The organism is Micromonospora tulbaghiae (assembly GCF_900091605.1).
GTDB lineage: Bacteria > Actinomycetota > Actinomycetes > Mycobacteriales > Micromonosporaceae > Micromonospora > Micromonospora tulbaghiae.
In genome coordinates this window covers 519045-744341 of sequence record NZ_FMCQ01000002.1, presented here as the reverse complement: position 1 = coordinate 744341, position 225297 = coordinate 519045, and the positions used below count along the sequence as shown (strand labels likewise).

At 74.3% G+C, this 225297-nt stretch carries 210 protein-coding genes, 1 tRNA gene, 1 pseudogene and 1 riboswitch (2 of these 213 running past the window's edge); of the genes and pseudogenes, 89 read left to right on the top strand and 123 right to left on the bottom strand.

What is annotated here, in order from left to right; genetic code table 11:
- The 4 genes from GA0070562_RS08430 to GA0070562_RS08415 form a co-directional block, all read right to left on the bottom strand.
- On the bottom strand, positions 1-923 hold the 5' portion of the coding sequence (locus tag GA0070562_RS08430; protein ID WP_091418084.1) for a hypothetical protein. The gene continues 79 nt to the left of window position 1, outside the view; the window shows 923 of its 1002 coding nt (coding positions 1-923); it begins with the start codon at positions 921-923; its stop codon lies off the left edge, out of view.
- A 55-nt stretch (positions 924-978) separates the two neighbouring features.
- On the bottom strand, positions 979-1755 hold the full coding sequence (locus GA0070562_RS08425) for a class I SAM-dependent methyltransferase (protein ID WP_091418079.1): 777 nt from the start codon (positions 1753-1755) through the stop codon (positions 979-981).
- Positions 1756-1896: 141 nt separating this feature from the next.
- Positions 1897-2829, bottom strand: coding sequence for a TolB family protein (locus GA0070562_RS08420; RefSeq protein ID WP_091418075.1), 933 nt, complete (start codon positions 2827-2829; stop codon positions 1897-1899).
- Positions 2826-3800 (bottom strand): TolB family protein, encoded by a 975-nt coding sequence (locus GA0070562_RS08415; protein WP_254663757.1) that lies wholly within the window; start codon positions 3798-3800, stop codon positions 2826-2828. Before GA0070562_RS08415 ends, GA0070562_RS08420 begins: the two co-directional genes overlap by 4 nt.
- Positions 3801-3948: 148 nt before the next feature.
- Between GA0070562_RS08415 and GA0070562_RS08410 the strand changes: the two genes are divergently transcribed.
- From GA0070562_RS08410 to GA0070562_RS30215, 5 genes are all read left to right on the top strand, one after another.
- Positions 3949-4542, top strand: a complete 594-nt coding sequence (locus tag GA0070562_RS08410) for an HD domain-containing protein (RefSeq protein ID WP_091418489.1) — start codon at positions 3949-3951, stop codon at positions 4540-4542.
- 82 nt (positions 4543-4624) lie between these two features.
- Positions 4625-5266: a dihydrofolate reductase family protein gene (locus GA0070562_RS08405; RefSeq protein WP_091418068.1), complete on the top strand. Its 642-nt coding sequence runs from the start codon at positions 4625-4627 to the stop codon at positions 5264-5266.
- 31 nt (positions 5267-5297) lie between these two features.
- Positions 5298-5777 carry a DUF2975 domain-containing protein gene (locus GA0070562_RS08400; RefSeq protein WP_013476640.1) on the top strand — a complete coding sequence of 160 codons (480 nt, stop codon included), beginning with the start codon at positions 5298-5300 and terminating at the stop codon, positions 5775-5777.
- On the top strand, positions 5777-5995 hold the full coding sequence (locus tag GA0070562_RS08395) for a helix-turn-helix domain-containing protein (protein ID WP_013476639.1): 219 nt from the start codon (positions 5777-5779) through the stop codon (positions 5993-5995). The genes GA0070562_RS08400 and GA0070562_RS08395 overlap by 1 nt, the downstream gene beginning before the upstream one ends.
- Entirely contained in the window at positions 5992-6156 is a 165-nt protein-coding gene (locus tag GA0070562_RS30215; RefSeq protein WP_174536834.1) for a hypothetical protein, read from the top strand. Before GA0070562_RS08395 ends, GA0070562_RS30215 begins: the two co-directional genes overlap by 4 nt.
- 32 nt (positions 6157-6188) lie before the next feature.
- On the opposite strand, the gene GA0070562_RS08390 is transcribed toward GA0070562_RS30215, so the two are convergent.
- The 3 genes from GA0070562_RS08390 to GA0070562_RS08380 all read right to left on the bottom strand — a co-directional run bounded on the left by GA0070562_RS08390 (position 6189) and on the right by GA0070562_RS08380 (position 8267).
- Positions 6189-7388, bottom strand: a complete 1200-nt coding sequence (locus GA0070562_RS08390) for an RtcB family protein (protein WP_091418486.1) — start codon at positions 7386-7388, stop codon at positions 6189-6191.
- Positions 7389-7418: 30 nt separating this feature from the next.
- Positions 7419-7491, bottom strand: a tRNA-Glu gene (locus tag GA0070562_RS08385).
- 383 nt (positions 7492-7874) lie between these two features.
- Positions 7875-8267 carry a hypothetical protein gene (locus GA0070562_RS08380; protein ID WP_013286540.1) on the bottom strand — a complete coding sequence of 131 codons (393 nt, stop codon included), beginning with the start codon at positions 8265-8267 and terminating at the stop codon, positions 7875-7877.
- 147 nt (positions 8268-8414) lie between these two features.
- On the opposite strand from GA0070562_RS08380, the gene GA0070562_RS08375 reads away from it, so the two are divergent.
- A complete protein-coding gene (locus GA0070562_RS08375) occupies positions 8415-9188 on the top strand; it encodes an alpha/beta hydrolase (protein WP_091418064.1) in 774 nt (257 codons plus the stop codon).
- A gap of 21 nt (positions 9189-9209) precedes the next feature.
- Here GA0070562_RS08375 and GA0070562_RS08370 read toward each other — a convergent pair whose 3' ends face one another.
- The 3 genes from GA0070562_RS08370 to GA0070562_RS08360 are packed head-to-tail and all read right to left on the bottom strand — an operon-like array spanning position 9210 to position 11599.
- Positions 9210-9716 carry a DinB family protein gene (locus GA0070562_RS08370; protein WP_091418060.1) on the bottom strand — a complete coding sequence of 169 codons (507 nt, stop codon included), beginning with the start codon at positions 9714-9716 and terminating at the stop codon, positions 9210-9212.
- 44 nt (positions 9717-9760) lie between these two features.
- Positions 9761-10585 carry a M15 family metallopeptidase gene (locus GA0070562_RS08365; protein WP_091418057.1) on the bottom strand — a complete coding sequence of 275 codons (825 nt, stop codon included), beginning with the start codon at positions 10583-10585 and terminating at the stop codon, positions 9761-9763.
- Between the two features lie 48 nt (positions 10586-10633).
- On the bottom strand, positions 10634-11599 hold the full coding sequence (locus GA0070562_RS08360) for an acetylxylan esterase (protein ID WP_091418054.1): 966 nt from the start codon (positions 11597-11599) through the stop codon (positions 10634-10636).
- A gap of 200 nt (positions 11600-11799) precedes the next feature.
- Between GA0070562_RS08360 and GA0070562_RS08355 the strand changes: the two genes are divergently transcribed.
- Entirely contained in the window at positions 11800-12825 is a 1026-nt protein-coding gene (locus GA0070562_RS08355) for a LacI family DNA-binding transcriptional regulator (RefSeq protein WP_091418050.1), read from the top strand.
- A gap of 15 nt (positions 12826-12840) precedes the next feature.
- On the opposite strand, the gene GA0070562_RS08350 is transcribed toward GA0070562_RS08355, so the two are convergent.
- From GA0070562_RS08350 to GA0070562_RS08325, 6 genes are all read right to left on the bottom strand, one after another.
- On the bottom strand, positions 12841-14121 hold the full coding sequence (locus tag GA0070562_RS08350) for a D-alanyl-D-alanine carboxypeptidase family protein (protein ID WP_091418047.1): 1281 nt from the start codon (positions 14119-14121) through the stop codon (positions 12841-12843).
- A 91-nt stretch (positions 14122-14212) separates the two neighbouring features.
- Positions 14213-15490 carry a D-alanyl-D-alanine carboxypeptidase family protein gene (locus GA0070562_RS08345; protein WP_091418043.1) on the bottom strand — a complete coding sequence of 426 codons (1278 nt, stop codon included), beginning with the start codon at positions 15488-15490 and terminating at the stop codon, positions 14213-14215.
- 101 nt (positions 15491-15591) lie between these two features.
- On the bottom strand, positions 15592-16008 hold the full coding sequence (locus GA0070562_RS08340; protein ID WP_091418039.1) for a protein-tyrosine phosphatase family protein: 417 nt from the start codon (positions 16006-16008) through the stop codon (positions 15592-15594).
- A gap of 98 nt (positions 16009-16106) precedes the next feature.
- Positions 16107-16727 carry a hypothetical protein gene (locus tag GA0070562_RS08335; protein ID WP_091418035.1) on the bottom strand — a complete coding sequence of 207 codons (621 nt, stop codon included), beginning with the start codon at positions 16725-16727 and terminating at the stop codon, positions 16107-16109.
- A gap of 13 nt (positions 16728-16740) precedes the next feature.
- The gene (locus tag GA0070562_RS08330; RefSeq protein ID WP_091418031.1) at positions 16741-18525 is read right to left on the bottom strand and encodes a DUF4012 domain-containing protein; all 1785 of its coding nucleotides are present in this window, start codon (positions 18523-18525) and stop codon (positions 16741-16743) included.
- A 102-nt stretch (positions 18526-18627) separates the two neighbouring features.
- Complete coding sequence (locus GA0070562_RS08325) at positions 18628-19869, bottom strand: glycosyltransferase family 4 protein (protein WP_091418028.1); 1242 nt, start codon at positions 19867-19869, stop codon at positions 18628-18630.
- A 123-nt stretch (positions 19870-19992) separates the two neighbouring features.
- On the opposite strand from GA0070562_RS08325, the gene GA0070562_RS08320 reads away from it, so the two are divergent.
- Positions 19993-20574, top strand: a complete 582-nt coding sequence (locus tag GA0070562_RS08320; protein ID WP_225853205.1) for an arsenate reductase/protein-tyrosine-phosphatase family protein — start codon at positions 19993-19995, stop codon at positions 20572-20574.
- On the opposite strand, the gene GA0070562_RS08315 is transcribed toward GA0070562_RS08320, so the two are convergent.
- Positions 20555-22003 (bottom strand): tyrosine-protein kinase domain-containing protein, encoded by a 1449-nt coding sequence (locus tag GA0070562_RS08315; protein ID WP_091418023.1) that lies wholly within the window; start codon positions 22001-22003, stop codon positions 20555-20557. The genes GA0070562_RS08320 and GA0070562_RS08315 overlap by 20 nt on opposite strands.
- A 185-nt stretch (positions 22004-22188) precedes the next feature.
- Here GA0070562_RS08315 and GA0070562_RS08310 point away from each other — a divergent pair, with 185 nt between their 5' ends.
- Together GA0070562_RS08310 and nhaA are read left to right on the top strand one after the other, a co-directional pair.
- Positions 22189-24036: a nucleoside-diphosphate sugar epimerase/dehydratase gene (locus tag GA0070562_RS08310; protein WP_091418020.1), complete on the top strand. Its 1848-nt coding sequence runs from the start codon at positions 22189-22191 to the stop codon at positions 24034-24036.
- Between the two features lie 161 nt (positions 24037-24197).
- Positions 24198-25499 (top strand): Na+/H+ antiporter NhaA, encoded by a 1302-nt coding sequence (gene nhaA, locus GA0070562_RS08305; RefSeq protein ID WP_091418016.1) that lies wholly within the window; start codon positions 24198-24200, stop codon positions 25497-25499.
- Between the two features lie 60 nt (positions 25500-25559).
- Here nhaA and GA0070562_RS08300 read toward each other — a convergent pair whose 3' ends face one another.
- The 8 genes from GA0070562_RS08300 to GA0070562_RS08265 form a co-directional block, all read right to left on the bottom strand.
- A complete protein-coding gene (locus GA0070562_RS08300) occupies positions 25560-25763 on the bottom strand; it encodes a hypothetical protein (RefSeq protein ID WP_091418011.1) in 204 nt (67 codons plus the stop codon).
- 132 nt (positions 25764-25895) lie between these two features.
- Complete coding sequence (locus GA0070562_RS08295) at positions 25896-26483, bottom strand: TMEM165/GDT1 family protein (RefSeq protein WP_091418007.1); 588 nt, start codon at positions 26481-26483, stop codon at positions 25896-25898.
- A 228-nt stretch (positions 26484-26711) separates the two neighbouring features.
- On the bottom strand, positions 26712-27677 hold the full coding sequence (gene egtD, locus GA0070562_RS08290; protein WP_091418002.1) for an L-histidine N(alpha)-methyltransferase: 966 nt from the start codon (positions 27675-27677) through the stop codon (positions 26712-26714).
- Entirely contained in the window at positions 27674-28456 is a 783-nt protein-coding gene (egtC, locus tag GA0070562_RS08285; RefSeq protein ID WP_091417996.1) for an ergothioneine biosynthesis protein EgtC, read from the bottom strand. The genes egtD and egtC overlap by 4 nt, the downstream gene beginning before the upstream one ends.
- A gap of 9 nt (positions 28457-28465) precedes the next feature.
- A complete protein-coding gene (gene egtB / locus GA0070562_RS08280) occupies positions 28466-29773 on the bottom strand; it encodes an ergothioneine biosynthesis protein EgtB (protein ID WP_091417992.1) in 1308 nt (435 codons plus the stop codon).
- Positions 29770-31005 (bottom strand): ergothioneine biosynthesis glutamate--cysteine ligase EgtA, encoded by a 1236-nt coding sequence (egtA, locus tag GA0070562_RS08275; protein ID WP_091417989.1) that lies wholly within the window; start codon positions 31003-31005, stop codon positions 29770-29772. The genes egtB and egtA overlap by 4 nt, the downstream gene beginning before the upstream one ends.
- Positions 31006-31161: 156 nt before the next feature.
- Positions 31162-31923: a hypothetical protein gene (locus GA0070562_RS08270; RefSeq protein ID WP_244254136.1), complete on the bottom strand. Its 762-nt coding sequence runs from the start codon at positions 31921-31923 to the stop codon at positions 31162-31164.
- A gap of 19 nt (positions 31924-31942) precedes the next feature.
- Entirely contained in the window at positions 31943-32569 is a 627-nt protein-coding gene (locus GA0070562_RS08265) for an RNA polymerase sigma factor (protein ID WP_091417982.1), read from the bottom strand.
- A gap of 497 nt (positions 32570-33066) precedes the next feature.
- On the opposite strand from GA0070562_RS08265, the gene GA0070562_RS08260 reads away from it, so the two are divergent.
- Positions 33067-34452: a serine/threonine-protein kinase gene (locus GA0070562_RS08260; RefSeq protein ID WP_225853204.1), complete on the top strand. Its 1386-nt coding sequence runs from the start codon at positions 33067-33069 to the stop codon at positions 34450-34452.
- 53 nt (positions 34453-34505) lie between these two features.
- On the opposite strand, the pseudogene GA0070562_RS08255 reads toward GA0070562_RS08260, so the two are convergent.
- The 5 genes and pseudogenes from GA0070562_RS08255 to GA0070562_RS08235 all read right to left on the bottom strand — a co-directional run.
- A pseudogene (locus tag GA0070562_RS08255) lies at positions 34506-36932 on the bottom strand (ABC transporter permease); the annotation flags it as partial.
- A 5-nt stretch (positions 36933-36937) separates the two neighbouring features.
- The gene (locus GA0070562_RS08250) at positions 36938-37702 is read right to left on the bottom strand and encodes an ABC transporter ATP-binding protein (protein WP_091417974.1); all 765 of its coding nucleotides are present in this window, start codon (positions 37700-37702) and stop codon (positions 36938-36940) included.
- 148 nt (positions 37703-37850) lie between these two features.
- On the bottom strand, positions 37851-38516 hold the full coding sequence (locus tag GA0070562_RS08245; protein WP_091417971.1) for a response regulator: 666 nt from the start codon (positions 38514-38516) through the stop codon (positions 37851-37853).
- On the bottom strand, positions 38513-39730 hold the full coding sequence (locus GA0070562_RS08240) for a sensor histidine kinase (RefSeq protein WP_091417967.1): 1218 nt from the start codon (positions 39728-39730) through the stop codon (positions 38513-38515). The genes GA0070562_RS08245 and GA0070562_RS08240 overlap by 4 nt, the downstream gene beginning before the upstream one ends.
- 194 nt (positions 39731-39924) lie before the next feature.
- The gene (locus tag GA0070562_RS08235; protein ID WP_091417963.1) at positions 39925-40620 is read right to left on the bottom strand and encodes a DUF305 domain-containing protein; all 696 of its coding nucleotides are present in this window, start codon (positions 40618-40620) and stop codon (positions 39925-39927) included.
- 138 nt (positions 40621-40758) lie between these two features.
- Here GA0070562_RS08235 and GA0070562_RS08230 point away from each other — a divergent pair, with 138 nt between their 5' ends.
- Together GA0070562_RS08230 and GA0070562_RS08225 are read left to right on the top strand one after the other, a co-directional pair.
- Positions 40759-42210 carry an LVIVD repeat-containing protein gene (locus GA0070562_RS08230; RefSeq protein WP_091417960.1) on the top strand — a complete coding sequence of 484 codons (1452 nt, stop codon included), beginning with the start codon at positions 40759-40761 and terminating at the stop codon, positions 42208-42210.
- Between the two features lie 83 nt (positions 42211-42293).
- Positions 42294-42908: an HD domain-containing protein gene (locus tag GA0070562_RS08225; RefSeq protein WP_091417957.1), complete on the top strand. Its 615-nt coding sequence runs from the start codon at positions 42294-42296 to the stop codon at positions 42906-42908.
- A gap of 27 nt (positions 42909-42935) precedes the next feature.
- On the opposite strand, the gene GA0070562_RS08220 is transcribed toward GA0070562_RS08225, so the two are convergent.
- The gene (locus tag GA0070562_RS08220) at positions 42936-43931 is read right to left on the bottom strand and encodes a linear amide C-N hydrolase (RefSeq protein ID WP_091417954.1); all 996 of its coding nucleotides are present in this window, start codon (positions 43929-43931) and stop codon (positions 42936-42938) included.
- A 48-nt stretch (positions 43932-43979) separates the two neighbouring features.
- Positions 43980-44453 (bottom strand): DUF1203 domain-containing protein, encoded by a 474-nt coding sequence (locus GA0070562_RS08215; RefSeq protein ID WP_091417949.1) that lies wholly within the window; start codon positions 44451-44453, stop codon positions 43980-43982.
- A gap of 122 nt (positions 44454-44575) precedes the next feature.
- On the opposite strand from GA0070562_RS08215, the gene GA0070562_RS08210 reads away from it, so the two are divergent.
- Positions 44576-45451, top strand: a complete 876-nt coding sequence (locus tag GA0070562_RS08210) for a transglutaminase domain-containing protein (RefSeq protein ID WP_091417946.1) — start codon at positions 44576-44578, stop codon at positions 45449-45451.
- A 6-nt stretch (positions 45452-45457) separates the two neighbouring features.
- Here the strand turns inward: GA0070562_RS08210 and GA0070562_RS08205 are convergent, their stop codons facing one another.
- The 5 genes from GA0070562_RS08205 to GA0070562_RS08185 all read right to left on the bottom strand — a co-directional run bounded on the left by GA0070562_RS08205 (position 45458) and on the right by GA0070562_RS08185 (position 50771).
- Entirely contained in the window at positions 45458-47068 is a 1611-nt protein-coding gene (locus GA0070562_RS08205) for an asparagine synthetase B family protein (RefSeq protein ID WP_091417942.1), read from the bottom strand.
- A 4-nt stretch (positions 47069-47072) separates the two neighbouring features.
- On the bottom strand, positions 47073-48032 hold the full coding sequence (locus GA0070562_RS08200) for a hypothetical protein (protein ID WP_091417938.1): 960 nt from the start codon (positions 48030-48032) through the stop codon (positions 47073-47075).
- Between the two features lie 102 nt (positions 48033-48134).
- Positions 48135-48929 carry an isocitrate lyase/PEP mutase family protein gene (locus tag GA0070562_RS08195; RefSeq protein ID WP_091417934.1) on the bottom strand — a complete coding sequence of 265 codons (795 nt, stop codon included), beginning with the start codon at positions 48927-48929 and terminating at the stop codon, positions 48135-48137.
- On the bottom strand, positions 48929-49930 hold the full coding sequence (locus GA0070562_RS08190; RefSeq protein WP_254663756.1) for a cytochrome P450: 1002 nt from the start codon (positions 49928-49930) through the stop codon (positions 48929-48931). The genes GA0070562_RS08195 and GA0070562_RS08190 overlap by 1 nt, the downstream gene beginning before the upstream one ends.
- Positions 49931-50027: 97 nt before the next feature.
- Entirely contained in the window at positions 50028-50771 is a 744-nt protein-coding gene (locus GA0070562_RS08185) for an ArsR/SmtB family transcription factor (RefSeq protein ID WP_091417927.1), read from the bottom strand.
- Between the two features lie 127 nt (positions 50772-50898).
- Here GA0070562_RS08185 and GA0070562_RS08180 point away from each other — a divergent pair, with 127 nt between their 5' ends.
- Positions 50899-53094, top strand: coding sequence for a glycoside hydrolase family 43 protein (locus GA0070562_RS08180; RefSeq protein ID WP_091418481.1), 2196 nt, complete (start codon positions 50899-50901; stop codon positions 53092-53094).
- 155 nt (positions 53095-53249) lie between these two features.
- On the opposite strand, the gene GA0070562_RS08175 is transcribed toward GA0070562_RS08180, so the two are convergent.
- From GA0070562_RS08175 to GA0070562_RS08160, 4 genes are read right to left on the bottom strand one after another with little or no spacing between them, the layout of a single operon-like run.
- Positions 53250-53699 (bottom strand): hypothetical protein, encoded by a 450-nt coding sequence (locus tag GA0070562_RS08175; protein WP_217493416.1) that lies wholly within the window; start codon positions 53697-53699, stop codon positions 53250-53252.
- Positions 53700-53722: 23 nt separating this feature from the next.
- Positions 53723-54256, bottom strand: coding sequence for a 2'-5' RNA ligase family protein (locus tag GA0070562_RS08170; protein WP_091417918.1), 534 nt, complete (start codon positions 54254-54256; stop codon positions 53723-53725).
- Positions 54257-54300: 44 nt separating this feature from the next.
- Positions 54301-54906, bottom strand: coding sequence for a response regulator transcription factor (locus GA0070562_RS08165; RefSeq protein ID WP_091417915.1), 606 nt, complete (start codon positions 54904-54906; stop codon positions 54301-54303).
- Positions 54903-56048 carry a sensor histidine kinase gene (locus tag GA0070562_RS08160; RefSeq protein WP_091417911.1) on the bottom strand — a complete coding sequence of 382 codons (1146 nt, stop codon included), beginning with the start codon at positions 56046-56048 and terminating at the stop codon, positions 54903-54905. The genes GA0070562_RS08165 and GA0070562_RS08160 overlap by 4 nt, the downstream gene beginning before the upstream one ends.
- A 132-nt stretch (positions 56049-56180) precedes the next feature.
- Here GA0070562_RS08160 and GA0070562_RS08155 point away from each other — a divergent pair, with 132 nt between their 5' ends.
- Both GA0070562_RS08155 and GA0070562_RS08150 read left to right on the top strand, forming a co-directional pair.
- Positions 56181-57008 carry a hypothetical protein gene (locus GA0070562_RS08155; protein ID WP_091417908.1) on the top strand — a complete coding sequence of 276 codons (828 nt, stop codon included), beginning with the start codon at positions 56181-56183 and terminating at the stop codon, positions 57006-57008.
- 117 nt (positions 57009-57125) lie between these two features.
- A complete protein-coding gene (locus GA0070562_RS08150; protein ID WP_091417905.1) occupies positions 57126-58883 on the top strand; it encodes a DEAD/DEAH box helicase in 1758 nt (585 codons plus the stop codon).
- Between the two features lie 72 nt (positions 58884-58955).
- On the opposite strand, the gene lon is transcribed toward GA0070562_RS08150, so the two are convergent.
- Positions 58956-61292: an endopeptidase La gene (gene lon, locus GA0070562_RS08145; RefSeq protein ID WP_091417901.1), complete on the bottom strand. Its 2337-nt coding sequence runs from the start codon at positions 61290-61292 to the stop codon at positions 58956-58958.
- 233 nt (positions 61293-61525) lie between these two features.
- On the opposite strand from lon, the gene GA0070562_RS08140 reads away from it, so the two are divergent.
- Positions 61526-61873 (top strand): histone-like nucleoid-structuring protein Lsr2, encoded by a 348-nt coding sequence (locus GA0070562_RS08140; RefSeq protein WP_091418478.1) that lies wholly within the window; start codon positions 61526-61528, stop codon positions 61871-61873.
- A 202-nt stretch (positions 61874-62075) separates the two neighbouring features.
- Here the strand turns inward: GA0070562_RS08140 and GA0070562_RS08135 are convergent, their stop codons facing one another.
- Positions 62076-63362: a hypothetical protein gene (locus GA0070562_RS08135; RefSeq protein ID WP_175438671.1), complete on the bottom strand. Its 1287-nt coding sequence runs from the start codon at positions 63360-63362 to the stop codon at positions 62076-62078.
- A gap of 255 nt (positions 63363-63617) precedes the next feature.
- The gene (locus GA0070562_RS08130) at positions 63618-64466 is read right to left on the bottom strand and encodes a PDDEXK family nuclease (protein WP_254663755.1); all 849 of its coding nucleotides are present in this window, start codon (positions 64464-64466) and stop codon (positions 63618-63620) included.
- A gap of 124 nt (positions 64467-64590) precedes the next feature.
- On the opposite strand from GA0070562_RS08130, the gene GA0070562_RS08125 reads away from it, so the two are divergent.
- Both GA0070562_RS08125 and GA0070562_RS08120 read left to right on the top strand, forming a co-directional pair.
- Entirely contained in the window at positions 64591-65682 is a 1092-nt protein-coding gene (locus GA0070562_RS08125) for a DICT sensory domain-containing protein (protein WP_091417890.1), read from the top strand.
- Between the two features lie 32 nt (positions 65683-65714).
- Positions 65715-66437 (top strand): helical backbone metal receptor, encoded by a 723-nt coding sequence (locus GA0070562_RS08120; protein WP_091417886.1) that lies wholly within the window; start codon positions 65715-65717, stop codon positions 66435-66437.
- A gap of 23 nt (positions 66438-66460) precedes the next feature.
- Here the strand turns inward: GA0070562_RS08120 and GA0070562_RS08115 are convergent, their stop codons facing one another.
- Complete coding sequence (locus GA0070562_RS08115; RefSeq protein ID WP_091418477.1) at positions 66461-67159, bottom strand: CBS domain-containing protein; 699 nt, start codon at positions 67157-67159, stop codon at positions 66461-66463.
- A gap of 218 nt (positions 67160-67377) precedes the next feature.
- Here GA0070562_RS08115 and GA0070562_RS08110 point away from each other — a divergent pair, with 218 nt between their 5' ends.
- Entirely contained in the window at positions 67378-67959 is a 582-nt protein-coding gene (locus GA0070562_RS08110; protein ID WP_393352885.1) for a hypothetical protein, read from the top strand.
- 153 nt (positions 67960-68112) lie between these two features.
- Entirely contained in the window at positions 68113-68481 is a 369-nt protein-coding gene (locus tag GA0070562_RS08105; RefSeq protein ID WP_091417882.1) for an FKBP-type peptidyl-prolyl cis-trans isomerase, read from the top strand.
- A gap of 54 nt (positions 68482-68535) precedes the next feature.
- On the opposite strand, the gene GA0070562_RS08100 is transcribed toward GA0070562_RS08105, so the two are convergent.
- Positions 68536-68913 (bottom strand): STAS domain-containing protein, encoded by a 378-nt coding sequence (locus tag GA0070562_RS08100; protein WP_225853418.1) that lies wholly within the window; start codon positions 68911-68913, stop codon positions 68536-68538.
- 185 nt (positions 68914-69098) lie between these two features.
- Here GA0070562_RS08100 and GA0070562_RS08095 point away from each other — a divergent pair, with 185 nt between their 5' ends.
- A complete protein-coding gene (locus GA0070562_RS08095; RefSeq protein WP_091417876.1) occupies positions 69099-70118 on the top strand; it encodes an SMP-30/gluconolactonase/LRE family protein in 1020 nt (339 codons plus the stop codon).
- Between the two features lie 61 nt (positions 70119-70179).
- On the opposite strand, the gene GA0070562_RS08090 is transcribed toward GA0070562_RS08095, so the two are convergent.
- The 4 genes from GA0070562_RS08090 to pdhA all read right to left on the bottom strand — a co-directional run bounded on the left by GA0070562_RS08090 (position 70180) and on the right by pdhA (position 75974).
- Positions 70180-71451, bottom strand: coding sequence for a L,D-transpeptidase (locus GA0070562_RS08090; protein ID WP_175438670.1), 1272 nt, complete (start codon positions 71449-71451; stop codon positions 70180-70182).
- Between the two features lie 529 nt (positions 71452-71980).
- The gene (locus GA0070562_RS08085) at positions 71981-73546 is read right to left on the bottom strand and encodes a dihydrolipoamide acetyltransferase family protein (protein WP_175438684.1); all 1566 of its coding nucleotides are present in this window, start codon (positions 73544-73546) and stop codon (positions 71981-71983) included.
- Positions 73547-73770: 224 nt separating this feature from the next.
- Positions 73771-74775 (bottom strand): alpha-ketoacid dehydrogenase subunit beta, encoded by a 1005-nt coding sequence (locus GA0070562_RS08080; RefSeq protein WP_091417870.1) that lies wholly within the window; start codon positions 74773-74775, stop codon positions 73771-73773.
- Positions 74775-75974 carry a pyruvate dehydrogenase (acetyl-transferring) E1 component subunit alpha gene (pdhA, locus tag GA0070562_RS08075; RefSeq protein WP_175438683.1) on the bottom strand — a complete coding sequence of 400 codons (1200 nt, stop codon included), beginning with the start codon at positions 75972-75974 and terminating at the stop codon, positions 74775-74777. The genes GA0070562_RS08080 and pdhA overlap by 1 nt, the downstream gene beginning before the upstream one ends.
- 72 nt (positions 75975-76046) lie before the next feature.
- Here pdhA and GA0070562_RS08070 point away from each other — a divergent pair, with 72 nt between their 5' ends.
- Positions 76047-76553: an Lrp/AsnC family transcriptional regulator gene (locus GA0070562_RS08070; protein WP_013286599.1), complete on the top strand. Its 507-nt coding sequence runs from the start codon at positions 76047-76049 to the stop codon at positions 76551-76553.
- Between the two features lie 5 nt (positions 76554-76558).
- On the opposite strand, the gene GA0070562_RS08065 is transcribed toward GA0070562_RS08070, so the two are convergent.
- The 8 genes from GA0070562_RS08065 to GA0070562_RS08030 all read right to left on the bottom strand — a co-directional run bounded on the left by GA0070562_RS08065 (position 76559) and on the right by GA0070562_RS08030 (position 91059).
- On the bottom strand, positions 76559-77539 hold the full coding sequence (locus GA0070562_RS08065) for a DNA polymerase domain-containing protein (RefSeq protein ID WP_091417863.1): 981 nt from the start codon (positions 77537-77539) through the stop codon (positions 76559-76561).
- 34 nt (positions 77540-77573) lie between these two features.
- The gene (locus tag GA0070562_RS08060) at positions 77574-79760 is read right to left on the bottom strand and encodes an SWIM zinc finger family protein (RefSeq protein ID WP_091417860.1); all 2187 of its coding nucleotides are present in this window, start codon (positions 79758-79760) and stop codon (positions 77574-77576) included.
- 9 nt (positions 79761-79769) lie between these two features.
- The gene (locus GA0070562_RS08055; RefSeq protein WP_244255216.1) at positions 79770-80870 is read right to left on the bottom strand and encodes a VWA domain-containing protein; all 1101 of its coding nucleotides are present in this window, start codon (positions 80868-80870) and stop codon (positions 79770-79772) included.
- An 8-nt stretch (positions 80871-80878) separates the two neighbouring features.
- Positions 80879-83203, bottom strand: a complete 2325-nt coding sequence (locus tag GA0070562_RS08050) for a DUF5682 family protein (protein WP_091417853.1) — start codon at positions 83201-83203, stop codon at positions 80879-80881.
- Complete coding sequence (locus GA0070562_RS08045) at positions 83200-84330, bottom strand: ATP-binding protein (RefSeq protein WP_091417849.1); 1131 nt, start codon at positions 84328-84330, stop codon at positions 83200-83202. The genes GA0070562_RS08050 and GA0070562_RS08045 overlap by 4 nt, the downstream gene beginning before the upstream one ends.
- The gene (locus GA0070562_RS08040) at positions 84327-88016 is read right to left on the bottom strand and encodes a DUF4132 domain-containing protein (RefSeq protein WP_091417846.1); all 3690 of its coding nucleotides are present in this window, start codon (positions 88014-88016) and stop codon (positions 84327-84329) included. The genes GA0070562_RS08045 and GA0070562_RS08040 overlap by 4 nt, the downstream gene beginning before the upstream one ends.
- 74 nt (positions 88017-88090) lie before the next feature.
- Complete coding sequence (locus GA0070562_RS08035; RefSeq protein ID WP_091417843.1) at positions 88091-90388, bottom strand: ABC transporter permease; 2298 nt, start codon at positions 90386-90388, stop codon at positions 88091-88093.
- The gene (locus tag GA0070562_RS08030) at positions 90385-91059 is read right to left on the bottom strand and encodes an ABC transporter ATP-binding protein (protein ID WP_091417839.1); all 675 of its coding nucleotides are present in this window, start codon (positions 91057-91059) and stop codon (positions 90385-90387) included. The genes GA0070562_RS08035 and GA0070562_RS08030 overlap by 4 nt, the downstream gene beginning before the upstream one ends.
- A 186-nt stretch (positions 91060-91245) precedes the next feature.
- Between GA0070562_RS08030 and GA0070562_RS08025 the strand changes: the two genes are divergently transcribed.
- From GA0070562_RS08025 to GA0070562_RS08000, 6 genes are all read left to right on the top strand, one after another.
- Positions 91246-92508: a sensor histidine kinase gene (locus tag GA0070562_RS08025; protein ID WP_091417837.1), complete on the top strand. Its 1263-nt coding sequence runs from the start codon at positions 91246-91248 to the stop codon at positions 92506-92508.
- A complete protein-coding gene (locus GA0070562_RS08020; protein ID WP_091417834.1) occupies positions 92505-93173 on the top strand; it encodes a response regulator in 669 nt (222 codons plus the stop codon). The genes GA0070562_RS08025 and GA0070562_RS08020 overlap by 4 nt, the downstream gene beginning before the upstream one ends.
- 149 nt (positions 93174-93322) lie before the next feature.
- The gene (locus GA0070562_RS08015; RefSeq protein WP_091417831.1) at positions 93323-94054 is read left to right on the top strand and encodes a histidine phosphatase family protein; all 732 of its coding nucleotides are present in this window, start codon (positions 93323-93325) and stop codon (positions 94052-94054) included.
- Complete coding sequence (locus tag GA0070562_RS08010; protein WP_091417828.1) at positions 94038-94901, top strand: NAD(P)H-hydrate dehydratase; 864 nt, start codon at positions 94038-94040, stop codon at positions 94899-94901. The genes GA0070562_RS08015 and GA0070562_RS08010 overlap by 17 nt, the downstream gene beginning before the upstream one ends.
- Before the next feature lie 147 nt (positions 94902-95048).
- The gene (locus tag GA0070562_RS08005; protein WP_091417825.1) at positions 95049-96533 is read left to right on the top strand and encodes a S8 family peptidase; all 1485 of its coding nucleotides are present in this window, start codon (positions 95049-95051) and stop codon (positions 96531-96533) included.
- Between the two features lie 106 nt (positions 96534-96639).
- On the top strand, positions 96640-97140 hold the full coding sequence (locus GA0070562_RS08000) for a hemerythrin domain-containing protein (RefSeq protein ID WP_030499909.1): 501 nt from the start codon (positions 96640-96642) through the stop codon (positions 97138-97140).
- A 64-nt stretch (positions 97141-97204) separates the two neighbouring features.
- Here GA0070562_RS08000 and GA0070562_RS07995 read toward each other — a convergent pair whose 3' ends face one another.
- On the bottom strand, positions 97205-98011 hold the full coding sequence (locus GA0070562_RS07995; protein WP_091417822.1) for an SDR family NAD(P)-dependent oxidoreductase: 807 nt from the start codon (positions 98009-98011) through the stop codon (positions 97205-97207).
- Between the two features lie 105 nt (positions 98012-98116).
- A riboswitch (ZMP/ZTP riboswitch) is annotated at positions 98117-98206 on the top strand.
- Between the two features lie 18 nt (positions 98207-98224).
- Here GA0070562_RS07995 and GA0070562_RS07990 point away from each other — a divergent pair.
- Positions 98225-99661, top strand: coding sequence for a glycine hydroxymethyltransferase (locus tag GA0070562_RS07990; protein ID WP_013286616.1), 1437 nt, complete (start codon positions 98225-98227; stop codon positions 99659-99661).
- 58 nt (positions 99662-99719) lie between these two features.
- On the opposite strand, the gene GA0070562_RS07985 is transcribed toward GA0070562_RS07990, so the two are convergent.
- From GA0070562_RS07985 to GA0070562_RS07960, 6 genes are all read right to left on the bottom strand, one after another.
- A complete protein-coding gene (locus GA0070562_RS07985; protein WP_013286617.1) occupies positions 99720-99971 on the bottom strand; it encodes a hypothetical protein in 252 nt (83 codons plus the stop codon).
- 27 nt (positions 99972-99998) lie between these two features.
- Positions 99999-101342 (bottom strand): aminotransferase-like domain-containing protein, encoded by a 1344-nt coding sequence (locus GA0070562_RS07980; RefSeq protein WP_091417819.1) that lies wholly within the window; start codon positions 101340-101342, stop codon positions 99999-100001.
- A gap of 1 nt (position 101343) precedes the next feature.
- Complete coding sequence (locus GA0070562_RS07975) at positions 101344-102447, bottom strand: alpha-hydroxy acid oxidase (protein WP_091418469.1); 1104 nt, start codon at positions 102445-102447, stop codon at positions 101344-101346.
- Positions 102440-103414, bottom strand: a complete 975-nt coding sequence (locus tag GA0070562_RS07970; protein ID WP_091417815.1) for an alpha/beta hydrolase — start codon at positions 103412-103414, stop codon at positions 102440-102442. Before GA0070562_RS07970 ends, GA0070562_RS07975 begins: the two co-directional genes overlap by 8 nt.
- Entirely contained in the window at positions 103411-104634 is a 1224-nt protein-coding gene (locus GA0070562_RS07965) for a cytochrome P450 (protein ID WP_091417811.1), read from the bottom strand. The genes GA0070562_RS07970 and GA0070562_RS07965 overlap by 4 nt, the downstream gene beginning before the upstream one ends.
- Before the next feature lie 66 nt (positions 104635-104700).
- Entirely contained in the window at positions 104701-106011 is a 1311-nt protein-coding gene (locus GA0070562_RS07960; protein ID WP_091417807.1) for an SGNH/GDSL hydrolase family protein, read from the bottom strand.
- Positions 106012-106296: 285 nt separating this feature from the next.
- Here GA0070562_RS07960 and GA0070562_RS07955 point away from each other — a divergent pair, with 285 nt between their 5' ends.
- Genes GA0070562_RS07955 through GA0070562_RS07935 form a run of 5 tightly spaced genes read left to right on the top strand, consistent with a single transcriptional unit; the run spans position 106297 to position 110856 of the window.
- Positions 106297-107859: a class I adenylate-forming enzyme family protein gene (locus GA0070562_RS07955; protein ID WP_091417803.1), complete on the top strand. Its 1563-nt coding sequence runs from the start codon at positions 106297-106299 to the stop codon at positions 107857-107859.
- Positions 107856-109076, top strand: a complete 1221-nt coding sequence (locus GA0070562_RS07950; RefSeq protein WP_091417799.1) for an MFS transporter — start codon at positions 107856-107858, stop codon at positions 109074-109076. The genes GA0070562_RS07955 and GA0070562_RS07950 overlap by 4 nt, the downstream gene beginning before the upstream one ends.
- A gap of 36 nt (positions 109077-109112) precedes the next feature.
- On the top strand, positions 109113-109505 hold the full coding sequence (locus tag GA0070562_RS07945; protein WP_091417795.1) for an MmcQ/YjbR family DNA-binding protein: 393 nt from the start codon (positions 109113-109115) through the stop codon (positions 109503-109505).
- On the top strand, positions 109502-110134 hold the full coding sequence (locus GA0070562_RS07940; RefSeq protein ID WP_091417790.1) for an HAD family hydrolase: 633 nt from the start codon (positions 109502-109504) through the stop codon (positions 110132-110134). Before GA0070562_RS07945 ends, GA0070562_RS07940 begins: the two co-directional genes overlap by 4 nt.
- A 41-nt stretch (positions 110135-110175) precedes the next feature.
- Positions 110176-110856: an SGNH/GDSL hydrolase family protein gene (locus tag GA0070562_RS07935; protein WP_091417787.1), complete on the top strand. Its 681-nt coding sequence runs from the start codon at positions 110176-110178 to the stop codon at positions 110854-110856.
- A gap of 242 nt (positions 110857-111098) precedes the next feature.
- Here the strand turns inward: GA0070562_RS07935 and GA0070562_RS07930 are convergent, their stop codons facing one another.
- From GA0070562_RS07930 to GA0070562_RS07870, 13 genes are all read right to left on the bottom strand, one after another.
- Positions 111099-112448 (bottom strand): ATP-grasp domain-containing protein, encoded by a 1350-nt coding sequence (locus GA0070562_RS07930; RefSeq protein WP_091417783.1) that lies wholly within the window; start codon positions 112446-112448, stop codon positions 111099-111101.
- Positions 112449-112451: 3 nt separating this feature from the next.
- On the bottom strand, positions 112452-113417 hold the full coding sequence (locus tag GA0070562_RS07925; protein WP_091417780.1) for an alpha-ketoacid dehydrogenase subunit beta: 966 nt from the start codon (positions 113415-113417) through the stop codon (positions 112452-112454).
- On the bottom strand, positions 113417-114388 hold the full coding sequence (locus tag GA0070562_RS07920; RefSeq protein WP_091417776.1) for a thiamine pyrophosphate-dependent dehydrogenase E1 component subunit alpha: 972 nt from the start codon (positions 114386-114388) through the stop codon (positions 113417-113419). Before GA0070562_RS07920 ends, GA0070562_RS07925 begins: the two co-directional genes overlap by 1 nt.
- Complete coding sequence (locus GA0070562_RS07915; protein ID WP_091417773.1) at positions 114385-115182, bottom strand: DUF3050 domain-containing protein; 798 nt, start codon at positions 115180-115182, stop codon at positions 114385-114387. The genes GA0070562_RS07920 and GA0070562_RS07915 overlap by 4 nt, the downstream gene beginning before the upstream one ends.
- A 2-nt stretch (positions 115183-115184) precedes the next feature.
- Positions 115185-116108: a phytanoyl-CoA dioxygenase family protein gene (locus GA0070562_RS07910; protein WP_091418466.1), complete on the bottom strand. Its 924-nt coding sequence runs from the start codon at positions 116106-116108 to the stop codon at positions 115185-115187.
- 53 nt (positions 116109-116161) lie between these two features.
- Positions 116162-117262 carry a 4-hydroxyphenylpyruvate dioxygenase gene (hppD, locus tag GA0070562_RS07905; RefSeq protein ID WP_091417770.1) on the bottom strand — a complete coding sequence of 367 codons (1101 nt, stop codon included), beginning with the start codon at positions 117260-117262 and terminating at the stop codon, positions 116162-116164.
- Between the two features lie 60 nt (positions 117263-117322).
- Entirely contained in the window at positions 117323-118585 is a 1263-nt protein-coding gene (locus GA0070562_RS07900) for a beta-ketoacyl-[acyl-carrier-protein] synthase family protein (protein WP_091417767.1), read from the bottom strand.
- Positions 118582-120201 (bottom strand): class I adenylate-forming enzyme family protein, encoded by a 1620-nt coding sequence (locus GA0070562_RS07895; protein WP_091417763.1) that lies wholly within the window; start codon positions 120199-120201, stop codon positions 118582-118584. Before GA0070562_RS07895 ends, GA0070562_RS07900 begins: the two co-directional genes overlap by 4 nt.
- The gene (locus tag GA0070562_RS07890) at positions 120198-120698 is read right to left on the bottom strand and encodes a beta-ketoacyl synthase chain length factor (protein ID WP_091418464.1); all 501 of its coding nucleotides are present in this window, start codon (positions 120696-120698) and stop codon (positions 120198-120200) included. Before GA0070562_RS07890 ends, GA0070562_RS07895 begins: the two co-directional genes overlap by 4 nt.
- A 110-nt stretch (positions 120699-120808) precedes the next feature.
- Complete coding sequence (locus GA0070562_RS07885) at positions 120809-121939, bottom strand: beta-ketoacyl-[acyl-carrier-protein] synthase family protein (protein WP_091417759.1); 1131 nt, start codon at positions 121937-121939, stop codon at positions 120809-120811.
- The gene (locus tag GA0070562_RS07880) at positions 121932-122177 is read right to left on the bottom strand and encodes a hypothetical protein (protein WP_091417755.1); all 246 of its coding nucleotides are present in this window, start codon (positions 122175-122177) and stop codon (positions 121932-121934) included. The genes GA0070562_RS07885 and GA0070562_RS07880 overlap by 8 nt, the downstream gene beginning before the upstream one ends.
- Positions 122177-122440 (bottom strand): acyl carrier protein, encoded by a 264-nt coding sequence (locus tag GA0070562_RS07875; RefSeq protein ID WP_091417749.1) that lies wholly within the window; start codon positions 122438-122440, stop codon positions 122177-122179. Before GA0070562_RS07875 ends, GA0070562_RS07880 begins: the two co-directional genes overlap by 1 nt.
- Before the next feature lie 172 nt (positions 122441-122612).
- Positions 122613-124010, bottom strand: a complete 1398-nt coding sequence (locus GA0070562_RS07870) for a class I adenylate-forming enzyme family protein (RefSeq protein ID WP_091418461.1) — start codon at positions 124008-124010, stop codon at positions 122613-122615.
- A 259-nt stretch (positions 124011-124269) separates the two neighbouring features.
- Here GA0070562_RS07870 and GA0070562_RS07865 point away from each other — a divergent pair, with 259 nt between their 5' ends.
- Entirely contained in the window at positions 124270-124707 is a 438-nt protein-coding gene (locus GA0070562_RS07865) for a GNAT family N-acetyltransferase (protein ID WP_091417743.1), read from the top strand.
- 18 nt (positions 124708-124725) lie between these two features.
- On the opposite strand, the gene GA0070562_RS07860 is transcribed toward GA0070562_RS07865, so the two are convergent.
- Genes GA0070562_RS07860 through GA0070562_RS07825 form a run of 8 tightly spaced genes read right to left on the bottom strand, consistent with a single transcriptional unit; the run spans position 124726 to position 132523 of the window.
- Complete coding sequence (locus tag GA0070562_RS07860) at positions 124726-125973, bottom strand: beta-ketoacyl synthase N-terminal-like domain-containing protein (protein WP_091417737.1); 1248 nt, start codon at positions 125971-125973, stop codon at positions 124726-124728.
- A 55-nt stretch (positions 125974-126028) separates the two neighbouring features.
- Positions 126029-127300: a beta-ketoacyl-[acyl-carrier-protein] synthase family protein gene (locus tag GA0070562_RS07855; protein WP_091417730.1), complete on the bottom strand. Its 1272-nt coding sequence runs from the start codon at positions 127298-127300 to the stop codon at positions 126029-126031.
- Positions 127297-127707 carry a cupin domain-containing protein gene (locus GA0070562_RS07850; RefSeq protein WP_018784080.1) on the bottom strand — a complete coding sequence of 137 codons (411 nt, stop codon included), beginning with the start codon at positions 127705-127707 and terminating at the stop codon, positions 127297-127299. The genes GA0070562_RS07855 and GA0070562_RS07850 overlap by 4 nt, the downstream gene beginning before the upstream one ends.
- Positions 127704-128411, bottom strand: coding sequence for an SRPBCC family protein (locus tag GA0070562_RS07845; RefSeq protein WP_091417725.1), 708 nt, complete (start codon positions 128409-128411; stop codon positions 127704-127706). The genes GA0070562_RS07850 and GA0070562_RS07845 overlap by 4 nt, the downstream gene beginning before the upstream one ends.
- The gene (locus GA0070562_RS07840; protein WP_091417722.1) at positions 128408-129970 is read right to left on the bottom strand and encodes an acetyl-CoA carboxylase biotin carboxylase subunit; all 1563 of its coding nucleotides are present in this window, start codon (positions 129968-129970) and stop codon (positions 128408-128410) included. Before GA0070562_RS07840 ends, GA0070562_RS07845 begins: the two co-directional genes overlap by 4 nt.
- Complete coding sequence (gene accB, locus GA0070562_RS07835) at positions 129970-130455, bottom strand: acetyl-CoA carboxylase biotin carboxyl carrier protein (RefSeq protein ID WP_091417718.1); 486 nt, start codon at positions 130453-130455, stop codon at positions 129970-129972. Before accB ends, GA0070562_RS07840 begins: the two co-directional genes overlap by 1 nt.
- A complete protein-coding gene (locus tag GA0070562_RS07830) occupies positions 130455-132179 on the bottom strand; it encodes an acetyl-CoA carboxylase carboxyltransferase subunit alpha (RefSeq protein WP_091417715.1) in 1725 nt (574 codons plus the stop codon). Before GA0070562_RS07830 ends, accB begins: the two co-directional genes overlap by 1 nt.
- Positions 132176-132523: a TcmI family type II polyketide cyclase gene (locus GA0070562_RS07825; protein ID WP_091418459.1), complete on the bottom strand. Its 348-nt coding sequence runs from the start codon at positions 132521-132523 to the stop codon at positions 132176-132178. Before GA0070562_RS07825 ends, GA0070562_RS07830 begins: the two co-directional genes overlap by 4 nt.
- Positions 132524-132934: 411 nt before the next feature.
- Between GA0070562_RS07825 and GA0070562_RS07820 the strand changes: the two genes are divergently transcribed.
- From GA0070562_RS07820 to GA0070562_RS07795, 6 genes are all read left to right on the top strand, one after another.
- Entirely contained in the window at positions 132935-133774 is an 840-nt protein-coding gene (locus tag GA0070562_RS07820) for an AfsR/SARP family transcriptional regulator (RefSeq protein WP_225853333.1), read from the top strand.
- Between the two features lie 62 nt (positions 133775-133836).
- The gene (locus GA0070562_RS07815; RefSeq protein WP_091417709.1) at positions 133837-134184 is read left to right on the top strand and encodes a TcmI family type II polyketide cyclase; all 348 of its coding nucleotides are present in this window, start codon (positions 133837-133839) and stop codon (positions 134182-134184) included.
- A gap of 251 nt (positions 134185-134435) precedes the next feature.
- Positions 134436-135473 (top strand): helix-hairpin-helix domain-containing protein, encoded by a 1038-nt coding sequence (locus GA0070562_RS07810; RefSeq protein WP_091417706.1) that lies wholly within the window; start codon positions 134436-134438, stop codon positions 135471-135473.
- Between the two features lie 265 nt (positions 135474-135738).
- Complete coding sequence (locus tag GA0070562_RS07805) at positions 135739-136941, top strand: low temperature requirement protein A (RefSeq protein WP_091417702.1); 1203 nt, start codon at positions 135739-135741, stop codon at positions 136939-136941.
- A gap of 108 nt (positions 136942-137049) precedes the next feature.
- The gene (locus tag GA0070562_RS07800; protein ID WP_013286658.1) at positions 137050-137256 is read left to right on the top strand and encodes a hypothetical protein; all 207 of its coding nucleotides are present in this window, start codon (positions 137050-137052) and stop codon (positions 137254-137256) included.
- A 180-nt stretch (positions 137257-137436) separates the two neighbouring features.
- Entirely contained in the window at positions 137437-138396 is a 960-nt protein-coding gene (locus tag GA0070562_RS07795; RefSeq protein WP_091417699.1) for a TIGR03557 family F420-dependent LLM class oxidoreductase, read from the top strand.
- Positions 138397-138457: 61 nt separating this feature from the next.
- On the opposite strand, the gene GA0070562_RS07790 is transcribed toward GA0070562_RS07795, so the two are convergent.
- The 4 genes from GA0070562_RS07790 to GA0070562_RS07775 all read right to left on the bottom strand — a co-directional run bounded on the left by GA0070562_RS07790 (position 138458) and on the right by GA0070562_RS07775 (position 144974).
- Positions 138458-140551 carry an APC family permease gene (locus GA0070562_RS07790; RefSeq protein WP_091417695.1) on the bottom strand — a complete coding sequence of 698 codons (2094 nt, stop codon included), beginning with the start codon at positions 140549-140551 and terminating at the stop codon, positions 138458-138460.
- Between the two features lie 63 nt (positions 140552-140614).
- The gene (locus GA0070562_RS07785; RefSeq protein ID WP_091417691.1) at positions 140615-141052 is read right to left on the bottom strand and encodes a hypothetical protein; all 438 of its coding nucleotides are present in this window, start codon (positions 141050-141052) and stop codon (positions 140615-140617) included.
- A 96-nt stretch (positions 141053-141148) separates the two neighbouring features.
- Positions 141149-141919, bottom strand: a complete 771-nt coding sequence (locus tag GA0070562_RS07780; RefSeq protein WP_091417688.1) for a DUF5995 family protein — start codon at positions 141917-141919, stop codon at positions 141149-141151.
- A 115-nt stretch (positions 141920-142034) separates the two neighbouring features.
- The gene (locus tag GA0070562_RS07775) at positions 142035-144974 is read right to left on the bottom strand and encodes a helix-turn-helix transcriptional regulator (protein ID WP_091417683.1); all 2940 of its coding nucleotides are present in this window, start codon (positions 144972-144974) and stop codon (positions 142035-142037) included.
- A gap of 189 nt (positions 144975-145163) precedes the next feature.
- On the opposite strand from GA0070562_RS07775, the gene GA0070562_RS07770 reads away from it, so the two are divergent.
- A complete protein-coding gene (locus tag GA0070562_RS07770; protein WP_091417680.1) occupies positions 145164-147188 on the top strand; it encodes an AAA family ATPase in 2025 nt (674 codons plus the stop codon).
- Positions 147189-147273: 85 nt separating this feature from the next.
- Here the strand turns inward: GA0070562_RS07770 and paaI are convergent, their stop codons facing one another.
- Both paaI and paaK read right to left on the bottom strand, forming a co-directional pair.
- Positions 147274-147681 (bottom strand): hydroxyphenylacetyl-CoA thioesterase PaaI, encoded by a 408-nt coding sequence (paaI, locus tag GA0070562_RS07765; RefSeq protein ID WP_091417677.1) that lies wholly within the window; start codon positions 147679-147681, stop codon positions 147274-147276.
- Between the two features lies 1 nt (position 147682).
- Complete coding sequence (gene paaK, locus GA0070562_RS07760) at positions 147683-148990, bottom strand: phenylacetate--CoA ligase PaaK (protein ID WP_091417674.1); 1308 nt, start codon at positions 148988-148990, stop codon at positions 147683-147685.
- Between the two features lie 336 nt (positions 148991-149326).
- Between paaK and GA0070562_RS07755 the strand changes: the two genes are divergently transcribed.
- Both GA0070562_RS07755 and GA0070562_RS07750 read left to right on the top strand, forming a co-directional pair.
- Entirely contained in the window at positions 149327-149797 is a 471-nt protein-coding gene (locus GA0070562_RS07755) for a FluC/FEX family fluoride channel (RefSeq protein WP_091417671.1), read from the top strand.
- 37 nt (positions 149798-149834) lie between these two features.
- A complete protein-coding gene (locus tag GA0070562_RS07750) occupies positions 149835-150197 on the top strand; it encodes a fluoride efflux transporter FluC (RefSeq protein WP_091417668.1) in 363 nt (120 codons plus the stop codon).
- Positions 150198-150214: 17 nt separating this feature from the next.
- Here GA0070562_RS07750 and GA0070562_RS07745 read toward each other — a convergent pair whose 3' ends face one another.
- Both GA0070562_RS07745 and GA0070562_RS07740 read right to left on the bottom strand, forming a co-directional pair.
- Entirely contained in the window at positions 150215-150547 is a 333-nt protein-coding gene (locus GA0070562_RS07745; RefSeq protein WP_091417665.1) for a hypothetical protein, read from the bottom strand.
- Between the two features lie 87 nt (positions 150548-150634).
- A complete protein-coding gene (locus tag GA0070562_RS07740; protein ID WP_091417664.1) occupies positions 150635-151894 on the bottom strand; it encodes an MFS transporter in 1260 nt (419 codons plus the stop codon).
- A 117-nt stretch (positions 151895-152011) separates the two neighbouring features.
- On the opposite strand from GA0070562_RS07740, the gene GA0070562_RS07735 reads away from it, so the two are divergent.
- The 17 genes from GA0070562_RS07735 to GA0070562_RS07650 all read left to right on the top strand — a co-directional run bounded on the left by GA0070562_RS07735 (position 152012) and on the right by GA0070562_RS07650 (position 168266).
- Positions 152012-153001 (top strand): LacI family DNA-binding transcriptional regulator, encoded by a 990-nt coding sequence (locus tag GA0070562_RS07735; protein WP_091417662.1) that lies wholly within the window; start codon positions 152012-152014, stop codon positions 152999-153001.
- 91 nt (positions 153002-153092) lie between these two features.
- Positions 153093-153566, top strand: a complete 474-nt coding sequence (locus GA0070562_RS07730; protein WP_091417660.1) for a nitroreductase/quinone reductase family protein — start codon at positions 153093-153095, stop codon at positions 153564-153566.
- A gap of 145 nt (positions 153567-153711) precedes the next feature.
- On the top strand, positions 153712-154539 hold the full coding sequence (locus GA0070562_RS07725) for an LppM family (lipo)protein (RefSeq protein WP_244254893.1): 828 nt from the start codon (positions 153712-153714) through the stop codon (positions 154537-154539).
- Between the two features lie 143 nt (positions 154540-154682).
- Positions 154683-155027: a hypothetical protein gene (locus tag GA0070562_RS07720; RefSeq protein WP_091417656.1), complete on the top strand. Its 345-nt coding sequence runs from the start codon at positions 154683-154685 to the stop codon at positions 155025-155027.
- Positions 155028-155040: 13 nt separating this feature from the next.
- On the top strand, positions 155041-155649 hold the full coding sequence (locus GA0070562_RS07715; protein ID WP_091417653.1) for a glycine zipper family protein: 609 nt from the start codon (positions 155041-155043) through the stop codon (positions 155647-155649).
- Positions 155646-156326: a carboxypeptidase-like regulatory domain-containing protein gene (locus tag GA0070562_RS07710; protein WP_091417651.1), complete on the top strand. Its 681-nt coding sequence runs from the start codon at positions 155646-155648 to the stop codon at positions 156324-156326. The genes GA0070562_RS07715 and GA0070562_RS07710 overlap by 4 nt, the downstream gene beginning before the upstream one ends.
- Before the next feature lie 17 nt (positions 156327-156343).
- Entirely contained in the window at positions 156344-157618 is a 1275-nt protein-coding gene (locus tag GA0070562_RS07705; RefSeq protein WP_091417648.1) for a phage tail sheath family protein, read from the top strand.
- Position 157619: 1 nt separating this feature from the next.
- Positions 157620-158102 (top strand): phage tail protein, encoded by a 483-nt coding sequence (locus GA0070562_RS07700; protein WP_013286679.1) that lies wholly within the window; start codon positions 157620-157622, stop codon positions 158100-158102.
- A gap of 1494 nt (positions 158103-159596) precedes the next feature.
- Positions 159597-160355: a CIS tube protein gene (locus tag GA0070562_RS07690; protein ID WP_091417641.1), complete on the top strand. Its 759-nt coding sequence runs from the start codon at positions 159597-159599 to the stop codon at positions 160353-160355.
- A gap of 49 nt (positions 160356-160404) precedes the next feature.
- Entirely contained in the window at positions 160405-161976 is a 1572-nt protein-coding gene (locus GA0070562_RS07685) for a phage baseplate assembly protein V (RefSeq protein ID WP_091417639.1), read from the top strand.
- A complete protein-coding gene (locus GA0070562_RS07680) occupies positions 161976-162314 on the top strand; it encodes a hypothetical protein (protein WP_091417636.1) in 339 nt (112 codons plus the stop codon). The genes GA0070562_RS07685 and GA0070562_RS07680 overlap by 1 nt, the downstream gene beginning before the upstream one ends.
- A complete protein-coding gene (locus tag GA0070562_RS07675) occupies positions 162311-162775 on the top strand; it encodes a GPW/gp25 family protein (RefSeq protein WP_091417634.1) in 465 nt (154 codons plus the stop codon). The genes GA0070562_RS07680 and GA0070562_RS07675 overlap by 4 nt, the downstream gene beginning before the upstream one ends.
- Positions 162772-165393: a putative baseplate assembly protein gene (locus GA0070562_RS07670; protein WP_091417631.1), complete on the top strand. Its 2622-nt coding sequence runs from the start codon at positions 162772-162774 to the stop codon at positions 165391-165393. Before GA0070562_RS07675 ends, GA0070562_RS07670 begins: the two co-directional genes overlap by 4 nt.
- On the top strand, positions 165374-166093 hold the full coding sequence (locus GA0070562_RS07665) for a phage tail protein (RefSeq protein WP_091417628.1): 720 nt from the start codon (positions 165374-165376) through the stop codon (positions 166091-166093). Before GA0070562_RS07670 ends, GA0070562_RS07665 begins: the two co-directional genes overlap by 20 nt.
- Positions 166090-167010: a carbohydrate-binding protein gene (locus tag GA0070562_RS07660; protein WP_091417626.1), complete on the top strand. Its 921-nt coding sequence runs from the start codon at positions 166090-166092 to the stop codon at positions 167008-167010. Before GA0070562_RS07665 ends, GA0070562_RS07660 begins: the two co-directional genes overlap by 4 nt.
- The gene (locus tag GA0070562_RS07655; protein ID WP_091417623.1) at positions 167007-167483 is read left to right on the top strand and encodes a hypothetical protein; all 477 of its coding nucleotides are present in this window, start codon (positions 167007-167009) and stop codon (positions 167481-167483) included. Before GA0070562_RS07660 ends, GA0070562_RS07655 begins: the two co-directional genes overlap by 4 nt.
- 18 nt (positions 167484-167501) lie before the next feature.
- Positions 167502-168266, top strand: coding sequence for a hypothetical protein (locus GA0070562_RS07650; protein ID WP_091417620.1), 765 nt, complete (start codon positions 167502-167504; stop codon positions 168264-168266).
- Positions 168267-168278: 12 nt separating this feature from the next.
- Here the strand turns inward: GA0070562_RS07650 and GA0070562_RS07645 are convergent, their stop codons facing one another.
- The 9 genes from GA0070562_RS07645 to GA0070562_RS07605 all read right to left on the bottom strand — a co-directional run bounded on the left by GA0070562_RS07645 (position 168279) and on the right by GA0070562_RS07605 (position 177278).
- On the bottom strand, positions 168279-169565 hold the full coding sequence (locus GA0070562_RS07645) for an ABC transporter substrate-binding protein (protein ID WP_393353005.1): 1287 nt from the start codon (positions 169563-169565) through the stop codon (positions 168279-168281).
- Between the two features lie 127 nt (positions 169566-169692).
- Positions 169693-170307, bottom strand: coding sequence for a bifunctional 4-hydroxy-2-oxoglutarate aldolase/2-dehydro-3-deoxy-phosphogluconate aldolase (locus GA0070562_RS07640; RefSeq protein ID WP_091417616.1), 615 nt, complete (start codon positions 170305-170307; stop codon positions 169693-169695).
- On the bottom strand, positions 170304-171275 hold the full coding sequence (locus GA0070562_RS07635; protein WP_091417613.1) for a sugar kinase: 972 nt from the start codon (positions 171273-171275) through the stop codon (positions 170304-170306). Before GA0070562_RS07635 ends, GA0070562_RS07640 begins: the two co-directional genes overlap by 4 nt.
- Positions 171276-171317: 42 nt before the next feature.
- Positions 171318-172298 (bottom strand): DUF6807 domain-containing protein, encoded by a 981-nt coding sequence (locus tag GA0070562_RS07630; protein WP_091417608.1) that lies wholly within the window; start codon positions 172296-172298, stop codon positions 171318-171320.
- Positions 172295-172927, bottom strand: a complete 633-nt coding sequence (locus GA0070562_RS07625; protein ID WP_091417606.1) for a hypothetical protein — start codon at positions 172925-172927, stop codon at positions 172295-172297. The genes GA0070562_RS07630 and GA0070562_RS07625 overlap by 4 nt, the downstream gene beginning before the upstream one ends.
- Positions 172924-173793 carry a carbohydrate ABC transporter permease gene (locus GA0070562_RS07620; protein ID WP_091417604.1) on the bottom strand — a complete coding sequence of 290 codons (870 nt, stop codon included), beginning with the start codon at positions 173791-173793 and terminating at the stop codon, positions 172924-172926. Before GA0070562_RS07620 ends, GA0070562_RS07625 begins: the two co-directional genes overlap by 4 nt.
- Positions 173790-174770, bottom strand: coding sequence for a carbohydrate ABC transporter permease (locus GA0070562_RS07615; RefSeq protein ID WP_091417601.1), 981 nt, complete (start codon positions 174768-174770; stop codon positions 173790-173792). The genes GA0070562_RS07620 and GA0070562_RS07615 overlap by 4 nt, the downstream gene beginning before the upstream one ends.
- 20 nt (positions 174771-174790) lie before the next feature.
- Entirely contained in the window at positions 174791-176134 is a 1344-nt protein-coding gene (locus GA0070562_RS07610) for an ABC transporter substrate-binding protein (protein WP_091417598.1), read from the bottom strand.
- 97 nt (positions 176135-176231) lie between these two features.
- Complete coding sequence (locus GA0070562_RS07605) at positions 176232-177278, bottom strand: LacI family DNA-binding transcriptional regulator (RefSeq protein ID WP_091417595.1); 1047 nt, start codon at positions 177276-177278, stop codon at positions 176232-176234.
- Between the two features lie 240 nt (positions 177279-177518).
- Between GA0070562_RS07605 and GA0070562_RS07600 the strand changes: the two genes are divergently transcribed.
- The 8 genes from GA0070562_RS07600 (at position 177519) to GA0070562_RS07565 (ending at position 187082) form a co-directional block, all read left to right on the top strand.
- The gene (locus tag GA0070562_RS07600; protein ID WP_091417591.1) at positions 177519-178847 is read left to right on the top strand and encodes a Gfo/Idh/MocA family protein; all 1329 of its coding nucleotides are present in this window, start codon (positions 177519-177521) and stop codon (positions 178845-178847) included.
- Between the two features lie 26 nt (positions 178848-178873).
- Entirely contained in the window at positions 178874-180298 is a 1425-nt protein-coding gene (uxaC, locus tag GA0070562_RS07595; RefSeq protein ID WP_175438680.1) for a glucuronate isomerase, read from the top strand.
- Complete coding sequence (locus tag GA0070562_RS07590) at positions 180295-181596, top strand: enolase C-terminal domain-like protein (protein ID WP_091417585.1); 1302 nt, start codon at positions 180295-180297, stop codon at positions 181594-181596. The genes uxaC and GA0070562_RS07590 overlap by 4 nt, the downstream gene beginning before the upstream one ends.
- The gene (locus GA0070562_RS07585) at positions 181587-183071 is read left to right on the top strand and encodes a mannitol dehydrogenase family protein (RefSeq protein WP_091417581.1); all 1485 of its coding nucleotides are present in this window, start codon (positions 181587-181589) and stop codon (positions 183069-183071) included. Before GA0070562_RS07590 ends, GA0070562_RS07585 begins: the two co-directional genes overlap by 10 nt.
- 35 nt (positions 183072-183106) lie before the next feature.
- Positions 183107-184270 carry a Gfo/Idh/MocA family protein gene (locus tag GA0070562_RS07580; RefSeq protein WP_254663752.1) on the top strand — a complete coding sequence of 388 codons (1164 nt, stop codon included), beginning with the start codon at positions 183107-183109 and terminating at the stop codon, positions 184268-184270.
- A gap of 28 nt (positions 184271-184298) precedes the next feature.
- Positions 184299-185642 (top strand): pectate lyase family protein, encoded by a 1344-nt coding sequence (locus tag GA0070562_RS07575; RefSeq protein WP_091417573.1) that lies wholly within the window; start codon positions 184299-184301, stop codon positions 185640-185642.
- Between the two features lie 248 nt (positions 185643-185890).
- Positions 185891-186349, top strand: coding sequence for an ATP-binding protein (locus GA0070562_RS07570; protein ID WP_091417570.1), 459 nt, complete (start codon positions 185891-185893; stop codon positions 186347-186349).
- 7 nt (positions 186350-186356) lie between these two features.
- The gene (locus tag GA0070562_RS07565) at positions 186357-187082 is read left to right on the top strand and encodes an HD domain-containing protein (RefSeq protein WP_091417567.1); all 726 of its coding nucleotides are present in this window, start codon (positions 186357-186359) and stop codon (positions 187080-187082) included.
- Positions 187083-187444: 362 nt separating this feature from the next.
- Here the strand turns inward: GA0070562_RS07565 and GA0070562_RS07555 are convergent, their stop codons facing one another.
- From GA0070562_RS07555 to GA0070562_RS07535, 5 genes are all read right to left on the bottom strand, one after another.
- On the bottom strand, positions 187445-187945 hold the full coding sequence (locus GA0070562_RS07555; protein ID WP_091417564.1) for a barstar family protein: 501 nt from the start codon (positions 187943-187945) through the stop codon (positions 187445-187447).
- 62 nt (positions 187946-188007) lie between these two features.
- Positions 188008-188448: a ribonuclease domain-containing protein gene (locus GA0070562_RS07550; protein WP_091417560.1), complete on the bottom strand. Its 441-nt coding sequence runs from the start codon at positions 188446-188448 to the stop codon at positions 188008-188010.
- 186 nt (positions 188449-188634) lie between these two features.
- Positions 188635-191544: a M36 family metallopeptidase gene (locus GA0070562_RS07545; protein ID WP_244254892.1), complete on the bottom strand. Its 2910-nt coding sequence runs from the start codon at positions 191542-191544 to the stop codon at positions 188635-188637.
- A gap of 436 nt (positions 191545-191980) precedes the next feature.
- Positions 191981-192826 (bottom strand): alpha/beta fold hydrolase, encoded by an 846-nt coding sequence (locus tag GA0070562_RS07540; RefSeq protein ID WP_091417553.1) that lies wholly within the window; start codon positions 192824-192826, stop codon positions 191981-191983.
- Positions 192827-192866: 40 nt separating this feature from the next.
- Positions 192867-193412 carry a hypothetical protein gene (locus GA0070562_RS07535; protein WP_091417550.1) on the bottom strand — a complete coding sequence of 182 codons (546 nt, stop codon included), beginning with the start codon at positions 193410-193412 and terminating at the stop codon, positions 192867-192869.
- Positions 193413-193754: 342 nt separating this feature from the next.
- On the opposite strand from GA0070562_RS07535, the gene GA0070562_RS07530 reads away from it, so the two are divergent.
- Complete coding sequence (locus GA0070562_RS07530; RefSeq protein WP_091417547.1) at positions 193755-194666, top strand: hypothetical protein; 912 nt, start codon at positions 193755-193757, stop codon at positions 194664-194666.
- Positions 194667-194676: 10 nt separating this feature from the next.
- Here the strand turns inward: GA0070562_RS07530 and GA0070562_RS07525 are convergent, their stop codons facing one another.
- From GA0070562_RS07525 to GA0070562_RS07515, 3 genes are all read right to left on the bottom strand, one after another.
- On the bottom strand, positions 194677-195309 hold the full coding sequence (locus GA0070562_RS07525; protein WP_091417544.1) for a VOC family protein: 633 nt from the start codon (positions 195307-195309) through the stop codon (positions 194677-194679).
- Between the two features lie 79 nt (positions 195310-195388).
- A complete protein-coding gene (locus tag GA0070562_RS07520; protein WP_091417541.1) occupies positions 195389-195946 on the bottom strand; it encodes a M23 family metallopeptidase in 558 nt (185 codons plus the stop codon).
- A 103-nt stretch (positions 195947-196049) separates the two neighbouring features.
- Positions 196050-197840: an ABC transporter ATP-binding protein gene (locus tag GA0070562_RS07515; protein WP_091417536.1), complete on the bottom strand. Its 1791-nt coding sequence runs from the start codon at positions 197838-197840 to the stop codon at positions 196050-196052.
- A 98-nt stretch (positions 197841-197938) separates the two neighbouring features.
- Here GA0070562_RS07515 and GA0070562_RS07510 point away from each other — a divergent pair, with 98 nt between their 5' ends.
- The 4 genes from GA0070562_RS07510 to GA0070562_RS07495 all read left to right on the top strand — a co-directional run bounded on the left by GA0070562_RS07510 (position 197939) and on the right by GA0070562_RS07495 (position 201485).
- Entirely contained in the window at positions 197939-198355 is a 417-nt protein-coding gene (locus tag GA0070562_RS07510) for a MarR family winged helix-turn-helix transcriptional regulator (RefSeq protein WP_091417533.1), read from the top strand.
- A gap of 83 nt (positions 198356-198438) precedes the next feature.
- Entirely contained in the window at positions 198439-198807 is a 369-nt protein-coding gene (locus tag GA0070562_RS07505) for an SCP2 sterol-binding domain-containing protein (RefSeq protein WP_091417529.1), read from the top strand.
- Positions 198800-200887 (top strand): amylo-alpha-1,6-glucosidase, encoded by a 2088-nt coding sequence (locus GA0070562_RS07500; protein WP_091417526.1) that lies wholly within the window; start codon positions 198800-198802, stop codon positions 200885-200887. The genes GA0070562_RS07505 and GA0070562_RS07500 overlap by 8 nt, the downstream gene beginning before the upstream one ends.
- 10 nt (positions 200888-200897) lie before the next feature.
- Positions 200898-201485 carry a cysteine hydrolase family protein gene (locus tag GA0070562_RS07495; protein WP_091417523.1) on the top strand — a complete coding sequence of 196 codons (588 nt, stop codon included), beginning with the start codon at positions 200898-200900 and terminating at the stop codon, positions 201483-201485.
- Between the two features lie 37 nt (positions 201486-201522).
- Here the strand turns inward: GA0070562_RS07495 and GA0070562_RS07490 are convergent, their stop codons facing one another.
- From GA0070562_RS07490 to GA0070562_RS07455, 8 genes are all read right to left on the bottom strand, one after another.
- On the bottom strand, positions 201523-202149 hold the full coding sequence (locus tag GA0070562_RS07490; protein ID WP_091417520.1) for a TetR/AcrR family transcriptional regulator: 627 nt from the start codon (positions 202147-202149) through the stop codon (positions 201523-201525).
- 95 nt (positions 202150-202244) lie between these two features.
- Entirely contained in the window at positions 202245-203516 is a 1272-nt protein-coding gene (locus tag GA0070562_RS07485; RefSeq protein ID WP_091417517.1) for an ABC transporter substrate-binding protein, read from the bottom strand.
- 50 nt (positions 203517-203566) lie between these two features.
- Positions 203567-204709: a branched-chain amino acid ABC transporter permease gene (locus GA0070562_RS07480; RefSeq protein ID WP_091417514.1), complete on the bottom strand. Its 1143-nt coding sequence runs from the start codon at positions 204707-204709 to the stop codon at positions 203567-203569.
- Complete coding sequence (locus tag GA0070562_RS07475; RefSeq protein ID WP_091417510.1) at positions 204706-205584, bottom strand: branched-chain amino acid ABC transporter permease; 879 nt, start codon at positions 205582-205584, stop codon at positions 204706-204708. Before GA0070562_RS07475 ends, GA0070562_RS07480 begins: the two co-directional genes overlap by 4 nt.
- A 14-nt stretch (positions 205585-205598) precedes the next feature.
- On the bottom strand, positions 205599-206315 hold the full coding sequence (locus GA0070562_RS07470) for an ABC transporter ATP-binding protein (RefSeq protein WP_091417507.1): 717 nt from the start codon (positions 206313-206315) through the stop codon (positions 205599-205601).
- Positions 206312-207118, bottom strand: coding sequence for an ABC transporter ATP-binding protein (locus tag GA0070562_RS07465; RefSeq protein WP_091417504.1), 807 nt, complete (start codon positions 207116-207118; stop codon positions 206312-206314). Before GA0070562_RS07465 ends, GA0070562_RS07470 begins: the two co-directional genes overlap by 4 nt.
- Positions 207119-207259: 141 nt before the next feature.
- Entirely contained in the window at positions 207260-208465 is a 1206-nt protein-coding gene (locus tag GA0070562_RS07460) for an RNA polymerase sigma factor (RefSeq protein WP_091417501.1), read from the bottom strand.
- On the bottom strand, positions 208462-208812 hold the full coding sequence (locus GA0070562_RS07455; protein WP_071094667.1) for a YciI family protein: 351 nt from the start codon (positions 208810-208812) through the stop codon (positions 208462-208464). Before GA0070562_RS07455 ends, GA0070562_RS07460 begins: the two co-directional genes overlap by 4 nt.
- Between GA0070562_RS07455 and GA0070562_RS07450 the strand changes: the two genes are divergently transcribed.
- The 7 genes from GA0070562_RS07450 to GA0070562_RS07420 all read left to right on the top strand — a co-directional run bounded on the left by GA0070562_RS07450 (position 208771) and on the right by GA0070562_RS07420 (position 214620).
- Positions 208771-210261, top strand: coding sequence for a flavin monoamine oxidase family protein (locus tag GA0070562_RS07450; RefSeq protein WP_254663758.1), 1491 nt, complete (start codon positions 208771-208773; stop codon positions 210259-210261). The genes GA0070562_RS07455 and GA0070562_RS07450 overlap by 42 nt on opposite strands.
- A gap of 126 nt (positions 210262-210387) precedes the next feature.
- Positions 210388-211134 carry a lysozyme gene (locus GA0070562_RS07445; RefSeq protein WP_091417497.1) on the top strand — a complete coding sequence of 249 codons (747 nt, stop codon included), beginning with the start codon at positions 210388-210390 and terminating at the stop codon, positions 211132-211134.
- An 88-nt stretch (positions 211135-211222) separates the two neighbouring features.
- Positions 211223-211897, top strand: a complete 675-nt coding sequence (locus GA0070562_RS07440; RefSeq protein ID WP_091417495.1) for a peptidoglycan recognition protein family protein — start codon at positions 211223-211225, stop codon at positions 211895-211897.
- Between the two features lie 106 nt (positions 211898-212003).
- Positions 212004-212369 carry an ArsR/SmtB family transcription factor gene (locus tag GA0070562_RS07435; protein ID WP_091417492.1) on the top strand — a complete coding sequence of 122 codons (366 nt, stop codon included), beginning with the start codon at positions 212004-212006 and terminating at the stop codon, positions 212367-212369.
- Complete coding sequence (locus tag GA0070562_RS07430; RefSeq protein ID WP_091417488.1) at positions 212366-213007, top strand: SRPBCC family protein; 642 nt, start codon at positions 212366-212368, stop codon at positions 213005-213007. The genes GA0070562_RS07435 and GA0070562_RS07430 overlap by 4 nt, the downstream gene beginning before the upstream one ends.
- A 472-nt stretch (positions 213008-213479) precedes the next feature.
- Positions 213480-214076: an NADAR family protein gene (locus tag GA0070562_RS07425; RefSeq protein WP_091417485.1), complete on the top strand. Its 597-nt coding sequence runs from the start codon at positions 213480-213482 to the stop codon at positions 214074-214076.
- 34 nt (positions 214077-214110) lie between these two features.
- The gene (locus GA0070562_RS07420; protein ID WP_091417482.1) at positions 214111-214620 is read left to right on the top strand and encodes an NUDIX domain-containing protein; all 510 of its coding nucleotides are present in this window, start codon (positions 214111-214113) and stop codon (positions 214618-214620) included.
- 96 nt (positions 214621-214716) lie between these two features.
- On the opposite strand, the gene GA0070562_RS07415 is transcribed toward GA0070562_RS07420, so the two are convergent.
- Complete coding sequence (locus GA0070562_RS07415; protein WP_091417479.1) at positions 214717-215883, bottom strand: LLM class flavin-dependent oxidoreductase; 1167 nt, start codon at positions 215881-215883, stop codon at positions 214717-214719.
- Between the two features lie 143 nt (positions 215884-216026).
- On the opposite strand from GA0070562_RS07415, the gene GA0070562_RS07410 reads away from it, so the two are divergent.
- The 6 genes from GA0070562_RS07410 to GA0070562_RS07385 all read left to right on the top strand — a co-directional run bounded on the left by GA0070562_RS07410 (position 216027) and on the right by GA0070562_RS07385 (position 221954).
- A complete protein-coding gene (locus GA0070562_RS07410; protein ID WP_091417475.1) occupies positions 216027-216998 on the top strand; it encodes a sulfonate ABC transporter substrate-binding protein in 972 nt (323 codons plus the stop codon).
- 98 nt (positions 216999-217096) lie between these two features.
- Entirely contained in the window at positions 217097-217831 is a 735-nt protein-coding gene (locus GA0070562_RS07405; protein ID WP_254663750.1) for an ABC transporter permease, read from the top strand.
- Positions 217804-218529, top strand: coding sequence for an ABC transporter ATP-binding protein (locus GA0070562_RS07400; protein WP_091417467.1), 726 nt, complete (start codon positions 217804-217806; stop codon positions 218527-218529). The genes GA0070562_RS07405 and GA0070562_RS07400 overlap by 28 nt, the downstream gene beginning before the upstream one ends.
- Positions 218530-218545: 16 nt before the next feature.
- Positions 218546-219952, top strand: coding sequence for a selenium-binding family protein (locus GA0070562_RS07395; RefSeq protein ID WP_091417464.1), 1407 nt, complete (start codon positions 218546-218548; stop codon positions 219950-219952).
- A complete protein-coding gene (locus GA0070562_RS07390) occupies positions 219949-220587 on the top strand; it encodes a hypothetical protein (protein WP_091417461.1) in 639 nt (212 codons plus the stop codon). The genes GA0070562_RS07395 and GA0070562_RS07390 overlap by 4 nt, the downstream gene beginning before the upstream one ends.
- Positions 220588-220670: 83 nt before the next feature.
- Positions 220671-221954 (top strand): sulfite oxidase, encoded by a 1284-nt coding sequence (locus tag GA0070562_RS07385; protein ID WP_091417459.1) that lies wholly within the window; start codon positions 220671-220673, stop codon positions 221952-221954.
- A gap of 7 nt (positions 221955-221961) precedes the next feature.
- Here the strand turns inward: GA0070562_RS07385 and GA0070562_RS07380 are convergent, their stop codons facing one another.
- The 3 genes from GA0070562_RS07380 to GA0070562_RS07370 form a co-directional block, all read right to left on the bottom strand.
- Positions 221962-222504 (bottom strand): RNA 2'-phosphotransferase, encoded by a 543-nt coding sequence (locus GA0070562_RS07380; protein ID WP_091417455.1) that lies wholly within the window; start codon positions 222502-222504, stop codon positions 221962-221964.
- Positions 222505-222946: 442 nt separating this feature from the next.
- The gene (locus GA0070562_RS07375; RefSeq protein ID WP_091417452.1) at positions 222947-223996 is read right to left on the bottom strand and encodes an aldo/keto reductase; all 1050 of its coding nucleotides are present in this window, start codon (positions 223994-223996) and stop codon (positions 222947-222949) included.
- A gap of 77 nt (positions 223997-224073) precedes the next feature.
- Positions 224074-225297, bottom strand: partial view of an ABC transporter ATP-binding protein gene (locus GA0070562_RS07370; protein ID WP_091417448.1) — the 3' portion only. 714 nt of this gene lie beyond the right edge of the window; 1224 of the gene's 1938 nt are visible here — the last part of the coding sequence; its start codon lies beyond the right edge, outside the window — the gene reads right to left on this strand; its stop codon occupies positions 224074-224076.

Below are 225297 nucleotides of genomic sequence, written 5' to 3'. Positions count from 1 at the left end.
GTCAGGCCGAGGGCGGTGAACAACCGCCGTACCTGCTCGACCGACGGCTCGTCGTCGAGCTTGACCTGGGCCGCCGCCTCGATCGGCACGCGCCGGCTCTGCCGGCGGCTGTAGTCCAGCTCGATGTTGAAACGGTTGTAGTAGACCTCGCCGCGGTCGATGCGCAGCGCGGGCGTCTGCGGGTTCTCCTGGGTGATGACGACGCAGGAGGAGGAGAGGTCGTAGCGGAACGTGGTCATCTGCGCGGAGAGCCGGACGTCGACGGTGAGCAGGCCGGAGCGTTGCAGGTGCCAGCAGGCGGCCAGCACGGTCGCGTACGACTCCTTGCGGGTGCGGTCGACGGTCCACGGCTCGCCCGGCGCGTCCGGGTCGAGGCTGCGCCGGAAACGCGCGTACCGCTCGCAGACCTCCTCGTCGGTCGGGTCGATGATCTCGATCGCGACGGTGAGCGTGGCGTTGCGCCGCCGGGCGTGTTCCAGGCAGTCGGGCAGCGTGACCGCGCGCAGGAAGGTGCCGGTGCCGCCCTTGAAGCTCCACTGATCGGTGTGCCGCCGCGCCTCGGCGAGCGCCTGCCCGACCTCGCTGCCGTGCAGCACGCGCACCATGGAGACACTGTCGATGGCCTCGCGGGCCCGGTTCAGCGCGCCCTCCGGCCCGGTGATCTCCTGCATCTGCGGCACCAGGTCGGTCAGCCGGTCACGGGTGTCCGAGATGACCTGGCGGACCTCCCGCTCGGTGGTGCGCCGGCGCAGCCGGTCCCGCAGCATCGCCTGCGCGAGCAGGCCCAGGACCAGCAGGATCGCGCTGTTGACGACCTCCTGGTCGACCGCGTTGGTGAGGCCGAGCACGGACACCGTGAGTGCCAGGACGAGGCCGATGAACGCGTCGAGATTGGTCACGACCCAGGCGAGCAGGCGCGTCATGACATCCCCCGGTCGACGACGGAACCTCCATCATAGCCCGCTGTCAATGTTGCCATCACGCCCTGTTCCCGGCTGGTGGCGGTGCGCCCTGCCGCCGGGCAGCGCAGATCAGCGAACCGCCGAGCCCCGGCGCGGCACGGGCCAGCCGGCGCGAGGCCACCCACCGGCCACCCGGCAGCCGCCAACCGACCTCGTTGGACCGCAGCGCCACCGGCGTGAACCCGGCCCGGCGCAGCGTCCGGCGCAGCAGCGAGGCGGTGAACGGGCGGATGTGCAGCCACAGGTACGGGTGCAGCGGGTCGACCTGGCGCGGCGCCCGGCCGGCGAGGAACGCCAGCCGGTCCTGCACCGGCGCCAGGTTCGGTGTGGTGAGCACCAGCAGGCCGTCCACGGCCAGCACCCGGTGACACTCCCGCAGCAGCGTCAGCGGGTCGTACACGTGCTCGATCAGCTCCCCGGCGAGCAGCCCGGCGAAGCTGCCCGCGCGGAACGGCAGCCCACGCGTGGCGTCCAGCCGGACCGGCAGCGCTCGCCCGCCGGCCGCCGCGCGGGCCGTGCGCAGCGCCGTCTCGGCCATGTCCGCGAGCACCACCGGGCCGGGCAGCGCGGCCGGGTCGAGCATGCCGCGCGGTCCGCAGCCCAGTTCCAGCACCGGCCCGCGCCGGGTCACCCCCTCGGCCATCAGCCGGGCCGCGACCGCGCGGCGCACCCGGTGGTACGGGTCGTCGACGTACCCGTCGACCTCGGCGCCGTCGTGGTAGCGGTGATGGTTGGCGTGCCTGCCGTGCGCCTGCGCGCGGTGCGACGACGTCCCGGTCGGCGGCTCGGCCATCACCCCTCCACAGCGGACGCCGGCCCCGTCGGCGGCGTCCAGCCCCAAGCCTCGCACCGCTTCCGCCTTCCAGGGTGTACATCCGCCCGGGGTACGCCGACGCGGCGGCCGGTCGTCCGGCCGCCGCGTCGATCGGGTGCGTCAGACGGCCGGCGCCCAGTCGAGCCGCATGCTGTCGTCGTACTCGTCGCCCGGGATCCACCACGGCTCACCGAAGCCGCTGGTGAAGACGATGATGTTGCCGCCGTCGGGTTCCGGGTTGCTGTCCGGGACGGACAGCGCGGCGCAGTAGCGCCCGTCCGGGGAGAACACCGGCGAGATGATGAACCGCGGTTCGTCGGTGAGCAACTTCAGCCCGGTGCCGCCGAGCCGGACCGACGCCAGCGACTGGTTGTGGCGTTCCTGGTCCAGATACCACCGGTTGGTGCTGAACACGATCCGCTGCGAGTCGGGCGTGAAGACCGCGTGATCCGCGAACTCGCCCGGCACGCGCTGATAGACCAGTCGCGCCTTTCCGGTGGCCAGCTCCAGCACGCGCAACTGCCCACCGTCGGACCGGCTGTACCACTCCGTCACGATCATCGAGCCGTCCCGGGACCAGTTCGGACGCGCCATGTGGTGCCCCTCGACGAGGACCCGGCGGGCGCCGGTGTCCACGTTCACCGCTACCAGGCGGGAGTCGCCGATCACCATGGCCACCTCGGTGCTGTCCGGCGACCAGGTCGGCCACTCGTAGTGGACGCCGAACGGGTCGGTGATCAGCGTGCGGCTCTCCCCGGTGACCCGGTCGTACAGGTCGAGAGTGGGGTCGAAGGCGGGGCCGGGCTTCTGGCCGATCACGGCCAGGTAACGCCCGTCCGGCGAGGCGGCCGCGTCGGCGCCCCGGGGCAGCAGCACCTGCGGGGTGGTGCGACCCGGGTTGATCTGCAGCACGCCGGGGCTGCCGGTGACGATCCACGGCCCGTTGACGCCCGCGGCCGCCGAGGCGGCCGGCCCGCCGGCCAGTCCGGTCGCGGTGGCGGCGCCGGTGAGCGCGGCGGCGCGCAACAGCGTACGGCGGTTCATCGTGGTCATGCCGGCACCTCCGTGGGGATCGCCGCGGCCCAGTCCAGCCGGGTGCTGTCGTCGTACTCGTCCCCGGGGATCCACCACTGCTCGCCGAAGCCGCTGGTGGACACGACGATGTTGCCGCCGTCGGGGTACTCGTTCTCCGGCGGGATCGACAGCGCGGCGCAGTAGCGGCCGTCCGGGGAGAACACCGGCGACAGGTAGAACCGGGGCTCGTCGGTGAGCTTCTTCAGCCCGGTGCCCCCGATCCGCACCGACGCCAGCGAGTGGTTGCTGGACTCCAGGTCGGGATACCAGTGGTCGGTGCGGAACACCACGCGCCCGGAGTCGGGCGCGAAGACCGGCGAGCCGAACAGCTCACCCGGCGCGCCGGGCGTGTAGAGCCGCCGCGCCGTGCCGGTCGCCAGTTCGAGCACACGCAGTTGCGGACCCTCCGAACGGCTGTGCCACCGCAGGACGATCATGGAGCCGTCCCGGGACCAGTCCGGGTCGGCCATGGAGTGACCCTGGACCAGCACGCGGGTGCCGCCGGTCGCGACGTCGACAGCGATCAGCCGATCGTTGTTCTCCCCGGTGACCAGGGCGATCTCCGAACCGTCCGGCGACCAGGTCGGCGCGCCGTAGCGGACACCGAACGGGTCGGCGAGCAGCGTGCGCTTCTCGCCGGTGGTCCGGTCGTACACCGCCACGAACGGCTCGAGCGTGCCGTCGCCCGAGCGCGCCGTGTTGACCCAGGCCACGTACCGGCCGTCCGGCGAGGCCTTCGCGTGATCCCCGTTCGGCAGCAGCTCGCGTGGCGTGGTGCGGCCCGGGTCGACCCGGAGCACACCCCAGCCGACGCTGACCAGCCACGACCCGTTCACCGCGTCGGCGGCGGACACCGGCGCGGCGGACGCGGCGTAGGGCGCGGCGGCCAGCCCGGTCGCGGTGGCCAGCCCGGTCAGCGCGGCGGCGCGCAGCAGGGCACGACGATTCATTGCGGTCATTCGACAACCCCCGTGATAGACGTGGCCCCCACCCTCGCGAGTGGATCGACGCACCGGAATCGGACGAGTGGCCGCTTCACGCTCGGCTGCTCGTCCATCACCACCGGTGATCGCGGAGCGGCCCGGTACGCTCGCCCCGATGACCTCCGACGCGCTGCGCCGCGCACTCACCGAACCGGGCGACCCGCCGCTGCTCCCACTGCCCGGCGTGGCGGTCGAGCTGTTGGACGCCCTGGCCGCCCCGCCGCGCCTGGGCGCGCACCTGCGGCTGGTGCACGACGTCGCCTGGCGCCTGACCGCCGCGTTCGCCGACCGGTTCGCCGCGGTGCCGTTCGACAGGCAGGCTGTGCTGTTCGGCGCCGCGGTGCACGACCTCGGCAAGGTCGAGCATCCGGGCGAGTTGACCGGCCCCGGATCGGCGCACGAGGAGGCGGGCTACCAGTTGCTGCTGCGCTTCGGCGTACCGGAGGAGCGGGCCCGCTTCGCGGTCACCCACGCCGCCTGGCACTCCCCCGGCGTGCAGCTGGAGGACCTGATGGTCAGCCTCGCCGACAAGGTGTGGAAGGGCCGCCGCGTCACCGACCTGGAGCAGCTCGTGGTCGACCGGCTGGCCGCCATCACCGGCCAGGAGCGCTGGCAGACGTTCCTGGACCTCGACGACGTGCTCGCCGAGCTGGCCGCCGGCGCGGACCGCCGGCTGGCGTTCCAGGCCGAGCATCCGGTGTACGGCTGACGCCGGACCGACGGCGGCGATGAGTCCGGCGCGCGAGGGCGGTCTTCCCCGGGTCGGTGTTCTCCGATCTCCGGGAGGAAGCATGAGCACCAGCGAAGCGCGAGGCCGGGTACGGGCGTTCGTCACCGTCTCCCTGGACGGGTACGTCACTGGCCCGGACGACCACGCGGGCCAGGGGCTCGGCGTCGGCGGCGAGCGGCTGCACCACTGGGTGATGGGCGGTCCCTGGACGTACGACTCGCCGCGCGAGCCCGGCGCCGGCATGACCGACGAGGACCGCGCGTACTTCGACGAGATGCTGGCGGGAACCAGTGCCGCGTTGTGCGGCCGGGGCATGTACGACAGCGCCGGCGCGTGGGGCGGCCGGAACCCCTTCCAGGCGCCCCTCGTCGTGCTCACCCACCGCACCGCCGACCAGCCCGACCCGAGCGCCGGTTTCCTCATGGTCGACGGGTTCGGCGAGGCGCTGGCGGCGGCCCGGCGCACGGCCGGTGACGGCGCGGTGGTCATCGGCGGGGGTGCCGACGTGATCCGGCAGGCGCTCGCGGCGGGCGTGGTCGACGAGCTGGGCCTGTCCACCGCGCCGGTGATCCTCGGTGCCGGGAAGCGGCTGTTCGAGGGCTTCGACCGCGACGTCGACCTGGAGATCCGTGCGGTGCACCACTCGCGGTACGCCGTCCACGTCCGGTACGCCGTCGGCCGCCGCACGAGCGGAACCGATTGACTTTCGATAGGTTACGCGCGATAGTCGATGCATGTTGACGGCGCAACGCGCGGTGACGCCTCTCCGCGCATTCCTGGTCCTGCTGTTCGCGATCCTGGTGCTGTTCCAGACCATGTCGCTGCCCGGGCAGTTCGCGCACATGGCGCGCGAGAACCCGGACATGGCGTACCTGCGGTGGCCCGCCACCGCGGTGACGATCTTCTGGGTGCTGTGCGTGCAGGTGGTGATCGTCTGCACCTGGCACCTGCTCACCCTGGTCAAGAACGACCGCATCTTCACCGAGGCGTCCCTGGGCTGGGTCGACGGGATCGTCTGGGCGGTCGCCGCCGCCTGGGTGGTGCTCGTCGGCGTGTTCCTCTACGTCGGCTTCAACGCCGACGACCCGGGGCTGCCGCTGCTGCTGTTCCTGCTGGTCACCGGCGTCAGCGTGCTGGGGCTGCTGATGGTCGTCCTGCGCGCGCTGCTGCGCCAGGCCACCACGCTGCGCACCGACATGGAAGCGGTGATCTGATGCCGATCGTCGTGCGCATCGACGTCGAACTGGCCAAGCGCAAGATGAGCGTCGGCGAGTTCGCCGAGCGCGTCGGGCTCACCCCGGCGAACGTCGCCGTGCTCAAGAACGGCCGCGCCAAGGCCGTCCGGTTCAGCACCCTGGAGGCCATGTGCCGGGTGCTCGACTGCCAGCCCGGCGACCTGCTCGAATGGGTCGCCGACGAGGAGGAGCGATGAGATACCTGGCCGCCGCCGTCGCCCTGCTCGCCGTCGCGCTGGGCGTCGCCGGCTTCGTGTACGGGGAGGCCGACGACTCCCCCGGCCTCCAGCTCCTGTCCGCGCTGCTCGTCATCGGCGCGGTCGCCATCGGCGTACGCGTCGCCCGGCGTACCCGATAGGGCCGGCGCCCCCTCGACGCCGGCCCTATCACTCAGCCCTTCACGCAGACGACCTGCTTGAGGTGGGCGACCACCTCGACCAGGTCCTCCTGCTGGGCCATCACCTCGGTGATGTCCTTGTACGCGCCGGGGATCTCGTCGACCACACCGGCGTCCTTGCGGCACTCCACCCCGGCGGTCTGCGCGGCCAGATCCGCGGTGCTGTACGTCCGCTTCGCCTGCCCCCGCGACATCCGCCGCCCGGCGCCGTGCGACGCCGAGCAGTACGCGTCCAGGTTCCCCTTACCGCGCACGATGTACGAGCCGGTGCCCATCGAGCCGGGAATGATGCCCAGGTCCCCCTTCCCGGCCCGGATGGCGCCCTTGCGGGTCACCAGCACGTCCACCCCGTCGTAGCTCTCCTCCGCCACGTAGTTGTGGTGGCAGGAGATCGGCTCGTCGTAGCCGGCGTGCGGGAACGCGTCCCGGACCACCTGGCAGAGCAGCGCGAGCATGACCGTCCGGTTGCGGCGGGCGTACTCCTGCGCCCACCACAGGTCCCGCCGGTACGCCTCCATCTCCGGCGTGCCGGCGAGGAACACCGCGAGATCCCGGTCCGGCAGGTCGGTGTTGTGCGGCAGGCCACGCGCCACCGCCATGTGCCGCTCGGCCAACTCCTTGCCGATGTTGCGGGAACCGGAGTGCAGCATCAGCCAGACCCGGCCGTCGTCCGCACCGCCCTGTTCCAGGCAGACCTCGATGAAGTGGTTGCCGCCGCCGAGCGTGCCGAGCTGCCGCTGCGCCCTCGTCTGGAGCTGGGCCACCTTCCGGTCCAGCGTCGCGAACCGCCGCCAGAACTCGTCCCAGCCCGCCTGCTCCAGCCCCCGGACCCGGCGCGGATCGACCGCGTCGTCGCGCATCGCGAAGCCGACCGGGATCGCCGCCTCGATCGCCGAACGCAGCGGCGCGAGGTCGTCGGGCAGGTCGGCGGCGGTCAGCGAGGTCCGCACCGCGGACATGCCGCAACCGATGTCCACGCCGACCGCGGCCGGCGACACGGCCTGCCGCATCGCGATCACCGAGCCGACGGTGGCGCCCTTGCCGAAGTGCACGTCCGGCATCACCGCGACACCCTGCACCCAGGGCAGCGCGCCGATGTTGCGCAGCTGCCGGGCCGCCTGCGCCTCGATCGCGTACGGGTCGGTCCAGACCCGGACCGGTGCCCGGGTACCGGCCAGCGGGGTGAAACCCATCGTCGTCTCCTTGCTCATGTCCGTCTGACGTAGGCCGTACGGGACTCGAACCCGTAGCCTCCCGGGTGAGAACCGGGTGAGCTGCCAATTGCTCCAACGGCCCTCCGGCGGCGTGACGCCGTCGGCGGATCCACCCCGGACACGGAGAACCGCCCGGCTCCGGTGTCGGGGCGGGCGGTTCGCGCGGATCGTCGCGCCGGCGCTAGACGCGCCACCACCCTGGTTGCCACTGCCGTCGCCGGCCCGTGCCCGATTCGGGCAGCAGGACACCGGCGCGCGGCGCTCGCCGCTCGGCGCGGGTGCGGTTCTGCTGCGACACGGCAGGCTCCCCTGGTGGATCAGATCGACGTTGCCCGCTCACGGTACGGCCACCGCACTCGGGCGGCAATGCGATATTCCTCCGGGCGTGGTTGGTCACCGCGAGGGCGACGACCGACGCACCCGCTCCGCGGTTCCACTGTGCCGGGCGGGCCCGGGGCCCGGCTGTCAGCCGGCGTGCGCCACCGGGTGGCGCCGCATCTCCTCCATGAACGGGTAGCGCGCGGTCAGCTCGGCCAGCGTGATGCCGGCCCGCCACGCGGCGGCGACCTGCGCGACCTGGAGCAGGTCGGTGGCGTCGCCCCGGGCCTGGACGTCGCCGTCCACCCGCAGGTCGATCATGAAGTAGCGGGCCTGGGACCCGAGGCTGACGCAGACCACGCCCCGGGCGGAGGTCATCTCGGCGCAGGTGAACCGGCTGCGCCCCTGCTCGGGCGCGGTCACCTCGCCGACGTCGAGCTGGTGCGCGGCGGCGGTCGCCACGAGCGCGGGGGCGAGACCGCCGGGCTCGACCAGGTCCGGGTAGAGGCGCACACCCAGTGCGGCCGACACGTCGCTCATGACTGACTCCCACTTCCTCGTGACAGAGACCAGCAGCGCGCAGGTTACGAGTGTGTTTCCGGCACGCACGGCCATCTTTTCCCGTGCGACCGTCCCGGGGCAATAGGAACGCCCTCATCGAACCCCTCCGAGGTAGGCTGCCGCCTCATGGCGCTGATCCGGTGTGACTTCTTCTCCGAGGCGCTCGGCGTGGGCACGTCGATGACGGTGCTGCTGCCCGATCGGGGCGCGGCCGGGATCGGCGTGCCGGGCGCGGCCGCCGACGGTGACCCGCCGGTGCTCTACCTGTTGCACGGCCTGACCGACGACGACACGGTGTGGACCCGGCGGACCTCCATCGAGCGATACGTGGCGCCGCTGGGGCTGGCCGTGGTGATGCCGCAGGTGCAGCGCAGCTTCTACTGCGACGAGGCGCACGGCAACCGATACTGGACGTTCCTCAGCGAGGAGCTGCCCGAGGTGTGCCGGTCGTTCTTCCGGCTGTCCACCCGCCGGGAGGACACGTTCGTCGCGGGCCTGTCGATGGGCGGCTACGGGGCGGTGAAGTGGGCGCTGCGCCACCCGGACCGGTTCGCGGCGGCGGCCAGCCTGTCCGGGGCGCTGGACGTGACGCGCCGCCGCCACCATCCGACCCATCCGGTCGACCCGGCGGTGTGGCACACCGTCTGGGGTGACGGCCCGGTGCCCGAGGACGACGACACGGTGGGGCTGCTGGAGCGCTCCGGCGACGACCGGCCGGCGCTCTACGTCGCCTGCGGCACCGAGGACTTCCTGTACGAGGACAGCATGCGGTTCCTCGACGTGGCCCGGAAACGCGACGTGCCGGTCACCGTCGACTTCGGTCCGGGTGACCACGACTGGGCGTACTGGGACGCGCGGATCTCCGACGTGCTGGCCTGGCTGCCGCTGCGCGGGCGCTGACGCGGCACTGACCGCGCCGGCTCAGACGCCGACGGTGCCGTCGATCGCCTCGCGGATCAGGTCGGCGTGCCCGTTGTGGCGGGCGTACTCGTGCAGCATGTGCAGCATGACCAGGCGCAGCGAGACATCCTCACCCCAGCGGGCCTGGTGACCGGTGACGTCGAGCGACTCGGCCTCCCGCTCGATGCGCCGGGCGTGCTCGATCTCGCGCCGCCACGCCTCGAACGCCTCCGCCGCGTCGGCGTCGCGGGCGTCGTACGCCTGCTGGAAGTCGCCGCTGTCCGACCACACCAGCGGCACGTCCTCGGCGGCGATGACCCGGCGGAACCAGGTGCGCTCCACCTCCGCCATGTGCCGGACCAGGCCGAGCAGCGACAGCGTGGACGGCGGCGACGCCGGCCGCCGCAGCTGCTCGTCGGTCAGCCCCTCGCACTTGAGGGCCAGCGTGGCCCGGTGGAAGTCGAGGAAGGCGCGCAGCGACTCCCGCTCGCCGGCGAGCAGCGGCGGCCCGATCCGTTCGGTCTCCATGAGCGCCCAGCCTAGCCGCAATCGATCATGGCGGAACGGCCGCGTCATCGCAGCGACGAACCGGCCACCGGGAAGTCGAACCAGGTGTCCGGGTACGGCTCGTCGACGTACCGGTAGTGCCACCACTCCAGCGGATAGTTCTCGAAGCCCTGCGCGGACATCAGCCGGCGCAGCAGGTCGCGGTTGCTCCGGGCGGTGTCGCTGATCCGCGCGTCGGCGGTGTGGGCGCGCGGGTCGAAGCAGTCGAAGCCGGTGCCCATGTCGATCGAGTCGTCGCCGAAGCGGCGGCCGGCCGGATCGGTGCAGGGCACGAGCGCCTGGCCGGGCGTGTACGCGGGCTGCGCGGCGGCGGAGACCGGGACCAGGGTCAGGTCCACGGTGCTGCCCCGGCTGTGCGCGGTGGGCGCGCCGATGTAGCCGTCAGCGAACAGCCGGTCCTTGGGCACGCCGGGGTAGAACTCGCCCTTCATCCGCTGCTCGCCGGGGAGTTTCGCCCAGGCGACGAAGTCGTCGGCCGCGCGCTGCGGGCGGTAGCAGTCGTACACCTTGAGACTGTGCCCGCCGGCGAGCGCGGCGGTCTGCACCCGGTGCAGCGCCTGGGCGGCGGGCCGGGTGAGCAGGCAGCGCGGTTCGGCGTACCCGTCGATCGGGCGGCCCACGAAGTTGTGCGGGCCCGCGTACCGGATGTCGGTGCGGACGGTGGGGTCGACGGTGGTGAGGTCCACGAACTCCGCCGGGGCGCGCGGGCCGGTCGGGGTGGGTGCCGGCGGCGCGGACGGCGACGGGGACGGCGCGGGCCGCTGGCAGGCGGCGGCCAGCAGCGCGGCCGCGACGGCCAGGACCGCCGTCGCGCGTCTGCCGGTGCCCACCCGCCGTGTCTACCAGCCCCGGTGGCCCGGCATCGGCGGAACCGGTGGTCAGCCGCCCAGCGCGGTACGGAGGAAGTCGACAGCGGCGGCGTCGTCGTCGATGCCGCCCGCCTCGTGGCCGTTGAACCGCCACACCGTCAGGTCCTTGTCGCCGCGGTAGTCGTGGTAGGCGGCGTAGACGGTGGACGGCGGGACGATCTCGTCCATCAGCGCGACGGAGAACCGGGCCGGCACCGTGGCCCGGCGGGCGAACGCGACGCCGTCGACGTAGCCGAGCGTGCGCAGCGCCTGCTCCTCGCGGTCCCGGTGCACTGCCAGGTAGTCGCGGATCTCCCGGAACGGCGTGGCGTCGGTGATCGTGATCGCGCGTGGGATGTCGCAGAGGAACGGCACGAGCGCCACCGCCGCGCGTACCCTCGGCGCCAGCGCGGCGGCGGCGAGCGCGGCGGCCCCGCCCTGGCTGTGACCGAGTACGGCGATCCGGTCCGGGTCGACGGCCGGCAGCTCGCATGCGGCGTCCACGGCGCGGACCGCGTCGGTGAGGAAGCGCCGGTAGTAGTACCGGTTCGGGTCCTCGATGCCCCGGGTGGCCATGCCCGGCGCCTGCGGTCCGGCGGCGGCGACGTCGGGTGTGTCGCCCCGGCTCCACCCCGAGCCCTGGCCGCGCGTGTCCATCTGGAGGTGGGCGAAGCCGGCCGCGGACCAGAGCAGGTTCTCCAGCGCGTGACCGCGTCCGCCGCCGTACCCGACGTACTGCACGATCGTGGGCAGCGGCCCGGAGGCGCCGCGCGGCACCCGCAGCCAGGCGCGGATCGGCTGTCCGGCGAAGCCGGGGAACGTCACGTCGAAGACGTCGACAGCGGTCAGCGGCGTCGGCAGCGGGGTCGCCGACACGGGGTCGCCGCACGAGCGCGCCTGTGCCAGAGTGTCAGCCCAGAAGGCGTCGAAGTCCGGAGGCTCGTGCAGGTCGCTGCGGTAGGTACGGAGTTCGGCCTCGGTCAGGTCGGTGAACACGCCTCGGTTTTTCCTCGTCGTTCGTCGGGGGTGGACGGCGAGCCGTCGGGAGATGACGGGGGCATTTCCGGAACGTTTCCGCAACTCTGGCGAACGCTAGAGCCGGTCCGGCCTGTCGTCAAGCCCTCGGCGTACGGCAAGATGTGCGTGGGGCGGGACGGTCTACCGGTCGGTTCCGGCAGCCGGCGAAGGGAACACGGGTGAGCGCGGACGACGAGCGCAGGGTGACCATCACCGCGATCGCACGGGAGGCCGGCGTCTCGGTCCCGACCGTGTCGCGCGTGCTCAACGGGCGTTCCGACGTCGCGCCGGACACCCGGGAACGGGTCGAGGAGCTGCTGCGCCACCACGGCTACCGCCGCCGGGGCAGCCGTACGGTCCGCCGGGCGGACCTGGTCGACCTGGTCTTCAACGACCTGGACAGCCCGTGGGCGGTGGAGATCATCCGCGGCGTGGAGGACGTCAGCCACGCCGCCGGGGTCGGCACCGTCGTCTCGGCGATCCATCGCGAGTCCAGCTCCACCCGGCAGTGGCTGCACAACCTGCGCGCCCGCGCGTCCGACGGCGTGATCGTGGTGACCTCGCACCTGAGCCCGGCCGTGCAGGCCCAGCTGCGGCGCCTCAACGTGCCGGTGGTGGTGGTCGACCCGGCGGCCGGCGTGGCCGCCACGGACGTGCCGGCGATCGGCGCCACCAACTGGACCGGCGGCCTGGCCGCCACCGAGCACCTGCTCAAGCTCGGCCACCGCCGGATCGGTTTCGTGGCCGGCCCACCGCACCTGCTGTGCAGCCGCGCCCGGCTGGACGGCTACCGGGCCGCGCTGGCCGCCGCCGGAGTCGCCGCCGACGACCGGCTGGTGCAGCCCGGCGACTTCTACCACGCGTCCGGCTTCACCGCCGGTGGCGCGCTGCTCGACCTGGACGAGCCGCCGACCGCCATCTTCGCCGCCAGCGACCAGATGGCCTTCGGGGTGTACGAGGCGGTGCGCCGCCGCGGGCTGCGGGTCTGCGACGACGTGAGCGTGGTGGGCTTCGACGACCTGCCCGAGGCGCGGTGGGCCTCACCGCCGCTGACCACGGTGCGCCAGCCGCTGGTCGAGATGGGCCGGCTCGCCGCGCGCACCGTGCTGCGGCTGGCCCAGGGCGACGAGATCGACTCGCCCCGGGTCGAGCTGGCCACCGAACTCGTGGTGCGGGACAGCACCGCGGGGCCCGCCTGCCGCTGATCCGGGCCGCTCCTTTCAGTCCTGTTCCGGAATTTCCGGCTCCCGCAGGGCCGACCCGGCCGACATGGCGACGGCGGCGGCGTGGCGGCGACGCCGGGCCAGCAGCAACGCTCCCCCGGCGGTCAGCACCGCGCCCACCGCGACCGTCACACCCGCGCCGGGCCGCGGCCCGGGTGCCGCCCCGCCACCGGCCAGGCCGGCGTGCCCGGCCAGGGCCGAGGCCGCCCCGCCCGCCGGAGGCGCGGACCGGTCCAGCTCCCCCGGCTCGACCAGCCGCCCCACCGAGGCGTCGCGGGGCTGCGCGAACCCCCAGTCCAGCAGCGCCGCGCCCTGCTGCCAGCCCCGCTGGGTGGTCACCTCGGCGCCCAGCAGCGTGACCACCAGGCGCCGCCCGCCGCGCTCGGCCGCCCCGACGTACGTGTGCCGGGCCAGGTCGGTGAAGCCGGTCTTGCCGCCGAGCGCCCCCGGATAGTGGTCCAGCAGCATGTTGTCGTTGGAAATGGCGAACGCCTTCGCCCGCTGCGCCGGCTGGGCCGGGATCCGGGTGGACCGGGTGGCGGCGTACCTGCGGAACGCCGGGTCGACGAAGCACGCCCGTGCGATCAGCGCCAGGTCGTACGCGCTGGTGAACTGCCCCGGCCCGTCCAGCCCGGACGGGGTGACCGCGTGCGTCTGCCGGGCGCCGAGCCGGTGCGCCTCCTCGTTCATCGCCCGTACCCCGCCGGCCAGCCCGTCCGGGCCGCCGCCGAGCCGGGCGAGCGCGTTGGCCGCCTCGTTGCCGGAGCGCAGCAGCAGGCCGAGCCAGATCGTCTCGATCCGGTAGCGCCCGCCCTCCACCAGCCCGGCCGCCGAGCTGCCCGGTTCGACAGCCAGGTCCCCGGCGGTCACCGTCACCTCCCGGTTCGGGTCCAGCCGGGGCAGCATGGTGGCGGCCAGCAGCAGCTTCTGCACGCTCGCCGGTACGCCGTACTCGTGCGGGCCGCAGCCGCCGAGCACCGCGCCGCTGTCCAGGTCGGCGACCACCCAGGAGGTGGCGGTCACCGCCGGCGGCGCGCTCGACGCGGGCGGGACGACCAGGCCCGCGGTGTCCAGCGCGGCGCCGCCGACGGCTCGCGCGGCCGGGTCGGGCGCCGGCGGCGGCTGCGGCGGCCGGGTCGACGGGGCCGGCACGTTCGGGCAGGGCGGCGCGGCCGGCAGCCGGCGTAGAGGCGCGCGGACGGCGGCCGCCGCCGGTGTCGCCGGCGCCGGCAGCAGCAGGGCGGCGGCCAGCGCCACGAAGGGTCCCCAGGTCCTCATGACCCGGACGCTAGCCACGCCGACCCGAACGGGTCACCGGCTCCGGGATTCGCGTTCCGCCGCCGGAACCGAGCGGTAGGGTGCCGCCCGGTCAGGCGCGGCGGCGTCCCCGCCTGCGGGCGCGGCCCCGGCGGGCGGCGAGCACCGCCGCCACCCCGCCCACGGTGAGCGCCAGCAGACCGGCGACCGGCACGATCACCCGCCAGTCCCCGTCGCCGATGCGTCGCAGCGCCGTCCCGGCCGGCCCCCGCCACGGCGGGGCCGCGGTACGGGTGGGCTCGGCGGCCGCCGCCTGCCGGGGCTGCGCCGCCTCGGCGTCCCGCTCGCCCGGCTCGACCAGCCGCCCGACCGAGGCGTCGCGGGGCAGCCGGAAGCCCCAGTCGAGCAGCTGGGCGCCCTGCTGCCAGCCGCGTACCGGGCGGGCCTCGGCGCCGAGCAGCGTCACCACGAGACGGCGTCCGTCCCGCTGCGCGGCGCCGACGTAGCTGTGCCGGGCCAGCTCGGTGAAGCCGGTCTTGCCGCCGAGCGCGCCGGGATAGCGGTAGATGAGCTGGTTCTCGTTCTGGATCTGGAACCCGCCCTTCTTCAGCGCGGGCTGGGCCGGGATCTGCGTGCGCTCGGTGAGCGCGTACCGGCGGAACGCGGCGTCGGCGAAGCAGGCCCGCGCGATGAGCGCCAGGTCGTACGCGCTGGTGAACTGGCCGGGACCGTCCAGGCCGGACGGTGTGACCGCGTGCGTCTGCCCGGCGCCGAGCCGGCGGGCCTGCTCGTTCATCTCGGCGACGCCGGCCTGCGCGCTGCCGGCGCCGAGGCGGGCCAGCATGTTCGCGGCGTCGTTGCCGGACTGGAGCAGCAGGCCCAGCCACAGCGTCGCCACGCTGTAGCGGCCGCCGACGAGCAGGCCGACCGCCGAGCTGCCCGGCTCGATGTCCAGGTCGGCGCGGGTGGCGACGGCGACCTGCTCGGGGTCCAGCCGGCTCAGCATGGTGGCGGCCAGCAGCAGTTTCTGGGTGCTGGCCGGGGTGCCGGGGACGTGTGCGCCGCACGCGCCGAGGACCGCGCCGGTGTCCAGGTCCGCCACCAGCCAGGTGGTGGCGGTGACCGCCGGGGGCGCGGGGCTGCCGGGTGGCATGACCAGCCCGGTGCCGGCCAGCGCCTCGCCGCCCACCGCCGCCTGTTCGGGTGTCGTGGCCGGCGGTGTCGGGCGGGGCGGCCGGCTCACCTTCGGCGCGGGCAGGCGCGGGCAGGGCGCGGTCGCGGGCGCGGCGAGGGCGGCGGGTGTGGTGGCCGGGACGGCGGCGGCCGGGGCGGGAACCCCGGTGGTGAGCAGGGTGACGGCGGTGGCGGCGGCCAGGACCCGGGCTCTCATGAGAAGGCACCCTACCGAGCCCGATGATCAGGTCCCGACGGCTCACCGGTGTCGTGACGCCGCGCCGATCGGGCGGTCCCGTTCGGTGACCGGCCGGGGTGTCAGCGCACGCCGCGCAGCCACCACCGCTGCCACGGTGTCTCCACGGCGCGCCGGTGATAGTGGGACCGGACCCAGGCCACCGCCCGCGCGGGCGGCAGCCCGTCCAGCACGGCGAGCGCGGCCAGCGCGGTGCCGGTGCGCCCGACGCCGCCGTGACAGGCCACCTCGACCCGCTCCCCCGCGTACGCGCGCCGCCGCGCCTCCCGCAGCGCGTCCAGGGCGTCGGCGCGGTCGGACGGGATCCAGAAGTCGGGCCAGCGGACCCGCCGGGCCGGCCACTCCGGCTCGGGACCGGGCGCCAGCAGCAGCGCGAAGTCGGCGGGCGAGGCGGGCGCGGCGACCTTGCGCCCGCGGACGGTGGCGCCACCGGGCAGCGTGAGCAGGCCGGCCTGATCGGTCCACGGTGTCGCGTCCATGGCTCATTGTGTCGTGTCGCCCGGACACGTGAGTGCCCGCCGGACGAGGTCCGGCGGGCACTCACGATCGAGCCGGGTCGTCCCCGGCACGCCCCGGATCAGCCGAGGCGGCGGCGGCGCCAGGCCATGGAGGCCAGCAGCAGCACCGCACCGGCGGCGGCGAGGCCCCCACCGAGCTTCAGCGGCGTGCCGATGCTGTCACCGGTCACCGGCAGCCCGCCGTGGTGCGGCGACTTGGTCGGCCGCGGCGGCAGGACGGTGCCGGTGGCGCTCGCGATCCGCCCGGACGTCAGGCCCGTGGCGGTGAACGTGTACCGGCCCGGCCTGGTCGGCCGGTAGGTGACGGTGAAGTTGCCGTTGGCGTCGGCCGTCACGGTGAACGTGGTCGGCGCGGGCTGCGGCTGGGCGCGGTTGGGCGTGTAGGCGACCGGCGCCATCGCCACCGTGCTGCCGTCGCTGCGCCGCGCGGTCCCCTCGGCCGGGGCGGCCGCGGGCAGACCCGAGATCGCCACGTCGATCCGCACCGTCTCGTTCGGCGCGAAGTTGGAGCCCCGCAGGGTGAACGTCTCGCCGAGCCGGATGGTGGTCGGTGAGACGGTCAGCGACGCGACCTCGGGCGGGTAGACCGGGGGCTGCGGCTGCGCCGCCCCGGCCGCGGTCGGCACGGCCGCTACGGCCAGGCCCACCGTGAGCGCCATGATGATGCGGGATAGCCGCATGATGGATTCCCTCCTACTGTTCACAGCTTGGTGCGTTGACTACTTGGGTGGTCCATGGGGTGACGGTGGGCGTGTGCACCAGCTCGGCCGTCCCGGCGCCGGTCTTGCCGGTGAGCACCGTGACGTCGAGCGTCCGGGTCTGTCCCGGGCGGGCCTCGACCTTCGCGACCGCCACCTGGCGGCGGCCGTCGGTGCCGCTGCCCATCGCGGTGTCCCGTCCGTCCAGTCGGCCGGTGAGGACGGCGCCGCCGGTGGGCGTGTGCACGGAAACGAAGGTGCGTGCGGTGTACTTGTCGCCGGCCAGAGCCAGTCCGGTGACCGACTTGCTCAGGCCCGACTTCGGGGCGGTGGAGTGCACCGTGACCTTCAGCCGCAGCTCGCGGCGTCCGTCCGGGTGGCATTCGCCGACCGTCACGGTGGCCGAGAACCTGAGGTAGTAGCCGAGCTTCGCGCCGCTGCCGTCGTTGAGGAACACACCGACGGTCGGCACGGTGTCCTTCTCCGGGAGCTGACCGGCCAGCCGGCTGCCGGCCAGTGCGCGTTGCTCCTCAGATCGGACACTCCAGAACAATATCCGACGTTCATTGATTGAACGGGTAAAAACGGTCAAAAGTGCCCGTGGGTCGATCGTCTTGGTGAACAGGGTGTCGAAGACGCCCGAGGCCGCCTTGGTGAAGTACTCGTCCTGGTCCTTCGTGCCCAGGTCCCGGTACGAATCACTGAGGAGCGTGCGGACGGCGGTGGCGGGGGCGAGCGCCGGCCCGTCCGGCACGTTGACCGGACCCACGACGCCGAGCAGGTACGACAGCACCACCGGGTCCACCGCCAGCACACCGTCCACGGTGGTGCCGGTCCGGCGGCGAACCATGTCCCGGTAGAGCGCGGCGGCGGCCGGGAAGTCCGGGTTGAGGTTCACGTCCGCCGGATAGATGCCCGGCAGATCGCCCCAGAGCCGCTTCGCCTCCGCGTCGACCTTGAGTGGCGGGTCGAAGAACCGCAGATCGGACGAGCTGCCCTGCTTCACGAGGCGGATCCGTCCGCCCTCGGCGCGCAGGACGGCGTACGCGCCGAACATGCCGCCCGTGGCGCGCAGCTCGGCCGGGTTCTGCGAGACCAGCAGATAGCTGCGCGGCCCGTCCGCGCCGAGAAGTGGCGGCAGCAGCCGCGCGCCGCGATCAGCCGCCGAGGTCAGCTCGCCGAGCTGGTCCAGCTCCGCGCGCAGCGCGGTGACCGCGTCGCGTACCTGCGTCACGAGGTCGCCGGTGGGCACCTTCCGCAGCCGGTCGGCCGTCGTGCGCACCGCCTGGTCGGCGGCGGAGACCTCGGCCGAGACGGCGCGCAGGCGGGCCAGGTCCAGCTTGCCCTGCTTCGGCACCAGCGAGGCGAGGTCGACGCGCAGCAACGTGGGGAACGCGAGCCGGGCCAGGTCGTCCACCGCCACCGAGATCTGCCGTACCGCGGCCAGGTTGTCCCCCGCGTACGGGGTCTGCTGGCCGACCCACCACACCGGATCCCCGGTCTCGCCGCGCGCGGCGGCGGCCTGTTCCTGCAACGCGGCGAGCGTGCGCTGGGCCCGGGCCACGTCGCCGTCGAGCACCTGGGCGCTGAGCTCCCGGGCCAGTCCGGCGGCGTTGACCAGGTGGGCGCGGGCCTGCCAGCCCCGGAACGCGACCCAGCCGCCGGCGCTGAGCAGCACCGACACGACGACCAGTCCGGTCAGCAGGGTCCGGCGGACCCGGGCGCGCCGGCGCCGCCGCGAGCGGCGCCGCCGGCCGGGCGTGGCACCAGGTCCGGTCACGGATTCCCCCTACGTGTCGGTCGAATCGGACACAATTCGCGATCGAGTGCTTTTTAGCACGGCAAAGTGCATGTTCGAGGCGATATTCGACACTCTGACGATTTATCGGCTGTGTGCGAGCTTTGTTCGGTTCGACGTCCGCGCGGCCGCCTCGTGCAGCAGCGCCTCGATCCGGTCCACACCGGCCCGCATCGACATGTCCCGCAGGTACGCGTCGCGGCCCCGCCTGCCCATGTCGAGCCGGGCGGCCGGCGGGATGGCGGCGGCCAGCCAGAAGCGGTCGGCCAGGGCCGCCCAGTCCTCGGGCGGGCAGGACAGGCCGGCGCGGGCCCGCTCCACCACCTCGGCCGTCTCCCCCGCGGCGGAGGCGACCACCGGCGCGGCGCAGGCGAGCGCGGCCTGGAGCTTGCCGGGCACCCGGCCGCGCAGCGCCGGCAGGTCGCGCTGGGCCACGAGCTGGTAGTCGGCGGCGGCGTAGAGCTGCGGCATGTCCACAGCGGACCGTCGTTCCAGGAACCGGATGTTGTCCGCGCCGAGGTCGGCGGCGAGCCCTCGCACCCGCCGCTCCTGCGGACCCGAGCCCACGAGCACCAGGTCCATCCGGTCACCGAGGGCCGCCGCCGCCCGGACCGCCGTCTCCAGGTCCTGGCGCGCGCCGATCGTCCCCGCGTGCATCACCACGCAGCGGTCGTCCCGGCGGACCAGTCGCCGCACCGCCGGACCGGCCTGGGTGGGCCGGAAGATGCGCTCGTCGGTCCAGTTCGGCGCGGTGCGCACCCGGCCCGGGTCGGCCCCGCCGGCGCGGACCAGATCCGCCATGGACGGCGAACCGACAGCTACCACTGCCGCCTCCCGGTAGAGGCGGCGGGTGGCGGCCTCCAGCCGCGCCGGCCACCCGCTGTCCCCCTCCGCGCGCCCGTCCCGCTCGGTCCACACGTCCTGCACGTGCAGGACTGTCGGCGTGCGGCCGAGCAGCCGCCGCAGCCCGGTGGCCGCGAACGTGACCGCCGGGTGGCCGTAGACGTAGAGCACGTCGACGTCGCGCAGCAGGCCCCGGCCGGCGAGCGCGGCGCTGCCGGCAAAGGACAGCCAGCTCGTGGTGCGGGCACGGGCGGAACCGTCGCCCGCGGCGTACCGGGGCACCCGGCGCACGGTCAGCCGCTCGCTGTGCGTCTGGTGCCGCCAGCGCTGTCGCCAGCCGGGATAGACGTGGCCGCCGGGGTAGTCCGGGAACCCGGTGAGCACCCGTACCTCGTGGCCCCGGGCCACCAGCTCCTCGGCCAGGCTGCCCGGGACGAACGCCGGCTCGGGCGGGAAGTGGTAGGTGAGGATGCCGACCCTCATGGCCGCGCTCCCGGCGCGGCTTTCCGGACGGCCGGGCGCCGCACCGCGTACCATTCCCGCATCCCCTCTGCGTCCGGCCGCGACTGCCGGAAGAACGCCGTCGCGGCACCCTCCGTCGCGACCGTGCCGACGAGAGGGGTGCAGATGGTCGACGAGGTGCTCTTCGTCTGCCACGCGAACATGTGCCGGTCACCGATGGCGGAGTTCATCGCCCGCCGGATGCTGACCGGCCTGCCGTTGGCGGTGACCAGCGCGGGGACCGACGCGATCGACGGGGCGGCCATGCACCCGTACGCGGTCGAGGTGACCGCGGCCACCGGCGCGGACCCGGCGGCCTTCCGGACCCGCCGGCTGCGCCCGGAACACCTGACCGGGGCGGCGCTGGTGCTGACCGCGACCCGTCGGCAACGCTCGGCCTGCACCGCGCTGGCGCCGGCCGCGCTGACCCGGACGTTCACGCTGCGGCAGTTCGCCCGGCTGGCGGCCGAGGCCCGCCCCGCCGAGGCGGAGGCGGACGCGGGCACGCCGTTGCGGGCGGCGGTGTCGGCCGCGGTCCGCGCCCGGGGGCGGCTGCAACCCGCCGCCCCCGACGCGGAGGACCTGCGCGATCCGATCGGCGGCTCGCCTGCCGACTTCCGGCGCTGCGCCGAGGAGATCGAGCGGTCGATCCGGCCCGTGCTCGCGCTCATCGCGACAGCCGGGTGAGTTCCTGCGTCCGGTCGCCCACGGCCTTCGCGCCCCGGCGGGCGCCGGCCCGGTCGGCCGGCACGGAGGGCGCCGCGGGCGGCACGACCACCTTGTACGCCTCGTACTGGTAGGCGTCCGCCTTGGCCACCTTGGCCATGTTGAGCACGCAGCCGAGCAGGCGCACCGAGACCGAGCTGAGCGCGTGGGCCGCCGCCGCGACCTGGCTGCGGGAGGTACGCCCCTGCTGGGTGACCAGGAGCGCGCCGTCGGCCTGCACGGCCACCACCACGCCGTCGGTGACCGCGAGCAGCGGTGCGGTGTCGATGACCACGATGTCCGCCGAGTCCCGCAGCGCGACCAGCAGGTCCGCCATGGACTTGGAGCCGAGCAGCTCGCTGGGGTTGGGCGGGGTGGCGCCGCTGGGCAGCACCAGCAGGGACTTCTCCCCCCAGCGCTGCACCACGTCACCGACCTGGACGTCGCCGACGAGCACGTCGGTGAGGCCGACGCCGCCGTCGAGCCCGAGGTAGTCGGCGACCTTGGGGCGGCGCAGGTCGGCGTCGATCAGCAGCACCCGCCAGCCGGCCTCGGCCAGCGCGATGGCGGTGTTGCAGGCCATCGTGGTCTTGCCCTCGCCCTGAAGCGCGCTGGTGACCGCGATGACCCGGGCCGGCTCGTGCACGTCCACGAAGCGCAGGTTGGTACGCAGCTTGCGGACCGCCTCGGCCCGGGCCGAGGTGGCCGCGTCGCCGACGATCAGCGGCGCCGAGCGCGCGCCGGTCTCGTAGGGGATCTCGCCGAGCAGCGGACTGCCGGTCACCCGTTGCAGCCCGGCGCCGTCGCGCATCCGGACGTCCGCCACCCCGCGGAGCACGGCCAGGCCGACGCCGAGCAGCAGGCCGAGCAGACCGCCCAGGACCAGGTTGCGGGTGGGCTGCGGGGAGACCGGGTTGGAGGTGACACGGGGACCGCTGACCACCTCGATCTTGATCGGCGGGGACTTTCCGTCCGGCGGCGTCTCGACCTTGCGTACCAGCTCGGTGAACTTCGTCGCGAGCGTCTCGGTCGTCTTCAACGCCCGGGTCTGGTCGGTGTCGGTGATCGTCGCCTTGAGCAGGACCGTGCCCGCCGTGGCGGTGGTGTGGATCCGGCTGCGCACCTGGTCGGCGGTGAGGCCGAGCGGCGCGTCGGCGACCACGCTCTGCGCCAGGCGGTCGCTGGTGAGCAGGTCACCGTAGGACTTCACCCGCTGCTGGAGGAAGAGGCTGCCCTGGTAGGCGTCGGTGACCCCCTGGCTGGGCGTGGTGACGAAGAACGTCACCGAGGCCTCGTACCGAGGCGCCGTCCGGACCGTCACCAGCGCGGCGGTGCCCAGGCCGAGCATCACCGTCACCAGCACGATCCACCAGTGGCGTCGGACCAGGCGCAGGTAGCCGAGAACGTCCATCACGCTCCCCCTCGCGACACGCCGGTCTGCCGATGAAACTGCACGAAAGCCCCCTAAAAACCCCAGTCGCCGTGCCAGGATCGAATCGCCTATTCACGACGTTACGTGACTGGACGACAGTAAACGACCGAACAGGCACAGACGGTCTAATCCTTTCAATACGGATAGGACACAGAGGGCAGCCCATGGATCGTGACGCGATCACAGCCGTTCGACCTCCCGGCCGGATCACCCACCGCGCCGCCACCCTTTCCCTGTTAACGCTGGACACGGCCGCGTGGTGCGGAGGTTTTCTCGGCGCCGCCTGGACGAGGTACGGGTTCGACCTCACCGCCGCCGCCAGCGCCCGCACGCTCGGCCTGGCGCTGGCCTGCGCCGCGCTGTACGCCGCGCTCACGCTGCTGCGGTCCCGGCTCTACGGCCGGTATCCGATCGGCAGCGCCGGCGACGCGCAGGGCCTGGCCGTCACCGTCGCGCTCGTCACCGCCGTCGGTTTCGTCGCCGTCCTGCCGTGGACGCAGCACCCGGTCCCGGCCAGCACGCCGCTGGTCGGCGGCGCGGTGGCGCTCGTGGTGATGGCGGCCGCCCGGGGACTCTGGCGGGCCCACGCCGACCGCCGGCCGCCCGCCGCACGACACGCCGAGCGCTGCCTGATCTACGGGGTGGACGCCGCGAGCGAGCGGCTCGTCCGGGTGCTGCTGCACGACCCGGACAGCAGCTACCGGCCGGTGGGCCTGCTCGACGACGCACCCGACAGCCGCGGCCTGCGGCTGGAGCGGCTGCGCGTGCTCGGCGGCCGGGAGCAGATCGCCGCCGTCGTCCGGGCCACCCGGGCGAGCACCGTCATCTTCTCGATGAGCGGCTCCGACCCTCAGCTGCTGCGCGACGTCCGAACCCGCACGTTGGAGGCCGGGGCGGCGTTCAAGGTCCTGCCACCGGTACGCGAGGTGCTCGACCGCCCGGTGGCCGCCACCGACGTACGCGACCTCCAGCTCACCGACCTGCTGGGCCGCGCGCACCGGGTGGCCGAGCTGAGCGTCGAGCGCGGCGGGCTGGCCGGACGCCGGGTGCTCGTCACCGGCGCCGGCGGCTCGATCGGCTCGGAACTGTGCCGCCAGATCGCCCGCTGCGAGCCCGACGAGCTGATGATGCTCGACCGGGACGAGTCCGCGCTGCACGCCTTGCAGATGTCCCTGCACGGGCGCGCGCTGCTGGACGGGCCGGAGCTGATCCTGGCCGACATCCGCGACGCCGAGTGCATCGCCCGGGTGATCGCCGACCGGCAGCCCGACGTGGTGTTCCACGCCGCGGCGCTCAAGCACCTCACGCTGCTCCAGCGCCATCCCGGTGAGGCGATCAAGACCAACATCATGGGTACGCTGAACGTGCTGGAGGCGTGCCGCGACGTCGCCGAGTTCGTGAACATCTCCACCGACAAGGCGGCCAACCCGGAGAGCGTCCTCGGCTACTCCAAGCGGATCACCGAGCGGCTCACCGCGCACCACGCGCAGCGGCTCAACGGCCGGTACCTGAGCGTCCGGTTCGGCAACGTGCTCAGCAGCCGCGGCTCGGTGCTCACCGCGTTCCAGGCGCAGATCCGGGCGGGGGTGCCGATCACCGTCACCCACCCCGACGTGACGCGCTACTTCATGACCGTGCAGGAGGCGGTGCACCTGGTGCTCCAGGCCGCGACGATCGGCCGGGGCGGCGAGGCGCTGGTGCTCGACATGGGCGAGCCGGTACGGATCGCCGACGTGGCACGCCGGCTGGCCGCCGAGGCGGACCGTCCGGTGGAGATCGTCTTCACCGGTCTGCGCCCGGGCGAGAAGCTGCACGAGCACCTGTTCGGCGCCGACGAGGTGGACAGCCGGCCGCTGCACCCGCTGATCTCCCACGTCCCCGTGCCCGAACTGGACCCGGACGAGGTACGCGGCCTCGACCCGTACGCCGACCCGGACGAGCTGATCAAGCGGATGGCCGCGTTCTGCGACCCGGCCGGGGTGTCCCTGCCGGCGCTGCCCGGGCAACGCTGACCGGCCGGCCGATGGGACGCCCCACCCAGGTGGTGAGACGGGCGTCCCATCGGCCGGCTCGGCTCGCCGCCGGTGGCGGCGCCCGTTAGGGTTGGTCCCGGTGTGCCGGGAAGCCTGGTCGGCGATTGTTCCGCCGACCCCAGCTTCCGAACGGACGCCGCATGCCCCAGCACACCCCGCACCGGTCCCGCCTGCTGTCCCGCCGCTCCTGGCCGGAGGCCCGCTTCCTGGCCGACGTGCTGCGCACCGAGACGGTCGGCGGCGGCCTGCTGCTGCTCGGCGCAGTGCTCGCTCTGATCTGGGCCAACTCACCGTGGCGTGCCGCGTACGCCGAACTGAGCCACTGGGTGCCCTGGCCCGGCGGCGCCGGCCTGCACCTCGACCTCAGCCTGCGCACCTGGGCCGCCGACGGGCTGCTGGCGATCTTCTTCTTCGTGGTCGGGCTGGAACTCAAGCGCGAGTTCGTCGCCGGTGACCTGCGCGACCCCCGGCGGGCCGCGCTGCCCGTGATCGCCGCGCTCGGCGGCATGATCGCGCCCGCGTTGATCTACCTGGCGGTGACACTCGGTGCCGGCGGCGCCGGCCTGCGCGGATGGGCCATCCCCACCGCCACCGACATCGCCTTCGCGCTCGCCGTGCTCGCCGTGGTCAGCTCCCACCTGCCGCAGGGGCTGCGCGCGTTCCTGCTCACCCTCGCGGTGGTCGACGACCTCTTCGCGATCACCATCATCGCGGTGTTCTACACCGCCGACTTCCAGCCGCTGCCGCTGCTCGGCGCACTGCTGCCGATTGCCGCGTTCGGGCTGCTCGTGCAGCGCCGCCGGACCTGGTGGTGGGCGCTGATCCCGCTGGCGGTGACCGCCTGGACGCTGGTGCACGCCTCCGGCGTGCACGCCACCGTGGCGGGCGTGCTGCTCGGCTTCACCGTGCCGGTGCTGCGCGGCCGCGACGGCGCGCCCGGCCTGGCCGAGCAGCTGGAGCACCGCTGGCGGCCGGTCTCCGCCGGCCTGGCCGTGCCGGTCTTCGCCTTCTTCGCCGCCGGGGTGACGCTCGTCGGCGTGGACGTGGGCGGCGTGCTGACCAACCCGGTGGTGATCGCGGTGGCCGCCGGGCTGGTGCTCGGCAAGGTGATCGGCGTGTTCGGGTCGACGTACCTGCTCGCCCGGTTCACCCGGGCCGAGCTGGACGAGGAGATCACCTGGGCCGACCTGCTCGGGCTGGCGCTGCTGGCCGGCATCGGCTTCACCGTGTCGCTGCTCATCGGCGAGCTGGCGTTCGGCGCCGGCAGCCCGGAGGAGGACGGCGTCAAGGTGGCCGTGCTGCTCGGCTCGTTGATCTCCGCCCTGCTCGCCTCGGTGGTGCTGGTCCGCCGCAACCGGGTCTACCGGCGGATCAGCGAACGGGAGAGCCGGGACGCCGACGGTGACGGCATCCCGGACGTCTACCAGGAGGGCCCGGCCTGAAGCCGGCGCGGCGGGTGCGACCAGCCGGTCACACCCGCCGCACGTGCCACGCGGTACGCCTCAGCTCCGGCGCTCGGCCGGGCGCGGCTCGCGCTTGCGCTCCGGTTCCTCGAGCGCCTCGGCGGCCGGGCCGGTGAGGTCGTCACCGGGCACGGCCACCTGCTCGGCGCGGTCCTGCTCGTCCTCACGCCCGCCCGGCGGCGGTTCCGGCGCGGTGGCGCCCCCGGCGAAGCCGTACTCGTTGGGCTCGTCGTGCCTGCTCATGGGCGGAACCTCCCGGTCGTGCCAATTCGTCCTCCGCCGGGCGGTCACCGCCACGGCGCTCACCCGGGCTACTTACCCACCGGAGCGGTCTCCGATCATCGGGCGCCGCCGCGCCACTCACGTGAGGTCAGCTCAGGTCAGCTCGGAGACCGCCTCGAAGATCAGCCAGAGACCGCAGATGGCGAACAGCACCGCCGCGCCGTAGCGGATGGTCCGCTCCGGCAGGTGCCGGCCGAGCATCCGGCCCACCAGAATCGCCAGCGCGTCCGCGGCCACCATGCCGAGCGTCGACCCGAGCCATGTGCCGAACCAGCCGTACTTGGTGGCCAGCGTGATGGTGGCGAGCATGGTCTTGTCGCCCAGCTCGGCCAGGAAGAACGCCACACCCACGGCGATGACCGCGGACCGGCCGCCGCGCTCGGCCTTGCGCTTCTCCTCCTCGGTCAGCTTGTCACCGCGCAGCGTCCACGCGCCGAAGCCGAGGAACGCCAGACCGGCGACCAGCGAGATCCAGTCGGTGGGCAGGGCGGCGTTCAGGCCGTACCCGATGGCCACCGAGGCCAGGTGGACGACGGCGGTGGCGATCGTGATGCCGATGAGCACCGGCACCGGCTTGAACCGCGTGGCGAACGTCAGTGCCATGAGCTGGGACTTGTCGCCCAGCTCGGCGACGAAGATGACGCCGAAGCTGACCACCAGCGCGACGAGGAAACCCTCCATGTGAACCTTCCCGATCAAGCCGGGAGGAGGAACGGGGGCGCCCTCGACCCGGCTGCGACAGCCTGAGTCGAAGGTCTCGCCCGCCCCGGAGACCGGGGCCGCGTGGCCGGATGCGGAACGCACCAGTGTGTCGACCACGACATTGGGGGCTACTCCCCTTCGCGCCGCCCAGCCTAGCCGATCACCGGCAGGCCCGGTCACCGGGTGTGGGCGGGGCCACGGCGGCGCTCAGTCGGCCCGCGCCAGGCTCACCCCGAACAGCCCGTCCGGGTCGGTCCAGAACGCCCGCCGGTCGAACCCGGAAGCGGTCAGCTCGGCCGCGACGCCCTCCGGCCGGAACTTGGCCGACACCTCGGTCCGCAGCTCCTCGCCGGCGGCGAACACCACGTCGGTGTCCAGGACCCGCACCCCGGTCGGATGCTCGGCGCGCAACCGCATCTCGATCCACTCCCGCCGCGGATCCCAGACCGCCACGTGCCGGAACGCGTCGACGTCGAAGTCCGCGCCCAGCTCGCGGTTGATCACCCGGAGCACGTTGCGGTTGAACTCGGCGGTCACGCCCGCCGCGTCGTCGTACGCGGGCACGATCACACCCGGATCCTTGACCAGGTCGGTGCCGACCAGCAGCCAGTCGCCGGTCTCCAGCGCCGCGCGCATCGCGGTGAGGAACTCGGCCCGCTCCGCCGGCAGCAGGTTGCCGATCGTGCCGCCGAGGAACGCCACCAGACGCCGGCCGCCGGTGGGCAACCGGTCCAGGTGACGGGTGAAGTCGCCGACGATCCCCCGCACCCGAAGCCCCGGGTACGCGGCCGCGATCTGCTCGGTGGACGACCGCAACGCGCTCACCGAGACGTCCAGCGGCACGAACGTGCCCAGGTCACCGTGGCGGGTGAACGCGTCGAGCAGCAGCCGCGTCTTCTCCGACGAGCCCGACCCCAGCTCGATCAGCGTCTTCGCGCCGGTCATCGCCGCGACGTCGTCCGCGTGCGCGGCCAGCACCGCCCGCTCGGCCCGGGTCGGGTAGTACTCCGGCAGACGGGTGATCTCCTCGAACAGCTCGCTTCCCCGGGCGTCGTAGAACCACTTCGGCGGCAGCCACTTCGGCGTCGCGGCCAGCCCGACCCGTACGTCCTCCCGCAACCCGCGGTCGAGGTCCTGCTGCTCCAGGTGGATCTCCAGCGGCTCCGCGCTCATCGGGTGTCCTCTCTCGCGGTGGGTACGGATCGTCGGGCGGCGGTCGTCTCCCGCACGTCGAGCCCGCCCGTGGTCGCCACCACGAGCCGGCCGTCCGGCACGGCCCGCCAGGCCGGGTCGTCGTCGAACGGTTCGGACGCCAGCAGCACCGAGTCCGGGCCGCGGCGCACCGACAGCGCGTGCCCGGCCGTGCTCGCCACCACCGTCGTACCGTCGCTGAGCAGCAGGTTCAGCCGCGATCCGGGAGCGGCGGCGGCGACCGCCGCGACGGTGTCCGCCACCGCCTCGTCCGGCGGCGCGCCGGCTCGCAACCGGTGCCGGAGCAGCGCCCACAGCAGCGCCGAGTCGGTCGGCACGTCGAGCGTGACGAGGTCGCGGACGGGCAGGCCGGCCGCGAGCGGGACCAGGCTGTCCGGCCAGCCCTTCACCACGCCGTTGTGGCTGAACAGCCACCGCCCCTCGGCGAAGGGCGCCGCGGCGGTCTCGTGCAGCGGCATGCCGACCGTGGCGGAGCGGACCGCGGCCAGCACCGCCCGCACCCGCGTCACGGCGGCCAGCTCCGGCAGAGTGGTGTCGCTCCACATCGGCTGGGCCCGCCGGTAGCGGACCGGGTCGCCGTCGTCCGGGTACCAGGCGACGCCGAAGCCGTCGGCGTTTATCGTGCCGCCGCCGCGCATGTCACGCGGCGCCCACGACTGGCGCAGCAGCCCGTACGGCGGGTCGAACAGCAGGCTGTGCAGGAGCACAGGTGGACCGAGGTACGCGAGGTGACGGCACATCGGGCCGGCTCACTCCTCCGGGCCGGCGTCACGGGCGCAGCGGAACCCGCTGAAGATCTGCCGCCGGATCGGGTAGTCCCAGTTGCGGAACGTGCCCCGGCAGGCGGACCGGTCGGTGCCGAACGAGCCGCCGCGCAGCACCCGGTGGTCGTCGCCGAAGAAGACCTCCGAGTACTCCTGGTAGGGGAAGGCGACGAAGCCCGGGTGGCCCCGGAACGGCGAGGAGGTCCACTCCCAGACGTCGCCCACGAGCTGGTGCACGCCCAGCGGCGAGGCGCCGGCCGGGTACGCGCCCACCGGCGCCGGCCACAGGTGCCGCTGGCCCAGGTTGGCGTGCTCGGTGGTCGGGTCGTCGTCACCCCAGGGGTAGCGGCGGGATCGGCCGGTCGCCGGATCCCAGCGGGCCGCCTTCTCCCACTCCGCCTCCGTGGGCAGCCGCTTGCCGGCCCACGCCGCGTACGCCTGCGCCTCGTACCAGCAGACGTGCACCACCGGCTCGTCGTCGCGTACCGCCGACCAGCGGCCGAACCGGCGGTGCGCCCAGCCGTCCCCGTCGCGCCGCCAGTGCATCGGCGCGCTCAGGTCCGCCTCGACGCGGTGCCGCCAGCCCGCCTCGCTCCACCAGCGCGGCTCGTCGTACCCGCCGTCGGCGATGAACGCCCGGTACTGCCCGTTCGTCACCGGCGCGGCGTCGATGAGGTACGCCGGCAGGTCGACGGTGTGAGCCGGGCGCTCGTTGTCCAGCGCCCACGGGTCGGTGGACGTGCCCATGGTGAACGGCCCGGCCGGCACCCGCACCTCCCCGCCGACCCGGGCCCGTGGCTCCGGCGGGGGCGGCGCGTCGAGCACCGGGGCGCCTGCGCGCAGCTGGTGGGTGGCGAGCATGGTCTCGTCGTGCTGCTGCTCGTGCTGCACGATCATGCCGAATGCGAACCCGTCGGCGACGAGGGGACGCTCGGTGAAGCGGATGCCGTCGAGCAGGTCGAACACCTTGTCCCGCACCGTACGCACGTACGCGCGGGCCTCGGCCGGCGGCAGCAGCGGCAGCGCCGGCCGGTCCTTGCGTGGCTGCTTGAACGCGTCGTAGAGGTCGTCGATGTCGTGGCGCACCGGGTCGCGGCCGCCGACGTCGCGGACCAGCCACAGCTCTTCCTGGTTGCCGACGTGCGCCAGGTCCCAGACCAGCGGCGACATCAGCGTGGAGTGCTGCCGGACCAGGTCGTCGTCGTCCACCGCGTCGGTCAGCAGCGCGGTACGGGCCCGGGTGCGCTCCAGCTCCGCGGCGATGCGGTCGCGTAGTCGCTCGGTGGTGGTCACCGGTGTCCCCTCTCCGCGGCGGCGCGGTGCCGCCGGATCGCTCGCTGGGTCTCGTCGTGGATGCCGGCCGGCAGTTCCAGCCGGGGCAGGGCCGTCAGGGCCAGGTCGAACAGCGCCGCCGCGGCGGTCGCCAGCGGGCGCTCGGCCAGCCCGCACCGGGCCGCCGCGCGCCACCGGTCGGCGACCGGAGCAGCAGCCGCCAGCGCGTCCCGGGTGGTCGCCGGGTCGGCGAAGATCGCCGCCAGCACCGCCAGCGGCACGGTCCACTCCGGGCCGGGCTGGGTGTCCAGGTAGCGCAGCTCCAGGTAGCCGCGCGGGCGTACCGGCGGGAACAGCGTGCTGAGGTGGTATTCCAGGTCGTCGGTGGTGGGCGGGCGGGGCAGCGCCCCGGCCAGCCAGTCGGCGAACGTGACACCGGGCGGCGCGGTCCAGTCCGGGCCGTCGCCGCGTACGCAGAGCAGCGGCGCGGCGAGCGCGTACCCGGTCCAGGCCGCCACCGGGTCCTCGTCGGCGCGCTCGGGCGACCAGACCGGACGCGTCCGGGCCGGGTCGATGGCCAGCCAGGTGGCCATCCGGGCGGAGGCCCAGCCGGTGCGGCGCCCCGCGTGCCGGTCGGCGGTGGCGAAGGCGGCGAGCAGCGGCGGGCCGACGGCGTGCGCGGCGGCCCACCGCTGCGCCAGATGGCCCGGCTCGCCCGCGTCCAGGCAGACCTGGAGGCCGGCGGTGCTGTACATCATCGCCCGTCCCGCCGGGCCACGGCGGTCGAAGGCACACCGCATGGCCCGGTAGCGCGGGGTCTCCACGACGGGCCGGGGAAGGCGCCAGGGGTCGATGCCGCTGCGGCCGAGCACCAGGCCGGCGGCGTCCAGCCGGGCCCGCAGCTCGGCGACGTCGGCCTCGGTGGCGAGGATGAGCGCGGCGACCGACGATCGCGGTGTCGCGGAGATCTCCACCTGCCCGCCGGGCTCCACGGTCACGGCGCCGCCGCGCCGGAGCTCGTCGGCCGGGCTGGTGGGGTCGAGGGCCACGGGGCTGTGCCGCCCCAGCGCCTCGCGTAGTCGCTCGCGGTCGACCGGCCGGGCCGGGTCCGCGGCGTCGTGCACGGTCCACTCCAGTTCGACGCCGACGAGTGCGGGTGGCCCGGTCTTGAAGCAGATCCGGGCCAGGTGGCCCCGGGCCGCCTCCTCGTCCCCCAGGACGACTGCCCGGTCCAGATCCGGCGACATCACCATGGGACGGCTCCTCCTCGGCGATGGGCGACGACGTCGTCGCGACGCGCCCGGCCGGGACGGCACGGGAACGCCGCCCAACCATCCTCTGTCTAGCAGACGAGATCCGCTTGCCCGGAGAGATGAAATTTTGTCCGGAATCTGATTGCGCCGCGGCGTTCAGTCGTCCGTCCGCGGACCCGGGCGCTCGGGCTCCGGCTCGTCGTCCGGGCCCTCCGCCGGCGCGCCGACCAGGTTCCGGCAGTAGCTCTCCACCTGCTCGGGGCCGCCCGCGGCGGCCACCAGGTCGGCGAAGCCCGGCGTGGTGAGCGCCTTCTCCCGCTGCCGTTCCGGCTTGGCCAGGTAGGCGCGGCAGTGGCCGGCCATCCGGCCGCTGGTGGCCGCGGGCGCGGGTGGCCCGCCCTCGGCGCTCGGCGTCCCGGACGACGCCGGGGTCGGCGCCGGTGGCGACGCCGCGCCGGACGCGTCGCCGGCCGGGGTGCCCGGCGCCGGCCGCGACGGCCCGGTGACGCCGGGGCCGGTGCCGGTCGGTCCGGCGCCGGTGGGTCCGGCCGTCGTCGCGGGCGGGACCACCGGCTCGGGAGGGCGGTCCAGGCGCACGGCGGCGAACGCCACCCCGGCGACCGCGGTGGCGGCCAGCCCGGACAGCGCGGCGGCGATCCGCAGGCGCCGGCGCGGGCGCGGCGCGGCCACCGCCGCCGCCGTCGGGGCCGTCCCGTCCGTGGCGCGGGCCGCCCGGAAGGCGGCGAGCGCCCGCTCCTCCCCGGCGACCTCGCCGGGGGCCGCCGGTCCGGCGGCGGCGGACAGCAGCCGGGTCAGCGGGTCGGCGTCGGCCCCCGGCGGCGTGCCGGCGCGCGCCGCGTCGAGCAGGCGGTCGGATTCCGCCCGGTCGGCGGGCCCGCCGGACCGGCGAGCGTGCATGCCGTCGTCTCCCCTCACGTCAGCCCTCCGCCGGCTCGGCCTCGGGCGCGTGCGGCACCTGGCGGTCGGTACGGGGACGCGGCGCGACGGCGTCCCGGACGTCGTCCGACGCCGCCGAGCGCTCCAGCAGCGCGGCCAGCCGGCGCAGGCCCCGGTGCGCGGCGGTACGAACCGCGCCGGCCCGCCGGCCCAGCACCCGTCCGGCCGTCTCCGCGTCCAGGCCGATGACGGCCCGCAGCATCACCGCCTCGGCCTCGGCCGGCGGCAGCGTACGGATCAGCGCCAACGCGCTCTCGGTGGCGATCGCCTCACCGGCCCGGTCGGCGGTGTCGACGTCGGCGGCCAGGTCGTTGAGCGCCTGCAGGGGCACCGGCACGGAGGGACGCCGCCGCTGCCGGCGCAGATGGTCCATGGCTCGGTTGCGGGCGATCGTGACCACCCATGCGCGGAACTCGCCGCCGGTGAACGACGGCAGGTCGCGCGAGATCTGGAGCCACGCCTCCGAGGCCACGTCCTCGGCGTCGGCACCGACGAGGGCGGTCAGGTAGCGCAGCAGCGCGGGTTGCAGGCTGCGGTAGAGGAAACGGAACGCCTCCTCGTCGCCCGCCTGCGCCCCGGCGACCGCCTCGTTCAGCTCGGCCGTCACGCTTGCCGTCCCGTGACGGCCCGACGCCGGGCGTCGACGGGTGCCGACCACACCGCCATCCGCACTCGGCCCCCCGGTGAGCTGATCAGGCACGCGCACGAGCGTGCGGTGCGCCTTGGACACTGCCGCGCGGCACGGGCGTCGGCGGGACATACCGTACCGGCGACCCGGGGCGGCCGGGAGTCGGGCCGACTCCGGGAGGGACCGAGTGCTTCGGCAAGCCGTCGGAGGCGGGGAAAACAGAGAGAAATGTCTAGCCCCGCCATCGGCGTGTCGGGGTAACGCTCAGGGCGGTCGCGACGCTCCCCCGGATGGATCACCGCCGGCACGGCGGACCGCGAGCGCGGGGGCGCATGACTTTCTGGCCGATCGTACCGGGTCGATCACGATCAGCCGATCGGCGTCCCGGCTGCCGGGCACCCGGCCGTTCGGGCCGGCGGAGCCGGACGCGGATATCGCGGGAAATACTTCGCGCCTGCTGTGGGTACGGTATGGGGGTGCTGTCCTCAGACGTCGTACTCAGCGGTCGGTACCGCCTGGATGACCGTGTCGCCACCGGCGGCATGGGCGACGTCTGGCGTGCCACCGACCTGGTCCTCGGTCGTCCGGTCGCGGTGAAGGTGCTGCTTCCCGCCCTGGTGTCCGACCCCGACTTCATCGCCCGATTCCGTTCCGAGGCCCGGATCATGGCCTCGCTGCGCCACCCCGGCGTGGTCCAGGTCTTCGACTGCGGTGAGGACGACCTGCCCAGCGGCGGCCGGGCCGACTACCTGGTGATGGAGTTCGTCGCCGGTGAGCCGCTGTCGCGGCGGATCGAAACCGCCGGGCAGCTCGAGGTCGCCGAGACGATGTCGATCGTGGCCCAGGTGGCGCAGGCGCTGCACGCGGCGCACGACCGGGGCATCGTCCACCGGGACGTGAAGCCGAGCAACCTGCTCGTGCAGGACGACGGCACCGTGGTCCTGGTCGACTTCGGGGTGGCCCGCTCGACCAACGTCACGAGCATCACCAGCACGAACGCGGTGCCCGGCACTGCCCTCTACATGGCGCCGGAGCAGGCCGCCGGCCGGCCCGTCTCTGGTGCCACCGACGTGTACGCGCTCGGCGCCGTCGCGTACTGCTGCCTCACCGGCAGCCCGCCGTTCACCGGCGACAACCCCCTCCAGGTGGCCGTACGCCATCTCGACGACGAGCCGCCGGAGCTGCCGGCGGATATCCCGGCGTCGGTGCGGGAACTGGTGTCGCGGGCGCTGGCGAAGGATCCGGCCGACCGCTACCCGAGCGCGGCGGCGATGGCCGACGCGGCGCGGGCCGCGCGTACCGACTCGCCGACGGCGACCGTGGCGCTGCGTGGCGCCGCGGGTACGGCGCGGTCGCGGGACGACCAGCCGGCGGTCCGCCCGGGCGCCGCGGTGGCGACGTCGCGGCGGCGGGGCCGGCGCGGCACGCTCGTCGGGGCGCTCGGCGCGGTGCTGGTGGCGATGGGCGCGCTGGGCGCACTGGTGGCGGCCGCGAACGACACGGCCGAACCCGCTACGAAGATCGACAAGACGGCGCCCGCGGTGGCGCCGAGCGACCAGGCCGCCGAGCCGGTCGCCGACGAGCCGTCGGCGGATGACGACTACTACACCTACCGCCCGGCCGGTCCGGGCGGCCGGCCGTCGGCCACGCCCTCGGTGACGCCGAGCGCCTCGGCGATCCCGTCGGCGCAGCCGAGCGTGACTGACGAGCCCGCCCCGACGGACGAGCCGAGCAGCACGCCGTCCAGCGCGCCGACGACGACGGCACCCACCACGGCGCCGGCGCCGGACCCGACCACCGCCGACCCCGGCACCGGCACCGGCGGCGGAGACACCGGCGGGCAGCCGGTCACCCAGCCCTGACCCACGGCACCCACGAGCCGGCCCCGCCCACGGCGGAGCCGGCTCGTCCGTGTCCGGAGCGAGGCGAGCAGCGCGGCCACCACCGACACCGCGACGATCAGCCCGATCCGTCCCCAGGGCAGCACCAGCGTGAAGTCACCGCCGATGCGGGCCACCACGGCCGTCGCCCCGGCCGCCGTCCCGGTGCCGAGCGCGATGCCGAGCAGCGTGCCGACGAGCGCGGTGAGCACCGCCTCGACCGCGAGCACGCCCCGCATCCCGGCCCGGCTGAGGCCGACCGCGCGCAGCACCGCGGTCTCCCGGGTGCGTTCCACCACGGACAGACTGAGCGTGTTGGCGACCCCGACCAGCGAGATCACCACGGCCAGGCCGAGCAGCGCGGTGACGAACCCCAGCACCAGGTCGACCGTGCCGGTGAGCATCTTCTTGTACGCGGCCTGGTCCATCACGTTCACCGTCGGGTATCGGGCCAGCACCGACTCGACAGCCCTCCGGGCCGCGTCGACGCTCACCCCGGCGGCCGGGTCCACCTCGGCCAGGTAGCCGCGCTCGGCGGGGAACAGGGCGCTGAAGTCGGCGTCCAGCACGTCCACCAGGTGACCGGCGGGCACCGGGCTGCCGGCCAGCACCGGCTCCTCGTCGGCCACCACCGCGGCGACCCGGAACGGCCGCCCGGCGAGGGTGATCGTGGAGCCGGCCGCCCAGCCCCGGTCCGCGGCCAGTTCGCGGTGCACCAGCACCGACCCCGGCCCCAGGTCCGCCGGGTCACCGGCGTCCACGGCGGACAGCGTCCGCCGGACCAGCGCCGGATGCGCGGCGCGCAGCTGCACGTCGCCGACCACCCGGCTGCGCTGCTCGTGCACCACACCCAGCTCCGGGCGGGCGGCCAAGTCGTCGGCGAGCGTGGCCGGCAGGTCACCGCCGATGCCGGTGACCAGGAAGTCCACGCCGATCCGCGCGTCCACCGCGCGTTCGATGCCGGACTTGACGCTCGCCGCGCCGACCACGAAGGCCGAGACCAGCCCGATGCCGATCACCATGGCCGTCGCGGTCGCGGCGACCCGGCGCGGGTTGCGCACCGCGTTCGACACGGCCAGCCCGCCGGTCGCGCCGAACGCCGCGCGGAACGGCCCGCCGAGCACCCGTACCAGCGCCGGCACCAGCACCGGGCCGAACGCCACGATGCCGCCGAAGGCCAGCAACCCGCCGGCCGCGACCAGCACCACCTGACCGGTGGCCCCGGCGCCGGCCAGCGCCGCCACACCGGCGGCGAGCGCCAGCGCGCCGACCGCCAGCCGGAGCCGCCCGGCCGGGCGGACCGGGTTGATCGCCGCGTCGGTGAGCGCGGCCACCGGGGCGACCCGCGTGCCCTGCCAGGCCGGCAACGCGGCCGATGCCACGGTGAGCAGCGTCCCCAGCCCCAGCGAGACCAGCAGCGTACGCGGGGTCAGGGTGAGTCCGCCGCCGAGCGGCGCCCCCGTGCCGGCGAGCAGGAGGCCGAGGCCCCCGGCCACCGCCGCGCCGGCCAGCACCCCGGCCGCGGAGGCGAGCAGGCCGGTCACCGCCGCCTCGGACAGCGTGGCCCGGTAGATCTGGCCCCGGGTGGCGCCGACCAGGCGCAGCAGCGCGGTACGCCGGGAGCGCTGGGCGAGCACGATGGCGAAGGTGTTGGCGATCACGAAGCCGGCCACCACCACCGCCACCGCCGCGAACGTGCCCAGCAGCATCCCGAACTGCCGCAGGTCGCGTACCGCGTCGTCGACGGCCGCGTCGAGGACGGCGTCCCGGTCCCGGACCGTCACGTCCGGCCCCACCACGGCGCGGACCCGGTCGGCGAGCGCCGCCGCGTCCACTCCGGGCCGCGCCGCCACCATGATCCGGCCATAGCCCTTCTCGCCGCTGACGGTGAGCGCGTCCGGGCCGGTCAGCCCGATGTACGGGCCACCGACGTCGCGGGAGCTGCCGTCCACGTCGACGGTGCCGACCAGGGTGAACGGGCGGGCCGCACCGTCCCGCCCGCCGATCGACACCGGGCCGCCCACCGTGAAGCGCTGCTCGGCGACGGTCTCGTCGTCCAGCACCACCTCGCCGGGGCGCTGTGGCAGCCGCCCGGTCACCACGTCGTAGGACTGGAGGTCCGCCTCGGTCGGGATCGCGGCGAGCACCGCGTACCCGAGCACGGGACGGCCGTCGGCGCCGACCACCCCGGCGGAGCCGGTCAGCTCGCCCGCGGCGGCGGCCACCCCGTCGACGGCGCGTACCCGGTCCACGAGCGCCGGGGGCAGCGGGTCGGTCTCGGCGTACGCGGCCACGTCGGTGTGTCGGTCGAACTCACCGGCCCGCTCGTACGCCCCGGCGCGCATGCCGTCGATGAACATCAGCGTGCCGGCGACGAACGCGACGCCGAGCACGACGGCCAGCGAGGACAGCAGCAGGCGCAGGCCGTCGGCGCGGACCTGGCGCAGGGTCAGGCGCAGCATGCCGCTCACCGCCCCGCCGGGGCCGCGGCCGGGTCGAGCCGGCTCAGCGCGTCCCGGACGTCGCCGACGGTCGGCTCGTGCAGCTCGTCGACCAGCCGGCCGTCGGCGAGGAAGACCACCCGGTCGGCGTGCGCGGCGGCGGCCGGGTCGTGGGTCACCATGACGACGGTCTGGCCGAGCGTGTCCACCGCCTCGCGCAGCAGTCGCAGCACCTCCGCGCCGGAGCGCGAGTCGAGGTTGCCGGTCGGCTCGTCGGCGAAGATCACCCACGGCCGGGTGATCAGCGCGCGAGCCACCGCGACGCGCTGCTGCTGCCCGCCGGACAACTCCGCCGGACGGTGCCCGAGGCGGTCGGTCAGGCCCACCGCGGCGACCACCTGACGCAGCCACGTCGCGTCCGGCCGGCGGCCGGCGATCGCCAGCGGGAGGACGATGTTCTCCTCGGCGGTGAGCGTGGGCAGCAGGTTGAACTTCTGGAAGACGAAACCGATCCGGTCCCGGCGCAGCCGGGTGAGCCGCCGGTCGTCGAGACGCGTCAGGTCGGCGTCACCGATGTGGACCGCCCCGGCGGTCGGCCGGTCGAGGCCGGCGAGGCAGTGCAGCAGCGTGGACTTGCCGGAGCCGGACGGGCCCATGACGGCGGTGAACCGGGCGGCGGCCAGGTCGAGGTCGACGCCGTCGAGCGCGACGACGCGGGACTGCCCGGCGCCGTACTCCTTGCGCAGCGCGCGGGCGGCGAGGGCGACGCCTGTGGTCGGTGTTGCGGTCACGGTGGTGCTCCTGTCGGACACGGTCTGAAGACCCTTCCGACGCTAGGTCCGGCACCCGCTGGTTGATCTCCACCTGCGCGCTCGGCCTCGGTGCGACCACGGTCGTCCCCCACCGGGGGAACCCGTACGACCTGAGACGTACGGACGGTCAGCCGCCGGGCGTGATCAGGCCACTCTCGTACGCCAGCACCACCGCCTGGACCCGGTCACGGAGCTGGAGCTTGGCCAGGATCCGGCCCACGTGTGTCTTCACCGTCGCCTCCGCGACGTGCGCCCGGGCGGCGATCTCGGCGTTGGAGAGCCCCTGTGCCACCAGCAGCAGCACCTCGCGCTCCCGCTCGGTGAGCTGCGCCAGCCGGGGGTCCGCCGCCGGCGCGGGGCCGAGCTGCCCGGCGAACCGGTCGAGCAGCCGCCGGGTGATTGACGGGGCCACCACCGAGTCGCCCTGTGCCACCACCCGGATCGCGGCCATGAGCTCCTCCGGCGGCACGTTCTTGAGCAGGAACCCGCTCGCGCCCGCGCGCAGCGCGGCGAACGCGTCGGCCTCGGTGTCGAACGTGGTGAGCACCAGCACGCGCGGGCCGCCGCCGGCCGAACGGGCACAGATCCGCCGGGTCGCCTCCACCCCGTCCATGGTGGGCATCCGCAGGTCCATCACCACCACGTCGGCATCGACCCGGTTCAGCACCCGCAGCGCGTCCGCGCCGTCGATGGCCTCGCCGACCACCTGCAGGTCCGGCTGGGAGTCGAGCACCATCCGGAACCCGGCCCGCACCAGCGCCTGGTCGTCGACGATCATCACCCGCACGGTCACGCCGCCGCGCTCCCTTCCTCGATGCCGGCCGCCGCCGGCAGTGGCAGCCGCGCCTGTACCCGCCAGCCACCGGCGAGTGTGGGGCCGGCGGCGAGGCTGCCGTCGTACACCCCGACCCGTTCCCGCATGCCGACCAGGCCGTGCCCGCCGGACGGCGCCGGGCGGACCACCGGTCGGCCGTCGCCGTCGTCCACCGCCCGGACCACGACGGTGTCCGCGCCCCAGTCCAGCGTCAGCTCCACCGACGCGCCGACGCCCGCGTGCTTGAGCGCGTTGGTCAGGCTCTCCTGCACGACCCGGTAGACGGTCAGCTCCAGGCCGGGCGGCAGCGCCCGCGGGGCGCCGGCGCCGCCGCAGGTGATCCGCAGCCCGGCGGCGCGGAACCGGTCGAGCAACGCGGGCAGTTCCACCAGCGCGGGTCGCCGGTGCGCCGGCTCGGCGGCCGGCTCGTCCACCGCCGGCGGCGACTCCGGGCGGTCGGGTTCCCGCAGTACGCCGACCAGTCGTCGCATGTCCTCCAGCGCCTGCCGGCCGGTGTCCGCCACGACCTTGGCCGCCTCCCGGGCGGTGGCCGGGTCCCGGTCCAGGGTGAACCGCACCCCGTCCGCCTGCACGATCATCACGGCCATGCTGTGGGCGACCACGTCGTGCAGCTCACGTGCGATACGGGTGCGTTCCTCGGCGACGGCGGCGCGCGCCTCCGCCTCCCGTTCCCGCTCCAGCGTGGCGGCACGCTCCTCCAGGCTGACCACGTATAGCCGGCGGGTCCGCAGGTTCAGCCCGGCCAGCCAGACCGCGCCGACGATCAGGGCGTAGAAGAACGCGCCCATCCACCAGGGCGCGGCGCCGGGCGACTGGAGCGCGGCGAGCACCCCGCCGATCACGGCGACGACCCCGGCCACGATGCCGTCGCGGAGCCGATCGGCGTACTTGACCACGCTGTAGAGGGCGATCAGCACGGCGATGTCGTAGCTGAGCGGACCCCAGCCGGCGATCACCTGGACCAGCGCGAGCGCGGCCACCAGTGCGCCCACCGCCGACGGGTGGGTACGCCGGAAGAACAGCACCGCCGCCATCGCCAGGCCGACCGCGCACGCCGCGAGCCCGGTCTGCCCGGCGAGGTACCCGGACAGCGCGAAGAACACGACGAGCCCGCACACGGCGGCGTCGAACGCGACGCCCCGCAGCGGACGACCGAGGATCAGGCGGTTCACGACCCCCCAGCCTAGGCCCGCCCTCCCGCCCTCCTCCCCCGCGCCCTCGCGCCCACCCCCGCCTTCCACCCCGTCGATCATGAAGTTGGCGGCGATTGCTGTCCGATTTGTCGCAGCCAACCTCATGATCGACGGGGTGAGGGCGGGGTGGGGGCGGGGTGGGGGTGGGTGGGGGTGGGTGGGGGTGAGGGCGGTCAGGGGGTCAGGAGGGCCTGCATGCGGGTGATCTCGGCGGACTGCTCGACCGCGACCGCGGTGGCGAACTCCTGCATCGGCTGGTCGACGCCGACCTTCAGCAGGTCGGTGGACATGACGATCGCGCCCCGGTGGTGATCGGACATCATCTGCACGAACAGCCTGTCGAACGTCGCACCGCGCGCGTCCGCGAGCCGCCGCATCGCCTCGGCGGATTGCATCCCGCGCATGCTGCCGTGGTCGTGCCCGGGCACGTCGGCGGGCAGGTCGCGCGTGCTGAGCCAGGCGCGCAGCAGGCCGACCTCCGGACCCTGCGCGGCGCGGATCCGCTCGGCCACGGCGCGGATGCGCGCGTCGGCGGCGCGTTCGGGCGCGAGCGCCGCCATCTCCAGGGCCTGCTCGTGGTGCGGGATCATCATCCGGACGTACCAGACGTCGAGGCTGTTCCACCGCGGCGTGGTGGCGCCCCGGACCTGCTCGGCGGCGCGGGTCGCGGCAGGTTCCCCCGGGCGCCCCGGCACCACCACGGGTGGCGCCGGCTCGGCGGCGCTCGCGCTCGGCTCGGCCACCGCGACGGTTCCGGCCGCCTCCGGGGTACGGGCGTCGTCGCGCCCGGTCAGCGTCAGCGCGCCGACCACCACGAGGGTCACCAGTGTTGTGACGCCCACCCACACCCGCGCCTGCCGGCTGGTCATACGACGCCTCCTCCGGTCAAGGTGACAGCGATCCTATCCATAGACGAAAGTTCCCTAGTGTGACCCAAGTCACATTGATGGACGTCTTCAATAGGTAAGGTGTGGCGAATCATGACCCCCTTTCGAAGGGTGTTGCCGATGATCAACATCCGCACGTCCCGCATCCGGATCGTCAGCCTGGCCGCCGCCGGCCTGCTGCTCGCCGGCGTCTTCACCGCGCCCCCGAGCAGCGCGCAGGCGATCCCCCGCGCCCAGGCCGCGCCGACCACGGTGGACAACGCCGTCCCCGGTGTCGACGAGATCTCCAGCAGCCCCAACCTGCGTCAGGTGGCGAACCTGCCGAAGCAGGCGCCGTTCGACACCACGGCCGCCTTCGGCACCGACATCGCCTTCCAGGGGCGGTACGCGTTCGTCGGCAACTACGACGGGTTCGTCGTCTACGACGTCTCCCGCCCCAACCGCCCGACGATCGTGTCGCAGGTGCTCTGCCCCGGCTCGCAGAACGACATCTCGGTCCACGGCAACCTGCTGTTCCTGTCGACCGACTCCTCCCGCAGCGACGACTCCTGCGCCAGCGCCACCCAGCCGGCGTCGGTGAAGGAGTCCTGGGAGGGCATCAAGATCTTCGACATCGGTGACAAGCGCAACCCGCGCTACATCAAGTCGGTCGAGACGGCGTGCGGCTCACACACCCACACGCTCGTGCCCGGCAAGGACAAGCGCAACGTCTACCTGTACGTCTCGTCGTACAGCCCGCGCGCCGACTTCCCGGACTGCCAGCCGCCGCACGACTCCATCTCCATTGTCAAGGTGCCGGTGAAGAACCCCACCACGGCCTCCGTGGTCGCCACGCCGAACCTGTTCCCGGACGGCGGCTACCCGGGTATCCCGGGCCAGTCGTCGGCCACCACCGGCTGCCACGACATCACGGCGTACCCGTCGAAGGACCTGGCCGCGGGCGCCTGCATGGGTGACGGCATCCTGCTGGACATCAAGAACCGCGAGGCGCCCCGGCTGATCGAGCGGGTCACCGACGCGGAGAACTTCGCGTTCTGGCACTCGGCCACGTTCAACAACGCCGGCACCAAGGTCGTCTTCACCGACGAGCTGGGCGGCGGCGGCGCGGCCACCTGCAACGAGGTGGTCGGCCCGAACCGCGGCGCGGACGCCATCTACGACATCACCGGGCGCGGCGACGCCCGCAAGCTGGAGTTCCGCAGCTACTACAAGATCCCCCGCGTCAACGCGGACACGGAGAACTGCGTGGCCCACAACGGCTCGCTGATCCCGGTGCCCGGCCGCGACATCATGGTCCAGGCCTGGTACCAGGGCGGCATCTCGGTGTGGGACTTCACCGACTCGCGCAAGCCCAAGGAGATCGCCTACTGGGAGCGCGGGCCGCTGGACTCCTCGCAGCTGCGTACCGGCGGGTCCTGGTCGGCCTACTGGTACAACGGCCACATCTACTCCAGCGACATCCAGAAGGGACTGGACGTGCTGGAGCTGCGTGACCCGCGTACCTGGCTGGCGCAGTTCCTGCTGGTGCCCGAGCTGAACGTGCAGACCCAGGCGGGCTATCTGAGCTGGTGACCCGCTGACTGCACCGGGCCCGGTGCTCCCCTCCCGGGGGCGCCGGGCCCGGTGCGGTCACGGCACGCGAACGGACACGTCCAGTGACGATCGACGACCGGACGGCGGTGCCGAGCGACACCCTGATCCGGGCTCTGCACGAACGGCTCGCGCCGTCCCGCGAGGCGTTGCGCCTCGTCTGGACGCACTGCCGGATCGTGTGCGACATCGCCGAACAACTGCTCGACCGCAGCGGCGTGGACGCGGACGTCGCCGTCGTGCGGGCCGGCAGCCTGCTGCACGACATCGGGGTCTACCGCCTCTACGACGCGGACGGGCGGATCGACGAGCGGAGCTACGTGCGGCACGGCGTGCTGGGCCACGCGCTGGCGCGGGAGGCGGGGCTGTCCGAGGTGATCGCCCGGTTCTGCTCCCGTCACACCGGCGTCGGGATCACCCGGGCGGACGTCCGCCGGCAAGGGCTGCCGATCCCGGCCGCCGACTACACGGCCGTCACCGCCGAGGAACACCTCGTGATGTACGCCGACAAGTTCCACAGCAAGACCACGCCACCGTCGTTCGTCTCCGCCGCCTCCTACGCGGTGGCCGTACGGCGCTTCGGCGCGGACAAGGTCGACCGGTTCGCGGCGCTCGTCGAGCGGTTCGGCGAGCCGGACCTGCCCAGGCTCGCCGCAAGGTACCGGCAGCCGATCGTCTGACGCGGTGCGGCGTCACCGCGGTCGTGGTCAGTCGCTCATCGGCAGGCGGTAGTCGCGCGTGCCGCCACCGGCGGTCACCACCCGCACCTCGCCGCTGCGCAGCCCGTACGTCACCGACCAGCGGGTGTGCGACTGGCGTACCGCGTTGAGCAGCCGCAGCGCCCCGGCCGCGTCGACCACCCCACCGGTGCGGTCCAGTTCCTTCGCCAGCACCCCGTACCTGTGGTCCTGGCGCAGTTCCCGGTCCGGCACGCCCACGGCCGGCACGTTCGTCAGTGCCTGCCACGGGCCCTGTCGCCGGTCCACCGTGAGCTTCCCGTCGACGAACTCCACCACAACGGACGCGCCGGTGGCGTCGGCCAGCAGGTAGTGCAGCGGCGGCCCGCCGTCGAAGTCGAGGTTGTAGCGCCGGAACACGGCGACCGCCTCGTCCACGGTGGCGGCCGAGTCGAGCACCAGGCGCAGGATGCGTACCGAACCCACCTTCGGCCGTCCGGGAACCGGCTCGGCGCGTGCCCCGTCGTCGGCGGCCAGCCCGACCGCGAGACCCCGCTCGTTCATGCCGTCGAACGGCAGCAGCGGCGCGTCCAGCAGCCGCCGGTCCCCCGTCGGGTCGGCGGACACGCCCAGGTACGAGATGTCCACGAGGGAGATCGAGGCGTACCCGTCCGGCGGGTCGGTGCGCAGCACCAGCGCGGGGTTCGGCTGCCAGTCGAAGTTGCGGGCGAACAGCGGACGGTCGCGGTCGGCGAGCGCGGCGAACAGCGAGCAGCCGAACGGGCTCGGCGGCGTCGACCCGGCCAGTCCGGCGGTCGGGTCGTAGTCGCCGTCGTACGTCATCTCGTACATCGGCAGATCGTCGATCTTGCGGAGGCTGGCCAGGGTCCGCTCGACCTGCCCCGCGTCCTGCCGGGAGGCGGTCGGCGAGCCGGCGACGGCCGGCGGGTCGGACCGGCTGCTCTCCCCGCAGGCCGTGCCGAGCAGGAGCAGCGCGAGCCCGCCGGCGATGAGGGTCCTCCGCATGACAGCGACGCTAGAAGAGGCGTCCGCCGATGTCCATCCGGGACCCGGTCAGCTCCGCACGACAGCGAACATCCAGCAGCCGTACACGACGTTGCGGCTGTGCAGCAGGTCCACCGCCGGGTCGGCGAACAACTCCGCGATCACCGCCTCCGGGTCACCGCCGTCGTGTCGCCGTCCGCCCACGATGCGGCCCCGGCTGTCGTACGCGCGCAGCACCTGCTCCCGTCCGCGCCACCGGGACGGGTACGCCGTCACGTCGTCCGGGCCGGCGCAGCCGGTGTCGTGCGCGAACACCGGCCCCACCTCGCGGTACGGGCCCGGCGGCAGCGGCGGGGCGTATCCGAACAGCAGCAGCGCCTCGTCCGGCCGGGCGTCGCGCAGGCAGCAGCGCAGCGGTTCGCCGCCGGTGGCGCGCCGGTGCTCGGGCGGCTGCCCGGTGGCGTCGCGGCCGGTGCGGCGCAGCTCGGCGAGCGTCTCGGCGGGCAGCGGGCGGATCCGGAATGCGGTACGGGTGGTCGTCACGGTCCCAGCCTGACGCGACCCGGACCGCGGCGCTGGCGGTGATCGGACCTGGCATTCGGGTGCCGTGAAATTGAGCGCGGACCGGGCACCGGTCTGCCGCATCCCGCGCCGACAATGGCCGGATGGACATCCACGACTACCGGAACCACTCCCCGTACAGCGATCCCCGCCACCACGCGGCGCTGCTCGACGCCGTGCCCGCCGACCTGCCCACCGTCGCGGCGACCGCCCGCAACGTGATCGTCCACTACCGCGCCGGTGGCGTGGAGCTGACGGACGTCCGCCGGGCCGAGGTGAACCTGCGCTGGATGGACCGCATCCTCGACGCCGACCAGTCCCGGTTCCCGCTGCCGCTGACGGCCGAGCGCCCGGCCGCCGAGCGGGTCGCCGGCTGCTGCCGGGACCACACGCTGCTCACCGTCGCGGCGCTGCGTCAGCACGGGATCCCGGCACGCAGCCGGATCGGGTTCGTGAGCTACTTCGTGCCCGGCTGGCACCACGACCACGTGCTCGCGGAGTGGTGGAACGGCGAGCGCTGGGTCTGGTCCGATCCGGAGCTGGACCCGGCCGGCGACCGGCCGTTCGACGGCTACGACATCGACCCGGAGGCGGGGCACTTCGAGTCGGCGGCCCGGGTGTGGCTGGCGTACCGGGCGGGCCGGATCGACCCGGACACCTACGGCGTGGACCCGTCGCTGCCGATCCGGGGCGACTGGCTCGTCCACGACTACGTGCTGCTGGAGCTGGCCCACCGGCACAAGGACGAGGTGCTGCTCTGGGACGGTTTCGGGGCGATGACCGAGGACCTGACCGGGGCCGACCTCACGCTCGTCGACGAGGTCGCCGCGCTGCTGGTGGCCGCCGACCGCGGCGACGCCGCCGCCGAGCGGGAGCTGGCCCGGCGGTACGCCTCGGACGCCCGGTTGCGTCCGGGCCCGACGGTCCACTGCGTCGACCCGGTCTCCGGCACGGCCGCCGACGTCGACCTGCGGCGCTGACCTGGCTCACCCGGGCAGGGGCGCCTCGTCGCCGCGGATGCGGCGCGGGTTGACCAGCCGGCGGACCATCGGGGCGGCGTTCCAGCGGGCCGCGCCGACCAGGTCCCGGGCGTGTTCGAGCACCGTGTAGTCGGGCCGGGCCATGCCTTCCGCGATGGCCCGGTCGAGGTCGTTGCCGCAACGGGTGAGCACGCTGTCGAAGTCCCGGCGCACCGGTTCGAGCAGGTCGTAGCCGAAGGAGCGGTGCAGCCGGGCGAACAGCGGCTTGTAGAGGCGGGCCCGCTCGTGCAGCCCCGACGAGTACGACATCGGGTTCTTCGGCCGCTGCCGCACGTACTCCGGCAGCAGGTCCGCGAAGGCCCGCCGGACGATCCACTTCTCCTGCCCGTCGCGCAGTTTCACGCCCAGCGGCAGCCGCATGGCCAGCTCGACGACGCTGAGGTCGAGGAACGGCACCCGGGCCTCCACGCCGTGCGCCATGCTGGCCCGGTCCACCCGTTGCAGCTCGGTCCGGCACAGGTTGCGGATCTTGTGAAGGAACAGGCGGCGGGACCGCGCCGGCCCGACGCGGTGGTACATCGGGTACCCGCCGAACAGCTCGTCCGAGCCGTCGCCGGTGAGCACCACGCGTACGCCCAGCTCGCGCAGCCGCCGGAAGATCGGCACCGAGACGACCGCGTTGATGATGTCGCCGTACTCGGTCAGCTCGGAGATCCGGATCGCCTCGCGGACGTCGGCGAGCCGGATGTCGCGCGGGCGCAGCTCGATCACCTCGTGCGGTACGCCGAGGTCGGCGGCGAGCCGCCGGGCGTACGCGACGTCCGGGCTCTCCGGCACGCCGATGGTGACCGCCACGCAGTCGGGATGCAGTTCCCGGGCGTGCAGCAGCGCCAGCGAGCTGTCCAGGCCACCGGAGAGCACCACGCCGACGGTGAGGTCGGTGTCCAGCCGGGCGCGCATCGCGTCGGTGAGCGCGACGCGGACCAGCAGGGCGGCCTCGTCCGGGTCGTCGATCACCGGCAGGCCGTCGCCGAGGGTGAGCAGGTCGACGTGCGGGCCCAGCCGGACCGGGTGGCCGGGTTCGACCCAGCCGTGGTAGCCGGGCGCCACCTCGCCGATCGGCGCACCGTGCCCGACCAGCGCCTTGACCTCGGAGGCGAGGTGCAGGCAGCCGGGCAGGCGGGACCAGTACAGCGGCTTGACCCCGAGCGGGTCGCGGGCCAGGTACGCCCGGCCGGTGTCCCGCTCGACGATCACGAACGCGTACTCGCCGCGCAGCCGGCGTACCGCGTTCTCGCCCCACTGGCGGAACGCGGTGAGCACCACCTCGGTGTCGCCCGTGGTGCGGAACGGGTGCCCCAGCCGGGTCAGCTCGGCGCGTAGCTCGTGGTGGTTGAAGATCTCGCCGTTGAAGCAGAGCAGGTGCCGCTCGTCCGGCGACATCCACGGCTGGACGGACCGTTCCCGGTCCACGATCCTCAGTCGCCGCACGCCGGCGAGGAGGCCGTGTTCCTGCCGGGTCTCGGTGACCTCACCGCGCGGCGCGAGCGCGGCGAGCATCCGCCGGAACGTGGCCGGGTCCGCGTCGGGGCCGATGCTCAGCGCGATGCCGCACACCGGGTCACACCCCCATCTCGGCCTCGTACGCCCGCCGGTACCGGCGGCGGGCGGCCGGGGCGAGGCACACGTGCCAGGCCTGTCCCTCGTCGACCACGTTCACCTCACCGGCGTCCTGGCGGGCCAGCAGCAGTCCGGCGAGCGCCGGGCGGGCGCCGAAACGGTCGTACCACTCCAGTTCGACGTCGGCGGCCCAGCCGAGGCAGTGCCCGCTGGGCACCATCGCGGCGTACCCGAGGCGGCGTAGCCGGTACTGGTGCTCGGCGCTGCGGGCCAGGCTGGTCACCCACAGCGGCGGCGTGCCGTCCGGCGCGACGGCCGTGAACTCCCGGGCCAGGTCGTTGAGGAGGGCGATCATCTCGCGGCGGGCCCGGCGGAACAGCAGCCCGGCGGTGCGCGGGGTGGCGTCCGGGCGCAGCCGCCGCCGGACCGCCCGCAGCCCGCGTCCCACCACCGTGCCGGGCTGTTCCTGGTAGCGGAACTCCAGCAGGCCGCGGCGGCGCAGCCATTCCAGGTCGACCAGTTCGGTGCTGACGCGGACCTGGTCGTCGGTGAGGAACGTCGCGCTGTCCCGCCACCAGAGCACGTCGATGCGGGAGAGCAGGTAGATCCGGACCAGCGCGGTGAGATCCTGCGCCGAGCTGCGCGCGTTGGGCTGGTAGCGGGCCATCTCCAGCAGCAGCGTCTCCCGGGCGCCGATCAGGCCCTGCGGGGTGGCGTCGAGGACGGCGGCGATGGCCGGTTCGCGCAGCCGCTGGTCGAGCAGCACCTGGCGGGCGGTGGTGGACGGCGCGTCGGCGAGCGCGCCCACCTCGACCAGGAGTTCCGCCACCGCCGCCCGGTACGCGGACAGGTCCGGCGCGGTGTCGGCACGCCGGCCGCCGGCGGGCACCCGCCGGGCGGGAGCGGCAGACGTGACGGCGGGACCGGGCTGGCGACCTGGGCTGCGGCTGGGCACTCGCATGGTCTCCGTCCCCTCTCGATCAGGACACGGCGTGATTGGGCCTGCACACACCGTAATGAGCCGAGAGGGCGACGATCGTCCCATCTCCCCCGAAGTGCCCGATCAGGTGGCGGACGGTTGCGCCAGCGCCTGCACCTCCTCGTACCCGGGTGGTGCCGGCAGGCCCGCCTCGCGCCCGGCGGCGACCGCGTCGGCCAGGTGCAGCGCCGCGCCGAGGGCCGCCCGGAACAGCAGCGAGCCGGTGCTGACCCGGCTCACCCCGAGCCGCCCGAGGGCGGCCAGGTCCGGGCCGCCCGGCCGGTACAGCACGTTCAGCGGCAACCCCGCCTCGCCGGCCAGCACGCCGACCAGGTCGTCGGGCGCGCCCGGAACGAACAGGCCGTCGGCGCCGGCGGCCCGGAACAGCGCCGCCCGCCGCCGCGCCTCGTCCAGCGGCGACGGCACGCCCAGCCACCAGGCGTCGGTGCGGGCGTTGACGAAGACCTGCGGTACGGCGGCGCGGACGGCCGCGATCACGGCGGCCACGTGCTCCGCCGGGGCCAGGCGCCCGTCCGGGCGGCCGTCCTCCAGGTTCACGCCGACCACGCCGAGCGCGGCCAGTTCGCCCACGAACCCGGCGACCTCCGCCGGGTCGTCGTGGAAGCCGTCCTCGACGTCCACCGTCAGCAGCGCCGGCAGGTCCCGCAGCCGGTACGCCAGCTCCAGCGTCTCGGCGCGGGTGGCGCGGACCGCGTCCGGCCGGCCGGTGGCCGCCGCCACGCCCAGGCTGGTGGTGCCGATCGCCGGGTGGCCCCTGGTGGCGAGCGCCGCGGCGGAGGCGTGGTCCCAGGCGTTCGGCAGCAGCAGCGGTTCGCCGGGCCGGTGCAGCTCACGGAATGCGCGGTACCTGTCGGTCATCACCGGGTCACCTCGAGTCGGGTCGTCGGGACGTCAGGGATCGGGGCGGCGGGACGGCAGCGGCGGCGCAGCACGCCGACCACACCGGCGGCCAGGGCGAGCGCGTGCCGCTGTCCGGGGCAGCCGCGGGGACCGGCGCCGAAGGTCAGCGCGGCACGCGCCCGGCCGGCGCGGAAACGGTCCGGCTCCGGGAAGGCCGCCGGGTCGCGGTTGGCCGCGTCGAACCGGAGCAGCAGCAGCTCCCCCGCGCGCACCAGCCGGCCGTCCAGGCTCAGCGCGTCGGCGGCGACCCGGCGGGTGACCCGCACCGGCGGGTCGAGGCGCAGCACCTCGGCGAGCAGCGCGTCGGTCCCGAGCCCGTCCGGCGCGGCGAGCCCGTGCCGGACGGCGGCCACGATCAGCCCGGCGGTGGCGTCGGCGGCCTGCACCAGCAGCCCGAGCCGGTTCGCGGTGACCTCGGCCGGAGCGGGCGGCGACATGACCAGCAGCGCCGCCACCGCCCGGTCCGCCCGCCGCACCGCCGCCGGATCGGCGCCCGGGTGGTAGGCGGCGGCCACCGCCGTCACCTCCGCGACGGCCGCCGCCGGGTCGGCCAGGCCGAGCCGTTCCGCCAGCACCACGAGGGGTACCCGCCGAGCCAGGTCACCGGTCACGTCCACCCGGCCACCGCCGTTCTCCCCGGTCGCGGCGCGGTCGAGGATCCGCTCGGTCAGCCGTTCGGCGGCGAGGCGCAGTTCCCGTGGGTCGAGCGCGTCGAGCGCCGCCACCCCGACGGCTCGCCGCGCGGGATGCCGGTCCGGCGGACTGAACCGGCTCACCGAGGCACGCAGCCACGCCAGGCTGCCCTCCGGCCCCTCCTCGGCGGGCGGCACCACGCAGCGGGGATCGGTCAGGACGGAGACGACGTCCGCGTACCGGGTGACCACCCAGCCGCCGTCGCCCGAGGTCGGCGGCCCGCAGGGCGGTGTGCCCGGAGCAGCCGTGATCGTCGGTGAATCCATCGCCCGACCGTAGGGCGCTGACAGTTCGGTCCGGACCGAACGATCCGGCCGGGCACACCGGCGGTCAGGCGCGGGCGGGACCGGTGCCGCGGGCGGATCAGGCGCGCGCCGGGCCGCTGTCGCGGGATGCGGGCGGGGCCAGCAGCGCCGGGTCGAGCGCGAGCGCCTCGGCCAGCGCGTCCCGGCCGGACGGGGTGAGCCGTACCGCCCGTCCGGTCCCCCGCGTCGTCCAGCCGAGGTCGAGGAAGCGCCCGCACAGTGCCGCCCCGACCGCGCCGGCCAGGTGCGGGCGCCGCTCGGTCCAGTCCAGGCAGTCGCGGACGAGCGGCCGCCGCGTCGCGCGCAGCGGTTCGACCGGTACGCCGAGACCGGCCAGCCAGGTCACGCCGTTGCCGGTCAGCGCCAGGCCGCCGGAGCGGTCGAGCACACCACGGTCGAGCAGGGCGTCGTACAGCAGCACGCCGAGCCGCCCGGCCAGGTGGTCGTAGCAGGTGCGGGCGTACGCGAGGGCGGCGCCGGCCGACGCGGCGCGCAACGTGCGGGGCGGGGTGGCCGGGGCGGGCGCCCGCGCGGCCAGGTCCTCGACGAGCTGGGCGACGCCCGGGTCGGCGAGGCGGACGTACCGGTGACGGCCCTGCCGCTCCTCGACGAGCAGGCCGCCGGCCACCAGCCGGGTGAGGTGGTCGCTCGCGGTGGACGCGGCGACCCCGGCGGCGCGGGCCAGTTCCCCGGCGGTCCAGGCGCGGCCGTCGAGCAGGGCGAGGCAGAAGCCGGCCCGGGTGGGGTCGGCGAGCAGCGCGGCGAACCCGGCGAGTCCGCGGCCGTCGGCGCCAGTGGTCATCGGCCCATGCTGGCACGGGCACGGTTCGGGCCGCGCCGAACGGTGCCCCAGTTCTTTACACAGCCGTCTCCAACGTTGTAGAAACGGGGGCACCGCAGTGACCTCCGTCTACTCCGAGGCAGGCCCGATGGGACACCTCCGCCGCGGTGGCGCGCTCGCCGCCGTACTCACGCTTCTGCTCGCCGGCGCGGCCCCCGCGTCCGCCGCCGGGCCCGACCGCTACCGCAACCCGGTCTCCGCCGGGTTCGCCGACACCTTCGCCGACCCGGTAGTGGTGCGCGGCGACGACGGACTCTGGTACGCCTTCGGCACCTCCGACCCGCTGCGCGAGGGCGAGGGGCGCACACACCGGGTGCCGATCGCCCGCTCCGCCGACCTGGTCGACTGGGTATACGCCGGCGACGCGTTCGCCCCGGACCAGCGGCCCGCCTACGCCGCTCCCGGCGCCGCGTTCTGGGCGCCCGACGTGCGGCGGGTGGCGGGCCGGTGGGTGATGTACGTGACGGTCACCGACACCACCGTCTCCGACGACACGTTCGACACCGCCGTGGGCGTGGCCACAGCGCCGAGCCCGGCGGGCCCGTGGACGTTCGCCGACACGCCTGTGGTCGCGCCGCGCCCGGGTGCCGGCGGCGGTTACCTGTGGACGATCGACCCGAGCCAGCTCACCGGCGCCGACGGCCGCCACTGGCTCTACTACGGCAGCTACTACGGCGGCATCTCGGTCACCGAGCTGTCCCCGGACGGGCTGCGCGCCGTCGGCACCTCGACGCCGGTCGCGGTCGACAACAAGTTCGAGGGCGGATACGTGCTGCGCCGCGACGGCTGGTACTACCTGTTCGCCTCCACCGCGAACTGCTGCGCCGGGCCGGCCACCGGCTACTCCGTCCAGGTCGGCCGGTCCCGTGACCCGCGCGGCCCGTTCACCGACCGCGACGGGCAGCGCCTCGACGTGTCCCGGGCCGGCGGCACGCCCGTGCTCACCCAGAACGGCAACCGCTGGATCGGCACCGGGCACAACGCGGTCCTCACCGACCTGTCCGGGCAGGACTGGATCGTCTACCACGCGATCGACCGCGCCGACCCGTACCTGGACGAGCCGTTCGGCGTCAACGAGCGGCCGATGCTGCTGGACCGCCTCGACTGGATCGACGGGTGGCCCACAGTGAACGCGGGCGCCGGCCCCTCCGACACCGCCCGGCCCGCGCCCGTCACCACCGGCCCGGTCGACGCCCGTTTCGCCACCGCCGACCTGCGCGGCTGGCGGGCCGAGCACGGCCGCTGGCAGGCCGCCGGCGGGGTGCTGACCGGCAGCGGCACGCTCACCTCGCGTACCCGGATCGGCGGTGACCTGCGGGTGGAGACCGACCTGCGGCTGACCGGCGCGGCCACCGCCGGGCTGCGGCTGGGCGGCGTGGACGTCCGCGTCGGGCGCGGCCGGCTGACCGCCGGCGCGGCGACCACGGCGCTGCCCGCCGGCCTCGACCTGCGCGACCGGCACAACCTCGCGATCGAGGTACGCGGGCGGCAGCTCGTCGCCACGCTCAGCCCGTCCCGCCTCGGCGACCCGGTCGCCCGGGTGTCGCTGCGCCTGTCCCGCCCCGCGGCGGGTGACCTCTCCGTGCGTGCCGAGGGCGGTCCGGCCGAGTTCGACAACGTCAGCGCCGCCCGGCTCCACCGGTCGGTGCGGCACGCCGTCCCCGACCCGCGCGTCGGCCCGGTGCTGCGCGGCTTCAGCGACGAGTTCACCGGCGGGCTCGACCCGGCCTGGCAGTGGGTACGTCAGGACCCGGCCGCCACCGTGTCCGGCGGCGCGCTGCGCTGGCCGGTGCAGGACGCCGACCTGTCCGGCACCGGCAACACCGCCGGGGTGCTGCTGCGCGACGCGCCGGCCGGGAACTACGTCGCCGAGACGAAGGTGACGCTGGACCTGGGCGAGGACAGCGTGCGCAACTACCAGCAGGCGGGCCTGGTCGCGTACGTCGACGACGACCGGTTCGCCCGGCTGACCCAGGTGGCGATCTGGAACACCCGGCAGGTGGAGTACGGCTACGAGCTGCCCTTCGCCGGTCAGCCCGTGTACGGCGGCAGCATCGTCGGAACCCCCGGCACCACCACCTGGCTGCGGCTGGCCCACCGGATCGACCCGGTCGACGGCGAGCACGAGTTCCGGGCCGGGTCCAGCCGCGACGGCAAGCACTGGACGTGGGGCGCGGTGTGGACCTTCCCGGCGGGCACGACGCCCCGGATCGGGCTGGTGGCGCACGGCGGCGCGGCACCGGCGGTGACGGCCGAGTTCGACTACCTGCGCTTCCACCGCTGATCCGCAGGAACCCGCAGCGGTTGCGGCCCTCGCCCCACACGGCGGGCGAGGGCCGCAGCGCTTCGGCTGCCAGCACAAGAGACAAGATCAATCATCCGGTGTCAGATCCGTCTGCCACCGGATCACCCAAGACCGACAGCGCCGGTCCGACGCTCTCAGTCAGACACGACTATTCGCCGTTCACCACTGAACAGCCTCGCTACGAGATCATCGCTCGACCGGCAGCTCACCGCACCCGCCACCGCTTCGGCAGGCACAACCTCGGCTATCGGTGCGGGAACGCCGCCTCCCCACGTATCCCACCCCTCGATGAAAATGTGATCATCGAGAAACGCGCCGGTCAGGCCGGTGCGCTCCGCACGCGCCACTTCCATCTCGAGTTCTTCGAGCATCCGCCTGAGAGACTCCGCCGTTACCGCTCTCCGGGCGCCGATGCTCCAGCAGCCGAGCCAGCCACTTCCGGCCACCAGACCCTCCGGCGCCACGCACACCCAGAATCGGGTGGAGACAGCGGCGTCACCAGCTACCACCACAGCGATCAACCGCTGCTCGACGTGGATCAAAACCTTGTACCGGGCCGCCAGGGACCAGTCGTCCTCCTGCACCAGTGCCAGGTACGGCGCCACGCTCAGCCGCCGGAACGCGGGCAGGCGGTGCTCAGCTCGCTGACCGTGCGGGTGTCTCCGTCGTAGCTGCGCGCCGCCACGAACGACCCGGCCGGCGGGTGCGCCGCGGCGACCGCCCGGGCGCGGCGCCGGTCCGCCGCGCCGAACCGCAACGCCAGGCTCAGGTGCGGCACCCACCGGCCGGGCAGGTGCCACGAGTGCCCGCCGGACGCCTCGGCGAGCACGTCCCAGACCGCGCCGTGCAGCGCGACGAGCTGCGGTGTCGGCCGGACCAGCCACACCAGCGGCGCGCTGCCGTCGAGCACCGCCACCCGGCCCAGCCGCACCGGCAGCGGCAGCGCCGCGTCGCAGAGATCGGCCAGGCGCTGCTCGGCGCCGGGCGGGAACTCCTCGACCGAGGCGAGCGTCAGGTGCGGCCGGTTCGTCGGGTGCGTGTTGCGGGCCAGGCTGGGCAGCCCGGCGGCGGCGAGCCGGTCCCAGGCAGCGCGAACCGCCGCTTCCAGCTCGGGCGAGCAGAGCAGTTCGACCGTCCGCACGTGATCAGGCTAGTCGGCGTCAGCCGCCCGCGACGCCCCCTACGTCAGAGCCAGCCGGCCTCGCGCGCCCGCCGCACCGCCTCCGCCCGGTCGGCGGCGCCGAGCTTCTGCACACAGGCGCTCAGGTGGTTGCGGACCGTTCCGGCCGCCAGATGGGTCCGCCGGGCGATCACCGCGACCGGGGTGCCCAGCTCGGCCAGCCGCAGCGTCTCCAGCTCACGCGGCGTGAGCGGGCACTCCGGCAGCGTGAGCGCCTCGGCCGCGAGTGCGGGATCGACGTAGCGGGCGCCGGAGTGCACCCGGCGGATCACGTCGGCCAGCGCGCCGCCGGGGGCGCCCTTGGCGAGGAACCCGCGTACCCCGGCGGTGAGCGCCGGCCGGAGCTGAGCGGGCCGGCCGTGTCCGGTGAGGATCACCGGGGCGCAGCCGGGCAGCGCCCGGGTCAGCTCGGCGGCGACCTCGACGCCGCCGGGCGGCGGCATCTCCAGGTCGAGCACGGCGACGTCCGGGCGGTGGGCCAGCGCCGCGTCCAGGGCGCTGCGCCCGTCGTGGGCGTGCGCGACGACCTCGATGTCCGGTTCCAGGTCGAGCAGCGCGGCGAGGGCGAGCCGGATCAGCTCCTCGTCGTCGGCCAGCAGCACTCGGATCACGGCGTCACCGGCACTGTGGCCACCAGGTTGAACACGCCGCCGGCGACGTGCGTCCGAACCCGGCCGCCGGCCGGTGCGAGCCGGTCGGCCAGGCCGCGCAGGCCACCGCTGAGCCGGTCCGGTCCGCCGTCGTCGCGGACGCCGTCGTTGCGTACGGTCAGCGTCACCACGCCGTCGGTCCGGGTGATCTCGATCCGGCACCAGCCTGCCCGGCTGTGCCGCAGCACGTTCGTCCCGGCCTCGCGCAGCACGGCGGCCAGGTCGGCGGCGATCGGCGCGGGCACCTCACCGGCCGGCGGGACCACTGTCGTGCGTACCCCACTGGAGCGCAGCACCTCCCCCACCGCGGCGGCCTGCTCGGCCAGGTCGACGGCGCGGTAGCCGTGCACCGCCGCCCGTACCCGGGTCAGCGCCGAGCCGGCCAGCCGCCGGGCCTCCGCCGCCTCCCGGGCGGCCCGGGCGGCGTCGCGCGGCGCCAGCCGCTCCGCCAGCTCGGCCTTGAGCGCGATCACTGTGAGGTCGTGGCCGAGCAGATCGTGTACGTCCCGGGCGAAGCGCAACCGTTCCTCGGCCGCGGCGAGCCGCGCCTGGGCGGCCTGCCCCTGCCGGGCCTCGACGAGCAGGTCCCAGAACCAGACCTGCACCCAGGTGAGCGCGGCGATCCCGGCGCCCACGACGCCGGTGACCAGCAGCGCCGCGGGCACCGGCCCAACTGTCGACCAGGTGACGGCGGCGGACACCGCGAGTACGCCGGCCGCCGCCACCGCCGCGACGACGGGCCGGAACAGCAGCGGCGTCATGCCGACCAGGGACGCCCCGAGCCACGCCCAGGTGGGCCAGGATCCGGCTGCGACCGGGCCGAGCAGCGGCAGGCTGAGCAGCGCCGCCACGATCAACGCGGCGTTCCGGCGGCGGCGGGCCGGTACGGGCAGCCACGGCGTGACCGCCGCGTGCAGCACCGCGATCTGGGCGACGGTGAACGCGAGCAGCCCGGCGGCGCCGAGCACGACGCGTACCGGGTCGGGTTCACGGGCCAGGCCGACGACGGGCAGCAGCACAGTGGTCCACACGTTCGTGGCCAGCGACAGCAGGGTGACCCGCCGGGCCCGGCGCAGCCGGTGGTCAGCGGAATCGACTGTCATGCCCGCCGATCCTAGGGCGTGCGCCGGCTCGCCCACCCCCGGGAGATGTCACGGCCGGACCGTGCGATCCGCACGGTTTCCCGGTGACGGACGCGCCTTCTCCGGTGCGCCGGGCGGCGGCAGGGTCAGGGCATGACGGACATGACTGTGGTCGTACCCCGGCGGTGGGCCGGGTGGGCGCGGACCCGGCACCTGGCCGGGATGGTGGTGGCGATGGTGGCCGGGATGGTGCTGCTCGGGCCGCTGTGGCAGGTGGGCGGGAGCCTGCTGGACGGCACGGCGGTGCTGGCGCGGCCGGACGTGGGCGCGCTGGTGATGGCGACGGACATGGCGGCGGGCATGGCCGCGTGGATGTGGTACCGGGGGGACGGCCGGGCCGCCACCGCGGAGATGTCGGCGGCCATGTACGTGCCGTTCCTGCTGCTGCTCCCGCCCTGGTGGGCCGGGTGGGTCGGGGACGACACGCTGCTGCTCGGCGGTCACCTGCTGATGGTGCCGGCGATGCTGCTGGTGGCGCTGCGGCACCGGCACACGGCCGCGGCGCCGCCGCGCCGGCACCCGGTCGCGGCGGCCGTGGCGCGGGGGTGGCCGGCCGGGCTGGGGCTGCTCATGACCGTGGACATGTGGTTCGCGCCTGCCGTCTTCGCGCCGTGGACGCTACTGGTCCTGCCCGCCGGCTACCTGCTGATCGGCACCTGGCGGCGGCAGTGGGGCGACCGGCGCGTGCTGGCCGCGCAGCTCGCCGGGGCGGCCGTGTGGGGCGGCCTGGCGGTCGTGGCGATGACCGCGTCCGCCGACGTCGCCGGGGTGCTCGTCGGGGTGGGCTGGCTCGTCCACGCGGCCTGGGACGCCTGGCACCACCGCACCGGCACGGTGGTGCCGCGCGGGTACGCGCTGTGGTGCGCGGTGTTCGACGTCGGGGTGGGTCTCACCACGCTGCTGGCCGTCCTGTCCCGGTGATCCGGCGGGGGCACGGGGCTGCGCCGGATCACCCGGAGGGGACGGCACGGCGTGGCGCGGCGAACGTTTACCCCGGTCGCCGCGACCGCCGGTAGGCGGTGATGAAAAACTTGTCGGATGAGCGCCGCACCGACCCCGACCGACCCCGCCATTTCCGACGACGCCGAGGACACCGCCGCCTTCGCGGATCTCGGGCTGCGCACCGAGTTGCTGGGCGCGCTTGCCGCGCTCGGCTACGAGGAACCCACCCCGATCCAGCGGGAGGCGATCCCTCCGCTGCTGGCCGGGCAGGATCTGCTGGGACAGGCGGCGACCGGTACGGGCAAGACCGCCGCGTTCGCCCTGCCGCTGTTGCAGCGGATGCCGGTGGGCCGGCCGGACGGCGACCCGGTGTCGCTGGTGCTGGTGCCGACCCGTGAGCTGGCCGTGCAGGTCTCCGAGGCGTTCCACCGCTACGGCAAGGACCTGGGCGCCCGGGTGCTGCCGATCTACGGCGGTCAGCCGATCGGCCGGCAGCTGCGCGCGCTCGACCACGGGGTGGATGTGGTGGTGGCGACGCCGGGCCGGGCGCTGGACCACATCGCCCGCGGCACGCTGCGGCTCGGCGCGCTGAGCACCGTGGTGCTGGACGAGGCGGACGAGATGCTCGACATGGGCTTCGCCGAGGACATCGAGGCGATCCTGGAGCACGCCCCGGCCGGCCGGCAGACGGTGCTGTTCTCGGCCACCATGCCGGCCCGCATCGACGGGCTGGCCCGGCAGCACCTGACCGACCCGGTCCGCATCCGGATCGAGCGGGAGCGGCCGGTCGCCGGGGAGGCGCCCCGGGTGCGGCAGAGCGCGTACATCGTGGCCCGGGGGCACAAGCCGGCCGCGCTGGGCCGGGTGCTGGACGTCGAGTCGCCCACCGCGGCGATCGTGTTCTGCCGCAGCCGTGAGGAGGTGGACCGGCTCACCGAGACGATGAACGGCCGGGGCTACCGGGCCGAGGCGCTGCACGGCGGGATGAGCCAGGAGCAGCGGGACCGGGTGATGGGCCGGCTGCGCTCCGGCACGGCCGACCTGCTGGTCGCCACTGACGTGGCCGCCCGGGGGCTGGACGTCGAGCAGCTCACCCACGTGGTCAACTACGACGTCCCGTCCGCCCCGGAGTCGTACGTCCACCGCATCGGCCGGGTCGGCCGGGCCGGGCGGGAGGGCGTGGCGATCACGCTCGCCGAGCCCCGTGAGCACCGGATGCTCAAGACCATCGAGCGGGTCACCGGGCAGCGGATCGCCATCGACAAGATCCCGACGGTGGCGGACATGCGGACCCGGCGGCTGGAGCTGACCCAGGCCGCGCTGCGGGAGAGCCTGCTGGAGGACGACCTCGACCCGTACCGGGTGATCGTGGAGTCGCTGACCGACGAGTTCGACCTCGTCGAGGTGGCGCTGGCGGCGGTGAAGCTGGCGCACGAGGCGACGTCGCCGGGCTCGGACGACGAGGAGGAGATCCCGCAGGTTCCGGTCCGGGGCCCGCGCGAGGGCCGGCCGGAGACCGGCGGGCGGGGCGAGCGGCGGGGCCCGGGGCGGCCGCGCACCGGCGGCACCACCCAGGTCTTCATCGGGCTGGGCCGGCGGGCCGGGGTGCGGCCGCAGGACCTGGTGGGCGCGATCACCGGGGAGACCCGGATCAACGGCCGGGACATCGGCTCGATCGAGATCGCCGACCGGTTCTCCCTGGTCGAGGTGCCGCAGGCGGTGGCCGACGAGATCATCGCCGGGCTGCGGGGCACCACCATCAAGGGGCGCAAGGCGACGGTACGCCGGGACCGCGACGGCGACGGGCCCGGCGAGCGCCGCGAGCGGGGCTACGAGCGGCGCGACCGCCCCTGAGCCCGACGCGACCCGCGGGCCGGCACGACGTCGCCCCGGCCACCGTACGCACGGTGGCCGGGGCGACGGTCGTCAGGCCGCGGCGAGCGCCGGACCGTCCAGCGACTCCGTGCCGATCTCGACCGGGCGCAGCGCCAGCGCGAGCACGTCCGCCACGTCGGACAGGGTGTGCACGGTCAGCGCCTCCCGCACCTGCGCCGGCAGGTCGTCCAGGTCCGGCTCGTTGCGCTTCGGGATGATCACCTCGGTGAGACCGGCCCGGTGCGCGGCGAGCAGCTTCTGCTTCACCCCGCCGATCGGCAGCACCCGGCCGGAGAGCGTCACCTCGCCGGTCATCCCGAACTCGGGCCGCACCGGCCGCCCGGTCACCAGGGACGCCAGCGCGGTCACCATGGTGATGCCGGCGCTCGGGCCGTCCTTGGGTACCGCGCCCGCCGGGACGTGCAGGTGGATCCGCCGCCCGGCCAGGGCGTTCGGGTCCAGGCCGTACCGCCGTCCGTTCGACCGCAGGTACGACCACGCGATGTGCGCGGACTCCTTCATCACGTCGCCGAGCTGACCGGTGAGCGTCAGCCCCGGCTCGCCCTCCATCGTGGTGGCCTCGATGAACAGCACGTCGCCACCGGCGCCGGTGACGGCCAGGCCGGTCGCCACACCGGGCACGGCCGTCCGCTCGGCGGACTCCGGGGTGAACTTCGGCCGGCCCAGGTAGCGGACCAGATTGCCGGCGTCGACGTGCACCGGCGCGGAGTCCGTGGCGAGCGCGACGGCCACCTTGCGCAGGATCTTCGCGAGGGCCCGTTCGAGCTGCCGGACGCCGGCCTCCCGGGTGTACTCGCCCGCGATCAGCGCCAGCGCGTCGTCGGCGACGGTGACCTCGTCGGTGGTCAGCCCGGCCCGTTCCCGCTGCCGGGGCAGCAGGTGGTCCCGGGCGATGGCGACCTTCTCGTCCTCGGTGTAGCCGTCCAGCGCGACCAGCTCCATCCGGTCCAGCAGCGGGCCGGGGACCGCCTCGACCACGTTGGCGGTGGCCAGGAACAGCACGTCGGACAGGTCGAGGTCGACCTCGAGGTAGTGGTCGCGGAACGTGTGGTTCTGCGCCGGGTCGAGCACCTCCAGCAGGGCCGCGGCCGGGTCGCCGGAGTAGCCGGCGGCCAGCTTGTCGACCTCGTCGAGTAGCACCACCGGGTTCATCGAGCCGGCCTCGCGCAGCGCCCGCACGATCCGGCCGGGCAGCGCGCCGACGTAGGTGCGCCGGTGGCCCCGGATCTCCGCCTCGTCCCGCACACCGCCGAGGGAGACACGGACGAAGTTGCGGCCCAGCGCCCGGGCGACCGACTCGCCGAGGCTGGTCTTGCCGACACCGGGCGGGCCGGCCAGGGCCAGCACCGCGCCGGAGCCGCGTCCGCCGACCACGCCGAGGTTGCGCTCCGCGCGCCGGTTGCGCACCGCGAGGTACTCCAGGATGCGGTCCTTCACGTCGGCCAGGCCGGCATGGTCGGCGTCGAGCACGGCCCGCGCCGCGGTCAGGTCGGTGTTGTCCTGGGTACGCGTGTTCCACGGCATCTCCAGGACGGTGTCCAGCCAGGTACGGATCCAGCCCGCCTCGGGTGAGGCGTCGCTTGCTCGTTCCAGCTTGCCGACCTCGCGCATCGCCGCCTCGCGCACGTTCTCCGGCAGGTCTGCGGACTCCACCCGGGAGCGGTAGTCGGCGGAGCCGTCCGGCTCGTCCTCACCGAGCTCCTTACGGATCGCGGCGAGCTGCTGGCGGAGCAGGAACTCGCGCTGGGACTTCTCCAGCCCCTCGCGTACGTCGCTGTTGATCTGCTCGGTGACCTCCTGCTCGGCCAGGTGTTCCCGCACCCAGCCGACGAGCAGTTCCAGCCGGGCGGTGACGTCCGGCGCGGCGAGCAGCTCGGTCTTCTGCGCCAGGCTGAGCCAGGGCGCGTAGCCGGCCGAGTCGGCCAGCTCGGACAGGTCGGTCATCCGCTCCATCGCGTCGATCACCTGCCAGGCGCCGCGCTGCTGCAGCACGGACGTCATGAGCGCGCGGTACTCGCGGGCGAGTTCCCGGGCGCGGCCCGCCGGTGCGGGCTCGTCGAGTGTGGTCGCCTCGACCCAGAGCGCGGCGCCGGGCCCGGGCACGCCGGAGCCGATGCGGGCCCGGGCCAGACCACGGATGACCGCCGCCGGCTCGCCGCTGGGCAGCCGGCCCACCTTCTCGATCGTGGCGACCACGCCGACGGAGCCGTACTCGCCGTCGATGCGGGGTACGGCCAGCAGTTCCTTGTCGCCGGTGGCGCGCGCCGCGTCGACGGCGGCCTGGGTCGTCGGGTCGAGGGTCACCGGGATGACCATCCCGGGCAGCAGGACGGCGTCGGTCAGGGGAAGTACCGGAAGAGTTGCCATCGAACACCTGCCATCACGTTGGTTGAGCGTGTCTGGCTCAAGTAACAAAACGTGTCCCTTGTTCCGGGTTGTGACCCACGCCACTCCGGAGCGCCGCGTTCCCGCGCTGCGCACCCAATGGCGGGACCGTTTACCGCGACCCGCCGAATGGAGAAGGCGGCTATTGTTGCGGAATTACCGCACGGTAGGTCAAACTCTTAGCCACACCCCGCCCGACACAGGGAGTAATGGCGATGGCAAGGAAAGTAATCACTGTTCTGACCGACGACCTCGACGGCGGAAAGGCCGATCGGACCGTCGAGTTCAGCCTGGACGGCGTGGCGTACACGATCGACGTCTCCGACGAGAACGCGGGCGTCCTGCGCAAGGCGCTGGATCCGTACATCAGCGCTGGCAGGCGAATCGGCCGGGGAGCGCCCGAGGTCAACCGCGGCGCCCGCCGCACCACCCGGCCGAGCACCTCGGGAATGGACCGCGAGCAGAACCGCGCCATCCGGGAATGGGCCGCCAAGAACGGGTTCGAGATTTCCGAGCGCGGGCGCATCCCGGTGTCCGTGGTCGAGGCGTACAAGAACCGCTGACCGCCACCGGTTCACCGTCGGGCATCCCGGGGTCACGCTGAGAAATCGGTGTGGCCCCGATCGGCTTTCTACGGTTGCTGCTTTTCATCCGACCGGATACCACCGGCATGAAATTTCCTCCGGGATCGGCTCCCACCGCCCATACGCGAAACGGCCGCGGCCGCCCGGAGGAGTCCCCGGACGGCCGCGGCCGTTCGTCCGCTCAGTTGACCCGGATGCGCACCACGTCGATGGCGGGGGTCTGGTTTGCCCGCTCCATCATCGGGATGCGGTGCGAGCCGTCACCGGCCCAGACCGCGCACTGCGCCACGCCCGACTGCGCCAGGCCCGGGATCTGAATCAGCACGTCGTCCGGCTGGTTGCCGCCGCGCCCGTCCTCGGTGGCGACGAAGAAGGCCGGCACGTCCTGCGGGTTCGGGGGCTGCCGGTTGCTGCCGAGCATCCGGCAGGCGGTGTGGAAGTGGCCGCGCACCAGGCCCTCACCGTTGAGCAGCGAGCTCTCCAGGTAGTAGCCGCCCTGGCCGGCGGCGAGGAAGCGGTCCCGCACCAGGTTCTTGGTGGTGACCCGGAGCGTGAACGGCTGGTTGCGCCGCACCTGGTTCGGGAACTGCGTGATCAGCAGCGACGGGTTGTTCGCCGCGGCGCCCACCTCACCGAACGCGGTGCTCACGCACCGGTTGCCGTTCTGGAAACCGTCGTGGGCCTGAAGCTGGCTGTCGGAGCAGTCCTTGGCGAGCACGTTCAGGCCGTTGCCGCCGCCGTTGTTCTGGCCACCGCCGTTGTTGTTCCCGCCGCCGTTGTTGCCGCCGTTCTGGCCCCCGTTGTTGCCGCCGTTCTGGCCCCCGTTGTTGCCGCCGTTCTGGCCCCCGTTGTTGCCGGGAGTGTCGGTCAGCGCGCACTGGGCGAGCTGGTCCAGGCCCTGCGGGCGCTGGGCGACCCGGCCGATGGCGGTGGCGATCCGGTTGAGCGCCGCGGTCCGCTTGTCCGCGAGCGGACGCAGGATCGCGTTGTTGATGAAGTCGCCGCCGTTGCGCCCCTCCGCGGCGAGCCGCCGGTTCGCGTCGGCGATCTGGGACTCCAGCAGCGCCAGGGTGCGGTCCACCTCGGCGCGGGCCCGGTCGGGCACCTGCGGCAGCCGGCCACGGACGTCCGGGCAGGCCACGGTCGGGGTGCCGGCGCCGGCGCCGCCCGCGTTGGTCTGCTGGCACTCGGCCGGTGACATCTGGCCGTCGCCCCAGTGGCTGCGGACCCAGCGGCCGTTCTGCCAGGTACGGGTGGTGCTGCCCTGGCCGTTCGGGGCGGTCGCCCCCGGGCTCGCGGGCACGCAGGACGCCGACGCGGCGCGGGTGGTCGTCCGCCGGTCCTGGGCGGACGAGATCTGGGTGACGGCGACGATGCCGCCGAAGACCGCGAGCGTGCCGACCACCGCCAGCAACCGCTTGCTCCGCGCGTTACCGGATGACCGGCGCGCCCGTGTGGACCTGCGCATCGAATTGCTCTCCTTCTCGATCCGGTAGTTGACTGGTGATCCCGGCGGACCGACGAATTCGGGGTGTGAGATCACTGCGACGCTCAGTCGCACGTCAATGGCCGACGGTGCCCTTTCCGCACCGTCTCCGCGCCGTCCGGGCGCGGCGGGGAAGATCTGCATCCATTCCCGATGAGGTACGGAGCGCCGTCGGCGAAGGTTCAACCGGAGATCGGAAAAAAATCGAAAGTCGCCGTCCTCGCCGGCGAGGACGGCTCAGTCGGCGCAGAGATGGTCGAAGGCGAACCCGCCGTCGAAGGAGTCCCGCCGCGCGGCCAGCGCGCGTACCCGCCGGAGAAGCTCGTCACGGTCCAGCAGGGACGGCGCGGCGCCGTCGAGGTCACGCAGCCGCTCCCCCAGCGCCACCACGGCCAGGTCCTCGGCGAGCCGCCCCGGCTCGACGCCGCAGGAGAAGCCGCGCGAGGTCAGCCGGACCCGCTCCAGCAGGCAGCGGCCGGACCGCACCTCGGCCCAGGCCCAGCCCTCCGCCGGGCCGTCTGTCCAGCGCACGTGCAGGCCGCGCACGATCGGATCGGCGATCCGGCCCGCCACGTACGCCTCGACCGCCTCGACCCGGGCCAGCGCGCCCAGGTCGTTCACCGGCCCCTGCCGGCCGTCCGGCAGGCGGCCGATGATGTCCCGGAAGCCGACCGCGTCGCCGCCGTCCGGGTCGGTGCCGTCGGCGTAGGCCCGCGCGTCCAGCACGTACTCGGCGAACCGGCGGACCTGCTCCGCGCCGCCCAACGCCGGCGACTCGACGCGCAGCAACGGCAGGCCGACGGCGGCGCAGACCGCGTCGGTCAGCCGTTCGGACCGCCGGGCGGGCGATCCGTCGGGGACGGGCGCGGTGAACCGCACCGCGAAGCGCGGCAGCCCGGTGTCGGCGGCGCAGACCACCAGGTCGAGCGACGCCCGCCCGGCGGTGCTCCACTGGCTGCCGGTGACCCCCGGCGGGCGGCCCTGCACCATCTCGCCGAGCCGCCGCCTGCCGTGGCCGACGTGGCCGGCACGGACCAGGGACGGCGCGACGCCGGGCGGGACCGGCCGCAGCCACGAGGCGGTCACGCTGCCTGTGCTAGTCATCTCGCCCCGATCCCCCTCGCCCGGCCGACGTCCGAGTGTAGGCGCTGCGGCGCGACCGGTCCGGCCGACCGGTGCGCTACCGCGCCCGTCCCTCTAGGCTCTGCCCGTGCCCAGCGGACGGACCCCGGAACAGTTCACCAAACGCAGCCTCGTCGCCGTCTCCCACGCCATCGAACGCGCCGCGCTCGCCGAAGCCGAGGACGGCCCGCTCGTCGTGCTCGCTCTGTTCCAGCGGCTGCCGTACTTCGCCCGGGAGCGCGAGGTCTACCGGCGCATCGCCGGCCGCGCCGCCGTGACGGTGGTGGCGATGGTCGGCGGACCGCCGCCAGACCTGCCCGAGGGCGCCTACGGCGTGGCGCTGGACGAGGCGGAGGCGCTCGCCCGGGAGTGGACGGTGGTGGCGCTGAGCCCGCGTTTCGGCGCCACAGTCGTCGCACACGACCGGGCCGAGGTGGCGCCCACGCCGACGCTGGAGTCCGGCCGCCTGTTCGAGGGGCGCTGGGGCTTCCGCCGCGACGAGGCGCTGCACGAGGCGATCCGGCTGCGCGAACAGCTCGCCGAGCGGCTGCCCGCCGCGGCACGTAACGCGCTGGACGAGGCGATCGCCCGGGTGCGGGACATCCCGGCCGGGCCGGGCGAACCGCGCGCCGAGGCGGCACTGCGGCTGCTGGCCCGCCGCGGCGACCGGAACAACCAGCCGGTCGAGCCGGCCGAGACGATGCTGGACGAACCCGGCCTGGCCCGGTGGTCCGGCGCGGACGGGGTGACCGCCTCCGGCACGCTGCCGGTGGCGCTGGTCGGCCTGCGGGTGGACGCGCCGCCCGGCTCGCCGGAACGCTTCGGCCGCCGCGGTGTCGCCCGGGAGGGGCACGCCGTGCTCACCGCGATCACCGCCGTGCTGCGGCCGGTCGACCGCGCGCTGCGCGTCACCGAGAACGAGTTCCAGCTCCTCCTGCCGGGGCTCGACGAGCCGGCAGCGCTGGAGGTGGTACGCCGGCTGCACGACGCGATCGGCGCGCTGGCCCGCTCGTACCCGTTCATGGCGTACACCGTGCACGCGGCGGTCGGGGTGACCACCCGGCGGCCGCTGCCCACGGCGGACCTGCGCGCGGCGGTCGACTGGGCGGCACGCAAGGGCGTGCCGGTGGCGGGCCTGCCGACGGAGACCGCCGACGCCGTGGCCGCGCCGGCCCACTGACCGGCCGGTCCGGCTCGAGGGGAGGAGACGCGGTGCGGGTGGTGTCGCTGGTGCCGTCGCTGACCGAGGCGGTCGCGGCCACCCGCCCGGAGGTGCTGGTCGGGGCGACCGACTGGTGCACCCATCCGGAAGGGCTGGACGTCGCCCGGGTCGGCGGTACGAAGTACCCGGACCTGGACCGGGTGCTCGCGCTGGAGCCGGATCTGGTGCTGCTCAACGAGGAGGAGAACCGGCTGGCCGACGCCGAGGCGCTGCGCTCGGCCGGGGTGCCGGTCCGGGTCACCTTCCCGCGTACCGTGCCGGAGGCGCTCGACCAGCTCGGTGAGCTGGTGGTCGCGCTCGGTGCGCCGGCCGAGCCGCCGTGGCTGCGCTCGGCCCGCCGCGCGTGGGCCGCGCTACCCGCGCCGGGACGGGTCCGCACCGCCGTGGTGCCGGTGTGGCGGCGGCCGTGGGTGGTGCTGGGGCGGGACACGTTCGCCGGGGACGTGCTGGCCCGGCTCGGTGTCCGCAACGGCTGGGCCGACGACGCGGAACGCTATCCCCGGCCGAGCCTGGACGCGCTGCGCGCCCGGACGCCGGACCTGGTGGTGCTGCCCGACGAGCCGTACCGGTTCACCGCCGACGACGGGCCGGAGGCGTTCCCCGGCGTGCCGGCGGCGCTGGTGTCCGGCCGGCACCTCACCTGGTACGGCCCGTCGCTGGCCGAGGCACCGGCGCTGCTCGCCGCCCAGCTCGCCGTGCCGGGCCCTGCCTGACCGGGGGGCCCGGGTGGCGGCGCTCAGGCGACCGGGGTGGCGTGCACCGGGTCCAGCTCCATCAGCGTGGTGTCGTCCACGTCGTACCCGATCGTGTTGTGCACCGCGACCACGCCCGCGACCTGGGCGGCGAGACGGCCGGCGAGTTCGACGGCGCTGCGCCGGTCCAGCCGCCCGTCCATGGTGACCTCGCCGCCGCGGACCTGAACCGTGACCAGGCCGTCGCGCACCGACAGCACCCGGTACAGCACCTCGTGCACGACCTCCTCGCGGATCTCCGCGTCGGTACGCAGGTGCACACGTAGCAGGTCACCGCGGGTGACGATGCCGGCCAGCCGGCCCAGGTCGTCCAGCACCGGGAGCCGCTTGACCGCCTCGTGGTCCATCAGCCGGGCGGTCGCCGCGAGCGACGCCCGTTCGTGCGTGGTGACCGCGGGGGCGGTCATCAGGTCCCGGGCGACGAGCGCGCCCGCCTTCTCCCGCGCGGTACGGCGGCGCCGCCCCTCGAAGACCCGCCGTTCGTCCGGGTGGCCGGACCGCTCCACCTTGTGCAGAAGGTCCGCCTCGGAGATCACCCCGAGCACCCGGCGGAACGAGTCCACCACCGGCACGCCGCTGATCCGCTGCCGGACCAGCACGTCGACGACCTCGCGGTACGGCGTCTCCTCCGTCACCGTCGCGACGTCCCTGGTCATCACGTCGGCCACCTGCCACGTCCTCATCACGACCTCCTCGTGCCGGGCCTCCACCTGCGACGGTAGGCGGCCGGCGGGTGCCCTGGTCAGGGCCGGCGGACCGGCTGCCACGGGCCGACCGGACCTGGTACGGACGGGACCAATGACCCGGTCACGAGGGCACCTCTCGGCCCTGCTCCCGGGCGCCGCGCGGCGGTGAAATGAATGTGCCACCGGGAAGCGCGGTGCGAGGCACAGGAAGGGACGTGGAGACCATGACCGCGACAATCGAGCGGACCCCCGCCGTGAAGCGGACCCCCGCCGCCACCATCGCTCCGGCGGCGCACACCGAGACCACCCGCCAGAAGGCCACCCGGTACGTCTGGGCCGGACTGCGGCTCGCCCTGGGCTGGGTGTTCCTCTGGGCCTTCCTCGACAAGATGTTCGGCCTCGGCCACGAGACCCCGGCGAAGAACGCCTGGATCAACGGCGGCAGCCCCACCAAGGGCTTCCTGGGCAACGCGGTGGAGGGCCCCTTCGCCGGCTTCTACCAGAACCTGGCCGGCGCGGCCTGGGCGGACTGGCTGTTCATGCTCGGCCTCCTCGGCATCGGTGTCGCCGTGATGCTCGGCATCGGCATCCGGATCGCCGCCGTCGCGGGCGGGCTGCTCCTGGTCCTGATGTGGACGGCCGTGCTGCCCCCGGCGAACAACCCCTTCATGGACGACCACCTCATCTACGCGGGCCTGCTGGCCGGCCTGGCCCTGGTGGGCGCCGGCAACACCCTCGGCCTCGGCCGGGTCTGGGCGAGGCTCCCCCTGGTCCAGCGTCTCCCCTGGCTGAAGTGACCAGCTCGCCCCGGGGCGGGCGTCGCCGACAGGCGATGCCCGCCCCCTTTCGTGTCCCCGCCACGCCGGTGTGCGGGGACCGGCGCGTATCGGCCGGTCGCGATCCGGCAGGATCGACTGTGACCACACCGTCAGCATCCGAGGAGACCGCTCATGGACAAGCCCGAGGTCGGCCCGATCGAGGGCGCGCCGCCCGCCGATCTCGTCGTCGAGGACATCACCGTCGGCGACGGCCCGGAGGCCCGCCAGGGCCAAGTGGTGAGCGTGCACTACGTGGGCGTGGCCCACTCGAACGGCCGCGAGTTCGACGCCTCGTGGAACCGGGGTGAGACGTTCGAGTTCCCGCTCGGCGGCGGCCAGGTCATCGCCGGCTGGGACCAGGGCGTCGTGGGCATGAAGGTGGGCGGCCGGCGCCGGCTCACCATCCCGCCGCACCTGGGCTACGGCGCCCGGGGCGCGGCTGGCGTCATCAAGCCGAACGAGACGCTCGTCTTCGTGGTGGACCTGCTCGGCGTGCGCTGAGCGCAGCGCCGTCCACGTCGGCCGTCGGCGCTCGCGCCGGCGGCCGACGTCTGCTCAGGCCGCGCAGGCCACCAGCTCGTGGGAGCGGCCGGACAGGTCCTGCGAGCGGTCGGAGCAGCGCACCGGGAGCACCCGGTGCAGGCCGGTCACCCGCAGCACCCGGGCCACCACCGGGTCGGGGTCGGTGAGCACCAGCTCGCCGCCGCGGGCCCGGACCCGCAGGTGGGTGGCGACCAGCGCGCGGACACCGGCGGCGGAGAGCAACCGCACACCGGACAGGTCGACCCGCAGCACCGGCCGGGCCGGCGCCGCCCAGAGCGCTGCCCGGAAAGCCGTCACGGAGGCGATGTCGATCTCGCCGACCGGGCGCAGCTCGACCACGTGATCGTGCACGTCCATCGCCACGTGGAAGCGCTCAACGCTGTGTACCATGCGGCCAAACCTACCCGGCCCCACCGACATTTCCGGACCTCGCGGCGGGTGTTCCGGGTAGTGTCCGGGAACCGACCCCGAGCCGTCTCAGGGTCATCCCGCAGCCGCCACGCCAGGCCGCGCGGGAAGCGGCGAAACGCCGTCGGGGACTGCCCAGCGCGACGCGTCCGGGCCACAATGAGCCGATGGTCGTACCCCGCCCGCGTGCGCCCCTGCTGATCCGGCCGGTCCGCGAGCCGGCGACAGTGCCGCCGCCGCTCACCGGCCCCTGGGCGCCCGCGGACACCCGGCTCGACCGGGCCGACCTGCTGCCGCTGCCACCCGGCGGGCACGGCCCGGAGGACGTGGTGGTCGACGGCGACGGCCGGGTGGTCAGCGGCGACGAGGACGGCCGGCTCTGGTGGTGGCCGTCCGACTCCCCGCCCGGCACACCGCCGACGCTGCTGGCCGAGACCGGCGGACGGCCGCTGGGCATCGAGCGCGATCCGGTCGACGGCGGGTTGCTGGTCTGCGACGCGTACCGAGGGCTGCTGCGGGTCGACCCGGCCGGCCGTGTGCACGAGCTGACCGGCACCGCGCCGCCGGTGCATCTGGCCGACAACGCGGCGGTGGCGCGCGACGGCACCGTCTACTTCACCGACTCGTCCGACCGGTTCCCGCTCTCGCACTGGAAGCGTGACCTGCTGGAGCACCGGCCCAACGGGCGGGTCCTCGCGTACGACAGGCGCAGCGGGCGCACCGACGTGGTCGCGGACGGGCTCTACTTCCCCAACGGGCTCGCGCTGACCCCGGACGAGTCGGCGCTGATGCTCGCCGAGACCGCCACCCACCGGCTGCTCCGGGTGGACCTGCCGAGCGGGCGGGCCACGGTGCTGACCGACCTGCCCGCGTACCCGGACAACGTCTCCGCGGTCGGCGACGGCACCTACTGGGTCGCGTTGCCCAGCCCTCGGCTCCGCGCCATGGAACGGCTGCTGCCGCATCCCCGGGTGCGGCAGATCGTGGCCCTGCTACCCGGCGCGGTGCAGCCGCAGCCGCGCCGCTACGGGCTGGTCGCGCTGGTCGACGGCACCGGCCGGGTGCTGCGCACGCTGCACGGCCCGAGCGGGGCGTACCCGATGGTCACCGGCGTGCGGCAACACGGCCGCACCCTCTGGCTGGGCAGCCTGACCGCGACCGGGGTGGCCCGCGTCGACCTGGACTGAGCACGACGCGGGGCCGGCCCGCGCGGACGCGGGCCGGCCCCGTAGCCGTTCCTCCCCAGGTTCAGCCGCCGCTGTTGCTCCGCGAGGGGGCCGGGGCCGGTGACGACCCGCCGGCCACCGCGCCCGGGTGCGGCGTGGCGCTCTGCGTGGGCTTCAGCCCCGCCGGTACGGGCAACGCGCTGCCCTTGGCGAACTCGTCCCAGCCGACGTTCCAGGCGGTGAAGCCGTTGCCCTGGTCGAGCTTCACCTCGGTGCCCTTGACCGTCACCAGGTCACCGACCTGCGTGAAGCCCATCAGCCAGTCCGCGGCGGTGGCCGAGACGTTGGTGCAGCCGTGCGAGACGTTCGTGCTCCCCTGGTCCCCCTCCGACCACGGCGCCGAGTGGATGAACTCGCCGCCCCAGGTCAGCCGCTGGGCGTCGTCCACGTCGACCACGTAGCCGCCGTTGGGCTCACCACGGGTGTCGAACGTGGTGTGCTCGTGCTTCTCCATGATCACCATGTTGCCGCTGGACGTCGGCGTGCTCGACTTGCCCAGACTCACCGGGATCCTCTTGAGCACCTTGCCGTCCTGGTAGACGGTCATCTGCTTGGTCCCGTTGTCGATGTCGAGCGTCACCTGGCGGCCGACCTTGGCGCTCGCAACCCGGTCGGAGTCGCCGATCGCGTCCTTGCCGATGGGCAGCCCCTGCAACGCGCTGCGCACGCTGATCTTCGTGCCCGGCTTCCACCGGTCCGGCGCGCGGTACTCGGCCTGTTTGCCGTCGGCCACCCAGGACCAGGTGCCCGGCTGCGGCGGGTCGGTCTTCACGAACAGCCGGCGCTGGACGTCCGCGCGGGCCTTCTCGGGAATCGGCGGGTCGAATCCGAGCACGACCGGCATCGCCGTCCCGTACGTCTGATTCGGCCGGAAATACAATTCGCTGGTGACGGCCGGTTTGGTGGATTTGGCCATCGTCGTGAACGTCGTCTTCTGCGTGGCGGTCCTGCCCGAATCGCCGGTCGCGGTCACCTCCGCGGTGTACGTCCGGGAATTGGCGAGTGGCCGGTCCGGCACCCAGCCGGAGCCGTCCTCACGCGGCTGGGCCGGCACGGCGTTGCCCTTGTCGTCGGTCAGCTTGACGGCTGTCACCTTGCCGTTGCTGACCTTCGTCCCCACCTCCGCGCTGATCGGCACGTCCCGGGTACGGTCGGCCGGCGACACGGAGACTGACGGCGGTGCGGTCTCGGCCCGCTTCGCCACCGACTTCGGGCCGGCGGTACACGCGCCGACCGCCAGTGGCGCGGCTGCGACGGTCATCGCGAAAAGCGTCAGTCGGCGCCTCGCAAACATATTTCGCCCCCCATTTCCGAACCCTCTCGCCCACATTCTGTAGGCCCGGGATCGCGCCGTGGTGCCTTCGGCGGAATTGCTTGGAAACAGCTGCGCGAATTGTGCCGGACAGGTAATTCCCGTCCCAGCTTGCGCCCCACGCGCCCTCCGCCCGGTTCCCCGCCGCCCCGGCCCGCCCCGACCCGGCCCGCCCCGGCCCGGCCCGGCCCGTCGATCATGAAGTTAGCCGCGCAATGTGTCCGCTTTCTCCCCGTCAACCTCATGATCGACGCAGAGAGGGCGGGCGTGAGGGGGCCGACGCCCCGAGATCTTGGTACCAAACGGCCCTCAGAGGGGCACTTTCGTACCAAGATCTCAGCCTGTCCCCGCCCGCGCCAGCGCACCACCTGCCGCGATCTTGCAGGTGCGGCCCTCTAGAAAGGTGCCAATCGGGCACATCGGGGGCAGCGAGTGCAAGATCGCGAACGGGCACCGGGGACGTGTGCGGCCCCGGCCCCCGTGGTGGGGGCCGGGGCCAGGAGGTGGACGGTCAGACGTTGGCTACCAGGAGGGCGGGCTGCTCGACGCAGTCGGCGACGTGGCGCAGGAAGCCGCCGGCCACGCCACCGTCGCAGACCCGGTGGTCGAACGTGAGACTGATCTGGGTCACCTTGCGGACCGCGAGCTGCCCGTCCACCACCCACGGCTTGTCCACGATCCGGCCGACGCCGAGCAGCGCCGCCTCCGGATGGTTGATGATCGGCGTGGAGCCGTCCACGCCGAACACGCCGTAGTTGTTGAGGGTGAACGTCCCGCCGGTCAGCCGTGCCGGTGGCAGCGTGCCGGCCCGGGCCGCCGCCGTGGTCTCGGCGAGCGCGGCGGCCAACTCCCGGGTGGTCAGCCGCTGCGCGTCGCGCACCACCGGCACGACCAGGCCCCGCTCGGTCTGCGCGGCGATGCCCAGGTGCACGCCCGCGGACTGGACGATCCGCTGCCCCTCGGTGTCGACGTGCGCGTTGAGCTGCGGATACCTCCGCAGGCCGCTGAGGCAGATCCGGGCCAGCAGCGCCAGGATGCTCACCGGCGCATCAGGGGTGGCCGCGTTGATCGCGGCGCGCGTTTCCAGCAGGCCGGTGGCGTCCACGTCGACCCAGATGGTCACCTCGGGGATCTCCCGCCGGCTGCGGGAGAGCTTGTCGGCGATCACCTTGCGGATGCCGGTGAGCGGGATGACGGTGTCTCCGTCGCCGGCCGGGGCGAGCCCGACATGCGCGGCCGGGGCGTCCGGCACCGCTGTCAGCCGTGCCGCCGGCGCGGGGGCGGCCACGGCGGCGTCCAGGTCGGCCCGGCGGATCACGCCGCCCGGCCCGGTGCCGCGCAGCGACGCCAGGTCGATGCCGTGCTCCTTCGCCAGCCGCCGCACGATCGGCGAGATGACGAGCGGAGCCGACGGTCCGCCGGCCGGTGCCGGCTCGGCCGTACCGTCCGCCGACGCGGACACGCCGCCCCGGGCCGGTGAACCGGCTGGAACCGGACTCGCCAGGGCCGGAGAGCCTTCCGGAGCCGAACCGGCCGGGGCCGGAGAGCCAGACGCGGCCGCCGGACCGGCCGGGGCCGGAGAGCCTGCCGGAACCGAACCCGCCGAGACCGGAGAGCCGGTCACGGCCGCCGGACCGGACGCGGAGCCGGTCACGGCCGCGGCGTCTGCCGAGGCCGGCGCGCCGGGCTCGGGAGCGAGCGCCAGCCGCGGACGGCGCCTCCGCCGGCCCGAGCCGCCGTGGCCGGTGCCGTAGCCGATCAGGACGTTGCCGGACCCCGCGCGCTCCTCCTCACGGTAGGTGGCGTGCGGGTCGGGGGCGTCGTCGAGCGGGGCGATGGTGATCAGCGGCTGGCCCACCGGGCGGACCTCACCGGCCGCGCCGTGCAGGGCCACGACCCGGCCGGCGTACGGGCACGGCACGTCGACCACGGCCTTGGCGGTCTCCACCTCGACCACTGTCTGGTCCACGGTCACCACGTCACCGACCGCCACCCGCCACTCGACGATCTCCGCCTCGCTGAGCCCTTCCCCGAGGTCAGGCAGGAGGAAGTCGCGGGTACCGATCGCCGCTGTCATGCCGTTCCGACCGGGCATGGCCTCACGGCCCTCGCTCCGCTCGGTGCGTTCGCTCATGCCGTGCCGGCCGGGCATGGCCTCACGGCCCTCGCTCCGCTCGGTGCGTTCGCTCATGCCGTGCCGGCCGGGCATGGCCTCACGGCCCTCGCTCCGCTCGGTGCGTTCGCTCATGCCGTGCCGGCCGGGCATGGCCTCACGGCCCTCGCTCCGCTCGGTGCGTTCGCTCATGCCGCCACCCACCGCGTGTCGGGCTGGTCGTCCCACTGAAGCCGGGCCACGGTGTCCAGCACGCGGTCGACCGAGGGCAGGTGGGTGTGCTCCAGCATCGGCGCCGGGTACGGGATGTCCAGCCCGGACACCCGCAGCACCGGGGCGTGCAGCGCGTGGAAGCAGCGCTCCTGGACCCGGGCGGCGATCTCCGCGCCGACCCCGGCGAAGCCCTGCGCCTCCTGGATCACCACGCACCGGCCGGTACGGCGTACCGAGGCGGTGACCGTGGCGTCGTCGAACGGCACGATGCTGCGCACGTCGACGACCTCCAGGTCCCAGCCCTCCTCGCGGGCGGCCTCGGCGGCGGCGAGCGCGACCGGCACCGCCGGGCCGTACGCGATCAGGGTGGCGTCGGTGCCGGGGCGGCGCACCACGGCGGTGCCGATCGGCGCGGTGCGGGCCGGCAGCTCCGCCTCGGCGCTGGTGAAGTAGAGCTTCTTGGGCTCCAGGAACACCACCGGGTCGGGGTCGTCGATGGCGGCGCGCAGCAGCGAATACGCGTCGTCCACGGTGGCCGGGGTGACCACCTTCAGGCCGGGGGTGTGCGCGTAGTACGCCTCGGACGAGTCGCAGTGGTGCTCCACGCCGCCGATGCCACCGGCGTAGGGCACCCGGATGACGATCGGCACGCTGAGCGCGCCGCGGGTGCGGTTGCGCAGCTTCGCCACGTGCGAGGCGATCTGCTCGAACGCCGGGTACGCGAACGCGTCGAACTGCATCTCGACCACCGGCCGCAGCCCGGACATGGCCAGGCCGACGGCGAAACCGACGATGCCGGCCTCGGCGAGGGGGGTGTCGAAGCAGCGCTTGTCGCCGAAGCGGGCCTGCAGCCCGTCGGTGATCCGGAAGACGCCGCCGAGCTGGCCGACGTCCTCACCGAAGACGAGCACCCGGTCGTCGTCGAGCATCGCGTCGGCGAGCGCGGCGTTGAGTGCCTTCGCCATGGTCATGGTGGCCATCAGGCGTCCCCCTCCGCGTCGGCGGCCAGCTCGGCCCGGACCATCTCGCGCTGCTCGGCCAGTTGCGGCGTCGGCTCGGCGTACACGTGGTCGAAAAGGCTCAGCGGGTCGACGGTGGGCTGGACGTCCATCCGGCGGCGCAGCGCCGCGGCGTACTCCTCGGCCTCCGCGGCGATCTCCGCGACGGCGGCGTCGTCGAGCACGCCCTTGGCCCGCAGGTACGCCTCGAGCCGGGCGATCGGGTCGCGGTCACGCCACGCCTCGACCTCGTCGGCGTCGCGGTAGCGGGTCTGGTCGTCGGCGTTTGTGTGCGGCTCCATCCGGTAGGTGTGGGCCTCGATCAGGTAGGGGCCCTTGCCGGCGCGGGCGTGCGCCACGGCGCGCTCCAGCACCGCGAGGACGGCCACCGGGTCGTTGCCGTCGACCTGCTCGCTGGGTACGCCGTAGCCGACGCCCTTGTACGCCAGGCTCGGCGCGGCGGTCTGCCGGGACAGCGGCACGCTGATCGCGTACTTGTTGTTCTGCACCAGGTAGACGACGGGCGCCTTGAACACGGCGGCGAAGTTGATCCCCTCGTGGAAGTCGCCCTCGCTGGTGGCGCCGTCGCCGATGAACGCCAGCGCCACCGTGTCGCGGCCCTGGTACGACTCGCCGTAGGCCAGCCCGGCGGCGTGCACGCACTGGGTGGCGAGCGGGGTGCACTGCGGCGCGGTGTGGGTGGCGGCCGGGTCGTACCCGCAGTGCCAGTCGCCGCGCAGCAGCGTCAGCACCTCGACCGGGTCGAGTCCGCGCGCGGTCAGCGCCATCGACTCGCGGTAGGTCGGGAACACCCAGTCGGTGTCGCGCAGCGCGAGGACGCCGCCGATCTGGCACGCCTCCTGGCCGCGCGCGGACGGGTAGACGGCGAGGCGGCCCTGCTTGGTCAGCGCGGTGGCCTGCACGTCGAAGCGGCGGCCGACGACCATCCGCCGGTACATCTCGCGCAGCGTCTCGACCGGCGGCTCCGGGTAGTCGTCGCGGGCCGGCAGCGGGGTCCCGTCGGGTTCGAGCAGCCGGACCGGCTCCCGCTGCGGCATGAAGCCGGCCGACGGGTCGGGTGCGGCCGGGGTGGTCTTCCGGCGGGTACGCGGGGATGCCCTGCGGACCGCCTGGGGTGTGGTCGTCACGGCGGGGACCTCCTGGACGTGTGGTGGCCCTATGGTCCCGGTAGTGGATGATTGACTCAACATGCGGGATGAACGCGGGACGAATGGCACGGGAGGGTGGCTGAGGTGAGCCAGGAGACCGGCGCCACACCGGGCGCGGCGGGCGGAACGGGACGTTCGGCCGGGCCGCTCGACGAGGTGGACCGGCGGATCCTGCGTGAGCTGGTCCGCGACGCCCGGACGTCGATCCGTACGCTCGCCGAACGGGTGCACGTCTCCCGCACGAACGCGTACGCCCGGGTGGAGCGGCTGCTGCGCGACGGGGTGCTGACCGGGTTCACCGCGCGGGTCGCGCCGGAGCCGGCCGGTCTGGGCACGTCGGCGTACATCGCGCTCACCATCGAGCAGAACACCTGGCGGGAGGTCTCCGCCGAGCTGGCCCGGGTGCGCTACATCGAACACGCGGCGCTGCTCAGCGGCGAGCACGACGTCCTCGCCCTGGTCCGGGCGCCGGACAACGCGACGCTGCGGGACGTGGTGCTGGACCGGGTGCAGAGCATCGCCGGGGTGCTGTCCACCCGCACCTGGCTGGTGTTCGAGGAGTTCGACGGCACACAGAGCCCCTGGGACTGACCGCCTCAGCGTTCCGGCGGCGACTCCAGCCCTTCGGCGTCGGCCCGGTCCAGCAGCGGCTGGAGCGAGTACCGCCGTCCGTCCAGCCCGGCGTGCGGGTCGCCGCGCCCGGCGAACCGCGCGGGCATGCTGACCACGTCGAAGTCCTCCGGCCGGGCGTCGTCCAGCTCCGACCAGTCCAGCGGCGCCGAGACCAGCGCCGCCGGCGTCGGCCGGATCGAGTACGCCGAGGTCATCGTGTGGTCGCGGGCCATCTGGTTGTAGTCGACGAACACCGGCCGGTCCCGCTGGTCACGCCACCAGGTGGTGGTGACCAGGTCGGGCAGGCGGCGCTGCATCTCCCGGCCCAGCGCCAGCACCGCCCGCCGGCACTCGCCGAAGCTCCAGCGTGGCTCGATCGAGACGTAGACATGGATGCCGCGCCCGCCGGTGGTCTTCGGGAAGCCCTCCAGGCCCAGCTCGGTCAGGTACGCGCGTACCTCGTGCGCCACCGGCACCACCTGCGCGAAGTCGACGCCCGGCATCGGGTCGAGGTCGATGCGCAGCTGGTCGGGGCGTTCCACGTCGTCCTTGGACACCGGCCACGGGTGGAAGCGCAGCGTGCCCAGGTTGGCCGCCCAGATCACCACCGCCAGCTCACTCGGCGCCACCTCGTCGGCGGTACGGCCACTGGGGAACGTGATGTGCGCGGTGCGCACCCAGTCGGGCGCGCCGGCCGGGAGCCGCTTCTGGTAGAACGCGTCGCCCTTGTTCGTCTGCCGGGTGGCGACCTTGGCGCCCTCGAACACGCCGCGCGGCCAGCGTTCCAGCATGGTCGGCCGGTCCCGCAGCGCGCGCAGGATGCCGTCGCCGACGGACAGGAAGTAGCGGACCACGTCCAGCTTGGTCAGCCCGCGCTCCGGGAAGTAGGGCTTGTCGGGGCTGGAGACGCGGACCAGCCGCTCCCCCACCTGGATCTCCTGCGCCGCCGTGGTCGCCACCTGCACACCGTAGCGATCCGTCCCGGCCGTGGGGACCGGCTCACCGGGACTCCGCCGTCACCGACAGCCGGATCCAGGCGTCGACCCAGGCCCGTACCGCCGGTTCGCCCGGGTCGGCACCGAGCGACCCGGCCAGGCCGGACAGGGCCGCGCCGCAGCGGTCCAGACCGACTCCGGCGAGACCGGCCGCCGTCGTGCGCAGCCGGCCGGGGAAGCCGGCCGGCAGGTGCCGCAGGCCGGTGTGCGCGGCCTGGGCGAGCAGCGCCGACGCCGTACCCAGCGCCGCGGCGACCGGGTCGGGCCGGGCGTCGACCGCGCCGGCCAGCCGGCCGTCGCCCACTCCAGGTGCCAGATCGGGTACGACCACCGCGTCGGCGACCACCGCCAGCGGCTCGACGACGAGCCCGTCGGCGCCGCGGCGTACCGTCCCGCTGACGTAGCGCGGCCGCCCGTGTGTGCCGTCCAGCGCCGCCGCGAGCGCGTCGAGTGCGCCCGGTGCGGCGGCGTGGTGAGTCGCGGTGACGGTAGCCGTGCCGCCGTCGGCCCCGGTCACTGTGGCGTCGAGGCGCTGCTCGCCGGCCGCGTACCCGATGGCGCGCACCTCGCCGAGCGCGAGCACCCGCACCGACTCGGCGGCGGTGCGGGGGCGCAGCAGCCGGGGCGGCCGCCCGGCCAGCTCGGCGGCGAGCGCGTCCGGGTCGCGGGCGAGCAGGCCGGGTGGCAGTCCGGACCACTCTCCGGCGCCGGGGGTCACAGTGGTGCGGGCCAGCCGGCCGGCGGCGAACCGGAGCCGGTGCGCGGCGCTGCGCACCGCCGACTCGGAGACCACGTTGCCGGTGGCGAGCGCGCCGATCGTGGTACCGGTGACCCGCCGCCCCGCCAGTTCGTGCCCGGTGGGCGTGCCGTCGTCGGCGACGGGGTAGGCGCGGCGCAGCACCAGCACCGAGACGGCCGCCGGGTGGGCGAGCACCACGTCCGCGCCCACCTCGCCGCCGCTGCCCCGGACCCGGGCGCCGAGGCCGGTCAGCCGCACCCGCCGCAGCGGCGTCTCCGCCGGCTCGTGGGTGCCCAGCACCCGCTCCGGCGGCGTGGCCCCGGCGTTGACCACCGCGCGCCGTCGCGCGGGCAGCTCGGCGAGCAGGTCGGCGAACGTCTCCGGCCGGTACCGGGCGCCGCGCGCGGCGTACGCCTCCAGTTGCCCGGCCAGGTCGTCCACCGCCAGCAGCGGCCAGCGCAGACCGGCCGTGTCGAGGTCGCGCCGGGCCGCCGCGAGCCGGGCGTCCACGCCGGAACCCAGGTGCGCGGCCCCGGTCAGCAGCACGTCGGCGGCCAGCGCCACGGCCGCGTCCAGCGCCGGATGCTGCACGACGGTGGCGGACCCGCCGACGCGTACCTGGGCCTCCGGGTGGTCCGGCTGCTCCCGGTCGGCCGTCCGGCACGCCCACACCGCGAGCGCGATCGCCTCGCCGCCGTCGTCGGCCGCGTCGCCGCGCGCGTACCCGATCTGGCGGGGCACCAGGAAGCGGACCGTGCCGGTGGGCAGCTCCACGCGCGGGACCGGGTCGGCAGCGTCCGGCCGGTGGACCACCGCGGTGTAGCCGCGCCGCCGGCGCCGCTGCGCGGCGGCGAGCGCGGGCGCGCCGATCGCGGCGGCCAGCTCGTCGTCGGTGACGTCCCCCGGCGACCACCGCCACGGCTCACCATCGGCCCCGGCGTGGTCCCGGCCCGCCGCGACGTCGTGGCCCGGCGCGCTGTCGTGGTCCGGCGCGGCGCGCCGCTCGGGGATGGCGCGCCGACCCGGCGCGGCCTCCCCGTCAGGCGCGGCCTCCCCGTCAGGCGCGGTCTTATGGGCCGGCGCGGCCTTACGGTCCGGTCCGGTGTCGTGGTCCGGCACGGCACGCCGGTCCGGCGCCGCGGGCTGGTCGGCCGCGGGGCCCGGCGCGGTGGCGGCGTGCGTGCGCTGGTAGGTCAGCACGACGGCGAGCACGTGCCGGCACACGCCCGGCGCCGGGCAGGAGCAGCAGCCGGCCGCCAGCCCGCCGCCGCCCGGCGGGAGTGTCACAGTCACCCCGTCCGGGTACGCAGCGCGCACCGTGCCGTCGGCGTCCTCGGTGAGCGTGGGCCGCTCACCGGCGTCGACCTCCTTGGTGGCGCGTTTCACCAGGCCCCTGTTGCTCAGCGCGGCGAGCACGTCCGGGGTGAGCGCGATCAGGTCGTCGCGGGTCATGCGGTCCCCCTACCGGCCCACGTGCTCGGCCACGAACGCGGCCAGTTCACCCGGGGTCATCGCGCCGACTGCCGCGCCCACGTCGGCCAGCCGCTGGGCGGTGGCCCGGTCGTACGCCGGGTCGGCCTCCTCGTCCAGCGCGGCCAGCGCCAGCACGTGCGTGCCCTGCTCCACGAGTTGTTTCACCGACCGGACCAGACGACCGGCGTCCCCGCCCTCGTAGAAGTCCGACACCAGCGCGACGATCGCCCGGCGCGGGTTCTCCACCAGTTGCGCGCCGTACGCGACCGCGCGGGCGATGTCGGTGCCGCCGCCGAGCTGCACCTTCATCAGCAGCTCGACCGGGTCGTCCACGTCGGAGGTCAGGTCGACCACCTCGGTGTCGAAGGCGACCAGGTGGGTCCGGACGCCGGGCAGCCCCCACAGGCAGGCGGCGGTCACAGCGGCGTGGATCACCGAGCCGAGCATCGAACCGGACTGGTCCACCAGCAGGATCACCTGCCAGCGGTCGAGGTGGCGGCGGGTACGGGAGAAGAAGTGCGGCTGCCGGACGTGCAGCCGGCGCTCGTCCGGCCGCCAGTGCGCCAGGTTCGCCCGGATGGTGCGCCGGACGTCGAAGTTGCGGGCCTGCCGGAACCGGCTGGGGCGGCGCGCCCGGGGCCCGGAGAACGACTGCCGCACGTCGGCGGCCAGCCGCTCGACCAGGTGCCGCACCACCGCCTCGACCAGCTTGCGGGCCAGCCGCAGCACCTCCGGGTCCATCAGGTGCTTGGTGCGCAGCACCGCGCGCAGCAGCGCCGGGTTCGGCTCGACTCGGGCCAGCACCGCCGGGTCGGTGACGACCTCGTGGATGCCGTACCGCTCGACCGCGTCGCGTTCCAGCCGCTGCACAGTCTCCTTCGGGAACAGCCGGGTGATCCCGTCCAGCCAGTCCACTGTCGTCAAGGCGGACGGACCGGACCCGCCCCGCCGCACGTCGCGGCGGCCCAGTTCGGCGTCGCGGCCGTAGAGCCAGTCCAGCGCGGCGTCCCGGCCGGCCGCCTCGGCCGACAGGCCGCCCAGGCTGTCCTGCGCGGCGTCGCCGAGCACCAGCCGCCAGCGTTCCCGCATCGCGTCGCTCACGTCCCGTCCCCCTCCCACAGCCCTTCCCGGGTCAGCACCGCATCGACCCGCTCCTCCGCCGCCCGGGCGGCGGCCACCAGCAGGGGGTCGGCGTCCAGCCGCAGCAGGTCACCGGGTGGCGCGTCACCGCCGTGCAGCGCCTGCACGTGCCGGGCCACCGCAGCCCGCTCCCGGGGCGGGAACCAGCCGAACGCCTGCCGCAACGCCGGCAACGCGACCAGGAAGTCGTGCGCGCCCATCGAGGCGAGCAGTTCGTCCACGACTGTGAGCAGCGCCGCGTCGCCGCTCACCACCTCCTCCCGGGCCAGCGCGAACAGCCCGCCCAACCAGTCACCGAGCGTGTCCGGCGCGGCGACGACCCGGACCGCGCGGGCGGCGTCCGGCACGTCGCCCAGCGACCAGGCCAGGCCCAGCGCCGCGCCGCGCAGATCCGGCGGGACCCCCGCGTCGGCCGCCACCCGCCCGGCCACGGCCAGCGCGTCGGCCGGGTCGAGCCCCAGCGCCGGGCCGGCGTGGCGGACCGCGTCCCGGACCGCGACGAGCGCGGTGAGCCGGCCCGGGTCGGCCGGCGCGGCCGTGGCGCGCACGCCCTCGACGAGCCAGAGCGCGCGGCGTACGGCGGCGATGATTAGCGCGCCCAGCGGGGCGGTTCCGGCGCTGCCGAGCAGCCGGTCGTGCCGCCACAGGGCCAGTGCCACGGCCAGTGCCCGGCCCAGCGCCCGCAGGTCGGTGACCGCGCCGGTGGCACGGGCGATCGCGGTGAGCGTGCGGGTGGAGTGCTCGGGCAGCCCGGCGAGCGCGGTGTCGAACAGCGTCGTGGCGAGCCCGTCCACGTCCGCGCCGAGCAGCGTCACCCGCTCCTCGATCCGGGCGGTGACCGCGTCCTGGAGCGTCGGGCCGTACCCACCGGCCTCGATCACCCGGGCGAGCCGGTCCCCCGACGGCGCGGGCGACCAGCGTTCGGTGAGCAGCGCGTCCGCGCCCACCCGCGGGCCGCTCTCCCGGGTGTGACCGGGTACGTCGAGCAGCCGCAGCCGGTGCAGCAGACGACTGCGGGCCAGGTCGTCGGTGTCGGTCAGGTCCAGCTCGACCGCCTCGCGCCCGTCGATGCGGTGCCGTTCCAGCTCGGCGTCGACGTCGTGCACCAGTGGCGGCAGCGGCGTGTCCGGGTGCAGCCGGCCCACCCGGTCGCCGCTGAGCGCGGCCACCATCTCCACCACCACCGGGTGGGCGCCAGGTGCCAGCGTCCCCCGGGTCGCCCACGGCAGCGGCTGGTCGAGCGCGTCGGTGACCAGCGCGGAGACCAGCCCGTCGAGCACGTCGACCCGGCCCGGATGGGCGTGGCCGCGCAGCCGGGCCAGGCCGCCGGCCATGCTCCGGGCGGCGATCAGGTCGGCGGTGGAGACGGGCTGCCGCCGGGTACGCAGCCGGGCCACCACCGCCTCGGTGAGCGCCTCCGCGGCCCGGCGCGGGCCGTCCTCCCAGACCCGCTGGTAGTACGCCGGGGAGGGCATGCCGGACTGGTAGCCGACGAACGCGTCGAGGCGCCGGAACGAGTACGGCACCAGGTAGCTGCCCGCCACCGCGTCGGATCCCGGGGCGGGGACCTCCGGCCAGTCGTCCTCCTCCGGGCCGGCGCCGTCCGGGCCGGTGCCGTCCGGGCCGGCGGTCAGCCGGACCAGGGCGGGACGGTGGAAGCCGCCGGTCACCACCAGCACCGGACGGCCTCCGGCCCGGTGCCGGGCGGCGCGTACCCAGCGGGCCATGTACGCCTCGCGAGCGGTGTCGTCAGCTCCGGCCGCCGACTCGCCGCGCAGCACGTCGAAGTACGTGTCGAGCCGCTCGGCCAGCCCGTCGTCCGGGCCGATCTCGAACAGGTGGTCCCAGAGCGCGTCCACGTTGTCCACTGCGAGCGTGGCGCAGAGCCGGCGGACCGCCTCGGCGTACCGCTGGTCGGCGTCGGCGTACCGGTTGGCGCGGTCGCTGAGCGCGGGATGCCACGCCGGCAGGTCGATGAAGCGCAGCTGCGCACCCGCCTCCCGCCCGGCGGTCAGCGCCACCAACTCCGGCGAGTACGCGCAGAACGGGCTCCAGGAGGCGTGCCGCCGCGTGCCGTCGCGGTGCGCGGTGAACACCGCGATCGGCAGCTCGTGGTCTCCCAGCAGCTCGTCCATCCGCCCGTTCAGGTCCGCCGGCCCCTCCACCAGCACGTACGCCGGGCGCAGCCGGGCCACGGTGGCCGCCACCAGTCGGGCGCAGGCCGGACTGTGGTGCCGGACGCCGAGGAACGTGACGCCGCCCGGCGCCTCGGTGGCGCTCACCCGGGCAGCAGGTGCCGGGCGTCGTGCACCGCCCGCCACTGCGCGCCGGAGCGGCGGGACACCTGCTGTTCCAGGTAGCGCCGCAGCCGGGCCAGGTCCTCCGCGTCGTCCTTCGCGGCGGTGCCGGCCAGGCAGGCGACCAGGTCGGCGGCGTCGCCGGATTCGCCGCGCAGGAACCATCCGCGCAGGCCGACAGCGTGCGCCACCGACACCGCCTCCGCGGTGCTCATCACCGCCGACAGCCGCTCCATCGCGTCGCCGCGTTCGGTGATCCCGGTCCGCAGCTCCCGGAACGTGGTGACCAGCACCTCCAGCAGGTCGCGCCGGGGCGGCGCGGTCACGCCGGAGCGGCGCAGCAACTCGCCCGCCTCCGCCTCGACCAGTTCCAGCTCGGTGCCGAGGTCGGGGATCGGGAACACGGTCTCGAAGTTGAACCGCCGCTTGAGCGCGGCGCTCATCTCGTTGACGCCCCGGTCGCGGGTGTTCGCGGTGGCGATCACGTTGAACCCCTCGCGGGCGAACACCATGGCGTCGGCGCCCGGCAGCTCGGGGATGGCGAGCACACGGTCCGACAGCGGGGAGAGCAGGCAGTCCTGCACCTCCAGCGGGCAGCGGGTGATCTCCTCGAAGCGGACCACCCGCCCCTCGGCCATGCCGCGCAGCAGCGGCGCCGGCACCAGCGCGCGCGGTGACGGTCCGTCCGCGACCAGCAGCGCGTAGTTCCACGAGTAGCGGATCTGGTCCTCGGTGGTGGCCGCGCCGCCCTGGATGGTGAGCGTGGAGTCGCCGCTGACCGCGGCGGCGAGCAGCTCCGACAGCAGCGACTTGGCGGTGCCCGGCTCGCCGACGAGCATCAGGCCGCGGCTGGTCGCCAGCGCCACCAGCGCCCGGTCGATCAGCGACGGGTCGCCGACGAACTTGCGCCGGATCCCGGCCGCCGGGTCACCGAGGATGAACCGCCGCGCGGCGCGCAGGCTCAGCCGCCAGCCCGGTGGGCGCGGGTCACCGTCGCCGGCGGCCAGCGCGGCCAGCTCGTCGGCGTACCGGACCTCGGCCGGCGGGCGCTGCGCTCGCTCGACGGCCGGGGGCCGCTGGGCGCGATCGGCGGTCGGGTCGAGCGCGGTCACCGGGTCACCTCCGCCAGGTCGCGCAGCACCTCGGAGACGGTGACGTCGTCCAGGTCGCCGAGGCGGAGCTTGCCGCCGCGCCGGAACCAGTCGCCGTGCGGCACGTCGTTCACCCAGATGGCCTCGATCTTCTGGTCGGGGAACATGTCCACCACGCCGACCGCGATGCCGGGGTCGAGGTCGATCACCACGGCCCGGTCGCCGGGGACGTCACGTTCCAGCCAGCTCTGGATGCCGGCGTCCTGCGGGGTGCCGCGTCGCCAGCCCCGCCGTTCCAGACTGAGCAGCCGCCCGGCCGGGACCGTGACGCCCATGTGCCGGTGCAGCAGCGCCTCACCGCGCTCGGCCGCGTCCAGCCGGTACACCTCGCGGCCGAGCTGCGGGAAGGGCTGGAGGATCTCGTAGTCGGCGAAGACCTCCGCCCAGGCCGGCACCGCCGCGCCGAGGTGCAGCGGGTGCGCGATGGTGACGGTGGCGTCGTCGGGCAGCGCGTACGTCTCGTCGTCGACGTCGGCGAGTGTGCGGTCCTCGGCCACCCGGAACGCGGCGCCCACCTGACCGGCGTCGTCCACGGTGGCCCAGACCAGGCGGCGGACGACGTGCCAGAGCAGCGGGTGGGACAGGAAGTAGCGGCGGAAGTCCGCGGCCGCCCAGCGCCGCCCGGTCACCATGGCCGCCTCGAAGCGGCGGATCTGGTCGGCGGCGAGCGTGCGCACGTCCTTCTTCAGGCCGGCGAAGCGTTTGTGCGCGGCGGGCGCCAGCGTCGCGTCGTCCCGGGCGCCGGGCTTGGGCAGGTCCTTGCGGCGGGCGCCGGTGCCGTCCACCACGTACGGCTTGAGCTGCTCGTCGAAGCCGACTGTGAACCGGCGCGGCCCGTAGTCGAGGACCAGGCTGCCGTCGGCGTCCAGGCCGAGGTCGGGCACCAGCCGGTCGCCGAGCTGCTCGGGCGTCAGGCCCAGCCCGTCGGCGACCTCGGTGACCTTGCGCGCCGCCTGCTCCCGCAGGCCCCGGAACTTCACCTTCTGCGAGATGCCGTAGAGGTGCATCAGCGCCACGTCGGTGCCGATCTGCGCCAGCACCTCCAGGCCGGTTACCGCCCGGGTGTGCTGACTCTCGCCGGGCCAGGCCCGGACCAGCGGCGCGAGCCGCCGCGCGGTCGAGTCGTCGCCCAGCAGGCCCAGCGCGGTGAACGCCCAGCCGTCCTTCGACGGCGCGCCGGCGCTCTGCCAGCTCTCGAACAGCGCCCAGGCGAACTCCGCCAGGGAGTCGGTGTCGCACACCGCGCGGACGATCTCCACCCCCGGGTACGGCTCGCCGGGCGAGGAGATGGCGAGCATCGTGCAGAGGTGGCGTACCGCGTCGGTGGGCAGCGCCGCCGAACGGTCCCGCAGCAGCACCTGCGGCAGCACCGCCGGGTCCAGCCACGCCGGCAGGCTCGGCATCCGGGCCGGGAGCTGGGCCAGCGGGTCGGCGTCGAGCATCGCCGTGGCGGCAGCGAGCGCCTCCTCGCCGTGCTCCCGGGCCACGCCGCGGAGCACCTCGCGGTGCTCCGCGGCGACCAGGCGCAGCGCCCGCTCGGCGGAGCGCCGGCGTGGACCGGGCGTGCCCAGGGCGGCCGGCAGCAGCGCCCGCGTGGCGTACTCCGGGTGCCGCCGCAGCCAGGCCCGGGCGGTCGGGCGGACCGACTTGAGCCGGTCGAGCCAGTCGGCCATCAGGTCGGCGACCTCACCGTCGGCGTACGGCATCAGCACCTCGCCGACGCTCTTCGGCGCGGTGCGGGCCAGGTGCAGCGCGGTGGGCAGCGCGTCCAGCTCGTACCGGCCGGCGAGGCGCAGCATCCACCGGTCGGCGCCCCAGGACTCGTCGGGTCGCCAGCCGGGCAGCAGCGGCCGGGCCAGCTCCTCGGTGGCCCGGACGAAGAAGTGGATCGCCGCGTACGATCCGGCCCGCCCGGCGGCGACCTCGGTGGCGAGCGCGCCCAGGTCGTTCCCGTGCCAGTGACCGGCCCAGCCGGGCACGATCGCGGCCCACCGTTCCCGCTCACCCGGCAGCCAGGCCATGGCGGACCCGGCGGGACGATCCAGCCCGGGCAGAACCGGCGGGGCGGCTCGTGGGCGCCGGACCGACCAGGGCGGCGTCACCAGCACCGGCGGCAGGCGGTCCGGCGCGGCGGCCGGCAGCGCGGACGCGTCGTCGCGGATCCGCTCGACGCGTTCCTGCTGCGCCGGGTCCAGCGCCGGCAGCGCGGCCTCGACGGCCGCCGGGTTGGCCAGCACGTGCGCGCGCAGCAACGTGGCGGCCTCCCGCGCCGCCGGGCCGCGCCCCTCGGCGGCGGCGGACAGCAGGCGCACGCCGCGCACCGGGAAGCGGCGCAGCATCTCCGTCACCGCGGGCGGGACGTACCTGCGGTCCAGCCGGTCGAGCAGCGCCGTCATCGGCTCGTCGCCGGGCAGGGCCGCCAGCAGCGACGCCAGCCGCTGCCGCCCGTCCGCGCCGGTGTGCTCGTGGTCGAACCACCCGGCCAGCACCGGCGCGACGGGCGGCCCGACCGCGGTGGTGGCGGTGACGATCGGCGCCTGGTCGTACATCAGCCGGTAGACCTGCAGGTGCCCGGCGAGGGCGTGGATGGCGTCCACGTCGTCGACCGCGGCGAGCAGCAGTTCGGCGAGGAACGGGCCCCCGTCGCGCGCCACGTCGGCGACGTCCTGGGCGACCCACTCCCGCTCGGTGGGCAGCAGGAACGAGGTGACCGCCCGCGCCGCCAGCGACCCGGACCGGTACGGGACCAGCGCGGCGCGGGCGGCGGCGTAGTCGGCGTCACCGGTCGCCGCGAGATGCGCCCGGACGCGGCGCAGCACGGACTGGCGCAGCCGCCAGTGACCGTAGTTGTGTGACTTCTCCGCCTCGGTGCGGTTCAGCAGAAGCGGGGACGCCGACCCGGTGGCCGCCACGGTGATCTGCCCGGTCGCGGCGACCGCCGCGCCGACCGGGCCGAGGTCGGCGACCAGCAGGTCGGCGAGGGCAACCCCCTGCTGGTCGCGCCCGTGATAGCCGAGCGCCACGGCCACTGCCGCCACCAGCGCGGCCCCGCCCAGCGGACCGGGCTCGCCGTTCAGGTAGCCGCGCAGCGCCGGGCCCAGTTCCGGATCGTCGGTGGCCCGCGCGGTGGCGGCCACCGGGACGGCCACCGCGTCCAGCACCTTCCGTCCGGCGGCCCGGCCCTTCGCGGCGCTCGGCAGGGCCGTGCCCGGCGTGCCGCCCCGGCGCGGGACCAGCATCCGCCGCCAGCCCGCCGGAACCTCGAACGCGTCCTCGTCCGGCAGTTCGTCAGCCGACGCGTTCGCGGGGACCGGCGCCGCTCCGGCGAGCTCGGAGCCGGCCGGACCAGTGCCGGCCGGGTCGGCGCCGGCCGCGTCCGGGCCGTGAGCGGGTGCGGCCGGCTCGGCGGCGGGCGCTCCGATGTGCCCGGTGGACGTCGCGACTGTCGTCTCGGCGTACCCCTTGCGCAGTTTCTCCGCGATCAGCCGGTCGGCGTGCGCGGCGGCCTCGGCCGGCGAACCCAGTTCCTTGACCTGGGCGCGGCCCTGCGCGCCGATCGATCCATAGCGGACCGTCACCGTCGCGTCGCGCTGCCCGACCTCCCAGAACTTGGCCGAGCTGCCGCCCACGAACTCGAATCTGCGCACACCGTCTCCTTGATCGCCCGCAGTGTGCCGGGACCATAACCGGCCCCACCGACACCCGTGGAACCGCCGGGGCGCTACTCGCTCCGCAGGGCCGTCGCGGTCCGGGTCCGGGCCGCCCACCCGGCCGGCAGCAGCGCTCCGAGCAGGGCCGTCACCGGTCCGCCCAGCGCCAGCGCGGTCAGGATGAGCGGCCCGTACACGTCGAGCAGTGTCTCCGGCAGGTGCAGTCCGCCGTTGGCTGCCATCGTGGGGAGGACGAGCCGGTGCATCGCCACACCCGCGGGTACGCCGAGCAGCCCGCCGACCAGACCGACAGCGGCGACGGACGCGACCACCATCGCGATCGTCTGGGCCGGCGTCATGCCGAGCGCCTTGTGCACGCCGAGGTCGTGGACCCGGTCGCGCAGGTCGAGGACGAGCATGTTGAGCACACCCAGCGCGGCCACCGCGAGGAGCAGCAGGGTCAGCGTGGCGGTCAGCCCCTCCACGACCAGCAGGAGCGGGTCGGTCTCCCCGCCGCTCGGCCGTGCCGTGAGGCCCCGGCCGGCGAGTGCGCCGGTCAGCGCCTGCGCGTAGGCGCCGGCGTCGGTGTCCGGGGCGAGCGCGACGCGGTACTCGGACGGGTTCCGGCCGGTGGGCGTGGCGGTACCGGTGAACACCGCCATGACGGACTCGAACACCTCGCCGACGATACGTAGGCGTAGCGGCGTGCCCTCGATCCGGACCGTGACGGTGTCACCGATCCGGGCTCCGGTCGCGGTCAGCAGGGGTCCACCGACGACGGCCTCGCCGGGTGCGGCGAACCAGCGTCCGGACACCATCTCGAAGCCGTCCCACGCCGCGTCGCCGGTGATCGTCGTGACGGAGACCGGATCGGCGATGCCCGCGACCGTGCCCGGCGCCTGCGTGAGGCCGTACCTGGCGCGGGTGCCCGGCTGCGCGTCGATCGCTGCCAGCACCGCGGCCGGGTCGGCGGTGGGAGCGGCGACCGGTCCGGCGTCCGGGTCGCCGGTCACCGTGACGTCCGCGACGTCCTGGGTGAGCGCGGTCTGGATGCGCAGCAGCGACGCGGCGAGCCCGGTCGCGAACGTCACCGCCGCCGCGCCGGTCGCGACCGCCAGCAGGATCGCGATCGTGCGCGCCGGCCGGGCGAACGGGCGGGCCAGGCCGAGGCCCACCGGCCGGGCCACCGGCAGCCGCGCCGCCAGGCGCGACGCCCAGCGGCCCCGCGCCGGACCGGACGCCCGCCCGACCGCGATGGCGTCCACGGTGCGCAGCCGGCCCGCCCTCAGCGCGGCCGTCCACGCGGTCAGCGTCACCACCGCCAGCACCCCGCCGGTGGCCAGGACGGTCACCCACCAGGCGATGGTGGTGTTCGCCGAGCCGTAGATCTCCTCGGTCTCGGCCAGTACCGGCAACGCGATCAGGTTCCCGGTGACCGTTCCGGCGACGGCACCGACGGCGGCCGGGAGCAGCGTCTGCGCGACGAACGCGCGGACGACGCCCGCGGGGGTGCAGCCGAGCGCCTTGAGGATGCCGATCCGGCGGGTGGCGGCACCGACCGTGCCCGCGACGACAGTGCCGACCACCAGCAGCGCCATCACGATGCCGAGCAGCGCGAACGCGACGAGGAACGGCACGAAGACGGCCGCGTCCTCGACGGCCTGCTGCCGTACGTCGAGCCAGGACCGTGCGCCGGTGACCGCGCCGGAGGGCAACGTGGCGACCACGGCGTCCCGGCCGGTCGCGACCTCCGTCGCGGTGCGTGCGTCCGTGAACCGGTAGAGCATCTGGTACCCGTCCGCCGTGTCCGGCCCGTCGAGTACGCCGACGGCGGACGGCAGCACCCAGGCCCCGGCGGTGTCGCTGACCGACCGGGCCGTACCGACCACCGTGAACTCGGCGCCGCCGGGTGTGGCCAGGCGAGAGCCGGGCGGTACGCGGACGGCGCCGCCGCTCAGCACGATCTCGTCCGGCCCGGCCGGCCAGCGCCCGCCGGCCAGCTCGATGCGGTCGACCGGGCCGCCGGGATCGGCGCGGGCGACGACGGTCAGCGGCGGCGTCCGCATCCCGCCGCGCTCCGTGAAGGCGACCACCAGCACCCGGTACGGGCCGGCGGCGGCCACCACGCCCGGGGTCGCGGCCGACGCGACGAGCTGCGCTTCCGTCACCGCACCGGAGTCCGCCCGCACGGTCAGGTGCGCTCCCCGCTGGGCGGCGAACGCGTCGTCGAAGGGCGCCTGCGACGCGACGAGCAGCCCGGCGCCGAGCACCGTGGCGGTCACCGCGGCGGCGGTGACCAGACCGACGACGACTGTCTGCACCCGGCGGCGACGTACGCCGGATCGGACGACCCGCCCGAGCCCGCTCACCGTCGCACCTCGACCCGGCCGTCGCGCAGGCGGATCGTACGACTGGCGGACGCCTCGGCCAGCCGCAGGTCGTGGGTGACGAGCACGATCGTCTGGCCGCTGCGGTGCAGCTCGTCGAGCAGGCGCCGGACGTCCTCCCCGGAGGCGGTGTCCAGCGCGCCGGTGGGCTCGTCGGCCAGCAGCAGCGCCGGCCGGTTGATCAGGGCGCGGGCGACGGCGACGCGCTGGCGCTCACCGCCGGAGAGGCGCCCCGGGTACGCCTGCGCGTGCCGGGCGATGCCGAGCGAGTCCAGCAGGGAGGCCGCGTGTGCGCGCGACGCGCGCGCCGGGGCGCCGGCCAGTTGGGCGGGCAGCAGGACGTTCTCCAGCACGGTCAGGTCGTCGAGCAGGTTGAAGAACTGGAAGACCAGCCCCACGTGTGCGCGCCGGAACCGGGCCGACGCGGCCTCGCCGAGCTTCTCCAGCCGGGTGCCCGCGACGGTCACCGTGCCAGCGTCCGGCCGGTCCAGCGCGGCGAGCAGGTTGAGCAGCGTGGACTTTCCGCTGCCGGACGGTCCGAGCACTGCCACGCACTCGCCGGGCCGGACGGTCAGCGACACGTCGTGCAGTGCGGGCGGCCCCTCACCGTAGCGGCGGGTCACCCCCCGTACGTCGATCACCGGATCGGTCATGTGTCGCCCCTCGCGTCAGGCCGGTCGATTGGACGCCGTGACGTTAGGAGCGGGCCGCAGGTCGGGGCATCGGTCCGGCGACGCACCGCCGTACCGCCGGAGGTGGATCTTCCTCCGGGGTCATCCCTGCGATGTAGTCGCAGTGCACACCGTGGCCGATGCCCCGGCCGGCGTGCGGCGGCGAGAATGTGGCTCGTGAGAGGCATCGTGGCGACGGGACCGCTGCCGAGGCCGGGCTGGCGGGCGCTGCTGCTCGACGCGGCGCTGGCGGGTGTGCTCGGGCTGGTGTGCTTCCAGGCCGCCACCGACGACGCCGGTGTCCCGCCCCCGCCGTTGCCGCCGCCGCTGCCGCTGCCGCCGTTGGCGGTCCCGCCGGAGGTGCAGCCGGCGCCGCCCGGGTCGACGCTCGGGGCGCTGCTGCTGGTCTTCGTCATGTGCGCGCCGCTGGTGCTGCGCCGCCGGTATCCGCTCGCGGTGCTCTGGGCGACGACGGCCGCCGCCTCACTGGTCCTGGTGACCGACGGGGACCGGCAGCCGGCCCTGTTCCCGTGCGTGGTGCTGACCTGCCTCGTCGCCGTCTACAGCGCGGCGGCGCACAGCCCGTACCGGCTGCCGGTGCTGGCGTCGGTCCCGGTGGTGGCGCTGCTCGCCCTGGGCCTGCGGGAGCTGATGGTGGTCACGGTGCCCGCGGACCGTCTTCCGTTCGTCGTGCTGGCCCCGCTGGTGGCCGCCGCGGGCGGCCACCACGTGTGGCGACGACGGGCGGGCGAGGACCGGCAGCGGCTCACCGCCGAGGCCCGCGCTCACGAGCAGGCACTGCGCGACGCGGTCGCCGGAGAGCGGGCCCGCATCGCCCGCGAACTGCACGACGTCGTGACGCATCACGTCAGCGTGATGGTCATCCAGGCCGGCGCCGCCCGGACGGTGCTCGCCGCCGCACCGGATCAGGCGCGGGAGGCGCTGCTGGCCGTCGAGTCGACCGGCCGGTCCGCGCTCACCGAGCTGCGGCACGTCATGGGCCTGCTGGCCGATTCCGAACCGGACGACCCGGAGGACCCCCAGCCCGGCATCGACGACCTGCCCGACCTGGTCGAACGCATGCGTGACGCCGGCGTGCCGGTGGGTCTGACCGTCTCGGGTGAGCGCCGGCCGGTCGCCTCCGGTGTCGGGCTGACGGCCTACCGGGTGGTGCAGGAGGCGTTGACGAACATGGTCCGGCACGCGCCGGGCGCCGCCGGCACCGTCGTCGTCGAGTACGCGCCGGAGAGCCTGCGGATCGAGGTCGGCAACACCGAGCCCGGCGTCCCGGCCACGACCGGGGCGACGGGCGGGCGCGGCCTGATCGGGCTGCGGGAGCGGCTCGCCGTCTACGGTGGGACGTTGCGCGCCGGCGCGCGGCCGGGCGCCGGCTACCACGTCGAGGCCCTGATCCCGTGGGAGGCGACATGACGGTACGAGTGGTGGTCGCCGACGACCAGGCGCTGGTCCGTACCGGGTTCCGCATGATCCTCACGGCCGGCGGGGTGGACGTGGTGGCCGAGGCGGCGACGGGCGCGGAGGCGGTGGACGCGGTGCGCCGCACCAGGCCCGACGTGGTGCTCATGGACGTGCGCATGCCCGAGCTCGACGGTCTCGAGGCCACCCGCCGCATCCTCACCGGGGCCGTCGCGGCGCCACGGATCATCATCCTCACCACGTTCGACCTGGACCAGTACGTCTACGCCGCGCTCGCCGCCGGGGCGAGCGGCTTCCTGCTCAAGGACGTGACGCCGGAACACCTGGTCGCGGCCGTGCGGATGGTGCAGGACGGGGACGCGCTGCTCGCGCCCGCGATCACCCGCCGCCTGGTGCGGCGCTTCGCCCGCCGTGACCCGCAGACGGCGGCGGTGCACCGTGACCTGGCCACGCTGACCCGGCGCGAGACGGAGGTCCTGCGCCTGCTGGCCGGCGGCCTGAGCAACGCCGAACTCGCGGAGGCGCTGCACCTGTCCGAGGCGACGGTGAAGACCCACGTCGCCCGCATCCTCGCCAAACTCGGTCTGCGCGACCGGGTCCAGGCGGTGGTGGTCGCGTACGAGACGGGTCTGGTGAGTCCCGGTTCGCCGGAGGACTGACCGTCCGGCGACGGCCGGCGCGTGCTCAGGTGATCAGCCTCGTCCCGAGTCGTGGGAAATTTTGCCGCGTCGATGCAACGGTGCGCAGCCCTCGTGTGTCTCCGGTCCGGCACGGTTATCCCCGGTCGAGCCCGGGTACCGGGAGCCGCATGGCGGAGATGGCATCGCTCTGGATCGTCCGGCACGGCGAGAGCACGGCGAACGTCGCGGCCACGGCGGCCGAGACGTCCGGCGCCGAGCTGATCGACCTCACCCACCGGGACGCGGACGTGCCGCTGTCGGCGACCGGCGAGGAGCAGGCGCGGGCGACCGGCCGCTGGCTGGCCGGGCTGCCGGACTCGCAACGGCCGGACGTGGCGGTGGTGTCGCCGTACCTGCGGGCGGTCCGGACGGCCGAGCTGGCGCTCGACGGCACCGGAATCCCGACGAGCGTCGACGAGCGGCTGCGCGACCGGGAACTGGGCGTCCTCGACGGGCTCACCGCCCACGGCGTGACCCGGCGCTACCCGGAGGAGGCGCAGCGGCGTACCCGGCTCGGCAAGTTCTACTACCGGCCGCCCGGCGGCGAGTCCTGGACCGACGTGGCGCTGCGGCTGCGGGCGCTGCTGGGCGACCTGCGCCGCGACCACGACGGGGGCCGGGTGCTGCTGTTCGGCCACGACGCGCTGGTCTTCCTGCTGCGCTACCTGGTGGAGGGGCTCACCGAGACGGAGCTGATGGCGCTGACCCGCGAGCACGTGATCGCCAACTGCTCGGTCACCGGCTGGCACGCCGACGACTCCGGCCGGCTCGTGCCGGACGTGTTCAACGACGTCACCCACCTGCACCGCCAGGGGGCGACACCCACCAGGGAGGACGAGGTCCATGCCGAGCCGGTCTGACGTGATCACCCCCGCGCTGCTGCGGGACTGGGCGCTGCCGGTGCCCACCGGCGGCAAGGAGGCGCGCGGCACCGTGCTGGTGGTCGGCGGCTCCCGGTTCACCCCCGGCGCGGTGCTGCTGGCCGGGGTGGCCGCGCTGCGTGCCGGGGCCGGCGTGCTCCAGCTCGCCGCGGCCGAGTCGACGGCCCCGTCGCTGAGCATCCAGGTGCCCGAGGCGCTCGTGATCGGCCTGCCGGAGACCGACGACGGCGCGGTACGCGGTGACCCGGGCGACCTGCTCGGCGGGCTGGTCGCCGAGGCGGACGTGGTGGCCGTCGGTCCCGGCCTGAAGGACATCGACGCCACCGGGGAGCTGCTGCGCCTGGTCCTGGACGCGGCCGGGCGGGAGACCGCCCTGGTGCTCGACGCGTACGCGCTGGGCGCGCTCAGCCACGCGCCGGATCTGCTGGTCGGGTCCGGCCGCAAGGTGGTGCTCACGCCCAACCTGACCGAGGCGAAGCACCTGCTGGGCCGCGATCCGGGCGACGACCTGGACGCCGAGGCGGTGGAACTGGCCGGCCGGTACGACGCGGTGGTGTCGCTCTACGGGCACATCGCGACGCCGGACGGCCGGGCCTGGCGGGAGGAGAGCGGTGACGCCGGGCTGGGCACCTCGGGCAGCGGCGACGTGCGCTCCGGGCTGCTCGCGGGCCTGCTCTCCCGGGGTGCCGACCCGGCGCAGGCGGCCTGCTGGGCGGCGTTCGCGCACGCGGTGAGCGGGCAGCGGCTGGTCCCCCGGTACGGACGGATCGGCTTCCTGGCCCGGGAACTGCTGGACGAGATCCCCTACACGATCGCCACCGTCTGACGATCCACTCCACGGGCGCGCGGGACGTGTAACACCCGGGGGTGCGGCGGCGCTGGTCCGGGCGAGGCCGGTACTTCGCCGTGCCTCCGCCCGGACCGCAGCCCGTTCAGGGGTGCGGTCCACCCGCACGAACCCCTGGGAGTCTGTGTGAACAATCTCCGTCGCAAGACACTCGCCGCGGCGTCGGCGGTGACGCTCGGCGCCGGGCTCGCCCTCACCGGCGGCATGTCGCCGGCTGCGGCCGCCGGACCGGAGACCTCGTATCTGGTGCTCGCCCCGCAGGGCAACGGCACCGCCAAGGCCGCCGCCCGGGTGGCGGCCGCCGACGGCACCGTGGTGGCGGCGTACGACAAGATCGGCGTGCTGATCGTGCGCTCGTCCGCCCCGGACTTCACCACCCGCGTGGCGGGCGCCGGCGTCGAGTCGGTCGCCTCCACCGCCGGCCTGGGCACCGCCCTGGACGAGGGCGAGACGGTCGAGGTGCCGGCCGCCGCCGTCGCCGCGGCCACCGGCGACCCGACCGCCGAACCGCTCTACAACCTTCAGTGGGACATGGACCAGATCCGCGTCCCGCAGGCGCACGCGGTGAGCGGCGGCAGCCCGTCGGTCGTGGTGGGTGTGCTGGACAGCGGCATCTCCAGCAGCCACCCGGACCTGGCGAGCCAGATCGCCAGGGACAAGAGCGCCTCGTGCGTCGGCGGCGTCCCGAACACCGCCGAGGCCGCGTGGAACCCCACCACCAGCGACCACGGCACCCACGTGGCGGGCACCATCGCCGCCGCGGTCAACGGCGTCGGCGTCACCGGCGTCGCGCCGGGTGTGAAGGTCGCTGCCGTCAAGGTCGTAAACGACGACGGCTACATCTTCCCGGAGGCCGCGGTCTGCGGGTTCATGTGGGCCGCCGAGCACGGCATCAAGCTCACGAACAACAGCTACTACATCGACCCGTGGCAGCTGAACTGCCGCAACGACGCCCGCCAGCGCCCGGTGTGGAAGGCCGTGCAGCGGGCCCTGCGTTACTCGCAGTCCCAGGGCGTGCTGCACGTCGCGTCGGCCGGCAACTCGAACTGGGACCTGGCCCACAAGATCACCGACACCGGCAGCCCGAACAACGGCACGCCGGAGGACCGCGAGAACCTCACGAACGCCTGCCTGGTCCTCCCGGCCGAGGCGCCGGGCGTGGTGACGGTCGCCGCGGTCGGCCCGACCGGTGAGAAGAGCTACTACTCCTCGTACGGCCAGGGCGTGATCGACGTGACCGCGCCGGGTGGCGACACCCGGTTCCGGACCCGGGGCGCGGTGTCGACGTCCGCCGACGGCATCCTGTCCACCACCTTCAACACCGCCACCCGCACCAACGGGTGGGGCTACAAGCAGGGCACCTCGATGTCCAGCCCGCACGCCGCCGGCGTCGCGGCGCTGGCGCTGTCCGCGCACCCGGGCATGAACCCGGGCCAGCTCTCCTCGTTCCTGGAGCGCACGGCGGTGGCGAAGTCCTGCCCGTCGGGCGTCTACAACCCGGTGCCGCTGATCCCGGCGGGCCCGAACGCGTACGACGCGGCCTGCTCCGGCGGGAACCGCAACGGGTTCTACGGCGCCGGCGTCGTGGACGCGTACAACGCGGTGAAGTAACTCCGACCCGCGTGGACCGGGCCCGGCGTTCTCGCCGGGCCCGGTCTGTTTGTCCTGGTCGGGTGCCGGGTAGGGGGGCACCGTCAGCCGACTTAGGAGGTAACCGGTGTCCACCGACGCGATCGTCCTGCTCAAGGAGGACCACAAGGAGATCCGCCGCCTGTTCAAGGCCTTCCAGGAGGCCGAGGAGGGGCCGGCCAGCAAGCGCGGGAAGATCGTCGAGCAGATCCTCGAAGCTCTGACGGTGCACACCTACCTGGAGAACGAGGTGATGTACCCGGAGGTCCGCAAGCTGGTGCCCGACGTCGAGGACGACATCCTGGAGTCGTACGAGGAGCACCACGTCGCGGACGTGCTCTGCTTCGAGCTGTTCACCATGGACGCCGACGACGAGCGCTTCAACGCCAAGACGACGGTGCTGATCGAGAACGTGCTGCACCACGTCGAGGAGGAGGAGCAGGAGTGGTTCCCCAAGGTGCGCGAGGCGCTCGGCCGTAACCAGCTCCAGGAGATCGGTCAGCGGATGCTCGACCTGCGGCCGAAGGCGCCGAAGACGCCGACCGCCCCGAAGGCGCTGAAGAAGTCCCTGGACGCCGTGGTCGCCTGACACCGGGTCCGCGACGCGAGCGGGACCACCCCTTCACCGGGGGCGGTCCCGCTCGCGTCGGTGCTCAGTCGCCCGAGCCGGGCTCGGCCATCTTCCGGTGCTGCTCGGCCTTCAGCCGATCCGGGATGACCTTGCCGGCGGCCACCTGGATCTTGTTGACCAGCGAACCGGCGGCGACCTTGTGCTCCCCCTTCATCAGCGCCTCGAACGCGTCCTCCGCCACCTTGCGGGGGTCGTCCTTGCGCCCCTGCCCGACCCGGGTGTCCTCCATGTCGGCCCGGTCGAAGAACTCGGTGTCGGTCGGGCCGGGCATCAGCGACGTCACTGTTACGCCGCTGTCCTTCAGCTCGTTGCGCACCCCCTCGGCGAAGGACTGCACGAACGACTTCGAGGCGTTGTAGACCGCCTGGTACGCCCCGGGCATGGTGGCGGCGATGGACGAGGTGAACAGCACCCGCCCGGCGCCCCGGCGGACCATGTCCGGCAGCAGCAGCTTGGCCAGGTGCACCGTCGAGCGGACGTTCAGGTCGATCACGGTCAGCTCGTCGGCCAGGTCGGTGCCGCCGACGAAGTCCCCGCCCGCGCCCCGGCCGGCGTTGAGCGCCAGCGCGTCGACCGGGCGGCCCAGCCCGGTGACCTCCCCGGCCAGCCGCCGTACGCCCTCGGGCGTGGCCAGGTCCACCCGGACCGGGTACACCTCCGGGCCGCCGTCGCGCCGCAGGTCACCCGCCGCGCGCTCGATCGCCGCGTCCTCGGCGGCAACCACCACGTCGTACCCGTGCTCGGCGAACTGGACCGCCAGCTCGTACCCGATGCCGCTGGACGCGCCGGTCACCACGGCGAGCGGCCGTCCGGTGCTCGGTGTGGTCATGGTCGTGCCTCCTCTCCCCCGGGCCGGGTCGGGGCCGGCCTCCCCCACGGTGTGCCCCGGGACGGGCGGCCCAACCCCGCAGGTCCCGGCCGGGCCGGTAGGATCGGCACGGGCCGTGACTGGCGCGTGGAGATGGAGCACCATCGGGGAGCGGCCTCGTCATGAGGACGCATGCCGAGCGCCTGGGCCTTCCGCACGTCATCTGGAGGTCGCATGTCGCGCAACGCCGAGTCCACCGCCTTCCGCAGCGCGTTGGAGGTCGTCCGCGGCGTCGAGCCGCGCGTGGCCGACGCCATCGCCGCGGAACTGGCCGACCAGCGCGAGTCGCTCAAGCTCATCGCCAGCGAGAACTACGCCTCCCCCGCGACGCTGCTGGCCATGGGCAACTGGTTCAGCGACAAGTACGCCGAGGGCACCGTCGGGCGCCGGTTCTACGCCGGCTGCCAGAACGTCGACACCGTCGAGGCGCTCGCCGCGGAGCACGCCCGGGAGCTGTTCGGCGCGTCCCACGCGTACGTGCAGCCGCACTCGGGCATCGACGCCAACCTGGTCGCGTTCTGGGCGATCCTGGCCGACCGGGTCGAGTCCCCCGCGCTGCGCAAGGCGCAGGCGCGGCAGGTCAACGACCTCACCGAGGCGGACTGGTTCGCGCTGCGCCGCGAGCTGGGCAACCAGCGGATGCTCGGCATGTCGCTCGATGCCGGCGGCCACCTCACGCACGGTTTCCGGCCGAACATCTCCGGCAAGATGTTCGACCAGCGCAGCTACGGCACCGACCCGGCCACCGGCCTGATCGACTACGACCGGGTGGCCGAGGCGGCCCGCGAGTTCAAGCCGCTGATCCTGGTCGCCGGTTACTCCGCGTACCCGCGGAAGGTCAACTTCCGGATCATGCGGGAGATCGCCGACTCGGTCGGCGCCACGTTCATGGTCGACATGGCGCACTTCGCCGGGCTGGTCGCCGGCAAGGTGTTCACCGGCGACTTCGACCCGGTGCCGCACGCGCACATCGTCACCACCACCACGCACAAGTCGCTGCGCGGCCCGCGCGGCGGCATGGTGCTCTGCGGCCCGGAGCTGGCCGACCAGGTCGACCGGGGCTGCCCGATGGTGCTCGGCGGGCCGCTGCCGCACGTGATGGCCGCCAAGGCGGTCGCGCTGGCCGAGGCGCGCCGCCCCGACTTCGCCGACTACGCCCAGCGGATCGTGGACAACGCGCAGGCGCTCGCCGACGGGCTGCTGCGCCGGGGCGCCACGCTGGTCACCGGCGGCACCGACAACCACCTGGTGCTCATCGACGTGTCCGGGTACGGCCTGACCGGCCGGCAGGCCGAGCAGGCGCTGCTGGACTCGGGCATCGTCACCAACCGCAACTCGGTGCCGCAGGACCCGAACGGCGCCTGGTACACCTCGGGCATCCGCATCGGCACCCCGGCGCTGACCACCCGAGGGCTCGGCGCCGCCGAGATGGACGCCACCGCCGAGCTGATCCACACCGTGCTCAGCCAGACCACGCCGGGCACCGGCCCGGACGGCGCGCCGTCGAAGGCGAAGTACGTGCTGGACCCGGCCGTCGCCGAGTCCGTCGGCAAGCAGGCCGCCGACCTGCTCACGCCGTTCCCGCTCTACCCCGCCGTGGACCTGGGCTGACAGTCGTGACGGCGGCGCCCCGGGAGAACGATCTCCCGGGGCGCCGGCGGTTACGGGGTCAGCGCAGCGGGCGCTTCAGGTGGTAGCGGTGGACCTCGGTGCTGCCCTGCACGTTGTTCACGTCCTCGGCGGCGGAGACCAGCTCCCACCCCTCCCGGCCGACCCGGTTGAGATGCGCGATCGCGGTGTCGCCGTACGCGGTCACGTCGGTGCGTGACCCGTCCGGGCCGTACCACACGAACGAGACGTGGAAATTGCGTCCCTGACCCTGATACCGACGAACGAGCAACGCGTACTCCCAGGCAACCATTCGTCCATTATCAACAGAGGGACGGTGTCAGGAAACACGCACTGTGGCGGAACCCTGACACTCCGGTGTCACGTCCTCCGACATGGTGTCCGTGACCAGCGCGGCCAGCCGGTCCAGGCCCAGATCGATGGACTCCGGTGTGACAGCGCTCACCGACAACCGCAAGGCATTCACCGGTGTGCCCGCGTCGTAGAAGTGCGCCATCGGGGTCCAGAGCACGCCGTACTCGCGCGCCGAACGGTGCAGCAGCGCGTCGTCGACGGCGAACGGCACGCTCACCACCACGAAGAACCCGCCCGCCGGGACGGTCCAGGAGACCGGCCCGCCGGCCGGGAACCGCCGGGCCAGGCCGTCGACCAGGTGGCGCAGGTTGCGGGCGTACGCGGCCCGCTCCCTGGTGTTCGCGGCCACCAGTGAGCAGTCGTGCGCGAGCAGCGCGCCGCCGATCACCGCCTGGCTGATCGGCGACGTGTTCACCGTGACCATGCTCTTGATCTTCGCGAGGTGGTCGGCGAGCGGGACCACAGCGCCGTCCGCCTCCCCCACGCGCTGGTCGGCGACCACGTAGCCGACCCGGGCGCCCGGCAGCACGGTCTTGGCGAACGAGCCGAGGTAGACCACCCGGCGGGCGGTGTCCAGCGCCTTGAGCGTCGGCCGCCGCGCGGTGCCGTCGGCCGGGAACAGGCCGTACGGGTTGTCCTCGATCAGCAGCAGGTCCTCCTCGGCGGCCAGGTCCAGCAGCCGCCGCCGCTGCGCGGTGTCCATGCTGACGCCGGACGGGTTGGCGAAGTCGGGCATCACGTAGCAGCCCCGGGGCCGCAGCCCCTCCGCGCGGGCCCGGCGCAGCCCGGCGCGCAGGTCCTCCAGGTCGACGCCGTCGGGCCCGCCGGCCACCGGGCGTACCGGCAGGTCGACCAGGCGGGCCGCGCCGGTGAGCCCGACGTACGTGGGCGCCACCGCGAACAGCACGTCGGCCGGGCCGGCCCGCAGCGCGCGCAGCACCAGGAACATCGCCTCCTGGCAGCCGACCGTCACCACTATCGACTCCGGGTCGACGGTGAGCCCCTCGTCCACGGCGAGGTGACGGGCGATCAGGTGGTGCACGACGCCCTTGGTCCGGCCGTACTGCAACAGCGTCCGGTCCACACCGGCCCGGTCCAGCCCGACCTCCTCGGCGAGGTGGCGGCGGAAGCGGTCCAGGTGGGTGTGCAGCAGCGCGGAGTCGAAGAACTCCTCGTACGGCCGCCCGGCCGCCAGCGACACCGCGTCCGGGTAGTGCTGCGCCACCTCGTTGAGGAAGTTCATCGAGTTCAGCGCCGGGTCGCCGACGCTGCCGTGCAGCGCCGTGACGGCCAGGTCGATCGGCTCCACGTCAGCCTCCGATCCGGGTACGCAGCCGCCGGGCCGAGGCCGGATCGGGGCAGCCGCTGAGGATGAGGGCGTCGCGCAGTTCCGCCGCGAGCAGCGCCAGCGCCGCCTCGGCGCCGGCCCGGCCGCCCGCCGCGAGCGCCCAGAGCAGCGGCCGGCCCAGCAGCACGCCGTCCGCGCCGAGCGCCAGCGCGCGCAGCACGTCGACGCCGCTGCGGATGCCGCTGTCCAGCAGCACCGCGCACCGCCCGTCCACCGCGCCGGCCACCTCGGGCAGCATGCTCGCGCTGGCCGGGGCCGCGTCGAGCTGCCGTCCGCCGTGGTTGGAGACCACCACGGCGTCGACGCCGGTGTCCGCGGCGCGGACCGCGTCGCGCGGGTCCAGGATGCCCTTGACCAGTAACGGCACCCGGGTACGCTGCCGCAGCCACTCCAGGTCCGCCCAGCTCAGTGCTGGGGCGAACACCGCGCCGGTGTGCACCGCCACCGCCGAGACGCCCGGGGTGCCCTGGTGCGCCAGGTCGTCCCGGCCGCCGGGCAGGTTCGCGGCGGTGACGTGCGGCGGCAGCGCGAACCCGTTACGGGCGTCGCGCAGGCGCCGCCCGAGCACCGGCACGTCCACAGTCACCATCACCGCCGCGCAGCCGGCCGCCTCCGCCCGGTCGAGCAGGTCGGCCACCAGTGCCCGGTCGCGCAGCCAGTAGAGCTGGAACCACACGGTCGCGCCGGTCGCCGCGATCTCCTCGATCGACGTGCTGGACAGCGTGCTCGCCACGTACGGCACGCCCGCCGCGCGGGCCGCCGCCGCGAGCGCCGGCTCGCCGTCGGGGTGCAGCAGCCGCTGGTACGCCATCGGCGCGACAGCCACCGGCAACGCGGCCCGGCCGCCGGGCAGCGTCGCCTCGGTGGACGGGTCCTCCACGCCGGCCAGCATCCGGGGCAGCACCGCCACCCGGTCCAGCGCGGCCCGGTTCGCGGCCAGGGCGGTCTCGGTGCCGCTGCCGCCGTCGACGAAGTCCCACACGTCGGCCGGGAGGACCGCCCGGGCCGGCGCGGCGAACTCGGCCAGGCTGGCCGGCGGCACGAACCCGTCCGCCGCGTCACCCATGGCCGGCACCCGTCGCCGCCTCGGCGTGCGCCGTGTCGAGACCGAACCGGCGGCGCAGGAAGGCGGCGGCCCGCTCCTGGGCCTGGCGGCCCGCGTCGAACACGCCGGGCATGGCGAAGAACCCGTGCACCATCCCCGGGTAGTGGGCCGTCTCGGTGGGCACCCCGGCCTCACGCAGCCGGGACGCGTACCGCTCACCCTCGGCGCACAGCGGGTCGTACCCGGCGGTGACCACGAACGCCGGGGGAAGACCGGAGAGGTCCTCGGCGAGCAGCGGCGACGCGAGCGGGTGGGCCGCGTCGCCGGGGTCGGCCAGGTAGTGGCCGCGGTACCACCCCACCGAGTGCCTGTTGAACAGCATCGGGTCCTCGTCGTCGCCGGGCCGGTGCCCGGGCCGCTGGTCGGTGTTCGGGTAGACCAGCAGCTGGGCGGCGAGCCGGGGGCCGCCGTCGGCGCGGGCCAGCAGCGTCACCGCGGCGGCCAGGTTCCCGCCCGCGCTGTCGCCGCCCACCGCCAGCCGGTCCGGGTCGACGCGGAATTCGGCGGCGTGCGCGGCGAGGTGCCGCAGCGCGGCGTGGCAGTCCTCCACCGCCGCCGGGAACGGGTGCTCAGGGGCGAGCCGGTAGCCGACCGTCACGGTCTGGGCGCCGGTGAGGTTGACCAGCCGGCGGCAGATCCCGTCGGCCGTGTCGACGCTGCCGAGCGTCCAGCCGCCACCGAAGAAGTAGACGAGCGTGGGCAGCGGTCCGTCGCCGTCCGGCCGGTGGATCCGCACCGGCAGCGGCCCGGCCGGGCCGGGCACCGTCGTGTCGCGTACCTCGGCGACCGGCTCGACCACGCCGGAGCCGGCGCGGATCGCGGCGAGGTCGGCGGCGCGGGCCTGGGCGAGGGTCTGGGTGTAGAGCGGCACGGTGCCGGCGGCGGCCCGTGCGGCCCGCCACGCGACCACCTGCGGATCCAGTGTCATCCGGCCTCCCCGGTGGTGACGAAGAGTTTGTCGATACCGCGCAGGAACAGGCTCCCGCTGTACGTGTAGGGCTGGGTGACGGCGAGCCGGGGGAAGCGCGCGAACAGGCGCGGCAACGCCAGGCGGCCCTCCAGCCGGGACACCGCCGAGCCGAGGCAGAAGTGCAGCCCGACGCCGAAGGCCAGCGACGGCGGGCCGTCGCGGCGCGGGTCGAAGCGGTCCGGGTCGGGGAACCGGGCCGGGTCGCGGTTGGCGGCGGCGATCAGCAGCAGCACGTTGTCGTCACGTTCGACCGGGACGCCGCCGAGGTCGACGCCGGCCGGCGCGGAGCGGGCCAGGAAGTGCACCGGGCTCTCCATCCGCAGCACCTCCTCCACGCAGCCGCGGGCCAGCTCGTCGTCGCCGGGCAGCGCGGCGGTCACGTCCGGGTGGTCCAGCAGCAGCGGCAGGCCGTTGCTGAACATGTAGACGGTGGTGACGAAGCTGGCGTTGAACAGCACGATCAGGTTGCTGATCAGCTCTTCCTCGGTGAGGTCGACGCCGCCCGCGTCGAGCACCTCGACAAGCCCGCTGATCAGGTCGTGGCCGGGTGCGCGGCGCCGGTGGGCGATCAGGTCCCGGTAGTAGGCGCGCAACTCCTCGGCGGCCTGGTTGGCCTGGGCCAGCCGCTCCGGCGTCTTGCCGGACACGTCCATGTACTCGTCGATCCAGTCGACCCGCTGCCGGTACCAGGACAGGTCGGCCGCGGGCAGGCCGATGAACTCGGCCATCACCAGCGCCGGGACCGGGTACGCGAAGTCGGCTACGAAGTCCACCTCGTGACCGTCCGCACCCGCCTCGGCCATGTGGTCCAGGCGTTCGGCGACGATCCGCTCGATCACCGGCTCCAGCGCGCCGAGGCGGCGCGGGGTGAACGTCCTGGCGAACACCGCACGCATCCGGGTGTGGTCCGGCGGGTTGACGAACATCATCGAGGTGAGGAACGTGCGCAGGATCTCCTGCTCCTCCCAGCCGGGCGGGAAGCCCTTGTACCAGCCGGGGTCGCGCAGGATCTGGTCCACGATGTCGTACCCGCCGGCCACCGCGCTCACGGTGCTGTGCTCGGCCCGGGCCGGTACGGCGTTGATCGGCCCGTGCTCGTGCAGGGCCGCATAGAAGGGATAGGGGTTCTGCCGGCCCTGCTCGCTGTAGAGCCCGGTCAGGATCTCGCTGACGTCCACTGTCTCTTCCTCCCCAGGAAACGGCGGCGGGGGCGGCGTCGTGTCGACCGCCGCCCCCGCCCGGTGTCACAGTCCGAGCAGCTTCAGTGGCACGGCGTTCGCCATGGCCGCAGCGCCCGTGTCGTTCGGGTGGATGTGGTCACCCGAGTCGTAGGCCGGCAGCAGCCGGCTCGGCTGGGCCGGATCGCGCATCACCGCGTCGAAGTCGACGACGCCGTCGAACTCGGCCCGGCCGGGCCCGCGCAGCCAGGTGTTGACGGCCTGCCGGGTGGCGTCCTTCTCCGGGGTCCACACGCCCGGCCCGCCGTTGCCCTCGTACGGCATGAGCGTGCCGGCGATGCTGGTCAGGCCGCGCGCCTGGACCTGCCGGTTGAGCTGGCGCAGCGAGGCGATGATCGCCTCCGGGCTGTCGCCGTTCATCCAGATGTCGTTGATGCCCAGGTGGGTGATGACGGTACGCACCCCCGTCTGCGGGAACACGTCCTCGTTGAGCCGGGCCAGCGCGTTCGGGCCCAGCTCGTAGTAGCCGGGGAACCCGCCCGCGCCGGGCTCGGTGCCCTCGTGGTTGAGCCGGTTGCCGGCCAGGCTGAGGTTGAGCACACCCGGCGTACGCGGCTCCGGGCGGGCGTCGATCAGCCGCTCGGCCAGGAAGTCCGGCCAGCGGCGGTCGGCGTTGACGGTGCTGCCGTTGCCGTCGCCGATGGAGTCGCCCAGCACCACCACCGAACCGGGCGTGACCTTGCGCTCCACGTCGATGCCGGACAGGAACATCCAGCAGCAGTTGGGCCGGATGGTGAAGCCCGCGCCGTCGGCCGCCGAGGTGAGGTCGGTGGCGCCGATGAAGTTGGTGACCTTGGACTGGCCGTGGAACGTCACCGGTCCGGTGAGCACCGGGAAGTACAGGGTGACCACCAGGTCCTCCTGCTCGGCCACCGGGAAGGCCACCGGGTCGCTGAGCAGCTCGGCGCCCTTGTTGATGGTGGCCGAGCCGGCGCCGGAGAACGTCAGCTGGCGGACGCTCGCCGGGACGATGTCGGACAGGTCGTCGGGAGTGGCGGTGTTCGGCCGGGCGATCGTGGCGCGGCCGACCTGGACGGCCTGCTGGCCGTACAGGTTGGTCAGCCGCACCCGCAGGCGCGGCCCGCCGACCGAGGTCTGCACGGTCATCCGGATGCTCTGGTTGTTCAGGCCGGTCTCGGTCAGGCCCACGTTGTTCCCGCGGGTCACCGCCGCGGCCCAGGTTCCGGCCCACTCGGCGCGCCCGTGCCCGGCGCGGTCGTTCCCGGTCGGGCCGGCGCTCGCGGTGACCGCCGGGGTGGCGGCGATCAGCAGCGTTACGGCGGAAGCTATGACGTGCCATCTCTTCGGGGTCGGCATCGATCCTCCATGGTCGGCAGCCCCGGGCGTGACGCGGTCGGCGGCACCGGCCCGGGCGATGGACCGGAAACTAGCTTCCGGCCGTGACGAGCGTCAATCAACCTGATCGACATGATCAAATGCCCGGGGGGCGTGACGCAGCGACGATCGGCTCTGTCCGCCGTGGACCGGGGCTGCCTAGGCTCGGGGCTGGCGGCGGTGCGGTCGCCGACCCTGGCACCTGCCGTCTCGTCCCGGCCCTGACCTGGCCGGACGCCGCTCGCGGACCATGATGGGGGCTGCCCGATGACCGACCGGCCGAACTACGTGCACGAGGCGCTGGAGCTGTTCGCCGGGTTCGGCGACCGGGAGGCGCTCGTCGGCGGCGGACGCCGCCTCACCTACCCCCGGGTCGCCGCCGAGGTGCGCGGCCTGGCTGCCGCGTTGCGCCGTCACGGGGTACGCCCCGGCGCCGCGGTGCTGGTGATGCTCGGCAACACGATCGACGGTCCGCTGCTGCAACTGGCCCTGCATCTGCTGGGCTGCCGGAGCATGTGGGTCGCCCCGGTGACCTCCCGGCGGGAGGTCGACGAGTTCGTCGCGCTGTCCGCGCCGGAGGCGTTCGTGTACGACCCGCGTGACGCGCAGGCGGTCGAGGTCGCGGCGGGCCTGTCCGGCGTACCGGTGCTCTGCCTCGGCCCCGGTGGCGCCGGACCGGACCTGACCGCCGAGGCCCCCGGGCCGGCGGTGGAACTGCCCGCCGAGGTGCCGGCGCCGGAGTCGTTCCTCCAGACCAGCGGCACCACCGGCACGCCCAAGCTGGTGCACCACCGGGAGAGCTTCTACCGGCAGGTGCTCGTCCTCGCCGCCGAGTTCCGCGGTGCCGGGTTCCCGCTGCTGCGGCACCTGTCGCACTCGCCGATGTGGCTCGCCAGCGGCCAGATCACCACGCTGTTCAACCTGTTCACCGGCGGCGTGCTGTTCCTGCGCGAGCAGTGGGATCCGGCCGTGTTCATCGCCACCGTGGACGCCGAGCGGCTGACCTCCACGTTCGTCACCCCGCCGATGCTCTACGAGGTGCTCGACCACGCCGATCTGCCGGGCGCCGACTTCTCCGCGATGTTCATGTTCAACGTGGGCGCCGGGCCCGCCGCGCCGGCCCGGCTGCGCCAGGCCATCGCCCGCTTCGGCCCGTGCCTGCGCATCGTGTACGGGCTCAGCGAGGCGGTGGTCATCTGCGCGCTGCCCGGGCTCACCGAGGACCCGGAGCACCCGGAGCGGCTGCGCTCCTGCGGCCGCCCGTACGGCGACGTGTCGGTGCAGATCCGCGACGCCGACGGGCGGGTGCTTCCGGCCGGTGAGGACGGCGAGGTGTGGGTACGCACCAAGCTGAGCTTCGCCGGCTACCACGGACAGCCGGAACTGACCGCCGAGACGCTCGTCGACGGGTGGGTCCGCACCCGCGACATCGGCCACCTCGACGCCGACGGTTTCCTCTACCTGGTCGACCGGTTACAGGACCGGATCCTCACCCGGCAGCGCAGCTGGCCGATCTACTCGCGCCCGATCGAGGACGTGCTCGCCGGCCACCCCGAGGTACGCGCCGCCGCCGTGATCGGCGTACCGGACCCGGTGGCCGGGGAGCTGCCGCACGCGTACGTGGTGCCGGCACCGGACGCGTCGGTGACCGGCGAGGAGCTGATCGCGCTCGTGGTCCGGGAACTCAGCGAGACCTGGGCGCCCGGCGCTGTGGAGTTCGTCGACGCGCTGCCGCTGAACCGGTCCGCGAAGGTCGACAAGCGCGCGTTGCGGGCCCGGTACGCCGCCGCTCACCCGGCCGGCGCCGACCCGATCGGCAGTCCGGCGTGAACCCGCGCCGGGAGTTGTACACCCTGGTCGGCGCCGACCTGCTGTCCAACCTCGGCACCCGGATCTCGGTGGTCGCCATCCCCTGGCTGGTGCTGGAGACCACCGGCAGCCCCACCAAGATGGGGCTCGTCGCGGCGGCGGAGACGCTTCCGTACATGCTCTCCAGCGCGCTGGCGACCCCGTGGGCGGACCGGTTCGGGGTACGCCGTACCTCGGTGTTCGTGGACGCGGCGAGCGCCGTCGCGATGGCCGTGGTGGCGCTGGCGCCCTGGCTCGGCTTCGGCACCCTGCTGGTGCTCGTGGCGGTCGCCGGCGGGCTGCGCGGCATCGGCGACCGGGTCAAGCACGTGCTGTTCAAACCGGCGGCCGAACGGGCCGGGGTGCCGCTGATCCGGCTCACCAGCGCCTACGACGGCCTGGCCCGGGGCATGACGCTGTTCGGCGCGGTGCTCGGCGGGCTGCTCATCGACTGGGTCGGGCTGACCCGGGCCATCTGGATCGACGCGGCCACGTTCGCGGTCTGCGCGCTGCTCATCGGCGTGCTGGTCCGGCCGCCCGCACCGGCGCAACCGGCGCCCCGGGAACCGTACCTGCGGGCGCTGCGCGGCGGCTTCGCGTACCTGCGCACCGACCGGACGCTGATGACCATGCTGATCGTGGTCTCGGTGTCCAACATGTTCGCCAACGCCAGCGTCGCGGTCTGGATCCCGCTGTGGGTCAACGAGGTGCTCGGCGACCCGGCCGGGTTCGGTCTGCTGCTGGGCGTCTTCTCGGCCGGCGCGCTGCTGGGCAACCTGTTGTTCACAGTGGTCGGCACCCGGCTGCCGGCCGGGACGACGTTCGCACTGGGGCTGACGCTCAGCGGCGCGCCCCGGCTGCTCGCGCTGGCGCTCAGCGACGACCTGGTCGTGGTGCTCGTGGTGACGTTCCTGTCCGGCATCGGCATCGCGGCGGTGAACCCGCTGCTCGGCGCGGCGCTCTACCAGCGGGTGCCGGGCGAGCTGCAGACCCGGGTGCTCGGCATCTCCGGATCGGTGGCGTTCCTCGGCCTGCCCGTCGGCGCGCTGCTCGGCGGCTGGTCGGTGGCGCTGCTCGACCTGACCCCGGCGCTGCTGGTGATGTCGGGCGTCTGCCTGGTGCTGACCGTCGGACCGCTGCTGCTGACCCGCGCGTCCCGGCGCCCGGCTGCGGAACCGGCCACGCCCACGCCGGTCTGAGCCGTCGTGTCGGGGGGCGGCGGTAGGGTCGGGGCCATGGCGACCTGGGACGACGTGCGGCGCATCGCGCTGGCCCTGCCCGAGACCACCGAGCGCGGCTCACACGACGACCTGCCCGCCTGGCGGGTACGCGACAAGATGTTCGTCTGGGAACGGCCGCTGCGCCGCGGCGACCTCGAGGCGCTCGGCGACGCCGCCCCGGGCGGCCCGATCCTCGGCGTCCGGGTGCCCGACCTGGGCGCCAAGGAGGCACTGATCGCCGACGACCCGGCGGTCTACTTCACCACGCCGCACTTCGACGGCTACCCGTCGGTGCTGGTGCGGCTCGACCGGATCGACGTGGACGAGCTGACCGAGCTGGTCACCGAGGCGTGGTACGCACGCGCCCCGAAGCGGCTCGCCACGGCGCACCGGGCGGAGAACGCGTGACCGGCCCGGTGGACGCGATCGTCTTCGACATGGACGGCACGCTCGTCGAGTCGCACGCGGTGGTGCCCGCGGCGTACCGGGCGGCGGTGCGCGCCGGAGGCGGGCCGTCGTACACCGACGCCGAGGTCATCGCCGGGTACTCGATCGGCTCCCCGGCGGACCTGCTGACGCACCTGCTGCGGCGGCCCGCCTCCAGCGACGACCTGGACCGCTACCACGCCGAGCTGGATGCGCTCGCCGGGCGGGTACGCGTCTACCCCGGAGTCGCGGACGCGCTCGCCGAGATCGCCACCCGGGTACCGGTGGGCGTGTTCACCGGCGCGAGCCACCGGGCCGCCGAGATCCTGCTCGACCGGGCGGGCCTGCTCGGTCACTTCCAGGTCGTCCTCGGCGGCGACCAGGTCGACCGCCCCAAACCGGCACCCGACGGCGTGGAGGCGGCCTGCCGGCACCTCGGCGTGCCGCCGGGCCGCGCCGCGTACGTGGGTGACTCGCCACTTGACGTACGCGCCGCCCGGCACAGCGGCGCGGTGGCGGTGGCCGCCGCGTGGGGTCACCAGTACGACCCCGCCGAGCCGGCCGACCTCAGCCTGACCCGGCCCGGGGAGCTGCTGGCCCTGCTGCCCTGAGCCTCTTTCCCGGCGCGGGTCGCTCGGCTAGCCTGCCGGGCATGCCATCGACGTTGACCGAGGCAACGGACCCGTACTGCCTGCGTCCCGGAGAGGCCGCCGAGCTGCTGCGCGAGCATCCGTGGCGCCGGTTCGTGGTGCTGGGTGACAGCGTCGCGGAAGGGCTGTGCGAGCCGGCCGACGGCTACCCCGACCTCCAGTGGGCCGATCGGATCGCGGCCGAGCTGCGCGCGATCCGGCCGGAGCTGGCCTACCTGAACCTGGGCCGGCGCGGGCTGCGCGCACACGAGGTACGGACCACCCAGCTGGCCGACGCTCTGGCCTTCGAACCGGACCTGGCCCTGGTGGTGTGCGGCGGCAACGACGCGTTCCGCTCCGCCTACGACCCGAACGCGGTCGACGCCGAGCTGACCGCCATGATCACCGCGCTACGGGAGGCGGGGGCGGACGTGATCACAGTGGGCATGTTCGACGTGTCGCACAGCCCGGCGGTGCCGGACGCGCTGCGCGCGGGCCTGGGCGAGCGGATGCGCCGGCTGGCCCGGCACACCCGGGGCGTGGCCGAACGGCTGGGCACGCTGCACGTCCACCTGACCGACCACCCGCTGGTGGCCGATCCGTCGCTGTACAGCAGCGACGGCCGGCACGGCAGCGCACGCAGCGACGCGATAGCCACCGCCGAAACCCTCCGGATCCTCTCCACCCACGTCCCCCACCCCTGACCCGCCCGTCGCTGCCCCTGCCCTGCCCCGCCCTGCCCTGCCCCGCCGATCATGAAGTTGACGGCACTCTGCGTCCGTTTTGTCGCCGCTAAGTTCATGATCAGCGGGATCAGGGGCCTGGTCGGCCAGCCCGCAGCCCCGATCCGCTCCGTTGACCAAGGAGTTTGGGTCGGTTACGCGCCCCGGGGAGGACACAAACTCCTTGATCAACGCTGGGAGCGAGGGGGTGGGCGGGAATAGGGTCAGTCGGTGAGCAGGATGCCGGTCAGGAGGACGCCTCGGGCCAGGTTGAGGACCTCGTCGCAACCCGGGTAGCCGACCCGCGCGAGCGCACCGGATCCGGTGCGGTCGAACAGGTACGGGGCGAGGCTGTACGGGACGTCGGCGGTGACCGTCTCACCGGTCTCGATCTGCACGAAGTCCATCGCCACCCGGTCGGCCTCGTGATAGCGCTGCAGGATGTTGCCGCCCTCGGCGATCGCCGCGCGTACCCCGTCCGCCCACGCCACCGCTGTCATCTCCCGGCCGATCAGCACACCGTGCCCGGCCGAACCGCCGGCCGGCTTGGCGACCAGGTCGGCCTGTTCGGCGAGCGCCCGGTCGAGCTGGTCGGAGGTGAGCGCCACGGTGTGCGGCACGTACCGACGGATCAGCGTCCGGTCGTCCTCCGGCAGCAGGTCCAGGTCGTCCCAGAGCCACGCGTAGTTCAGCTTGTTGCTGAGCAGCCAGGCGGCGCTGCTGACGAACATCGGCAGCGTGCCGGCGGCGAGCGCCCCGGCGACCGCGTCCAGGCCGGGGCTGGGGGTGACCCGGTTGGGCACGAACAGCCGGAACAGGGCGTCGACCGGCGCGCCGCCGACGACGAGCCGGTTCTGCGCGTCCAGCGTGGCGGTGGCGACCGGGGCGATGACCAGGTCGATGCCGAACGGGCGGGCCTGGTCGATCAGTGGGGACAGGATCCGGATGAACGTCTCCGGGTCGTCCAGTCCCGGGTAGTCGGCGTCGAAGTCCATCAGCAGCGCCACCCGCGCGCCGTCGGGCAGGCCGAGCGTGTCCCGGATGGCCACGAACCGCTGGTCCAGCAGCGAGGGCGCGGGCCGCGACCCGTCGAGCAGGTCGTGCGCGTGGTACAGCTCGGCGTACCGCTGGATCACGGTGTCGGCGTCGAAGCCGCCGCCGAGGCTGCTGTCGATGTTGTACTCCACGATGCACGGCACGCCGCCGGAGAACAGCACGTCCGGCCGGTACGCGGCGAGCAGCCCCTCGTGCAGTTCCTCGTCCGGGTCGAGCAGCCGGGTCTCGCCGTCCGGCACGTCGAGCAGCAGGCGCAACTCACCGGCGGTACGGGCGCGACGCCGGCACGCCTCCAGGATGAGCTGGGCGATACGGTCGCTGACCTCGTTCAGCTCGCGGAACGCGTCAGCGGTGAACACCGGCGGGCGGGCCAGCCGCCACTGCTTGTTGTACGTGGCCCGGCCGTGGAAGATCTTCTCCCAGGCCGCGGCGCCGGTGGTCACCATCGCGGTACGGGTGGACTCGGGCAGGTCGGTCCACGCCTGGCCGAGCGGCGGCCACGTGTAGTTGGGGTCCATCGTTCATCCGTCCTTGAGGGTCAGTTGGATGGCGGCGGTGAGCTGGTCGCGGCCGGGTTGCACGGCCCGGTCCAGAGCGGGCGCGAAGGGCAGCACGGCGCCGTCGGGGCGGGTCACCCGCCGGGGCGGCGCGGCCAGCCGGACCCGCTCGACCACCGTGGCGATGATCTCCCCGGCGATGCCGCAGGAACGGTTGCCGTCGTCGACGACGACCAGCCGCCCGGTGCGGCTCACCGACTCGACCAGCCCGTCCCAGTCGAACGGGTAGAGCGTGCGGGGGTCGAAGACCTCCACCGACGCCTGGCCGGCGAGTTCCTCGGCGACGGCGAGCGCGTCGTGCACCAGGTGCCCGACCGCCACCACAGTCACGTCGGCGCCGGGGCGGCGGACGATCCCCCGGCCCAGCGGCACGGCTGCCAGGTCGGTGACGTCGGCGCGCAGGTCCAGGGCGCCGGCCGGGGCGAAGACCACCACCGGGTCGTCGCAGCGGATCGCGGAGACCAGCAGCCCGTACGCGTCGGCCGGGGTGGCCGGTACGACTGTGGTCACCCCGACGTGGGCGAACAACGCGTACGGGTGGTCGGAGTGCTGCCCGGCCCAGCCGGTGCGGGAGCCGGAGCCGGGCACCACGTAGGTGACCGGCACCGCGCACTGGCCGCCGGTCATCAGTGGGAACTTGTGCGCGTGGTTGACGATCTGCTCGAAGACCAGGAACAGCAGCGACGGGATCTGGAACTCGACCACCGGGCGGGCCCCGGCCAGCGCGGCGCCGGTGGCGAAGCTGGTGAACGCCTGCTCGGACAGGGGCGTGTCGCGGACCCGTTCCGGGCCGAACTTCTTCAGCAGGCCGGTGGTGACGTTCGCGGCGGCCACCCGGATGTCCTCGCCGAGCACCACGACCGACTCGTCGCGGGTCATCTCGTCGGCCAGCGCCCGGGTGAGCGCCCTGCGGTAGGAGAGCCGGGGCATCAGCCACCTCCGGTCCGGGCGGTGAGCCCGCTGGCGTACAGGTGGTCCAGGGCGGTCGCCGGGTCGGGGTGCGGCCCGGCGAGCGCGAATTCGACGGCGGCGTCCAGTTCCGCCTCGACTGCGGCGTCCACCTCGGCCCGCACGGCCGGATCCAGCCGCGCTCCGGCGATGTCGACCGGATCGCGGGACCGGCCCTCGGCCACCTCCTCCGGCGGCCGGTAGTCGAGGCGTACCTGATGTTCGAAGGTGTGGTGGGCGTCGAAGCGGTAGGTGCGGGCCTCGACCAGTTCGGGGCCGCCGCCGGCGCGCATCCGCGCGACGGCGGCGGCGGTGACCTCGTGTACCGCCTCGGGGTCCTGCCCGTCGACGGCGGCCGCCGGCATGCCGAAGGCGGCGGCCCGCCCGGCGATGGTGCCGGCGACCGCGCCGTCGACCGGCATGGTGGTGGCGTAGCCGTTGTTCTCGCAGACGAACAGCACCGGTATCCGCCAGAGCGCGGCCAGGTTGAACGCCTCCAGGAGCATGCCCTCGTTGACCGCGCCGTCGCCGAAGAAGGTGGCGCCGACGATGTCGGCGCCGCGCCGCCGGCGCTCCCACACCGCTCCGGTGAGGATCGCGCCGGCGGCACCGACGATGGCGTTGGCGCCGAGGACGCCGACGCCGAAGTCGGCGGCGTGCATCGACCCGCCCCGGCCCCGGTTGAGCCCGGTGACCCGGCCGCACAGCTCGGCCAGCATCCGGGCCGGGTCGGCGCCCTTGGCGAGCACGTGCCCGTGCCCGCGGTGGGTGCCGGTGACCAGGTCCTCGGCGGAAAGGGCCGCGCAGACGCCGGCGGCGATGCCCTCCTGACCGAGGTACGGGTGGATGCCGCCGACGATCTCCCCGGCGCGGACCAGCTCGATCGCGCGCTCCTCGAAGCGGCGGATCAGCCGGACCGTCCGGTAGAGCCGGAGCGGGTCGGAGCCGGTCACGCCGGACGGCCCTCCTTGACGGCGGCGAGGATGTCGTCCCAGAGGCGGGCGCGGGCGGCGAGCGCGGCGTTCACCGTGTCGGCGCACTCCTGCCACTTGGTGTCGTCGTCGCCGCACAGGTCGGCCAGCATCTGCATGGCCATCGGGGTGTGCTGCTCGCCGTCGACCTCGATGTGCCGCTCCAGGTAGTCGACGAACTTGTTTAGCCGGTTGCTGCGCTCGTTGACGGCGACGACCTGGGTGAACATTTCCGGGATGAGGTCCTCGCGGCCGAACGCGAACGCCGCGGCCTGGCAGTGCACCGGGGTGGTCTCGATGATCCGCCAGGTGGTGCCGGCGAACGCGGCCGACGCCGCGGGGACGCCGGCGGCGCCGAGCGCCTCGGTGACCGGGGTGCCGTCGCGCAGCAGGTCGACGAGCTTGTTCACGGCTGTGGTGTCGGCGCCGGCCTCGGTCATGCCCTGCACGTACAGCTCGAAGTGGCTGATGTAGCCCTCACCCAGCTCGTCGCTCTCCTCGACCATGACGATGTCGTTGATCAGGCGGCGGCTGCCGGTCGGCCCGGTGGGGATCCACGGCACCGTGACGCAGGTGAGCTGCCGCTGCAACGACTTCAGCAGGGACATGAAGTCCCAGACGGCGAAGACGTGGTGCTCCATGAAGGTGACGAGAGCGTCGTGGGTGTCGAGGTTGGCGTAGAGCGGGTGCTTGACCACCACGTCGCGGCGCTCGGTCACCGCCCGCTCCAGCCGCTCGATGCCCGGGTGCGTCTTACCCCAGTCGTACCGTGACATTGTCAGCCTCCCTGCTGGGCGCGGTCGCGCCAGATGACCGGGCAGTAATCGGGGTCCGCGTAGTCCGGCCGGCCCTCGTGGGTGCGGCGGACCAGCACGTCGTGGTTGTACGCGGCGAGCTTGCCGTCGGAGAGCGGATACTCCCGCCAGGCGTTGTCGCCGTCCTGCAGGTGCAGCGAGACGGCCCGGCGGGGCCGTCCGCTGACGTTCGCACCGCTGCCGTGGTAGGTGCGGCAGTGGTGGAAACTCATGTGTCCCTTGGGGATCACCATGGGGATCTTGCGGATCTCGGCGCCGTTGTACGCCGCGTTCTCGGCGAGCATCGCCTCGAGCTGGTCGCGGTCCCGGTCGGCGAAGTGCCGCACCACCGTGTCGTCGGCGCCGATCTCCCGCCAGCGGTGCGAGCCGTCGACCATCGTGATGGTGCCCATCTCCTCGCCGCAGTCGTGGAACGGGATGAACGCGGTGAGCATGTTCTCCGACGACGAGGACGCCCAGTAGTGCTTGTCGAAGTGCCAGGGCACGATGTTCGACGGCTCACCGGCGATCGGCGGCTTCCAGATCAGCGTGGACTGGAAGATCCGGATCTCGGTGGCGCGGGCCAGCCGGGCGGCGACCGCACCGATCAGCGGCTTGCGCAGGATGCGGGCGATGCCGTCGTGCTCGTGGTGGACGTAGTCGTTGTGCCGCTGCACGTCACCCCGGGACGGCTCCCAGTAGGCCAGCTTCGGTGGCCGTACCGGCAGCCGCCGGTCGCGTTCCCCGGCGTAGTAGCTGTCGGTGGCGGCGACCAGCTCGTCCACCTCGTCGTCGGTGAGCAGCTTCTTCGACAGGTACCAGCCGTGCTCGGCGTAGTGCCGGACGTCCTCGTCGGAGGGCAGCAGCGCCTCCTCCTCGGCGGTCAGCCCGGGATCGATGGTGGTCATGCCGTGCCGGCCGGGCATGGCCTCACGGCCCTCGCTTCGCTCGGTGCGTTCACTCATGCGCTTACCCCTCCGGCCGCGACGCCGGGGGTCGCCCCCGCCGCGGCCAGCTCGCGTTCCTTCGCCTCGTAGAGCGCCTTGATGTTGCCGCTGCCGAAGGTGCGCGCCCCGCGCCGCTCGATGAGTTCGAGGAAGAGGGTGCGACGCACGTGCATCGACTCGGTGAAGATCTGCAGCAGCTGCCCGTCGTGGTCGGAGTCGACCAGGATGCTCAGCTCGCGCAGCCGGTCCACCGGCGCGTCCAGCCGGCCGACCCGCTGCTCCAGGCCGTCGTAGTACGCGCCGGGCGTGCTGGCGAACCGCACCCCGCGCCCGGCGAGCGCGCCGACGGCGGTGACGATGTCGTCGGTGCGCAGGCCCAGGTGCTGCACCCCGGCGCCGGCGTGCCAGCGCAGGAAGTCCTCGATCTGCCCCGGCCGGGCGCCGGTGTCCGGCTCCAGCAGCACGAAGGTGACCTTCCCGGACGGGCTCTGCACCACCTTGGAGTTCATCGCCTGGCCGGCGACCTCGATGTGCTCGGTGAAGATGTCGGCGAAGCCGAACACCTTCTCGTAGTGCGCGACCGTCTCGTCGAGCTGCCCCGGCGGCACGCAGATCGCCAGGTGGTCCACCTCGGCGAGCAGCGTGTCCGTCCCGTCGGGGGCGGTCACCGGCTCGATCGCGCCGGGCAGGAACACACCCGCGTCGCCGCGCCGCTCGACCAGGCGGTGCACCACGTCGCCGAAGCCGCCGACCTCGGCCACCACCACCTCGGCGTCCACCCCGGTGAAGGTGCGCGGCGGGCTCAGCGCCGTCGCGCCGCGGTCCACCAGCTCCGCGTACGCCCCGGCGACGTCGTCGACGGCGAGCGCCACCACGGCGATGCCGTCGCCGTGCCGGTGCACGTAGGTGGCCGCCGGGTGCTCGGCCGACAGGCCGGTGGTGAGCAGCAGCCGGATGCCGGCCTGGGCCAGCAGCAGCGACCGCTGCCCGTCCAGCCCGGTCTCCGGACCGCCCTGCCCGCACAGCCGGAAACCGACGGCGTTGTCGAAGTAGAAGGCCGCCTGCCGGGCGTCCCCCACGTACAGTTCGAGATGATCTATCCCGTTGATGGTCATGGGCTTCCCCTGTTCCCCCCGTGATCGCGACCCGGACGGACGCCCGGGACTGGAGTCCGGTCAGCCCGCGGCCGGGGTGGCGGCCCGGCGGGCCGGCCCGGAGAGCCGGCGCAGGAGCAGGCTGACGTTCTGGCCGCCGAACCCGAACGAGTTCGTCAGCGCGTGGCCGGCCCGGGTGGGACGGGGCACGGCGCGGACGTGGTCCGCCTCGCACTCCGGGTCCGGGTCGTCCAGGTGGTAGGTGGGTGGCAGCAGGCCACTGTCGAGAGCCAGCGCGGTGGCGGCGGCCTCCAGCACCCCGGACGCGCCGAGCAGGTGCCCGGTGAGCGCCTTGGTGGAGCTGACCGGCACGCCGCCGGTGCCGAACACCCCGGCCAGCGCGATCGTCTCGGCGACGTCACCGAGCTTGGTGCCGGTGCCGTGCGCGTTGACGTACCCGACGTCGGCCGGCTCGACCCCGCCTGCCGCCAGCGCCCGGCGCATGCACGCCGCCGCGCCGGCGCCGTCCGGCCGCGGCGCGGTCGGGTGGTACGCGTCGGTGTTCGCCCCGAAACCGGCGACCTCGGCGTAGCCGCGCACGCCCCGGCCGTCGGCGTGACCGGCGCGCTCCAGCACCAGCAGCGCCGCGCCCTCGGCCAGCACGAAGCCGTTGCGCCGCTTGTCGAACGGGCGGCTCGCCTCGGTCGGTTCGTCCCAGCCCCGGGCCAGCGCCCGCGCGTTGCCGAAGGTGTCGGCGAACGTGCCGAACAGCGGCGCCTCGCTCGCCCCGCACACCACCACGTCGGCTTCGCCCGCGCGGATGAGGCGTACCCCGTCGGCGACGGCCTGGGCGCCGGAGGCGCAGGCCGTGCCGACCGACGAGCTGTAGCCGCGGATGCCGTGCGCGATGGCGATCCGGGCCGAGGGCATGTTCGGCAGGATGCCGGTGAGCAGGTACGGGCTGACCGCCGCCCGGCCCCGGGCGGCGCGCGCCAGGACCTGGCCCTCCAGCGTGGACATGCCGCCCACACCGCCGACGATCACCGCGATGCGCTCCGGGTCGACGTCGCGGCCCACCTCGATGCCGGCGTCGGCGAGCGCCTCGGCGGCGGTGATCAGGGCGAGCAGCACCACCCGGTCGAGCACCTTCGTCTCCGGTCCGGAGGCGACGCTGCGCGGGTCGATGTCCGGCAGTACCCCGGCCACCTCCAGGCTGCCCGCGGCCGGGTGCCCCTCGGGTGGGCGACGCAGCCCGGACCGGCCGGTGAGCAGCGCGTCGAACGTGTCCGCCACGCCGCGCCCGGCCGGGGTGAACAGGCCCATGCCGGTGATGACGGCGCTCACGACGGCGTCTCGGTCAGGTAGCGCTCGCGCAGCGCCACCTTGCGCACCTTGCCGGTGACGGTGACCGGGATGTCGTCGGCGCGTACCGGGACGATCCGGCGCAGCGTGGCTGCCACGTCCGCGCCGAGCGCGGTACGGATCCGCTCGGCGCGGTCCGCCTCGGCGTCGGCGCCGGCGGCGAGCTCCAGCAGCACGTCGGTGGTGACGGTGCCGTCGTCCGCCTTGACGATCACCACGGTGCAGTCGGTGACGTCGGGGCAGGCGGCGAGGATGCGCTCCTCGGACAGCGCGGTGAAGAACCGTTTCCCGTCGCCGGCCTCGACCGAGTCGACCGCCCGGTCCAGGTGGTAGTAGCGGCCGTCGTCGTCGGCGTACACCAGGTCGCCGGTGAGGTACCAGCCGCGCAGCCGGAACCGGTAGGTGGTGACCGAGTCGTTCCAGTAGCCGCGGAACAGCGACGGCGAGTCGATGCCCAGCCAGCCGACCTGCCCGGGCGGCAGCTCGTTGCCCTCGGCGTCGAGCACGGCGACCTTGGCGAACCGGTACGGGCGGCCGACGCAGCGACCGTACCTGTCGGTGTCGGTGGTGTGGGTGATGTGGAACATCGAGTGGCCCATCTCGCTGGAGCCCAGGCCGTCGATGAACACCGAGCCGGGTACCCGGGTCACGCCGCCGCGGGTCACCACGTCCCTGGAGCCGACCGCGACCAGCCGCCGTACGTGCGGCTCGTGTGAGCAGTCGCCGGTGTTGAACCACAGCCGCACCGAGTCCAGGTCGTAGCCGGACAGGTCGAAACGGGCCAGCTCGGCCCAGGTGACCGAGAATCCGAACACGCCGTCCGGGCGCCACCGCTGGATCGCGTCGAGCACCCGCTCGCCGCCCTGCTCGGAGAGCAGGAACATCTCGGCCCGGTTGCCGAGCGCCTGGTTGACCATGAGCACCGTGGCCGTGTGCGGGGCGGGCAGCGCGTTGAGGATGCGCGTGGTGCCCTGCGCCTGCGGCATGGACAGCAGGTGGCGGGTGGCGGCGAACAGGCTGGCGTGCGAATGCAGCACCGCCTTCGGCACGCCCGTGGTGCCGGAGGTGTGGGTGATCACGATCGGGTCGTCCGGGTGGTGCCGGTAGTGCGCGGGCGCGGCGTCCGGGTCGCCGGTCCCGGCCTGTGCGGGTTCGCCGAGCATCGGCGCGCCCAGGTCGTGCCCGGCCAGCGCCTCGGCGTGCGCGGCGTCGGCGAGCACCCCGGCGGCGCGCAGCCGGCGGATGTACTCGGCGGCGATCTCGGGGCGCAGCCTGCCGTTCATCAGCGCCGGGATGGCGCCGAGGCGGGCCAGCGCCAGGAACGACAGCACCATGTCGGCTGCGGTGCCGGCCCAGACCGCCACCGGGTCACGTGGCTTCACCCCGCGCTCGTGCAGCCAGGCCGCCCGGGCGGCGACCATCCGGTCGAGCCGGCCCAGGGTGATCGGGGTCTCGGCCGGGTGGCCGTCGACCTCGGTGTCGAACGTGAGCCCCGGCCCGTCCGGATCGGCGCCGTGGGCCAGCACCCGGGTGAGCATGTTGCCCGCGCCCAGCTCCGCGTCGGCCGCGAGCGCGCCGCGCAGTCCCTTCGTCCTCATTGACGTGTTCCCTCCCCCAGCAGCACCGCGGTCGCCTCGCCCGGCGTGCCGTCCGGTGCCAGTTCGATCAGGATCAGCAACGCCTGTGCGGCGTCGCCGTCGTACAGCAGCAGGTCCGCCTCGGCCTCCCCCTCGGCCCGCGCGTCGCCGGTCGGGCTCAGGCACACCACCGGCCCGTCCAGTCCCCAGCGCGCCGCGACGTGCCCGGCCACGCTGTTCGGCACCGACTGGAAGAAGAACAGCGGCCCGATCCGCCCGCCGGCGGCCACTGTGGCGCGTACGTGCGCCGCCCCGGCGGTGTCCCCGCCCGCGCTGACCAGCACCACAGCCGTCCGGTTGCCCGGCGGCAGCGGCCCGGTGCCGTACCGCCGCGCGAGGCACCGCTGCGCCACCGCCGCCACCAGCGGATGGAACGGCGAGTGCACGAACCCCGGCACCCCCGCCGGGGCACTGCCCTCATCCCCCGCCTCGGGCCACCGAGCCTCCGCGAGCACCACCACCCCTGCGCGCGATCTTGCAGTTGCTGCCCCGGGCGCGGGCGTTGTGCCCGTTTCGCCGGGGCCATGAGTGCAAGATCGCGGAGGGCCGGGGTGGGGGGTGGGGGCGGTCATGAGGTGCTCACCAGGAGTGCGGTGTTGGCGCCGCCGAAGGCGGCGTTGAGGGTCAGGGCGTGTTCGGTGCGCGCCGGGCGGGGAGCGTCGCGGATGACGTCCAGCGGGCACTGCGGATCGGGGCCGAGCCAGCCGGCGGTGACCGGCAGCTTGCCGTGCCGCAGGGCCAGCACGGTGACCAGCAGTTCGAGCAACCCGGACGCCTCCAGCGCATGCCCGTGCACCGACTTGGTGGAGCTGACCGGCAGCCGCCCGGCGTCCTCACCGAAGACGCGGGTCAGCGCCGCCGACTCCGAGGCGTCGCTGAACGGGGTGCCGGTGGCGTTGGCGTTGACGTAGCCGACCGCGTCCGGTGGCAGCCCGCCCCGGCGCAGCGCCGCCTCGACCGCCCGTGCCAGCCCCAAACCCTCCGGGTGCGGCTGGCACGGGTGGTACGCGTCCCCCGCCCGGCCCCACCCGGCCACGGTCGCGAGCGTCTCGGCGCCCCGCCGGGCGGCCGCGCCCGCCGACTCCAGCACCACGGCGGCCACCCCGTCGCCCAGCAGCAGGCCCTTGCGGCCGGCGCTGAACGGGCGTACCGCGCCGTCGGCGGCGAGCGCCCGGCCGGCGTCGAACAGCGCGTACTGGTCCGGTTCGACCAGGTAACCGGCCGCGACCACGACCCGTTCCAGGTCGCCCCGGCGGATCAGCGCCGCCGCGTCGGCGACCGCGCTGCTCGCCGACACGCAGGCCGTGGTGTAGATCCGGGTACGCCCGCCGAGGCCGCACCGCGCGGCCAGGTGCCCGGCGAGCGCCGGCACCGTCGGCTCGTTGCACCCCTGAGGTACGGGCAGCGAGTACGGCCCGCCGTGGGTGGCCAGGAACAGGGCCGACTCCGCCCGCCCGGCCCGGTCCAGTCCGGCGGCCCGGGCGGCGGTGTCGATCGCGTCGGCCAGCTCGCCGGCGAGCGTGCCGACGTCCGGCGCTGTGGCCGCCACCGTCACCCGGCGGCCCGTGGTGTCGAAACGGCGCACCGGCGCGAACGCCGGGGTGCCGGTGAGCACCCCGGCCAGCAGCGCGTCGGCGCCCCTGCCGAGGGCGCTGAGCGCGTACGTGCCGGTGATCCGTACGGTCTCCCGCTCAGCCATCTGCGGGAGCGGTGAGAGAGCCACGGAACACGGCGAGCGCGTCGTCGACGGTGCGGACGCCGGCGAGCTGGTCGTCGCTCAGGTCCAGCCGGGTGTCGTAGCGCTGCTCGACCATGTGTACCAGCCAGGCCAGCTCCATCGAGCCGAGCCGGTCCGGCACCTGGTCGGCGGGGCTCGCGGTCAGTTCGGCGAGCATGCTCACCAGGTCAGCTCGCCCCAGGTCGGGCTGACCGGACATCAGGACTTGTCGCTGTTCGCGGCCACCCGGTCGGTGACCATCGTGGTGAACTCGCCGACCGTCATCAGCGCCAGCTTCTCCGACTCGTCGTCGGCGAACTTCAGGCCGTAGCGGTCCTCGACGCGGACCGCGAGGTCGGCCAGGGCCAGCGACTCCAGGTCGACGCCGGAGGGGCCGAGCGTGGTGTCGTCGTCGAGCTCCTCCACGTCGTAGTTCATGTCGGCGAGCTGTTCGACGACGAAGGTGCGGACCTCGTCTCGCATGGGTTCAGACCTCTTCTCCGTGGCTGACGGTGCCCGGTCGGGACACCGCGTGCGTGGGAACCGGCGGGGTCGGGCGCGCGGGTGGCGCGTTGCCCGGCCGGTCCGGGGCGGGATTCGGGGTGGGCCGGACGTCCGGTGGTCCGGTGGGCGTGCGGCTCGTACAGGGGGCCGGTCACGACGCCGCGTCCCGCAGCGCCGGGACCGACCGGACCAGCTTTCCGGTGGTGGTGCGGGGCATCTGGTCGAGCAGACGCAGCGTGCGGGGACGTTTGAAGCCGGCCAGCCGCTCGGCGATCAGCTTGTCGAGCGTCTCCTCGGTCAGCGAGCCGTCGGCCTGGACGTACGCGGTGATGCCGTCGTCCCAGACCACCACCGCGGCGGTGACGCCGGGCAGGCCGGCGACTGTGGCCTCCACCTCGGTCAGGTCGACCTTCAGGCCGCCCACCGACACCTGCGAGTCCAGCCGGCCCTTGACGGTGACCAGACCGGTGTCCGGGTCGACCACTCCGGCGTCGCGGGTGTGCAGCCAGCCGTCGGCCCACCGGGTCGGGTCGGCCGGCCCGACGTACGGGTTGGCCGGGCAGCTCACCCACAGCTCGCCGTCGCGCTCGCGTACCTCGATGCCGGGGGCGGGCGTGATCGCGGGGCGGTGCCGCCCGTACAGGTCGGTGCCGATGACGCCGACCTCGGTCATCCCGTACATGTTGCCCAGCGGCACCCCGTACCGGTCGGTGAACGCGTTCGCCACGGCCGCGGGCACCAGCTCGCCGCCGGTGGTCATGCGCCTGAGCTGCGGCAGCGGCCCGGCCGGCGTGGTGGAGGCGAGCATCCCGATGTGGAACGGGACGCCGAGCACCGTGGCCGGGGTGTCCTGGGCGGCGACGGCGGCGAGGATCGCGTCGCCGCTGAGCCGCTCCGGCGGGCACAGCTCGACTCCGGCGTGCAGCCCGTAGAGCAGACCGCCGACCAGGCCGAGCACGTGCACCATGCTGGGCAGCAGGATGATCCGCTCACCGGGCAGCGCGACACCGTCGATGCGGGTGTAGCGGTGCACCTCGGCGACCAGGTCGGCGGCGGTACGGCCGATCACCTTGGACGGTCCGGTGGAGCCGGAACTGAGCTGGATCACCGCATGCGGGCTGCCCGCCGGGCGGTCGGAGTACGCGCTGACCCCGGCGGTGACGTCGACGAAGATCCGCAGCGCGCCGCCGCCGGAGCGGACCGGGGCGACCACCACCTGCGGGCCGAGCCGGCGCAGCGCCTGGTCGACCTCGTGGTCGGTGAGCCGGTGGTCGAGCAGCACCGCCTGGGCGCCGGTACGCCAGGTGGCGAGCAGGTGGGCCACGTACGCCAGCGAGGGCGGCAGGCGCAGCGCGGCGGCGCCTCCGGCGCGCAGGCCGGCCTCGGCGAGCCGGTCCTGGGCCTCGCCGACGAGCCGGCGCAGCGTGCCCTTGTCGACCGGTTCGGGCAGGCGCAGGCAGACGTCGGTGTCGCGGCCGGTGAACAGGATGTCGTCCACCCAGTCCACCGTCGTCGAGGCGGGATCTTCCGCCACGGGATGTGCAGTCACGACCAGCCACCGTTCCACTGAGGAACTGGGCGGATCCGCCCAGCGGGTACGTCGTTCGGGGTATGGCGGAACCCTACGACGCCCCTCTTCCGCATCGCCAGATGCAAATGGCTAGATCCAAAACAGCGGCTGGGTGGATTGCTCAGGCTCGATCGGACAGGCAGGATCGGGGCCACGCCGGCAAGGTAGTCCGCCGGCCGCCGGATGCTGTGCGCGCACGGAACCTCGCGCGGACGGCGGGGGCGGCTACGCTCACGGCATGTTCCGTGCGGCCCGGCCCGACGACTTCCCGCAGGTCATCCGCCTCTACCGGCAGCTGAACCCGGACGACCCACACCTGAGCGACGGCTCCGACGAGCGGGCCTTCGCGCGGATCCTGGCGACCGAGGGGCTGCACCTGTTCGTGCTCGACCTGGACGGCGCGGTCGTCGCCACCACGTATCTCAACGTGATCCCCAACCTGAGCCGGTCCGCGTCGCCCTACGCGGTCATCGAGAACGTGGTGGTGGACGAGTCGCGGCGCGGCACCGGCCTGGGCAGGGAGATCATGGCCGGCACGCTCCGGGCCGCCTGGGACGCGGGCTGCTACAAGGCGATGCTCATGACCGGGTCGCGCTCGCCCGCGACCCACGCCTTCTACCTGGCCTGCGGGTTCTCCGGCGACGCGAAGACCGCGTACCTGGCCCGGCCGTCGTGACGCGGCAGGGCGGCCCGGTCAGCGCTCGCCCGCCGGTGGGGGCGCGGCGCCGCGCAGCACCAGCGCGCTGTTGAAGCCGTCGAAGCCGCGCGCGCCGACCAGCGCGATCCGGCTGCGCGGCGGGCGGGGCTGCCGCAGGAACGTCAGCTCGCAGCCGGGCGCCGGCTCGTCCGGGCCGGCCGAGGCGGGCAGCATCCCACGGCGGAACGCCAGGAGCGCGGTGGCCGCGTCCAGCGCCGACCCGCCCTGGTGCGCCCGCCCGGTCAGCGGCTTCTGGGTGGTCACCGGCGGCGTCCGGTCGCCGAACACGGCGCGCAGCGCCGCCGCCTCGGCCCGGTCGTACGCGGGCACGCCGAGCGCGTCCGGCCAGATCACGTCCACGTCGTGCGGGCGTACCCCGGCGCGCTCCAGCGCGAGCCGCAGCGCGCGGGCGTAGTGGACCGGGTCGGGGCCGGTGGCCGGGTCGGTGGGCGCGGCGTCGTGGGTGGCGGCCCAGCCGGTGATCTCCCCGTAGACGCGGGCGCCCCGGGCCAGCGCGTGGCCGAGCTCCTCCACCACGAAGACCGCGCCGCCCTCGGCCGGCACGTAACCGCTGGCCGCGACGTCGAACGGCCGGTACGCCCGCTCCGGGTCGGACACGTCGCTGAGCAGGCCGGAGCGGAGCTGGCAGGCGAGCGCGTACGGGCTCAGCGGGCACTCGGTCGCCCCGGCGATCACCACCGGCGTGCCCCGGCGGATGGTGCGTACCGCGTGCGCCAGGCTGTCCAGCCCACCGGCCGACTCGGACACGGTCACCCCGGACGGCCCCTTGAACTGGTGGCGGATCGACAGCTGCCCCACGCTCGCGGCGTAGAACCAGGCGATCGACTGGTACGCCCCGACGGTGCGGCTCGGCCCGCCCCAGAGCCGTTGCAGCTCCCGCTGCCCGAACAGGTTGCCGCCCGACGAGCTGGCGAGCGTGACCGCCCACTTGTACGGGTCGGGCGACACCTCGGGCAGCCCGGCGTCGGCGAGCGCCAGCTTGGTGGCGGCGAAGCCGAGGTGGCTCCACCTGTCGGTCTGCACCCGCTGCCGGGTGTCGCTGGACCCGGCCGGGTCGAAGCCGGCCACCTCCCCGGCCACCCGGGTCGGGTAGCGCTGCGGGTCGAACAGCGTGATCGGCCCGATGCGGCGGGTGCCGGTGAGCACGGTGTCCCAGTGCGCCTCGGCGCCGACGCCGCTGGGCGCCACCACGCCGATGCCCGTCACGACGGCCCGCGCGGTCACGGTGCCGTCCTTGTTCGCGACTGCGGGGCTCGCAAACCCGGCTCACTCCTCGCGCTCATAGCGGCGTCACCGCCAGCCGGCGGAACACCATGGCCGACTGGAAGCCGCCGAAGCCGCTGCCCACCGACAGCGCCACGTCCACCGGCACCTCCCGGGCCTCGTTCGGCACGTAGTCCAGGTCGCACTCCGGGTCGCGGGTGGTCCAGTTGGCGGTGGGCGGGACCACGCCGTACTCGATGGCGAGCGCGCAGGCGGCCATCTCGATCGAGCCGATGGCGCCGAGCGAGTGGCCGACCATCGACTTGATCGAGCTGATCGGCACCCGGTAGGCCGTCTCCCCCAGCGCCCGCTTGAACGCGGCCGTCTCGTGCCTGTCGTTCTGCCGGGTGCCGGACCCGTGCGCGCTGACGTACGACACGGTCGACGGTGCGAGCCGCGCCTGCCGCAGCGCGTCGCTGATCGCCACCGCCATCTCCGCGCCGTCCGGGCGCAGCCCGGTCATGTGGAAACCGTTGCTGCGGCTGGCGTACCCGGCGACCTCGCAGTAGACGTGCGCGCCCCGGCGGCGGGCGTGCTCGGCCTCCTCCAGCACCAGCACCGCGGCTCCCTCGGCGAGGACGAACCCGTGCCGGTCGGCGTCGAACGGCCGGGACGCGTGCTCCGGGTCGTCGTTGTCCGGGCTGGTCGCGCCGATCGCGTCGAACGAGGCGACGGTGACCGGGGAGATCGGCGAGTCGGCGGCGCCCGCGAGCACCACGTCGGCCTCGCCGTCGGCGACGAGCTGGTGGGCGTACCCGATCGCGTCGATGCCGGAGGTGCAGCCGGTGGAGATGACCTGCGCCGGGCCGTGCAGGCCGTGCCGGCAGGCCACGTCGGCGGCCAGGCTGCTGGGCACCAGCGCCTGGTAGAGGTACGGCCCGCCGAGCGCGTGGTCGACCAGCCAGTGCCGGCCGGAGTCGCTGACCCGCACGTACTCCTGCTCCAGCGCCATGGTCCCGCCGACGGCGGTGCCGAGCACCACCCCGGCGCGTTCCCGCTGCGCGTCGGTGAGGGTGAGGCCGCTGTCCGCGAGCGCCTCGGCCGAGCAGGCGAGCGCGAACTGCACGTACCGGTCGGCGCGCTGCCGTTCGGCGAGCGTGATCCCGGCGGCGTCCGGGTCGAAGTCGCACTCGGCGGCGATCTGCGACCGGAACGGCGACGGGTCGAAGAAGCTGATCCGCCGTGTCGCGGTGCGCCCCTCGGTGATCGTCTTCCAGAAGCGGTCCCGGGTGGCGCCGCCGGGTGCGACGACGCCGATGCCGGTGACCACTGTGCGCCGGCCGGTCACGACGGCTCCCGTGGCGGCGGCGCCGCGCTCTCGGTGTCGACGTGGCCGAGTTCCGGGCGCGGTGCGAGCGGTCCGAGGTGGAACACCACCTCGGCGGGCTCGTCGCCGGTGTTGCGCAGCCGGTGTCGCACGTCCTTGGGTACGTAGAGCGCCTCCCCGGCCGCGACCGGCACCGGCACGTCGTCCAGGTCGACGGTGATCGCGCCGCGGGCGACGTAGAGGAACTCCTCGCTGTACGGGTGGTAGTGCTCGGCGATCCGCTCCCCCGGCGCCAGCGTGGCGACGCCCATGAAACCGGATGTGCTGCCGACTGTCTTCGGGCCGAGCAGCACCCGCAGTTCCCCGCCGCGGCGGCGGTCGGCGGGTACGTCGTGGACGGAGACCCGGGCGGTGGTGGTGTCGGTCATCGCGCGCCTCCCGCGTGCGCCCGCTCGATCTTCTCCTTGATCACGGCGAGCTGGATCGTGCTGTTGGTGTTGATCCGGTCGGTCATGCCGGCGTTGTCGACAGGTGCGTCCGGTTTCATCGCGAAGTCCTGCGTCCAGGTCATCCGGGTGCCGCCGGGCGTCTCGTCGTAGCGCCAGTGGATGCGCATGTACTCGAACGGGCCGGTCTCGACGCGCCGGGCGTGCACCTCGCGGGTGGCCGGGTCGGCGGTGCGCTCGCTGACCCAGCTCCACGACACACCGTTCTCGTCGGGATGCATGGTGAGCCGGAAGCGCACGGTGTCGCCGTCGCGGTGCAGGATCTCCGCCACCGCGTACTCGGTGAACAGGTCCGGCCACCGGGCCACGTCGTTGGTGATCTCCCAGACCAGCGGCAGCGGCGCGGCGATCTCCACGGCGTTCTCGGTGTGCCCGGGCGGGTCCGCCTTGCGGGCCACCAGGTCGGCGACGCCGGCGATGCTGAGCTGCCCGGCCTGTTCGGGGATCTTCACCCGCCACCTGTCGGCCACCACCGCTGACAGTTCCAGCAGTGCCAGCGAGTCCATGCCCAGCTCCTCCAGGCTCGCGGCCGGCGCCTCGGCGGCGGCGTCCGGGTCCAGGCCGCAGTGCGTGACCAGGATGTCGGTGATCTCGCGGGCGAGCGGGCGGTCGGGGGCGACGGTCATCGGTTCCTCCAGGTGGTCGGGCCGGCGGCGGGCACGGCGCTGACGGGGGTACGGCCGCCCGGCTCGGCGCGCGGGTCGGGCACGACGGCCCGCGCCGGGGACGCCTCGGCCGCGCCGTCGGCGGGCGGGGCGTCGGCCGGCGTGGCTTCGTCGGTCGGCAGGGCTTCGTCGGTCGGCGTGGCGTCGTCGGTCGGCGGGGCTTCGTCGGCGGGCGGGGCTTGCAGGCGTTCCACCAGGGCGGTGGTGTGCCGGGCGGCCCGGAATGCGGGGTCGCGCAGCACCCGCCGGGCGAACGGGATGGTGGTACGTACGCCGGGGCCCGCCACGTCGAACTCGGCCAGCGCCCGGTCGAGCCGGTCCAGCGCGGCGTCCCGGTCCGGCGCCCATACCGCCACCTTTGCCAGCAGCGAGTCGTAGTGCGGGCTGACCAGGTAACCGACGTGGCCGTGGGTGTCGACCCGGGTGAACGGGCCGCCCGGCGGGCGGAACCGGTCCAGCCGGCCGGGCGCGGGCGCGAAGTCGCGATCCGGGTCCTCCACGTTGACCCGGCACTCGATCGCCACGCCGTCCAGGCGTACGTCGGACTGCCGCAGCCGCAGCGGGGTGCCGAAGGCCACGTGCAGCTGTTCCTGCACGAGGTCGATGCCGGTGACCATCTCGGTGACCGGGTGTTCCACCTGGATCCGGCAGTTGATCTCCAGGAAGTGGCAACGTTCGGCCTCGTCGACCAGGAACTCCACGGTTCCGGCGCCCGTGAAGCCGACCGACAGCGCGCCGCGCAGCGCCACCTCGGCGACGGTGTCCAGGGTGGCCTGCCGCAGAGCGGGCGCGGGCGCCTCCTCGATCAGCTTCTGGTGGCGGCGCTGCACCGAGCAGTCCCGGGTGCCCAGGTGCACGCCGTTGCCGTGGCCGTCGCAGAGCACCTGCACCTCGACGTGGCGCGCGTCGGCGAGGTACCGCTCGACGTACACCCGGTCGTCGCCGAACGCGACCTGGGCGGCGGCGCGGGTCCTGGCGTACGCGCGGGGCAGCTCGGCGGCCGTGCGCACCACCGTCATGCCGCGCCCGCCACCGCCCGCCGCGGCCTTCACGATGACCGGGTAGCCCACCTCGGCGGCCACCTCCTGCGCCTCGCCGACGGTGGGCAGCGTCCGTACGCTGCCCGGCGGCAGCGGCAGCCCGGCCTTGCTCATCAGCGCCCGGGCCGTCGACTTGTCCGCGAGCGCGGCCATCACCTGCGGCGGCGGGCCGACGAAGACCAGCCCGTTCTCGGCGCAGATCTCGGCGAAGTCGGCGTCCTCGGACAGGAATCCGTAACCGGGGTGGACCGCCTGCGCGCCGGTCTGCCGGGCGGCCTCCACGATCGCTGCGGCGTTGAGGTAGCTGCGGCGGCTGGCCGCCGGGCCGATCCGTACCGCCTCGTCGGCCAGCCGCACCGGCAGCGAGTCGGCGTCGGCGCTGGAGTGCACCACCACCGTGCGCACGCCGAGTTCCCGGCAGGCGCGCAGCACCCGCAGCGCGATCTCGCCCCGGTTGGCGATCAGCACCTTGTCGAACATCAGGAGTCCTGTCCGGTGACCGGTTCCAGGGCGATCAGCGGCTGGTCGTACTCGACGGGCTTGCCGTCGTCGACGAGCACCTCGACCACCCGTCCGGCCTGGCCGGAGGTCACCTCGTTCATCAGCTTCATGGCCTCGACAATGCCGACCACCTGGCCCGGCCGGACCAGGTCGCCGACCGCGACGAACGGCATCGCCCCGGGCTCGGGAGCGCGGTAGAACGTGCCGACCACCGGTGAGCGCACGGCCGGCCGGTCGGCCACCGGCGCCACGCGTGCGGCGGGTTCGGCGGCCCGGGCGGGGAGCGCCCCGGCCGGTTCGGCGGCGCGCTGCGCGGGTGCCGCCGGGTCGTGCCACTCGACCTCCAGCACCGACTCGCCGCTGCGCAGCCGCACCCGGCGTACCGGCCCGGCCAGGTCGGCGACGAGCTTGCGGGCCTGCCGGCGCAGCCCGTCCAGCACCTGCTCGGCCTCGGCGTCGGCCATCACGCCACCTCCGCCCGACCCGCCGCGGGTGCGGCCGGGGACGGGCCGGCGGCGGCCGAGCGGGCCGCGCCGAAGCGGCGGAACCGCTGCCGGCGGCGGCGGACCAGGGTGGCCGGAGGGACGGTGAGCAGCGGGGCGAGGTTCGCCGCGACCGCCCGGCGCAGCAGCTCGGCCGCGCCGCCCGGGTCGGCGTGCGCGGCCGGGCGCGGCTCCGGCACCAGCTCGTCGACCACGCCGAGGCGGCACAGGTCGGCGCCGGTGAGCCGCAGCGCGCGGGCCGCCTGCGGGGCGGCCGAGCTGTCCGGCCAGAGGATCGCGGCGCAGCCCTCCGGGCTGATCACCGAGTAGACGGCGTGTTCCAGCATGAGCACCCGGTCGGCGACCGCGAGCGCGAGCGCGCCGCCGCTGCCGCCCTCCCCGGTGACCACCGCCACCACCGGCGTGGGCAGCACGGTGAGCGCGAGGATGTTCTCCGCGATCGCCGCCGCCTGGCCCTGCTGCTCGGCGTTCACCCCCGGGTCGGCTCCGGGCGTGTCCACGAGCGTCACCACCGGCAGCCGCAGCCGTGCCGCGAGACGCATCAGCCGCAGCGCCTTGCGGTGCCCGGCCGGGCTGGCCATGCCGAAGTTGCGCGTCACCAGTTCGGCGGTGGTGTGTCCCTTCTGGTGGCCGATCACCATCACCGGCCGGCCGTCGAGGCGGGCGATGCCGCCGACGACCGCCGGGCAGTCCGCGCCGAGCCGGTCGCCGTGCAGCTCCACGAACCCGTCGAACGCGGTCTCCAGGTAGTCCAGTGTGGTCGGCCGGCCCGGGTGCCGCGCCGTGCGTACCGTCTCCCAGGGGTCGCGGTCCGGACGCGCGGTCGCGGTCGGCACGGTGGCCGGCCCGCGCGGGGCGGGCGGGGTCTCCGGCGCGCGTCGGCCCGCCTCGGCGGCGGCGAGCAGCGCGGCGAGCCGGCCCCGCAACGCGTGCCGGGGCACCACCATGTCGACCTGGCCGTGCCGCAGCAGGTACTCCGCGGTCTGGAAGCCCTCCGGCAGCTTCGCGCCGGTGACCTGGCGGATCACCCGCGGCCCGGCGAAACCCAGCCGGGCGCCGCTCTCGGCGAGCACCAGGTCGGTGTTGGTCGCGAAGGAGGCGGCCACCCCGCCGTACGTGGGATCGGTGACCACGCTGACCGTGAGCAGGCCCGCCTCCCGCATCCCGGCGAGCGCCTGGCTGACGGTGGCCATCTGCATCAGCGACAGCGCGCCCTCCTGCATCCGCGCGCCGCCGGACGCGGTCACCAGCACCAGCGGGATGCCGTCGGCGAGCGCCCGCTCGGCGGTCCGGGTGATCAGCTCACCGACCGCGCAGCCGAGACTGCCGCCGAGGAAGCGGAAGTCCATCACCGCCAGCGCGACCGGGTGTCCGCCCAGCCGGGCGGTGCCGCAGAGCACCGCCTCGTCCAGGCCGGTCGCCGCGCGGGCCGCGCCGAGCCGGTGCGGGTACGGCAACTCGTCGACGAACTCGATCGGGTCGACGCGTACCGCCCGGTCCGGCAGCGGGACGAACGATTCCGGGTCGGCCAGCTGCGCCACCCGGTCCGGCGCGTCCAGCCGGGCGTGCGAGCCGCACTCCGGGCAGACGTCCAGGTTGCGGCGCAGCCGCTTGCGGTAGAGCAGCGACGCGCACCCGTCGCACCTCGACCAGAGCTGCTCGTCGCGCGGTGCGGTCGTGGTCACCGTGGCCGCCCGGCGATGTCGTGGGCCGGCGCGTCGTAGCGGTAGAAGCAGTGCGCCATCGCGTCGCGCGGCGAACGCCAGGTCGGCAGGTACGGCGAGATGTACGGCCGCAGCCGCTCGCTGATCCGGACGAACTCCGGATGCCCGCGGTTGTCCTCCACCGCGCCCTGCGCCGGTGTCTCCGTCTCCAGCAGATGGACGTAGAGGTCGTGCAGCCGGTACAGCGAGCGGTGCCGGACCCCGACCAGGCCGGGCAGCTCGGTCGCGTCGGACTCGGCGAAGATCTCGGCCACCCGGTCCTCGGCCGTCGGCACCACCTTGGCGACGATGAGCGAACGGTCCATTCGCGCCTCCTGCACGTCCCGGTGCGCGGCGAACCAGTCGCGCCGCACGGATCGCCACACGGTCGCGCCGGCGGCGTCTACCGGGCGTCAACCGGGCCCCATCGCGGCACAAACATGGTGACGCTGCGTTGACGCAAGCTGTGCGTGAGCTATGCGAAGATCGCCTTCCGGTTTCCGGGTCGGCGACACTTATTCGCAGATCACAGCCGTGTTACGGGTCCGCAGCGGACAGTCAGGTGGCCGACCGACCGTTGACTGAGAGTAACAGGGATTGATATTCTCCGTCTCGGTCAGCCCGGCCACGGCGGAGGTTCCCGACCGTGGCGGAGGCGTTCCGACACCGGCGTCGCGGGCGACGGTCCGGGCAACGCAAACGGTCGGGACGAGGGTTCCGGTGCTGGGGGGTGCGCCGTGGCGGGTGGATCGAGAATGCCGACGGCGGGCGAACCCGCCCCACGGGTGTCACTGCACCTGCTCGGCGGCTTCCAGCTGCTGCACGACGACACTCCCGTGGTCGTACCCCGGGGTCTGCAGCGCGTCATCGCACTGATCGGCCTGCGCCCGGCCGCGACCCGCAGCCACCTCGCCGGGCTGTTGTGGCCCGAGACGCCGGAGGAGCGGGCGCTGTCGTCGCTGCGGACCGCGCTGTGGCGGCTGCGGCAGGATCCGTGCTGCCCGCTGCGCACCGACGGCGACACCGTCCGCCTCGGACCCACCGTCCGCCTCGACGTGGACGACCTGGTGGAGACCGCGGCGCTGGTCCGCGAGGGCGCCGTCCCGCGCGGCGCCGCCGGCGCCGGACGCCACGACCTGCTCCCCGGCTGGTACGACGACTGGGTACTGCTGGAACGCGAACGGCTGCGCCAGCTGCGCCTGCACATGCTCGAGGAACTCGCCGGCAACCACCTCACCGCCGGCCGGCACGGCGAGGCGCTTGAGGCGGCCCTGGAGGCGATGGCCGCCGAGCCGCTGCGGGAGACCCCGCACCGCTTGGTGGTCCGCATCCACCTGGCCGAGGGCAACGCGTTCGAGGCGGTCCACTCCTTCTACGTCTACCGCGACCTGCTCCTGCGCGAGCTGCGCCTGGAACCGTCCCCGGCGATGACCGCGCTGCTCGACGACACGCTCGCGCCGATCCGCCGGGCCAGCCGCCCGGAACCGCCGCCGCGCCGCACGGACCGGACCGCCAAACCGGCGCCGCGCGCCCCCACCGCGCCGCCACCACCATCAATGCCCCGGGGTACGCGGTGACGGCGAGGTGACAGCGCGACCGGCACCGTGAGGCCAGCACCGCGGCGGCGAGAGGGGTCACGATGAGTCGACTGTTGGTGGTCAGCCGGATCGTGCCGGGCGCACAGGGAAGGGTGGCGCAGATCTTCGCCGAGGCCGACGCCACCGAGCTTCCCCACCTCACCGGCGTCCGGCACCGGTCGCTGTACTACCTGCACGACCTGTGCGTCCATCTGATGGAGACCGTCGACGTCGCCCCCGGGCTGACCGCGGAGCTGCGCGACAACCCGCTCTACGAGCAGGTGAACAAGCGGCTCTCCGCGCACACCTCCCCGTACCTGCCGACCTGGCACTCCCCCCGCGACGCGGTGGCCGGCTGCTTCTACAGCTGGGACGCCGCCGACGCGCCTGCGCCCGACCGGATCCACTGACCGGCCACGGGCGACGGACGGGGCGCCCCGGAACCACGCACGGCACCCAGGTTCCGGGGCGTCTCCCTGCTCTCCGAAGCCGCTCGACCCGCCTTCCGGCACACGCTCGGTCATCCTCCGGGCACCGGCCGACACCGCCGGTCCCACCGTCGTGGCCCGGCCCCGGGCTGCCTGTCGTGCGCCGCGCGGGTGTGCGAAGCTGCCCCGAGTCTTTCGCCACCGTCGTGCACGTACATAGAAGGAGGTTGGCCATGCCGTCGAGCTTCGGGCAGTGGCTGTTCGTGATACTGGCCCTGCTCATCGGATTCGCTGCCGGCTGGTTCGTCGTCGGCCGCCGCCGGCCCGGCGCTCCGGCGACGCCCTCGGTGGAGACCGCCCCCGCGGTGACCGCCACCGTCGACGAGCCGCGCCCGGTCGCGGTGGTCGACGAGCCCCCGGCGACCGCCACGGTGGCCGAGCAGCCCGCGCCCACCGAGACGGCGACCGCCGAGCCGGCCGTCGCCACCGCCGCCCAGGCCACCGACGAGCCGGAGGCGTCGTCGAGCACCGCCTCCGAGCCGGTGTCCTCCCCCGCCGAGTCCGAGCCGGTGACGGTCTCCACGCCGGCCGTTGTGGACGAGCCCGCCGCCACCCCGGCCTCCACGCCGGCCGTCGTGGACGAGCCCGCCGCCACCCCGGCCTCCACCGATGTGGAGGAGCCGGTCGCGTCTCCGGCGCTCGTCACCGAGTCGGAGCCCTTCGCGGTGGAGCCGGAGCGCGCGCCCGTCGCCGTCCCGGCGCAGTCGACGCCCGCCGACGAGCCGGCGGATTCGGCAACGACGCCGACTGCTGGTGCGACCACGGCGGAGGCAGCGCCGTCGCCGGTCGAGACCGCCGAGCAGGTGGAGACCGTCGAGCCGGTCAAGACGGCCGAGCAGGTCGAGCAGGTCGCGCCGGCCGAGACCGCCGAGCCCGCGACGACGGCCGAGCCGGTCGCCGCCACGCCGGCCGTGGTGCCCGCGCCGCGGGCCTCGGCCGAGAACGGCGTGCCGGCGGACGCCGCCGGTGACGCGCCGGACGACTTCCGGCGCATCCAGGGCATCGGGCCGAAGATGGCCGCCGCGCTCCAGGACGCCGGGATCCGCACCTACCGGCAGCTCGCCGAGCTGGACGAGGCCGCGCTGCGGCAGACCGTGAAGGCCGCCGGGCTGCGTGCCGCGCCCGGTCTCGCCTCCTGGCCGCAGCAGGCCAAGGTGCTGGCGGGTGCCCCGGCCGACGCCGAGCGGGTGCTGCCGGCGAGCGCCGAGTAGTCCGCAACCGCGTTCCGGGCCGGTGGTGACTGTGGTCGCCACCGGCCCGGCGCGTTTCGCGCGGCCGATTCGCGACGTGCGGCATCCCCCGGCGCGGCCGTCCCTCGGATGGCGGGCAACCACCGCACCCGGCATGGAACGACGACAGAGTGTGATCGGCAGGAGCGTTATGTCGGAAAGCTGACCGGACGGGAACGGGCGTCGCTACCGTCGGTGAAGGGCCGGGACGGCCCGCCGCGCGTACCGCCACCCGCAGGAGCGTCTCGTGCCCACCGCAGCGCCGGAGCCCGCCGGCCGGCGACCGCCGGTCCGCGATCCGGAGGCGCCGCGCCGGGTGACGCTGCTCGAACTCTTCTTCGACCTGGTCTACGTGGTCGCGCTCGCGTTGATCTCGCGCAACCTGGTCGGGTCGGTGACCTGGGAACGGGCCGCCGAGTCGCTGGTCATGCTGATGGCGATCTGGTGGACCTGGGCGATCACCACGCTGGTCACCGACATCTACGACCCGCAGCGCACCGAGATCAAGCTGCTGATCGTGGCGGTGATGTTCGGCGCGCTGCTGATGACCACCGCCATCCCGGAGGCGTTCGGCTCCCGTGGGCTGGTGTTCGGCGGCACGTACGTGGCGATCCATCTCGGACGCGGGCTGTTCCTCATGCCCGCCGTACGGCGGCATCCGCAGAGCAATCGCCGGGCCCTGCGCATCTTCGTCTGGTTCGCCGTGTCGGCGGTGCCCTGGCTGGTCGGCGCGCTCGCCGTGCACGGCACCGCCCGGCTGTGGCTGTGGGCCGGCGCCCTGGCCATCGACTATCTCGGGTTCCGGCTGGCGTACCCGGTCCCCGGCCTGGGCGCGGTGCCGGAATCCCAGCGCAACGTGACGGCCGAGCACCTGTCCGAGCGGTACCAGCAGTTCTTCATCATCGCGCTCGGCGACGCCGTGCTGGTCGCCGGCACCGTGTTCAGCGCGCACCACTCCGAGGCGGAGAACCTGGCCGCCTTCGCCACCGCGTTCGGCACCACGCTGCTGCTCTGGCGCATCTACGTGCACAAGTCCGGTGAGCTGCTGCCGCACGCCATCGCCCGGGCCGCCCAGCCGAGCCGGTTCCTCAACACCGCGCCGTACACCCATCTGCTGATGGTGGCCGGGGTGGTGACCACCGCGGCGGGCTTCGACCTGGTCCTGCTGGAACCGACCGGCCACACGCCGCCGGCCTGGCTGGCGGTGATCCTCGGCGGGCCGGCGCTGTTCCTGACCGGCCGGGGCGCCTTCGAGTACGAGGTGTTCAGCCGCGTCTCGCGGTCCCGGCCCGGCGGCGTGCTGGCGCTGCTCACGATCGCGCCGGCCGGGTTGTTCCTCGCACCGGTCTACGCCTCGGCCGGGGCGATGCTGGTGCTGGCCGGGGTGGCCTTCGCCGACTACCGCCGCAGCCGGGGCCGCCCGCCCGAGGAGCCGATGCCACCGCACTGAGGTAATCGGAATCGGCCGTGCCGGCACCGGTGCGCCGTTTGGCGGATCACCCGCACGGGGTACATGGCCTCCACCTCGAATCCACCACAACCCCAGTGGAGGCAACTGATGCGCGGCACCTCGATAGTCGGCGTCCTGGTCGTCATCTGGCTCATCATCGGCGCCATCGCCGCGGGTCAGCGCGGCTACTACGGCAACGACGAAACCAACTGCGCGGAGGCGGGCACCATCCTGGTCACCATCGTGGCCGGCCCGCTGAACTACATCGGCGCCAACCCGAAGGTGGACTGCAAGCTCCCCGAGCCGTCGAAGTAGGCGTCACCCCCGTACTCCCCTCCCGGCCCGCGCCCGCCCGGCGAGCGCGGGCCGTTTCGTGCCCGTGGCGCGGCCCGTCACCACCGCTGCGCCGTCCTAGGAGGCTGGGTTTCGCGGGGTTTGCCCACCGAAACGGTGGGAACGGCAGCGGTTCGCCGACGACGGAACGGAGAACCGGGCATGCGGATCGGCTACAAGCTCGCCTCGGAGGCGTTCGGGCCCCAGGAACTCATCCGCCAGGCGGTCCGCGCCGAGGCGGCCGGCTTCGACTTCGTCGAGATGAGCGACCACTACCACCCCTGGCTCGAGGTGCAGGGCCACTCCTGCTTCACCTGGAGCGCGCTCGGCGCAATCGCCGCCCGCACCACCACCCTCGGCCTCGCCACCGGCGTCACCTGCCCGTCGGTCCGCTACCACCCGGCGATCGTCGCGCAGGCCGCCGCCACCATGGCGCTGATCTCCGACGGGCGGTTCACGCTCGGGGTGGGCGCCGGCGAGCGGCTCAACGAACACGTCGTCGGGCAGGGGTTCCCCAGTGTGCGGGGGCGGCACGAACGGCTGCGCGAGGCGCTGGAGATCATCCGGCTGCTCTGGCAGGGCGGATACCGCTCGTACGACGGCCGGCACCTGAAGCTGGAGGACGCCCGGGTCTGGGACCTTCCCGACCAGCCGCCGGTGATCGCCGTGGCCGCCAGCGGCCGGGAGTCGGCCGGCCTGGCGGCCGAGCTGGGCACCGGCCTGTTCGCCACCGAGCCGAAGTCGTCGATCGTCGACCAGTACCGCAACGCCGGCGGCGGGGGCCCGCGCTACGCCGAGGTGCCGATGGCCTGGGCCGCCGACGAGGAGTCGGCGGTACGCGCGGCGAAGGAGACCAGCCGCTGGGCGATCACCGGCTGGAAGGTGATGAGCGAGCTGCCCAACCCGGTGAACTTCGACGCCGCCACCGCCTGGGTCGAGGACCACCACATCCGGCAGCAGTTCTCCGTCGGCCCCGACGCCGCGCCGCACGTGGAGAAGGCGCGGACGTACGTCGAGGCCGGCTTCGACCACATCGTGCTGCAGAACGCCGGGCCGGACCCGGACGGCTTCCTGGACTTCTGCGCCCGCGACCTGCTCGCCCGGGTCCGCGCGCTCGGCTAGTCCCCCGTGCCCGGCCGGCCCTCGCGCTCAGCCGGTCCCCGTGCTGGCCGGCCCTCGGACCTCAGCCGCCGACGTGGATGCCCGGGCGGCGGGTCGGGTCCGGCTCGGACTTGCGGATGATCTCCCGCACCACGGGCGGGGTGTCACCCCGGCCGAGGATGAGGTAGCGCAGCAGGTGCGCGATCGGGTTCCCCTCCGACCACTCGAAGTGGCAGTGCGGGCGGACGCCCGTCGCGTCGCGCAACGCCAGCAGGATCGCGGCAATCGCGTTCGGCGCGGCGGGGCTGCTCGCGCGCAGGATCCGGTATCCGCCGGACTCCACCCCGTGCACCCGCAGCACCTGGCTGAACTGGGACGGGTCGCTCACGTCGATCTCCAGGAACAGCACGTCGGCGGCGCCGGGCACCGGGTTCATCGACCGTTGCGCCCGCTCCTTGACCCGGTACTCCTTGACCGAACCGCGCTGCCGCTTGTTGGCGATCAGGTGCAGCCGCCCGTCCCGGGCCACGGATTCGTCCACGAAGCGGCGGGCCGCCTCGTCGAACTCGATCCGCTCGGCGCGCAGCTCGGTGGTCCGGGTGACCCGGGAGATCAGCGACACCGCGACGATCCCGGCGATGAAGAACCCGGAGATGGTGATGCCGTCCGGCTTCTCCACCACGTTCTCCGCCAGCGCGTACAGCAGCACGGCGGTGAGCAGCGCGAACCCGGCGGCGGCGCGGCTGCGGGCGCGCAGCGCCGCGATGGTCACCGCTATCGCGCCGGAGACCATCATCGCGAGGATGCCCGTGGCGTACGCGCCGGCCTGGGCGTTCACGTCGGCGGAGAAGGCGATCGTGATGGCGATGCTGATCGCGGTGTAGACCAGCACCACGGGACGCACCGCCCGCCCCCACTCCGGCGCCATGCCGTACGACGGCAGGTAGCGGGGCACGATGTTGATCAGCCCGGCCATCGCCGACGCGCCGGCGAACCAGAGGATGAGCACGCTGCTGATGTCGTAGACGGTGCCGAACGCCTCGCCGAGGTGCTCGTGGGCGAGGAACGCCAGCGCCCGGCCGTTGGCCGGCCCGCCGGGGTCGAACGCCTCGGGCGGGATCAGCACCGTGGTCACGAACGTGGTGGCGATCAGGTAGACCGACATGATCAACGCGGCGGCGGTGAGCAGCCGGCGGGTGTTGCGGATCCGGGCGTCCAGCCGCCGCTGCACGTCCTCGCCGTCGCCGCGCACCAGCGGCATCATGCTCACCCCGGTCTCGAACCCGGACAGGCCGAGCACCAGCAGCGGGAACGCGAGCACGCTGGTGGCCAGGACGTCGCCGGGCCCGCCGGCGTCGGCCAGCCGGCCGGTCCAGTCACCGAGCAGCCCCGGGTCGGCGACGACCTCGGCCACCCCGGCGACCACCACCACCGCGTTCAACGCGAGGAACACCGCCACCAGCGGGATGGCGACCTGCACGGCCTCGCTGAACCCGAGCAGGAACACGCCGCCGAGCACGAGCAGCAGAGCCACGGTGACCAGCACCGCCGCGGTGTCGCCGTGCGGGAACGACGCGGGCAGCACCGGATTCTCCAGCAGGTGCACACTGGCGTCGGCGGCGGAGAGCGTGATCGTGATGATCCACGAGGTGGCGACGAAGCCGAGCAGCACCAGCACGAAGACCTTGCCGCGCCAGAACGGCAGCAGCCGCTCCAGCATGGCCACCGAGCCCTGCCCGTGCGGGCTCTCCCGCGCCACCCGGCGGTACATCGGCAGCATCCCGAGCAGGGTGAGCGCCACGATCAGCAGCGTGGCCAGCGGGCTGAGCGCGCCGGCCGCCACGGCGGCGATGCCGGGCAGGTAGGACAGCGTGGAGAAGTAGTCGACGCCGGTCAGGCACATCACCTGCCACCACGGGTGGGACCGGGTCTGGTGCTCGCGGACCTCCGGGCCGACCGGCTCGACCCGGTGCGCGAACAACCACCGGTGCAGCCGGCCCGCCGGCGGCGACGGCCGCGTCGGGGCCGCCACCCGTTCCGGCAGCTCCGGAGCGGCACGACCGGACCGCTCGCCGTGGTCGCCGTGCCGGCCGGCCCGGGCCGCCGCGGCCGCGTGCGCCTCCCGGCGCCGCTCCCGCGAACGCCTGGGCTGTTCCGCGTCCCCCGCCTGCCCCATCTGCTCCCCTTCGTCCCTATGAAGACGGTAGGGGTTGCCCCGGGCACGACCCGGCCGAACCGGTCAAAGATCCGGTCCGCGGGCCAGCGCGTCACGCACCGCCGCCGGGTCGGCCACGGTCACGGTGACCGCCGGGTGCCGCGGCCACGAGCCGGGGGCCAGCCCTGGCACCGGCTCGGCGAAGCGCAGGCAGACCCCGCCGGCCACGCTGGCGCCGAAGGTCACCCCGCCGTCGGCCGCCGACAGGTGCGGTCCGATCGCCCGCCACCAGCGGTACGGTCCGCTCAGCTCGGCCCCGGTCACGTTGTCCGGTGTGGTGCGCAGCAGCCACGGGCCGAACCGGACGACGAGCGCGTCCGGGCCCCAGTCGAGCCAGGCCGTGGCGGGCCGTACGCCGAGCAGCGCCAGCGGCAGCCGGAACGCCGGGTCGAAGCGGAACGGGAAGCGGCGGACCGGGCCCGGCGGGGGCGCCCCGGGGCCGGCCGGTTCGTCTCGCGGCACGGCGGCGACGTACCCGGTGCGGCGGGCTCGACACCCGCGGGCGGCGTTCCCGCGTCCCGCGCCCGGACGGCGGGACGCGGGAACCCCCCGTCCCGGCTACTGCAGGAACGCCCCGAGGGGTGACAGCAGCAGCCGGCCGAGCAGCGCGGCGTTGTCGTCCAGCCGCGTCCGCTCACACTCGCGGGCGTCCGGGTCGTGCCGGCAGCGCCAGATCTTCTGCGCGTTGCGCCAGGCCACGTTCCGGGTGTACTCCACCAGTTCGCCCTGGTACCAGTCGTCGATGTCGCCGTTCACCATGTCGATCATGAGTTGCCAGTTGTCCAGGTAGCCGCGGCGCAGCACCGGGATCCGTTCGGCGAAGATCTTGTTGATCTCCAGATAGTCGCGGTGCTGGTCGCTGCCGTCGATCGGCTCGGACTCCAGGCTGTCGAACGTGGTCACCAGCGCGAACGGCAGGTCGTAGTTGATGTGCGCGTTGACGCCCGCGGCGGCCGACGGCAGCGGCCGGGCGTCCGGGCCGCGCATCCGCTTGAACAGGCACGACCACGCCTTCGGGGTGTTCGGGCTGGAGTCGGTCCAGAACCGCAGCGCCTCGAAGTAGCGGGCCGCGAACTCCACGTCCAGCCGCGCCAGGAACGCCGGGTCGCAGAACCGGTCGTCGTACAGGCCGTCGAGCACCGTGCTGGTGATGACCAGGTAGAGCTTGTTGAAGTCGGCGAGCGGGCAGCTCTCCTCCAGCGGCGGCAGCCGGACCAGCATGTCCTGGAGCTTGGTCAGATGGTCCACGACCGCCGGCACGTCGGCGGGGTGGTCGGCCAGCAACCCGACGATGTCCTGGTGCACAGGCCCCCAGACCGGTTCGGTCATCTCTCCTCCACAACGGCCGGCGCCCCCACGACGCCACCACCCCTGTTCCGCGGGACAGCCTGCCAGCCGCCGTCCACACCGCGGATCCGTCGAACGACGTATTGCCGGCGTACGCCTACTCGGCGCCGTTGCGCAGGAAGATGGCGCTGGCCTGCACCCGGGTGCGTACCTGGAGCTTGTCGAAGATGTGCGAGACGTGGACGCCGATGGTCCGCTCGCTGATGAACAGCCGTTGGCCGATCTCCCGGTTGGTCAGCCCCTCCGCGACGGCGGCGAGCACCTCCCGCTCCCGCGCGGTGAGCGTCGCCAGCTCGTCCACCGCCGGCCCGGCGGGCGCCGCCGCCCGCTGCCGGGGCACCGGCGCCGGGTCCGGCGCGGCGTCCAGGGTCACCCGGGCCCGCGAGGCGATGGTACGGATCTCCGCGGTCAGCGGCACCGCGCCGAGCGACTGGGCCATCGCGTGCGCCCGGTGCAGCAGCTTGCCCGCGGTGGCCACCCGGCTGCGGCGGGCCAGAAGCGCCTCGGCCTGCCGCAACCGGGAGTACGCGGCCGGGTAGGGGTGGTTGCGCCGGTCCCACTCGAGCGCGGAGCGCTCCCAGAGCGCGGGGTCGCCGCGGCCGTCGTCGAGCCGGCTCAGCTCGGCGTCGCAGAGCGCGAGGAACCCCTCGGCGACGTAGCGCACCGGTGCGCCCGCCTTGGCGCTCTTGCCGGTCACCCGGTCGACCACCTCGCGCAGCCGGCGTACCGCGTTCGGGTCCACCTCGATCGTGCGGCTGGCCGCCGCCTCGGCCTCCGCGCGCAGCCCGTGCCAGGCCAGCGTGGCCAGCACGATCACGTCGTCGGAGCGGCTCTCGGTCAGGCCCCGCTGCACCGCCTGCCGGGCCACGTCGTGCCGGCCCTGCCACATGGCCAGACCGGCCCGCAGGATCAGCATCGGCAGCACGTGCCGGGCGCCGCCGCCGGCCAGCACCGTCGCGACCGCCTCCAGGTCGCGGTCGGACGCCTCGACGTCGCCGTACCCGACGGAGAGCCGGCACCGGGCCAGCAGCAGCTCGACCGCGTCGGCCCCGGACGGGCGGTGCCGCAGCGCGGCGGCGACGACCTTCTCCGCCTCGGCCCACTGCCCCACCCGGAACAGCCCGTTCGTCGCCACCGCCAGCAGCCGGGTCTCCCAGGTGCGGCCGAGCCCCAGCTCGGCGACCCGGTCGGCGCCCCGGCGGGCCACCACCACCCCCTCCTCGAGGATGTTCAGCGGCCCGGTGAGCAGCTCGGCCAGGTGCAGGTACGCGCAGGCCACGTCCTCCGGCCGGCCGGACCGCTCGGCGGTGTCCAGCGCCTGGCGCATCACCGCCAGCCCGGCGGCCGGATCCTCCAGGAACGCCTCGCTGAACCCGAGCGCGGCGCTGGCCATCACCACCTCGGAGATGGTGCCGGGAACGTCGGCGGCGAGCGCGAGGGCCTCCCGGGCCTGGTCGCCGGCCTCGGCGTAGCGGCCCAGGTGCAGCAGCAGCTCGGCCAGCCGGGCGGCGGCGGTGCACCGCTCCCGCGGCGTGCAGTCGGGCGAGTCCAGCACCCGCCGGTACTCCTGCTCGGCGGGAGCCGACCGGCCGGCCGCGGCCAGGTAGCGGGCCCGGCGGATGCGCAGCGCGCAGACCGGCGGCCCGGACGGGTCGTCGGCCAGCTCCTCCAGCAGCGTCAGGGCGCGGGCGTGCTCACCGCTGTGGTGCGCGGCCTCGGCGGCGTGGCTGAGCAGCTCGGCCCGGTCCACCTCGACCGGCTCGGGCCGTGCCCCGTCGGGCAGGACGGCGGCCGGCTCGGTGGCCAGGGTCAGCGCGGCGGACCAGTGGCGGTGCGCCTCGGCGTATCCGTGCAGCCGTTCCGCCTCGCGGGCGGCGGCCATCGCGGCGGGCAGCGCCCGCGCCGGCTCGCCCGCGTGCCGCCAGTGGTGGGCCAGCCGGGCCTGGTGCAGCTCGGCCGGTACGGCGGTGAGCGCCTCCGCGTAGCGGCGGTGCAGCGCGGCCCGCTCGGCGGGCAGCAGCTCGTGGGCCAGGACCTCGGCGACCAGCCGGTGCCGCAGCCGGTAGCCGTCGTCCGCGCCGACAAGCAGGCGGTGCGCGACCGCCTCGCGGACCGCGTCGAGCAGCTCCTCCTCGGGCAGCCGCACCACCTGGGCCAGCAGCCAGTGGTCGACCGGCTCGACGCCCACCGCCACCGCGTGCACCACCGCGTGCGCCGGCTGGGGCAGCGCGTCGACCCGGTCGAGGAACACCTCGCGCAGCGTGTCGGAGAGGCCGTCGCGGCCGTCGCGCCGGTCGCGGGCCAGTTCCTCCACCACGAACGGGTTGCCGCCGCTGCGCTGCCAGAGCTGGTCGGCGGCCTCCGGCGGCAGCGGCGCGCCGACCACCGCGGCGGCCAGTTCGTCGGTGGCGGACCGGTCCAGCGGCAGCAGGTCGATCACCCGCACCGAGCGCAGCCGGCGCAGCTCGGTGAGCACCCGGCGCAGCGGGTGCGCGCCGCGCAGCGACTCGGCCCGGATCGCGGCCAGCACTGAGAGCTGGAGGTCGCCGAGCCCGGCCAGCAGGTAGAGCAGAAGCTGCCGGGTGCTGCGGTCGACCCACTGTAGATCGTCGAGGACGAGCACCAGCGGCCGTCCGCCGGCCACCACGTGCAGGCCCTGTGCGACGCGTTCCAGCAGCGCCCCGGCGCCGTCCGGGCCGGGGGTCTCCTCGTCGAAGACCTGCAACACCCCGCGGATGGCCGACGCGGTGCGCGCCTGCGCCTGCTCGGCGTCGAGCCGGCGCAACGCCTGCCGTACCGGGTGCAACGGCGAGGCGTCTCCGATGTCGAGGCAGGTGCCGGTGAGTACCAGGGCACCGCTGCGCCGCAGTTGCTCGCCGACCTCGGTCAGCAGGCGGGACTTACCCACCCCGCTCTCTCCGGTGAGGAACACCGCGCCGGTCTGCCCGGGCCGCAGGTCGTCGTAGAGCGCCGACCGCAGCGTCGCCATGGTCCCGGTACGGCCGACGAGCGGTGCCGTGTCCACGTCGCTGGCCATGGGAGGCAGCCTAGTCACAGGCCCCCGCACCGTTCTACGGCCTCGGGCCCGGATCGGTACCTCTCGCGTCGACTACACGACTAATGGTTGCGGGTGCCCGACATACGTCGTCCTACAGATCCCCCGAGAACCCGGTGGTGAAAGTCTGCTGAGGTCGTCGGGCACCACGATCGGGAAAGGGTGGGTGCGATGTTGATCACCACGCCCGTGGGGAGTCGGAAAGCCGTCATCACGGCGTGCCGGCCGGTGCCCGAGGAACGACGCACCGTGACCGTCCTCTTCGTCGACATCGTCGGCTCGACCCGGCTGGTCGAGCGACTCGACCCAGAGGACGTACGCGCGTTGCAGCGCGCCTACTTCGGCACCGTCGCCTCCGTGCTGCGCCGCTGGCGGGGCGTGGTGGAGAAGTACGTCGGCGACGCGGTGATGGCGTTGTTCGGCGCATCCGGTTCGGACGGTCTCGACGCGTACCGGGCGGTGCGGGCCGGGCTGGACATCCAGGCCGCGCTGGAGCGGCGGCGACCGGGCGGCGTCCGGCTGCGCGTGCGGGTCGGCGTGGCGACCGGCGAGGTGCTGCTCGACCTGGCCGAGGTCCGCGACGGCGGCCACGGCGCGGCCAGCGGCGCGGTGATCACCACGGCGGCCCGCCTCCAGGAGCACGCGCCGCCGGGCGGGGTCGTGGTCTGCCCGGTCACCCGGACCGCGGTGGCCGGCCTGGTCGAACAGCGTCCACTCGCCACCCTGACGCTCGCCGGCAAGGCGCTCCCGCTGGACGTGTGGCGGGTGACCGGGGCGGCCGGGGGCAGGACGGGCCGGCACCGCGTCCCGCTCGTGGGCCGTCGTCGCGAGCTGGCCGGCGCGGCCGACGAGGTGACCCGGGCGCTGCGCGAGCGCCGTCCCCGGTGGATCTCACTGGTCGGACCGCCGGGCAGCGGCCGCAGCCGGCTGCTGCACGAGGTGACCCGTGCCGTGTCGCACGTGGACGGTGTGCCGGTGCGCCGCCGGGTGACGGCCTGCCCGCCGTACCCGTGCGGCGAGCTGGCGCCGCTGGCCGACCTGGTCCGTCCCCGGCCGGACGGCACGGTCGCCGACGGTCCGGGCGGTGTGCTCGCCGCGTTCCTCGCCGCGCCGGACGACGACACGGTGGCGGCCCGCGCCGTGGTCGCCTGCCGCGAGGCGCTGCTCGGCCTGGCCGCCGACGCGCCGGTGGTGGTCGCGGTGGACGACCTGGACCGGGCCGCCCCGGCGCTGCGCCGGTTCCTGCACCAGCTCCACGTCGCGGCGGGTGAGCGGGGACTGCCGCTGGCGGTGGTCACCACGTGCGGCTCCGGCTCGGCCGACCCGTTGCCCGCACCGGCGCGGCGGATCCCGGTGGAGCCGCTGGGACCGCTGGACACCGGGCGGCTGCTGCGGCACCTGCTCGACCGGGCCGGTCGGCCGGCGGAGCTCGTCGCGCGGCTGCTTCCGCTGGTCGGCGGCAGTCCGGCGGTCGCGACCGCGTACGCGTCGGCGGATCCGGACGGCGAGCCGGGTGGCGTACCGGCTGCCGCGCGCCGCCTGGTGGACGCCCGGCTGGACCGGCTCGACGGTACGCACCGGGCGGTCCTGCTGGCCGGCGCCGCCCGGCGTGGCCCGGTCGTGGCCGCCGCGGCCGAGGCGATGCTCGGCTGGCCCGCCGGCCGGGCCGAGCCGGTGCTGCGGGCGCTGGCCGCGGCGGGGCTGGTACGCCCGGTCACGGCCGGCGACTGGGCGATCGACGCGCTGGTGGCGCGGGTGGCCGCGCTGCGGCTGTCCCGTGCGGTACGCGCGGACTTCGCCCGCCGCCTGCGCACCGCGAAGGACTCCGCTGCCGGCCGGGTGCCGGGAGCGGGAACCGGCGTCCCGTCCCGGGGCGCCGGCGAGCGGGAGGTCTGCCCGCTCGGGGCGGGACGGTCGCGCCGGTCGGGTGGAGGGGCCCGACCGGCGCCCGTCCCGCCGGACCGGCTCGATCGCTCCGACACTCTCCACCCGGTGCCCGGGCAGCCGGGCCGGGCCGGGGTGCTCCGGGCGGTGCCCGCACGACCGGGGCAGCCGGCCCGCGCCGGGCCTGCGCCGGGCGACGCGACACGGATCGTCCCGGGCGCCACGGCGTGGCCCGGGCGGACCGGTCCGTCCGGGCGGGTGGGCCGGCGAAGAACCGAGCCCGGTGGGCACGCGCTCGGGCTGGCCGCATGACGTCCGGGTCGGAGCGGGCACGGGGCCACTCCGGCCCGGACGTCACCCGGGCTCGCAGGCGTGCGGGCGCAGGCCCGCGGACGGATCAGTCCCGGGCGATGGTGCGGCTGCGGCCCCGGAACTCGGCCACCACCTCGTCGCCGCGCCGTACCGTCACGTCGTAGATGCCGCTGCGGCCGTGCCGGACCCGTTCGGTGGCATACGCCTCCAGCAGGTCGCCCTCGCGTACCGGGCGCAGGAAGCTGATCTCGCCACCGGCCGCCACAGTGGCCGGGCCGTGGCTGTTGCAGGCCAGTGCGAACGCGGTGTCGGCGAGCAGGAACACGAAACCACCGTGCCCGATCGCGTGCCCGTTGAGCATCGCCGGGGTGACCCGCATCCGGGCCACCGCCGCGCCGTCGCCGGCCGAGACGAGTTCGATGCCGAGCCCCTTGGACGCCACGTCGGCGTCGAACATGTCGTGCGCCGCGGTACGGCCGCCGTCGCCGGCCATGTCAGGACTCCCGCCGCTGGTCGACGATGCGGCGCATCTTGCCCATCGAGCGTTCCACCCCGTCCGGCTCGATCACCCGTACCGCCACCGACACCCCGATCGTGTTCTTGACCTGCTCGACGAGAGTGGCGCCGGCCCGCTCGGCCTCGTCGGCGGCGGCGCCCGCCCGCCGCTCCACGTGGACGGTGAGCGTGTCGAGCCGTCCCCGCCGGTCGAGCACGCACTGGAAGTGCGGCGACAGGGCCGGGGTACGCAGGATCAGCTCCTCGATCTGGGTCGGGAAGACGTTCACCCCCCGGACGATCATCATGTCGTCGGTACGCCCGGTGATCTTCTCGATCCGCCGCATCGGGCGGGCGGTGCCGGGCAGCAGCCGGGTCAGGTCGCGGGTGCGGTAGCGGACCACCGGCATGGCCTCCTTTGTCAGCGAGGTCAGCACCAGCTCACCCCGCTCGCCGTCGGGCAGCACCTCACCGGTGACCGGGTCGATGATCTCCGGGTAGAAGTGGTCCTCCCACAGGTGCAGGCCGTCCTTGGTCTCCACGCACTCGACCGCCACGCCCGGCCCCATCACCTCGGACAGGCCGTAGATGTCGAGCGCGTGCATGTCCAGGCGCTGCTCCAGCTCGTTGCGCATGTCCTCGGTCCACGGCTCGGCGCCGAAGATCCCCACCCGCAGGGAGGTGGCGCGCGGGTCGACGCCCTGGCGTTCCATCTCGTCGACGATGGCGAGCATGTAGCTCGGCGTCACCATGATGACCTCCGGTTCGAGGTCGCGGATCAGCATCACCTGGCGCTCGGTCATGCCGCCGGACACCGGGACGACCGTGCAGCCCAGCTCCTCGGCGCCGTAGTGCGCGCCGAGGCCGCCGGTGAACAGCCCGTAGCCGTACGCGACGTGCACCCGGTCGCCGCGGCGGCCTCCGGCGGCCCGGATCGAGCGGGCCATGAGCTCGGCCCAGGTGTCCAGGTCGGCGCGCGTGTAGCCGACGACCGTGGGACGGCCGGTGGTGCCGGAGGAGGCGTGCAGCCGGGCGACCCGCTCGCGGGGCACCGCGAACATGCCGAACGGGTAGTTCTCCCGCAGCTCCGCCTTCGCGGTGAACGGGAAACGGGCCAGGTCGGCCAGTTCACGCAGGTCGTCCGGGTGCGCGCCGAGGGCGTCGAACGCGCGCCGGTAGTGGGGCACGTTGCCGTACGCGTGCCGCAGCGAGTGCCGCAGCCGGTCCAGTTGCAGCGCACGCAGCTCGTCGACGCCGATCCGCTCGACGGGATCCAGCTCGTCCGGACGAGGGGTGCGGTCCTGCACGGTGACCTCCTGGCACGAGGGTGGGCCCGAGGCCGCCGCCCCGGGCGCTGCCGCCCACCGTACGCCCGCCCACCCCATCCCCCGCACCTCCCCCGCGCCTTCCCGCACCTCCCCCGCGCCTCCCCGCGATCTTGCACTTGCCGCCCCTCGGATGCCGGGAATGTCCGGTCCGCCGGGGCCGAACTTGCAAGATCGACGAGGGCGGGGCGGGGCGGGTGGCCGGGGTGAGGGGGTTATGCTCGCGAGGGCGGTGGGGCCCGCCGTTCCGGCGGGTGCCGGGAGAACCGCGACGTCGCCAACGGTCCCTGCCAGTGACGAGTCCTGGTGGGAGGTGCCGTGTCCGAACCCCGCGTCGATCCGGACGTCGACCTGCGCGTACCGGCAGACCGGAGCGAACTGTCCGCGCACCCGGCGGCGGTGCTCGGCGTGATCGCCGCCGGCGGCGTGCTCGGCGCGCTGGCCCGGGCCGGCGCCCAGGCCGCCGTGCCGCACCAGCCCGGCGGCTTCCCCTGGGCCACGTTCGCCGTCAACGTCACCGGCTGCCTGCTCATCGGCGTGCTGATGGCGGTGCTCGCCGCCCGCCCGGCCCACCCGCTGACCCGGCCGTTCCTCGGCGTCGGCGTGCTCGGCGGGTTCACCACGTTCTCCGCGTACGCGGTCGACGCGCAGCGGCTGCTGACCGACGGCGCGGCCGGTACGGCGGGCGCCTACCTGGCCGCGACGGTGCTCGGCGCGCTGGCGGCGGTCGCGGCCGGGGACGCGGTGACCGCCCGGCTGCTGGCCGCCCGGGACGGGAGCCGGCGGTGACCGTCGCACTGCTGCCTGCCCGGAGTGGGGCGGACCGATGACGATCCTGCTGATCGCGCTCGGCGCCGCGATCGGCGCGCCGCTGCGCTACCTGACCGACCGGGCGGTGCAGGCCCGGCACGGGTCGCCGTTCCCGTGGGGCACGCTGACCGTCAACGTGGCCGGGTCGGTGCTGCTCGGCGGCCTGCTCGCGGCGCCCGTCGCCCCGGGCGTGACCGCGCTGGTCGGCACCGGCTTCTGCGGCGCGCTGACCACCTGGTCCACGCTCAGCTACGAGACGTTGCGCCTGGCCCGCACCGGCGAGCGCCGCCCCGCGTACGCGAATGTCACGCTCAGTGTGGTCGCGGGGCTCGGCGCGGCGTTCCTGGGCTACGCGGTCGTCACCGCGCTGAGCGGCTGACCGCGCCGGTCAGCCGGTCAGCGGGCCCGGCGCTCCGGGTGGGCCCGGTTCCATGCCCGCATCCGCTCCGGGTAGCCGGTGCGGGCCGCCTCGTACAGCGGCACCGCGTGCTTCTGGGCGATCTTGCCGGCGACCCGGGGCGAGCCGGTACGGCGGCGGATCCACTCGCCGTCGTGCGCGATGGCGACGACTGTGGTGTCGGTGGCGGTGGTCTCCGGTTCCAGGTAGAACTCGACCCCGCTCCGGCTGGTGACGAACGCCTCCAGTTGCGCCAGGTCCTCCTTGGTCGCCTCGCGGTCGAGCTTCGTGGGCGTCGTCGGGTCGGCGGCCCGGCGGCTGAACCAGCCCATGCCCGCCTCCTCTCCTCGCGTTCGCTCCAGTGCAGCACGCCCGCCTGGCAGGCGGCTGGGAGCGCGGTGGGAGTCGGCTGGAGCGGCTCAGCCGACCTTCGCCGCCGGGGCGCCGGCCTGCGCGTCCGGCGCGGCGGCGCGTTCCCGCAGCACCGGCACCAGCGCGAGCGTGGGCAGCAGGAGCAGCGGCACCACGCCGAGCGCGGACAGCACCCCGAAGTGGTCGCCGAGGAAACCGAGCAGCGGCGGGCCGGCCAGGAAGGCGGTGTAGCCGATCACCGCGACCACGCTCACCCGGGCCGGGGCCCTGTCCTCGTCGTCGGCGACGGCGCTCATCCCGACCGGGAAGCCGAGCGAGGCGCCGAGTCCCCACAGCGCGACGCCGGCCACGGCGAGGGGGCCGTTCCCGGCCAGCACGGCGAGCGCGGCACCGGCGGACGCCATCGCGATGGTGGTGAACAGCACCGGCACCCGGCCCCACCTGTCGATGGCGACGGTGCCGACGGTGCGGCCGATCGTCATGCCCACCACGAACACGCCGAACACGGCGGCGCCGACGGCCTCGTCGACCCCGTACCCGTCCACGAACGCCACCGCGAGCCAGTCGTTGGCGCTGCCCTCGGTGAACGCCATGACCAGCACGAGCAGCCCGATCAGCAGCGTGCGGGGCTCGCGCCAGGCGGCGAGCAGCGCCTGCCGCCGGGCCGCCGGCTCCCCGGCCCCGGCCGCCTCGGCGGTGGCCGCGAGGAACGCCCGGGCGCCGACCATCGTGCCGGCCAGGATCAGCACGGACAGGACCGGCAGGTGCACGCCGACGGGTACGCCGAAGTGCGCCGCCCCGGCGCCCAGCCCGGCCCCGGCCACCGAGCCGAGGCTCCAGGCGGCGTGGAACCGGGGCAGGATGGTGTAGCCGAGGCGCTTCTCCACGGCCGCGCCCTCGACGTTCATCGCCACGTCGCACAGGCCGGAGCCGAAGCCGAACGCGGCGAGGCCGAGCCCCACCCCGACGACCGAGCCGGCCAGGCTGGCGGACAGACCCGCCACGGTCAGGCCGAGCGAGACCAGCACCACCGACACGGCCACCGTGCGCGCCGGCCCGAGCCGCTGGGTGACCAGGCCGGCGGTCGGCATGGCCAGCAGCGAGCCCGCCGACGCGCAGAGCAGTAGCAGGCCGAGCCGGCCCGGGTTGAGGTCGAGCGCCTCCTGGGCCGCCGGGACCCGGGAGAACCAGCTCGCCACCGCGAGCCCGTTGAGGGCGAAGACGACGGCCACGCCGTTGCGGGCGCTCAGTACCGCCCGGGGCGCCGGTGGCCGCTTCCCGGCCGGTGCGTCGATGGTGCTGCTCACGGTGCGGTGGTCCCTTCCCCCGTCTGATCCCGACGACAATCGCACACCTGAGAGCGCTTCCACCACAAACGCGGTTATGGCTTCGCCCATCCGCGCCGGAGCAGGCATGATGCGGACATGGGTACGCCGACCGCACGTCCCGCCACGCTCGACGACGTGGCCCGCGACGCCGGGGTGTCCCGGGCCACCGCCTCCCGGGTGCTCGGCGGCTACGGGTTCACCTCGGTGGACGCCCGCGCCCGGGTGCGGGCCGCCGCCGAGCGCCTCGACTACGTGCCGGACCTCGCGGCCCGGGCGCTGGTGCGCGGGGCCGGGGTACGCCTGGTGGTGGCGGTGGTGGGCCGTGACGACTCGGTGCTGGACGACCCGTACGTGCACCGGGTGGTGGGCGCGGCGTCGCGGGTGTGCGCGCGGCACGGCGTCGGCGTGGCGCTGGAGTGGCTGCCGCTCGCCGACCCGTCCGGGCTGGCCCGGCTCGGCGCGGACCGGGGCGTCTGCGGCGTGATCCTGGTCAACACCGTCCAGGCGGCGCTCGACGCGGTACCGCCGAGGCTGCGCGGCCGGGTCGTCTCGATCGGTCAGGGCTCGGCGACGGTGCCGTCGTTCGACGTCGACAACGCCGGCGGCGCCGGCGAGGTGTTGCGTCACCTGTACGCCACCGGTCGCCGCCGCATCGTCATGGTCACCGGGCCGCGCTGGCTGAGCTGCGCCGAGCGCTCGGTCACCACGTACCGGGAGCTGATGCGGGAGTCGGGGTCGCCGGAGCGGCTGGTCACCGGCGACTTCACCACGGCACAGGGCGGCCGGGCGGCGCTGGAGGCGCTGCGCCGGTGGCCGGACGCCGACGCGGTCTACGCGGCCAGCGACGCCACCGCCTTCGGCGTGATCGCGGCGCTGCGCGGGCGCGGCATCCGCGTACCGCACGACGTGGCGGTGGCCGGGTTCGACGACCTGCCGTACGCGGCGATCAGCAGCCCGCCGCTGACCACCGCGACCCACCCGGTCGACCGGATCGCCGCCGCCGCGGCCACGGCCGTGCTGACGCGTGAGCCGGTCGCCCCGAGCACCCCGTTCCCGTCGACGCTCGTCACCCGCGAGAGCGCCTGACCGGCCGCTCGGCCCGGTCCCGTTCGGGCCGGCCGGCCCTGGCCGTCGCCCCCGCGCCGTCCGTTAATGGAGGGCGGGGAAGGGAGTTCCGATGCGGCGGTGGCGACCCACCAGATGGATGTACCGGGGCGGCCGGCCGAACCGGCTGGCCCGGATGATGAACGCGCTGTCGGCCTGGCAGTACGGCGCCGGCCTCGCCCCGCGGCACTGGGTGACCATGGAGGTGCCGGGCCGCCGCACCGGCCGGGCCGTCTCGGTGCCGATCGTGGTGGCCGACCTCGACGGCGAGCGATACGTCGTGTCGATGCTGGGCCAGCGGGCCAACTGGGTGGCGAACGTGCACGCCGCGGGCGGGCGGGTGGTGCTGCGCCGTCGCCGCCGCGAGCCGGTCCGGCTGGTCGAGGTGCCGGTGGCGCAGCGGCCACCGATCCTGCGCCGGCACCTGGCGCTCGCCCCGGGCGCCCGGGCGCACGCGCCGGTGGACCGGCACGCCCCGCTCGCCGACTTCGCCCGGGTCGCCGCCGACATTCCGGTCTTCCGGGTCGTCCCGGCGGGCACCCGGTGAAAGCGCCCGGACACAAAACTTCAGAATATCGAGCGCGACGGTTTCCGGGGGTCGTCCGAATGGGAGAGACGGCGGGTAAGATCGGCGACACGAAGGCGGCTGATCGCTGACTGTCGCGCCCGGCGCGGGCGCTCACACTTGCCGCATGAATACGAGACTCCGCCGCAGCCGCTCATTCGGCCTCGCGGTGTGTCTCGCCCTCGTGGCGATATTGAGCGGCTGCATGCAGCTCAACCTCGGGCTGACCGTGAACGACGACGACACGGTCTCCGGTCAGCTCCTGCTCACCGCACCGAAGTCCGTGCTCAAGCAGCGGAACCCGGACCCGGCGGTGGCGTTCGCCGAACTGCGGCCGAACATTCCCTCACTTCCGCCTGGAGCGGAGACCCGGTACGAGGACGCCACCTCGTACGGCATTCAGATCACGTACCGGAAAACGCCACTGGCGCAATTCACGAGCGAAAGTGTGAATCTTGTCCGGGACGAGGATCTCATTCGCTTCTCGCTCCCGCTGGACCCGAATAAATACGGCGGCAAGTTCGGGCAGCAGGATCCGCGCCAGCAACAGGCGTTCATGACCTTGATGGCGTTCGAGATCTCGGTGACGTTCCCCGGCCGGGTGCTCGACACCAACGGCACTGTCACCGGACGCTCGGTCAGCTGGAAGGTGGTCGCCAACCAGCCGAAGCCGGCCGAGTTGCGTGCCGTCGCCCAGGCTCCCCCGCCGCCCGCCACCAGCCCGGCCGCCGTGGTGACCGGGAACGGTTCCTTCCCCTGGCTGCCGGTCGTCGCCGCCGTGGTCGTCCTGCTGCTGGTCGTCGCCGTGGCGGTCGTGCTGCTGGTGCGGCGGCGCTCCCGCGGAGCCGTTCCACCCGCGGCGACGACCACAGGTCCGGTCCCGGCCGGCACCGGCGCCCCGCCCGCACCCGGCGCCCCGGCCGCGCCGGCACCTCCCGCCGGTCCGCCGGCCTGAGCCCGGCCGGACCCTCCGACCACCGACGGCGCCCGCGCCGACGGCCCACCACCACACGGGCGGAACCCGGGGTACGCACCCCGGGCGCCGCCGCACCACCCACCCCGACCGCACCACCGCACAGTGGAAAGAGGGGGATCGCCGTGAACGATCTCTTCACCTGGGCCGCCCTGGGCAGCCTCACCGGCGCCAGCGCCGCCACCCTGCTCGCCACCAACGTCATCGGCGGGCTGATCGGCCCGAGCGGCGACAAGGCGCGCAAGTGGATCGCGCTGGGCTTCGCGCTCCTGCTGTCGTACCTGACCGCCGCGTTCGCCACCGACGCCGGCCCGGAGAAGTGGGTCATCGCGTTCTTCAACGGGCTGGTGATCTTCTCCGCCGCGCTCGGCGTCAACCAACTCCCCCCTGGTAACCGGCAGGCGACGCAGGCGTCGCCGACCCAGCTCGCCCAGGGGCACGAGCCCCGCTTCGTCCGCTCCTGGGTCTGAGAGAGGTGACCCCATGATCTTCGGCATCCTCAGCGCGGCCCTCCAGGTCGTCTTCGGCGCCGTCCTCGGGCAACTCGCCGCCGGCACCGTCGGCCTGCTGGTCGGCGCGGTCGTCGGCCTGCTCCTCGGCGCGCCCTTCGGCTGGGCGTCCGCGTCCGCCGGCACGTACGGCGCCGACCCGAAGGGGATCTTCCTCTTCGTGGTCGACCACACCTGGAGCCTGCTCAACACGTTCGCCGGGGCGTTGTTCCTGGCCCTGCACCTGGTCTTCGGCCACCAGCTCGACCGGATCGTCTCGGCCGGCAGCGGCCGGGTCAACGTGGTCGAGGGCGTCTCCCCCCGGTACGCGACCACGATCGGTACGGTCTGCGCCGGGTCCAGCCCCGGCATCCAGCGGCACGAGGACGTACACGTGTTCCAGGCCCGGCTGCTCGGCCCGTTCTACCTGCCGCTGGTGGCGCTCAACTACGTGCTGTTCACCGTCGCCCCGGTGTGGCTGCTCTGGCACGACCACACCAACGCGCCGATCAACCGGTTCACCCGCTACTTCGAGATCGGCGTCTACCCGCACGTCTGGAACGAGGCCATCGCGTACCGGATCCAGGGGACGCCACCGCGATGACCGGCGCGATCGAGGCGGCCGTCGCGGACGTCGCGAGCTGGCTGGCCGGGGCGGCGGGTGAACCCGTACCGGTCGGTCCGCCGCGCGACGACCCCGACGGCGGCCTCACGGTCTGGCCGCTGGAGCTACGGCCGGCCCGGCAGACCGCGACCGGCGGCGCGGCCCGCGAGCCGTACCGGTTCGTGGTCCGCCTGCTGGTCGCGGGCGGCGGGCCGGCGGCGCTGCCGGCGCTGGACCGGGTGCTCGCCGCCGCCACGACGGCGGGCCGGCCGGAGCTGGTGCTGGCCGCCGGCGACCCGGCGCTGTGGCGGGCGCTCGGCGTGGCGCCCCGGCCCGCGCTGCTGTTGGACGCGCCCGCCCGGGTGGAGCGGCCGGTCCCGGTCGCGCCGCCGGTACGGCAGCCGCTGCGGCTGCGGCAGCTCGGCATGCGCACGCTCGACGGGCGGGTGGTCGGGCCGCAGGACCAGCCGCTCGCAGCCGTCCGGGTGGAGCTGGTGGGCACCGCCCAGGCCACCGAGACCGACGCCGCCGGCCGGTTCCGGCTGGCCGGCGTGCCGCACGACCCCGACGCGCCGGACTCCCCGGTGCGGATCCGGCTGATCGGCGCGGGGCGCGTCCACACCGCCGAACTCGATCCGGAGGGCGACCACCTGATCGTCGTCCGCGCCCCCGACTGACGTCCCGAGGAGGACCGATGCCCACCTACTTCTCCCCCGGCATCTACGTCGAGGAGGTGCCCAGCGGGGCCCGCCCGATCGGGCCGGTCGGCATGAGCACCGCCGCGTTCGTCGGGGTCGCGCCCGACCGCGCCGCCCACGTCGGCGAGGCGCTGGCGGTGAACAGCTGGACCGAGTTCCTGCGGCTGTACGCCGACGGCGAGCACCTGGAGAGCACCCCGCTGGCCCGCGCCGTGTTCGGCTTCCTGGACAACGGCGGCACCCGCTGCTGGGTGGTCAACGTCGGTGAGGGCGGCCAGCTCACCGGCACCGGCGGCCGGCGCGGCGGCCTGCAACTGCTGGAGGCGATCGACGAGATCTCCATCCTGGCCGCGCCCGGCTACCACGACCCGGTCTCGCACGAGGCCCTGATCAGCATGGCCGAGCGGCTGCGCACCATGGTGGCGATCTGCGACCCGCCGCCGGAGGTCACCGACGTCTCCCGGCTCACCCGCGTCGCCACCCCCGGCAAGCCGGCCAGGTCCGCCTCGTCCGGGTCGGCCGGGTCGGCCGGGTCCGCCGCGTCGGCCGACAAGCCCGCCGAGGGTACGCCGGGCGACGGCGACGGCGAGCCGCCCGGCACCGGCGGCGACCGGCCCCGGCAGTCGGACTTCGCCACCTTCTACTTCCCGTGGATCCGGGTCCGCGACCCGCTCAGCGGCGAGCTCGTGCTCACCCCGCCGAGCGGGCACGTCGCCGGCATCTGGGCCCGCACCGACGCGCTGCGCGGCGTGCACAAGGCGCCCGCCAACGAGCCGGTACGCGGCGCGGTCGACCTCGCGTACCGGGTGACCCGGCCCGAGCACGACGTGCTCAACCCCAAGGGCGTCAACGTGATCCGCTTCTTCGCCGGGGAGGGCATCCGGCTGTGGGGCGCCCGTACGCTCGCCGCCGAGGCCAGCGAGTGGCGCTACCTGAACGTGCGCAGGCTGTCCATCTCCATCGAGCAGGCCATCGCGGGCGGCACCCGCTGGATGGTGTTCGAGCCCAACGACTTCACGCTGTGGCGCTCGATCCGCCGCGACATCGGGGCGTTCCTCACCCGGGTGTGGCGCGACGGCGCGCTGCTCGGCCGTACGCCCGAGGAGGCGTTCTTCGTCAAGTGCGACGAGGAAACCAACCCGGCCGACGTACGCGACGCCGGAATGGTGGTGGCGCACATCGGCATCGCGGTGGTCAAGCCCGCGGAGTTCGTGGTGTTCAAGCTGAGCCAGTGGGCCGGCGGCACCGAGACCGAGACGATCGGAGGCTGACATGCCCACCACTGCGACGCCGCAGCCGGGAGCACCCGTCGACCCGTACCGGGCGTACCACTTCAAGCTGCTGATCAACGGCATCACCAACGGGCACTTCACCGAGGTCAGCGGCTTCGAGGTGGCGATACCGGCGCTGTCGTACCGGGAGGCGGGCAACGAGCGCATCCGGGCCGTGCCCGGCCAGGTCGAGTACGCCCCGGTCACCCTCCACTTCGGCCTGACCAGCTCGCGGGAGCTGTGGGACTGGGTGAACGCGGCGGCGAAGGGCACCGTCAACCGGCGCAACGTGTCGGTGGTGCTGCTGGACCCGGCCGGCACCGCCGAGGTGCTGCGCTGGAACATGATCAACGCTTGGCCGACCCGGTGGCGGGGCGCGCACCTGAACACGCTGTCGCAGGAGATCGCCATCGAGGCGCTGACCCTGGCGTACGAGGGCCTGGAGCTGGAGGCCGGCGGTGCCGCCGCCCCGGCGACCGCGTGACCGGCTGGCCCGCGCGTTGCGGGCCACCGCCGACCGGTTGTCCACACCGGGTTCTCCGGACGCACCGGGCTCGCCGGACGACGTTCCGCGCCCTCCCGGTCAGCCGCCCGAGCACTGGCGGCGCCTGGTGGCGACGCACGCGCCGGGCCTCCTGCGCGACCTTGCCCCGTCCACGTCCCCCGTCGAGCACAAACCTCTCACCGACTCGGCCGCGAGCGGCAGCCCGGGCCAGACGCCGGTGCCACGGAGCCGGACGGGCCGACGTGCGGTGGAGCGGTTGTGGCGAGGCTGGAAGGCGCTGCTGGCCGGCCGCTTCGGCACGTCCCGTTCCCGACCGCGCTCCCCCCACGAGGCCGATCCCGGTGCGCCGTCGAGATCTTGGTACGAAAGGGCCCCCATAGGGGCCGATTCCTACCAAGATCTTCCGCAGGTCCTGGAAGGCGGGACGGGCATCTCGGGAGTTGAGAAGCCTGAGCCCTTGAGGCGGCTCGCACGCGGTGCGGCCCTGCCGCGGCCGGGAGCGGCGGTCACGCGGGCAGGTGGAGGGGAGGGCGTGGCGGGGTCGGAGACCGCTCCGGCGACAGTGGGCGCTCGATGCCGCTCGGGCGACACGGTGCGGCCGGACGACGCCACGTCACGTGAGGGCGCTCCGGTTTGCGGATGCGTAGCGTCAAACGGTCCGGCCGGTTCGGCGAGATCGGCGTGCATCGCCGATGGATCCGGGTCGTGGGACGTACTCGGCACATCAGGCATCCGCAGCACACCGGCCACAGGCACCGGTGCCGCAACCACAGAGACCGCCGGCACCAGACGGACCACAGAGGCAGGGACCGGCACGCCCACCGGCGCTGACAGGCGCACGGGCCCGAACAGCAGTCGTGACACGATCGGATCGCAGGGCCGCGCCACGTCCGGCGACTCGGCCTCGCCGTCCACCCCTGAACGGTGGCCCGGCCCCGGCGCGGCTCGGGTGGATGCGCTCCGGAACCTCGCGCAGGTCCGCCGAAGCCGGGCACGGCACCGGGATGACGCGGCTGAGGCCGGCCTGTCGCCCGATCACGGGGACGTGCTCCCGCTCGTCTTCGCGGCTGCGCCACCGTCGTTACCGCATGGACCGGCCGCAGGCGCCAGGGGCGGTCGAACCGGATCGGCGCATGGTCGCGGCGGGACCGAGGGTGGATACGTCGACCACCACCCGGGGCGGGCCACGGGTTCGCCGTACCCGGACGACCCGGCACCCGGCGGCGAGTCCCGGGCGCGACAGGGGCAGCGACCCGCACGGCCCACGCCCGGCAGCCCGTGGCCGGCGCTGCCGGACGACGCCGGCCCGACCCGGACGACGAACCCGGTCGGCGCGGGCCGGGCGACCGACGGCAGCACACACGCGGATCCGTGGCCGGCACTACCGGGCGAGCCGGCGTGGTGGACCCCGGCGACGCGGGCCACCCTGTGGAGTGACACGGCCCGGCTGGACCGGGAACAGGCGGGTGACTGATGGAGCGCGTCGCCTTCCTCGTGGACGAGTCCGGCACCCGGGTCGACTGCCTGCTCAACCCGGAGACCGTGCAGGTGACCCGGCTGGCCGGGGTACGCCCGCGCGGCGGGCCGGACGGGCCGCTCACCGGCGCAGGGCTGGCCGACGATCCGCTCGTCTTCACCGGCGGCGGGCGTACCGAACTGGTCCTCGATCTGCTTTTCGACGTCGACTTCGTGGAGTCCCCGGCCCGGCCCGAGGACGTCCGCGCGCTGACCCGGCCGCTGTGGATGCTCGCCGAGAACTCGGCGGTAGAGCACGGCTGGCTGCGCCCGCCGCTGGTGCGCCTGGTCTGGGGCAAGACCTGGAACGTCCCCGGCGTGATCACGGCCATCGCGGAACGCTTCGACGCGTTCACCCTCACCGGTACGCCCCGGCGGTCCTGGCTGCGGTTGAGGCTGGTCCGCGTCGCGGAGGGAGCGGAGGCGGCGCGCGCCGGGTTCGAGGAGGAACTGGCCGCGGCGAGCACACCCGCTGTCGCGCCCGGGTCGGCGGTGGTCGCCGCCGCGGACGGCGCGGCCGAGCCGGGCTGGTCCGGGGTGCGCTTCGACCTGCTCGCCCACGACGCGCTGGGCTCGCCGCTGCGCTGGCGGCTGCTCGCCGAACACAACCGGATCACCGACCCGCTCACCGTGCCGGCCGGCACCGCGCTCGCAGTGCCCCCGGCCGGCGCCCTCACGTCCCCGCCGGATGCCGTCACCACGGGAGGCACGCCGTGACCCGCCAGGCGACCAGCCCGGCGCGGCGAGCGGCCGTCGGGAGCACGCCGTGAACCGGGCCGCCGTGGTGACAGTCGACGGACGGCCGCTGGCCGACCCGGCCCGGCTGCGCGGCATCCGCGTCGCCGCCCGGCTGGACCGGCCGGCGCAGTGCGAGCTGACGCTCACCGCCGCGCCCGGCGCGGGCCCTCTCGACCCCCCGGTACGCCCCGGCGCCACGGTCGACGTACGCCTCGACGGGCAGCCGGAGGCGCTGTTCACCGGCGAGGTGACGGCCGTCGAGCGGGAGTACGCCGGTGACGGCGTCGCGCTGGCCCGGATCCGGGCGTACGACCCGCTGCACAGGCTGCGCAAGCGGCAGGAGCTGCGCGTGTTCGAGTCGGTGACGGCCGCCGAGCTGGCCGGCGAGCTGTGCGCCGGGCTGAGGTTGAGCGTGGCGGCCGAGGACGACGGGCCGCGCCTGGACCGGCTGCTCCAGCACCGGCACACCGACCTGGACCTGCTGTGCGAGGTGGCCGGGCGGGCCGGGCTGCACCTGGGCGTCGACGGTGACCGGCTGCGGCTGTTCACGCTGGACGGGTACGGGGAGCCGCTGCCGTTGACGCTCGGCGAGACGGTGCACGCGTTGCGCGTCACCGAGAACCTGGACCGGGCGGGCACGGAGTGCGCCGTGCTCGGCTGGCATCCGCAACGCGCCGAGCCGCTGGGCCAGCGGGCGGACGAGGCGCGCAGCGGGCGGCGGATCCCGCTGCGCCCGGACCCGGGCGACGTGGGCGCCGACGGTGTGCGTACCGCTGTGGACCAGCCCGGGCGCAGCGACGACGAGCTGGCCGCGCTGGCCCAGGCCGGGCTGGACGCCCGGGTGGCGGCACTCGTCACCGCCGAGGGCACCGCGGAGGGCGACCCGGCGCTGCGGCCGGGCCGGCGCATCGCCCTCGCCGGCGTCCCGGAGCCGGTCGCCGGGGTGTACGTGCTCACCGAGGTGGTGCACACGGTGGACGCGGACGGGCACCTGACCCGCTTCTCCACGGCGCCGCCCGGCCCGCCGCCGTCGGCCGCGCCCCCGCCGGCCACTGTCACGCTCGGCACCGTCACCGACATCGACGACCCGGACGGGCTGGGGCGGGCCCGGGTGACGCTCCCGGCGTACGGCGATCTGGACGCCGGCTGGCTCGCGGTGCTCTGCCCGGGCGCGGGCCGGGGCAAGGGGATCGTCGCGCTGCCCGACCCGGACGACACCGTGCTGGTGGCGCTGCCCGGCGGCGAACCGGCCTCGGGCGTGGTGCTCGGTTCGCTGTTCGGCGCGGTCGAGCCGTACGACGCGGGGATCGTGTCCGGGCGCTCGCGCCGCTGGTCGATGCGGACCGGCACCGGCCAGTCGATCGTGATCGACGACGACGGGCGGACGCTGCGGCTGGCCACCGACGCGGGCAGCTTCGTCGAGCTGCGTCCCGAGCTGACCACCGTGCACGCGGCAGGTGACCTGGTGCTCTCCGCGCCCGGCCGGGCCGTCGTGGTGCGCGGCCGCACCGTCGACTTCCTGCACGCCCCGGCGGCCGAGGACGCGGAGACCGCCGCCGCGCAGGCCCGTACGCTCGCCCGTTCCGCCGGAGGTGGCTGATGCGCTGGATCCACCGCGACTCGCTGATCACCTGCGGTCACGACGGGCGGGTACGCAACCGCCCGTCGCAGGACTGGGTCACCGTCCGGGGCGTGCCGGTGCTGGTGCGGCCCGACCCGGAGGGGCGCGACATCACCGCCTGCCCCAACTACGGACCGACGATCAAACCGTGCCTGCACACGCTGACCGTCACTGTGGGTTACAGCACGTGGGTGCGGGTGGACCGGCAGCCGGTGGTGTTGTCGCACCTGGACGGCCTCACCGACGGCACGCCGCCGGGCACCGTGCACCACCAGGTCCGCGACGTGCGGCAGGGTTTCCTGGGGGCGGACGCATGAGGGCCTTCCGCTTCGTCGGCGCCGGCTTCGACGCCGGCCGCGCCGGTGGTCTCGCGCTCACCGCGGCGGGCGGGCTCGCCATGACCGACGGCGACGAGACGGTACGCCAGGCGCTGTACCTGCTGTTGTCCACCACGCCCGGGGAGCGGCTGATGCGTCCCGGGTACGGATCGCGGCTGCACCGGCTGGTCTTCGCGCCCAACGACGACACCACCGCCGGGCTGGCGATCCACTACGTGCGGCAGGCGATCCGGCGCTGGGAGCCCCGGATCGAGGTGCTGGACGTGGACGCCGGCCCCGACCCGGACGACCCGTGGCGCCTGGCGATCCGGCTGGACTACCGGGTCCGGGCCAGCCTCTCCCCCGGCCACCTGGTGTTCTCCGTCGACCTGCTCCCCGCCGACGACGAACCCGGCGACTCCGAACCCGGCGACACCCCTGACGAGGAGGGCACGCCATGACGCTGCCGGTGCCGCACCTGGACGACCGCGCCTTCCTCGACCTGGTCACCGAGGCGCGGGAACGCATCGCCCGGTCCTGCCCGGACTGGACCGACCTGTCCGCGCACGACCCGGGCATGGCGCTGCTGGAGGCGTTCGCCTACCTGACCGAGGTGATGATCTACCGGCTGAACCAGTTGCCGGAGAAGGCGTACGTCGCGTTCCTGAACCTGCTCGGCGTCACCCGGCACCCACCGGCGGCGGCCTGGGCGGACGTGCGCCTGACCCGCACCGGCCCGGACCGCGGCCCGGTGCGGGTGCCGGCCGGCACCCGCGTCGCCGCGGCCCGCGGCGCGGACCCCCGGCCGGTCGTCTTCGTGACCACCGAACCGGCTGTGCTGCCCACCGGCGAGACCACTGCGACGGTACGCGTGCACCACTGCGAGCCGGTCGAGGCGGAGCTGCTGGGCACCGGCACCGGGCAGCCCGGTCAGGTGTTCCGGGCCGCCCGCGCGCCGCTGACGCGTACCACCGAGGCGCTGGACCTGCTGCTCGGCGTGGAGGTGCCGGCCGGCTCGGTGGAGCTGGGCGCGGCGGCCCGGGAGCACGAGGGCCGCACCTTCGAGATCTGGCGGCCGGTGCACAGCTTCGCCGGTGTCGGCCCGCAGGCGAAGGTCTACCTGGTGGACCGGGCCTCCGGGGTGGTCACGTTCGCCCCGGCGCTGGACCTGCGCCCGGACGAGGGCGCCCCGGCCGTCGAGGGGGCGGTCGGGGCGACCACAGTGGCGGCGGTGCCGCCGGCCGGGCGGCAGGTGCGCCTCTGGTACCGCTGTGGCGGCGGGCCGGCCGGCAACGTGGCCGCCGGTGTGCTGACCAGCCTGCGCGACCCGCTGCCCGGGGTGAAGGCGGACAATCCGGAGCCGGCCACCGGTGGGCGGGAACTGGAGTCGCTGGAGTCGGTGCTGGCGCGCGGGCCGTACGAGTTCTTCGCCCAGCAGCGCGCGGTCACCGCCCGGGACTTCGAGATCCTCGCCACCGGCTCCGGGGCGGTGGCGCGGGCGCGGGCGTTCACCCGGGCCGCCGTCTACAGCTTCGCCCGGCCCGGCGAGGTCGAGGTGGTGCTGGTGCCGTACGTGCCGGAGGCGGCCCGTCCCGGCGGGCGGCTGCCGGTGGCGGTGCTGCGCGAGCACGAGGTGGAGGAGGCCCGCCGCCGCGTCGAGGCCGACCTGGAGCGGCGCCGCGCCCTCGGTACGGCGGTACGCGCGGGGTGGGCGCGCTACAAGGCGGTGTCCATCCAGGCGCGGGTGGTGGTGCGCCGCGAGGAGGACGTGGACGCGGTGCGCCGCCGCATCCACGACCGGCTGCATCAGACGCTGAGCCCGCTGCCCACGCCGCTGAGCCCGGCCGGCTGGGCGTTCGGCGAGCCGCTGCGCGCCTCCAACGTCTACCGGATGCTGGAGCACGCCGAGCCGGGCGTGCGCTACGTCGAGTCGGTGCGGTTCGTGGTCGACGAGGCGCCGGACGCACAGGTACGCACCGTGGCGGTGGACCAGTACCAGGCCGACACCTGGTACGCCGGCGGCGGCCCGGTGCTGTTCCGTTCCACCAACGCCGGCGCGGGCTGGGAACCGGCGGGCCGGTTCGACGAGGAGACGGTGGTCCGGGTGGTCCCCGCACCCGCCCCGGTACGCCCCGGCGTGGTGCCCCGGGCCGGTTCGGTGGCGGTGGTGACCACCCGCGACGCCGGCGGTTCCCGGGTCCGGCTGAGCACCGACCTCGGCGAGACGTGGACGCTGCTGACCGACCTCGACTCCGGCGTACGCGACCTGGCCTGGATCGACCGCGACGGCACCGGCGCGTTGCTGCTGGCGACCGACGCCGGCCTGTACGAGGTGCCGCTGCTGCCCGGCGCGGTGCCGTTGCAGATCCTGGTCGACCCGGCCGACGCCGACCGGGGCTTCTACGCGGTGCGCTCGTTCGTCTCCGAGCGCGGCGCGCCCGGCGTGGCGGTGGCCGCACAGGCCGGATTCGGGGTGTACCTGTCCACCGCTGCGGGACGGCCCGGCACGTTCGCCCACGTCGGCCTCGCCAACGTGGACAACCGGGTGCTCGCCGTGCAGTACGACGGCCCGGCCACGCTGCTGTGGTGCGGCGCGGGCGAGCCGGACCCGAAGAAGCCCGGCCAGGGCTGCCACCGCACCCGGCTGTTCGAGTCGGACGTGAAGTGGCAGTCGATGGCGTCCGGCTGGATCGGCGGCACCTGCCGGGACCTGACGTTCAGCGGCCCGCTCGCACTCGCCGCGACGCAGAGCGGCGGCGTGGTCCGGCTGGACACGCTCGCCGGGCAGCCGCAATGGTCGCCGGTGATGGTCAACTGCGGCCTGCCGCTGCGGGACCGGACCCGGTTCGTCCCGGTCGACGCCATCGCCGCCACCGCGCCCACCGGCACGTCCGGCGCCGGGCGGCTGGTGCTGGCCGGCGGCGAGCGCGGCGTGTTCCGCAGCGGCGACGGCGAGGACTGGACGGCCAGCGCCAACCAGGCCACCGCCGACGTGGTCACCGTCCCCGGCACCTGGCTGCTCTGCTCCGGCGAGCACGACATCGAGGTGGTGCGGCAGGATGCGCCGAGCGGCGATTGAGCGGCTGCTGCCGGCCGCGTACCAGCGGGCCGCCGGCCCGGGCAGCGTGCTGGGCGCGCTGCTGGACGTGATGGAGGCGCTGCACGCCCCGGACGAGGCGGTGCTCGCCGACGTCGACGCGCTGTTCGGGCCGTACCGGACGCCGGACGGATTCGTGGCCTACCTGACCCGCTGGGTGGCGATGGACCACGTGGTCGCCGCGCCGCGCGCCGACGCGCCGCTGCCGTTGCCGGTGGGCCGGCTGCGGGACCTCGTCGCGCACGGCGCGCTGCTGGCCCGGTGGCGCGGCACCCCGTACGGCATGCGGACCGCGCTGGAGCTGGCCACCGGCGTGACCGGGTTCGTGCTGGACGAACCGGCCGAGCGGCCGTTCCACCTGGTGGTGCGCGTGCCACCGGCCGCCGCCGACCGGCTCGCGCTGGTCACCCGCATCGTCGAGGCGGAGAAACCGGCGGCGGTCACCGTCGAGGTCGTCGCCGGGGACCCGGCCGACCCGCCCTCCGACCCGCCCGCCGACCCGACGCCGCCCGGAACCGGCCCGCCCACAGCAGGCCCGCCGGACCCGGGCCCTCCGCACACGCCAGCGCCGCCCGAGCCGGACGATGCCGAGCCCGCCGCCGGCGTGGCGACGGTGCGCGCGGTCGGCCGGGCGCACGTACCCGCACCCCTGCCCCACGATCCGCCCGAGGAGCCGTCATGACCACCGAATGGACAGTCGTCGCCGCCGCCGAACAGTTCACAGTGGACGCCCGCAACGCCGGTGAGCTGACGTTCACCGTGTCGAACCCGGGCACCGCGCCGGACACCGTCGTCTTCGACGTCGCGCCCGGCGAGGGCAGCCAGCGGGCCTGGTTCACGGTGGCCGAGCCGCAGCGCGTGGTGCCCGGGCAGGGGTCGGTGTCGTTCCTGGTCCGGCTCGCCGTACCGCCCGGCACGCCGCCCCGGCGCTACGACATGACCGGCTTCGCGTACTCGGCGAACACCGCACCGGAGGAGAGTTCCCGATCCAGCGGCCGGGTCACGTACGACGTGCGGGCCGTCGTACCTCCGAAGCGCGCGCCGTGGCCGTGGATCGCGGCCGCCGCGGCGCTGGTGCTGGTCGTGGCCGGGGTGGTGGCCTGGCTGGCGACCCGCGGCCCGGACACCCCGGCCCCACCCCAGGCGAATGCGGTGACCGTGGAGGCGGAGACGCTCGTCTCCGGCGCCGCGGTGCAGTCCACCACCGGCGCGAAGGCGGAGGTGGTGGCGCAGGAGAACTGCTGCGACGTGGTGTGGTCCGGCGACGCGCAACTGTTCTTCCTGGGCCGGGGCGTGGGCGACCGGGTGACGGTGCGGGTGGACGTGCCGTCCGACGGCACCTGGCGGTTCTCCACAGTGCGCACCACGTCGTTCGACTACGCGAACACCATCTGGCTGGTTGACGGCCGGCAGGTCGGCGACACGTTCTTCGGGTTCAGCCCGACAGTGGTCCGCACCGACGAGGTGGACGTGGGCACCGTGGAGCTGACCCGCGGGCCGCACAAGCTGACGCTCGTGGCGGTGAGCAAGACCCAGGGCACCGACAGGTACTTCGCCGGGGTGGACGAGATCCGCTTCACGCCCGTCGTCCGCCCATGAGTGGGCGGCAGAAGGTGCTGCTGGTGGCGGTGGCCGTGCTGCTGGTGGCGCTGTACGTGGTGGCGGTGGCCGGGCGCCGCGACGACCCGGGTGACCCGGCGGCCGGGCCGGGGGCGCTGGCCCGGCTGGGGCGCGGGACCGGGACGGTGGACCCGGCGACAGTGGCGGTGACGTGCCTGCCGCCGGCCGCCGATCCGGCCACCACCGCCGACGGGGTGACGCTCGCGTTCGGCACCGCGTGCCGGCTGCGGGTGGCCGACCCGGGAGCGCTGCGCACGCTGGTGCTGCGCGGTACGACGCCGTTCCAGGTGACCGCCCCCGCGCCCGGCGACGCGGACGTCACAGTCACCGACGAGGTCGCGCCCGACGCGGACGGCCCGGCGGTGGCGAAGGTGGCTGTGGACCGGGAGACCGAGGTGCTCCTGCGCTGCCCGGGAGGTGGCGGATGTTCGGTCACGCTGGCCCGGTCCTGACCGGGACGGAGACGCGGCATGGGTGAGTTGCGCAAGCCGTTCCTGCTGCTGGCCCTGCTCGCGGTGGCGCTCGTGGTCGGCGTGGAGCTGGGCGCGGCGGCGCTGACCGGCGGCGGGGACGCGAGCGGCCCGCTGCGGGACAGCGCCGGTCAGCTCGGCGTGGAGCTGGGCGACGTCGGCGCGGTGTCCGAACCGTCCGGTCGGGGCATCGGCTACCTGGCGCTGATCGACGTGGTGGCGCTCTGGACGACCGGGCTGTTCTGCCTGAGCCTGGTGCTGCCGGACCGGATACAGGGCCGGATGCAGGGCGTGGCCACGCTCGTCTTCTCGATCGTGCTGCTGCTGGTGTCGCTGGTCCTGCTGATCGTCGCGTTCGTCGAGCTGACAGTGATGGTGTCGCTGTTCCTGGCCCCGCCGTTCGGCACGCTGGCGTACCTCGCGGTGTGGGGGTTCTTCCCGGTCGACGACGCGGCGGTGCTGCTCGGGCTGGCGTTGCTGCTCAAACTGGTCTGGGCCGGGTTGCTGCTCGCCGCCCAGCCCCGGTTCCTGCGCAACAAAGGGCTGGTGCTGCTGGCGCTGACCACACTGCTGTGCACTGTGGTGTTGCAGTTCCTGCACGGCCTGGTGCCGGTGATCCTGGTCAGCATCCTCGACGACCTGGGCGCCGTGGTGTTCGCCGTGGTGGCGTTGATCTGGGCGCTGGTGCTGCTGATCGGGTCGATCCCGGCGATCGTGAAGGCGGTCCGGACCACCGCCACCACGTCCGGCCGTACGGTCAGGTGACCGCGCGGCCGGTCAGGCGATCGCGGCCGAGGCGGCGGCGACGAACTGTTCCGCCGCCCGGGCCGGGGCGGCCCGGCCGGACTGGGCGTTCTCGGCGGCCTTGGCCAGCTCGGACTTCACCGTGCGGTGTCCCCTGAGCGGGGGCCCCGGGCCGTCGCCGAACGTCGTCGCCAGCTCCGACTCGAACCGGATGGACCGCGTCACGGCCGGGTCGGTGACCGTCTCGCTGAGCTTGGCGCGCAGGTCGACGTTGGGCGGCAGGCCGCGGTCGGTGCCGAGCAGCACTACCGCTTCGGGATCGTTGAGCATGAAGTTGATGACATCGACCGCGGCGTCCTTCTTCCTGCTGCGGCTGTGCACCGACCAGTACGTCTCGGCGCGGGCCCACTGGCCGCTCGGGTCACCCGGGTACGCCACCACGCCCAGCTCGTCAGTGGTGCTCTTCTGCAGGTCCGGCATCTGGCCGGCCCAGACCCAGGACGTGGCCGCCCCGCCGGTGACCACCAGCTGCTTGGTGACGTCGTTGGTGTTTCCCGCGCGGATGACGTCCGGCGCCGGCGTCGCCCTGCGGTCGCGGGCGCCGGACCACAGCGCGAACCACCGGGTCACGTCCTCGACGGTGAAGCCGAGGCTTCTGTCCTGGTACAGATCCTTGCCCTGCTGGCGCAGCCACACCCAGAACGCCTTGTAGTCGGCGCTCGGGTCCTGCGTACCGGGGACGTTGGTCTTCTTCGTCACCTGCTCGGCCCAGACGATGTGCTGCTCCCACGTCATGCCGGTGGTCGGCTCGGGCAGCCCGTGCCTGGTCAGCAGCGTCCTGTTGTAGACCAGGCCCTGGGTGTTCCCCCCGGCGGGCACTCCGACGAAACTGCCGTCCACGTATCCGTACCGCCAGAGGCTGTCGTGCATCGGGCGGGTCTCCAGCTTGCGCGCCCCCTGGTAGTAGAGCAGCCCGGCGAGCGTCCGCCGCGCCGCGTACTCGGCCAGGTGGTCGTCGTCGATCTGGAAGATGTCCGGCGCCTTGTCGCCGGCGGTGAGCTCGGCCAGCCTGTCGAAGTAGCCCTGGTCGGTCTGCCAGGTCTTCGTGAAGGTCACGTTCGGGTGCTTCCTGGTGTAGAGGGCCAGCACGTCGTCGGTCAGCCTGGCCCGCGCCTCGGTGCCCCACCAGAAGACGGAGAGCTCGACCGGGGCGTTCGGGTCGACGGGGACGTCCTCGTCGTCACCGCAGGCGGCCGTGGCCGTCAGCGGCACCCCGGCCGCCCCGGCCAGCAGGCCACGCAGCAGCAACCGCCGGGACAGAGGGCTGGACAGCGGCACGCCGTCGGCGTGCCCGGCAAGAGCGCGGATCAGATCCTCCTCGGCCGCCGGGTCCTGGTGTCGGCTACGACGATACGTTCGTCGCGCCACCGGGCCCGCCACGCGGCGGTCAGGTGACCGCGCCGCCTGCGGCGAGCGTGGCCAGGCGCGGCAGCTGCGCCGGGTCGGTGAGCGCCGACCCGACCGCCACCACGCGCGCCCCGGCCGCGAGGAAGTCGGCCGCGTTCCCGGCGTCGACGCCGCCGGTGGCCACGAACCGCGCCTCCGGCAGCGGCCCGGCGACCGCGCGGAACCACGCCGGGCCGAGGCTGACCGCCGGGAACGCCTTGAGCCACACCAGGCCGTGGCCGAGTGCCCGCTGCGCCTCGGTCGGGGTGGCCACGCCGGGCAGATGCGGCACGCCGAGACCGGCGGCCGCGTCGGCCACCGCCAAATCCAGGCCCGGCGCCACGGTGAACGCCGCCCCGGCGGCCGCCGCCTGACCGACCTGCTCCGGGGTACGCACCGTGCCCGCGCCCACGATCCGGTCCCGCCGCCGTCCGGCCGTCACGGCGGCGCGCAGCGCCGGCACCGCTTCCGGGGTACGGATGGGCACCTCCACCACGTCTATGCCGAGATCCCAGGCCAGCTCCGCCAGCCGGACGGTCTCACCGGGCGGCAGGTCGCGCAGGATCACCATCACCCGCGCGTCGCCGAACAGGGCCTCGAAGTCGTGTCCGCTCATCTCCCGCTCCCTCCCCTGACCTGCGCGGTCCACATCGTCTCCGGCAACGCCAGCGCCCGGGCGATCGTCTCCGAATCCGGCGGCGGGGCGGTGTCGCCCGGCACGGCCAGCACCGGCGCGGCGGTCAGGTGCCCCAGCCGCAGGCAGGCTCGCAGGTCGAGGCCGCGAAGCAGCCCGGAGAGGAACCCGGCAGCGAACGCGTCCCCCGCGCCGACCGGCTCCACCACGTCCACCGGCAACGCCGGCACGAACACCGCCGGCCCGGTACGCGGCAGCGCCGTCGCGCCGACCGAACCGTCCTTGACCACCACCAGCTCCGGGCCGGGCAGCAGCGCACGAACGGCGGCCGGATCGTCCGCCGACCAGAGCACCGCCGCCTCGTCCAGCCCGACCAGCACCACGTCGGCGCGGTCGGCCAGGTCACGCAGGACCGGGCCGGCCCGGTCGGCGGGCCAGAGCGCCGGGCGGTGGTTCACGTCGAAGCTGACCCGGGCGCCGGGCAGCGCCCGCCCGTCCAGCGCTGATACGAGCAGGTCACGGCAGGCGCCGGAGAGCGCGGCGGTGATGCCGGACAGGTGCAGCAGGCGTGCCCCGGCCAGCCCGGTACGCGCGAGGTCGGCGGCGCCGAGACGGCTCGCGGCCGACCCGGCGCGGTGGTAGTGCACGCGGGTGCCGCCCGGCCCCGGATCCTTCAGGTAGAGCCCGGTCGGCGCGTCCGGATCCACGGTGACCAGGCTGACGTCCACGCCAGCGGCGGCGACCTCGGCCACCACCCGCCGCCCGAACGGGTCGTCGCCGACGCGGCTGACCCACGCCGCGCGGTGTCCGAGCCGGGCCAGCCCGGCCGCCACGTTGGACTCCGCGCCGCCCACGCCGACCGTCAGCCGCGCCGCGTGCTCCAGCGACCCGCCGTCGTCAGGGGCGAGCATCACCATCGTCTCGCCCACGCAGACCACCTCCGGACTCACGGCATCACCCTCGTCCGCGACCGCAGGGCTCGCAACACCGGCTCACTCCGCGCGCTCACGGGCCACCCCCTCGACTCGGGCCGCGATGTCGGCCGGGTCGAGGTGGCCGTCGACGACGAGCACCCGGTGCCGGTTGTGCCGGGGCCGCCCGGCCGCGACCACCGCCGGGCGATCGAACGCGTACGCGGCGCAGACGCCCGGGTACATCGCGGTGCGCACGAACCACCTGTCGCCCGGCCCGAGACCGGTGAACACCAGCGTGTACGCGCCGCCACCGGGCGCTGAGGCGGACAGAGCGAGCCAGGGCGCGGTCGACCCGTTCACCGCCTCCTCGCCTTCCGCCTCGGCGGTGCGCACCAGCGGTTCCCCGTCGGCCGCCGCCCGCCAGAAGAAGCCGCCGTACCCGGCGCCGCCCGGGCGGCCGTTCGTGGCCGGGCTGCCCAGGTGCACGTCCGCACCGGTGGCGGCGGTGAGCGTCGCCGACAGGTCCAGCCACCAGGCGTCCTCCCCGGCCGGGGTGGCGGTGATCCGCCGGTGCTCGCGCAGCAGCACCCGGCCGTGCCGGTCCCGCCACTCAAGGTCGTGGTCGAGCCGGTCGGCGGCCCGCTCCCGCCAGCCGGTGTGCGCGATCACGCCGTGGTCGTCGCGCCAGGTGTAGCCGGTGCCGCGCACGTACGTCCGGCCGCCCCACAGGTTGACCCCGTTCACGTCCTGCACGGCCAGTGACGCGCCGAGGTGCCAGACGTGGTCGGCCGGGAGCGCGTCGGTGACCGGGGTGCCGGCCCGGGTCCGCACCGGATGCAGGTAGGGCCGAGGTCCATGACGCGGGTCGAGGTCGGGGCTGACCAGGTACCGGGCCACCTCGGCGCCACCCACGCCGAGCCGCGGCTCGGCGTCGGTGCCGGCAAGCCGCGACGCGGCATCGGCTCCGCCAAGAGGTGACTCCGCGTTGCCCCCGGCAAGGCGCGACTCGGCCCCGGCGTCAAGCGACCCGGCAGCGGCGGAACGGGGTTCGGCGGTCACGACGGGACCGGGCGGCGGGCGTCCAGCGCGTGCAGCGCGGCGAGGGCGTACCCGCCGAGGATCGGCACCGCGACCGGCGTGACCAGCACGCCCAGCAGCACTGCCAGCGCGCAGATGCCGGAGGCGGCGGCCCACACACCGGGCCGCTCCGGGCAGGAACGCGCGACTCGCCGGGCCGCCACCCGCCACCCGCGGCCGCCGGTGCGCCCGACGGCGACGGCGACCAGGCCCGCGTACCCGAGCAGGACCGCCACCACGACGGCGGTGAACGCGAGCGCGGGCCCGCCGCCGGGCACCCGGCCGGTGGCGAGCGCGACCAGGTCGGCGGCGAGCAGCGCGGCGGCGGCCAGCGCGACGGCGCTGACCGCGAGCCCGGCGGGCAGCGCGCGGCCGAACCGACGCAGGCTGGTCCGGGCCTCGGGCCAGGAACCGCTGATCGACCGGTCGTGCAGTGCGGCGCTGGCGGTGGCGAGCGCCGGGGCGAGCGTGAGCACCGGCAGCGCGGCGAGCGCCACGGCGAAGCCGAGCAGCGCCAGGTCGGTCGCCTCGCGCAGCGTGTCCCGCCAGTCGGCACGGGCCGGCACGGGGTGGGCGGGTACGGCGTCGGTGGAGGCGGACACGGCGGTCATCCCTTCAGCCCGCTGGTGTTGATGCCCTCGACGAGCATCCGCTGGAAGGCCAGGAAGAACAGGAACACCGGCAGCAGGGACAGCACCGACATGGCGAACATCGGGCCGACGGCGCTCTGGCTGGTCGAGTCGATGAACAGGGTCAGCGCCACCGGGACGGTGTAGTCCTCCAGGCTGGACAGGAACACCAGCTGCCGGAAGAAGTCGTTCCAGGTCCAGATGAACGAGAAGATCGCCGTGGTGACCAGCGCCGGGCGGCTCAGCGGCAGGATGACGTGCCGGAACACGCCGTACGGGGACGCGCCGTCGATGGTGGCCGCCTCGTCCAGCTCGCGTGGGATGCCGCGCATGAACTGCACCATGAGGAAGACGAAGAACGCCTCGGTGGCCAGGAACTGCGGCACCAGCAGCGGCAGGTACGGCCAGTCGCCGCCGACCAGGCCGAGGCTGCGGAACAGGATGTACTGCGGCACGATCAGCACGTGCCCGGGTAGCAGCAGCGTGCCGATCATGACGGCGAACCAGAGCTTGCGCAGCCGGAACCGCAGCCGGCCCAGGGCGTACGCGGCGAGCAGGCAGGACAGCGCGTTGCCGACGACGGTGAGCCCGCTGACCAGCGCGCTGTTGAGGAAGAACCGGCCGAAGCTGATGTCGAAGTTGGTCCAGCCGTCGAGGTAGTTGCCGGGGGTGAACCGTTCCGGCAGCAGGCCGACGTTGTTGGCGATCTCGGCCTGCGACTTGACCGAGGTGCCGAGCATCCAGAACAGCGGGTAGAGCACCACCGCGACGATCGCCACGAGCACGACGAGCCGCAGGACGTTCCGGCCGCCGCCCGGCCGGCGGCGGGCGACAGGAAGCGCCGTCATGAGTCGTCTCCGTCCGAGTAGTGCACCCAGAACCGGCCGGTGCTGAAAAAGACGGCGGTGACCACGCCGATCGCCACCAGGAACACCCACGCCATCGCCGACGCGTAGCCCATCTCCAGGTCGGTGAAGCCGGAGATGTAGAGCTTCAGCGTGTACATGAGGGTGGAGTCGACCGGGCCGCCGGTGCCGTTGCTGAGCACGAACGCCGCGGTGAAGCCCTGGAAGCCGTTGATGGTCTCCAGCACCAGGTTGAAGAAGATCACCGGGGAGAGCATGGGAAGGGTGACCGCGCGGAAGCGCCGCCACGCCCCGGCGCCGTCCACCGCCGCCGCCTCGTACAGCTCGGTGGGCACCTGCTTGAGCCCGGCCAGGAAGATCACCATGGGCGCGCCGAACTGCCAGATCGCCAGCACCATCAGTGTCTCCAGCGCCCAGTCCGGGTCGCTGACCCAGGGCAGCCCCTCGACGCCGAACAGGGCGAGGAACGAGTTGAACGCGCCGTCCCGGTTGAACATGTTGACCCAGACGATCGCCAGCGCGACGCTGCCGCCGAGCAGCGACGGCAGATAGAAAAGGCTGCGGAACAGCCCGACTCCGCGCCAGGCCCGGTTGAGCAGCAGCGCCACTCCGAGCGCGGCGGCCAGCTTCAGCGGTACGGCGATCAGCGCGAACGTCAGCGTGACCCGGACCGCGTGCCAGTACGACGGGTCGGCGGTGAACATCCGCTCGTAGTTGGCCAGCCCCACCCACCGCACCTCGGACAGCGGCGTGAGGATGTCGTAGTCGGTGAAGCTCAGCCAGAGCGACAGCAGCATCGGGATCGCCGTGACGCCCATCAGTCCGATGAGCCAGGGCGAGAGGAAGACGTACCCCGCCAGACCCTCGCCGAGCCGGGCCCGGCCGGCCCCGCGCCGCGTGGGGCGGGGGCCGGCCGGTCCGGTGCGCGGGGTCCGGCCGGGCGCCGTGGTGAGAGCCACGGGACCGGTCCTTTCGTGGGTCAGGCGATCGCGGCTTTGCAGGCGGTGACGAACTGCTCGGCTGCCTGGGCCGGGGTGGCGCGGCCGTACTGGGCGTTCTCGGCGGCCTTGACCAGCTCGGACTTGACCTTGCTGTGCCCCTTGATCGGCACCTGGGGCGAGGCGCCGAACTTCTGCGCCAGGTCGGACTCGACCTGGATGGACTGCTTCATGGCCGGGTCGGTGGCGGTCTCGCTGACCTTGGCTCGGAGATCCATGTTCGACGGCAGACCGCGGTCGGTGCCGAGCAGCGCCACCGCCTCCGGGTCGTTGTTCAGGAAGTTGATCACATCGACGGCGACGTCCTTGTGCTTGCTGCCCTTGAACACCGACCAGTACATCGAGGCGCGCGCCCACTGCGCGCTCGGGTCACCCGGGTACGCGACCACGCCCAGCTCGTCCTTGGTGTTCTTCTTCAGGTCCGGCATCTGGTTGACCCAGACCCAGGAGGTGGCCGATTTGCCGGTGACCACGAGCTGCTTGGTGATGTCGCTGGAGTTGCCCTCGTGGATGACATCCGGCGTCGGGGTGGCGCCGGCGTCCCGCGCGTCCTTCCACAGCTCGAACCACTTCGTCACGTCCTCGGTGGTGAAGCCGAGCTCCTTGCCCTTGTACAGGTCCTTGCCCTGCTGGCGCAGCCACACCCAGAGCGCCTTGTAGTCGGCGCTCGGGTCCTGGGTGCCGGGCACCTTCGTCTTCTTCGCCACCTGCTCGGCCCAGGCGATGTGTTCCTCCCAGCTCATCCCGGTGGTCGGCTCGGGCAGCCCGTTCTTCTGCAGCAGCGTCTTGTTGTAGACGAGCCCCTGGGTGTTCTCCCCGGCGGCCACCCCGGCGAGCTTGCCGTCCACCACGCCGTACTCCAGCAGGCTCTTGGGGAACTTCGACACGTCGAGCTTGCCGGAGTCGCGGTAGCTGCCCAGGTCGAGCGTGGTGCTGCGGCCGGCGTACTCGGCGAGGTAGTTGTCGTCGATCTGGAACAGGTCGGGCGGGTTGCCGCCGGCGGTCAGCGTGGCGAGCTTGTCGAAGTAGCCCTGGTTGGCCTGCCAGGTCTTCTCGAACGTCACGTCGGGGTGCTTCTTGGTGTAGAGGGCCAGGGCGTCCTCGGTGAGCTTGGCCCGGGCCTCGCCGCCCCACCAGAAGACGGAGAGTTTGACCGGGCCGCCGTCGCCGCCGGCGGAGTCGTCGCCGCAGCCCGCCGCGCCCAGGGCGAGCGGCACGGCGAGCGCGACGGCGGCCAGGCCACGGACGAGTCGGCGTCGGGTCAGGGGGGTACGGTGATCCCGCCCGGCGGGTGCGCCGGCGGTGGGGGACGTTGCGGGGTGCATCTGCGCTCACTCCTCGGCTGTGGGAGGCGACGACGTCACCGGCGGCCGTCCACGGGCCGCCCGGGTCCGCAGTGCTGTGCGGGCCCGGGCCACCTGCTCAGGCTCCGGTGCCGTCCCGGCCGGGCGCGGGGACGGGCCCGGTCGAGTCGCGGACGACCAGTTCGGTCTGGAGCATTACCTGTGCGGTGGTGCGACGGTCGCCGGTCGCCGCGCCCCGGCCCCGGGCGCCGCGCGGCGCGTCGGAGTCCAGTTGCAGCAGCATGTCGACGGCCGTCCGGCCGGCGGCCGCGGTCGGCGTGGCCACCGTCGTCAACTTGGGGCGGGTGAGCCGGCTCAGCGCGATGTCGTCGACACCGACGACGCTCACGTCGTGCGGCACCCGCGACCCGAGCGCGTCCAGCCCTTCGATCAGGCCGATCGCCATCAGGTCGTTGTAGGCGAGCACGGCGGTGACGCCGCTGCGGCGTACCTGTTCGGCCAGGGCGCTGCCGCCGGTCTCGGTGGGCTGGTTGGGTCCGAGGACTGTCAGCTCCGCTCCCCCGCCCCGGGCGGCGGCGGTCGCGGCGCGGCGCATCTCCCGGGCGGTCCAGGAGCCGCGCGGGCCGCCGAGCAGCGCGATCCGGCGGTGACCGAGCGCGAGCAGATGCTCGATCGCGGCCCGGGCGCCCTGCCCGACGTCCATCATCACGCAGGGCAGGCCGGCGACCTGGCGGTTTATCACCACCACCGGGACCTCGCGGCTGACCTGCTCGATCAGGCTGTTGCTCATCCGAGGGCTGCACAGCAGCACGCCGTCGACCTGCTTGGCCATGGCGTGGACCAGGTCCTCCTCGGCGACCGGATCCTCGTTGGTGTCGGCCACGAACACGTGGTAGTCGCGGTGCCGGGCCTGCCCCTCCGCCGCCTTGATCAGCGGCGGGAAGAACGGGTTGGCGATGTCGGCCACGATCAGGCCGATGTTGTGCGTACGGCCGGTGATGAGGGCCCGGGCGGCCCGGTTGGGCCGGTAACCGAGGTCCTCCGCGCAGGCCAGCACCCGGACCCGGGTCTCCGGGTTGACCAGGTGCGGGGCCGAGAACGTACGGGACACGGTGGAGATGTGCACACCGGAGGCGCGGGCGACGTCCCGGATGGTGGCTGGCACGGCGGGCTCCTCGTCCGATGTGGTGGGGGTCACGGGTGCCGCCCATTAATGCAAACGGTTGCGCCCGTGTCAATGGTCCATTGTTGCGGCTCGATTTCCGGGTCGCACCCAGCGGGCGCGCGAAAGCGCATCAATATGGATGGATAGGGCGGCTTGGGCGGCAACCGTTGACGACACATCCATCATCATGGTTTCTTCGGCTGCAAACCTTTGCAACCGACTGGCGGGGAGGCCGACGTCATGTCACCACCGGCCCGGGAACGGGTCCGCCACGCCCTGGTGGGTGCCGGGGCACGCGCCGAGATGTTCGTCCGCGCGCTCGCGCTCGACCACGCCGACACCGCCGAGCTGGTCGCGTTCGCAGACGTCAACCAGAGGAGGATGGAGGCGCACAACCGCTGGCTGGCCGAGCTGGGCCGGCCGCCGGTGCCGACGTACGCAGCCGGTGACTTCACCGCCATGCTCGCCAAGGAGCGCGTCGACGTGGTGCTGGTGACCAGCGTGGACGCCACCCACGACGAGTACGTGACGGCGGCGCTGCGAGCCGGCTGCGACGTGGTCGTGGAGAAACCGATGACAGTCGACGCCGATCGCTGCCGCCGCATCCTCGACGCGGTCGCCGCGACCGGCCGGCGCGTGACAGTCGCGTTCAACTACCGCTACAACCCGCTGCACGAGCAGGTCCGGCGGCTGCTCGCCGACGGCGCGGTGGGTGAGATCGGGTCGGTGCACTTCGAGTGGCTGCTCGACGTGCGCCACGGCGCCGACTACTTCCGCCGCTGGCACCGCGACAAGTCCGTCTCCGGCGGCCTGCTGGTGCACAAGTCCGGCCACCACTTCGACCTGGTCAACTGGTGGCTCGACGCCCGCCCGGTCGAGGTGCACGCGTACGGCCGGTTGTTCTTCTACGGCGCGGACGGCCGCCGGCACGGCTACGCCCGCGACTACGACCGGGCGCACGGCTCCCCCGCCGCCGACGGCGACCCGTTCGCGCTGCGCCTGGCCGACCACCCGCGACTGCGCGAGCTGTACCTCGACGCCGAGGCCGAGGACGGCTACCACCGCGACCGCAACGTCTTCGCCCCCGGCGTGACCATCGAGGACGACCTCGCCCTGCTGGCCCGCTACGACACCGGCGCGACCATGACCTACCACCTGACCGCGTACGCCCCCTGGGAGGGCTACCGGGTGATGGTCAACGGCAGCCGGGGCCGCCTCGAACTGGAGGTGACCGAGAGCGACCACGTCAGCCCGGCCGTCGCCGGCGCGCTCAAGGGCGCGGCGCTGCACGGCGACGAGGCCGCCGTCGAGCAGGGCGCGGCCCGGCTCACGTTGCGCCCGTTCTGGGCGCCGCCGGTCCAGATCCCGGTCGACGGCTGGACCCGGCGCGGGCACGGCGGCGCGGACGCCCGGATGACCCGGGTGCTGCTCGGCGGCGAACCCGACCCGCTCGGCCGGGCCGCCACCGCCCGGGACGGCGCGCTCGCCCTGCTCACCGGCCTGGCCGCCAACCGCTCGCTGGAGACCGGCGCGCCCGTCCGGGTCGCCGACCTGCTCACCCTGCCCTGACCGAGGAGCCCTCCCCCGTGCCGATCATGTCCCCCAGCGATCTGCTGCTGCCCGCCGAGCCCGGCCTGCGCGCCCTGGCGCGCGAGCTGTACGCACTCGCCGCCGAGCAGCCGATCATCTCGCCGCACGGGCACGTCGACCCCGGGCTGCTGGCCGAGGACCAGCCGTTCCCCGACCCGGCCCGGTTGCTCGTCGTACCCGACCACTACCTGACGCGGATGCTGCTCAGCCAGGGCCTGCCCCCGGCCGACCTGGGCGTGCCCAGCGTCGACGGCAGCCCGGTGGAGACCGACGGGCGAACCATCTGGCGGCGCTTCGCCGCACACTGGCACCTGTTCCGCGGCACCCCGTCGAGGCTGTGGCTGGAGCAGACGTTCCGCAACGTGTTCGGCGTCGACACGCCGCTGAGCCCGGCCACCGCCGACGCCGTCTACGACGCGCTCGCCGCGCGCCTGGCCGAACCGGGGTTCCGGCCCCGGGCGCTGTTCGAACGCTTCGGCATCGAGGTGCTCGCCACCACCGAGTCGCCGCTGGACGACCTGGGCCGGCACGCCAAGCTCGCCGCCGACGGCTGGGGCGGGCCGGGCGGCCGGGTGGTCACCACGTTCCGCCCCGACGACGTGGTGGACATGGAGTTCGGCAACTGGTCGGCGAACGTGGACCGGCTCGCCGAGGTCTCCGGCGAGGACACCGGCACGTACGCCGGTTACCTGGCCGCCTTGCGGGCCCGGCGGGAGGCGTTCGCCGCTGCCGGGGCCACCTCCACCGATCACGGGCACCCGACCGCCCGCACCCTCGATCTCAGCCCGGTGCAGGCCGCCGCGCTCTACGACAGGGGCCGCCGCGGCCTGGCCGACGCCGCCGACGCGGAGGCGTTCCGGGCCCACATGCTGCTGGAGTTCGCCCGGATGTCGCTCGACGACGGCCTGGTGATGCAGCTGCACCCGGGCGCGGTCCGCAACCACAACCGCTGGCTGCACGCCCGGCACGGCCGCGACGTCGGCGGGGACGTGCCGCAGGCCACCGAGTACGTGCACGGCCTCGCCCCGCTGCTGGACGCGCACGGCAACGACCCCCGGCTCACGGTGGTGCTCTACACGCTCGACGAGGACACGTTCACCCGGGAACTCGCCCCGCTCGCGGGCGGCTACGCGGCGCTGCGCCTCGGCGCGCCCTGGTGGTTCCTGGACTCCCCCGAGGTGCTGCGCCGGTTCCGGGAGGCGGTCACCGAGACGGCCGGCTTCTACAACACCGCCGGGTTCGTCGACGACACCCGCGCGTTCTGCTCCATCCCGGTACGCCACGACGTGGCCCGCCGGGTCGACGCCGGTTTCCTCGCCCGCCTCGTCGCCGAGCACCGGCTGACCGGGGACGAGGCCGCCGAGACGATCGTCGACCTGGCGTACCGGCTGCCGAAGCAGGTCTTCAAGTTCGGAGGTGAGCCTTCATGACCACGATCGTCGACGTCGAGGTGCACGACGTGCGCTTCCCCACCGCCGCCAGCGGCGACGGCTCGGACGCGATCAACAGGGGCGACTACTCGGCCACGTACGTGGAGCTGACCACCGACGGCGGGCCGACCGGCGCCGGGTTCACGTTCACCAACGGGCGGGGCAACGAGATCACCTGCGCGGCGGTCCGCGCGCTCGCCCACCACGTACGCGGACGCACCGTCGCCGAGATCGCCGCCGAACCTGTCGCGTTCTGGCGTTCGCTCACCGCCGACGTGCAACTGCGCTGGCTCGGGCCGGAGAAGGGGGTGATCCACATGGCCACCGGCGCGCTGGTCAACGCGGTCTGGGACCTGCGCGCCAAACTCGCCGGCAAGCCGATGTGGCGGTTCCTCGCCGAGGCGCCCACCGACGAGCTGGTGGCGACAGTGGACTTTCACCACATCACCGACGCGCTGACCCCGGACGACGCGGCGGCCATCCTGGACAAGGGACGCGACGGTCTGGCCGACCGGCTGGCCGGGCTGGAGCGCGACGGGTTCCCCTCGTACACCACATCGGTCGGCTGGCTCGGCTACCCCGACGAGCGGGTGCGCGCGCTGACCCGCGACGCATACGCGCAGGGGTGGCGCGCGATGAAGATGAAGGTCGGCGGGCGGATCGAGGACGACCTGCGGCGGGCGCGGATCATCCGGGCCGAGATCGGCCCGGACGCGCTGCTGATGATGGACGCCAACCAGGTGTGGGGCGTGGACGAGGCGATCGCCGCGATGGGCGTCCTGGCCGAGGTCGACCCGTACTGGATCGAGGAGCCCACGCACGCCGACGACGTGCTCGGGCACGCCCGGATCGCCCGCGCGGTGGACGAGCTGACCGGCGGCCGCTGCCGGGTCGCCACCGGCGAGGTGGCGGCCAACCGGGTCATCTTCAAGCAGTTGCTCCAGGCCGAGGCGATCGGCGTGATGCAGGTCGACGCGTGCCGCGTCGGCGGCGTGGACGAGGTGCTCGCCGAGCTGCTGCTGGCCGCCAAGTTCGGCGTGCCGGTGTGCCCGCACGCCGGTGGCGTGGGCCTGTGCGAGTACGTGCAGCACCTCGCGATCTTCGACCACCTGCGCGTCGGCACCAGCCTGGACGGCCGCATGGTCGAGTACGTCGACCACCTGCACGAACACTTCACCGAGCCGGTCCGCACCCGGGACGGCCGCTACCTGCTGCCCACCGCGCCCGGCTACAGCGCCACCATGCGCCCGGAGTCGATCGCGCAGTTCCGCTTCCCGGACGGCCCGGCATGGCGCTGACCCCCGACCGGCTCGGCCTGGCCACGCTGCGCCACCTGCCGCCGGAGTCCCGGCCGCTGCTGCGTCCCGGCACCGTGCCGGCCGGCATCGTCCACCTCGGCGTCGGCGCGTTCCACCGCGCCCACCAGGCCGTGCACACCGAGGCGGCGGTCGGGGCGGCCGGCGGCGACTGGGGCATCATCGGCGTCGCGCCGCGCAGCACCGACGTGGTCGACGCCCTGGCCGCGCAGGACTGCCTGTTCAGCGTCACCACGCTCGCCGCCGAAGGCGCGGCCACCCGGGTGGTCGGCGCGCTGACGGGGGTACGGCACGCCGCGGGTGACCCGGGCGCGGTGGTCGGCCTGCTCGCCGACCCGGCGATCCGGGTGGTCACGCTGACGGTGACCGAGAAGGCGTACCGGATGGACCCGGTGACCGCCGCGCTGACAGTGGACGCGGACCTGACCGCCGACCTCACCACCGACCGTCCGCCGCGTACCGTGCCGGGCCTTCTCTTGCGCGGGCTGCTCGCCCGCGCCGCCGCCGACGCCGGGCCGATCGCGCTGGTCAGCTGCGACAACCTGCCCGCCAACGGGCGCCGGCTGCGCGGCCTGGTGGAGCAGTGCCTCACGCTGGCCCGGGTCCCCAACGCCACAGCCGAACGGGTGCTGGCGGCTGTGGCCTGCCCCGGCACCATGGTCGACCGGATCGTGCCGGCCAGCACCGACGAGACCCGGGACACCGCCCGGCGGGCGCTGGGCGTGACCGACCTGGCGGCGGTCGCCGCCGAACCGTGGTCGCAGTGGGTGATCGAGGACGACTTCCCCGGCGGCCGGCCCGCCTGGGAACGCTCCGGCGCGGTGCTCACCGACGACGCCGGCCCGTGGGAGCGGCTGAAACTGCGGGCGCTCAACGGCGTGCACTCCGCCACCGCGTACCTGGGGGCGCTCGCCGGCGCGGAGACGGTGGCCGAGGCGCTGGCCCTGCCGCACCTGGACGCGGTGCTGCGGCGGCTGATCGCCGAGGAGATCGCGCCCAGCTTCACGCCGCCGCCCGGCGTGGACGTGACCGCCTACGGCGAACAGGTGCTCGCCCGCTTCGGCAACCCCGCGATCCGGTACCGGACGACACAGGTCGCCATGGACGGCTCGCAGAAGCTGCCGCAGCGGGTGCTGCACACCGTCGCCGACCTGCGCGCGGCCGGCCGGTCGGCGCGGTGGAGCGCGCTCGTGGTGGCCGCGTGGCTGCGGTTCCTGCTCGGGTACGCCGACGACGGCCGGCCGCTGCCGCTGGACGACCCGCTCGCGGACCGGCTACGCGCCGCGCTCGCCGCCGGAGCGCACACCCCGGCCGGGGTGGTGGACGCGGTCTTCGCGGTCCGGGAGGTGTTCCCGGCCGACCTGGCCGCCGACGAAGAGGTCCGCGCCGACGTGACCGGCTGGCTCACCGCGCTGGAGCGGCACGGCGTACGGGCCACGCTGGCGGACGCCCGGTGACCGGCGGCGGGCCGCGACCAGCCGGGGGGTGGCCGGTGAGCGGCGGGCCGCCGCGGGTGGCGCTGATCGGGGCCAACGGGCACGGTCGCTGGCATCGCCGGACCATCGCGGAGCTGCACGCGGCCGGACGGCTGCGCCTGGTCGCCCTGGTCGACGTGCGCCCGCTGGCGGACGAACCGGAGGCGCCGGTCCCGCCGGAGGCCGCCGTGTTCACCGACCACCGGACCATGCTCGCCGAGTCCCGGCCGGACGTGGTGGTGCTCTGCACGCCGCCGCACACCCACCTGCCGATCACGCTCGACGTACTCGCCGCCGGAGCGGACCTGCTGCTGGAGAAACCGCCGGTGCTCGACCTCGCCGAACACCGGACGCTCACCGCCGCCGCGGACGCCGCCGGCCGGGCCGTGCAGGTCAACTTCCAGGCGCTCGGCTCGGCGGCGCTCACCGAACTGACCGGCGCGCTCGGGCGGCTCGACCCGGTCACCGGCATCGCCACACTCGCCGCCTGGCAACGACCGGACGCCTACTACGCCCGCTCCCCCTGGGCCGGACGGCGGTCGGTCGACGGCCGCCCGGCGCTGGACGGCGCGGTCGCCAACCCGCTCGCGCACGCGCTGATGCAGTGCCTGGCGATCGCCGAATCGGTGACCGGCACGCCGGTACGCCCGGCCCGGATCGCTGTCGAGCGCTACCGGGTCCGCCCGATCGAGGTGGACGACACCGCCGTGCTGCGCCTGACCCCGCACGCCGGGCCGCCGGTGCTGGCCGCGCTCACCCTCGCCGCCGAGAAGCACGTCGCCGGGGAGGTGCTCGTCACCGGCGAGCAAGGGCGGGCGGTGCTGGAGTACCCGACCGACCGGCTGCGGCTACCCGGCGACGACGCGCTCCGCCCGGTGCCCGGCCGCCGAGGGCTGCTGGCGAACCTGCTCGACCACCGCGCGGACGGCACGCCGCTGATCGCGCCGCTGGCGCGTACCGAGCCGTTCACCGCGGTGCTGGACGCGCTGCGGCACGCACCCGTTCCGACACTGCTCGACGGGGACCTGGTGCGCGTGGCGGGCGACGGCCCGCAGCGGGTGCGGATGGTGCGGGGCGTCGGCGCGGTGCTGCGGGCCGCCGCGGAGTCCGGCGCGCTGCCGTCCGAGGCGGGCGTGCCGTGGGCGGCCACGCCGTACGTGGTGGACCTGCCAGTGCAGTGAATGTCCCTCCAGGAGAACGGAACGAGTCATGCGTACCCGAACCGCAGTCGTCGCGGCGCTGACCGCCGCGCTCGTCCTCACCACCGCCGCGCCCGCGCCGGCCGCACCCGGCGTGCCGTCCCGGGCCGCCGAACTGCTCGGCCGCCAGACCCTCGCCGCGAACGACGGCTGGGCCGCCGCGGGCACCGGCACCACCGGCGGGTCGGCCGCCGCGCCGGACCGGGTACGCGTCGTGCGTACCCGGGCCGAGCTGGTCGCCGCGCTCGGCGGCGACAACGCCACGAACGCCGCCGACGCCACCCCCAAGATCGTGTACGTGGACGGGACCGTCGACGGTTTCGAGGGCCCGGACGGCACCCCGCTGGACTGCGCCGACCTGGCCGACCCGGAGTACTCGCTGCCCTCCTACCTGGCCGCGTACGACCCGGCGACCTGGGGCCGGGTGAACCCGAGCGGGCCGCTGGAGGCCGCGCGGGTGCGGTCGGTGGCCAACCAGACCCGGCAGACCCAGATCAACGTCGGCTCGAACACCACAATCATCGGGCTGCGCGGCGCGCGGCTCACCGGTCTGACGCTGATGATCGACCGGGTGGACAACGTGATCGTGCGCAATATCGAGTTCGCCGACGCCCGGGACTGCTTCCCGGCCTGGTCCCCGACCGACGGCGACACCGGCAACTGGAACTCCCAGTACGACCAGATCTCCGTCCGGCGCAGCGAGCACGTCTGGATCGACCACAACACGTTCACCGACGGCGACAACCCGGACAGTGCCCAGCCCGTCTACTTCGGGCGGCCCTGGCAGGTGCACGACGGCTCGCTGGACGTCACGCACACCGCCAGCCTGGTCACCGCCTCCTGGAACCGGTTCGCCGGCCGGGACAAGGTGATGCTCATCGGCTCGTCGAACACCGTCGGCCCGGACCTGGGCCGACTCAACGTGACGGTGCGGCACAACCTGTTCGACGGCACGCTGCAACGGCTGCCCCGGGTGCGGTTCGGTCAGGTCGACGTGCACGAGAACCACTACCGGCTCGGCGGTCCCGGCTTCGCGTACGCCCTCGGCGTCGGCGTGCAGTCCGCCCTGTACGCGGAGAACAACTTCTTCACGCTCACCGGCGACACCACCGCGGCAGACCTGCTGTACGACTGGGGCGGCACCGCGCTCACCGAGCGCGGCAGCTGGGTCCGGCAGGGTGACCGCCTGCCCCGGCCGGTGGACCTGCGCGCCGCGTACAACGCCGCCCACGACCCCGACCTCGGCGGTGACGCCGGATGGACGCCCACGCTGCGCGCCGCCCGGCCGCTGCCGACCCCACTGGTCCCGCTCGCCGTCGACGCCTTCGCCGGCGCCGGGCGGCTGCCGCTCTGACCTCCGCCGGAGCCCGCCCCGGCGACCGGGCCGGCGTCCTCCTGGGATGCCAGCCCGGCGCCGTCACCGGCCCACCGGCTGACACGCCGCCCCCGATGCGCAATGATCACCTCGACGGACATCGCCGCCGGGGGAATGAATCGGCGGCCACCGGGGACAACAGGGTGTGAATCAGGCGGTGGAATCAGGCGGTGACAGCGCGAGTGGGCGCCCAGGTCCGGGGACGGGCACGGGACGGAGGGCCGGACGTGACGGGTGGGACATCCGGCGACGGCGGCCCGGTCCTCACCATCGACCTACCGGCCGACCCGGCCCGGCTCGCCGCCACCCGGGAGCGGCTGCGCGGCTGGCTGCACGCCCAGGGCGTGAGCGAGTGGGACATCGACACCGTCCTCATCGCCACCGGCGAGGCCTGCGCCAACGCCATCGAGCACGGCTACCGCTTCGCCCGGGAGGGCATCACCACGCTGCGGGCCGAGCTGCGCGGCGACCGGCTGGAGATCGAGGTACGCGACCGTGGCGGCTGGCGCGCGGCCGACGGCGACGACACCGGCGACCGCGGCCGGGGACGGCTGATCATGGCGCGGGTGATGGACGAGGCCACCATCGTCGGCACGCCGGAGGGCACCTGCGTACGCCTGGTCAAGCGCCTCACCGGCGACGTGAGCGGCCCGGCGGGCGCCGGATCTAGCGAAGATCAGCTATAAGGGACGCATGGAGTTCCCCGCCTACCTCGCCACCATGCCGATGCACGCGATCACCGAGATCCACGGTGAGCCCGGCCTGCTGGCCCGGTTCCGGCTGGAGATCGAGGCGTTCGACGAGGCCGCCCGCGACCGGCTGACCGAGGCCCTCGACCTGGCCGCCGACCTGCACCGCGACGACCGGCGGGTACGCGAGCCCTACCTCAACCACCTGCTGCGGGTGGCGATCCGGCTGATGCACCACTACCAGGTGCGGGACGTGGACGTGATCGTCGCCGGGCTGCTGCACGACGCGGTCGAGGACCATCCCGCCGAGCTGGCCGGGCTCGATCCCGGCTCGGGGGCCGACGCGACCCCGGCGGCGCTCGCCGCGCTGTCGGACCGGTTCGGGGCGCGGGTCGCCCGGCTGGTCGCGGCGGTCACCAATCCGGCGTACGACCCGGGCCGGGACCGCGACGAGCAGTACCGGGAACATGTGGCGGCGAGCCTGGAGCGGGAACCCTGGGCGCGGGTGATCAAGGTGTCCGACTTCACCGACAACGGCGTTGGCGTGATCCACACGGTCGGGCCGAAGGTGGCCCGCGCCGCCACCAAGTACCGCCCGCTGGTGCCGGTCTTCCGCGACCTGGTCGCCCGCCCGGACACACCGCTGTCCCCACCGGTCAAGCAACACATCCTCGCCCAGCTGGACCTGGCCGAGGAGCGCTTCAGCGCCATCCTCGACCACCCCACCTGACGCCCCCCCCAGCTCCCCCACCCCGTCCCGCCTCGCCCCGGCCCTCCACCCCGCCTCGCCTCGCCTCGCCTCGCCCCGCCCCCGCCCCCGCCCCGTCGATCATGAAGTTGACCGCCCGGAGAGCGCTCCCCAATGCCGCTAACTTCATGATCACCCCATTCCCGGCCCCGTAGCCGGCCCTCGCCCGGGCGTGATCAAGGAGTTTGTGTCGCTGCGGCAGCCTGATCCGGACGTGAACTTCTTGATCAATCGCCGGGTCGGGGGGTGTGCCGGGTCGGGGGGGTGTGCCGGGTCAAGGAGGCGGTGGACTCGCCTGTGCGGGCCTGCTCGACAGCACGCCTGACGTCGGCGTGGTGGCAGGGTCAGCCGGCGGACGGTGGGCCGCCGACCCGACCGTCGACCCGTCCGCTGAGCACCGCGGCGACGCGGTCGCGGAGGGCGGCCAGCCGGTCCGGGTGGTCGCGCAGCACCACCCGCAGCGTCTCGTGGCCACCGGCGGCGACCGCGCCGAGCACGTCCAGCAGCGTGCCGAGCTGGGCCGGCGGCTCGTCGGCGAGCAGGTCCGCCGCGTCGGTCACGGCCACTGTCAGCGGGCCGGCGTCGAGGCGGTCGGCGAGCGCGTCGGCGAGGGCGTCCCAGTTGCGGCCGTACCAGCCGGGCAGCGCCAACACACCGGCCAGCGCCTCGTGCAGAGTGGCCCGGGTACGCGCCTGCGTGCCAGACATCAGCACGCCGCCCGGCAGCGCCCCGCCGCCCGGCTGTGGGCCACCGTCCGAGCCCGGTACTGTCGCGCCGCCGTCCGGCTCGGGCGGCGGCGCGTCGTACACGAGCCAGGCCGGTGCCTGCGGGGACGCCGCGCCCATGGATCCGTCCTTTCCCGACGGCGCCGACCGGGCGGGGAATGCCCGGCCGGCGCCGAGGCTGCTCAGAGCCGGTAGAAGTTGGCGTAGTGGTCGGGTGAGAACCATGTCGCCCCGGTGCTCTTGTTGACCACGATCCGGTACGCGTCCCGGGAGGCGTTGCAGGCGCGCGGGTAGACGTCGTACTCGTAGTAGGTGGCGCCGGAGGGCAACTGGCCCTCGTAGTTGTAGAACCGGCCACCGGCGAAGTTGCACTGGCCGCCGCTCCACGAGTACCACCCGCGGCTGGTCGGGAAGCTCTTGGCGGACCAGCCGGAACGGGCGGTGCGCGCGTCGGCGCAGCGGGACTGCGTGCAGGAGCCGTACACGACGGCTGCGGCGGGCTCGGCGAGCCGGGTGGAGACCGTGGACGGTGCGACGAGTGCGGCGGCGGCCACGGCGGCGACCAGGGCGGACGCGGCGAGAGCGCGGCGTACGCGGGTGACGGCGGCGCGGAACGGGGTCAAGGGATCCTCCTTGAACGGGACGACTGCGCATCGATCGGCATTGATGACCGAACGCCGCTCAGTCTGTCGAGGATCCTGCCCGGCGTACAGTCCCGATCCGGCGACGGCGCCCCGAACCCGGCGTGAACACGCGATGGCGGGTGCGGACGGGCGGCCTGAGTCGTCCGTCCGCACCCGCCGGGTGGATCAGTGCGTGAACGCCTGGAACTCGGCGATCCGCACGTTCTGCGCCTGCGGGCTGGCGGTGGCGCAGTCGGTCGCCGCCCGCGGGTCGTCGTCCTGCTCACCGGCGTAGTCCGGCGCGCCGGTGCACTGGTTGGTCAGCACCTCGACGCGCAGGTGCGTGGCCTTGGTACGCGGGATGTCGAACGACCGCATGATCAGCTCGGGTGCCCGGGGACGCGGCGCCACAGCCGGGAACGCGTCCGGCCGGCTGGTGTAGACCGGTCGGAAGTCCGCCGCGTCGGCGCAGGTCACCGGCCCGGCCGCGGTGCACGCCAGGACCCGGAACTGCCGCACCGCGGAGTACCGGCTCTGCGTGCCGGCGTCCGCGTCACCGGTGACCGGCGGGCGCAGCATGGCGCTGACCTGCACCCGGCGTACCTGCTGGACGCCGCCGGCCAGGTCGACTGTGACCTGCCGGCCGGCGACCGGCGCGCCCAGCGAGGCCCAGTTCGTGGCCTCGTCGTCGTCGGCGATCTGCGGCAGGTTGATCCCGTCACCGGTGACCCCCGCGCCCGCCGTGGCCGAGGCCAGATTGGGTCGCAACGTCACCGCCAGCGTCCGGTTCTGACCCGCCTTGACCTTCACCGGGCCGATCCGGGTGTGACCGTAGCCGGGCGCCCGCACCACGAACTCGTACGTGCCGGGCACCAGGTCCACCCGGTCGGTGAGCGGCGTGGCCGCGTCGGTGTCCGCGACCGGCACCGCCCGCGCCTGGTAACGCCCGACGAACAGCTGCGCGCCGGCCACCGGCCCGCGCTCGCCGACCGGCAGAAGGCGCAGCGAGCCCTCCCGCGCGTACGGCGAGGTGAAGCCCGGCGTGGGGTCGGCGTCGGTGTGGCCGACGCTGGCCGCGGTCTCGCCGAGGCCGCGCCCGGCGAACGCGTTCCAGAGCAGGTCCTGGTTGGCCCCGCCGAAGCGGATCCGGTCGGCGGCGAGCATCGCGTCCCGGGCGTCGACCATGCTGACCTGGCTGACCGACATCAGCAGGAACGAGTCGAAGACCAACTGGATCCAGCGCCGGTTACCCGGGCAGGCGGTCACGTCGCGGGCGCCGGTGGCACACGCCTTCTGCACGGCCGGGGTGCCGCTGCCCCAGCGGCGCATCATGGCCGCGCGGATGTCGGCGTTGGTGGCGCTCCACACCTCACCGGAGGCGTGCACCTGGAGGCCGACGAAGTCGTAGTCGACCGAGCTGTAGTTGAGCGGGCTGTCGCTCATGTTGTAGTTGCGGATGCCCGCGTTCGGGTCTCCGGTGGTGTACTCGCCGATGGTGAAGCCGCGCCGGCCGGGTGCGGCGTACCCGTGCGAGAACAGGTACTCCATGGCGAGCTGGTCCGACCAGCTCTCGCTCATGCCCTGCGGCGAGCTGACCCCGGCGCTCGGGCCGGCGATCATGCGGTTGGTGACAGCGTGGCCGTACTCGTGGGCGATCACCGACATGTCGAAGTCGCCGTCGACGCAGGGCGCGTAGAACGAGCCCGCCATCGGCTGCCACAGGTACATGTTGGTGGTCGGCGCGACGCCGTCCGGCGGGGTGATCTGGTTGGCGTTGTTACGGGCCGCGAACGCGGGCGGACCGCCGCTGATGCCGCCGGCCTGCGCGTTGCCCTGCTCGGGGTCGTCACCGAGACCGCCACGGCCGAGGTTGTCCTGCTGCATGTTCCAGGTCTCCTCGGTGAACCCGAGGTGGTAGCTCCAGTCGTGCATCCGGTTGTGCATGGCGAACAGGTTCGCCCGCGCCGCGTCGATGTCGTTCGCCTGCGGCGAGGTGAACACCTCCGGGTTGCAGCGCTGCTCCTGCCACTGGTTCGTCCACGGGTAGTCGTACCTGCGGTCCGGACGGGGCGTCGCGGTCTCGGTGCCGACGCTGAACGGGTCGTTGCTGTTCCAGTTCTGCACCGCGATCGCGTTGTTGCCCTTGGTCGTGGTGGTGGACTGGCCGGTGGCCGGGTCCACGTCCCACGCCGGGTGCCCGGGCACGCCCACCACCTCGGCGCAGCCGCGCGCCGGCACGGCGCACCACCGCTTGCGGGTGTCGACCGAGGACCTGTCGACCCGCGGCGAGTTCGGGAAGACCTCCCACGAGGGGTGGTCGGCGTCGTGGTCGATCAGGTCCTCGCGGACCAGCACGGCGCCGTCGCGGGCGTCCACATAGGTGGAGTACGCGGCCGGGTCCGCGCCGGTGGTGTCCGCGCCGAGGATCACCTCCCACGCCGCGCGCGGCCCACGGTCCGCGGTGGGGACCGCGACCAAGGAGGTACGCGTGACCTGCGCGTCGGAACGGCCGGCGTCGGCGATGGCGGCCTGGCGGGCCTGCTCGGCGCTGATCGTCGCGGGGGCCGGCGTACCGGCGTCACGGGCCAGCGAGGAGCTGACATGCCACACCGCTCCGTCGCGTACGCCGACCGACAGCATGCCGTCGACGGCGGCCGACAGATCGCCGAAGCGCTGCCGGAACAGCACCGTCGCGCCCTGCCCCATCGGCGCCACCGTCAGCAGCTCCAGCGCGGCGGCGCCGTCGGCGGTCAGCCCCAGCACGTCCCGGTTGGCGGCCACGTACGCCCGCGCGGCGGCCGCCGGGTCGGCGGGCAGGCCGGTCGCGAGCGGCTTGCCGGTCGAGGTGAGCGTGGCCGGCGTACCGAAGTCGGTCCAGCGCACACGCGCGCCGAGCGCGGCGGCCCGGTCCCGCTGCCGGTCGCTGGCGGCGACACGGCCCTTGCGGTTGTCAGTGGCCTTGGTGTCGTGCCGGTCGCCCGGCAGGTGGTCGGGTGGCGCCTGGGTACGGGTCTGTTCCCGGGGTGCCGCCTGGCCGCCGCCAGCGGCGGTCAGGACCAGACCGGCTGCCAGCAGCAGCGCGGTGGTCCCCGTCAACGCACGAGATGGTGTGCGCACGGTCCCTCCTGTCATCGTCGAACGGCGATGTCCGTTCCGCCATCCGACCAGGACGATCGACGCGCCGACACCATCCGAACATCCATAAATGTTGCTGCGTCGATTTCTCGGTGGCCCCGACGGCGGCCTCGGCCGAGCAGCTTCGAGACTCACGTCTCACCAGGCGAGACACGAAGAGATCTTGGTACGAAACGGCCCCTATGAGGGCCCTTCCGTACCAAGATCTCCACGGCGTCAACAGCATGCTGGGCGAGTCCCGGGCTACGCGAGCCGCGTGTCACCGGAAGAGCCAGATCTTCATGCACGGGGCTGAGCCTGAAGTCAGATACCCGTCAGCATCACTACCGTCCATGGTGGAGACACCCAAAGAGGTCTGCCTGACCCGCCGACACCGTTCTGCAACTTCTTCTTTGCCTCACGGCAGGGAGGTGAGGAATGCGGCCACGGCCCGACGGAAGTGCTGCGGGTTCTCGACCCACGGCAGGTGACCGGACCCGGCAAGGCTGACCCGCTCACAGTTCGGCAGCGCCTTCTCCAGCGAGTCGACGCCCGAGCGGGGACGGATGTCCTCGGGGCCGTCGATGATCAGCACGGGCAGGTCTAGTGCTCGGCACCGCGCGGCAATGTCGGATTCCCTGAGCTCCTGCTTCACCTCGGCGTTGATGGCCCGGTTGCAGTCGTGGTTGATGCCCAGCCACGGCGTGGCCATGCCCTCGGCGTGCGTCATGGCGGCGTCAGGGTCGGCGAAGTCGGCCGACCACTGCAGGACCGCCCGTTCGCGTTCCTCGGCAGGAGTGAGGGTGCGCGCACCCAGCGCCTCCCACCGGCTCAGATGAGACCCGAGCCGCCGCCTGAGATTCCGCTCGTAGTGCGGATGCCAGCCGCGTTCGGGGTCGATGCCGGTGCCGGAGACGTAGATCAGGTGACTGACCCGTTCCGGGTGCTCGATCGCGTACCGCAGCGCCAGGTGCGCGCCCCACGAGTGGCCCAGCACTGCCGTTCGCGGTCCGGCGAGGTGTTCGCGTACCGCGTCGAGGTCGGCGACGAAGCGGCCGACCGAGTACGGACCGCGCCGCTGTGAGCGTCCGCAGCCACGCTGGTCCCACCGGATGACACGGGCTTGCCCGTCGAGCAGCCGGGCGACCGGGCCGAGGTAGTCCCAGATGCCCGGGCCGCCGTGACAGAGCACCAGCGGCGCGCCGGCGCCGGCCTGGTCGGCCCACAGGCGACAACCGTCTTCGGTACGCACGTCCGCAGTCATCGACGACAGTATGGCGAGCCGGCGAGCCGACGTCGTCCGATCAGTCCTGCGTGCCGGCGAACAGCGTCCAGGCGTCGATCTCGGTCGGCGCCAGAGGACGCGCCGGCAGGTAGGACGCCAGGTCGCGGAAGTCGGCCACGGCGTTGTGGACGCACACCGCGAGCGAGAAGTGCAGCAGTTCCCGCACCGCCTGCGCGTCGGGCGCCGTGACGTCGTCGAGCAGCGGGCTTCGTACGTCCAGCGCGAACACCACGTGGCAGGCGCCCTGGTCGGCCTTCACGACGCAGTAGTAGCGCCCGGCCTCCGCCAGCCGGTTGCGGATGTTCGCCCAGGCCATCGCCCCGGAGATGTCCGGCACGTCGGCGCCGGCCACACAGGCCATCCGGAAGACCCAGCGGGCCGGGTCCTCCGGCGACACCGCGCCGTAGACCAGCACCAGGCCGCCGCGGTGGAACACGGCGAAGCCCTGCACGTCCGGGCTGAGGTGAAGGAAGTCCGGGGTCCAGACCCGGTCGTACTGCCGCTCGGCGAGGGACCGCAGGAACTGCACGGTCCGGCCGGCGGCGTGGCGAGCGTCAACACCCATGCGTTCTGGTCCTCCCCCGAAGGATCACGGAAGCTCACGCTATGAAGCGACACGGACACGGATCAAGGTGTGCCGATCGAGTCTGGATGGTCGGTCCCGTGAACGGGACCGAACCCGCTCCGGGTCCCACAGATAGGACTACGGGGCGGCTCGTCCGATCGGTCAGCACCGAGCCTCGTGCCGGGCGGAACCGCCGTGCTCGCGGCTGCGCGCGTACACCGGTCGGGGTTGTTAGCGTGGATCGCGGACCGCCACGGCGGTCCGGCCACCCCTCGCCCGACGGCCCGCGCGTCCCGTGACGCCGCGGGACGCGGTGCTGCGATCCGGCATGGAGGGGGTGCGATGACCGCGGTGCCGGAGGATCCGGGGCCGGGTGACCGCCGGCCCGCGACCGGCGCGCCGGTCGACGGCTGGCGGCGGCGCTGGAGCGTACGGACGCGGGCGCTCGGCGAGGCCGCGCGCGTGCGGACCCGGCGCTTCTGGGACGGCGCGCAGCCGACGCTGCGGCAACTCTGGTGGACCGAGGAGCCGGTGACGCCGGTGACCACAGTCGACAGGCGCGCCCCGGAGCCGCTCGCGGTGCCGGCGCAGGGCCAGGTGTACGTGTTCCTGGTGCGCGCCACCTACACCTGGTCGTCGGAGACCGCCCGGCCGGAGCTGTTCGGCTGGTACGTGGACTACTTCCAGCAGCAGGCCGCGCAGCGCCTGCACCGGCTGGCCGTCCGGTGCGCGGTGGAGGTGCCGCCGCACCGCCCGCGCGACCTGCACGCCGCGTTGACCGCCGCGCTCGCCGACGACGACCCACCGCCCTGGACGTACGCGCGCGGCGAGGTGACGTTCGCCTGCGAGCCGGACGTGACAGTGCACCTGGACGAGCGGGTGCGCAAGCTGCTTCAGCCGTACTGGGAGCAGCGCATCGCGCTGGAGTGCGAACGCGACCTGGCCCGGCGCCGCGCCGAGTACGCCGAGGAACGCGACCGGCGCGACCGGCAGGAAACGCCGTCCGCGACGCGGGCGGGGGACGTCAGCGAACCGGCCACCACGGCGCCGTCGGCCAACCGGAGCGAGGCGACGGGCCCGGCGCGGGACGCGGGAGGGATGCCGGGCGAGGCGGGGCGGGCGCGGCGTGGATCGCGGCCGGACGGACCGGTGGAGTCGTTCACCCCGTTGGAGCCACTGCTCCCCCCGCCCGCACCGCGCCCGGCCCCTGGGCAGCGGCCCCGCCCCGGCGAGCCGGAGCCGCCCCGGGTCTGAGCCGGGCGGGTCAGGCCGGGACGGCGGCCGTCTCGGGGCGGGTCTGCCGGGCGGCCAGGTACGCGGCGATGCCGGTGCTGTCCTCGGTGGCCAGGAACGCGCCGCGCGCGTTGACGAGCGCCTCGTCGGCATGGGTCAGGCAGCCCCACACCGTGTCGCCCCACGAGTCGGCGAGCTTGACCTCGGCCGGCTCGGCGCAGGGCTCGCCGCGCGGCCCGCCGATCTGGCAGTACCCGGGAGCACCGTCGCGCCGCGCGGCGACCTGGGCGGCCCGCCGGACCTGCGAGGGCCGCCCGTCCGCTGCCTGCGGGGCCGGGACGGGCAGGGACGACGACCGGGTGAACAGGATCGTGTTGCCGTCCGGGTCGACGGTGCGGCACTCACCGCCGGGAAGGTGGTCGACCGGATGGCCGGCTGCGACGAGGCGTCCGGCGGTCGCGGCGACGTCGTCGACGTAGAGGTACAGCGCGGCCGGGACCGGGCTGGCCTCAAAGATCAGCAGGGTCAGGTCGCCGCAGCGCAGGCGCGACCGGCCGTCCTCGCCGCGCTGCCCGGTGTAGCCGAACAGGGCGTAGAACCGGCCGGCCGCGTCGACGTCACCGACGTTCAGGACCGGGACCTGAGCCTGCACTCCGCTGCGCACCGCGCCACTCTACCCATTGGCGGTCCGTAAATCACGTCTTGCAGATCGGGTTTCGTCCCGGTCGGCGGGTTTCCCGGGGTCAGCAGCCGTTGGTGCTGGTCTGGTTGCGCTTGAGCCCGTCGGACCAGGTGACGCCCTGGACGACCGCCACGACGACGCTGCCGTCGTGGATCTGCTCGTAGTGCAGGTGCGGGCTGAGGTCGTACTTCGCCGACGTCGCGCCGACCCGGCCGATGACGTCGCCGCGCTTCACGGTGTCGCCCTTGGCCACCGCACGCGAGTTGAGGTGGGCGTACCGGGTGCGCCAGCCGTCGCCGTGCCCGATGACGATGGTGTTCCCGTAGCCGGAGGTGGTGGAGTAGTACGACTCCAGCACGGTGCCGGCGGCACTGGCGACCGTCCGGCGGTTGAGGTCGTCCGGGCTGCCGTTGGCGTCGTAGTGGTTCCAGTCGATGGCGTGGGCCGGGCTGTGCCCGTTCCAGTTGTTGCCCTGCCAGGTCTGCCCGCACAGGAACGGCATCCGGAAGCCCGGCCGGGCGGCCTGCGCGGGCTGCACGCCGAGCATCGCCCCGGCGACGACAGCGGTCGTGAGCAGCGCCGGCACGCGCCACCGGGCGGCGGTGGTCATCAGCGACATCGTTCCCCTCCTCGCATCGAGTGATCAGGGTCGATGCTATGGGCCGCGCGGACGTCGGGTAAATAGCTACGGGTATGAATGCCCGGCCAAAACTTTCCTACGGTCAGCCGACCAGGGCGGCGTACCGGCCGCGCCGGTCCAGCAACGCGTCGTGGGTGCCGGACTCGACGATCCGGCCGTGGTCGAGCACCGCGATGCGGTCGGCGTCGCGGACGGTGGAGAGCCGGTGCGCGATGGTCACCACGGTCCGGCCCCGGGCCAGCTCGTCCAGCGCCCGCTGGACCGCGCGCTCGGTCTCGGTGTCCAGCGCGCTCGTCGCCTCGTCCAGCACCAGGATCCGCGGGTCGCGCAGCAGGGTCCGGGCGATCGCCAGGCGCTGCTGCTCGCCGCCGGAGAACCGGTGGCCGCGCGAGCCGACCATGGTGTCGTACCCGTCGGGCAGCGCAGCGATGAGGTCGTGGATGCGGGCGGCGCGGGCGGCGGCCTCGATGTCGGCGTCGGTGGCGTCCGGGCGCGCGTACCGGAGGTTGTCCCGCACGGTGGCGTGCAGCAGGTACGTCTCCTGGCTGACCACGCCCACGACGGCGGCCAGGTCGGCCGGGCGCAGGTCGCGCAGGTCGATCCCGTCGATGGTGATGCGGCCGGCGTCCGGGTCGTGCAGCCGGCTGATCAGCGCGGCGAGCGTGCTCTTGCCGGAGCCGGTCTCCCCCACCAGGGCGAGGCTGGTGCCGGCCGGGACGTCCAGGCTGACGCCCGCGAGCGCGGCGGTGTCGCTGCCCGGGTAGCTGAAGGTGGCGTCCTCGACGCGCAGGTGGCCGCGGGCCGTGGCCGGGTCGAGCGGCACCGGGCGGGCCGGCTCGGCGACCTCGACGGGCAGGTCGAGGTATTCGAAGATCCGGGCGAACAGCGCCAGCGACGCGGTGAGCGTCACGCCCACGTTGAGCAGGCCCATCAGCGGCCGGAACAGGTTGCCCTGGAGCGCGGTGAACGCGACGAGCGTGCCGATGGTGAGCGTGCCGGCGGTGCCGGGCAGCCCGGCGCCCAGGTAGATCACCGCGGGGATGGCGGCGAAGACGATGCTCATGGCTGCCATCCGCCAGCGTCCGGCCAGCTCCGAGCGCAGTTCCAGGTCGACCAGGCGGGCCGAGGAGGCGGTGAACCGGTCGACCAGGGCCGGGCCGGTGCCGAGCGTCTTGGCCAGCCGTACGCCGCTGACCGACAGCCCCTCCTCGATGGTCACCGTGAGGTCGGCCAGTTCGCGCTGACGCTGGGCGGTGATCTCCCGGCGCAGCCGGGCGACCCGGCGGGTGAGCCAGAGCGCGGGCGGCAGCACGACCGCCGAGACCAGGGTGAGGCGCCAGCTCAGCGCCAGCATGGCGATGGTGGTGGCGACGACAGTGGTGAGGTTGGCGGCGATCGAGGTGGCGGTGGAGGTGACCACCGACTGCATGCCGCCGATGTCGTTGGTGATGCGGGACTGCACCTCGCCGGTGCGGGTGCGCACGAAGAAGCCGATCGACTGCCGCTGGAGGTGGGCGAAGACGTCGGCGCGCAGCCGGTGCATGACCTCCTGACCGACGCGGGTGGAGATCCAGGTCTGCGCGACGCCGAGCACGGCGGTGACAGCGGCCACCGCGACCATGCCCGCGACCAGCCAGGCCAGCAGCGTCAGGTCACGCTCGGGCAGGGCCCGGTCGATCACGGCACGCAGCAGGAACGGCGTGGCCATCGCGATGATCGAGGACGCCACGATGATCGCCACGACGGTGGCGAGCGGGCCTCGGTGGGCGGTGAACAGGCCGCCGATCCGGCGCAGGGACACCTCGCGGGCCTGGGCCTTCTCGGCGGGGGAAACGGTTCGGCCGTCACGGCGGCCGTCGGGGATGCGATCCAAGGGTGCTCCTCATGTGGGGGACGATGCTGAGGTTAACGACAATGCTGAGGTTACCTCAACATGAGGGAGCAACACGAAATACTGCTACCGTATTCCCCGTGAGCGGCAGCGACGAGAGCCTGGCCGAGACGTTCTGGGCGGTGACCCGCCGACTGCGTCACCAGACCAAACGCGCGCTGGAGCCGTGGGAGATCAGCCCCGGGCAGGCGCGGGCGCTCGGCGTGCTGATGCGTCACGGCGCGCTGCGGCCCGGCGCACTCGCCGAGCACCTGCGCATCGCGCCGCGCTCGGCCACCGAGGTGGTCGACGGGTTGCAGGAGCGGGGCCTGGTCGAGCGCCGGCCCGACCCGGACGACCGGCGGGCCACGCTTGTCGCCCCCACCGCCGAGGGCGAGCGGGTGGGCACCGCCATCCGGCAGGCGCGGGCCACCGAGGCGGCACGGTTCTTCGGCGCGCTCGCACCGGAGGACCGGACCGAGCTGGCCAGAATCCTGCGCCTGCTGCGCGAGGACTAGGTCTCCGGCTTCCCCGGTTTCACCCGTTCCGGGTGAGGCGACAGGCCCCGTGGCGGGGAATAGCGCCATCGGGAGGAGGGCCGATGGTCGACGCCACCGAAGAGTTCTTCCGGAGCCTGGGGCAGCACAGGCAGCGCGGGCTGACAGCGCTGCACGAGGGCACCGTCCGGTTCGACATCGCCGGCGACGGCTCGGTCGACCACTGGCTGGTCTCCATCGCCCGGGGCGAGGTCACCGCGGCGCGGCAGGCCACCGGCGGGGACGCGGTCGTCCGGGCGGACCGGGCCGTCTTCGACCGGATCGCGCGGGGCGAGGCGTACTTCCTGACCACGGTCCTGCGCGGCGAGGCCGAGGTGGAGGGCAGCCCGCGGCTGTTCGCGACCGTACGCCGACTGTTCCCCTCCCCGCCCGGCTCGCGCCCGGAACGACACCGGGGAGACGACGATGGCTGACGGCCACGTCGGCATCTTCGACGGGACGATCTTCCTGGTCTGCGACCGGGCGGGCGACATCGTCCCGGCGGCCGACGCCACCCACGGCCTGTTCGCCCACGACACCCGCCTGCTGTCCCGGTGGCAGCTCACCATCGACGGCGAGCGGCTCAGCACGCTGTCCATCGACGACATCCAGTACTTCGAGAACCGGTTCTACCTGGTTCCGGGCAGTCAGGACGTCTACGTCAACAGCACGCTGGAGGTGCGCCGGACCCACCGGCTCGACACCGGACTCCAGGAGGACCTGCTCCTGGTCAACAACGACCGGCGGCCCGTCGACCTGACCGTGCGGATCGAGGTGGACGCGGACTTCGCGGACCTCTTCGCGGTCAAGGAGGGCGCGACGAACCGCGAGGGGCGGCACTACCGGCGGGTCGACGGCCCGCGACTCGTCCTGGGTTACCAGCGCGAACGCTACCGCCGCGAGACGATCGTGTCGGCGACGGCTCCGGCGGAGGTGGACGAGAGCGGCCTGACGCTGCGCGTGCACATCGAACCGCACGGCCGGTGGCAGACCCGGTTGAGCGCCGAGCCGGACCTCTCCCTGCCCCGAGGGCTGGAGCGGCTCAGCCTGCCCGGACGGGTCGAGGGCCACGCCCGGAACAAGCCCGCCGAGCTACGGGAGTGGCTGGACCGGGCGCCGCGCCTGGAGACCAGCTGGGGACCGTTGCAGAACACCTACCGGCAGAGCCTCATCGACCTGGCCGCGCTGCGGTTCAGTCCGTTCCTCGCCGGAGCCGGGTGCGTCCTGGCCGCCGGGTTGCCCTGGTTCATGTGCCTGTTCGGCCGCGACAGCATCCTCACCAGCCTCCAGGCGCTGCCGTTCGCACCCGAACTCGCCGCCACCACGCTCACCGTGCTCGCCTTCCGCCAGGGCAGCCGGATCGACGACTTCCGGGAGGAGGAGCCGGGCCGGATCCTGCACGAGATGCGCTACGGCGAGCTGACCGTCTTCGACGAGACACCGCACAGCCCCTACTTCGGCAGCGCGGACGCCACTCCCCTGTTCCTCGTGCTGCTCGACGAGTACGAGCGGTGGACCGGCGACGCCGCCCTCGTACGCGCGGTGGAGCAGGAGGCGCGGGCGGCCGTCGACTGGATCGACCACTACGCCGACCGGGCCGGCAACGGCTACGTCTCCTACGAGCGGCGCAACCCGGTGAACGGCCTGGAGAACCAGTGCTGGAAGGACTCCTGGGACAGCATCTCCCACCGCGACGGCCGGCTGCCGGGCTTCCCGCGCGCCACCTGCGAACTCCAGGGGTACGCGTACGACGCGAAGGTGCGCACCGCCCGGCTGGCCCGCGAGATCTGGCGCGACCCGGCGTACGCGGACCGGCTGGAGCGGGACGCCGCCGACCTCAGGCGCCGCTTCAACCACGACTTCTGGATCGACGACGGCGAGTACATGGCGCTGGCGCTGGACGGCGACGGTCGCCGGGTGGACGCCCTGTCGTCGAACATCGGCCACCTGCTGTGGAGCGGCATCGTCGAGGAGCCGAAGGCCGAGGCCCTGGTACGGCACCTGATGTCACCGGCGATGTTCAGCGGCTGGGGTGTCCGCACGCTGGCCGAGGGCGAGGCCCGCTACAACCCGGTCGGCTACCACGTCGGGACCATCTGGCCGTTCGACAACTCGTTCATCGCCTGGGGTCTGCGGCGCTACGGGTACGCCGACGAGGCGGCCCGCATCGCGGCCGGCATCCTGGACGCGGCGGCCTTCTACGACGGCCGGCTGCCGGAGGCGTTCGCCGGGCACGCCCGGTCCGAGACCCGCTACCCGATCCGCTATCCGACCGCGTGCAGCCCGCAGGCCTGGTCGGCCGGGGCGCCGCTGCTGCTCCTGCGGACGATGCTCGGGCTCCGGCCGGTCGGCGACGATCTCGTGGCCCGGCCCGCCCTGCCTGCTAGCCTCGACTACGTGGCGTTGCTCGACGTCCCCGGCCGCTGGGGGCGCCGGGACGCCTTCGGCAGGAGCACCGCCGCCGGCGGCCTGAGCCGCTACGAGCTGGCGCCGCAGCAACTCTCCGCACCGTGACGGGATCGACATGCAGCGCATCGACTGGGCGCACACCGCGGTCGTGGGCGTCCACTGGCAACACGAGGTGGTCAGCCCGGACGGCGTCTTCGGCCCGTTCTTCGCCGGCCAGGTGGCCCGGCACGGCGTGGCGGCGAACGCGGCCCGGGTCGCCGTCGCCGCGCGGGCGGCGGGCGGCCTGGTCGTCTTCACCCGCGTCGCCTACCGGCCCGGCTATCCGGACCTGATCGCCAACACCCCGAGCTTCGCCATGATCAGGGAACACGGGGCGTTCCTGGAGGGCGACCCGAAGACCCGGATCGTCGACGAGGTCGCGCGGCAGCCGGGCGACGTCGTCGTCACCTCCACCCGGCTCGGCGGGTTCTTCGGCACCGAACTGGACCTGATCCTGCGCGGCCGGGGCGTGCGGACAGTCGTGTTCACCGGCGTCGCGACGAACCTGGCCGTCACCGGCACCGCCTACCAGGCGGTCGACCACGGGTACCGCATCGTCACCGTCTCCGACGCGTGCACGGCGGCCACCGACGAGCTGCACGACACCTACCTGAGCACGCTGGGTCAGCTCGGCGAGGTCGCGGCCGCCGGCGAGATCGCCTGACGGCCGCCGGGGCGCTCAGCTCAGGCCGCCGGGAGCGTCAGCGCAGGCCGGCGGCGATCGCGTCGACCAGCAGCGCGCCGAGCGTACGGGCCATCACGGCGCGGGCGGCGTCGACGTCGAGCCCCATCGAGTCGCGCATCATCGACCAGGCCGACCAGGTGCCGGCCACCGTGAGCGCGTCCACCAACTGTTCCCGGCCCGGCCCGGCCTGCGCCAGCTCCGGGGCGAACACCGCCTCGATCTCCTGCCGGACCCGGGTGACGGCCGCCTCCCGGTTGCGGCGCAACTGCGGGGAGAACGGCTCCCGCAGCGCCGACGCGCGGGCCGAGGGCGCCAGCACCTCCAGCAGCCGGGCGCGCTGGTCGCAGAACGCGGCGATCCGGGCGGTCAGCGGCAGCTCCGGCGACACCGGCCGCCAGAGCGCGGCCTGCCGCTCGCCGACCCGCCGCCCGGTCGCGGCGAACAGCGTCTCCATGTCCTTGAAGTTGGTCCAGAGCGTGCGCAGCGACACCCCGGCCCGCTCGGCGATCCGTTCCCCGGTGGGCCGCAGGTCACCGGAGTCGATCAGGGCCAGGTGCGCCTCCACGATCGCGGCGCGGGTCCGCTCGGCCCGCGCCGCCCGGCCGTCCACCCGCTCCGGCGGGTCGGTCTCCAGCTCGATCATGGGTACGGGCTCTCCTGTTGCTCGTCTGCCGGCGGCCACTCTACGTGCGTGCCGCCGGGCGACCGGCACCCGGCCGCCCGGCGACAGCACTGTGGTCAGGACGTCGGCACGGCGTCCGCGGGCGGGTTCGTCGGCGGGTCGGTGAACTCGGTGACGGCGCCGTCACCGTCGTCGGTGGTGTACGCGGGACCGAAGTACGCCTGCACGCCGTTGCTCACCTTGGTGAGCCGGACCCCGCCGTAGCCGGCGTGCACGCCCTCGGCGTACCGGAAGGGGACCAGGCCCGGGCCGCGGAAGCCGCCCTTGCGCACGGCCTCGACCAGCTTCTCCCGGGTGGGATCGGGCCCGGCGGCGAGCATCGCCTGCACGAACGTGTACGCCATCGAGTAGCCGTAGATCGCGTTGCCGTCGACCGGGTTGCCGGCGTTGTACTTCTGGTGGATCTTGGTGAACTCCTGGATCCACGGGTTCGCGGTGTCGGCCACGTTCGGCAGGTAGTTGTCGGCCACCATGCCCTCGAGGATCACCTTCTTGTCGCCGAGCTGCGCGGACAGCGTGGTGTAGTCGGCGCCCACGTTGGACACCACCCACTGCGCCTTGAAGCCCTGCCCGGCGGCCTGGCCCATGGCGAGCGCGGTGAAGCCGGGGATGGTCGCCGCGACGACCACCTGGCAGCCGGCCGCGCGCAGCGCCCCGATCGCCGGGCCGACCTGCTGGTTGGTGGTGGTGTACGTCTGCTTCGCCGCGACCGGGCCGAGGACCTGCTCGACGCCGGCCAGCGAGTCCCGCCCGAAGTCGTCGTTCTGCCCGAAGTGGCAGACCTTCGCGCCGGGGAACTCGCGCTTGACGTAGCCGGCCAGGATCTTGCCCTCGACCGTGTAGTCGGGCTGCCAGCCGAACGTCGTCGGATACTTGTCCGGCTGGTTCCAGTTGCGGCTGCCGGAGGCGACGAACAGGTCCGGCACCTTCTGCGTCTTGACGAACTCCAGCACGTTCGTGTGCGTGGGCGTGCCCAGGCCGCCGAGCAGCGCGAAGACCTTGTCGTCGAGCACCAGCTTGCGGACCACGTTCTCGGTGTTGGCGGGGTTGTAGCCGTCGTCCATGACCTTGTAGACGATCTTCCGGCCGTGCACGCCGCCCTTGCTGTTGACGTGCTCGAAGTACGCCTTGGTGGCGGCGGAGATCTTCGAGTAGCCGGGCGCGGCCGGTCCGGTGAGCGGTTGGTGGGTGCCGATGACGACCTCGGAGTCGCTGACGCCGGGGACGTTCTCGGCGGCCTGCTTCTCGTCGTCGGCGCAAGCAGGTAACGCGGCCAGCAGGGCCAGGCCTGCGGCGGCCGCGAGAACGCGGCGGGTGGTGGGGCGCATGGTTCTCCAATCCGGTGCGACGGTGCGAACGGTGGGTGGAACCGGTGAGGTCAGCGGTCCGGCGACCGGGTGGCCCGGCGACGGCGCAGCGCCGCGAGCAGCCGGGCGCGCACGGCGCGGACGCCCCCGGCGATGCCGCCCGGGGCGGCGAGCATGACGACGATGAGGACCAGGCCGAACACGGCGAGCGCGAGGTTGCCCTCCAGCCGCTGAGCCAGCCCGGCGGAGAGGCTGAGGTGTTCGGTGAGCAGACCGGGCAGGTCCTGGAGCGCCACCAGCAGCACCGCTCCCCAGACCGCGCCGGCCAGGCTGCCCAGCCCGCCGATCACGATCGCCATGAGCAGGAACAGCGACAGGTCCAGCGGGAACTTGCCGGGCGCGACGGTGGCGGTGAGCATGGCGTACACGCCGCCGCCCAGGCCGGCGCAGGCGGCGCTGACCACGAACGCGAGCACCTGCGTGCGGGCCACCGGGATACCGGCGAGCCGGGCGGCGACCTCGTCGTCGCGGACCGCCCGCAGGGACCGGCCGAAGCGGCTGCGGACCAGGTTCGCCAGCAGCAGCATGGTGAGCAGCGCGGCGGCCAGCGCGATCCAGGCCAGCCAGCGTTCGGGCTGGAAGTAGGCGCCGAGTGCCGCCGGTGGCGTCTGGGCCGGGAACGGCAGACCCTGCTCGCCGTTGAACACGCCGGTGAAGATCGTGGTGACCGCCGGGACGAGCGTCGCCACGGCCAGGGTCACACCGGCCAGGTAGGGGCCGCGCAGCCGGGCCGCCGCCAGCCCGACGACGAGCCCGCCGAGCGCGGTCACCGCGACGGCCGCGAGCAGCGACGCGGGCAGCGTCCACCAGCCGCGTACGGCCCGCTCGTCGAGGGCCTGCTGGGTCAGCGCCATGGTGTACGCGCCGGTGGCCATCAGCGCGCCGTGCCCGAGGGAGAGCTGGCCGTTGAGCCCGACCAGCACGGTGTGCCCGGCGGTGACGCAGAGGAACGCGCAGACGCGCGCCACCTGGAGGTTCTGGTACGGCGCGAGCTGGTTGGTGACCAGCACGACGAGCGTGCCGACGAATACGGCCACCGCGAGGTGGCGCAGCAGCGTGGATCCGCGCGCCTCGCGTCCGGCGGGTGCGCCGGGGAGCAGCCGACGCAGCGGGGACGGCGCGGCGGGCGCGATCTCGGTGGGTGTGCTCGTCACACGTGCCTCGCTCTCGCCGCGGAGAAGAGCCCGCCGGGGCGGACCAGCAGGACGGCCAGCAGCAACACCAGGACGGCCAGCGGGGTGGTGTCCGGTCCCAGGTAGCCGGTGACGTAGGACAGGATCAGCCCGACCAGCAGGCCGCCGACGACAGCGCCGACCGGGCTGTCCAGGCCGCCGACCACGGCGGCGGTGAACGCGACCACGAATACCAGGTCCATGGCGTGCGAGTGCAGGCCGAGTCCGGTGGGGACGACCAGCATGCCGGCGAGCGCGCCGACCCCGGCGGCGAGCGCCCAGCCCAGTGTGAGCATCCGGCCGACGCTGACGCCGAGCAGCCGGGACACCTCGGGTGCGAACGCGGCGGCCCGCATGCGCAGGCCGACCGGGGTACGGGTGAACAGCAGCGCGAGCAGCGCCACCACTGTGAGCGCCGAGCCGAGCACCCACAGGTCGTACGGGGACAGCGCGGCCACCCCGCCGATGGTGAGCGCGTCGGTGTCGAACGGTGCCGGGGCGGGCCGGTAGTCGTTGCCGAAGACCATGCCGAGCATCGCCTGGATGACGAGCACCAGGCCGAGCGCGACGATCACCTGGTTGAGCGGGCCGCCGGGGCCGGCGAACCGCATCAGCAGCCGCTCCACCAGCGCGCCCAGGGCCAGTCCGGACAGGATCGCGGCGGCCAGGCCCAGCCAGTACGAGCCGGTGGCGGAGACGACCGCGTACCCGACGTAGGCGGTGGCCACGGCCATCGCGCCCTGGGCGAAGTTGACCACCCGGGCGGCCCGCCAGATGAGCACCAGCGCGAGCGCGAACGCCGCGTACACCGCCCCGGAGGCGAGCCCGTCGAAGGTGAGGAACCAGAACCGCTCCATCCGCGACCCCCTTCCTAGAATCCGAGGTACGCGTGCCGGAGCTGGTCGTCGTCGCGCAGCCGGGCGGCCGGCGCGGCCGTCACCACCCGCCCGAGCGACATGACGATGCCCTGGTCGGCTACCGACAGCGCGGTGCGCACGTTCTGCTCGACGAGCAGGACGGTGAGCCCTCGCTCGTCGCGCAGCCGCCGCAGCAGCGCCATGATCTGCGCGGCCACCTTGGGCGCCAGCCCGAGCGACGGCTCGTCGAGCAGCAGCAGCCGGGGCCGGGCGATCAGCGCTCGCCCGATCGCGAGCATCTGCCGTTCGCCGCCGGAGAGCTGGTGTCCGGCGTGGTCGCGGCGGCGGGCCAGGGCGGGGAACAGCTCGTACACCTCGTCCTGCGCGCGCCGGGCGTCGGCCCGGTCGCGCCGCCACAACCCGCCGAGGCGCAGGTTCTCCGCCACGGTCAGCTCGGTCACCACGCCGCGCCCCTCCGGCACGTGCGCCAGGCCGCGCCGGACCAGGTGTTCGACCCGGACCCCGCGCAGGTCCTCCCCCGCGTACCGGACGCGGCCACCGGTGGGACGGAGCAGACCCGAGAGGGTACGCAGCAGCGTGGTCTTGCCCGCGCCGTTGGCGCCCAGCACGGCGGTGACGGTGCCGGCCGGGACGGTGAACTCGACGTCGTGCAGCACCGGCACCGGTCCGTAGCCGCAGCTGAGCGCCTCGACCTCCAGCACGGCGGTCACGACGCGCTCCCCTCGGCCGGCACGTCCGCGCCCAGGTACGCCTCGGTGACCCGGGGGTCGTCGCGGATGCGCTCCGGCGGGCCGGCCGCGATCACCTTGCCGAAGTCGAGCACCACCAGGTCGTGGCAGACGGACATGACCAGGTCCATGTGGTGCTCGACGAGCAGGACGGCACAGCCGTCGTCGCGTCCGGGCAGCGCGCGGACCAGGTCGGCCAGCTCGGCCACGTCGTCGGCGCCGAGGCCGCCGGCCGGTTCGTCGAGCAGCAGCAGCCGGGGACGGGCGATCAGCGCGCGGGCCAGCGCGACCCGCTTGCGGACCGGGTACGGCAGGGTGGCCGGCACCGCGTCGGCGTACTTCCCGATGCCCAGTTCGGCGAGCAGGTCCAGGGCGGCCGCGCGCAGCCGCCGCTCGTCGTTGTCGCTGCGGGGCAGACCGAACAGCGCGGCGGCGAAACCGGCGCGGGCGGTGTGACTCGCGCCGGCGACCACGTTCTCCAGCACGGTCAGCCCGGCGAACAGCCCGACGCCCTGGAGTGTGCGGGCGATGCCGAGCCGGGTGAGGGCGTGCGGGCGGGGCCGGAACGGCCTGCCGTCCAGGGTGAGCGACCCCTCGGTCGGCCGGACGAAGCCGCAGGCCACGTTGAACAGGGTGGTCTTGCCGGCGCCGTTGGGCCCGATCACGCCGACGACCCGGCCCGGCGGTACCCGCAGCGAGACGTCGTCGAGGGCGACCAGGCCGCCGAAGCGCACGCCGACGTGGTGCAGCGCCAGGCCGTCGGCGGCTGTGGCCGGTGGGCTCATCGTCACCTCGTGCCGGTCGACGGGGCGTGGAAAAACTAATTACACCGGGAGTGTACTTTTCTCTGCCGCCGCGTCAATGCCCAGACGATCACGACTCCTTCCCCCTCGCTTCCGGGGCTCCTACGTGCACGGTCGGTGCGATCATCCCGGCATGCGGTCGCTGGCACGGCGCAGGAACGTCTGCTCCGCGGCGTTGCCGGTGCCGGCGATCGCCGCGTCGTACGCCACCCGGGCCTGCGCCGGACGATCCAGGCGGCGCAGCAGGTCGGCCCGGATCGCGTGCCACACGTGGTAGCCGCCCAGGTCCAGACCGTCCACAGCGGCCAGTCCGGCCGCCGGTCCGCGCACCTCGGCCAGCGCGACCGCCCGGTTCAGCGCCACCACCGGTCCGGGCGCGACGGCGGCCAGCTGGTCGTAGAGCGCGAGGATCTGTCCCCAGTCGGTGGCGGCGGCGGTGGGCGCGTCCGCGTGCACGGCGCCGATCGCGGCCTGGACCTGGTACGGGCCGGGCCGGCCCCGTCGCAGGCACCGGCGGACCAGTTCCTGCCCCTCGCCGATCAGCTCCCGGTCCCATCGGCCGCGGTCCTGCTCGGACAGCGACACCGGCACCCCGTCCGGGCCGGTCCGGGCGTCGCGACGCGCCTCGGTGAGCAGCATCAGCGCGAGCAGGCCGAGCGCCTCCGGCTCGTCCGGCATCAACGTCACCAGCAGCCGGCCCAGCCGGATCGCCTCGGCACCCAGCTCGGCCCGGCCCAGCCGCTCCCCCGCGCTGGCCGTGTGCCCCTCGTTGAAGATCAGGTACACCACGGCGAGCACCCCGCGCAGCCGGTCCGGCAGGTCCGCGTCACGCGGCACCCGGTACGGGATGCCGGCGTCGCGGATCTTCGCCTTGGCCCGGACCAGGCGCTGGGCCATCGTCGGCTCCGGCACCAGGAAGGCCCGCGCGATCTCGGCGGTGCTCAGACCGCCGAGCAGGCGCAGCGTCAACGCCACCCGGGCGGGAGCAGCGAGCGCCGGGTGGCAGCAGGTGAAGATCAGGCGCAGGCGGTCGTCGGGCACGGGCCCCTCCTCGGCGGGCGGGTCGGCGGCGTGCAGCAGTGCGGCCTCGGCGTGCCGCGCCTCCCGGGTCGCCTCGCGCCGCAACCTGTCGATCGCCCGGTTCCGGGCGGTGGTGATGATCCAGCCGGCCGGACTGGGCGGCGGCCCGTCCGCGGCCCAGCGCGTCACGGCGATCGCGAACGCCTCCTGGACCGCCTCCTCGGCGAGGTCGATGTCGCCGAGGAGACGGACCATGACGGCTACCGCGCGGCCGTACTCGGCCCGGAAGACCTGTTCGACGTCGGTCATCCCTCGCCCTGGAACGGGCGGACCTCGATCGGCAGCGTGGTGGCCAGGGCGTACCGGCGGCCCCAGTCCAGTGCGGCGTCCAGGTCGGGCGCCCGGATGACGGTGACGCCGCCCAGGTACTCCTTGCCCTCGGCGAACGGCCCGTCGGTGACCAGCACCTCGTCACCGGCCGGGCGCAGCACGGTGGCGGTCTGCGGGTCGTGCAGGCCGTTGCCGAACACCCAGCACCCCGCCTCCCGCAGGTCCCGGCCGATGGCCTCGACCTCCCGCATCACCCCGGCCAGGAACTCCGGGTCCGGACGGCCCTGGCCGGCCGGCTGGTACATGCTGATCAGGTACTGCTTCATCGGCTTCTCCTCGTCACCGCCGGACGGCCCCGCGCCGTCCCTTCACCCTCCACACGAACGGTGGGCGCCCGTTTCGACACGCCGGGCCGGGTGAATCCGGCCGGGAGCGGGGTACGCCGACGCGTGCGCCGCCACCGGGTCGTCGTCGTGGGCGCCGGGTTCTCCGGCCTGGCCTGCGCGCTCGCGCTGGACGCGGCCGGTGCGGAGGTGCGGGTGCTGGAGGCGCGGGACCGGGTGGGCGGCCGGACGCGCAGCCGCCCGCTGCCCGGCGGCGGCTGGCTCGATCTCGGCGCCCAGTGGATCGGCCCGAGCCAGGACCGGATGTACGCGCTCGTCGCCACGTACGGGCTGGCCACCTTTCCCTCCCCCGCGCACGGTGAGCCGACGCTGCTGCTCGGCGGACGCCCGGCCACCGGCGAACCGCCCGGGCTGTCCGGACTGCTCGGCACGCTCGACGAGATGGCGGCCCGGCTCGACCCGGCCGCGCCGTGGCGGGCGGACGACGCGGCACGGTGGGACCGGATCACGCTCGGCGGCTGGCTCGACGCGAGCGCGGCCGGCCCGGTCACCGCCCGGTACGCGGGCCGGCTGCTCGCCGGTGGACTGCTGGCCGCCTCGCCGGAGGAGGTCTCGCTGCTGCACGTGCTGTTCTACCTGCGCAGCGGCGGCGGCACCCGGTCGCTGCTCGGCATGGCCGGTGGCGCCCAGCAGGACCGCGTCGTCGGCGGTCCGGCCGTGCTGGCCGAGCGGATGGCCGCCGCGCTGCCGCCCGGGAGCCTGTGCCTGCGCGCGCCGGTGGACGGCGTCGCGCAGGACGGCGACGGCGTGCGGTTGCGCGCCGGCGGCGAGACGTACCGCGGCGACGCGGCGGTGGTAGCGCTGGCGCCGACGCTGGCCGGGCGGATCCGGTACGACCCGCCGCTGCCGCCGCTGCGCGACGGCCTGACCCAGCGGATGCCGATGGGTGTGGCGCTCAAGGTGCACGCGCTCTACCCGGAGCCGTTCTGGCGCGCCGACGGCCGCTCCGGCGTGTCCAGCACCGACACCGGGCCGCTCACCGAGACGGTGGACAACTCCCTGCCGGACGCGCCGGGCGGGGTGCTCACCGCGTTCAGCTACGGCGCGCAGGCCCGGGCGCTGCGCCGGCTGCCTGACGACGCGCGCCGGGCCGCGCTGCGCGACGCGCTCGCCGCGATCTTCGGCCTGGCCGCCGCGCGCCCCGACGACCTCGTCGAGTACGACTGGTCGGCCGACGAGTGGACGCGCGGCTGCTTCTGCGGCGTCCTGCCGCCCGGTGCGTGGTGCGCGTACGGCCCGGAGCTGCGGACGCCGGTGGGCCGGGTGCACTGGGCCGGCACGGAGACGGCGACCCGGTGGAGCGGCTACCTGGAGGGCGCGGTGACCGCCGGCGAGCGCGCCGCCGCCGAGGCGCTCGCCCAGCTCGGCTGAGCACCCTATCCAGTGAGATTCTTCGATGCGATCTATTGAAAAGTTTCTCCGCCCTGTGACCTAATGACGACAGTTCCTTTCGTCATACTCCCGCCGCCGGAGCGCGGCAACCCCCAGGGAGGACAGATGCACAGGTCGATCCGATCGGCGCTGCGCGCGGCCGGAGCCGCGCTGCTCGCCACCGCCACCGTCGCCGCGGCGACCCTGTTCGGGGCGGCCCCCGCCGGCGCCGCCCCGGCCGGGCTGCCCGGCATGGACGTGTCCAGCTACCAGGGCAACGTGAACTGGTCCGGGGCGTGGGCCAACGGCGCCCGGTTCGCGTACGTCAAGGCGACCGAGGGCACGTACTACACCAACCCGTACTTCGCCCAGCAGTACAACGGCTCGTACAACGTCGGGATGATCCGCGGCTCGTACCACTTCGCCCGTCCGGACACCACGAGCGGCGCCACCCAGGCCAACTACTTCGTCGACCACGGCGGCGGCTGGTCGAAGGACGGGCGGACGCTGCCCGGCGCGCTGGACATCGAGTACAACCCGTACGGCGCGACCTGCTACGGGCTGAGCCAGGCGTCGATGCGCAGCTGGATCGCCTCGTTCGTCAACCAGTACTACGCCCGCACCGGCCGGTGGGCCACCATCTACACCACCACCGACTGGTGGAGCACCTGCACCGGCAACACCTCGCAGTTCGCCGCCAACAACCCGCTGTGGATCGCCCGCTACGCAAGCAGCGTCGGCACGCTGCCGGCCGGCTGGGGCACGTACTCGTTCTGGCAGTGGTCCTCCTCCGGCATCTTCCCCGGTGACCAGAACGTGTGGAACGGCTCGCTCGACCGGCTACGCGTACTGGCCTGCAACGGAACCTGCTGACCCCGGCCCGGGCGTGGCGGGCGGTGCCGGTCCCGCCACGCCCGGCGTACCGGCCGATCCGGCGCCCCCCTTCCGCGAGGAGGTTGCGATGTCCCTTCCCGTACCCCGGCGGACCGTGCTGCGCGGCGCGGTCCTGCTCGGCGCCGCCGCCGGCGTCGGCGCGCTCACCCAGATCGGCTCCGGCCCCGGCGCGCGGGCCGCCGCCACCCGGGTCGACCAGCCGACCATCGCCAACTGCGCGACCTGGGGCGCCCGCCCGCCCTCGTCGCCGGTGAGCGTGGTGGCCAGCCGGCCCAACAAGATCATCGTCCACCACACGGCGTTCCCGAACACCACCGACTACAGCCTCGCCCAGGCGTACCGCAACTCCCGCGACATCCAGAACCTGCACATGGACAGCAACGGCTGGCTCGACTCCGGGCAGCACTTCACCAACAGCCGGGGCGGCTACCTGACCGAGGGCCGGCACGGCAGCCTCTACGCGCTGCTGCACGGCCAGACCATGGTGCAGGGCGCGCACTGCGTCGGGCAGAACAGCCAGGCCATCGGCATCGAGAACGACGGCATCTACGTGAACGTCCAGCCGCCGCAGGCGCTCTGGAACAGCCTGGTCACGTTCTGCGCGTTCACCTGCCAGCAGTACGGCATCGCGCCCACCGAGATCTACGGGCACAAGGACTTCAACGACACGCAGTGCCCCGGCCTGCTGCACGACCGCCTGCCGGAGCTGCGCCGTACCGTCGCCGCCCGCCTCGGCGGCTGACCACGGGGATACGCGGGGCGCCCGGGTGCGACGGGCGCCCCGCGTCGCGTCGGTGCTCGCTGTGTCAATGCTGGCTTATATAAGCCTTGTCTGATACAAAGGCGTTGTGCACGCCTTCGACGTCCTCGGCGACCCGGTCCGCCGCCGGATCCTGGAACTGCTCGCCGACGGCGAGCAACCCGCCGGCGCGCTCGGCGAGACCGTGCGGCGCGAGTTCGGCATCAGCCAGCCCGCCGTCTCACAGCACCTCAAGGTGCTGCGCGAGCACGGCTTCACCACAGTGCGCGCCGAGGGCACCCGCCGCCTCTACGCCGTGGATCCCGGCCCGCTGCGCGAGATCGACGCGTGGCTGGACGGGTTCCGCCGCTTCTGGACGCCACCACTGGCGGCGCTCGCCACCGAGCTGGCCCGGGGCCGCCGCGAGCGACGGCTGCGCGAGGACACCACCGACGACGAGAGGACCGAACCATGATCGACGTGACCGGACAGATCAGCGCCGTCGAGCGCCGCATCGGCGACCGTACGCTTCCCGCCGGGCAGGCGCGGGTGCTCACCATCGCCCAGACGTACGACGCGCAGGTCGCCGACGTCTTCGACGCCTGCACGAACCCGGAACGGATACCCCGCTGGTTCCTGCCGGTCTCCGGTGACCTGAGCCTCGGCGGCCGGTACCAGCTGGAGGGCAACGCCGGCGGCACCGTCGAGCGCTGTGACCCGCCGCACGGCTTCGCCGCCACCTGGGAGTTCGGCGGCGAGGTGAGCTGGATCGAGGTGCGGTTGCGCGAGGCGGGACCGGGGCGTACCCGCTTCGAGCTGGAGCACGTCGCGCACGTCGACGACCAGCGGTGGGCCGAGTACGGCCCGGGCGCGGTCGGCATCGGCTGGGACCTGGCGCTGGTCGGCCTGGCCTCCCACTTCGCCACCGACGGCACGGGCGTCGACCCGGCCGCCGCAGCCGAGTGGATGGCCTCGGACGAGGGCCGTCGTTTCGTCACCGAGTCCAGCAAGAGCTGGACGGCCGCAAGCGTAGAGGCCGGCACCCCGCCCGACGAGGCACAAGCCGCAGGCGAGCGCGTCACCGCGTTCTACACCGGCGCCCCCACCCCGTAACCCTCCCGCCCGCGCCCCCAGCCCTCGCCGATCTTGCAGTTCGGGCCCCTGCAATGCCCGTCTTCACCTGGATTGCAGGCCACCAAAGTGCAGGGTCGGTGAGGCTACCGGGACATGCTGGACAGTTGATGTTCGCCCGGCGAGCGAGGGGCCGCGGTCGCGTCCCTTGCCCGATCGCCCTGGCGACTCTCGCCGGGCTCTTGGAGATCTTGGTACGAGAAGGCCCCCATAGGGGCCCTCTCGTACCAAGATCTCTCTGCATCTCAGAAGGCGGAACCCGCTTCCCTCGATGTGGTAGGCCGCCTCGCATGGCGGGCAGGAGGCGGGCTCCGGACGAATGCGGGGACGGGCGGCGCGCGTGGCGAGGCGGTCAACGCCGGTGCGGAGGGCCGCTGGGGACGGAGCCGGCTCACGGCAAAATCCACAATGGTCCCGCAGCGGCGCGCCGCTGCGGGCGAAATGCGACGGTGGGATGTCGGTGGGCTGGGGCAGACTGCGGGGCATGCCGATCCGTTCCGTCGCCGACCTGACCGCCGCGCTCGACACCGGCGAGACGTTCAAGTACCTGCACTTCTGGGGGCACCGGCCACAACGCGACGGCAGTGTCGGCGCGGGTTGCCTGAGCCAGTGGTGGCCGGCGCCGTTCACAGTGGACGGCCGGGAGTTCGCCACCGCCGAGCACTGGATGATGTGGCACAAGGCGACCCTCTTCGGTGACCACGCGGTCGCCGAGCGGGTGCTGGCCGCCGGGCATCCGCACCGGGCCAAGGCGCTCGGCCGGCAGGTGCGCGACTTCGACGAGGCGACCTGGGTGGCCCGGCGCTACGAGATCGTGGTGGCCGGCAGCGTGGCCAAGTTCTCCCAGCACGAGGCGTTGCGACGGTTCCTGCTCGGCACCGGCGACCGGGTGCTCGTCGAGGCCAGCCCGACCGACCGGGTCTGGGGCATCGGCCTGACCGCCGACGATCCGCGCGCCGCCGACCCGGCGACCTGGCGGGGCGACAACCTGCTCGGGTTCGCCCTGCTGGAGGCGCGCGCCACGCTCGCCGGCCCGAGGGGTGACGCCTGACCTGGGGCCGGGGGTGCGGGTAACGTGCTGCGGCGTGACCGCGTACTCGCACTGCTCGTTCTGCGGCGCGGCCTACCCGGCGGGCGCCGGGTGGCCACGCGTCTGTTCCTCCTGCGGCGAGACGGTGTGGCGCAATCCGCTGCCGGTGGCGGTGGCGGTGCTGCCGGTCCACACTCCGCAAGGGCTCGGCGTGGTGGCGGTGCGCCGCGACATCGAACCGGCCCGGGGGCAGCTCGCGTTGCCGGGCGGCTTCATCGAGTACGGCGAGGAGTGGTCCGAGGCGCTCGTCCGTGAGCTGCGCGAGGAGACCGGGCTGCGGGCCGAGGCTGGCGAGGCGCGGCTGTTCGCGGTGCACGGCGCACCGGCGGGCGGCACCATGATGGTCTTCGGCGTGCTGCCCGAGCGGCCGGTCGGTGACCTGCCGCCGTCGGCGCCGACCGAGGAGGCCACCGAGTGGCTGGTGCTCACCGATCCGGTCGAGCTGGCCTTCTCCACGCACACCCGGGTGCTGGCCGACTTCCTCGCCGGCCAACGCCCGCTCTGACCGAGGCCACCCGGCCAACGCCCGGCCCCGACCGCGACGAATCCGGCAGCGCCGGGACGGCCCGGCACGCTCAGCCCGCCAACGGGCGCGACGCGGTCAGCCGCCCGCCGGGACCGGCTGGGGTGAGAACGGCACGGCGGCCGGCACCTCGATCTCCGGCTCACCGGCCGGGTGCCGCCACAGTCCGCGGCGGCGCAGGATCGGCAGTACGCCCTCGCCGAACCAGTACGCCTCCTCCAGGTGCGGGTGACCGGAGAGGATAAACTCGTCCAGGCCGAGCGCGTGGTACTCGGCGATCCGGTCGGCGACCTCGGTGTGGCTGCCGACCAGTGCGGTGCCCGCGCCGCCGCGTACCAGCCCGAATCCGGCCCACAGGTTCGGCGAGACCTCCAGTCCGTCGCGGGAGCCGCCGTGCAGGTCGAGCATCCTCCGCTGCCCCTCCGACTCGCTGCGCCGCAGACCCTCCTGCACCGCACGCACGTCGGCCTCGGGGATGCCGTCGAGCAGCTTGCGCGCCTGGGCCCACGCCTCCTCGGCGGTGTCGCGGCTGATCACGTGCAGCCGGATGCCGTACCGCAGCTCCCGACCGGCCTCGGCGGCGAGCCCACGGATCCAGTCCAGCTTGCCGGCCACCTGCGCGGGCGGCTCGCCCCAGGTCAGGTACACGTCGCTGTGCCGCACCGCCACCGGCCCGGCCGCGCCGGACGACCCGCCGAAGTAGACCGGCGGCACCGGGTCGGGCACCCGGCCGAGCCGGGCGCCTTCGACCCGCACGTGGGCGCCGTCGTGGTCGACCGTCTCACCACGCCACAGCGCTCGCACCACGTGCAGGAACTCGTCGGTACGCGCGTAGCGGCCGTCCTTGTCCAGGAAGTCGCCGTACGCGCGCTGCTCGGCGGACTCGCCGCCGGTGACCACGTTGAGCAGCAGCCGCCCGCCGGACAGGCGCTGGAACGTGGACGCCATCTGCGCGGCGAGGGTGGGTGAGAGCAGGCCGGGCCGGAACGCGACGAGGAACTTCAGCCGCTCGGTCACCTCGGTGAGCATGGCGGTGGTCAGCCAGGCGTCCTCGCACCAGGCGCCGGTGGGGGTGAGCGCGCCGGCGAAGCCGAGCTGTTCGGCGGTGCGGGCGATCTGCCCCAGGTACGCCACACTGGCCGGCCGCGCGCCACCCGCCGTGCCGACCGGTACGCCGTGACCGCCGCCCACGATGTCCCGGCTGTCGCCGTAGGTCGGCAGGAACCAGTGGAAGGTGAGCGACATGGTGTACCTCCGGTGCGCTGTCGGACGGGCCGCCTCCTGAGTGGTGGGACGACCACGCCGACACCCTACCCATAAAACCTATCGGGTTGGTAGGTTGCTGTCGCCCGTCGATGCCGGGCCCTTCCCCTCCCCGAGGAGTCGTCATGCGTACCCCCAGATCGCGCCGCCGGCCAGTGGCCGCGCTGCTCACCACCCTCGCGCTGCTCGCCGCGACGGCGTTGACGGCCTGCGGCGGCGAGGCGGCCGACGCCAGCGGCGGCGGCGACGGTCCGCTGCGCATCGGCTACCAGCGCTTCGGCGGGCTCAGCCTGGTCAAGGCGCGCGGCGACGCGAAGAACGTCACCTGGTCGCTGTTCGAGAGCGGCCCGGCCCTGACCGAGGCGCTCAAGGCCGGCTCGATCGACATCGGCCAGGTCGGCGAGGCGCCGCCGGTGTTCGCCGCGGCCGGGAAGATCCCGTTCTCCGTGGTCGGCACCTCACAGCCGATCCCGCAGGGCGAGGCGGTTCTGGTCAAGACGGACAGCCCGTATCGTGGATTCGCCGACCTGCGCGGGAAGACGGTCGCGCTGAACAAGGGCTCCAACGTGCACTGGCTGCTGGTCAAGCTGCTGGAGGCCAACCGGATGACGCTCGCCGACATCAACGTGAAGTATCTCAAGCCCGCCGAGGGGCGGCCCGCGTTCGACAACGGGCAGGTCGACGCGTGGATCATCTGGGACCCCTACTTCGCGCTGGCCGAGCAGCCGGGCGTCCGGGTGCTCGCCGACGCCACCGGCCTGGCCGGCAACCGCGAGTACGTGCTGGCCGCGCCGGACGCGGTGAAGAACCGCACCGATGACGTGCGGGCATTCCTGAACACGTACCGGCAGACCACCGACTGGGGCATCGCCCACCCGACCGAGCGGGCCGCCGTCCTCGCACCCGAGCTGAAGATCCCGCTCGACGTGACCACCCGGGCGCTGGCCCGCAGCGCCAAGCCGCTCGCCCCGGTCACCCCGGAGATCGGCGCGGAGTTGCAGGCCATCGCGGACAGCTTCGTGGAGCTGAAGCTCGTGCCCGGACCGGTCGACATCGCCGGGCGGGTGGACGGCCGGTTCAACGAGGCGTTCCAGTGAGTGGTCCGGCGCTGGCCGAGGCGACCGCTCCTGTCGTACCCGATCGGGCGACGCCGCGGCGGTCGCGGGCCCGCGTCCCGCGGCGGTGGCGGCGCGCGGTGAGCCCGGTCGTGCTGGTGCTCGCCTGGGAGGCCGCCGCGCGGACCGGGCTGCTCGCCCCGGAGAAGCTGCCCGCGCCCAGCGCGGTGCTGGCGACCGGGTGGCGGCTGGCCCGCGACGGCACACTCGGTGTGCACCTGCTCGACTCGCTCACCCGCGCCGCGCTCGGCCTGCTCATCGGCGGCGGCCTGGCGCTGGTGCTCGGCGCGGCGGCGGGGCTGCTGCGCCTCGGCGACGACCTGGTCGACCCGCCGGTGCAGATGGCCCGGATGCTGCCGCACCTGGGCCTGGTCCCGTTGCTGATCATCTGGGTCGGCATCGGGGAGTCGCTGAAGGTCACCCTCGTCGCGCTCGGCGCGTTCTTCCCGATCTACTTCAACACGTACGCCGGCATCCGCGACATCGACGAGCGGCTGGTGGAGGCGGCGCGTACCTGCGGCCTCGGCGCGGCGGCCCGGCTGCGCCACGTGGTGCTGCCCGGCGCGCTGCCGGCGCTGTTCCTCGGGCTGCGGCTGGCCATCGGCGCGGCCTGGCTCAGCCTGGTCGTCGGCGAGCAGGTGAACGCGCAGACCGGCGTCGGGTTCCTGATGATGGAGGCGCGCGAGTTCAGCCAGACCGACGTGGTGGTGCTCGGCCTGCTCATCTACGCGCTGCTGGGCCTCGCCTCCGACCTGCTCATCCGGTACGCGGAGAGGAGGACGCTGGCGTGGCGACGCGGACTGCGCGCGACCTGACCGGGCCGGTGCTCACCGCACGCGCGGTGACCCGGTCCTTCGGCCCGGCCGTGGTGCTGGCCGGGGTGGACCTGACCATCGCCGCCGGGGAGACGGTGGCACTGCTGGGCGGCAGCGGCTCCGGCAAGAGCACGCTGCTGCGCGTGCTCGCCGGGCTCGACGGCGACGCGGGCGGCGAGCACGCGGTGCACGGCACGGCCGCCGTGGTGTTCCAGGAGCACCGGCTGCTGCCGTGGAAGCGGGTAGCAGGCAACGTGGCGCTCGGCCTGACCGGGCCGGACGTGGGCGAGCGGGTCGGCCGCGCGCTGGCCGAGGTGGGGCTCGCCGACCGGGGCCGGGCCTGGCCGGCGGAGCTGTCCGGCGGGCAGGCGCAGCGGGTCGCGGTGGCCCGCGCACTGGTCCGCGAACCGGACCTGCTGCTGCTGGACGAGCCGTTCGGCGCGCTCGACGCGCTGACCCGGCTGCGCATGCAGGGGCTGCTGCGGCGGCTGCGCGCCCAGCACGGCTTCGCCGCGCTGCTCGTCACCCATGACGTGGAGGAGGCGCTGCTGCTGGCCGACCGCGTCCTGCTCCTCGACGACGGCGTGATCGCTGAGGAGGTGCCGGTACGCCTCGGCCCGTCCCCGAGCCCCGACGACCCGGCCCTCGGCGCACTGCGCCGCCACCTGCTCGACCGTCTCGGCGTACCCGCCGGCTGACCGCGATGGAGAACCGATGACCCGCTGGACGCCCGACCCGACCTTCTACCCCTCCCCCGCGCTCGCCGCCACCGCGCCGCCCGAGAAGCTCGCGTACGTCGCCGCGTTCGACCGCGCCGGGCAGCGCCCCGACGCCATCGCGGTGCTCGACACCGACCCGGACTCCGGCTCGTACGGCCGGGTGGTGGGCTGGACCGAGCTGCCGAACACCGGCGACGAGCTGCACCACTTCGGCTGGAACGCGTGCAGCAGCGCGCTCTGCCCGACCGCGCCGCACCCGCACGTGGAACGCCGCTACCTGATCGTGCCGGGCCTGCGCTCGTCCCGGATCCACGTGCTCGACACCAAACCCGACCCACGCCGGCCGAGCCTGGTCAAGGTGATCGAGGCGGAGGAGCTGGGCGAGCGCGCCGGGTACTCCCGCCCGCACACGGTGCACTGCGGCCCGGACGGCATCTACGTCTCCGCGCTCGGCGGCGCGGACGGGCAGGAAGGGCCCGGCGGCATCGCCGTGCTGGACCACACCACGTTCGAGGTACGCGGCGCGTGGGAGGCCGACCGGGGGCCGCAGTTCCTGGCGTACGACTTCTGGTGGCACTACACGCAGGACGTGCTGGTCACCAGCGAGTGGGGCACGCCGTCGATGATCGAGGACGGCATCGTCGGGGAACTGCTGCTGGGTCGCAGGTACGGGCACGCGATCCACTTCTGGGACCTGGCGAAGCGCCGGCACGTGCAGCGCGTCGACCTCGGCGACCAGTACCAGATGCCGCTGGAGCTGCGCCCCGCGCACGACCCGACCAAGTCGTACGGCTTCGTCGGCGTGGTGATCAGCGTCGAGGACCTGTCCGCCTCGATCTGGCTGTGGCACCGCGACGGCGACGCCTGGGCGGTGACCAGGGTGATCGACATCCCGGCGGAGCCGGCCGACCCGGCCGACCTGCCGGACCTGCTCAAGCCGTTCGGGGCGGTGCCGCCGCTGGTCACCGACATCGACCTGTCCGTGGACGACCGGTTCCTGCACGTCTCCTGCTGGGGCACCGGTGAGCTGATCCGCTACGACGTCAGCGACCCGTTCCACCCGGTACGCGTCGGCTCGGTGCGCCTCGGCGGCATCGTCAACCGCACCCCGCACCCGGCGTTCCCGGACGAGCCGCTGGCCGGCGGGCCGCAGATGGTGGAGATCAGCCGCGACGGCCGCCGCGTCTACGTCAGCAACTCCCTCTACGGCACCTGGGACGACCAGTTCTACCCCGACGGGGTGGGCGCCTGGGTGGCGAAGCTCGACGTCGACCCGGAGCACGGGGGCCTGGTGCCGGACCCGCGGTTCTTCCCGCGCGGGGAGGAGTTCCGCGGCCTGCGCGTGCACCAGACCCGGTTGCAGGGCGGCGACGCCTCGTCCGACTCGTACTGCTTCCCGTGACCGGCGCGACCTGGGCTGCGCTGGCCGGCCTCGGCGCGTTCCACGGCCTGAACCCGGCGATGGGGTGGCTGTTCGCGGTGGCCCGGGGCCTCCAGGAGCGCCGCCGGGCGGCACTGATGGCGGCCCTGCCACCGATCGCGGCCGGTCACCTGGCGTCGGTGGCGGTGGTCGCCGCCCTGGTCAGCGCGACCCGGTCGGTGACGGCGAGCACGGTGGTCGCGGTGACCGGCGGGGTGCTGCTGGTCGGGTTCGGGCTGTGGCGGCTGCTGTCCGACCGGCACTTCCGGTGGGCCGGGATGCGGCTGTCGGCGGCGCAGCTCACCGCCTGGTCGTTCCTGATGTCGGCGGCGCACGGCGCGGGCCTGATGCTGCTGCCGGTGCTGCTCGCCGAACCCGCGGCCGCCGCCGGTCCGCACTCCGGGCACCTCGCCGCCGCGCCGGCCGGCGCGCTGACCGGCCTGCTCGCCGCGGCCGTGCACACCGTCGCCATGCTCGCCGTCGCGCTGGTCGTGGCCCTGCTGGTGTACGAGGTGCTCGGCGTCGGTGTGCTGCGCCGCGCCTGGTTCAACGTCGACCGGCTCTGGGCCGGCGTGCTCGTCGCGGCCGGGGTGGTGACGCTGATCGGCGCGGCGTGAGCCGTCGCCCCACCTGGGGTGGATCGATGAGAAGTCCTACTGATTGAATAGGAAAGGCAGCGTCGCCCACCCGGAGGTCAGCCGTGAGTCAGTCCCCGTCCTCAGCCGAAGCCGTCCACGACGCCGACCGGAGCCGGCAGTGGCTCGCCGGGCAGGCGCACGGGCCGGGCGTCGACCGCGACCGGCTGCTGGAGGTGGGCGCGGCGATGGCCGCGGTGACCGCCGCCGCCGCGGAGCGCGAGCCGGTCGCGGTGGCGTCCGCGCCGGTCGGCGTCGACCCCGGCGCGCCGATCGCCAAGCCGCTGCCGCCGGAACTGCTGCGCCCCCTGGACACCAACGCCGAGATGCGCTGGCCGTCGATGGCCGGCCAGGGATACGTGGTCCCGACCGACCGCTTCTTCATCCGCAACCACACGCTCACCCCGCACCTGGACGCGGCCACCTGGCGGCTGCGGCTGTTCGGCGACGGCCTGCGCGGTGCGCCCAGCCGGGACAACCCGGTCGAGTTCGACCTCGACGAGCTGCGCCGGCTGCCCGCCGAGGAGCACGCGGCGCTGCTCGAGTGCGCCGGCAACGGGCGGCGCTACTTCGCCGAGCAGCAGGACGAGCCCGCCCCGGGCGTGGCGTGGGGACTCGGCAGCGTCGGCGTGGCCCGGTGGCGGGGCGTAAAGCTCGGCACCGTGCTGCGCCTGGCCGGGCTGCGCGACGAGGCGGTCGACGTGATGCCCGAGGGCCTCGACCCGGACTACGTCAGCGGCGGGGTCAACCTCGGCCGGGTACGCCGCCCGATGCCCGTCGCCAAGGCGCTCGACGACGTGCTGCTGGCGTACGAGATGAACGGCGAGCCGCTGCCCGCCGACCACGGTTTCCCGGTGCGGGTCGTGGTGCCCGGCTGGGTCGGCATCTCCTCGATCAAGTGGGTGGGCGCGATCGAGGTCTCCACCACCCCCCTGTTCTCGCCGTGGAACACGCAGTTCTACCGGATGTTCGGCCCCGGCCACCCGGCCGACGGCACGGTGCTCACCACCCAGCCGGTACGCAGCGCGTTCGAGCTGCCCTGGGACGCCCGGGTGCCGGCCGGCGACGAGGTGCTGCTGACCGGCCGTTCCTGGTCCGGCAACGGCCCGATCGAGCACGTCGAGGTGGACACCGGCGACGGGTGGCGCCCGGCCGACCTGGTCGAGGCCGACCGGGGCGGCGCCTGGCAGCGCTGGACCGCCCGCTGGCGCCCGCCGACCGCCGGCCGGCACGTCCTGCGCGCCCGCGCCACCGACTGCACCGGCGCACGGCAGCCCGACCGGGCCGCGCCGAACGACCTCGCGTACCTCTTCGACGCCGTGGTGGCCCACCCGGTGACCGCCTGCTGACGCCCGCTCAGGTGGTGCCGAGGTAGGCCGGCGGGACGGTGTCGGTGAGCCACACCCCGTTCGCCGAGCGGTAGAACAGGTAACGAGCGGCGGCCATCGCCGCCGCGTCCACGGTCAGCACCACCACCGCGCCGCCCCGGCGCGCGCCGACGCGCCGGGCCGTCGCCACATCAGGCGACAGGTGTACGTGGTGCCGGCCGCCCCGGCGCAGCCCCTGCGCCCGGATCGCGTCCAGCACGGCCTCGCCGGTGCCGTGGAACAGCCGGGGCGGCGGCGCGGCCGGGGTCAGGCCGAGGTCGACCGGCACCGAGTGCCCCTGGTTGGCGCGGATCCGGTCGGCCCCGTCCGGGCCGGCCTCGACCGCGAAGCGCTGCTTGTCGTTGCCCGCGACCACGGCGTCCAGTTGGGCGCGGGTGATCCCCAGCCCGGCGAGCACGTCCGTGACCGGCACCCAGCCGGCCCGGTCGAGTCGCAGGCCGAACGCGTCGGGCCGGTGCCGCAACGCCAGCGACAGCCGCTTGCTGACCCGAACAAGATCCCGGTGTTCCACCCGCCCAGTGTGGAGCCGCACCCTTCACCTGTCGACGCAGTTCCCTCCCGCGCTTCCCTAGCCCGCCCCGCGCCCGTCTCGCTCCTTCCGCTGCCCCTCCCTGCTTCGCCTTGCCTCTCCCGTCCCCGCCTCGCCTTTCCCCCGCCGCGCTTCCGCCGCGCCCTTTCCTCTGCCGCCCTGCCCTGCCCTGCCTCGCCCCGCCACGCCACGCCACGCCGATCTTGCGCTGTCCGCCCTCCCCGCCCTGCCCCGCCGATCTTGCGGTTTCCGCCCTTCGGGTGTCCGGATTACGGTGTTTGCCGGGGCCGGAACTCCATGATCGACGGGCGGGGAGCCGAGGGCGGGGAGCCGAGGGCGGGGAGCCGAGGGCGGGGAGCCGAGGGCGGGGAGCCGAGGGCGGGGAGGGATGAGGGGCGGGGAAGGGGCGGGTGGGCGGGACGGGTCAGGCGGCGGCCCGGTCCGGGAGGGGGCGGCGGCGGTGGGACGGGTCGGTCAGGCTGGGCGGGGACCAGACGCCGTCGGGCTGGTAGAGGTTCACGCCGGGCGGGACGATCTCGTCGATCCGGTCCAGCACCGCGTCGTCGAGCGTCAGTTCCGCCCCGGCCAGCAGCGCGTCCAGCTGGTCCATCGTGCGCGGCCCGATGATGGCCGAGGTGACCGCGGGGTGCGCGGCGGTGAACGCCACGGCGAGCTGCGGCAGCGTGCAGCCCACCTCGCCGGCGAGCGTGACCAGGTCCTCGACGGCGGCGTACTTCGCGGCGTTGCCGGACAGCGCCGGGTCGAACCGGGCCGGAGTGAGCGCCGGCCGTCCGGCGCCGAGGTCGACGGGCCGGCCCTGCCGGTACCGGCCGGACAGGAACCCGGAGGCCAGCGGGCTCCACACCAGCACGCCCATCCGGTAGCGGCGGCAGACCGGCAGCACCGACGCCTCGACGCCGCGCGCCAGGATCGAGTACGGCGGCTGCTCGGTGCGGAACCGGCCGAGCGCCCTCCGGTCGGCGACGTGGTGCGCCTCCACAATCTCCTCGGCCGGGAAGGTCGAGCAGCCGAACGCGCGGATCTTCCCGGCCCGGACCAGGTCGGTGAGCGCGGCGAGCGTCTCCTCGACGTCGGTGGTGTGGTCCGGACGGTGCACCTGGTAGAGGTCGATCCAGTCGGTGCCCAGCCGGCGCAGGCTGTCCTCCACCGCCCGGACGATCCAGCGTCGCGAGTTGCCGCCGCGGTTGGGCCCCTCCCCCATCGGGAAGTGCACCTTTGTGGCGAGCACCACGTCGTCGCGCCGGCCGCGCAGGGCCTTGCCGACGATCTCCTCCGACTCGCCGGCCGAGTACATGTCGGCGGTGTCCACGAAGTTGATCCCGCGGGCCAGTGCCGCGTGGACGATGCGGGCGCAGTCGTCGTGGTCGGCGTTGCCGACCGCGCCGAACATCATGGTGCCGAGGCAGTGGACGCTGACCTCGATGCCGGTGCCGCCGAGGACGCGATAGCGCATGTGAACTCCCTGGGTTGCACCGCGCCGGCCGGGTGGCGCGCGGTCCGGTCACGGTAGGAGTTCGAGTGCGCTGGAGGTCAACCGTCGGCGGGTTCCGCGCTGCCGGCGAGGTAGCCGGCCGCCTGCAACTCGAACAGCTCGCGGTAGAGCCCACCCTGGGCCATCAGCGTGTCGTGGTCACCTGACTGCACGAGCCGGCCGTGGTCCATCACGAGGATCCGGTCGGCGTGCCGGACGTTGGCGAGCCGGTGGGTGATCAGCACGACGGCCCGGTCCGGGTGCCGACGCAGGTGCTGGAAGAGGGCGTGCTCGGCACGTGCGTCCAGCGCGGCGGACGGCTCGTCGCAGATCAGCAGCCGGGCGTCGCGGTAGAGCCCGCGGGCGGCCACCAGCCGTTGCCACTGCCCGCCGGACAGGTCCTGCCCGTTCTTGAACTGCCGGTCGAGCAGCGTGTCGTACCCGAACGGCAGCTCGCTGATCATGTCGTGCGCCGCGGCGTCGCGGGCGGCGGTCTCGACGCTGGGGCCGGGCCCGCCGGCGCGGTCGTGGCGGCCGGCCCGGATGTTCTGGCGGGCGGTGAACGGGAACTTCCACCAGTCCTGGCTCATCACCGCGACCTGGGCGGCGGTCTGCCGGGGGTCCAGCTCGGCGGCGTCCACGCCGTCCCATCGGATCGTGCCGCCGGTGGGACGGTAGAGGCCGGCGATCAGCTTGGCGAGCGTGGTCTTGCCGGAGCCGTTCTCTCCCACCAGCGCGATCACCTCGCCGCGCCGGACCGTCAGACTCACCTCGTCGACGGCCGCCGTGTCGGTGTCCGGGTAGCGCAGGCTGACCCGCTCGACGTCGATGCGCGTGAACCCGGCGACCGGCAGGTGCCCGCCCGCCGGGATCCGCCGCGTAGCCCGGTCCAGGAAGTCGCGGTAGTCCTGGTAGTAGAGGGCGTCCTCGTAGAGCGAGTTGGTGGCGAAGACCGCCGTGCGCAGGCTCGTCCGGGCGGACTGGAGCGCGAGCAGCGCGGTGGCCGCTGCCGCGAGCGCCACCACACCACCCACCAGCAACGCGCCCAGCACCACGTAGAGCCCGAACGTGGCGACGCCCGTGATGGACAGGCCGATCGCCCGGGTGACCGTCTGCGCCCGGGCGAGGCGCAGCTCGGCGCGGGTCTCCAGGCGCGTCATGAGGTGGTATTCCGAGAGCAGGAAGTCGCGCATCTGGTAGACGCGGATCTCGGCCGCGGTGTGCCGGTTGGCCATCAGGTCGCCCAGCATCCACTTGCGTCGCCGCCGGGTGATGCGGGCGAG

Bases quoted from the DNA above. Each gene is read 5' to 3' on its own strand.
- GA0070562_RS07990 (WP_013286616.1), top strand. From the start codon at position 98,225: ATGTCGCGCAACGCCGAGTCCACCGCCTTCCGCAGCGCGTTGGAGGTC.
- GA0070562_RS08425 (WP_091418079.1), bottom strand. From the start codon at position 1,755: ATGGCCGAGCCGCCGACCGGGACGTCGTCGCACCGCGCGCAGGCGCAC.
- GA0070562_RS08325 (WP_091418028.1), bottom strand. From the start codon at position 19,869: ATGAGGGTCGGCATCCTCACCTACCACTTCCCGCCCGAGCCGGCGTTC.
- GA0070562_RS08235 (WP_091417963.1), bottom strand. From the start codon at position 40,620: ATGACCAGCCGGCAGGCGCGGGTGTGGGTGGGCGTCACAACACTGGTG.
- GA0070562_RS07840 (WP_091417722.1), bottom strand. From the start codon at position 129,970: ATGTTCGACAAGGTGCTGATCGCCAACCGGGGCGAGATCGCGCTGCGG.
- egtC (WP_091417996.1), bottom strand. From the start codon at position 28,456: ATGTGCCGTCACCTCGCGTACCTCGGTCCACCTGTGCTCCTGCACAGC.
- GA0070562_RS08015 (WP_091417831.1), top strand. From the start codon at position 93,323: ATGGCGGAGATGGCATCGCTCTGGATCGTCCGGCACGGCGAGAGCACG.
- GA0070562_RS07640 (WP_091417616.1), bottom strand. From the start codon at position 170,307: ATGAGCGGACACGACTTCGAGGCCCTGTTCGGCGACGCGCGGGTGATG.
- GA0070562_RS08200 (WP_091417938.1), bottom strand. From the start codon at position 48,032: ATGCGAGTGCCCAGCCGCAGCCCAGGTCGCCAGCCCGGTCCCGCCGTC.
- GA0070562_RS07600 (WP_091417591.1), top strand. From the start codon at position 177,519: ATGTCACCACCGGCCCGGGAACGGGTCCGCCACGCCCTGGTGGGTGCC.
- GA0070562_RS07885 (WP_091417759.1), bottom strand. From the start codon at position 121,939: ATGGCTGAGCGGGAGACCGTACGGATCACCGGCACGTACGCGCTCAGC.
- GA0070562_RS07565 (WP_091417567.1), top strand. From the start codon at position 186,357: ATGGAGTTCCCCGCCTACCTCGCCACCATGCCGATGCACGCGATCACC.
- nhaA (WP_091418016.1), top strand. From the start codon at position 24,198: ATGCCCCAGCACACCCCGCACCGGTCCCGCCTGCTGTCCCGCCGCTCC.
- GA0070562_RS07495 (WP_091417523.1), top strand. From the start codon at position 200,898: ATGCAGCGCATCGACTGGGCGCACACCGCGGTCGTGGGCGTCCACTGG.
- GA0070562_RS08060 (WP_091417860.1), bottom strand. From the start codon at position 79,760: ATGACCCGCGACGACCTGATCGCGCTCACCCCGGACGTGCTCGCCGCG.
- GA0070562_RS07500 (WP_091417526.1), top strand. From the start codon at position 198,800: ATGGCTGACGGCCACGTCGGCATCTTCGACGGGACGATCTTCCTGGTC.
- GA0070562_RS08185 (WP_091417927.1), bottom strand. From the start codon at position 50,771: ATGACCACTGGCGCCGACGGCCGCGGACTCGCCGGGTTCGCCGCGCTG.
- GA0070562_RS08115 (WP_091418477.1), bottom strand. From the start codon at position 67,159: ATGAGGACGTGGCAGGTGGCCGACGTGATGACCAGGGACGTCGCGACG.
- accB (WP_091417718.1), bottom strand. From the start codon at position 130,455: ATGGCCGACGCCGAGGCCGAGCAGGTGCTGGACGGGCTGCGCCGGCAG.
- GA0070562_RS07935 (WP_091417787.1), top strand. From the start codon at position 110,176: ATGCCATCGACGTTGACCGAGGCAACGGACCCGTACTGCCTGCGTCCC.
- GA0070562_RS08410 (WP_091418489.1), top strand. From the start codon at position 3,949: ATGACCTCCGACGCGCTGCGCCGCGCACTCACCGAACCGGGCGACCCG.
- GA0070562_RS07955 (WP_091417803.1), top strand. From the start codon at position 106,297: ATGACCGACCGGCCGAACTACGTGCACGAGGCGCTGGAGCTGTTCGCC.
- GA0070562_RS08380 (WP_013286540.1), bottom strand. From the start codon at position 8,267: ATGAGCGACGTGTCGGCCGCACTGGGTGTGCGCCTCTACCCGGACCTG.
- GA0070562_RS08400 (WP_013476640.1), top strand. From the start codon at position 5,298: ATGTTGACGGCGCAACGCGCGGTGACGCCTCTCCGCGCATTCCTGGTC.
- GA0070562_RS07810 (WP_091417706.1), top strand. From the start codon at position 134,436: ATGCCGTCGAGCTTCGGGCAGTGGCTGTTCGTGATACTGGCCCTGCTC.
- GA0070562_RS07800 (WP_013286658.1), top strand. From the start codon at position 137,050: ATGCGCGGCACCTCGATAGTCGGCGTCCTGGTCGTCATCTGGCTCATC.
- GA0070562_RS08135 (WP_175438671.1), bottom strand. From the start codon at position 63,362: ATGCGCAGGTCCACACGGGCGCGCCGGTCATCCGGTAACGCGCGGAGC.
- GA0070562_RS08415 (WP_254663757.1), bottom strand. From the start codon at position 3,800: ATGAATCGTCGTGCCCTGCTGCGCGCCGCCGCGCTGACCGGGCTGGCC.
- GA0070562_RS07880 (WP_091417755.1), bottom strand. From the start codon at position 122,177: ATGTCCGGTCAGCCCGACCTGGGGCGAGCTGACCTGGTGAGCATGCTC.
- GA0070562_RS07960 (WP_091417807.1), bottom strand. From the start codon at position 106,011: ATGCCGACCCCGAAGAGATGGCACGTCATAGCTTCCGCCGTAACGCTG.
- GA0070562_RS08335 (WP_091418035.1), bottom strand. From the start codon at position 16,727: ATGCGGCTATCCCGCATCATCATGGCGCTCACGGTGGGCCTGGCCGTA.
- GA0070562_RS07995 (WP_091417822.1), bottom strand. From the start codon at position 98,011: ATGACCACACCGAGCACCGGACGGCCGCTCGCCGTGGTGACCGGCGCG.
- GA0070562_RS07460 (WP_091417501.1), bottom strand. From the start codon at position 208,465: ATGACCGACGTCGAACAGGTCTTCCGGGCCGAGTACGGCCGCGCGGTA.
- GA0070562_RS08055 (WP_244255216.1), bottom strand. From the start codon at position 80,870: ATGCGGGAACGCTGGCGGCTGGTGCTCGGCGACGCCGCGCAGGACAGC.
- GA0070562_RS07775 (WP_091417683.1), bottom strand. From the start codon at position 144,974: ATGGCCAGCGACGTGGACACGGCACCGCTCGTCGGCCGTACCGGGACC.
- GA0070562_RS07670 (WP_091417631.1), top strand. From the start codon at position 162,772: ATGACGCTGCCGGTGCCGCACCTGGACGACCGCGCCTTCCTCGACCTG.
- GA0070562_RS08340 (WP_091418039.1), bottom strand. From the start codon at position 16,008: ATGGACGCGACACCGTGGACCGATCAGGCCGGCCTGCTCACGCTGCCC.
- GA0070562_RS08105 (WP_091417882.1), top strand. From the start codon at position 68,113: ATGGACAAGCCCGAGGTCGGCCCGATCGAGGGCGCGCCGCCCGCCGAT.
- GA0070562_RS08020 (WP_091417834.1), top strand. From the start codon at position 92,505: ATGACGGTACGAGTGGTGGTCGCCGACGACCAGGCGCTGGTCCGTACC.
- GA0070562_RS07770 (WP_091417680.1), top strand. From the start codon at position 145,164: ATGTTGATCACCACGCCCGTGGGGAGTCGGAAAGCCGTCATCACGGCG.
- GA0070562_RS08370 (WP_091418060.1), bottom strand. From the start codon at position 9,716: ATGGAGACCGAACGGATCGGGCCGCCGCTGCTCGCCGGCGAGCGGGAG.
- GA0070562_RS08195 (WP_091417934.1), bottom strand. From the start codon at position 48,929: ATGACCGACAGGTACCGCGCATTCCGTGAGCTGCACCGGCCCGGCGAA.
- GA0070562_RS07410 (WP_091417475.1), top strand. From the start codon at position 216,027: ATGCGTACCCCCAGATCGCGCCGCCGGCCAGTGGCCGCGCTGCTCACC.
- GA0070562_RS08140 (WP_091418478.1), top strand. From the start codon at position 61,526: ATGGCAAGGAAAGTAATCACTGTTCTGACCGACGACCTCGACGGCGGA.
- GA0070562_RS07375 (WP_091417452.1), bottom strand. From the start codon at position 223,996: ATGCGCTATCGCGTCCTCGGCGGCACCGGCATCGAGGTCAGCGTCCAC.
- GA0070562_RS07875 (WP_091417749.1), bottom strand. From the start codon at position 122,440: ATGCGAGACGAGGTCCGCACCTTCGTCGTCGAACAGCTCGCCGACATG.
- GA0070562_RS08395 (WP_013476639.1), top strand. From the start codon at position 5,777: ATGCCGATCGTCGTGCGCATCGACGTCGAACTGGCCAAGCGCAAGATG.
- GA0070562_RS08190 (WP_254663756.1), bottom strand. From the start codon at position 49,930: ATGGATTCACCGACGATCACGGCTGCTCCGGGCACACCGCCCTGCGGG.
- GA0070562_RS07745 (WP_091417665.1), bottom strand. From the start codon at position 150,547: ATGGGCTGGTTCAGCCGCCGGGCCGCCGACCCGACGACGCCCACGAAG.
- GA0070562_RS07750 (WP_091417668.1), top strand. From the start codon at position 149,835: ATGACGATCCTGCTGATCGCGCTCGGCGCCGCGATCGGCGCGCCGCTG.
- GA0070562_RS07430 (WP_091417488.1), top strand. From the start codon at position 212,366: ATGATCGACGTGACCGGACAGATCAGCGCCGTCGAGCGCCGCATCGGC.
- GA0070562_RS08315 (WP_091418023.1), bottom strand. From the start codon at position 22,003: ATGGACGTTCTCGGCTACCTGCGCCTGGTCCGACGCCACTGGTGGATC.
- GA0070562_RS07735 (WP_091417662.1), top strand. From the start codon at position 152,012: ATGGGTACGCCGACCGCACGTCCCGCCACGCTCGACGACGTGGCCCGC.
- GA0070562_RS08030 (WP_091417839.1), bottom strand. From the start codon at position 91,059: ATGACCGATCCGGTGATCGACGTACGGGGGGTGACCCGCCGCTACGGT.
- GA0070562_RS08160 (WP_091417911.1), bottom strand. From the start codon at position 56,048: ATGACAGTCGATTCCGCTGACCACCGGCTGCGCCGGGCCCGGCGGGTC.
- egtD (WP_091418002.1), bottom strand. From the start codon at position 27,677: ATGAGCGCGGAGCCGCTGGAGATCCACCTGGAGCAGCAGGACCTCGAC.
- GA0070562_RS07730 (WP_091417660.1), top strand. From the start codon at position 153,093: ATGCGGCGGTGGCGACCCACCAGATGGATGTACCGGGGCGGCCGGCCG.
- GA0070562_RS07660 (WP_091417626.1), top strand. From the start codon at position 166,090: ATGACCACCGAATGGACAGTCGTCGCCGCCGCCGAACAGTTCACAGTG.
- GA0070562_RS08100 (WP_225853418.1), bottom strand. From the start codon at position 68,913: ATGGTACACAGCGTTGAGCGCTTCCACGTGGCGATGGACGTGCACGAT.
- GA0070562_RS07505 (WP_091417529.1), top strand. From the start codon at position 198,439: ATGGTCGACGCCACCGAAGAGTTCTTCCGGAGCCTGGGGCAGCACAGG.
- GA0070562_RS07795 (WP_091417699.1), top strand. From the start codon at position 137,437: ATGCGGATCGGCTACAAGCTCGCCTCGGAGGCGTTCGGGCCCCAGGAA.
- GA0070562_RS08095 (WP_091417876.1), top strand. From the start codon at position 69,099: ATGGTCGTACCCCGCCCGCGTGCGCCCCTGCTGATCCGGCCGGTCCGC.
- hppD (WP_091417770.1), bottom strand. From the start codon at position 117,262: ATGACCATCAACGGGATAGATCATCTCGAACTGTACGTGGGGGACGCC.
- GA0070562_RS08210 (WP_091417946.1), top strand. From the start codon at position 44,576: ATGGACATCCACGACTACCGGAACCACTCCCCGTACAGCGATCCCCGC.
- GA0070562_RS07625 (WP_091417606.1), bottom strand. From the start codon at position 172,927: ATGACCGCCGTGTCCGCCTCCACCGACGCCGTACCCGCCCACCCCGTG.
- GA0070562_RS08405 (WP_091418068.1), top strand. From the start codon at position 4,625: ATGAGCACCAGCGAAGCGCGAGGCCGGGTACGGGCGTTCGTCACCGTC.
- GA0070562_RS07415 (WP_091417479.1), bottom strand. From the start codon at position 215,883: ATGTCGCTCACCTTCCACTGGTTCCTGCCGACCTACGGCGACAGCCGG.
- GA0070562_RS08420 (WP_091418075.1), bottom strand. From the start codon at position 2,829: ATGACCACGATGAACCGCCGTACGCTGTTGCGCGCCGCCGCGCTCACC.
- lon (WP_091417901.1), bottom strand. From the start codon at position 61,292: ATGGCAACTCTTCCGGTACTTCCCCTGACCGACGCCGTCCTGCTGCCC.
- GA0070562_RS07520 (WP_091417541.1), bottom strand. From the start codon at position 195,946: ATGTCGCTGATGACCACCGCCGCCCGGTGGCGCGTGCCGGCGCTGCTC.
- GA0070562_RS07985 (WP_013286617.1), bottom strand. From the start codon at position 99,971: ATGGTTGCCTGGGAGTACGCGTTGCTCGTTCGTCGGTATCAGGGTCAG.
- GA0070562_RS07585 (WP_091417581.1), top strand. From the start codon at position 181,587: ATGGCGCTGACCCCCGACCGGCTCGGCCTGGCCACGCTGCGCCACCTG.
- GA0070562_RS07715 (WP_091417653.1), top strand. From the start codon at position 155,041: ATGATCTTCGGCATCCTCAGCGCGGCCCTCCAGGTCGTCTTCGGCGCC.
- GA0070562_RS07655 (WP_091417623.1), top strand. From the start codon at position 167,007: ATGAGTGGGCGGCAGAAGGTGCTGCTGGTGGCGGTGGCCGTGCTGCTG.
- GA0070562_RS07925 (WP_091417780.1), bottom strand. From the start codon at position 113,417: ATGCCCCGGCTCTCCTACCGCAGGGCGCTCACCCGGGCGCTGGCCGAC.
- GA0070562_RS07555 (WP_091417564.1), bottom strand. From the start codon at position 187,945: ATGGGCGCGGCGTCCCCGCAGGCACCGGCCTGGCTCGTGTACGACGCG.
- egtA (WP_091417989.1), bottom strand. From the start codon at position 31,005: ATGGTGATGTCGCCGGATCTGGACCGGGCAGTCGTCCTGGGGGACGAG.
- GA0070562_RS08295 (WP_091418007.1), bottom strand. From the start codon at position 26,483: ATGGAGGGTTTCCTCGTCGCGCTGGTGGTCAGCTTCGGCGTCATCTTC.
- GA0070562_RS08085 (WP_175438684.1), bottom strand. From the start codon at position 73,546: ATGACAGCGGCGATCGGTACCCGCGACTTCCTCCTGCCTGACCTCGGG.
- GA0070562_RS07440 (WP_091417495.1), top strand. From the start codon at position 211,223: ATGTCCCTTCCCGTACCCCGGCGGACCGTGCTGCGCGGCGCGGTCCTG.
- GA0070562_RS07930 (WP_091417783.1), bottom strand. From the start codon at position 112,448: ATGGACCCCAACTACACGTGGCCGCCGCTCGGCCAGGCGTGGACCGAC.
- GA0070562_RS07705 (WP_091417648.1), top strand. From the start codon at position 156,344: ATGCCCACCTACTTCTCCCCCGGCATCTACGTCGAGGAGGTGCCCAGC.
- GA0070562_RS07700 (WP_013286679.1), top strand. From the start codon at position 157,620: ATGCCCACCACTGCGACGCCGCAGCCGGGAGCACCCGTCGACCCGTAC.
- GA0070562_RS07845 (WP_091417725.1), bottom strand. From the start codon at position 128,411: ATGACCGTCGCCCCCGACCGCCCGCTCGCCCGCGAGATCACCGACATC.
- GA0070562_RS07445 (WP_091417497.1), top strand. From the start codon at position 210,388: ATGCACAGGTCGATCCGATCGGCGCTGCGCGCGGCCGGAGCCGCGCTG.
- GA0070562_RS07910 (WP_091418466.1), bottom strand. From the start codon at position 116,108: ATGACCACCATCGATCCCGGGCTGACCGCCGAGGAGGAGGCGCTGCTG.
- GA0070562_RS07850 (WP_018784080.1), bottom strand. From the start codon at position 127,707: ATGACCGACACCACCACCGCCCGGGTCTCCGTCCACGACGTACCCGCC.
- GA0070562_RS07395 (WP_091417464.1), top strand. From the start codon at position 218,546: ATGACCCGCTGGACGCCCGACCCGACCTTCTACCCCTCCCCCGCGCTC.
- GA0070562_RS07485 (WP_091417517.1), bottom strand. From the start codon at position 203,516: ATGCGCCCCACCACCCGCCGCGTTCTCGCGGCCGCCGCAGGCCTGGCC.
- GA0070562_RS08375 (WP_091418064.1), top strand. From the start codon at position 8,415: ATGGCGCTGATCCGGTGTGACTTCTTCTCCGAGGCGCTCGGCGTGGGC.
- GA0070562_RS07915 (WP_091417773.1), bottom strand. From the start codon at position 115,182: ATGTCACGGTACGACTGGGGTAAGACGCACCCGGGCATCGAGCGGCTG.
- GA0070562_RS08220 (WP_091417954.1), bottom strand. From the start codon at position 43,931: ATGCGGAGGACCCTCATCGCCGGCGGGCTCGCGCTGCTCCTGCTCGGC.
- GA0070562_RS08080 (WP_091417870.1), bottom strand. From the start codon at position 74,775: ATGGCCACCATGACCATGGCGAAGGCACTCAACGCCGCGCTCGCCGAC.
- GA0070562_RS07665 (WP_091417628.1), top strand. From the start codon at position 165,374: ATGCGCCGAGCGGCGATTGAGCGGCTGCTGCCGGCCGCGTACCAGCGG.
- GA0070562_RS07945 (WP_091417795.1), top strand. From the start codon at position 109,113: ATGGCGACCTGGGACGACGTGCGGCGCATCGCGCTGGCCCTGCCCGAG.
- GA0070562_RS07825 (WP_091418459.1), bottom strand. From the start codon at position 132,523: ATGGACCGTTCGCTCATCGTCGCCAAGGTGGTGCCGACGGCCGAGGAC.
- GA0070562_RS08155 (WP_091417908.1), top strand. From the start codon at position 56,181: ATGACGGACATGACTGTGGTCGTACCCCGGCGGTGGGCCGGGTGGGCG.
- uxaC (WP_175438680.1), top strand. From the start codon at position 178,874: ATGTCCCCCAGCGATCTGCTGCTGCCCGCCGAGCCCGGCCTGCGCGCC.
- GA0070562_RS08345 (WP_091418043.1), bottom strand. From the start codon at position 15,490: ATGAGAGCCCGGGTCCTGGCCGCCGCCACCGCCGTCACCCTGCTCACC.
- GA0070562_RS07490 (WP_091417520.1), bottom strand. From the start codon at position 202,149: ATGATCGAGCTGGAGACCGACCCGCCGGAGCGGGTGGACGGCCGGGCG.
- GA0070562_RS07535 (WP_091417550.1), bottom strand. From the start codon at position 193,412: ATGGGTGTTGACGCTCGCCACGCCGCCGGCCGGACCGTGCAGTTCCTG.
- GA0070562_RS07620 (WP_091417604.1), bottom strand. From the start codon at position 173,793: ATGACGGCGCTTCCTGTCGCCCGCCGCCGGCCGGGCGGCGGCCGGAAC.
- GA0070562_RS08300 (WP_091418011.1), bottom strand. From the start codon at position 25,763: ATGAGCAGGCACGACGAGCCCAACGAGTACGGCTTCGCCGGGGGCGCC.
- GA0070562_RS30215 (WP_174536834.1), top strand. From the start codon at position 5,992: ATGAGATACCTGGCCGCCGCCGTCGCCCTGCTCGCCGTCGCGCTGGGC.
- GA0070562_RS07895 (WP_091417763.1), bottom strand. From the start codon at position 120,201: ATGAGGACGAAGGGACTGCGCGGCGCGCTCGCGGCCGACGCGGAGCTG.
- GA0070562_RS08350 (WP_091418047.1), bottom strand. From the start codon at position 14,121: ATGAGGACCTGGGGACCCTTCGTGGCGCTGGCCGCCGCCCTGCTGCTG.
- GA0070562_RS07780 (WP_091417688.1), bottom strand. From the start codon at position 141,919: ATGACCGAACCGGTCTGGGGGCCTGTGCACCAGGACATCGTCGGGTTG.
- GA0070562_RS07975 (WP_091418469.1), bottom strand. From the start codon at position 102,447: ATGGGTGACGCGGCGGACGGGTTCGTGCCGCCGGCCAGCCTGGCCGAG.
- GA0070562_RS08230 (WP_091417960.1), top strand. From the start codon at position 40,759: ATGATCAACATCCGCACGTCCCGCATCCGGATCGTCAGCCTGGCCGCC.
- GA0070562_RS07530 (WP_091417547.1), top strand. From the start codon at position 193,755: ATGACCGCGGTGCCGGAGGATCCGGGGCCGGGTGACCGCCGGCCCGCG.
- GA0070562_RS07475 (WP_091417510.1), bottom strand. From the start codon at position 205,584: ATGGAGCGGTTCTGGTTCCTCACCTTCGACGGGCTCGCCTCCGGGGCG.
- GA0070562_RS07610 (WP_091417598.1), bottom strand. From the start codon at position 176,134: ATGCACCCCGCAACGTCCCCCACCGCCGGCGCACCCGCCGGGCGGGAT.
- GA0070562_RS07540 (WP_091417553.1), bottom strand. From the start codon at position 192,826: ATGACTGCGGACGTGCGTACCGAAGACGGTTGTCGCCTGTGGGCCGAC.
- GA0070562_RS07790 (WP_091417695.1), bottom strand. From the start codon at position 140,551: ATGGGGCAGGCGGGGGACGCGGAACAGCCCAGGCGTTCGCGGGAGCGG.
- GA0070562_RS08025 (WP_091417837.1), top strand. From the start codon at position 91,246: ATGTGGCTCGTGAGAGGCATCGTGGCGACGGGACCGCTGCCGAGGCCG.
- paaI (WP_091417677.1), bottom strand. From the start codon at position 147,681: ATGGCCGGCGACGGCGGCCGTACCGCGGCGCACGACATGTTCGACGCC.
- GA0070562_RS08270 (WP_244254136.1), bottom strand. From the start codon at position 31,923: ATGCACGCTCGCCGGTCCGGCGGGCCCGCCGACCGGGCGGAATCCGAC.
- GA0070562_RS07575 (WP_091417573.1), top strand. From the start codon at position 184,299: ATGCGTACCCGAACCGCAGTCGTCGCGGCGCTGACCGCCGCGCTCGTC.
- GA0070562_RS07725 (WP_244254893.1), top strand. From the start codon at position 153,712: ATGAATACGAGACTCCGCCGCAGCCGCTCATTCGGCCTCGCGGTGTGT.
- GA0070562_RS08180 (WP_091418481.1), top strand. From the start codon at position 50,899: ATGGGACACCTCCGCCGCGGTGGCGCGCTCGCCGCCGTACTCACGCTT.
- GA0070562_RS07590 (WP_091417585.1), top strand. From the start codon at position 180,295: ATGACCACGATCGTCGACGTCGAGGTGCACGACGTGCGCTTCCCCACC.
- GA0070562_RS07970 (WP_091417815.1), bottom strand. From the start codon at position 103,414: ATGACACTGGATCCGCAGGTGGTCGCGTGGCGGGCCGCACGGGCCGCC.
- GA0070562_RS07675 (WP_091417634.1), top strand. From the start codon at position 162,311: ATGAGGGCCTTCCGCTTCGTCGGCGCCGGCTTCGACGCCGGCCGCGCC.
- GA0070562_RS07815 (WP_091417709.1), top strand. From the start codon at position 133,837: ATGAGTCGACTGTTGGTGGTCAGCCGGATCGTGCCGGGCGCACAGGGA.
- GA0070562_RS08010 (WP_091417828.1), top strand. From the start codon at position 94,038: ATGCCGAGCCGGTCTGACGTGATCACCCCCGCGCTGCTGCGGGACTGG.
- GA0070562_RS08390 (WP_091418486.1), bottom strand. From the start codon at position 7,388: ATGGGTTTCACCCCGCTGGCCGGTACCCGGGCACCGGTCCGGGTCTGG.
- GA0070562_RS08310 (WP_091418020.1), top strand. From the start codon at position 22,189: ATGGATCGTGACGCGATCACAGCCGTTCGACCTCCCGGCCGGATCACC.
- GA0070562_RS07650 (WP_091417620.1), top strand. From the start codon at position 167,502: ATGGGTGAGTTGCGCAAGCCGTTCCTGCTGCTGGCCCTGCTCGCGGTG.
- GA0070562_RS07425 (WP_091417485.1), top strand. From the start codon at position 213,480: ATGTCGGTGGGCTGGGGCAGACTGCGGGGCATGCCGATCCGTTCCGTC.
- GA0070562_RS07710 (WP_091417651.1), top strand. From the start codon at position 155,646: ATGACCGGCGCGATCGAGGCGGCCGTCGCGGACGTCGCGAGCTGGCTG.
- GA0070562_RS07455 (WP_071094667.1), bottom strand. From the start codon at position 208,812: ATGAAGCAGTACCTGATCAGCATGTACCAGCCGGCCGGCCAGGGCCGT.
- GA0070562_RS07680 (WP_091417636.1), top strand. From the start codon at position 161,976: ATGCGCTGGATCCACCGCGACTCGCTGATCACCTGCGGTCACGACGGG.
- GA0070562_RS08150 (WP_091417905.1), top strand. From the start codon at position 57,126: ATGAGCGCCGCACCGACCCCGACCGACCCCGCCATTTCCGACGACGCC.
- GA0070562_RS08090 (WP_175438670.1), bottom strand. From the start codon at position 71,451: ATGTTTGCGAGGCGCCGACTGACGCTTTTCGCGATGACCGTCGCAGCC.
- GA0070562_RS07465 (WP_091417504.1), bottom strand. From the start codon at position 207,118: ATGAGCCCACCGGCCACAGCCGCCGACGGCCTGGCGCTGCACCACGTC.
- GA0070562_RS07690 (WP_091417641.1), top strand. From the start codon at position 159,597: ATGGAGCGCGTCGCCTTCCTCGTGGACGAGTCCGGCACCCGGGTCGAC.
- GA0070562_RS07865 (WP_091417743.1), top strand. From the start codon at position 124,270: ATGTTCCGTGCGGCCCGGCCCGACGACTTCCCGCAGGTCATCCGCCTC.